Origin of the sequence: Archangium primigenium (assembly GCF_016904885.1) — a bacterium.
Classification (GTDB): domain Bacteria; phylum Myxococcota; class Myxococcia; order Myxococcales; family Myxococcaceae; genus Cystobacter; species Cystobacter primigenius.
The window spans coordinates 5,779,152-6,008,807 of sequence record NZ_JADWYI010000001.1 but is presented as its reverse complement, the minus strand read 5'-3'; the positions used below and the strand labels follow the sequence as shown (position 1 = coordinate 6,008,807).

Sequence of the window (229,656 nt, the reverse complement as noted above, 5' to 3'; positions counted from 1 at the left end):
CACCGCGCTGGTGGCGGCGCTGAGTGCGTCGGGGCTTCCCACCGGGCGCTTCCACTTCCTCGGCTTCCTGCCGCGCAAGGGCCCCGAGCGCCAGGCCATGCTGGAGGAGGTGGCGCCCCTGTCCGCGACCCTCGCCCTCTATGAGTCCCCGCGGCGGCTCGGCGAGACGCTGGCGGATCTGCGCGACGCGCTGGGCGAGCGGCGGTGCGTGGTGGCGCGCGAGCTCACCAAGGTGCACGAGGAGTTCGTGCGCGGCGGCTTGAGCGCGCTCGTGGAGCGCTACGCGACCGAGGAGCCCCGGGGCGAGGTGGTGGTGCTCGTGGAGGGCCGCACGGGCGAGCAGCGCTGGAGCGAGGAGGAGCTGCGGCGCGCCCTGGAAGAGGGGCTCGGGCGCGGCGAGAAGCTCAAGGGGTTGAGCACCGAGCTGGCCCGCCGCGCCGGCTGGTCCGGGCAGGACGTGTACCGGCTCGGGCTCGGGCTCAAGAAGCGCTAGGCACGCCCGGCGCTCCGCTCAGAACGTGAAGAGCGCCGTCGCGTCGAAGCGGAAGTCCTTGCTCTCGGACGCGAAGAAGCGCGTCCCGGCGGCGTCCCAGCGCGGATCGTGGCTGGGGTTCGCGCTGAGCGTGGTGCCGCCCGTGGGATCGGCCTCGGGCTTCTCTCCCGTCAGGGCGTGGTCCGTGTTGTAGAGGAACATGGCCGTGCCGCGGATGGCGAGGAAGCCACTGACGCGCACCGTGAGGCCCGCCTGGCCGCCCACCTGGAGGTACTCGGAGGTGGTGAGCATCTTGCCCAGCGCGCCGCTCAGCTCGTTGTAGTAGCGCCCCGCGCCCACGAAGTTGCCCACGGCGCGCACGTCCAGGCGGATGTTGCGCACGGGGTTGTCGATGATCTGGAACTCCGAGCCCACCACGACGCCCACCACGTGGGGCGCCTGGAGGCCCGTGGCCGCGCGCGTCCACCCGGCGGCCAGGCCCGTGGGGCCGCAGTTGCCCCGGCTCCCCGCGTCGAGCAGTCCGTCATTGTCGCAGTTGGAGTAGGCGCCGGGGCCCCGCACGGGGATGGTCCACGAGGCCCTGAAGTACGGCTCGGCGAGACCAATCTGCCGCGAGAGCGCCGTGCTCAGCGTGTACTTGTGCACGCGATCGCCCACGGGCGTGCGGGACGTGCCGTCGCTGTACGTGTCGACGGACGGATCGAGCCGGGCGGCGGTGGGGGCCTCGTAGTGGAAGCGGGCCACCCAGGTGGGCTTCGTGTCGTCCTTCTTCTGGTTGAAGATGGCCCACGCCAGGCCGAAGCGCGCGTTGCCCAGGCCGAGCCGGTAGGCCCGGTAGCCATTCTCCGTGCCGGTCGCGCGCGCGGGCAGGTTGGCGAGAAGGGGCGCGCCGGCCGTGACGCCCTCGGCGTAGTCGCCGTACTCGTTGCGGAAGAGGATGAAGGGCAAGCCGAAGGAGAACTCCACGTCCTGGGAGATGCCCGCCGCCACGTCCACGTTCAGACGCGTCTCGTACTGGGAGTAGTTGAACGCGCTGCGCAGCTCCCGCGGAGCCCGGCCCTCCAACTTCTCGGGCGTGGCGAGCTCGCGCAGGATGTGCGTGCGGCGAATGGTGTGTTCGATCCCCGCGTCGATGAACAGCCCGAAGGGATCGTTCTCCTCGAACGAGGAGGCGACGCGGGTGACATCCGCCGCGGTGGCGACGAACGGCATCCCCAGAGACAGGGCGGCGGCAACGGCACGAAGCCTGGACATCCGACCTCCGAAATCCACTTCCCCGGGTCCGGCGCGGCGCGAGCCCCTTTCGGGCCCTCCCCACCGCCTAACCCCCGGGAAATGTTGGGAAAATTTCGGGGACGCTAGCCGCCACGCCCGGGGGTGTCAAGAAACGGAATCGGGTCAGTGACCCGCGCCCGCGCCCGCCACCACCGTGGTGCCGAACAGCGCGTCCTGCCGGCGCATCTCCGCCTCGAAGGAGGCGCGCTGCGCGGTCGCCAGCGAGCGCCGGTAGGTGCGGTGGCTCTCGTAGGGGTCCAGCACGCGATCGTTCTGGGCCTCCAACTGGTAGTGCAGGTGCGGCGCGAACGAGCGACCACTGTTGCCGCTGCGGCCCACCACCGTGCCGGCGGCGATGCGATCGCCCACCTTGAGCGAGCGCGGCAGCTCGTCCATGTGCAGGAAGAGGGCCCGGCGGTGCTTGCCCCCCACCTCCTCCAGCTCCACGCAGTTGCCGTTGAAGCGGAAGCTCCAGTTCTTGCGCTTCACGATGCCGGTGAAGGGCGCCTTGACGGGGGTGCCCACCGCGGTCTTGAAGTCCACGCCCTTGTGCTTGCGGCCATCGCGCAGCAGCGACGTCACCTGCTCGTAGTCGTCCAGGGGCGAGCCCTCCAGGCGCAGCTCCAGCTCCTCGCCGCCGGGCTGGTAGTAGCGGGGCGCCTTGTCGCCCGAGGCCTGGAAGCGGTAGGCGCGGTGGGTCTGGCCCGTCTTGCCGCTGGAGAAGCGCACCGCGTGCACGAGCGGCTCCTCGGTGGCGCGCGTCTCATAGAGGATGTCCAGGCTGTCCCCCCGGCGCAGGTCTCCCGGCACATCCACCCACCACACCAGCGTGCGCGTCACCACCTGGGCGAGCGCGGGGCCCACCGAGGCGCCCGCCGCGGCGACGAGCGCCGTCTCCAGGGGGCCCTCGATACGCACGGTGACGTGCGACATGCCCGTGGGCGCGGTGGCCTGGAGCACCGTGGGCGGCACGCCGCCCGCCGGGGCCAGACCGCCACCCGGGGTGGGGGCGGGGAGGGCCGTGGGGGCCATGGCGGCGAGGGTTTCAGAAGGGGAGGGGTCTACGGGGGCCATGGCGGCGACGGGCTCGGCCGGAGCGGACGGGCTCCGGTTGTTCCACCACCACACACCTCCGACCACCAGGCCAAGGACCAACGAGATGACCAGGACCGGCCCCAACGGGCTCTTCTTGGGTTGGGGTCCGAGGGTGGGAAGAGGCGGCCGCATTCAAGCTCCCAGGAGGTAGGGGGGGATGGCGCGGGGTCCGAACCGTTGGTTTCGCGGCGATATTTCGCCCCGGCTCAGTCCTCGGCTCCCTCGTCGCGCCCATCCTGTATCGCCATGTCGCGCAGGCCAAATTCCTTCATCTTCGTTTGTAGGGATTTCCGGCTGATTTGCAGCAGCCGGGCCGCCCGGGTGACGTTGCCGCCCGTCTCGTCCAGGGCCTTGCTGATGAGGTCCTTCTCGAGCTCGGCCGCCTTCATGCGGACGATGTCCTTGAGGCCTCCCTCGCCGGGGGCGGCCTCCAGGGGAGCGGCCGGCGCGGCGGGCGGTGGCGTGGTGGCCTGGCGCACCGGCTCCGGCAGGTCGCGCGCGGTGATGGAGGGGCCGTCGGCGAGCAGCAGCACGCGCTCGATGAGGTTCTCCAGCTCGCGGATGTTGCCGGGCCAGTAATAGGCCTGCAAGAGCGCGAGCGCGTCCTCGGTGATGCCCTCGATCTTCTTGTTGAGCTTGCGGTTGTACTTCTCCACGAAGTGCGCCGCGAGCATGGGGATGTCCCCGCGCCGCTCGCGCAGGGCGGGCAGCACCAGGGGCACCACCGCCAGCCGGTAGTAGAGATCCTTGCGGAAGCGGCCGGCGTCGATCTCCTGCTGCAGGTCGCGGTTGGTCGCGGCGATGAGGCGCACGTCCACGCGCGTCGTCTTGATGCCGCCCACGCGCTCGAACTCGCCCTCCTGCAGCGCGCGCAAGAGCTTCACCTGCATCTCGACGGGGATCTCCCCGATCTCGTCGAGGAAGAGCGTGCCCTCGTCGGCCAGCTCGAAGCGGCCGGGCTTGGAGGTGACGGCGCCGGTGAAGGCCCCGCGCTCGTAGCCGAAGAGCTCCGACTCCAGCAGGGTGTGGGGGATGGCGGCGCAGTTGATCTTGATGAAGGGCTTGTCGCGGCGGCTGGAGGCGCCGTGCAGCGCCGAGGCGATGAGCTCCTTGCCCGTGCCGCTCTCGCCGGTGATGAGCACGGTGGCCGGGGTGTCCGCCACCTTGTCGATGATCTTGAAGACGTCCTGGAGCTGGGGCGACTCGCCGATGATGGCGGCGCGCGCCTTGGCGTCGGCGCGCACCGAGCGCTGGGCGACGACGTGCGCCTTGGCGGCCTTGGCGATGGCGGCGGAGAGCTCCGACTGATCGAAGGGCTTGGTGACGTAGTCGAACGCGCCGGCCTTGATGGCCTCCACGGCGGAGTCCACGGTGCCGTGCGCGGTGATGATGATGACGGGCACGTCCGGGTTGGCGGCGTTGACGGCCCGGAGGACCTCCATGCCGCCCGCCTTGGGCATGACGAGGTCGGTCACCACGATGTCCGCGCCGTTCTTGTGGAACTCGGCCAGGCCCTGCTCGCCATCGGCGGCCACGGTGACGTCGAAGCCGTCGCGGCGCAGCAGGGCGGCGAGCACCTTGCGCAGGTTCGCCTCGTCGTCGATGACCAGTACTTTCGCCATGGGGACTAGAGCTGGACCGCGGGGAATGCCCGGAAACGGCCGGGCGCCACATCGGTCGACAGGTCGTGGTCTGGGGGGCCGGCCATGGGAGCGCTGACCATCGCGGCCCGCTGGGGTGAGCGTCAAGGGAAACCCGGGCGAGCAGGGGAGGAAGGCCTTCTGGGGCGTGAAGGGGCCGACATAGAGTGCGGCCCTCTTGACTGTTCCCGCTCCTCGACCCGACGCGCTGCCCACTCCCGCTCCTCCGCACCGCGTGCCCGCGGGCACCACCGTCAAGGGTGGCGGCGGGGCCCTGTTCGTGGCCGCGGGCATCCTCGCCTCGAAGCTGGTGGGGCTCGTGCGCGAGCGCGCCTTCGCGCACTACCTGGGCAACGGGGTGTCCGCCGCGGTGTTCAAGGCGGCGCTGCGCATCCCCAACTTCCTGCAGAACCTCTTTGGCGAGGGCGTGCTGTCCGGCTCCTTCATCCCGGTGTACGCGGGGCTGTTGGGCAAGGGGGATGACGAGGAGGCGGACCGGGTGGCGGGCGCGGTGTTCGGCCTGCTGGCGCTGGCCACGGGGGTGATGGTGGCGCTGGGCATGCTCGCCACGCCCTTCTTCGTGGACACCATCGCCCCGGGCTTCGAGGGCGAGGCGCGCGCCCTGGCCATCCGCCTGGTGCGCATCCTCTTTCCGGGCACGGGCCTCCTGGTGATGTCGGCGTGGTGCCTGGGCGTGCTCAACAGCCACCGCAAGTTCTTCCTGTCCTACCTGGCGCCCGTGGTGTGGAACCTGGCCATCATCACCGCGCTGGTGGGCGCGGGCCTCCAGGGCCTGGCCGAGGAGCCTCTGGCGCGGGTGGTGGCCTACGGCGTGGTGGCTGGGTGCGCGCTGCAGTTCCTCGTGCAGGTGCCCTCGGTGATGCGGGTGCTCGGCCACTTCCGGCCGCGCGTGTCCACGGCGAGCGAGTCCGTGCGCCAGGTGCTGCGCAGCTTCGGCGCGGTGGTGCTCGGCCGGGGCGTGGTGCAGATCAGCGCCTACGTGGACACGTCCTACGCGTCGCTCGTGGCCACGCGGGCCCTGTCCACGCTCACCTACGCGCAGACCATCTACCTGATTCCGGTGAGCCTCTTCGGCATGGCCATCTCCGCGGCGGAGCTGCCGGAGATGTCGCGCGCGGCGGGGGCGGGCGAGGAGGTGGCCGGCAAGCTGCGCACGCGCCTGGAGACGAGCGCGCGCCGCATCGCCTTCTTCGTGGTGCCCTCGTCCGCGGCGCTGCTCTTCATCGGGGACGTGGTGGCGGGCGCGCTCTTGCAGACGGGCCGCTTCACCGCCGCGGACACGCGCTACCTCTGGTACGTGCTGATGGGCGCCTCGGTGGGCCTGGTGGCCACGGCGCTGGGGCGGCTGTACGCCTCCACCTTCTATGCCCTCAAGGACACGCGCACCCCCCTGCGCTTCGCCGCCCTGCGGGTGTTCCTGGACGCGAGCCTCGCCTGGTTCCTGGCGCTCAAGCTGCCCGGACTGCTCGGCCTGCCCGCGCACCTGGGCACGGCCTTCCTGCCCCTGTCCGGCGGGCTGATGGCGTGGTTTGAGTCCCAAATGCTGCGGCGCACGTTGGCGGTGAAGATTGGCGGGGTGCCGCTGCCCGCGCACATGGGCCGGCTCTGGGCGGCGGCGGGGCTGGCGGGACTCGTGGGCCTGGGCATCAAGCTGGCCTTCACCCGGTGGCTCGGCCCCGCGCCCCAGGTCCTGGGCGAGTGGGGCGGCGCGGTGCTGCCGCCGCCGGACCTGCACCCGGCGCTGCTCTTCCCGGCGGTGGTGCTGCCCTTCGGGGCGGTGTACTTCGCGCTCACGGCGGCCTGGGGCATCCCCGAGGCCCGCGCGGTGCTCCAGAAGGTCTTCCGGCGCCTGGGCCGACGCTAGCCCCTGGCCGCCCCCTCCCTGGGCGAGGCGCATCCCCACCGGGTTTTCCCCGGGAACGGAGAGGGGATGCCGGGCGCGGCGGGATGCGTTATAGGGGCGGGCTGGACGGGTTCGTGTCGACGACGACCAGATGCGTCTTCCGTCCAGACACGGCGCGTGTGTAGAGTGCGCCGCCTTTTTCCCCCTCCCTGGGGGATTGGTCCCCTTTGCGCAGCTTTTGTTCAGGAAGGTCCCCGCGGTGAGCGACGAGAAGAAAGGTTCCATGGGTTCTGGTGGCGGCGACGGGGCGGGGGGTTTTGGCCCCAAGAAGCCCAAGGCCACCTTTGGCGACGTGATGCTCGGCATCCCCTCGGGCGGTGGCCGCGAGGAGCGTGGAGGAGGTCGCGGCGGCGGGGGTGAGCGCCGGCCGGACCGTCCGCGTGACGAGCGGTCAGCGGGCCCTCGGGGTCCGTCCCAGGAGGGCGCGGGCGCGCCGCGCGAGGATCGCCGTCCGCGGGGTGACTCGCGGGGCGGTGGCCGCGGGGGTGGCGGGGGCGGCGGTGAGCGCAAGCCCCAGGGCCCCATGGTGGTGGTCAAGCGCGCCTCGGGTGCGGTGGAGACGCGCGGTCCGGTGACGCCCGTGGAGGGCGCGACGGCGGCCGAGTCCGCTCCCGAGACCGAGGCCACGGCCACGGCCGCGCCGGTCAAGCCCACGGTGGTGCCCACGCCCTCGGCGCCGCTGTACGAGGACGTCCCCGAGGCCGAGTCCTTCGCCGAGATGTTCGAGGCGCAGCAGAAGGACGGGCAGACGGGCCGTCGCTCGGTGCGCATCGGCGAGAAGGTCTCCGGCACCATCTTCCAGCTCGGCGCGGACACGGCCTTCGTGTCGCTGGCCAACGCCAAGAGCGAGGCCATGATCGAACTGCGCGAGCTCAAGGACGACGAGGGTGTGCTGCGCTACGGCGTGGGGGACACCATCGACGCGCACGTCGTGGAGGCGGGCGCGCGGGGCATCGTGCTCAGCCGCGCGCTGGCCAAGGGCAGCGCCAACCTGTCCATGCTCGCCGAGGCGCGCGCCTCCGGCATGCCCGTGGAGGGCATGGTGCTGAGCGTGAACAAGGGCGGCGTGGAGGTGGCGATCGGCGACGTGCGCGCCTTCTGCCCCATCAGCCAGCTGGACATCCGCTTCGTGGAGAAGCCGGATCAGTTCATCGGCGAGAAGCTCACCTTCCGCGTCACCGAGGTGCGTGAGCGCAACGTGGTGCTCTCGCGCCGCTCGCTCCTCGAGGAGGAGCAGAAGCAGCTGGCCGCCAAGACGCGCGAGACGCTCGAGGTCGGCAAGACCGTCAAGGGCAAGATCACGGGCGTGCGCGACTTCGGCGCCTTCGTGGACCTGGGCGGCGTGGAGGGCATGATCCCCGTCTCGGAGATGTCCTACATGCGCGTCGCCCATCCGAGCGACGTGGTGAAGCAGGGCGACGAGGTGGAAGTGGAGATCCTCCGCATGGAGCCCGGCCAGCCCAACTCGCCGGACAAGTCCAAGCAGAAGGAGCGCATCACGCTCTCCATGCGCGCCCGTCAGGAGGATCCCTTCAAGACGGCGCTCTCGGAGATCAAGGAAGGCGACCGGATGCAGGGCAAGGTCGTGCGCCTGCAGCCCTTCGGCGCCTTCGTGGAGCTGCGCCCCGGCGTGGACGGCCTGGTGCACATCTCCGCCCTGTCCGAGCGCCGCATCGCGCACCCGCGCGACGCCGTGAAGGAAGGCGAGGTCATCTGGGTGCAGGTCGAGAAGATCGACCCGAACGACAAGCGCATCGGCCTGCGCCGCATCTCCGAGGAGGAGGCCCAGCGCCCCGCCGAGGAGCGTCCGGCCACCGCCGAGGCCACCGAGAAGAAGCCCGCCGAGCCGGCCGCGCCGCGCCCCAAGGTGGGCCAGGTGGTGGTGGGCAAGGTGGACCGCATCGAGCCCTACGGCGTGTTCCTCGTGTTCCCGGGCGGCAAGGGGCTCATCCCCGCGTCCGAGACGGGCACCGAGCGCGGCACGGATCTGCGCAAGAAGTTCTCGCTCGGCCAGGAGCTCAAGGTGGCCCTGGTGGACATCGATCCGGCCGGCAAGGTGCGCCTGTCCATCCCCGCCGCCGAGCGCGCCGAGGAGCGCGCCGAGGTGGAGGCGTGGGCCAAGACCCAGAAGCCCGTGGGTGGCGGCAAGCAGGGCCTGGGGACCTTCGCGGACCTCTTCAAGAAGCTCGGCAAGTAGCCACGCCGCCCTGCGCGGGCCTCGTGGATGACACGGGGTCCGCGCGGTGTTGAATCAAAAGAGTTGACGGTCCAGGGTGGGGGCGGTACTAAGCGCCCACTTCTCGCCGCGGGGTGGAGCAGCCTGGTAGCTCGTCGGGCTCATAACCCGAAGGTCGCAGGTTCAAATCCTGCCCCCGCAACTTTCAAGTCCTCCGAGACCCTGTCTCAATAAAGCGTGACAGGGCCTCGGAGACCTGAGAAGAGAAGGGCAGTAAACGTGTCGCGGGGTGGAGCAGCCTGGTAGCTCGTCGGGCTCATAACCCGAAGGTCGCAGGTTCAAATCCTGCCCCCGCAACTCTTGTGTGTCGTTCTGTGTGCCGTACAGCCATGTCGCGGGGTGGAGCAGCCTGGTAGCTCGTCGGGCTCATAACCCGAAGGTCGCAGGTTCAAATCCTGCCCCCGCAACTCGCGAGACGAAGCCCCGCTGACCTCAGGTCGGCGGGGCTTTTGTCTTGGTACGGTGGTCCTCCAGGTACGCGGCGAAGCCCGCCTTGGACTGGATGCGGAACGCGGGCAGCCGCGCGAGGGGCTCCGGCGCGAAGGCGTACTGCTCGCACACGAGGCTGGCCCGCAGGGCGCCGTCCTCGCCTCCCTGGAAGGGGAGCACCTCGTGCATCAGGTCTCCCCGGAAGTGGACGAGCAGTCCCGGCTGGGGGTGGACCTGGCCCACCGTCCGCTTCTTCCGGGAGAGCACCAGCGCGCCGCCCGTCACGCCCGTGGGGACGCTCAAGTACAGCACGCTCACGTGCTCGGGCGTCGCGTCCGGCTCGCCGCTGGGAGCGCGCAGGGTCGCGTCGACGTGGCGGTCCACGCCCCGTCCGGCCTCCAGCAGCAGCAGGTTGACGTAGAAGGCATTGGGGACGCGGGGCTCGGGGCGCGCGCCGAACCACCGCGAGCGCCAGGAGCGCAGCCCCCGCCAACTCCCGGGCTCCATCACCCGGTCGAGGTAGTCGCGCAGGAAGGGAAAGCGCTCCTCCAGCGCGGGACGGCCCGCCGCGGTGAAGATGAGGGAGAAGCCCCGGCTGCCCTGGAAGGTGCCCATGAGGGGGGTCCTCGCCACGAAGCGCGAGGAGAGCAGGGTGCCACTCAGCGCCTCCAGCGCCGCGCGGGGCAGGGCGTCGGGGTGGGTGACGTACTCGCTCACGGGCCCGCGGCCTCAGCCCTCGAGGGGCAGCTCGGCGAGCACGAGGGGACGGGCCTCCTCGAAGGCGCGCTCCACGCGGGCCACCAGGGCCTCGCCGCCGTCCCGCGCCGACGCCTTGGCGTGGGCCTCCAGCGCCAGACAGCACTGCCGCAGCCGGGGCAGCCCGTACACGGCGCTGCTGCCCGCCAGGTCGTGGGCCTCGCGCGCGAGCCGCCCGGTGTCACCAGCGGCCACGGCCTCGCGGATGCGCGAGAGCTGAGGGGGAATGCTGTCGAGGTAGCGGTGGAACATCCGCGCCAGGGCGGCCGACGCGTTGGTGTCGCCCAGCTCGCGCAGGCGGCAGAGGTGCTCCAGGTCGAGCGCGGGGGCGTCGTCTCGCATGGGGCGGCACTCTACACCGCGGCGAGCCCGGGACTCTCCAACATCTCCAAAAGCGCTTTTTCCGCGCAGTGCAGGCCGGGTTTCTCGTGCTGGGCCAGCTCGTCCACCGACTCGAAGTAGCGGCCCACCACGCGGCCCTGCTCGAACATGGCCAGCACCGAGGGGTAGATGTACGAGTCCCGGGCCACCGCCGGGGTGTTGCCCAGATGGGTGGCCGCCTCCTTCACCGCCGCCACCATCGTCTTCTTCACCGCCCGCAGGCCGGCGGCGTCGCACACCCGGCCCTGGGCCCGCGCCAGCGCGCAGGCGCAGATGAGCGTGCCGCCCCAGGTGCGGAAGTCCTTGGCGCTGTAGCGCTCGCCCATGACCTCGCGGATGTACTCGTTGATGTGGCGCCGCCGCACGTCCACCACGAGCCCGTCATCCAGGATGAACTTGAACACGTCCCGCCCGCGGACCTTCAGGCACTCGCGCACCACGCGCGCCACCTGCCGATCCTTCAGCTCGCGGTGCTGGTGCTGGCCGCTCTTGCCCGGGAAGTCGAAGATGACCGTGTCGCCCTTGAGCTTCACGTGCCGGGCGCGCAGCGTGGCCAGGCCGAAGCTCTGGTTCTCGTCCGCGTACTGCTGGCTGCCGGGACGGATGAAGCACGTGCCCAGGATGCGCAGCAGGCACGCCATCACCCGGTTCCTGCCCAGCCCCTTCTGCCGCAGATCCGCCGCCACGCGCCGCCGCAGCCGGGGCAGGGCCCGGGCGAAGTCCACGATGCGCTGGAACTTCGCCTCGCCCTGCTTCTTGGTGAAGGACGGGTGGTAGCGGTACTGCCACCGCCCCGCGCTGTCCTGCCCGATGGCCTGGAGCTTCGCCCCGGGCGAGCCGCTCACGAAGACGTGCTTCCAGGCGGGCGGCAACTTCATCGCCGCGATGCGCTGGGCCTCGCGCGCCAGCACCGGCCGACCATCGGGCCGCACATAGCGGAAGCCCCGCTGGGGTGTCCCCAGACGACGGATGCCCGCTTGCTGCATTCGCTCGATGTGCGTCATGCCTTCACTCCCGCCTTCCGCCGCGCGCTGTACGCCGTGTCCCTAATGGCTGTGCAGCGTCTCCCTTCCCGTCAACGCAGCCCCGGCCCGCCTGGACCCAAGGCAAGCGAGGAAGAAATCGCTCTGGGTGGTTTTCGTCTTCTCACGCTCCTGGAATACACTGCCGGACACTTTCCCTTCACGGGTCCAATGACCGACTTCCTCGACGCCATCCTCGCCTTTCCCACCGTGGTGTTCACCATCCCGCTCGGCGTGGTGGTGGGCTACTGGCTCACGGTGATGGTGGGCGCCGTCGGCGTCGATCTGCTCGATGGCGACCTGGGCGACTTCGCGCTCGGCGCCAAGGCTGGCGCGCTTGAGGGCGGCGTCAAGGGCGCGGTGGAAGGCGGCGCCCACGCGGCGGCCGAGGCCCATGGCCACCACGAAGGGGGCTCGTTCCTCGAGGTGCTCGGCTTTGGCGGCGTGCCCGTCACCGTGTCCGTGAGCTTCGTGGTGTTCCTCTCCTGGCTCCTGTCGCTCGCGGTCGCCCGGCCCCTTCAGGGCATGCTCGGCGCGCTGCCCGGGGCGCTCGTGACGGGCGGACTGTCCCTGGGTTGCCTGGCGGTGGGCGGGGTGCTCGCGGGGTTCGCGGTGCGGCCCCTGCGTCCGCTGTTCGCCACGCATCAGGCGCCCCGGCGCTCCGAGCTCATGGGCCGCGTGTGTGTCATCGCCAGCGGGCGCGTGGATGGCCGCTTCGGCCACGCCACCTTCGCCGATGGCGGCGCGGGGCTCATCCTCAACGTCGTGTGTGACAAGGCCAATGAACTCAAGCGCGGCGAGCAGGCGCTCATCCTCGCCTACGATGCCGCGCGCGATGCCTACGAGGTGGAGCCCGTGGACTGGCTCCTCCCGGAAGAGGCCCTCCAGCTGAAGGATCCGGCCGCCTCCGCCTCGCTCGCCCGGGAGAAGCTGCGCGCCCGGTAGTGTCCTCGCTTTCTGTCCGTACGTGCACCGGGGGGTGTCCCAGGGGGTCCCCGGCCGCGCGATGTGAAACCCCCCGGTCTACCTCGCTCGGGAAACGCAACCGACATGGAACTGCCAATCGTCGCCTCCGGAATCGCGGGAGGACTCTTCTTCCTCTTCTGCTCCGCGTTCATCGTCTCCAGGTTCTACCGGCAGGTGGACCAGGGCCGCTCGCTCATCATCAACCCCTTCAAGGGCGAGCCCGTCGTCACCTTCACGGGCTCCATTGTCTGGCCCATCATCAACCGCGCCGAGGTGATGGACATCTCCCTCAAGACGGTGGAGATCGACCGCCGGGGCAAGGAAGGCCTCATCTGCAAGGACAACATCCGCGCGGACATCAAGGTGACGTTCTTCGTGCGCGTGAACAAGACGCGCGAGGACGTGCTCAAGGTGGCCCAGTCCATCGGCTGCGCGCGCGCCAGTGACGAGGAGACGCTCGAGCACCTGTTCGAGGCCAAGTTCTCCGAGGCCCTCAAGACCGTGGGCAAGAGCTTCGACTTCGAGGAGCTCTACACCCACCGCGAGGCCATCAAGGATCAGGTGGTGCAGGTGATCGGCAAGGACCTGAGCGGCTACATGCTCGAGGACTGCGCCATCGACTACCTGGAGCAGACGACGATCGACGTGCTCGACAAGCACAACATCCTCGACGCCCAGGGCATCCGGAAGATCACCGAGCTCACGGCGGTGCAGAACGTGCACACCAACGAGTTCCGCCAGAACGAGCGCATGGCCATCACCAAGCGCAACGTCGAGGCCGACGAGGCCATCTTCGCCCTGGAGCGCCAGCGCGCCGAGGCCGCCGCCAAGCAGAAGCGCGAGATCGAGTCCATCCAGGCGCGCGAGACGGCCGAGTCCGAGCGCGTGAAGGCCGAGGAGTACGCCAAGCAGCAGCTCGCGCGCATCAAGGCCGAGGAAGAAGTCCTCATCAACGACCAGAACAAGCACCGTCAGGTCGAGGTGGCCCAGAAGAACCGCGAGCGCGTGGTGGGCGTGGAGTCCGAGCGCGTGGAGAAGGACCGCGCCCTGGAGGCCATCAACCGCGAGCGCGAGGTGGAGCTGTCGCGCATCGGCAAGGAGAAGCAGCTCGAGGGCGAGAAGAAGGCCATCGCCGACGTGGTGCGCGCGCGCATCGCCGTGGAGAAGACCGTCGCCGAGGAAGAGGAGCGCATCAAGGACCTGCGCGTGAAGGCGGACGCCACGCGCAAGAAGGACGCGCTGCTCATCACCGCCGAGGCCCAGGCCCAGGAGAAGCTCGTCAAGGACATCAAGGCCGCCGAGGCGAGCAACGAGGTGTCCAAGTTCACCGCCAAGGAGAAGCTCACCCTGGCCGAGGCCGAGCTGCAGGCCAGTGACATGACGGCCAAGGCGAAGATCCGCCTGTCCGAGGGCATCCAGGCCGAGGAGGCCGCCATGGGCCTCGCCGCCGCGCGCGTCAAGGAAGCCGACGCGCTCGCCGCGGAGAAGCAGGGTCTGGCCGCCGCGCGCGTGCGCGAGGCCGAGGCCGCCGTCATGGAGAAGCAGGGCATGGCCCAGGCCACCGTCACCGAGCGCCAGGGCCAGGCCCAGGCCACCGCCCTCAAGGAGAAGGGCCTGGCCGAGGCCGCCGCCGCGCGCGAGAAGCTCATCGCCGAGGCCGCGGGTGAGAAGGAGAAGGGGCTCGCGCACGCCGCCATCGGCGAGGCCGAGGCCCAGGCCATCCAGAAGCGCGGCGAGGCCGAGGCCGTGGCCATCCGCGAGAAGCTGCTCGCCGAGGCCAAGTCCATCGAGGAGAAGCTGCTCGCCGAGGCGCGCGGCCTGTCCGAGAAGGCCGAGGCCATGAAGGCGCTCCAGGGCGCCACGCGCGAGCACGAGGAGTTCCGCCTGCGCCTGCAGAAGGAGCGCGACGTGGAGCTCGCCGCCATCAACGTGCGCAGGGACATCGCCGAGCACCAGGCCAAGGTGCTCGCCGAGACCATGGGCCACGCGAAGATCAACATCGTGGGCGGCGACGGCCAGTTCTTCGAGCGCTTCATCAAGGCCATCTCCGTGGGCCAGGCCGTGGACGGCGCGATCGACCAGAGCGAGACGCTGCAGAAGGCCTTCGCCGGCTACATGAACGGCCAGAAGGACCTGGCCGCGGACCTGAAGGACATCCTCTCCAAGCCGGGCCTCACCAGCGACGCGCAGAACCTGGCCATGGCCGCCCTGCTGCACCGCATGGCGCCCGCGCCCACCGCGGCCACCGCCGCCAACCAGCTCAAGTCGCTCGTGGAGACCGAGCCCGCCGTCCGGGCCTCCGCTCCCGAGCGGACCCAGGGCTGACGCGGGCCGGGTCTCCCCGGTTCCGTTCGCATGAGGGGCGCCGTGCTTCCGAGTTCACTCTCGGGGCGCGGCGCCCGTGGTTTGAAGCACCCTTCCTCCGTCTTCTTCCGGTGAATCGACGATGGCAACTGAAAGCCCCACCCCCGCTGGCGAGACCACGCTCGAGGGCGGCAGCTACGAGGTCATCCGCGCGCGCCTGCTCACCCAGGCCGAGGCGCTCGCCACCCAGGCCCAGGATCTCAACGAGCGGCGCAAGAAGCTCTTTGGCGGCAGCGAGGCGGCCGTCATCGGCAACGAGCGCGTGCGCACGGAGAACAACTGCGTCGCGCGCGACATCGTCGGCCTGGGGCGCTACCTGCTCTTTGGCTACAACGTCTTCATCGGGCTCAAGAAGGAGACGCGCGTCTCGGACGTGTTCTCCCTGCACAAGTTCGAGAAGACGGCCGAGGGCGGCTTCGACTTCTCCGAGGTGCCGGCCACCGAGGCGGGCGGCTTCCTCACGGACGCGCGCTTCGTCAAGGACTTCGGCGAGCTGTACAAGTACTACAAGGACGCGAAGCTCGTGCAGCTTCGCCGCAACGAGTCGCGGCTCCTGGCCGTCTTCCAGACGGGTCAGTCCGAGCGCGACATCAAGGTCTTCCGCTTCGCCCTGGACACCGAGGGCAACGCCACCTACCTGGACAACCAGGGCGAGCGCGACCACGTCTTCCCCCCGTCCCACGACTTCGAGTGGACGGTGGCCACGCGCGAGGACTACGTGCTCGGCCAGCACCCCCACGTGAACATCCTGGATCAGGTGTTCGTGGAGACGGTGAAGGGCGACCTCACCGTGAAGGTGGAGGACAACACGGCGGACGGGCAGGGCATCTACCGCGAGCCCGTGGATGATCCGGATCAGTCGCTGGACGACGCCGAGTACGCCTACGCGAAGATCGGCGGCCTCATCCTGCTGCGCGTGCTGCCCTTCCGCGAGCAGAAGCACCGCTACCTCGTCTTCAACACCCGCACGCAGCACGTGGCGCGCATCGATGCCATCGGCAACGCGTGCGTGCGCCTGCCCGAGGATCAGGGCATCGTCTTCCCCGGCGGCTACTACCTGCAGACGGGCGACTTCAAGCTCTTCGACGGTATTGGCCCGGGCCTGCGCTTCAAGCGCGTCATCCGCTCGCCCAACGGCGAGGACGTGCTCTACGTCTTCTTCCGCGCGGACGAGGGCTGCTACGTCCTCTTCCCGTACAATTTGGTGCGCAAGGAGGTGCAGAACCCCTTGCAGGGCCACGGCTTCAGCCTCTTCGGGGACGGGCGCCTGGTCATCTTCCGCTCCACGTCCAACGAGCCCACGCGCATCCACCCCATGCAGGTGTGGCAGACGCCCTTCGTCTCGGCGGAGCACGCCGCGAAGATGCCGCCCGCGCCGGGCTACCTGGGCAAGGTGGGCAACGCGGAGCTCGTGCGCGGCATCTCGGACGCGCTGACGCTCGTGCGCCTGGCGCGCACGGACAAGCCCTCGCGCCGCACCTACGAGGACCTGGCCGGCTCCGGCACGCGCATGCTCGACGCCTTCTACTGGCTCGGGCACGAGGAGACGCGGCTGTCCGCGGGCATCGAGCAGCTGCGGCGCACCTCCGAACTCATCATCGACGAGTTCGAGAAGGTGCTCGCCCTGCGCAAGCGCGCCCAGGACTCCCTCGCCAACGCGGTGACCGCCCAGGAGCAGGTGCTCCTGCGCGTGCGGCCCGAGGAGCTGCAGAGCGCCGAGGGCTTCATGCATGCCCTGTCCGACCTGCGCAAGCAGCGCGGCCAGCTCATCACCCTCAAGGAGGTGCGCTACATCGACACGGCGCGCCTGGGGCAGATGGAGCAACAGGTCGTCGACGAGACGGACCGGGTGAGCGCCGACGCCGTGGGCTTCCTCCAGCGCGACGAGGCGCTCAAGCCCCTGGCCACCCGGCTCGAGGAGCTGTTGCAGAAGCTCGAGCCCATCCAGACGACGATGGAGCTCGCGCCGCTCGCCGAGGACGTGGAGCAGGTGGGCAAGGGCCTGGAGGTGCTCAGCGAGACGGTGGGCGGCCTGCAGGTGGGCGACCCGCTGGCGCGCGCGCGCATCCTCGAGGGCATCTCCGAGCTGTTCAGCCGCCTCAACCGGGTGCGCGCGGGCCTCATCGCGCGGCGCAAGGAGCTGGTGGGCCGCGAGAAGCGCGCCGAGTTCGGCGCCCAGTTCAAGCTGCTCGGCCAGGCGGTGGAGAGCGCGCTGAGCGTGGCGGACTCCCCGGAGAAGTGCGACGAGGGGCTCTCGCGCCTCACCGTGCAGCTCGAGGAGATGGAGGGCCGCTTCGGCGAGTTCGACGAGTTCCTCGGCCAGCTCACCCAGAAGCGCGAGGAGCTGCTGGAGGCGTTCGGCCAGAAGAAGCAGGCGCTCGTGGACGAGCGGCAGCGCCGCGCGCAGAACCTCTTCGGCGCCGCCGAGCGCATCCTCACCGGCGTCAACCGCCGCGCCAAGTCCTTCAAGGCCGAGGACGAGCTCCACTCGTACTTCGCCTCGGACTCCATGGTGCTCAAGCTGCGGCAGCTCGCCCAGCAGCTCCTGGACGTGCAGGACAGCGTGCGCGCGGACGAGGTGCTCAGCCGCGTGAAGACGGCGCGCCAGGACGCCCTGCGCGCGCTGCGCGACCGCAATGATCTGTACGAGGAGGGCTCGGGCGCTCCCGTCATCAAGTTCGGCAAGCACCGCTTCAACGTCAACACCCAGTCGTTGGACCTGACGCTGGTGCCGCGCGAGGGCGCGCTCTACCTGCAGCTCACGGGCACCGACTACGCCCAGAAGCTGGAGGACCCCGCGCTGGAGCAGTTCCGCCCGCTCTGGGATCAGCACCTCGTCTCCGAGACGCCCGAGGTGTACCGCGCCGAGTACCTCGCCGCGCAGGTGCTCCTGGACGCGGAGGAGGGCAAGGGCGGGGTGACGCTCGCGGCGCTGCGCCAGGCGGAGCACGAGCCCAATGGCCTGCTCGAGAAGGTGCGCGCCCACGCGGCGGACCGCTACGACGAGGGCTACGAGCGCGGCATCCACGACGCGGACGCGGTGGCCATTCTCGGGCGACTGCTCGCCATGCACACCGGCGCGGGACTCCTGCGCTTCGCGCCCACGCCGCGCGCCTGGGCGGCCCTGTACTGGGCGCTGGGCGGTGAGGCCGAGGAGAAGGTGCTCCTGCACCGCCGTGCCCGGAGCCTGCACCGCCTGCGCGGCGCGTTCGGGGAGACGGCGGAGCTGACGGTGCTCGGCGAGGAGGCCGGCACGCGCATCGGCGCGTACCTGGAGGGCGTGGGCGTGCGGGTGGGCCCCGCGGAGGCGCGACTCGCCGGGCGCTACCTCGTGGAGGAGCTGGGCGTGGAGCGTCCGCGCTTCACCACCAGCGGTGAGGCGGTGGCGCTCAAGGACGCGCTCATCGCCCAGTTGGATCGCACCAACACGCGCTCGGCCTTCGAGGACGACCTGCGCGGCCTGGAGAAGAACCTGCCCGAGCGGCTGCGGGTGGTGCGCGCCTGGGTGGACGCGTTCCTCGCGCGGCGCGAGGGCGGTCCGGGCGCGGCGGCCCACGTGGCGGTGGAGGCCGCGGTGGTGCTGCTCACCGAGCGCAAGCTGGACCGCGAGGTGGCCGGCGCGCTCACGTCCGCCGAGGTGCCGGGCATGCTGGGCCAGCACCCGCGCATCCACGACCGGGTGCTGCCCTTGCGCCTGGACGAGTTCCTCACCCGCCTGAGCGACTTCCGTCAGGTGCGCGTGCCCGCCTACCACGCCTACCGGGGGCTCTTGCGCGACCTGCTCGAGAAGGAGCGCCGCCGCCTGCGCCTGGAGGAGTTCACCCCCAAGGTGCTCACGTCCTTCGTGCGCAACCGGCTCATCGACGAGGTGTACCTGCCCCTCATCGGCGCCAACCTCGCCAAGCAGCTCGGCTCGGCGGGGGAGAACAAGCGCACGGATCGCATGGGCATGCTCCTGCTCATGTCGCCGCCGGGCTACGGCAAGACGACCCTCATGGAGTACGTGGCCAGCCGCCTGGGGCTCACCTTCGTCAAGGTGAACGGCCCGGCGCTCGGCCACTCCGTCACGTCCCTGGATCCCGCCGAGGCCCCCAACGCCACGGCCCGCCAGGAGGTGGAGCGCATCAACCTGTCCTTCGAGATGGGCAACAACGTGATGCTCTACCTCGACGACATCCAGCACACGGATCCGGAGCTGCTCCAGAAGTTCATCTCCCTGTGCGACGGCCAGCGCCGCGTCGAGGGCGTGTGGAACGGCAAGACGCGCACGTACGACCTGCGCGGCAAGAAGTTCTGCGTGGTGATGGCGGGCAACCCCTATACGGAGACGGGCGAGCGCTTCCGGATTCCGGACATGCTCGCCAACCGCGCGGACACCTACAACCTGGGTGACATCCTCGACGGCAAGGAGCACCTCTTCGCGCTGAGCTACATCGAGAACGCGCTCACCTCCAACTCCGTGCTGGCGCCGCTCGCCACGCGCGAGCCGGCGGACATCCACAAGCTCATCCGCATGGCCCAGGGCGAGGAGATCCCCTCGGGCGAGCTGTCCTACGGCTACGCCGCCGCCGAGCTGCAGGAGATCGTCGCCGTGTTCCAGCGGCTCTTCCGCGTCCAGGACGTGCTGCTCAAGGTGAACCTGCAGTACATCGCCTCGGCGGCCCAGGACGAGCGCTTCCGCACCGAGCCGCCCTTCAAGCTGCAGGGCAGCTACCGCAACATGGGCAAGGTGACCGAGAAGGTCGTCGCCGCCATGACGAACGACGAGCTGGAGCGGCTGCTCGACGATCACTACCAAGGCGAGTCGCAGACGCTCACCACCGCGGCCGAGCAGAACCTGCTCAAGCTGCAGGAGATGCGCGGCCGACTCTCGCCCACCCAGGCGGCGCGCTGGGAGGAGATCAAGCAGGGCTTCGCGCGCGTCAAGCGCATGGGCGGCAAGGAGGACGATCCGGTGGCGCGCGTCACCGGACAGCTCGGCGCCATCGAGGAGCAGCTCGGCGCGGTGCGCGACGCGGTGGTGCGCGCGGCCGAGACGGCGCGCGCGCCCACGGGGCCCGGCCCGCTGGCGGAGGTGACGCCGCGGCTGGAGTCCCTGCGCGAGGCGCTCTTGGAAGTGGCCCGCCGCGAGGCGCCCGCGCCCGTGGTCCAGGTGCCCGCCGCGCCGGACCTCTCGCCCTACCTGCAGCACCTGGCCAAGGTGCTCCGGGCCCTCGCCGAGCGCTCCGTGACGCCCGCTCCGACGGCCGTGGACCTGGGCCCGGTGATGGAGCAGCTCACCCAGGCGATGAAGGCCCTGGCCGAGCGGCCCGTCGCCGTGGCGCCCATGGCCGCGCCCCCGCCCGCGGACCTGGGCAAGTACATGGAGCAGATGTCCCAGGCGGTGAAGGTCATGTCCGAGCGGCCTCCCGCGCAGTCGTTGCAGCGTGCAGCCATCTCCGGACCCGCGCCCGCCGAGCTGGGTCGGCAGCTGTCCCTGGTGGAGAACGCCCTGGCCCCGCTGGAGCGTGTGGCCAAGCGCACCCTCCAGGGCGGTGAGGAGAACCTCAAGGCGATGCAGGTGTGGCAGGCGGTGACCGAGGCGCTGGAATTGCTACAGGCGCTGCAGCGGCCCGTGGGCTAGGGCTTCTGTTCGATGCCGGGGACCCCGTGGGGCAGGGGTCCTCGGGGTTGGCTTGCGCCTGGGATTTCTGGGAACATGTTGCCTTCGCGCGCTGTTTCGCGGTGCGCGAACCCACTCCCTCCACTCCAGATCATCCGCCCCCACATGAGCTTCAGTGAAGAGACCACGGCCCGGAATCGTTTCTCCTATTTCACGCTGGCCCTGCTGCTCGCGGGCATCGCGGGAGGCGTGAACGCGATCGCCTTCTTCGCGTTCGGCGTGCGCATCAGCCACATGACGGGCAACGTCTCCTGGTTCGGTGAATCGTTCGCCAGTGGCCGCTTGGACAACGCGCTGGAGGCGGGCTACCTCGTCATCGCGTTCATCCTCGGCGCGTGTGCCTCCGAGGCGCTGCTCGAGACGTCGCGCAAGCGCCGGCGGGGCCAGTACATCCCCGCGCTCGCGCTGGAGATCGCCACGCTCGGCGCGGTGGCCTTCTGGGGCCACACCAACCCCGAGATGCACGAGAACTTCCTGCTGCGCTGCCTGGCCTTCTCCATGGGCCTGCAGAACGCGCTCACCACGCGGGTGTCCGGCGCGGTGGTGCGCCCCACGCACCTGACGGGCGTGCTCACGGACCTGGGCATCCAGGCGGTGCGCGTGCTGGTGTGGCTGCGCGATGGCTTCCGGGACGGGGGCGCCCGGGGCTTGTGGGACCGCCTGGTGGGCCTGCCCCGCGCTCAGCAGTTCGAGCGGGCGCGCCTGCAGATGGGGCTGGCGCTGTCCTTCGTGCTCGGCAGCGTCCTGGGCTCGTTCCTGTTCCTGAGCTTCGGCACCATCGTCCTGCTCTTGCCGTGCCTGGGCCTGCTGATGGTGATCGCGCTCGATATGAGTACCATGGCGAGCCACACCCCCGTTCCCAGCACCTGAGCGCACACGGCGCGGGTGCCCCGAGGTCCCGCGCATGTCCGTTGACGCTCCCGCCTTCGATCCTTCCACCGTGGACCTGGAGGCGTTTCTTCGGGACGTGCGCGCGCTGCGCGCGGAGATCGACGCCACGGTGGGCGAGGAGGATCTCGCCCACCTGCGGAAGATCGAGCGCTGGGGCCGCGCCGCCACGGCGCTGGGCGCGGCCACCTGCTGGCTCGGGCCCAACCCGCTGAGCATGGCGGCGCTGAGCCTCGGCCGCTCCACGCGCTGGCTGCTCATGCACCACGTGGGGCACCGCGGCTATGACCGCGTGCCGGGCGCTCCCGCCGAGCGCACGAGCAAGGGCTTCGCCAAGGGCGCGCGCCGCTTCGTCGACTGGTTCGACTGGATGCTGCCCGAGGCGTGGATGTTCGAGCACAACGTGCTGCACCACTCGCACACGGGCGAGGACGCGGATCCGGACCTGCTCGAGCGCAACGCCGAGGGCTCGCTGCGCCGGGAGGATCTCCCGCTCGCGCTGCGCTACACGCAGCTGGCCCTGCTCGCCATCACCTGGCGCGCCAGCTACTACGCCCCGGAGACGCTCGCCTCGCTGCGGCGCAAGCGCCGGCCGGACGGGCCGCTCACGCGCGAGGAGTGGGCCGAGGTGCTGCGCTCGGGCTACGCGCCCTATGCGCTGTGGCACTTCGTGGGCCTGCCCGCGCTCTTCCTGCCGCTCGGGCCGTGGGCCGCGTTCAGCGCCGCGTGCAACTCACTCGGCGCCGAGGTGCTCACCAACCTGCACACCTTCCTCGTGGTGGGCCCCAACCACACCGGCGAGGACCTGTACCGCTTCGACTCCAAGCCGGAGAACCGGGGCGCGCGCTACCTGCAGCAGGTGCTCGGCACGGCGAACTACCGCACGGGCGGGGACGTCAACGACTACCTGCACCTGTGGCTCAACTACCAGATCGAGCACCACCTCTTCCCGGACCTGTCCATGCGCCAGTACCAGCGGGTGCAGCCCCAGGTGCGGGCGCTGTGCGAGCGCCACGGTCTGCCCTACATCCAGGAGAGCGTGTGGACGCGGGCGCGGAAGATGGTGGACATCGTGGTGGGCAAGACGTCCATGCGCCGACTCACGCGTCGGGAGGACAGTGGCTCGCCGGGTCCGCTTTCCGAGGTGGCGTGATAGGGTGCGCGGCCGTGCACACCATCTTCGTCATGATCAAGTGTGAGCTGGGGCAGACGTACAAGGCCGCGGCGCTGATCGCCGACCAGGTCGACGAGGCCGCCGAGGTCTACTCCACCTCGGGCGGCTACGACCTGCTGGCCAAGTTCCATCTGGAGAAGGCCCAGGACATCGGGCGCTTCGTCACCGAGCGCATCCAGACGCTGCCCGGCATCAAGGACACCTACACCATCACCACGTTCAGCGCCTTCTAGCGCCGGACCCCACACCCGACGGGCCGGGCCTCCGCGTGCGCGGGGCCCGGCCGGTGGGCACTCAGCGGGTGGGAACTCAGACGATGTGCGCGGGCTCGGACGGGGCCCCATGGTCCGGGCCGTGGCCGTTGGCGTCGGACGCGGAGCGGCCCGGGGCCTTGCTGCCGAGCGGATTCCACGTGCGGGTCGTCTCGTTGTACTCGAGCACCTCGGACTCGCCCACGTCGTAGAACCACGCGTGCAGCTTCACTTCGCCCGCCTCGTGCTTGCGGCGCAGCGCGTCGTTGCTGAGCGCGTGGCGCAGCTGCACCAGGGCGTTGTGCTTGGCCAGGTCCTCGGGCGAGGTGTCCGGGGGCAGGCCCTCGAGCGACGCCTTGCCCTCGGCGAGCCAGTCCACCACGCCCGGCACGCCCTCGGGGGGCTTGGCGGCCAGGAGGGCCTTCATCGCGCCGCAGGCCGAGTGCCCGCAGACGATGACGTCCGACACGCCCAGCACCAGCAGCGAGTACTCGATGGCGCTGCTGACCGCGGGCGCCAGGGGCGAGCTGGCGTGGGGCACCAGGTTGCCGATGTTGCGCACGATGAAGAGCTCGCCGGGATCCGTGGAGGTGATGAGGTTGGGGCTGATGCGGCTGTCGCAGCAGGTGATGAGCAGCGTGTGCGGCTTCTGCCCGTGCGCGAGCTGATCGAAGAGCGGCTCGTAGCGCGAGCGGCGGCGCTGACGGAAGCGCTCCACGCCGTGCACCAGGCGGTCGTGCGTGGAGGAGGGGTTGCTGCCCTTGAGCTTCTCCACCACGTCCGACTCGGAGATGGCGAACAGGGGCTCGAGCTGGGCGCCGCGCGGGTGGCGCAGCAGGGCGTTGCGCACCTCGGCGCGCGCGCCCTGGATGACGACCCGGCGGTTGGTCTCCACGAGCGACTCCATGAGCTCCACGAGCAGCCCCGCGCTCGAGGCATCCATCGACGGCACGTCCGACAGGTCGAACACCACGCTGCGCGCGGGATCCAGGCCCGCGGCCTCCGAGCGCAAGGACTCGAGCGTCGCCGAGGACAGGAACGTCAGCGGCCCGCTGAGCAGGAAGCGGTAGGGGCCGGGCGTCTCCATCTGCAAGAGGCCCGTCTGCGAGCGGCCCAGGCGCACCACCGCGATGGCCAGCGCCACGATGATGCCCGTCTGCACGCCCGCCGCGAAGTCCACCAGCACCACCGCCAGGAACGTCACCAGGAAGACGCCCGCCTCCAGGTGGGACGCCTTCCACAGGGTGATGAGATCCTGCGGGTGGAGCATGCGGATGGCCAGCGCGAGCAGCACGCCGGTGAGCGCCGGGATGGGGATGTGGGCGAGCACGGGCGTGAGCAGCACCACCACCGCCAGCACGACCACGGCCTGGATGATGGAGGCGCGCCGGGTATGGGCGCCCGCGCGCACGTTGAGCGCCGAGCGCGCCAGGGCGCCCGTCACCGGGATGCCGCCGAGCAGCGACACCGCCATGTTGCCCAGGCCCAGGCCCACCAGATCCTGATCCGGATCATGCTTCTGGCCCACGCCCAGGTTGGCCACCGCGCTGCCGGACATGATCGACGCGAGCGAGGACAGCGCGAACATGACGAGCACGGTGCTCAAGAGCGAGCCCCAGCCCGAGGTGGGCAGGGTGGGCAGGGTCCACTGGGGAACGGCGTGGGGCAGCACGCCGAGCGTCTGCACCTGGAGGCTCAGCGCCCAGGCCGTGACGGTGGTGAAGGCCACGGCGATGAACGGCGCGGGCAGGCGCGGCAGGACGCGGGGCAGGCCCAGGGTGAGCCCCAGGGTGACGAGCGTGAGGAACACCGTCACGGGCCGCGCCTCGCCGATGAGCTGGCCCAGGTGGGTGAACACGTCGAACACGTGCGACTCGTCCGGCGGCGTCACGCCCAGCGCGCGCGGCAGCTGCCAGATGAAGAGCACGGCGCCGATACCGGCGATGAAGCCCGAGACCACCGGCATGGGCACCGAGCGGATGATCCGACCGAACCCGAGCATGCCGCTGACCACCTGCAGCAGGCCCACGCCCAGGCCGATGACGACCAGGCCCCCCAGACCGTACTGGCTCACGGCCGAGGCGATGAGGACCGCCATGGCGGCCGCGGGACCACTGATGAGCAGGGACGTGCCACCGAACAGGGCGCACACCACGCCCGCGATCATGGCCGACAGCAGGCCCACCTCGGGAGACACCCCCGAGGCCAGGCCGATGGCCAGCGACAGGGGAATGGCGACGGCCGCCACACGCCAGCCCGCTTGGAGGTCCCCCTTGAGGTGACGGGCGGAGAAGAGGGCCTTCCAATGGGGAAGCAGTTCACCCAGGCCGAGGGCCGGGCGCATGGCGGGCGGACGCGACGGGGAGCGCGAAGAAGAATTCAAGAGCATGGGAAAAAGTGGGTGCGAAGTCAGAGCGGAGCCAGTCCTCCCCGCACGCGACGTGCTGGGTGGCTGGCGATTGAACGGTTGGATTCGAGAACGGGCGGCTCACACGACCGGCGCGAAGCAGGGACCCCCGAGGGGTTGCTTCACACCGGTGAGGGTGGATCGTCGTCGTCCAACGCATTGCGCGGCGGCAACAACACGGCGCGCCAATGACTCCGGGCGATGTCCTGGCCCGAGAGGATCGGGGTGGGCAGGGGGCGCACGAGGCGGCGTGCCCGGGGCACGGGGCCCGGCCCTCCGCCCGAGCCCAGGATGGCGCTCAGCCGGGGCCGACCCAGCGAGCCCATGCCGTGCAGCTTCTCTTCTTCCGCCACGCCCCCCAGCCCGTTGTTCGGGCTGCTCGTCAACGCGCGACACGGCTGCCATGCCGCCGACCGCACGACGACGGACGGCTGCTGGACGGCCAGCAGTGCGCAGAGGAAGAGTTGGAAGAACATGACGGGGTGCAAGCGGCTCAAACTAATACGATTCAGCTCACGATGCCATTCCCTCCTGTCCTTCACGAAATGAATTTTTCTCATCGGACATGGAAATAGCCGCTTAACTTGGAAAAGCCAGCAACCAAGCGAGATGCGAAAGCGGTGATGGTAATCCGAGGGGGAGCGAATATCATGGCGCCAGGTCATCGGGCCGGAGCCGGTGCCTTGCACTCGGGGAGTGAGGAGCCCACGTGACCCCGTCGCTCAGACCCATTCGCTTCCTGCTCTACCCCTCGCTCGGTGAGGTCCGCGAACACGTCCGGGTGGAGCTGTTCTGCCGGGTGCTGTCGGAGCGGTTGGGCCGGCCGGTGGTCGCCGAGTTCTCGCCGACCTACGAGGCCGTGGACGCGGCGCTCCAGGGCGGGCAGGTGGACATGGTGTGGGGCACGGCCGAGCAGTGCGATGCCTTCGCGCCGCGGGCGCGCGCGGTGCTGCGCGCGGTGCGCGCCGGCAGTTGCCGCTACCAGGCCGCCCTCGTCTGCCGCGCCGACGCGCCCCTCACCCTGGAGACGCTCCGGGGCCAGCGCGCCGCCTGGGTCGCTCCCCGGTCCACGGGCGGCTACCTGATGCCCGTGCGCTTCCTCGAGGAGCAGGGCCTGTCGCCGGACTCGTACCTGGGCGAGCAGCGCTTCCTGGGGACGTACCGCCGGGCGCTGCACGCGGTGCTCTCCGGCGAGGCGGACTTCACGTCCGTCTACGCCAGCCAGCCCCACGCGCACGCCATCCGCACCGTCATCGCCTACCACATGGGCAAGGACTCCGCGCGCTTCGAGCCCTTCCTCTTCACGCCCCCGGCCCTGGCCGACGGCATCGTCCTCACCCGGCACCTCTCCGAGGTGGACGCGGCGCGCATCCAGCTGCTGCTCACGCGCTTGAACACCGACGGCGCGGGCCTGGAGATGCTCATGGGGCCCTTCAGCGTGGAGGGCTTCGACGGCTCCGCGGACACGCGCTACTCGCCGCCCGTGGCGCGCAGCACCCAGTGCACCGAGTACGTCGTGGCGGAGCTGGACGCGGACGACCACTGCCACCGGCTCTGGTCCCCGTCGGGGCGCGCCTTCGGCCGCCCGCTGGAGGACGTCCCCGGCCAGCCGCTCACGGAGGCGCTGGGCGCCGAGGCCGGCGAGCCCCTGCTGTCCCTGGCGCGCACGGTGCGCCAGGGCGGGGTGGGGGGCCGCCTGGAGTACACCCTGCGCGTGGAGGGCGAGGCGCGCAGCTACGTGGCGGAGATCTCCCCGGGCCCCGCGGACGCCGCCGCCGGGGGCCGGCTGGGCCTGCTCGTGCGGGACGTGTCCGGCATGCGCTCGCTGGAGGAGCCCATGTACCGGCTGGCCTCCTTCCCCTTGCTGCACCCCGAGCCCCTGCTGGAGCTCAGCCCGGAGGGCGCGCTGCGCTACGCCAACGCGGCCTCGCACAAGGCCTTCCCGGAGCTGATGGACGAGGGCTCGCGCCACGCCCTGGTCCAGGCCGCCATGCAGTGGGCCTGGCGCGGCTCGTCCTCGGGCGAGCCCTCGCCCACCGTCTTCCTGGAGGGCCACTACTGGGAGCTCACGGTGGATCAGCTGCGGGATCCCCCGGGCCTGCGGGTGTTCGCCCGGGACGTGACGCTGCGCAAGCAGATGGAGGCGCGGCTCATCCAGGCCGATCGCATGTCGGCGCTCGGCTCGCTCGCGGCGGCCGTGGGCCACGAGATGAACAACCCCCTGGCCTTCATGCTCGCCAACCTCTCCTTCGCGCGCGAGGAGCTGGAGCGGCTCACCCAGTCGCCCCGGCTGCGCGCCGAGGCCGGCCCCGAGCTGGGGGACGTGCTGGAGGCCCTGGCCGAGACGGCCCAGGGCGCCCTGCGCATGAAGCACATCGTGCAGGATCTGCGCACGCTCTCGCGCAAGCCCCCCGAGCACCGCGCGCGGGTGGAGATCCGCCCGGTGCTCGACAACGCGCTCAAGCTGGTGCGCGGCGAGCTGCACCACCGGGCCCGGCTGGAGCGGGACTTCCACGAGGTGCCGCCGGTGGACGCGGACGAGGCGCGGCTCGGCCAGCTCTTCCTCAACGTGCTGCTCAACGCGGTGCAGTCCATGGACGCCGCGCACATCGCGCGCAACGTCCTGCGGGTGGCCGTCTACACGGGCGAGGAGGGCAACGTGGTGGTGGAGGTCCAGGACACCGGGCGCGGCCTGCCTCCCGAGGCGCTCGCGCGGCTCTTCGAGCCCTTCGTCACCACCCACCCCGAGGGCTCGGGCCTGGGGCTGTCGGTGAGCCACGCCATCGTGACGAGCCTGGGGGGCACGCTGCGCGCCGAGAGCCACGAGGGGCGCGGCACGCTGCTCACGCTCAGCCTGCCCGAGGCCGGTGACGTGGAGGTCAGCGCCCGGCGCGCGGGCTGAGGCCGTCCGGGCGCCGCCCGCGCTACTCCCAGGAGAAGGTCACCTCGTTCTCCAACAGGGCCACCTGGCGCCCGCTCACGCGCGCGTTCTCCAGGCCCAGGGCGCGAAAGAGGCCCAGGAGGCCCCCCTCGTGGTTGACGTGGAGCAGGAAGTCGCGCCGGGTGCGCAGCACGCCGTGGCGCGGCCCCATCCACAGCACCGTCAGCTCCCCGAAGCTGGCCGCGGCCCGGTGGGCCACGGCCATGTGGGTGATGAGCTGCCGGGGGCCTTCCTTCATGAGCAGCATGAAGGCCTTGCCCACCACCGAGCCCAGGAAGCCCGGGGCCATGCCCGCGGACATGCGCCGCACGGCCCCCTCGAAGGAGCCATGCCGCTCCGCCAGCATCCATGCCGCCGTGTACTGCATCCGCAGGTAGTCCCGGACGGGGTAGCTGAAGAAGCTCTTGAAGTCCGGCGCCTCGCGCGAGCCGGTCAGCTGCACCAGGGCCTCGGGCCCCAGGTCCAGCCGCACCGCGTCCAGCACGTTGTGGAAGGACAGGCCCCGGACGGTGTCCGCATCCGTCGCCAGGGCCAGCCGCCGCTCGAGCTCCTCGTACGCGCCCAGTGTCCCCGCGTCCCCGTGGGGGATGGCTCCGCCCCTCATTTCGTCACCATGCGCCGGGGCTCCCGTGGAAAGCTCCGGCTCCGGGTCATATCGCGGGTCAGCGCGGATGCGCCCGGCATTCTCGACGCGGGTGACGAGGGGGCGCGACATGCGAGGAAGATGGTCACCCGGGTGGATTCTGGGAGGCGTGGGGCTGCTGCTGGGCGTGGGCTGGCTGTGGCACGCCTGGACGCCCGCCCTGGATCCGGGACCGCTCCCCGAGCTTCTCGCCCCGCGAGAGGAAGCCTCCCGGTTCGAGCGGCTGATGGCGGAGCCCCTGCCCGAGGCACGCGGCGCCCTGGGCATTCAGGGCCGGGTGACGGGGGGGACGGGGGCGGTGGCGGGCGTCCTGGTGAGCGCCTGGCTCGCGAGCCCGCCCGAATGGCGCACCCGGCTCGAGGCCCAACTGTCGCGGCGCGGGCCGCCAGACGGGTTCAACGAGGGGCGGTCGGACTGTGACGACCGTGCCGCCACGGCGGCGCTGCTGGCCGAGCTCACCGAGCGCGGGCGGGTGAGGGCGCGGGCCTTCACCGATGCCCAGGGTGTGTTCCGACTGGAGGGGCTGGAGGAGGGGCGCTACGAGCTCTGGGCCGAGAGCGTCACGTCCCAGTATGCCTTGAGCACCGACGTCCTGGCGGGCACGGACGAGGTCGCGCTGCGCTTGAACTCGGGGCGGACCCTCTCCGGCGCGGTGTTCGACGTGGACACCGGACAGCCGCTCGCGGACGTGAGGGTCATTCAGCTGGGGCCGGGCGCGGGTGGAGTCGTGGAGACCTCGACGGCCAAGGATGGGCGCTTCCGTCTGGGCCCCATGCCCTGGCTCGACACGAGGACCGAGGTGAAGCTGCTCGTCACCAAGGACGGGTGGGAAACGGTGTGGCGGCCCGTCACGGCCCGGGACACGGCGCACGTGCTGGGGCTGGCCCCCTTGCGAACCCTCTCGGGCCGGGTGCTGGAGGAGGGCGGGCCCGTGGCGGGGGTGCCCGTCCAGCTCTCGCGGGACCTCGGCGGATGGGCGGCGCGGGTCACCCAGACGGATGCCCAGGGCTTCTTCCACTTCGATTCCCTGTGCCCCCGCACCTACGTCCTGTCGGCGACGCACGCCGGCCGCTATGCCCGTCAGCACGTGGTCGCGGAGTGGGACGCGCTGGAGCTCGTGCTCGCCCACGCCCTCACGCGGCTGGAGGGGCGCGTCACGGACATGGCGGGCACGTCGCTCGCGGACGCGGAGGTTTCCTTGAGCGACTCCCACACGCCCCCGCTCGTGCGCCTGACGGATGCCCAGGGCCGGTTCGTCTTCGACTCCCTCGTTCCGGGTCCGTATGCCCTTCGCGTCCAGGCGGCCGGACATGCCCCGCTGGACATCCCGGGGCGGCGCATCGGTCCGGGGCCGTCCCAGGAATGGAATGTCGCGTTGCCCGGCCTCCGGGCGCTGGCGGGGGCGGTCGTGGACGAGCGAGGCACGCCCGTGCCAGGCGCTCGGATTCGTGTCCTCGATGCGCCGGACGACGCCTCCACCACGTCCGATGCGCGCGGCGCGTTCGCCCTGGCGTTCGACGCCTCGCTCGACGCTCGCCTCGAGGTGCACCATCCGGACTTCCAGCCCTGGATGGCCTCGGTCGCGGAGACCGAGCGGACCCTCCGCCTGACGTTGAGGCGAGGGGCCTCCCTGGAGGTCCTCGTCATGGACGAGGACGGCCGACCCGCGCGGGGGGCGACGGTCGTGATCGAGCCGTGGCCCCAGCCGCCCCGGACGACGCGCACGAACGCGGACGGACGGGGGGTCTTCCCGGGACTGTCCTCGGGCTCGTTCCTGGTGAAGGCGTCCGCCCCGGACGCGCGGCACCGACAGGTCCGCCAGCAGGTGGACGTCTCGGAACAGCGGGCCCAGCGGCTCTCGCTCCAGTTCCCGGCGGACTGGACACTCAGGGGCCGGGTCGTGAACGACGCGCACGAGCCCCTCCCCGACGTCTGGCTCCAGCTCCGGCGAGAGCAGTCGCCGACCCTCGATCCGCACGGGTACTCCGAGTCACTCGTTTCCGGGGCGGATGGCACGTTCTCCCTGTCCGGACTGGAGCGGGTACGCTGGAGCATCGGGCCGAGCACCCCGGAGTATCGCCTCGCGGTCCAGACCACGCCCGTGGTGTCTCCCGATCAACCCGAGGTCCAGCTCGTCCTGACCCGCGTCCGCCAGGTCCAGGGGCGGGTCGTGGACCCGGCGGGTGCGCCCATCCCCGCGTTCCGCCTCAACGGCAAGGCCATCCACCATCCCGAGGGTCGCTTCTCCCTGTTCCCGCACGCCGGGCGCGTGTTCCACGTCGATGCGGAGGGGTATGCGCGCCGCAACATCGAGGTGAAGGAGGAGCCACCCCAGGACCTGGGGGACGTGGTGTTGACGCCGCTCGACTCACGAACCCTCACGGGGCAGGTGCTCGACGCGAGGACCCAGGCGCCGGTGGCGGATGCGCGGGTGAGCGCCTCCGTGCCGGGCGCGCACCGGAGCGCGGTGACCCACACGCTCGTGGATGGCCGGTTCTCCCTGGAGGTGTCCGGTGACGGGCGCGTGAGCCTCAACGCGTCCCATCCCGATTATGTCTCGGGAGGAACGCGCCTGGAGCGCGGGACGGCTCCGGCCCGACTGCTCCTCGAGCCCGCCGCCCACCTGCGGGGCCGGGTCGAGGTCGCGGGCAAGCGGGTGCTCGCGGGGCGCGTCCACCTGCGCTCGGAGACGGACGGCACGGACAGGAATGTGCCCATCGAGCGGGGCCATTACCACGTGACGCCGCTGCCGCCGGGCCGCTACACCGTCTGGGCGGTGGGCCCGAACGAACAGGGCCGCGTCCCGCTGAGCGAGGTGGCGTCGGTCTCGCTCCCGCCAGGAGCGCGAACCACCCAGGATCTCGTGAGCAGGGGAGACACCGCGGCCCTGGAGGTGACCGGGGTGGAGGGCGGCACCGAGGTCCATCTGGTCCCCGGGGAGCTGGCCCTGCTGAGCCCGAAGCAGGGCCTGTACAGCCGACTGGGAGATGGGTTCATCGGACTCAAGAGCGCGGAGGGCCTGCGACGCTTCGCCCGCGTGCCGGAGGGCCACTACACCCTGGTCGCCGTGAGCCGGAGCGACGCGGGCACCGAGGTCCACCGCGAGCCCGTCGTCATCTCCCGCTCGGGCGAGCAGTCCCTCGTGCTCAGGCCCCAGTGGACCTTCTTCGAGGAAGCGCCCATCCAATAAGTCAGTCGCGCGGGGGGGTGTTCTCCGCGAAGTACTCGTGGCTGTCCGCGTTGTCCAGGGCGCGCGTGGCGCTGCTGCGCGCCAGGCTCTGGGCGTTGCCCTGGCCATACGCGTGGTCGTTCGTGTCCGCCACCACGTTGAAGTGGCTCAACTCGTGGATGAGCGTGCCCGCCCTGGAGTCCGTGCCGGTGGTGGCCGCGCGCCAGAAGGCGCCGCACAGGTAGATGCGGTAGGGCGCGCTCGGGTACACGTAGGCGAAGGTGCCCGCGTCCGTGCAGGTGCAGTCCATCACGATGGGGGCGGTGTTCAGCGCGCTGGAGATGCGGCTGAAGTGGCCACGCGCCACGTCGCGGTGGCTCGTGGAGTAGCCACCAAACCAGGTGCCGTAGCGCTCCGAGCCCGCGCGCAGGCCATTGAGGTAGGCCATCGCGTTGCTCGCATAGCCCCGGGCGGCGGCCCAGGCGCTCTGCACCTGCGCCTGACGCGTGCTCGAGCAGCCGATGTAGCCCAGGCCCTGCGCCGTCACCGTGTCGCGCGTGTGCGTGTCGGGCGGGCGCGTCGGCCGACCCTCGATCCACAGGCTCACGGCGGCGCCATCCAGTTGCGCCACCCGGGTGAGCGCCACGCCGTGGGGCCCCTCGACCGGCGCGGCGAAGCGCACGGTGTACTCGCCACTCGCGCTCAGGTCGTACAGGTCCGACAGCGGCGCCCGCCCGGTGAGGCGCTCGCCCGGCGCCAGCACGAGGTAGTCGGAGGCCTCGGGCACCGCGCGCTTGGCGTGGGGGCCCAGGTAGGCCACCGGCTCGCCGTCGCGGGACACGTCGAACAGGCCTTCCTTCACGCCCTCGGCGTCCGGCACGTACCAGCGCAGCAGGCGCACCGGGTGGGTGGACACGTTGGTGAAGGTGAGCTGGAGGGCCACCTCGTCCTGGGCGCCCAGGGACCGTCGGGGCACGGACAGCTCCACCGCCACCTCCCCGGGCGGCACCCGCGGGGCCTCCAGCACGGTCCCGTCCTCGCCCGGGGCGGCGCCACACGCACTCAGGACACATGCCCCCACCACGCCTCGCAGCCACCCCTGGAATGCACGCGTCGCCTGGCCCATGGATTGTCTCCTCCCCCGAGATTCCGGTCTTTCCAGAGAGGTAGGGATTCCGGCGGGAGGCGCCTCTCCCCGAGACGAGGCGACGTGCACTCGTGCGCACTTCCCGCGCGTCACCGTCGGGAAACGGGCAGCCGTCCTGCCCGGCGAGACAGGGCGGGAGGCGGGTCGCGCGCGGAGTGCGCCGGGGCGCTGAGGAGGCCCCACCCCGAGTGCGTCCAGCAGGACGTCCCAGGTCAAGCCTCCAGATTCTGACTTGTTGGGGGCTTTACGATTCGGGGGCGCATGTTACTTGTCATGTCTTGCGCGAGTTCGTTGGAGTGCGAAGCGCATCGAGGCGTCGGGTGGGACGTCGCTGCGCGGAACCGGTGAGCCCGTCATGGAAGAGTCGAGCGAAACGACGGTCGAGGCGTTGCTCGAGCAGATCCGCCGCATCGCGGCGCGCGAGCCGCATGCGCAGTGCGCCGTGCGGGGAGGATCCCTGGGCCCCGTGGCCGCCGCCCTCAACGCCCTGTCCACGCAATTGTCCTCGCGGCGCATGGAGCAGGAGGAGGCCTTCGGGCTCCGGGCGCTGGTGGAGCAGTCGCCCAACAGCATGTTCAGCTGTGACGTGGACGCGCGCATCCGCTTCATCAACTTCACCATGCCCGGGCTCACCGTGGAGCAGGTGCTCGGCGAGAACCTCTTCGATTGGATCGCCCCGGAGTCGCGCGACAACGCCCGGGCCGTCATCACGCGGGTGCTGGCCACCGGGGAGCCGGGAGGCTACGAGGCCCGGCCCGCCGTGTCCGGAGGCCCCGAGTGGTTCGCCGCGCGCGTGGGCCCCATCATGGTGGACACGCGCATCGTGGGCTTCACGGTGATCCTCACCGACATCACCGAGCTCAAGCGCACCCACCTGCGGCTGGAGCAGTCCAACCGCGAGCTGGAGAGCTTCGCCTACGTGTCCTCGCACGATCTGCAGGAGCCCCTGCGCAAGATCCAGACCTTCGGCGAGCGCCTGAAGAAGACCGCCACCGGACTGAGTCCCGAGGCCCAGGACTACCTGGAGCGCATGCAAGGCGCCGCGACGCGCATGCGCCGGCTGATCGACGACTTGCTGGCCTTCTCGCGGGTGTCCAACAAGGGCCGGCCCTTCGTGCGCGTGGACTTGTCCCCGCTCCTCCAGGAGGTGCGCGAGGATCTGGAGGCGACCATCGCGCGGGCGGAGGCGTCGCTGCGCATCGCCGAGGCGCTCCCCGTGCTCGAGGCGGACCCCACGCAGATGCGGCAGCTGTTGCAGAACCTGCTGGGCAATGCCCTCAAGTTCCGCCGCGCGGACGTGCCGCCGGACATCTCCGTGTCGGCCCAGGTGGACGCCACCACCCAGACGTGCACGCTGGTGGTCGCCGACAACGGCATCGGGTTCGAGGAGAAGTACCGCGACCGCATCTTCGACGTGTTCCAACGCCTGCACGGCCGCGGGCAGTACGAGGGCACGGGGATCGGCCTCGCCATCTGCCGCAAGATCGCCGAGCGCCACGGGGGACGCATCGAGGCGCACGGCACGCCCAATCAGGGCGCTTCCTTCCACGTCACGCTGCCCCTCAAGCAGCCCAGCAGTCAGTGAGGAGTCATGGAGTCCAGACGCGCGGTTACCCTCTTGATGGCGGACGATGACCCGGATGACCGGGAGCTCGCCCTCACGGCGATCCAGGAGAGCCGGCTCGTCAACGAGCTGCGCTTCGTGGAGGACGGCGAGGAGCTGATGCAGTACCTGCGCCGCGAGGGCCGCTACCGCGAGCCCAAGGACTCGCCCCGGCCCGGCCTCATCCTCCTGGACCTGAACATGCCCCGCAAGGACGGCCGCGAGGCCCTGCGGGAGATCAAGTCCGACCCGGTGCTCAAGCACATCCCCGTGGTCGTGCTCACCACGTCCAAGGCCGAGGAGGACATCCTGCGCAGCTACGGCCTGGGCGCCAACTGCTTCATCACCAAGCCGGTGACGTTCGAGGGGCTCGTCGACGTCGTCAAGGTGCTCGACCGGCACTGGTTGCAGATCGTCGAGCTCCCCCCGGAGCCCTCCGACCATGAGGCGTGAGGCCGACGCCCGCCTCATCCGCGTCCTGCTCGTCGAGGATGACGAGGATGACTTCGTCCTGACCCGGGACTGCCTGCGCGAGCTGGGTCCGCGGCGGGTGGCGCTCGAGTGGGCGAGCACCGCCGAGCGCGCCCTGGAGGAGCTGCGCCCGGGCCGCCATGACGTGTGCCTGATGGACTACCGGCTCGGCGCCACCACGGGCCTGGAGCTGCTCGAGCAGGCCCGCGCCCGGGGCTGGCGGGGCCCCTGCATCCTGCTGACGGGGCAGGAGGACGACACCCTCGACCACGAGGCCCAGCGCGCCGGGGCCTCCGACTTCCTCGAGAAGTCCCAGCTCACGCCGACCCTGTTGGACCGCTCCATCCGCTACGCGCTCCAGCACGCGGACACGCTCGAGGCGCTGCGCCGCTCGCAGCAGAGCTTCCGCGAGCTCGCCGACCGGCTGCCCGATGGGGTGGGGGTGTTGCAGGGCGAGCGGCTGGCCTACGTCAACGCCGCCTACATCCGGCTGCTCGGCTTCTCCTCCGAGCACGAGCTGGTGGGCAAATCCCTGCTGGAGCTGGGCCAGGCGCAGCTGCCCGCGGATCAGTGGGACAAGCTGCACGAGGACATCCGGTGCACCCAGGCCACGGGCGCGCCCATCCCCGCCCGGGAAGTGCTCCTCATGCGCCGGGGCGGCGGCCGGGTCCCCGTGGAGCTGAGCCACCTGCCCCTGGTGTTCGACGGCAAGCCGTCCCATGTCTGGGTCCTGCGGGAGCTCACCGAGCGCAAGCAGATGGAGGCGCGGCTGCTGCGCGCCGATCGCATGGGCGCCCTCGGGCTGCTCGCCGCGGGCGTGGCGCACGAGATCAACAACCCGCTCGCCTACACCCTGGCCAACCTCGAGCACCTGGAGCGCCATGTGCTCGCCGGGCTGGAGCCGTCCGGGGTGCGCGCCGAGGCGCGGGAGCTGCTCGGGGAGATCCGGCTCGGCGCCACCCAGGTGCGCGACATCGTGCGGCAGCTCAAGATGTTCTCGCGCGGGGACGAGGACTCGGGCCTGGGCCCGGTGGACGTGCACCGCGTGCTGGAGACGTCCATCGGCATGGCCGTCAACGAGCTCAAGCACCGCGCGCGGCTCGTGCGCGACTACGGGCCGCCCCTGCGGGTCGAGGCCAACGAGGGCCGGCTCGGCCAGGTCCTCCTCAACCTGCTCGTCAACGCGGCGCAGGCCATCGCCGAGGGCCAGGCGGAGCGCAACGAGGTGCGCCTCGTCACGCGGCCCGAGGGCGACTTCGCGCGCATCGAGGTGCGCGACTCGGGTTGTGGCATCCCCGCGGAGCACCTGGAGCGGGTGTTCGATCCCTTCTTCACCACCAAGCCGGTGGGGGTGGGCACGGGCCTGGGCCTCTCCATCTGCCAGGACATCGTGACGGGCTTTGGCGGCACCCTGGGCGTGGAGAGCCGGGAAGGGGAGGGCACGTGCTTCTGGCTCCGCCTGCGCCTCGCGCGGCGCCCCGCCGTGCCCGCCGCCCCGGAGGCCCCGGGCGCCGTCGCCGTCCGGCTCCACCCCCGACGCGGCCGGGTCCTGGTGGTGGATGACGAGCCGCTCATCGGCACGGCCATCCGGCGCACGCTCCAGCGCGAGCACGAGGTCGTGACGCTGACGAGCGGCCGCGAGGCCCTCACCCGGCTGCTCGCGGGCGAGTGCTTCGACGTCATCCTGTGTGACGTGATGATGCCGGAGCTGAGCGGGGTGGAGCTGTACCACCAGCTCGCGCGCCAACAGCCCTCGCTGACCGAGCGGCTCGTGTTCCTCACCGGAGGCGCCTTCACGCCCATCGCCCGGGAGTTCCTCGCCGGGGTGAAGAACCGCCGCGTGGACAAGCCGTTCTCCGGGCAGGACCTCAGCGACCTGGTGCAGTCCATGGTGGTGCGGCCCGCGGCCTCCTGATCCACACCCCGAGTGTGGCTTTTGCCACGGGCGGGCAGCCGGGCGCCGGACGGTCGTGAGACAAGGGCTGTACGTTCCCGGGCGGACGCGATTTCCTCCCGGGTCGAATGATTCCAAGAGCAATGTTCTCGGGCCCCAGCGAGATGCACGAGCGTGTGCGGACGCATGACTGGGCCTCCAGTGAACTGGGACCGAGTGAGACCTGGCCGCGGAGCTTGATCGCCCTGGTGCGCACCATGCTCGCCTCGAGCTACCCCATGGTGCTCACCTGGGGGCCGTCCTTCCTCCAGTTCTACAACGACGCGTACTCGAAGCTCATCGGGGACAAGCACCCGGCGGCGCTCGGGCTGGACATCCGCATCACCATGGCCGAGGCGTGGGACACGCTCGGGCCGATGATCCACCAGGTGATGAAGACCGGGGTGGCCAACTGGACGCCCGCCCTGCTGCTGCTGCTCGATCGCGCGGGCTACCGGGAGGAGTCCTACTTCAGCGTCTCGCACTCGCCCGCCGAGGACGACACGGGCGACATCGTCGGCATGTTCGCCGTGTGCAGCGAGGTGACGGAGCAGGTGCTCGGCGAGCGGCGCCTGCGCCTGCTGCGCGACCTGGCCTCGAGCGCCGCCGGCACGCGCGGCGTGGAGTCGGGCTGCCGGGACGTCGTCACCGCCATCGCCGGACATCCCCTGGACGTGCCCTTCGCGCTGCTCTACCTGCGGGACGCGGAGCGCGGAGGCTTCGTGCGTCGGGGCATCGTCGGCCTGGACGAGCACGCCCCCGTCTGTCCCGCCCACGTGGACGCGGACGAGGCGGACCGCTGGTGGCCCCTGGGCCGCGCCGCGGGCGGGGAGACGGTGCTCATCGAGGACGTGGAGCGCCGGGTCTCGCTCTTGGGGGGGCGGTTCCAGGATCCCGTGCGCACGGCGGTGGCCCTGCCCATCGCCGCCTCGGGCCAGGCCGCGCCGCTCGGGGTGCTCGTGCTGGGGGTGAGCCCCAACCGGGCCCTCGACGAGAGCTACCGTTCCTTCCACGAGCTGCTCGTGGGCCAGGTGTCGGTGGCCCTGCGCAACGCGCTCGCCCATGAAGAGGAGCGCCGGCGGCTGGAGGCCCTGGCGGAGCTGGACCGGGCCAAGACGACCTTCTTCAGCAACATCAGCCACGAGTTCCGCACCCCGCTGACGCTCATGCTGGGGCCCACGCAGGACCTGCTGTCCGGACGCGCGGGCGCGCTCGCGCCGGAGGTGCGCTCGGAGCTGGAGGTCATCCACCGCAACGCCGAGCGCCTGCTGCGGCTCGTCAACTCGCTGCTGGACTTCTCGCGCCTGGGCGCGCGGCGGCGCGAGGCCAGCTTCGCCCCCCGGGACTTCTCCGCGTTGTGCACGGACCTGGCGGGCAGCTTCCGCTCGGCGGTGGAGCGCGCGGGCCTCGCCTTGCACGTGGACTGTCCGCCCCTGTCCCAGCCCGTCTACCTGGACGAGGAGGCATGGGAGAAGGTCGTCCTCAACCTCGTGTCCAACGCCTTCAAGTTCACCCACGCGGGCACCATCACCGTGCGCACGCGCCAGCGCGACGGCCGGGCCCGGCTCGAGGTGATCGACACGGGCACGGGCATCCCCGCCTCGGAGCTGCCGCGCCTCTTCGAGCGCTTCCACCGGGTGAAGGACGCCCGGGCCCGCACCCACGAGGGCTCGGGCATCGGCCTGGCGCTGGTGCAGGAGCTCGTGGCGCTGCACGGCGGCCACGTGTCGGTGGAGAGCACCGAGGGCAAGGGGACCACGTTCACCGTGGAGCTGCCCCTGGGCGCCGGGCACCTGCCCGCCGAGCAGCTCGAGGCGGCGCGTGGCCAGTCGTCCACCGCCACGAGCGCCCGCGCCTATGTCGAGGAGGCGCTGCGCTGGGCCGAGGACGAGGCGCCCCCGCCCACGCGGGACTCGGATCTGCCCCGGGCCCGGGTGCTGCTCGCGGACGACAACGCGGACATGCGCGACTACATCCGCCGGCTGCTGTCCGCCGAGTTCGAAGTGGAGGCGGTGGCCGACGGCCAGGCCGCCCTGGAGTCCGCGCTCGCCCAGCCGCCGGACCTGGTGCTCTCGGACGTGATGATGCCGCGCCTGGATGGCGTGGGGCTCCTGCGGGCGCTCCGGGCCGCGCCCCATACCCGCGAGCTGCCCATCCTCCTGCTCTCGGCCCGGGCGGGCGAGGAGGCCACGCTCGAGGGCCTCGAGTCCGGCGCGGACGACTACCTCGTCAAGCCCTTCTCCGCGCGGGAGCTGCTCACCCGGGTGCGCGCGCACCTGGACCGGCTCGCCATGCGCCGGGAGGTGGTGCGCGAGCGGGCCCGGGTGGAGACGCTGCTGGAGGCGGTGCGCGCGCGCGACGACTTCCTCACGCTGGCCTCGCACGAGCTGAAGACCCCGCTCACGGCCTTCCAGCTCCAGCTCGGCGCCATCGTGCGCGGGATGAACAAGGCCTCGCCCCACGACATCGGCGAGCGCCTGGAGACGGCGCGCCGCTCCGCGCGTCGGCTGTCCCACCTGGTGGAGACGCTGCTGGACGTGTCCAGCCTCACCCCGGGCCGCATCCGCCTGGAGCGCGAGCCGGTGGACCTGTCGGCGCTGGTCCAGGACGAGGTGGCGGCCCACGAGGACGAGGCCCGGCGCGTGGGCTCGAACCTGCTCGTCCACGCGGCGCCCTCCCTGGGTGGACGCTTCGACGTCCAGCGCATGCGGCAGGTGCTCCAACACCTGCTGTCCAACGCGCTGAAGTTCGGCCGGGGCCAGCCCGTGGAGCTGTTCCTCCGGGAGGAGGGCGCCCGGGTGACGCTCGCGGTCGTGGACCACGGCATCGGCATCCCCGAGGCCGACCGCGACCGCATCTTCGAGCGCTTCGAGCGGGCCGTGCCCGTGCGCAACTACGGAGGCCTGGGCCTGGGCTTGTGGGTGATGCGACAGGTGATCGAGGCCCACGAGGGCAGTATCCTGATCGAGGAGACGCCAGGGGGAGGGGCCACGTTCCTCATCCACCTGCCGCGCGACACGCGCGGGGCGGGCGCCCGCACTCCGGCGAACTGAGCCGCGCCCTCCCTCTCGCCGCCGCACGGATCCTGCCCATGAACATGCGTCCCTTGTCGATGACGGCCCTCCTGCTCTGGAGTGGCCTTGCCACGGGCTGTCGGAACGACCCCGCTGCGGAGCCCGAGGTGCCCGAGGTCACCGACGAGGCCGGCACCTGCGCGAGCCCCCGGGGCACGGACTTGCCCGAGTGTCCGCGCCTCTGTGACGCCCGGGCCCAGGGCGAGCCCCCCGCGGCGGGCGCGGACCTGTCGCGAGACATCCGCTCCACCGCGCTGAACGTGAAGCTGGACTCGCTGGAGGCCACCGCGCTCATCCAGGTCGCGGGCTCGTCGAGCGACACCCTGTCCCTGAAGGTGGGCTCGCTGCGCATCACCGGGGTGAGTGGCCGCTGCGGCCCGCTGAAGTACACCGTGAAGGACGGACAGCTGGACGTGGGCCTGCCGGGGTGGGCGTCCTCGGTCCGCGTGGACTACGTGCTCCAGCAGTCGCCGGACTTCGACGGCTACCTGCCGAGCGGGACGAGCTTCATCTGGCCGTCCTTCTGCGGAAACCTCTACCCGTGCCACCCGGCGCTCGCCGATGGCGCCACGTTCTCGCTCCAGTTGGAGAACGTGCCCGCCGGGAAGAAGGCCATCTACGCCGAGTCCATTCCGGGCGACGCGCCGCCCTACATGCTCGCGTGGGCCGTGGGCGACTACACGGAGAAGGACCTGGGCCGCACCACCGCGGGCACCCAGGTGGCGGTCTGGTACCTGCCGGGCGAGGAGGCCGCGACCACCGAGGGCACGCGGCACCTCAAGGACGCGGTGGACTTCTACGAGCGGCGCTACGGCGCCTACACGTTCGGAGGCAAGGTGGGCTCGGTCTCGGCCAACTGGGGCGCGGGCGCCTACGGCGGCATGGAGCACCACCCGTACTGGCACGTGGCGGCGGACGCCATGGGGGACCGGCTCGTGCACCACCACGAGGCGGCCCACGGTTGGTACGGCAATGGCGTGCGCATCCAGTGCTGGGAGGACTTCGTCCTGTCCGAGGGCACCTCCGAGTACCTGACGGCGCGCGCGGTGCGCGAGACGGAAGGGGAGGCGGCCGAGGCCCAGGTGTGGAGCGACTGGCGCACGTCCCTGGAGCGGGCCGTGTCGCGCGGGGACACGCTGGCCCTGCCGGACGGCACCTGCAATGAGATCGACATCCTCACCCATCCGCTCTGGTCCTCCATCCCCTACAAGAAGGGCGCCTTCTTCTACCGGGCGCTGGAGAAGCAGATCGGCACGGCGGCGATGGACCAGGTGCTGGCGCGTTTCTACCAGCGGCACGTGGGCGGCGCGGCGCGCATGCAGCAGCTCTTGGATTTGGTGAAGGAAGAGACGCGCTTCGATCCCACGCCGCTGGCCAACGCGTGGCTGCGGCAGCTGGGCATCCCGGCGGAGACGCCGTAGCGCCGCGCCTGAGCGAGGCCGGGCTCGTGTGCGTGACGACGCCCGGCACGGCGTCGAACCGCGGCCTCGCCGCCTCGAGTTGCCCGGGAAGGGCCGCCAGTGTCGCCTCGGCGGTATCCAGCTAAGCGTGCGCCTCGGTCGTGCGCGCCTCGCCCAGGCTGCGCTGCGCGTCCGGGCCCACGTCATGGCCCAGGCTGGAGCGCGCCAGGGCCCAGGACTGGGGCTGCCCCTCGCGCGTGAGGACCGCGAGCGCCCGCCCCATGCGCCGACGCGCCACGCATAACCAGCCCTTCCCTGAACTGGCGCGGCTTCAACACGCACTGCGCTCGGGCAGGGGCTGCTACCGCTCGCGACCCCAGGCCGTGCTTCAACTCCTTGGCTCTTCTTGGTCTCCGACTGATTCACCCGAGCCGTGAATCAGAGAGGAAGCACCGCGAGCCGACGGGCAGCAACTGCACCTCCAGTGCAAGGGCGCACGGTCGTGCTTCCGTTCCTCTCCCCAAACGACAAGGCTGCACACAGGCGTTTTCGCAGGTGAAATTCACATGCTGCCTACACGACGCCGGGCCGCAAACGACTCCTAACTTCCTCAAGGCCAACACCGCGAAGACGCGCACCTACTCCCTCTTCCAAGCGGCTCGTCAGTTAGAAAATGGCGGAAGTCGAGTCAGAAGTCATTCAACTTGCGCTTCTTCCTCAGGGATGGCGACGCGAGCGGATTCAACTTGGCGTGGAGCAGGACTGGCGCGTGATCGATATTGATGTCTCTCCACTTTTCCAGCTGATCCGCCGAGACGTCCTTGGTGAGGTGATCCTCTAGCGAGGTGTAGTCATCATTCGGTGGCGGTATCGCATGAGCGGAGTTGGCTGTGAACGCATGGTTGTCGAGCAAGAAGTGGTCTGCGGTCTGCCCGAGCTTCCCCTTGCCAGGGAAGCTTGTGTTCTGCTCAGGAGCGGCGAGGTTCCAGTCTTCGCTCTGTTCGAGTTCAGCCCACTGAATCTTCGCGCCACGCTCGGCATACCAATCGCCGGAAGCCATCGTACTGTGCCCCTTTTCCTTGAGCACCTCGGCGGACTTCCGGATGTGCTCGACCTGCTTCGAGATGGTCGAGATCGATGGAGAAGTATGCACGTTAATCACGGACATGGGTTGATACTGAATCTTGCGATGCTTGAGATTGGAGTGTTTCCTTCTATACTTTAAATTAGGCTTGCCCGTAGCGAAATTGTCTTTGCTGGGGGGCCGCAGGTTATAGCGTCCGATGGGAACATTAAAACCATAGACCGAGGTGGGACGGGGCTGATTGTTTTTCTTGCCGAAAATGAGGTTTCCCGAGTAGGGCGCAAGTCCCGTGTTCTCCTTGTTCATTACGTACAACTTGGGCCTCTGGTGGATCATCGCGGTGTTGTACATCAAAGGATAGGATTCATGGTACGTTCCGGCCTTATAGGTCGGACCGGGATGCATGGCGTACTGAGAGGTGGGTATGTTCTTGAAGGCGCTCGAGTTCTGGATGTATTTTTTGAAGACGGAGGGACTTGTCACTTCCTGAAAATTGATGAACGAGGGGAGCAGCTTGGCGATCGTCTCGCCCAGAGCCTCGCTTTTCTGTTTCTTGACCTCGGACCGGGTGCTCTTGGAGTACTTCGCGACGTTGGATGTGAGCGCGGTGAAGTCGACGCCGCTCACATCCTCTTGCTCGTCCTTTTCGGGCTCCTTGGGAACGAAGTCCTCATCATCCGAGTCCTCCTCCGGTAACTCATCCCCCAAAAGTATGGCATGAGAGGGCGGGTCTCTCGGGGAGCGAGACCCGCCCTTGCTTTTGTTAACGGACCCTTTACCGCTTCGTGGCTGTGAGGAATGGACGGGCACGCGTGAGAAATCGTGGCATGGGCGGGCCGCTGCTTCCGGAGCCCGGTATGCATGCTCGACCTGACTCTCGTCGGGTTTGCTGGTGGACGGGCTCCGTTTGGAGGAAGACCGACGGGGTTTGGATACCGATTTGAGTGGCAAAGGAACGCTCCTTACCAATGACAGTTTCTGTGTGAATTACAATCGCCCGCAGAGTTCTAATCAACGCCGGATTTGACACTCCCTCAATCTCGACTTGGACGTGTTCGCCTGCGTGAGGTGTGAGGCCAGCAGTAGGTCTTGGACGTCCTTCTTCCCATTCAAAACAGCGGCTTTTGTAGGCGCCTGATTCTCAGAGGAGGTTGAACTGGAGCAGTCAGGCGAGCCGCCGCAGCATGAGGTCAATCATGCCGAGGTGGATAGGCGCTTCAGGTGATGAATCTTCGCGCTCGTGGTCTTTGGATACCTGCGCTGACGGTTTAGTCACCCGAACGTCCGCTCCACCATCCATTGCTTGGGCAGGAGGACGAGTCCCTTCGCCTGGTCCGAGCGTTCGACCACCTCGAGGTTAATGCCACTCTCCTTGGCCACCTCATCCACCCGCGGTCCGGTATAGGCCTCATCCACCCAGAATTTTTCCAACGTGGGATGCTGCTGAGCTGCTATTGGTAACACCGCTTGAGTTGCATCTCTGTCTTGCACATCTGCCGTGCTCATCCACGAGACAAGCAGGAGGCCCAGCGGCATCCACCCTGAGCCATCCCCTTATTTTCGCATCGTAACCCTTGTTTTCATTGGGCGTCCGAGGGAGCGGCGTGCGGTGCTGGCCCCTGGCTGGGTTTGACGAAAGATGCCGCCACCTGCAAGCGCCTGAAATCACTGGGAATTTCGGCCGATAAATGAGGAGATGGCTCAGGACTTCCGCTGCATCCAGGGGTGGGGCGGCGAAATGCTTTTTCGTATGGGGTCACAGTGTGCATTTCATTGGAGCGTTTTTCAGAGAAATTTAATGTTGTGGATGGGTAACTGCTGTCGTTCCGCCTCGCGCAGCGCCGCGGTGTTTATGTTCCGCATTGAGATGTGGGGGGCTTGTCCCGAGAGCCAACCTTCCTCGGCGGCAAGGAATGCCGCGTTGACTGCTATTTTGCGAATCAGCGCGCCAGAAATTTCAAGATTAGATAGATGTTCAAAATCCAAGGACTCTATCGGGGCGCCGGACGGGAATGAACACACCCACAGCGCCTTGCGTTGCTCTGGACCCGGCATCGAGAAGTTCACCACGAATTGCAGGCGGCGAGAGAAGGCGCGATCGAGATCGGACTGGCGGTTGGTCGTGAGGATGGCCAATCCTTGGAATGATTCCACGCGCTGCAAAAGGTAACTCACCTCCAAGTTGGCATAGCGGTCATGGCTGTCCCGCACCTCACTGCGCTGACCAAACAACGCATCGGCTTCGTCGAAAAGTAGAGCACATCCTCCCGCTTCAGCCGCATCAAAAACCTTGCGCAGGTTCTTCTCTGTTTCCCCGACATATTTGTTCACTACGCCGCTCAAATCGATGCGATAGAGGTCCAATCCAAGTCGCTTCGCCAACACCTCGGCGGCGAGGGTTTTGCCTGTACCACTTGGGCCAGCCAACAGCACACTGGTGCCCATTCCTCTCCAGCTTCCAGTCGAGAACCCCCACGTCTCGTGAATGAGCGCCCGATGGCGTACATGCGTTTCCACCTCGGCGAGCTGTCGAGCTTGCGTTTCGGACAGTATCAGGTCTGTCGAATGCGCTTTCAAGTTCAGTCGCTGTGCCAATCCCTCCAGCCTCTGGCGACACTGTGCCTGGGACCCGGCCCAAAGCGCTTCACGCACCTCTCCAGGTTTTGGAAGACCACCACGCGCCAGGAGTTGGCCTAACCCTTGTGTAGTGGCCGCCTCAATGGTCGCACAGTCCAAAGTGAATTGGTTTACAAGGGCATCAATGGTTTCTGGGAGTTCGAGGCGTTGCACTGTTTGGGGTTCGAGGCTTCGTTCCAACCCTTGTGTCCAAAAGGCACGCTGTTCCTCAATGGAGAGCGGGGGGACTTCGTAGAGGGCATTGGTGCGAGTTCCCGTGGCGCGGCGTTCAGGCGTGGCAAGAAAAAGCAACCCGTGGATTGATGCCACCAATCGTTGGATGGACGCGACACGCGCAGGCTCCGAGGAATCCATGTTGTGGCAGTCCAACAGGAGGGCGTGGCCACCGAGCAGCGCTTCCCGGTTCCACAAGCTCGCGAAACGCGCTGTCCCATCTTGGGAGTCGGGCAGGTTTTCCGCAGGAGCGCGCAGGAGTGAAAGGCCGAGCAATGCGGTGGAATGTTGGGCGAGCGTGGCCTGATCCGATGCACTGCGTCCAACGAGTTGAACGACAGGGAGTGGGGAATCGCGCGCCGCGCCGGCGCAGGTGGCGGCCACCTGCCGGGCCAGGGCCTCGTGCGTGGGCACCAGGGGTCTTGCGTCGGGCGGAGGCTGGACACAGCGAGCCAGCCGCTCGTCGAGGCCATCGATGCCGATGAGGTACTGCCAGATGCGCTCCTCCACGCGCAGAGGTTCTTGGGTGAGGGGTGAGCCCAGCCCCACCGTCACCAGGTCCCACTGCCGCAAGGCCCCCTGGGGTGACAGGGCATCCCAGTGCGCGTGGGGCAGTGCCGCCAGCGCCAGGGCGAAAGTGGGGTAGGGCCGTTGGGCGTCTCCCTGGGCCCGGGCACACGCGGCGGGAATGCGCGAGTCCAGCTCCATCCCGGCCCCCAGCAAGAGCACGTCCCGCTCGAAAGGGCTCAGTCCGAACGTCTCGCACAGCACGCGCAGCGCGGGGGGACGTCCGGCCTCCGCGGGCCACTCGGGCCACGCGTCGGCGTCTTCTCGCGAGGGAGGCGCGACGGGGGCCTCCGCGCGGGGCGCTTCGGCATGCCGCTCCAGCAGGCGCCGCACCCGCTCGAGGCAGGTGGAGAGGAAGGCCCGGTTGTGCTCTTCCCAGGTCATGGGGTGCCCTGACTTTCGTCAGGGGGGGAGACGGAGGCGTCCGGGGGGAGCGCGAGCACTTCGCGGAGCGCCTGCCGCGCGCCCTCGATCCGCAGCAGGGTCCGCGTCAGGTGATCGCGCCGCGTCTCCAGTTCCGCCAACATCTTCTGTCCCGTTTCGTATTCGGAATCCAGCGCGCGCAGGCGCTCCTTGATGTGTCCGCTCATGGCCGCACGCTCACGAGCCAATGGCGATGAATTGGAAGGGCATGGCGGCCCCCTTACCATCCGCCAATCCCACTTTGATGATGAGCCTATCGCTCGTGACTGCCATGACCAATGCATTCGTGCGGGTGTCTGCATCATGCACCCGCGTGTACCAGTTGTTTTCCGCCTTCGGATCCAGGCCAGCGGGGAGGAAGGTCCTGCTCGCGATCACGGTGGGAGGCTTCTCGAAGACAGGGTCGAATTCGATCTCGAAAACACCTGGGAGAGCCGTTAGGGTTCCCCCTCTATTGATCCTGAAGCCGCTGCCTGCGTCGATGGTCTTGTCTTCCCTCACGGAGCCGCGGATGATCCGAAGCGGATCCTGTGCGCGTACCACGTGCATGCCACCGACCGACAGGGAAGGGGTTTTGACGGCGAGCCCACCCTCGATGCTGACATGGCCCTTGAGGGTGACACCGCCATCGCGGATGCTCAGGCGCTCGTCGCCGCCCTGCCAAAGACTGAGCGTGTCCTCGGGATCGTTGTCAATGCCAATCCGGAGGATCGCGTTTTCGCCCTTGTCGGCGAAGTAACGGATGAAGGCGGAGTCGGCCGCGCCACCTCCTGGGTTGGACGGGAACTGGATGCCGGCGGATGCGGTGTTTCCAGCCCGAGGAATGAGCGCCCCCATCACTTGAAGATTCCCGCTCACGCTCACGCCGCTCTCCGGCGGCTCGGCGTCGACCTTCGCGATCGAGCGCAGGACATGTCCCCCCATGGGGCCTGGCAGGTGAACGCCCGCGTAGACGCGGTGGCTCGTCTCCACGGACTTGATGTCACCGTTCTCCGTGATCACCTCCGCGAGCAGCACGTGAGCCGCGCTCCCATCGATCTCCGCCGAGAAGAAGATGTCTGGCTTCTGAAGAAATCGGTTGGCACCTGAGACGTCCTGCTTGCTGTCGGAGCCGTCCACCTGTTCTTCCTGGAAGCGCATATACAGGTGCGTTCCTCCCTTCTCCGGGAAGAAAATCGTTTGAGCCGTGTTCAGCAGGAGATGGCGTCCCAGGCCGTCCACGGCCGCCCCGGCGGTGACGGACACCGTCCTCGCGTCCACCCGGGTGACCTCCAGTCCCTCGGCGATCCCGGGCGCGTGCAGGAGCCGGTCGTGACTGCGCTGCCGGTCGATGTGATATGTCTGCTCGTCGATGAAGTCCTGCTCCATCAGGAATTGATTGTTGTAGTAGCGCAGGCGCTTGGTCACATACGGGGGCTGCTTGTCGTCCATCATGTCGTGGCTTTCCTTGGGCTGAACTTCACCCTGCCCAAAAGGGTGTTTTTCCCAATACGGAGTTCTTTTCCCTGCTCGTGGGAGATCTGCATGCTGGGGGAGTGGATTTCCAGGGCGTAGACCGTGTGCGCGGGCTTCTGCTGATCGACGAGGGTGCTCACCTGATGCGCCAGCCGGGCCAGTTCCGCGGGATCGCGCTTGTGCACGGAGAACGAGACGCGGAAGAAATGGGACTCTTCCGGGTCTCCTCTCGAGACCTCGACGGACACGTCTGGCAGGAGGAGCTGGAGCACCTCCCGCACTCCCTCCCGGGTGCCCCGCTTGCGATGCAGGGACACCGCGCGTCGGATGAACTGGCGCTTGAACTCCAGCGACCATTCCTGCCGCAGGCTCACCGCGACCCAGTCCGCCAGCCAGGGAAGGAAGTCCTCGGGTGCACCCCTGTGTGGGTTTTCTCCCACCGGGTCGAACCAGGTGTGGATGCGATCCAGCGTGAGTTCGAGCCCCTCCGGCATGCCGGTCTCCGAATACCCGGTGTACATGTGCTCGAAGGCCTTCAGGAAATCACCCAGGACGGGATCCTGCTGGAGGACGGCGGGCAGGTATTGGAAATAGGAACTCGTCGTCATGAGTGGCTCCAGGTGTCGTCGGCCACGGACTTCGTCTTGAAATTCTCGGAAGAGAGGTTCACGGCGGGGAGTTCGTGCGCCTGCAACCGCACCCCCCCCTTGTTCGGGAGCAGGCGATGCGAGTCCTCTTCTTCCAGCACCAGCCGGAACGAATCGCCCAGCTCCACGTAAGCCACGCCGGGCTGGTCGTGAAGCCAGGCGAGCAGCTCCGAGACGAACACGCTCCGGCCCAGGGGCCATCCGCGGCCGTCCGCCCCGCCGTGCAATGCGTGGAGGTGGCGTTGCACGGCTTCGGCGGCCTTCTTCTGGACGTCCTGGGCCACGGCCTCCGGTCGCAGGTAGAGGGTCGCCTCGAGACTGAATCGCACGTACTTCGGGCCAACGACATGACAGACGGTGGTGAGCAAGCACCGCGGCTCGAGAAACTTCCACAGGGACGACAGCACCGTCGCGTCGGGCTGTTCGGTCGTGCCGGGCGGCGTGGATGCGATTGTCTCCGAGATGACCACGATGCTGAAGTGTCCTGGCTTGACCTCGTTCGGTGGGCCCCCCGTCAGGTCACGCTCGGCGAGGCAGTGGATGCGTCGCGGTGTGGGGTCTCGCGTCGTCTTCACCCACTGCCTGGCGAGCCACTCGAAGTCCTCGCACGTCACCGCCCGGTAGGGGGTGCGCAGCTCCAGGAGCGTGGCGTGGATGGCCCTCGACAGCGCCTCGGGATCCGTCTCCTCGCCTGGAACCGGGCGCTTCCAGTCCGGTGCGTTGAGCAGTCGAAGGAAGGTCCACGTGCTGCGCTCGGGCACCTGATCCACGCGGTAGAGCACCATCTCGGTGAGCCAGGCGAGCAGTTCCACGAGCATGATGCCAGGGTCGGATGGGTTGTGGTCCGTCCAGCCGGGGGCGAGCGTGGGCAGCAGGGCGCGTGCCTCCGCCATCAGGTCGGCATGGGTCAAATCATCGAGCGGAGAGGGGTCGCGCATGGTGATCACTCCGGAATGCCCGCGAGCCGAACGTCGAGGAAGGCCTCCTCGACGAAGAAGAGCGACTTGGACCCAGGGACCGCGGGCCCGAAGGAAAGCGTGAGTTCGGCGGACAGGACATGATCCACTCCCTTCTCCTGATGGATCAGGGCCAGCAGTTCCGACTCCCGTGGCCGCTGGTCAAAGTCCCATCCAGCGCCTGTTGGACCGCCGGTCAAGGGATGCAGGTAGCGCGCGAGCCTGTCGCGCGCTCGCGTCCGGACGGCTTCTCCCTCCGCGACCCGTCGGGGGACGAGCACGGCCGTGAAGGCCGCCGCGATCCAGGTGGGTCCCGTGACGTGGAGCACGGTGGTGGGCGGACAGCGTGCGCGCAGATGCTCCTCCACCCGCCGCAACAACTGGAGATCCGGCAGGGGCCGGGGCGCGGCGCCGTGGGGAATGACGATCAGGGACACCCGGCCGGCGCCGGCCTCTTGTGGCGCGGGCTTCTCGGCCTGGGCAATGGGATTGAACGCGGGTGGGCATGCCCGGACACGGGCGATGGTGGTCGAGGCCTCGCGGGCGAGGTCCTCGTAGTCCTCGGCCGTGACAGCGCGTCCTCCATGACGCAGCACGCGGGCCTGGCGCCAAGCGAGCTGGGGAGGTGATTCCCCATCGGCCCCTCCGGTCGCGGGCTCCGGTTGGGAGACGGAGGCCACGGACGGCAGCGGGGTGACGAGCCGGGTGAGCGTTCCCGCGGGCACATCGCCAGAAGCGCCTCCGCCGGAGCGGTAGGTCAAGCGTACGTTGTTGGCCCCGGCGGGAGGAATCCGTCCCCGGAGCCCATCGCCGAAGCGCACCTGGCCGCGCGCCGGGTCGAGCGTGTAGTGACGATCCTCGGGTCCGGAGGCCAGCAGGTCGGGGACCGCGGACCAGCGGACCCAGGTCTCCTCGAGGACATCGAGCCGGAAGTCCTCGAGCACCGGGGTCCGCGTGGTGGAGAAGGTCTGGGCGGCGCTCGCCGTGCTCGAGCCGAGCACTTCATCCGTCACGAGGGTGGCATGACAGGCCCAGACGGTGTTGAGCCGCACGCCCCGTAATTTCACGCTCCGGACGGGGCCTTCCGACAGCCGCCTCACCCGGAGCCAGAAGCACTTCTGTCCAGACTCGAGGCGCTGCGTGTGCGTGGACGGACCGATGAACCGCACGAGGCCGTCCTGGAGCAAGGCGCTGGTTTCGTCCTCGACCGCCAGGGAACGCCACCCGTCCTCGTGCCGGTACTCCCAGGCGAGCTGACGCTCGTCCCCGGCGCCCACCGAGGCGTTCGCGGCGTGGGCCACGAGGTCCTCGGGGCTGGGGGGCTCCACCTGGAAGAACAGGGAGACGGGGAGGTCGCCAAAGGGGCGGTCGAAGCCCAGGTACAGGGTGGGGTGGGTCTCCGGCTCCTCCTGGAAGACGGTGACCCCCGGGGCCCAGGGAAAGATCACCGGCAGGTGCGTCCAGACGCCCCCGTCGTGGCTCAGACAGGCCTCCCAGGGTGGATGGAGGGTGTCCTCATAGCCGAGCGTCAGGAACGAGAGCACGGGGGGCCGGGTGGCCCTGGTCTCGGGAGCACCATAGTGGCCTTCGACAATCCGGATTCGCAGCCAGCGTCCCAGCACGCCGTTGACGCGCGTGTCCTGGAGGTGGCCGGGCAGCGTGAGCCGCACCTGGCCGTCCTGGGTGAGCGCGCGGGTCGTGTCCCGGAAGTCCTCGGTGTCCGTGCCATCCTTGGTGGAGCGGCCCAGCTTCCACCACCCCTTGTCGGTCCAGACCTCCCAGGCCAGGACCGCTGTCACGCCCTCGGGCGAGACATGCTTCCAGGGAGAATTCGCATTCCAGCCCACGGTGAGGTGGATCGTCCGTGTGGCCGAGGGCCCCGCGGTGCGCAGGACATCCGCGCTGGAGAGGTAGAAGGCGTCATTGAAGTGCGGCATCTCCCCGAACGGGAGCACGTTGCCGTCCGGCTCCAGGGCGAGGGCATTGTGGAACAGCCGGTCTGGGAGGACGCCCGTGCGCTTGACGCGAACCTGGGTCTGGATGTTCCGCGGCACGAGGGTGTCCCAGGAATCCATGGGGACACAGCGCAGCCAGCGTGCCGTGCGTCCCCATCGCGCGAGGCGTTCCGGATGGACTCCGGTCAAGTCCAGTGTGCGCACCGCCTTGTCCGGGGACACGTCTTGACGCAAGGGCAGGGGCCGCCACTGCGCTCCATCCCAGAAAGACCAGGCAGGCTCCTGCTTCGGACTCAGTGCCCACTCGATCTCGAGCGCGCGGTGGGTGGTGTCCGGCTGCGTGAAGAGGGCATCACAGGCCAAGTAGAGCTCGCGCTCGACGGGCGCCTGGACCTCGAAGGGAGAGAAGGCCTGGGGAGACGCCGGATCGAGGAGCCTGTGGCGGGCGGGCTTCTTCTCGTCCTTGGGCTCGCGCACGAGGAGGGCCACGAGTGTCGAGCGGGTGAGGGTCAACGCCTGTTCCGTCTCGAAAGCGGGGCTGTCTTCTCCCGAGACGCGCGTGCCTGGGGGAACGGTGGCGCTGGGGGCCCCGGGCGCGAGCTGGAACGTCAGGGGCACCCGGGCGGCCCGGGGCGGCCGAGGCGCGGTTCCCAGCAGTTCCAGGAAGGCCCGCCGGTGCAGCTCGGGCACGCGGTTGAGGCGCTGGATCACCTGGCACAGCATGCGCGCGAAGACGCGGATGAGCGCGGAGCCCGGATCCTGGCCGCCGTGAGCCGGCCTCCAGGCGGAGTGCTTTTTCGCGAGGTGCTCGATCCGCGTGACGAGGTCCTCATACGTGCGGGAATCGAGGAGGGGCGTCGGGACGGTCATGGCGCTCAGCTCACGTAGAAGGGGTAGACGAGGTTGAAGCGGCTGTTGGTGGCGCGCACGACGTAGGACACGTCGATGAGCAACACGGCCGGGTCCCGTGGCGCGGGCTCGATGCGCACCTCGCGCACGTCCACGCGGGGCTCCCACCGGGCGAGCGCCTGGGTGACGTCGTCGATCAGCAGGCCCAGCGTGGCGCTCTCCACGTGGGTGAAGACGCGCTCGTGGATGGCGCAGCCGAAGTCGGGCAGCATCACCCGCTCTCCGGGCGACGTGGAGAGGATGATGAAGAGCGACTGGCGGATCTTCTCCTCGCCACCGCTCATGACGATGCGGCCCTCGGTGTCGATCGTCACCGGAAAGTGCCAGCCGTGTCCCAGGAAGCCTTCACGCATGGGGTCCTCCTAGAAGCCCTTGACGCGCACCTGGGTCCCCAGGACCTGGAGCGGAGCGGGAGTCGGTGCGCACAGGGCCCGGCTGTCGCGCAGGAGCACGGGCTGGCCCCCGGCACGGACGCGGGTGGCGGCGGTGAGGAACTGGCCAGACACGCAGGGGGGCCCCACGGGCGGGCTCTGGGGGCAACCGGAGACGAGGAAGGTGCCGGTCTGGACCACCACGGGCACGCCCCCCAGCCTCACGCGGGGCGCGAGGGCGGTGAAGCGGGCCTGTCCGCCATGGGGACACAGGGCGCGGGTGTCCTGGCCCAGAAGGGGACCGGGCATCACACCACCTCCAGGGCGCCGTCGTTGAGCTTGATGCCCGCGGGGCTGTTGAGCGCCAGTCCCCCCTCCGCCCGCACACTGACTTGCTCGCGCACTCGCGCGGAGAGCTCACCGCACTTCAGGTTCAGGGCGCCCTGGCTCTCCAGGAGCAGGGTGCCCGCCTGGGCATCGATGACGAGCTGGTTCTGGCCCCCGTCGCCCAGGATGATCTTGCGTGCCTGGTCGTCGAACCACAGGGCCAGGCCCCCGGGGGAGCGCAGGGCGTACTGGTGCTTCACGCCCTCCTCGGCGCCGCCCGCGGCCCGTGAGGACTCCGGAGGAGCGGCCGTGGCGCTCCACACGCCGCCCAGCACGAGGGGCCGGTCGATGTCGCCCTGCTCGAAGGCGACCACGACCTCGTCCTCCACCTGCAGCGGCAGGTAGAGTCCGTGCCCCTTGCCCGCCATGGACGAGGCGACGCGCACCCAGTCGCTCTCGTAGTCCGGCGCGAGCCAGGGGATGCGCAGCTTCACCTGTCCCTTGTGCTGGGGGTCCACCTGGCTCACCCGGGCGGTGGTGAGGCCCCGCAGGGGCTCCCGGGACTCGCCCACGCTCTCGGGTCCCCAGGGGCCGCCCCGCACCTCGAACGCCGTGCGGAAGCCCTCGTTGACGGAGAACGTGTGGGTGACCTGGGTGAGGTGGTACTCGCCGCTGAAGCGCCGGCCCACGCCCTGGAGGTCGACCGTGCCGCCCACCCGCAGGGACGGGGTGCCGAGGCAGTGCCCCGTGCCGTTGATCGCGCTGGACACGAGCTGCCCGAGCTCCGCCTCGGCCAACTCCCGCGCCTCGGCGGGGCTGTTCACCGGCCGGTGGGTCAGCGTGCGCTGGCCTCGGGCTCGCAGCTCGGTGGGCAACAACAGGCCGGCCTGCTTGCGTCCGGCCAACAGCCGCGCCGACTCCACCAGTTCCTTTTCTCCCTGGGGCGCCGAGGAGCGCACCGTCACGGTCCCGGCCAGGGACTGGGACGAGACGCGGGCGTTGAACTCGAGCAGCTGCGGCCCGAGCACCAATCGGACGGGCGCGCCCGGCTCCCGCTTCTGGAAGTGGAGCATTTTGCCCCCATCCTTGAGCGAGAGGGTCAACTCACAGCCGTGATCGCGCGCCAGGGCGTTGAGGAACTCGAGGTCCGTCTGGTTGTACTGGGTGATGGAGGAAAGGCTCACCGTGGGCACGCCTCCCACGCGAAAGCCGTGCGTCTGGACGACACGGGCGACGAGTTGCTCCAGGGTCTTCTCGCTGAACCGGCGCGTCCGCTGCTCGCGGGCGAGGACATGGCGGGGGTCCAGGCCGGACACCTCCAGCAGGGGGGGCCCGTCGGCCTCGGCCTTGAGCTCCAGGTCCGTGAGCTCTCCACGGAAGACGGGCTCCAGGGTGGTGGCGCTCGCGCCAAGGCGGATCTCCACCTCACCGCCCAGTTGGAATCGGGGGTCATCCACCCAGGTGTACGTGCGCGTGTCGAGATTCCAGGTGCGCAACTGGAGCGTGCATTTGCTGGTGAGGCCCGCGCCGTGCTCGACGCTGAGCGAGACGAGATCGGCCCGGGTTCGCGGATCGAGCGGCCTGCCCGCGAGCTTCACCTCGATACCAGGGCCAGGAAGAATGGAGTCCATGGATGATCCTTCACACCAGGGGGGGGATGAGCAGACTCATGCCCGGGGTGAGCTTGAGCGGGTGGGTGATGCGGTTGGCGCGGGCGATGGGGCGCCAGAGCGCGGCATCGCCGTATTCCTCGCGGGCGAGGCTCTGGAGGGTGTCACCCCGGCGGAGGACCCGCCGCTTGGCCACGTCCGCGGAATGAAGCTCGGAGCGCTTCTGCTCCGCTTCGGTCTCCACCTGGGTGAAGCGACAAGCGAACTCAGCCCGGATGGGCATGCCCTCTGACGAGAAGGCGGTGTATTTGCGGTCCAGGGCGGTGAGCATGCCGTGCATCAGGACCCAGGTGCCCCAGATCAGCTTGCAGCGGGGGGGACGATGCAGCTCGGGATTGACCCGGATGAGCTGGACGAACGTGTTGAGCCGCTCCTTGAAGTGCTGGGCCCGCAGCTTCGTCTCCCACTCCTGGGTCATCTTCATGTCCGACCCCTTCTCCTTGGAGAAGTCGAAGAAGAGCTCCAAGGACAGCTCGATGGGCCGGGTGGCCTTGAAGTCGAAGACGTGCCGCTGCTGGGCGGCGATCTGCCCGCTGATGCTCGTCACGTTCCAGTCGGCGGCGTGTTTGAACTGGAGCGTCTGGGGATTGAACAGGGCGGTGAACTTGCCCACATCGGTGAAGACATTCGGGACGTGGGTCTCGTGGAGGAGCTGCAACTTCTGGATCGGGCCGCTCATCAGCGTGCGCCTCCCCGGCGGACCTTCTCCTCAATGGACTGGCGCAGCAGGCGTTGGCGGACGCGGCGCGTGAGCGCCTCCAGATCCACCTCCGGCGGCAGGGAGAGGGGCGGGGGGGCGGACATCGGGACCCGCTCCGGCTCATGCGGGGCCGAGCGCGCGGGGACCTGGGTCGTGGTGGCCGACGGCGCGGCGGTCCGCTGGGGCGCCGAGGCGCCTGGATGCCACGGGGGCGCGGCGGTCCGCTGGGGCGCCGAGGCGCCTGGATGCCACGGGGGCGCGGCCGACGACGCGGGCGCGGGCGGGCGTGAAGGATGGACCATGGGAGACTCCGTTCCTCGCCAGGCCCCGCGCTCGGCGGGAGGCCGCGCGGAGACCTGGAGACGCCGCGGGGATGGCGGCGGCGTGGCATGGGCGCGAGACACGGGATGGAGTGGAGGGAGGGGGAGCTGCGGAGGCGTGGAGACCTGAAGGGGTTGAACGAGGGCGACGCCCGACGCGGTGACCTCCGGTCGCACGAGCCGGGCGGGCGACGGGACCTGGACGACGACGAGCGGATGAGGACGGACCTCGCCCGGCGGCGCCTCGTCCGAGGCCATGGGGCGCGCGGAGGGCGGAGACGGCCATGGAGGTGAGGGGCGGACGTCCCCTGGCGTCGTATCGCGGCGGAGGGGCGTCGGGGGAGGGCTCGGGGACACGATCAGCCGTGGCGCGGAGGCGGTTCGCGGCACGGGGGCCTGCGCTGGCGTCGCGAGCGCCGGGACGGGGAGAGCCTTGACGAGGAGGCGCGCTGGAACCGGTGGCATCTCCTCTGTCAGCCCAAGCGTCACGACGGTCCACCCGGTGGCGTGGATGATGGGGACCAGGCTCTTGTCCAACCCCACGCTGGGGGTGTAGCGGCGCACGAGCCGGGTCAGCCATTCCAGACGCTGTTGCGGGAAGCGCATGCGCGAGAGGATGCGTCGTACCAGTCCCAGCGGGACGAGGCCCGGCTGTTCGGCGCGGTGCCAGAGCTGGCGCAGCAGCCGTGGGTCCACGTCCCGCCGACAGTCCGTGTTGGGAGGAGAGTCGAGCAGGGTCATCTCCATGTCCTATCGGGCGAGCTGCCCGACGGCGCGGGCCCGCGACAGCAGGGGAGACAACGCGCCCTTCCTGAGGCCTTGATGCTCCAACTCGAGCTGTTCGATGGCCACCGCATCGCCGCTCGCATCGAGGGTGGGGCCGACCCATCGCGTCGGAACGGCGTCCACGCAATACCACCACGTGATGGGCGCATGCTGTGCATCGAGCATCACCACGGAGACGGTCCTCGGGCTGATGCGCAGGCCCGCCTGGGCTTCGTCGAACCACTCCCAGAGCGCGTCGACGTCCGTCACGCCATGGGACAGGATCAGCGGGGGATACGTGACGTGCTCGACGAGCGGATACTCGAACGGACTGCCCCCTTCTTTCTGGCGCTGGTAGGAAACCTGAGCCTCCAAGCCCTTGACGCTCTGGAACCCTCCCGTCAGCAACCCATCGATCTCCACGAGGAAGTTGAACCCCGGATAGGGGTCCAATCGCTTTCCAGACAGCCGCAGGGCCGTGGCCGCCACGGCGTTTGTGCCAAAGGGAGTGAATCCAGACAGGAGCGGAGCGAAGGGCATACGGGTTCCTAGCGGCCTCGCGAGGAGGCCTCGTTCAGACGTTCATGGAGGCGGGAGACTTCCGCCACCCAGTGCTGACGCTCGGCATGGGAGAGCGCCATCACCTGGTCACGGGGCCAGTGCAGGTAATACGAGAGGAACGCTACCTCCTCGGACAGCCGCTCCGAGGGGTAGCTCAGGATTCCCCCACCGGGCTCGTCTCCACCTCGAACTGCTGCTCACAGTGGGGACACGCCACACGCAGCCGCGTGTGTCCCGTCTCGTTGAGCCGCCGGTAGACGTCCTGCAAATACAGCAGATCTCCAGAGGGCAGGCCCTCCATCACCTTGGGGTTGATGAACTCGAGCGTGCCCAGGTGGGTGATGACGCGCGAGAGCAGGATGATGAGCAGGTAGGCCGGATTGGACTGGACGCGCGGGTCCTTGAGCGGGGCGATCTCGTCGAAGGCCGTGGACATGCGCATCCGTCCCTCGCGGTGGAGGGTCCCCTCGGCATCTCGGTAGCCATGGGGCAGGAGGAAGGGGTGCTCGGCGCTCTCGGTCATGGCGCGCCTACTTCCAGCTCTGCACGGAGATGCCCTCGTGGGCGAGCTCCAGCGTCTCGATGGCGGTGCTCTCGGAGGTGGCGTCCAGGGTGGGGCCGGACCACTTGGTGGGCCAGCAATTCTTGACGTTCCACCAGATCTTGTCGTTGCCCTGGTCGTCCCGGAGCACGATGGAGATGTCCCTGCGGGTCACCTTGCCCTCGATGGCCTGCTTGTGCCACTCCCAGAGCGCGTTGTCCTGGGAGATGCCGCGCTTGAGGACGATGTTGCTCACGGACTGCAGGCCGGGGAGCTGTCGCTGGGCCAGCGTCGGGTCGGTGCCCTCGCGGTACTTGACGGCACCGATGGTGCTTTCCAGGCCCGAGCATTCCTTGAAGCCGGCGCGGGTGATGCCACCCAATTCCACCTTGAAGTTATAGGTCGCGAGCAGATCTCCGCTGCTCAGGGTCTTGTCCATGATCAGGTCTCCTGGGTGTGCTACGAGGTCATTGAGTCAGGCCACGGAGGTGTCGAGCTGTCCGCCCGCGCGCTGGACGAGCTGGAGGACGATGAATTCGCGAGGCGTGGAGGGCGCCAGACCCAACTCGAGAACGAGCTCGCCCCGCTCACGCACCTCCGTCGGGTTGTTCTCGGCATCGCACTTCACGTAGAAGGCATCCTGGGGTGAAGCGCCCCGGAGGGCTCCTCTCTGGAAGAGCACCTCCAGGACCGCGCCCACCTCCCGGTGCACTCGCAACCACAACCGCCAGTCATTGGGCTCGAAGGTGGCCCAGGAGAGCTGGCGCATCAATTGACGGCGCAGCAAGAGGAACAGACGCGACACACCCACGGAACGCCAGGCCTCCTGCGGCGAGAGGGTACGGGCCCCCATCACGCGAATGCCACGGCCTGGAAGCGCCCGCAGGGCATTGATGCCCTGTTCATGAAGCCACGCGGGGTCCATTGGGTGGTCCTCCAGGTCCACCACGCCCTCGAGCACTTCGTTGGCGGGGGCCTTGGAGAAGCCGTGGCGTGCGTCCGTACGGGCATAGAGCCCGGCGATGTGGCCACAGGGGGAAAAGAACTCCGGGGTGCCCGCCACGCGGATCCTGGGGAAATAGAGGGCTCCCAGGTGGGTGTCCCGCGTGTCCTGGAAAGGCAGCGCTCGAAGACCGAGCAACCGCTGCTCCAGGGACTTGCCTCCGAGCGAGGGGAAGTCCAACAGGGCGAGACAATTGCCCCGGTCGATGCAGAACCGGAGCAACTGGTGTTGGGCGGCCGGCAGGCCTTTGCGCTCATCGACTGGCGGGAGGCTCGGAGCGCAGATCAGGTCGAAGGCATCTTCGTCCCTCAACGCGGCCAGTCCCGCGGAAAGCGTGTGCTTTTGGCCCAGGGGCACCACCCAGCACTGCCGCCCGCCGTTCTCGAAGAAGCCGCGCACCGCGATCTCCAGGGCCGTCCCCGGACCCGAGGCCCCCCGCGCCGTCGTGAACCGCTCCGGACGCGTGAGCAGCCGCGGGGTAGGTCTGGCGCTGTCGTTCTCAGCGCATCCAAGAATGGCGGGCACACCCGAGAACTCCTGGGGCGGGGACTCGAGTCCCACCTGGGTGATGGAGACGCCGGGAACGGATGTTGAACTCATGGCGATGCCTCCGCGCGTCCTACTTGGCCGGACCGTTCCACTGGCCGAGCCGGATGATGACGAACTCGGCGGGTCGCACGATGGCGACGCCGATCTCCGTGACGACGCGTCCCAGATCGCGCTGATCTGGCGGGTTGGTTTCCGCGTCGCACTTCACGTAGAAAGCTTCCTCGGGACTGCTGCCAAACAGCGCCCCCGAGGCCCACACGGTGGTGAGGAAACTCGTGACGTTGCGCGTGATGCGCGCCCAGAGATCGGCGTTGTTCGGCTCGAACACCGTCCACTGCAAGCCCACGCGCAGTGAATCGTTCAGGTAGCTGAACAAGCGGCGAACATTGATGTATCTGAACTCCGTGCTGTTGGGGTCGAACGTGCGTGCGCCCCACACCCGGATGTCGCCGTTCATGTCGCGGATGCAGTTGATGCCTTTTTCGTTGAGGACGCCCTGGGTCTCCGTATTGACGCGCCAGCGCAACCCCAGGGCTCCGTACACGATCTCGTTGGCTGGCGCCTTGTGTACGCCGCGAGTCGCGTCCACTCGGGCGTAGATGCCAGCCACGTGCCCGGAGGGTGGAACGAAGCGGGGGGCCCCCGTCTTCATCTCCTTGCCCTCACCTTGCTTCAACTCCGGGTCGAAGACCTGGAGCCACGGATGATACATGGCGCCGAAATGCGACGATGTCGGCATCGAGTCTCCGTCGAAGGTCGGAGCCGCGCTGTTGTCTCCCTCCTCCGGGCCATCGAGCACAGCGAATCGATCTCCCAGATTTTCACAATGCTTTACCAGTTTGTCTACTTGGTTTCGGTCCGTGTTTCCGGGCGAAACCACGATGGCGAGTTCATCGATGGCCGCGAACACCGCGAGTACCTCATCCAGTTTGGTAGAATCCGGCAAACGGCTGACGTAGCAGCGTGTGCCACCATTGTTGAAAAAACCGTAGACGGCGTGCACGAGATAGGCATGCTTCGTCGCATCATCAGCTGGCGCTGGCGCTGGCGCTGGCGCTGGCGCTGGCGCTGGCGCTGGCGCTGGCGCTGGCGCTGGCGCTGGCGCTGGCGCTGGCGCTGGCGCTGGCGCTGGCGCTGGCGCTGGCGCTGGCGCTGGCGCTGGCGCTTGGGATTGGTTCGCGGCTTCGCGCGAACTCTCAGCGCCAGCTCCTTCCTGCTTGCCCCCTGTATTGGTGGGCTTTTCCTCCTTGGGTCCGATGAATCCACCGAATTTGTTCTTGAATTCGGTGAAGTTGGTGCACAGCACCACATCTCCGTCCTTGGCTAACTTGGCAGCATCCTGGGGCTTGCCTTTGATGGCCTTGGTCAGACTGTAGATGCTGATGAATCCTGCTGTACTGGTTCCCGCGCCTCGAATGGGAGACGTGCCAGAGCGCACCTCATCGATGTAAACTCCAGGCGATTTGTAATCCAACATGTGTTTTTCCTCCGTGATGGAGAGGTGTTTTCTCGTGGGTGGTTCCGCACTCGGCGGCTGTCAGGTTTGGCGTTTAAAGTCCAGATTCACGACGGACTCGCGCACGGTGTGTTCGGCGACCTTCGGAGCCATCACCTCGACGGGGAGGGTCACGGTGTAGTGGAATGAGGGACGAGGCTTGCCTCTCAGTGCGTTCCACAGTTCCATGCCGTGGCGCAGGGATTCCGGAGGGATGACGCTGGTGCGGGGCAACAGGGGTCGTCCCTTGAGACTTCCTTGCAAGCACTCCGAGGGAAGTCTGCGGTGGCGCATCAGTACCCGGAGCGCTTCGCCCAAGAGGAGGTGTTCGTCCGCCTCGGGGGTCTGGGCACCATCCCGCCCATGGGCGGTCACCATGTAATGGCAGTCCACCCAGGCGGGGGCATGCTGGATGAGCACGGAGCCGTTGTCCTGACGCTCCGAGTGGGTCTCGGGATGTCTCAGACTCACGTTCTCCTGGACGTCGTAGAGGAACAGGTTGATGCCAGGCAGTTGGAAGCTGGCGGGCGGAAAGCGATCGTCCGGAGTCGCGAAGCCGATGAACACCTGGAGGGCGGAATCCAGCAGGTTGCCAGGCAGCTCACACCGGAGCAGTTCCTTGAGGGTCATGTCCAGGTCATGAATCAAGTCGCGCTCCGAGGGCTCACCTGCTTCGTCGACCGGGTGCCTTCCGCCTTCATCCGCCGCTCCTGGTGCGCATCGAGCCTTGCCATCGGGCCCGGGTCTCGCGGCGCCACCGCGAGGCGACAACCATGCTGCCACCGGGGGGTCTGGCGGCCGCCGCGTCCGCGAGCATGGGTCGCGTCTTCGGGTCGAGGGCGGAGCGGCGCGCGACGCGGCGCACCGGTGGGTGTCAAGTCAGTTGTCGCCCGCGGGAAGGTGGACCTGTCCGGAGGGGCGGGGAACGAGCCCAGCCCCGGGGCCGCCAGGCGTCCAGGTGGCAGGCGCGTGGTTCGACGAGGGACGGGGACGTCTTCACGGGGACCTGGGGAAAGCGCGCGGGTTCCCAGCGCCGTGGGGCGCGAGACCATCGCCCGGGTCTCCTGGACCTGGCCCGCTCGTACAGCCGGGCGCGCCGCGCGAGCACTTCCGCGTCCCGGCCAAAGTACCGGTCATCCGGTGTGACGTAGCCCAGGCGGCTGTGCAGGTGCTCCCGGTTGTACCAGGCCACGAATCGGCCCATCCAGGCGCGCGCGCCCTGGGGGGACGGGAATCGCTCGTTCGGGAAATCCGGACGGCTCTTGAGGGTGCGGAAGAGCGACTCCACGAAGGCGTTGTCGTTGCTCACCCCCGGGCGGCTGAACGAGGGGATGATGCCCAGGCGTCGCAGTGTCTTCGCCATGGTGACACCGCGCATGGGCCGCCCGTTGTCGGTGCGCAGCAGGAGCTTCCTGGCATCGACCATGTTCCGCGCGCACACCTCGCGGATGAGCGCGGCGGCCCGCTCGGAGCTCTCCTCGGTGTGGATCCTCCACCCCATGATGCGTCGACTGAAGACATCCATCACCAGATACAAATAGAGGAAGGTGCCGCGCTCCGGGCCCCGCAGGTAGGTGATGTCCCAGCTCCAGAGCTGATTGGGGGCCGAGGCCGCCCGGGAATCCACCGGCCGACGGACGAGCGGCCTGGGGGTGGAGCGCTGAGCGCGCAGGAGCCGGTACAGGGTGGACTCCGAGGCCAGGTAGATGTTCGCATCCGCGAGCCTGGGCACGATCTGCCAGGGAGAGAGTCCTTGTGACCGGGCGGAGTGGAGCACGCTCAAGATGAACCGGCGCTCCTTCGCATCGATCCGATTCGTGGGCACCCGGGTGACCTCGGGCCGTCCGTCCCGGGCGAGGGCTGGCTTGCGCCAGCGTTGGACGGTGCGCGGAGAGACGCCCAGCAGATGACAGGCGGCGCTCTGTCGGGCCCCTTCCGCCATGGCTTGCTGGAGGAGTTCATGAACCCGGCTCCGGTCCTCGGGAGAATGCAGTCGGCCACGCCCCCCGACCGCGAGTCCTCGGGCCTTCCGGGACAGGGCCACCAAGGCCCGCGCTTCCCGGAGGGCCTTGTCCTTGCGGCGCAAGGCCCGTTCGAATCGCCTGATCCGCGCATTCAGGCCTTCTGGACGCGAAGCCCTCCCGTGCGCGCACTGTCTCGACATGACCGCATCCTGACACGGGTATTCCGTGGGAGACTCCGCGCCGCCATGCCCCGAGCCCTGCTGGAAGTCTGCGCCTTCAATCTTCAATCCTGTCTCATCGCGGAGCGCGCGGGTGCCTTCCGCGTCGAGCTGTGCGACAACCCCATGGAGGGCGGCACCACGCCGAGTCACGGCACCCTCAAGCGGACCCGGGAGCGGGTCTCCCTCAAGCTGTACGCCATCCTGCGGCCCCGGGCCGGCAACTACCTCTACGACGACGACGAGCTGGCCATCCTCCGCGAGGACATCCGTGTCTGCCGGGAACTCGGCTGTGATGGCATCTCCATCGGCGCCCAGCTGAGAGACGGTCGCATCGACACCGAGCGCATGAAGCGCTTCGTCGAGTGGGCGGGCCCCATGGGCGTGACGTGCAACCGGGCCTTCGACGCGACGCCGGACATGTTCCAGGCCCTGGAGGACCTCATCGCGGCGGGGTGCGAGCGCATCCTCACCTCGGGCCAGGCGAGCGGCGCGCCCGAGGCGGGCAAGGTCCTGGGCGAGCTGGTGAAGGCCGCAGGAGAGCGCATCATCATCATGCCCGGGGCGGGCATCCGGGCCGACAACCTCGGCCGGCTGATGGAGGAGTCCGGCGCCCGCGAGTACCACGGCTCCTTCCGCCGACCCACGGCCAACGCCATGACGCACGCCAACCCCAACGTCCTCGACTTCGGCAACGTCTACCTGCCGGATGAACAGGAATTGGCGAGCGTCCTGGCCCAGATGGCGTAGGGCCGCGCTCAGTCCTGGGCCGTGGGCCGCACGACGATGTCGCCCACGTCCACCTCGGGCGGCTGTTCGATCGCGAAGGCCATGGCGCGGGCGATGGCCTCTGGGGAGATGGCGATGCGCTCCATCTTCTCGAGGACCGCGGCCTTCTGGGTGGGGTCCGTCATCGAGTCCGCGAACTCCGTCCGCACGAAGCCCGGGGAGATGTTCGTGACCCGGAGCTTGTCACCGGCCTCCTGACGCAGCGCCTCGGTGAGGGTGCGCACGGCGTTCTTCGTGGCCGCGTACACCCCCTGGCGCGGGACGATCCGCAGGCCCGCCGTGGACAGCGTGTTGATGAAGTGCCCGAAGCCCTGCGCGCGGAAGAGGGGCAGGGCCTCGGCGATGCCGTAGAGGACGCCCTTGAGGTTGACGTCGATCATCGCCTCCCAGTCCTCGACGCGCCGCTCGTCGAAGCCGGAGATGAGCCCGAGGCCCGCGTTGTTGATGAGCACGTCCAGGCGGCCATGGCGCTCGCGGGCCAGGTTCACCAGGGCCGCGACGTCGGCGCGCCGCGTGACGTCCGTGACGGCGAAGGCGCAATCGCCTCCCGCCTGGGAGATCCGCCCGGCGAGCGCCTCGAGACGATCCAGGCGGCGCGCGCCGAGGACGACCCGGGCGCCCCGGCGGGCGAGTAGCTGGGCCGCGGCCTCGCCAATCCCGCTGCTTGCCCCCGTGATGATGATGACCTTGCCGTCGATGTCGGACATGACCCGTTACCGTGCCTGATACACCTTGTTGTCCACGCCTTCGGTGGAGACCTTGGGCTTGCGGGCCGAGCCCACCGTGCGCTTCCAGATGACCTCGTTGCTCGTGCCTTCCACCGTCACCTGGCCCAGGGTGTTCACGCGCATCTTGTTGTCCGTGCCCTCCACCGTCACCTGGTCCACGGAGTTCACGCTGACCGTGTTGTCCGTGCCCTCCACGGAGATGCGCGCGCACCGGCCCTCGATGACGTACTCGTTCGAGGTGCCCTCGATCTTCACCTCGCCGCCGTCCTCGCACGTGACGTTCTGCTTCTGCCCCGTGCCGGACAAGTGGACCTGGGCGCCCGTCTTCCGCGACGTGCCTTCACCCCGGCGCGAGGACTCGCGGGGCGCGTCGACCTCGATCTGGGCGCCGGGCGAGCGCACGGAGACATCGCCCCCGGGGCCCACCTGCACCCCGCTGCTGCCCGTGCCGACCTTGACCTCGCCATTGCTCCCCACCTGGATGCCGCCCTGCGCACCCGCCGTCGCGCCAAGGCCCACCACCACGAGGAACGCCGCCGTCCGAATGCTCTTCACCATGGAATGACTCTCTTTGCTCGGGTTCGCCAAACAAGACGGAGGGAGTGAGCTGTGTATTCAAATCCCGTCCGGATGTCTGATTTGTTTAGCGCATCCCACCCTCCAGACAAGGCGCACGCGCGGTAAAGTGAGGTTTCACACACTGGAGCGCAACCCGAGGCGAGCGAAGAGGGCGGCATCCGCCTCCCGCTCGCACGGACAGCAGGCGAGCTACTTGCGACCGCTGAGCACCACGAGCAGGGGGTTGTCCTGGTAGTCCTTCCAGAAGTCCGCGCCAAAGCGCGCCAGGGCCTCGGCGGGCACCTCGAAGGGGTGCCAGCGCACGTCCTTGAAGCCGGCCTCCGCCATGACCGCCTCGTAGGTGGCGGCGGGCCAGCGCAGGTACTCGAAGGGCGCGGGCGGCTCGGTGAGGAAGACGGCCTGGACCACGTGGCGGCCCGCCTCGAACCGCTCGCTCGTCACCTCGAGGCCGTACTTCACCCAGCTCGACTTGTGCAGGTCGAAGCTCGGGTCGATGGTGAAGGCGAGGAAGCGCCCGCCGTCCGCGAGGTTGCGGTGCACGCTCCGGCACATGCTCAGCAAATCCTCCCGGGTCCGCGCGTAGTTGAGCAGGTAGACGGCCGTCACCACGTCGAACGTGCCCAATTCGGGCAGGTGCGTGGCGTCGCTGACCTGGTAGCGCACGCCCAGGGGGTGCTCCTGTTCGCGCCGCCGGGCCACGGCCACCATCTCCGGGGAGATGTCCACCCCCAGCACCTCGGCGGCGCCCCGCTGCTTGAGCAGGCGCGAGTAGTGTCCCGCGCCGCACGCCAGGTCCAGCACCCGCTGGCCGCGCAACGCCCCCAGCAGTTGAAGGAACGTGTGCTGCTCGGGAATGGGCAGGGGGGCGGTGTTCTTGAATTGCTCGTACTTGTCGCCGATGTGATCGTATTGCTCCGCCATGTCTCACGCTCCTGATGAGGTCCAGCACGCATTGTGCGTGAACCCGGACGCCGAACAACGTTGGGACAGCCGATTGGAAGCGCTCACGGCGCTCTTGCGGCCCTGGTCCGGGCTCTGGTCCCGCTCCATCCTCCAAAACTGGCCGGAGTCCGCGGCGGCCTATCCCGACGCGTGGCTGTCCTATGCGGAGTCCCTCGACGAGGCGGGAGAGCGGGCACTGGACGAGGGCGTGCCGCCCGGGGACCCGCCCGAGTCCCTGCGGACGCTCCTGGACGGGCTTCAGGCGCTCACGGCGCTGCCCTGGCATGAGGGCGTCCAGCCGCTGACGGTGACGGAGACCCAGGGGCTCAACGCCAAGAAGCGTCACGAGGTCGAGCGGGTGCTCGCGCTGCTCGGACCGCGCACGCGGGGCATCCGCGAGGCGGTCGACATCGGGGGGGGCATGGGGCACCTGGCCCGGCTCTGTGTGAAGCACTTCGACTGGATCTTCCACAGCATCGATCGCGACGCGGCCTTGCAGGACAAGGGGCGCGACTGGCTGAGACGGGCGCGGACCCCGGCGCGCGAGCCCCCGCGCTTCATCCACGCGTCGGTCGAGGACGGACCCCAGCCCGGGATTGATCCGTTGTTTTCCGGCCGGGAGCGGGCGTCACTGGGGCTGCACACGTGTGGACCGCTCGCGCTCGCGCAGATCCGCAAGAGCCAGGAGGCGGGCTTCCTCCTGAACTTCGGGTGCTGCTACGACACGATGGAGGTCGCGCGGGACCTTCCTGTCTCCCGCGTCGGCAAGGCCCACGCGCTGCCCTTCACGCAGCACGCCCTGTTCCTGGCGACGCGCAGCCGACACCACAAGAGCGAAGCGGAGTTCGCGCTGATGAAGCGGGTGTACGCGCACCGCTTCGCCTTCGAGCTCCTGGCGCGGCGGACCTTCCCCGAGCGCGGTTTCGTGCGGGCGGGAGATGCGCCCAAGGCGCTCTACACCGCGCCCTTCGCCGTCTACGCGCGCGACCGGCTGGAGCGGCTGGGATTGGACGCCCGCATGACGGCGCCCGAGCTGGAGGCCTTCGCGGCCTTCGTCCGTCCCGAGACGCGGCGCATCTTCCTCTGTCACCTGTTGAGGGATCGCTTCGCGCGGGCCCTGGAGGTCGTGATCCTGCTGGACCGCGCGCTCCTCCTGGAGGAGCTGGGCTTTCGCGTCGAGGTCCTCCAGGTGTTCGATCCGAGCCTCTCGCCTCGCAACGTCGCGCTCATCGCGTCGCGCGCGAGCTGAACGGAAGGCTCACGGGGTCGGCCGCCGGTGGAGGGCGCCGCCCTTCATGACGAAGCGCACCTGACGCAGGGTGGTGATGTCCCGGGTAGGGTCGCCCTCCACCGCGATGAGGTCCGCGAGCCATCCCGCCTTCACCTGACCGAGCCGCTCCTCCTGGTGGAGCATGCGGGCATTGCCGGACGTGGCCGCCTGGAGCGCGCGCACGGGCGTCAGGCCGTAGTCCACCATCAACACCAGCTCCCGTGCGTTGTCGCCGTGCGGGAAGACCCCCACGTCGCCGCCCGCGCACAGGGGCACGCCCGCGGCGAGGGCCGCGCGGAAGCTCGCGCGTTTGGCCTGGAGGGCGGGGGGCTCGGGCTCCGTGCCCTTCTTCCATCCGCCGTACTGGTGGATGGCGTCCCCCGCGGCGAGCGTGGGGCAGAAGTAGACGCCTCGCGCGGCCATGAGCTTGAAGACCTCGGGCGTGCCCTGATCGCCATGCTCGATGCTCTCCGCGCCCGCGAGCACGGCGCGGCGCATGCCCTCGGGGGTGCTCGCGTGCACCGCGACGGGGCGGCCTCCATCGCGTGCCGTCTGGACGATGAGCTTCAGCTCCTCGGCGGAGAAGGTGGGAAGGGCCTCGCCCCGGGGGCCCCAACGGTAGTCGCCGTAGACCTTGATCCAATCGGCGCCCCGGCCCATCTGCCCACGCACGGCGCGCACGAGCCCGTCGATGCCATCGGCCTCCTCGGCGCCCTGGGGCACGTGCCACTCGGGCGCGAAGCCCTTGGGACCGTAGCTGCCGGTGGCGACGAGCGCGCGGGTGGTGGTGAAGATCCGGGGCCCCGGGATGATGCCTTGCTGGATGGCCTGCTTGAGCCCCACGTCGGCGTCGGCCGCGCCCTCGGTGCCCAACTCCCGCACGGTGGTGAAGCCCGCGAGCAGGGTGTCCCGGGCGTGGTTGGTGGCGCGGGCCACGCGCAGCGCGAGTGATTCCCGCAGCACTTGATCATTCCAGTTCGCCTCGTTGTAGGGATGGAGGAACAGGTGCGAGTGTCCCTCGATGAGTCCGGGCAAGAGGGTGGTGCCGGGCAGGTCGATGATCTCCGCGTCCGGAGGCACCGCCACCTGGGCCGCGCCGCCCACGGCGACGATCCGCTCCCCGCGCACGAGCACGACCCCGCCTTCCTGGGCCTGGGCGGAGACCCCATCGAACACCCGCGCGGGCCGCAGCAGGTAGGCGCGGGGCGAGGCGGAGGCGGACGGCTGCGCGCGGGCCACAGACGGCGAGGCGCCCAGCAACAGGACGAGCAGCGGAAGCGGGAATCGCATGCGGCCAACATATGCCAGTGCGTGGAGCCGGGGCTTCATCGCTATTCGTGAAAGGCCCGAGCGCGAAGCGATCAGATCTCATCACCGGAGCGGCGCGCATGCCTTGCCGCCGCGCGAGGGCGTGCTCACCGTGCGGCCGTTGTCGAGCCGCGCGACGGCTCCGACCCGGAGCACATACACATGGCTTTCTTCCGCATCCGCACGTCCGTTGGGCTGAGTGTCCTCTCGGCGCTGTGCCTCACCTCCACCGCCGCGCTCGCGCGCGACGTGTCGTTCTCGGATTGTGGTCAGGGCGAGGTGAAGGCGGTGCGGGTGGAGAATTGCGGTGACGGCGCGTGCTCGGTGGCGAGCGGCTCGGCGGTGCAGGTGGACATCGACTTCGTGTCGAGCGTGGACGTGCGCGCGCCGGTGCTGGAGGGGCAGGTGGACGTGTCGGGCCTGCTCGTGTCGCTGCCCGGGGTCGAGACGGATGGCTGCAAGTCCACGCAATGCCCGGTGCGCTCGGGCGGGAAGACCTCGGTGCACCTGGAAGTCTCCCTGAGCGAGGTTTCCGCGTCCTTGCCGCCCCAGGCCCGCGAGACGGTGTCCTCGGCGCGGCCCGAGATGCACGTGCGCGTCGTCTCGCCCTCCGGCGAGCCCCTGGCGTGCGTGCGCATCCCGTTCAAACTGGTCCCGGAAATGTCGTGAGCGTGCATTGAATATCAACCACTCCCCCGCGTCGGGATGTGCACTCCGCGACGGACACCGATGGGCACTTGCCCGGGTGAGCCGTCTCGGGTTTTCCGACTGAAGGTCCCGGCCACGCGCCGGGGGGAGCGGGTCATCATGCGGTCTCGTTTGTTTTCCCTGTTGGCGATGTCGTGGCTGTGTGTGGCGTGCGGTGACCCCGAGGAGACCGGCGAGGAGCAGAAGCCGAACCCGGAGGACACCCAGCCCAAGGGCCCCGGCACGGACGCGATGAACGGCTTCCAGAAGGGGTCGCTCGCCAACGCCGAGGACGCGGCGTACTGGGCGCGCATGGGCAGCGCGCCGAACATCTATGTCGTCACGCTGGGGCCGTCCCTGCTCAACGCCGGCGATGCCGACGGCACCTGCCCGGTCAAGACGACGGTCGATGAACTGACCAAGCGCGTGGTGGGCAACTGCACCGACAAGGACGGCGTGGAGTGGGTGGGCTCGGCGGAAGAGAAGTCGAGCTTCACGGGCCTCACCACCACGTACTCGGGCTTTGGCACCGTGCAGAACCGCGTCTGCGAGGGCAAGACGGCCAAGGAGCGCACCGCCTTCACCGGCACGGTCGTCATGGGAATCACCGGGCCGACGTCGGCGACCCCCACGCAGACGTTCACCGTCAACCTCGTCCTCGAGAAGGTCGCGGCCGATTCGGAGACGTGCACGGAGACGGGCCTCACGACCGCGGTGGAGTACAAGGGGTCGGTGGTCGGCTCGCCCTCGTCCGGGACCTCCGAGTCCGGGCCCACGACGTGGAACGGCGCGGGGCGCATCGGCACCTCCAAGGCGGGCTTCATCTCCGTGGAGACGAAGGACGAGGTGATGAACTCCAAGGTGTGCTCCGGCGAGGCGGCCTCCGGCAAGACCCTGCTCTCCTCGGACAAGAACGCGGTGGAGATCACCTACGACGGCGCGACGGACTGCGCGGACTCGTCCACCGTGCAGTGGAGCCTGAACGGGGCGGCGCAGGGCAAGCTGGAGGGCATCATGTGCTCGGCCGCCAACGGCCCCACCGCGGCCTTCTGGGGCGCGGCGCTCTTCGGCGCCCTGGGCCTCATGCGCCGCCGCGCCCGGAACTGAAGTCCTCGGGCGGCCCGCTCACGGCGGGGAGGGGAGCGCGAACTCGGCCCGGGAGAGGAACGACTCCTGGGCGTAGAGGCGCTTGAGCTCACCGGTGTAGGCGGGCAGCCGGGGATCCGCGCAGTCGGTGCACCACGTGGCGAGCTCCTCCGGGGCGAAGAGTCCCGGGGGCATGCGCCGCGGGGTGCCCGTGGACGCCATGCTGTACTCGGTGATGGGCCAGTCGTCGGTGACAGGGGCCACGTCCCGGGCCAGCGCCCGCAGCGCCCGCGTGGAGGCGGCGAAGAGGCCCGCGTACTCCACGGGCGAGCCCATCCACAGGCGCGAGAGGTCCGCCTTCACCTCGGGGCGTGACTCCAGGCGGCGCCACACGTCGGCGAGGTGGAGCTGGTTGTCGCCGCCGTTGCTGCCCACGAGGATGAGCTCCGCGCCGTAGCCGGCCAGCAGCACCGCGTCCGGGAACACGTCCAGGAAGGCGCGCACCATGGCGCGCGTGGTGTGCTCGGGCACCTGATAGGCCGGCAGCCACTGGGTGGCGTAGCCCCCGCGCGCGAGCCGGCTCCGGGCCAGGGCGTAGAACTCCCGCGAGTAGAGCGCGCCCACGCCCGCGAAGGCGATGGGGGGCGGCTCCAGCGTGAGCAGGTCGTACGAGCCCTCGGGCTTCATGCGCAGGTGCTGGCGGCCGTCGTTGACGTGCACGGTGACGCGCGGATCCTCGAGCACGTGGTGGTTGGTGGCGGCGAAGTAGTTCGCGTGCGACAGGACGTTGCGCGACAGGTCCATCACGTCGATGGACGTCACGGAGGGGTGCAGCGACGCGGCGTGCACGGTGTTGCCCGCGCCGAAGCAGATGACGCCCACGTGCCGGGGCGCGTCCTGCTGCAACAGGGGCACGTGCGCCATGGCGCGCATGTAGCGCTGCGCGGTGGGCTCGTTGCCCGCCATGCTGTGGCCATTGGTGTAGAGGGCGCGGCCCAGGCCCTCCACCTCGGCGATGAGCACGGTCTCGTTGGGGCCCTCGCTGGTGGCGAGCACCCGCACCGGCTCCACGTCGACGATGGGGAAGCCCTGGCGCAAGAGCTTGTCCGGGGCCTGGGCGTTCCACCCGAGCAGGGCCAGCGCGCACCCGGCGAGCAGCGTGGGCACGCGCCGCCGGGACAGGCCGCTGTCGGGCAGGGGCAGGGCCGCCGCGGCCAGGGGCAAGAGGGCCAGGGTCGTCAGCGCCGCCAACAGGCCCATGCCGCGCTGCATGCCGAGCGCGGGCAGCAGGACGAAGCCCGTTGTGAGCGAGCCCAGCACCGCGCCCGCGGTGTTCCACAGGTAGAGGCCGCCCGCGCGGCCACCCACCGTGGCGCTGGCGCGCTGCACCAGGGCGTTGGCCAGGGGGAAGGTCATGCCCATGAGCACCGAGGGCAGCCCCACGGCGGACACCATGGGCATGAGCAGGAAGAGGTGCTCGGCGAGCCGCGAGGGGGGGCCTCCGTGGCCGAGCGCCCGCTCGCTGTCGCGCACCGCCATCACGTCCAGCGAGGCCAGCAGGCCCAGGCTGGTGAGCACGAGCAGCGTGAGCACCGAGCCCAGCAGCAGGGCGGGGCGGCCCAGGCGCCGCACGAGGCCCCCGGCGAGCGTGGCGCCCAGCCACATGCACACGAGGATGACGGTGAGCAGCAGCGAGAAGACGCTGCGAAAGCCGCCCAGGAGCGTGGAGTAGTAGCGAAACCACAGCATCTCCATGCCCATGGAGGCGAAGCCGGACAGCGCGAGCGTCAGGCCCGTCAGGTGCACGAGCCGGGCGCCCTCCGCGGACGCGGGCCCGGGTTCCGGGGACGGCGCGGGGGCGGGCGACGGCGGCGCGGCGGGGGCCACCTGGCGCAGCACGAGGAGCGCGCACAGGCCCACGACCGTGTTGAGGGCCACCGCGAGCACCTGGGTGCCCCGCACGCCGAGCGCCGGGATGAGGGCGAGGTCGGTGAGGAACGCGCCCAGGGCGGCGCCCGCGGTGTTGACGCCATAGAGCGCGCCCACGTGCCAGCCCGCGGCGGAGACGTGCGCGCCCACCTGGTGGCGGATGAGCAGGGTGAGGGTGCCGCCCATCAGCAGGGTGATGGGGCCGAGCAGCACGATCGCCAGCAGGTAGCGCCAGGCCTGGGAGGCCCCGGAGAGCACGAGCCAGCCCCGCGCGTCGGGGGTGTACGCGGAGAGCGCGCCCGAGGCCTGTCCCACCAGGGGCAGCGCGAGCGCCACCAGCAGGCCGAGCCCCGCGATCCCCAGCTCCACCCGGGCATACAGGCGCAGGGGCGCGGCGGCGTCCCGGGCATGGAGCCGGTCCGCCAGGCGCCCGGCGATCCACCCCCCCACGCCCAGCCCGCACATGAAGATGGCGGTGACGACGGCGGCGGACCAGACGGTGTTGCCGAAGAGGTTGCCGAACTGGCGGACCCACACCACCTGGTAGACGAGTCCGCTGACGCCGGAGAGGAAGAACAGGAGGTAGAGCAGGGGCGCGCGCATGCGGGCGCGAGGCTACTCCGTGCCCCGAAGCCAGGACCATCCTCGTCTTGGCGGTTGGAGGGGGGACGTGCGGACGTGCCCCACGTGGAGTCGCTCGCCGGGCCTGACATAGACTCCGCCCATGAGTGCTTCCCACGTCATCCGTCACGGCGCCCTGGTGCTGTCCCTCCCCCCGGGCTGGTTCGACGCGAGCCAGGTGGTGGCGGTCGGCCCCGAGGACAACGGCTTTCGCGCGAACGTGGTGGTGTCGGTCGAGCCCGCCCAGCCCGGCGAGACGTTGACGCAGTTCGCCGCGCGCTCGCTGGTGGCGCTGCGCGGGACCCAGGACATCACCCTCGTGGACGAGCGGCAGGCGACCTTCGGCGCCCACCAGGGCATGCTGCGCGAGTACACCTTCACCCTGCGGGGCGTGAAGCTCGCCCAGCTCGGTTTCACCGTGGTGAAGGAGCAGGTGGGCTACACCTTCACCTATACCCAGCGGCCCGAGCGGCTGGCCGAGACGCGGGGCGTGGCCGAGACGTTCTTCGCCTCCGCGCGCCTGGAGAGCGCGGCGCCCGCGCCCGGCGCACCGCCGTCCGGCTCGGGGCTCGACTCCCTCTGGTGACGGGCCTCGCCCTCAACCCCGGTAGAGGGGCAGGGACAGCCCGCGCGCGATGGCCAGGGCGCGCAGGCCAAAGCCCGCGAGGGCCGCGAGCGCGGAGGCCTCCAGGGGAGGAAGGCCGAGCTGCCGCAGGCCCACGAACAGCGAGGCGGCGAGCGCGGCCGCGGTGACGTAGATCTCCGGGCGCAGCAGGATGGAGGGCTGGCCCGCGAGCACGTCGCGCAGGATGCCGCCCACGCACGCGGTGACGACGCCCATCACCATGGCGGACAGCGCGGGGATGCCGTGGCCGAGCGCCTTGGCGGCGCCGAAGACGGCGTAGGCGGCCAGCCCGAGGGCATCGAACCAGTCGAGCGCCTTGCCTCGCCACCAGCGCGCGGGGGTGCACCACACGAGCACCGCCATGCCCAGCCCCACGGCCATGACACGCGGCTCGTGCATCCAGAACACGGGCACGCCCAGGAGCAAGTCCCTCACCGTGCCGCCCCCCGTGCTGGTGATGAGGGCGAAGAAGGCGAAGGTGACCAGGTTCTGCTGCAACCGGGCGGCGGCGAGCGCGCCGGAGATGGCGAACACGGCGATGCCGGCGATGTCCAGCCAGAGCAGCGCGGGGGTGAAGTGGGAGAGGGAGGGCAGGTCCATGACGACGAACCGCGCCTCCCCCTGGGCAGGAGGAGGCGCGGCGGGGTGCGACGAGGCGTGGGGGACTAGTAGCGGTAGTGGTCGCTCTTGTACGGACCCTCTTGGGTCACGCCGATGTACTTGGCCTGCTCGGCGCTGAGCTCGGTGAGCTCCGCGCCCAGCTTGGTGAGCTGCAGGCGGGCCACCTTCTCGTCCAGGTGCCGCGGCAGCATGTACACGCCCGGCTTGTAGTGGCCCGGCTTGGTGAAGATCTCGATCTGCGCGAGCACCTGGTTGGCGAACGAGGAGCTCATCACGTAGCTGGGGTGGCCGGTGCCGCAGCCCAGGTTCACCAGCCGGCCCTCGGCCAGCAGGATGATGCGCTTCTTGTCCGGGAAGATGATGTGGTCGACCTGGGGCTTGATGTTGTCCCACGTGTACTGCTTGAGGCTCGCCACATCGATCTCGTTGTCGAAGTGGCCGATGTTGCACACGATGGCGTTGTTCTTCATCCGCTTCATGTGCTCGTGGGTGATGACCTGGAAGTTGCCCGTGGCGGACACGAAGATGTCCGCCTTGTCCGCGGCGTACTCCATGGTGACGACGCGGTAGCCTTCCATGGCCGCCTGCAGCGCGCAGATGGGATCGATCTCGGTGACCCACACCTGGGCCTGCAGCCCGCGCAGCGCCTGGGCCGAGCCCTTGCCCACCTCACCGTAGCCGCACACCACGGCCACCTTGCCGGCGATCATCACGTCCGTGGCGCGCTTGATGGCGTCCACCAGCGACTCGCGGCAGCCGTAGATGTTGTCGAACTTGGACTTGGTGACCGAGTCGTTGACGTTGATGGCGGGGAACTTGAGCCGCCCCTCCTTGGCCATCTGGTACAGGCGGTGCACGCCCGTGGTGGTCTCCTCGGTGACGCCCTGGATGTTGGCGAGCGTCTTGGAGTACCAGCCGGGCTGGGTGGCCAGGCGCTTGCGGATGGCGGTGAAGAGGATGGTCTCCTCCTCGCTGCCGGGCTTGGCGAGCACGGAGATGTCCTTCTCCGCGTTGGCGCCCAGGTGCAGCAGGAGCGTGGCGTCGCCGCCGTCATCGAGGATCATGTTGGGCGTGCCGCCGTCGGCCCACTCGAAGATGCGGTGCGTGTAGTCCCAGTACTGCTCGAGCGTCTCGCCCTTGAAGGCGAACACGGGGGTGCCCCCGGCGGCGATCGCCGCGGCGGCATGGTCCTGGGTGGAGAAGATGTTGCACGAGGCCCAACGCACCTCGGCGCCCAGCGCCTCGAGCGTCTGGATGAGCACCGCCGTCTGGATGGTCATGTGCAGCGAGCCCGCGATGCGCGCGCCCTTGAGGGGCTGCTGCCTGGCGTACTCGTCGCGGATGGCCATCAGACCGGGCATCTCGGTCTCGGCGATCGCGATCTCCTTGCGGCCCCACTCGGACAGCTTGATGTCGGCGACCTTGTAGTCGGTGAAGGTGTTCAAATCGACGGCTGCGCGCATGTGGTGCTCCAGGTGGCGGGGGCTGGGAGCGGGACGGGGTGTGCTCGCGTCCCGGGCCTTGTCGCCACGGGTCAGCGAGCGCCGTTACGGAAAACCTGAGCCTGGCGGGGGGGCCCCGTTGCAGCGCTCCTCAGGATGCGCGCACCCTAACCCAAGCCCGGTGGTCCTCGCCAGGGAATCGCGCACTCAGACGGGCGCGGGGGGCGTGTCCCGTGGCAGGAAGACCGAGAAGCGCGTGCCCTTGCCGGGCCCCTCGCTGCGCGCCTGGATGCGCCCCCCGTGCCGCTCGACGATCTCCTGGCAGATGGCCAGGCCCAGCCCCAGGCCGCCCGCGTGGTGCTCGGAGGCGTTCTGGGCCCGGAAGAAGGGCTCGAACAGGTGCGCCAGGCCCTCGGCGGGCACGCCAATGCCCTGATCCTCCACCTCCAGGAGGACGCCGTCCGCCTCGGGGACGAGGCGCACCTGGATGGGCGTGTCGGGGGGCGAGTAGCGCACCGCGTTCTCCACCAGGTTGGTCAGCAGCTGGTCGAGCCGCTGCTCGTCCCAGGTGCCGCGCAGGGGCGCCTCGGGCAGGTCCAGGGAGATGGGCGCGGTGCGCTCGCTGCGGGCATGGGCGATGCGGTCGACGACCTCTTGCGCCAGGGCGCTCAGGTCCATGGGCTCCGGGCGTAGGGCGAAGCGTCCGGACTGCATCCGGGACACGTCCAGCATGTCGCCGATGAGCCGGGTGAGCCGGTCCACCTGACGCCGCAGCCGCTCCAGGGTGGAGCGCTGCTTCTCGGCGGACACCTCCTGGGGAAGCAGGGCCTGGCGCTGCATCAGCTCGATGGTGGCCTTCAGGGGGGTCAGGGGCGTGCGCAGCTCGTGGCTGGCCATGGACAGGAATTGATCCCGGCTGGAGATGGCCTCGCGCAGTTCCTTCTGGGTGTGCTCGATGCGCGCCGCCATCTCGTTGAAGCCCAGGGTGACCTCCGCCAGCTCGTCATCCCCCTGGGCGGGGATGCGCTGCTCGAGCGACAGGCTGCCCAGCGCCGCGATGCCGTCCCGGAGCGCCTGGAGGCGCCGGGTCACGTCCCGGCCCACCCAGCGCGACAGCCAGAGCGCGATCGCGCCCGCGCCCAGGGCGATGAACACCACCAGGGCGCTCAGCCGGGTCACGGGCGCGAAGGCCAGGCTCAAGGGCGCGGTGACCACCACCGTCCACGGCGTGTCGGGCACCTGGGCATGCGCCACCAGCAGCCGCCCGCCGTCCGGATCGGACGTCTCGATGAAGCCCTCCGGGTCGGACAGGGTGGTCGCCTCGACGAGCGCGAGGATGGGCGCGCGCGTGAGCATCCGCCCCCGCTCGCTCTCGCGCAGCAGCATGCCGTCGCGGCGGTCGAAGATCTCCACGTGGTAGTCGCGCGAGGCCCGCGTGGGCGCGCGGCTGAGCCGCGACAGGGACATGCCCGCCACCATGATGTCGTGTCGTCCCTCCTCCAGGGGCACGGGCGCGCTGAAGGCGACCAGGGGCCGCTGCCTGGCGCTGAGGAAGGGGCGCGACAGGTAGACTTGGCCCTCGTCCTGGCCATGGCGGAAGTAGTCGCGGTGCGAGAAGTCCCCCGTCACGCCGCCCTCCGTGGCGTTCAGCAGGGACTGGCCCTGGCCATCGAGCACCCAGGAGGCCTCGAAGGGGCTCGGGTCCAGGCGCAGCAGGTCCAACCGGGCCCGCAGCGCCTGACGGTCGCCGCCGCGGAGCACGGCGCGCAGCAGCGGATCCCGCGACTGGCTCAGCACCAGGAAGCGCGCCATGGTCGCGGTCTGCTCCAGCCAGGCGACCTCGGCCGCCACCGCCTGACGGGCCTTGTCCCGCAGCTCGCGCTCGATGGCCCGCTGCGCCACCGCGGAGGCCAGGCCACCCACGGCGAGGATGGGCAACACGGACGCGAGCGCCACGCCGCGAAACAGTCGCCACCCCACGGTGGAGGTCTCCACCCGGCGCGCGTACAGCAGCAGGCCACAGCCCAGGGTGATGACGCTGTAGAGCGCCAGGCCCGTCCAGGTCGCGCGCCAGCCCGTCACCAGGGCCAGCTGCCCGAACATCAGGATCATCAGCCCCACCGCCCGCCGGGCCCACGTGCGCGAGCGCCGGACGAGGGCCAGCGCCAACAGGGCCCCCACGCCGAGGAAGAGCACCCCCAGGGGCCGGGCCACCTCCCGGTAGGGCTCCCAGAGGCTGGGCCCGAGCAGCGTGGGGTCCACGAGGATGAAGCCCCCGAACGCCAGGGCCGTGACCGCCAGGAACTCGGCGAAGAGGCCCCGGTGGCGCCAGCGGGGCAGGGACTCCAGCACCATGACCACGATCATCAGCGGGTAGATGACCGCGCCGGTGATGCCGCCCGAGAGGATCGTGGCGCCCCACCAGTACAGGACGAGCGCCCCGATGAACACCAGGCGCCCGAGCGCCCCGATCCACGACCGCCAGGCCGGGTAGAGCAGGGCGGCGAGCAGGGTCGCCGAGCCCAGCATGAACGCCAGCCCCAGCAGCCGGATGTAGGGGTAGATGAGGCGGAAGATGCTCGTGCCGAACTCGTACGGCACGTACACCATCATGATGCCGTTGAGCAGACCGAAGGCGGCGGCGATCCACTCGACGCGGATGGGCTTGAGGACCTCTGGTGTTGCCTCGTCGGCCACTCCCTGACTCCCAGGCGGTGGAATCGCGTGCTGGTGGCATCGGCCACCCACGGGACTCCCGCGTGAAGCCTTCCATAGCAGCCTTGATGCCACTGCACCCGGTCCATCGACGCGTCACGCAGTGAACCCCTCCCGTCCCACCTTCCCGAAAAAAACCGCCCGGGCTGGTGGGGGGCGTACGTGGAGTCAGTGCGCGTGTTCTCGCGAGTAGGTGCCCACCAGCTCGCCGAAGCCCACCACGTGCCCGCGCATGCGCCGCAGGAGCGCGGAGCGTCCCGGGTGGGAGCCCAGCCGCAGCTCACGGTCCAGGGCGAAGATCTGGAAGTGGTAGTGGTGGGCCTGGTCTCCCCGGGGGGGCGCGCAGCCCACCCAGCCCGTGCGCAGCAGGGAGTTGCGACCCGACTCCACGGTGGACGTTCCCGGACGGAGCATGAAGCCCAGGGTGCGGACATCCGGGGACATCAGGGAGATCCAATGCACGAAGGGCTGGGGCGTGGGGGCATCGGGATCCTCCACGAGCAGCACGAGCGAGCGGGTGCCCTTGGGAACGTCCTGCCACTGGAGGGGCGGGGTGAGCTCCTCCCCATCGGCGGTGTAGCGCACCGGGATGGCGCCCCCCTGGTTGAAGGCCACGGAATCCAGGGGGATGTAGGGCAGGCCCTCCCGGACGCCCAGCCGGACCGAGGCGAGCCGCTCATTTCCCGCCCGGACCGGGGAACGACCGCCGAGCAAGAGGTGGGGTACTCCCGAGACGAGTGCGCGGAACGTATGTCCTAGGTCCATGGTCTGTGTCCTCCCCGGACAACTTGGGGATTCACAGGGTCCTTCCGCAGCGAGGAAGGGGGCTCGGGGTCGCCTTCCTGGCTGCTGGTGGGGACGTCCGGGGCCCGCGCGGGGAGCCTTCAGCGCGACTCGTTGGCGACGGCGTTGGGCAGCAGGCTCCGGGCCCGCGTGAGCAGCCGGGTGAACTCCACCCGATCGGACTGGCCGTCGGTGGCCCCCTCGGCGAGCTTCTGCACCGTGGCGAGGTTCCAGCGCTGGGCATCGGCGCCACCGCGCAGCACGTCCGCCGTGGCCGCCACCGCGAGCGCGAAGCGGAAGTCGGACGAGGCCGCGTCGAGCGAGGCCTTCATGTGGCGCGACTCGAGGGGGAAGGCCTGCTCGGAGGCCTCGGTGCCCGTGGGCGTCTTGGCGCGGATGCGCACCGTGCCCAGGGCCGCCTGGGGGTCGCTCCACTCCACCTCGTAGAGGGCGGTGACGCTGTGGCCCGCGCCGATCTCGCCCGCGTCCACCTTGTCGTCGCGGAAGTCCCGGTCGGCGATGTCGCGGTTCTCGTAGCCCACCAGCCGGTAGCGGCGCACCGCCTTGGGATCGAACTCCACCTGCACCTTCACGTCCTTGGCGATGACCTCCAGGGTGCCGGTGAGCTGCTGCTCGAAGACCTTCTTCGCCTCCTTGTAGCTGTCGATGTAGAAGCAGTTGCCGTTGCCCTTGTCGGCCAGCTTCTCCATCAGGTCATCGCGGTAGTTGCCCATGCCGAAGCCGATGGTCGACAGCGTGACGCCCTCCTTCACGTAGCCCTGGATGCTCTCGAGCAGCGCGTCCGCGGAGACGCGGGGGCCGATGTTGGCGTCACCATCCGTGAGCACCACCACGCGCGACACCACGCTGCCCGAGGCCTTCTTCACCGCGTGCTTGTAGGCGAGCTCCATGCCCGAGCCCATGGCGGTGCCGCCCCCGGCCTCCAGCCCGTCGATGGCCTGGTAGATGCGCTCGATGTCGGTGGCGGGCGTGGGCGTGAGCACCTCGCGCGTGCTGCCCGCGTAGGTGACGAGCGCCACGGTGTCGTTCTCGTTGAGGTTCTTCACCGCGATCTTCATCGCCTCCTTGGCCAGGGGCAGCTTGTCCGGCTGGTGCATGGAGCCGCTGGTGTCCACCAGGAAGACCAGGTGCGCGGGCTTGCGCTGCGAGCGGGAGACCACCTTGCCCTGAACGCCCACGCGCACGAAGTGGCGGTTGCCGCCGAAGGGCGAGGGCGCGCCTTCCAGGTGCACCGTGAAGGCGCCGCGCTCGGGCGGGGTGTAGCGGTACTTGAAGTAGTTGACGAACTCCTCCACGCGCACGGCGCCATGGGGCGGCAGGGCGTTCTGGTTCAGGTAGCGGCGCGCCATCGTGTACGACGCCGTGTCCACGTCCACCGCGAAGGTGGAGAAGCGATCCGCGGCCGTGTCCGTGAAGGCGTTGGCCGCGTGCTCGGTGAAGCGGTTGCCCTGGGTGGACGGCTCCGCCGGGGGCGCCATGGCGGGGGCCTCGCGCTTGGCGGGCGCGCTCACCGCGCCGATCGAGGCCGCGCCTTCCTCGGCCTCGAGCGCGACGCCCGGGGCCCGGCCGCGGCTCTCCTTGGCCAGGCGTGCGGACTTCTGGGCATCGGCCACCTTCTCCTCGGGGCGGGTCCGCGTGGGGGCCGGGGGCGGCGCCGACGGAGGCGGCGGCGGCGCGAGCGGCTCCGGGGCCGAGCGGTCCACCAGCGGGCTCGCCTCATTGGCCTTGGAATCGCTCACGCTCTTGGTGGCCTGGGGGATCGCCGCGGTGCTCGTGGCGGGGGCCTGCTTCGACGTGCTGCATCCGGACACGAGACCCAGCACGAGGGCGGTACCACTCCAGCGGGTCAGGCGGTTCAGCTTGGACGAGGACGAGAACGGGAACAAGGCGCGCGCTCCGGAAGGCATCGAGGTGGAATGAGCCCTGGAAACGCGCCACCTGTGTTTTGGATCTACCGGGGGCTCGCGATTTTTCCGCCCGGGCCTCCGCCCGTGAGGCGGGACCACCCCCACGGCGGCCGGCGCGCGGTGTCCTGGAGCGCGTCGAACGCGCGGCACAGGCCATACGTGAGCAGGATGAGCGTCCCCGTCAGCACCGCGTACAGGCCCCAGCCGCAGCGGTTGCCCCACAAGGCCTCGAAGCACAGGCCGAAGACGCGGACGTAGAGCAGGGTGAGGTGGAAGACGTACGCGGACAGCGACGAGGTGCCGAAGGTCTCCAGGAAGCGCCGGAGCCGCGAGGGCGCGCCGCCCGGGACGACCCGGGACTCCAGCGCCACCAGCGCGAGCAGCCCGATGCAGACCCACATGGCGCGCTCGGCCGCGTTGGAGGGATTGGTGACGAAGAAGCGGTGCGCGGGATAGAGCGCCTGGAGGGGTTTGGCGGCGAGCCACCCGGCGCAGCCCAGGGCCCCGACGAACACCAGCGACCGCACGAGTCCACGCCGTCCCCGCTCGCCCGCCACGGCGCCCACGTACGTGCCCAGCCAGACGAAGCCCAACCACGGCAGCAGGGGGAACACGGCCCCCGTGCTCTTGTTGAGCGCGGTCGCCCAGGGGCCGCCCAGGGCCTCGCCCAGGGGGGACAGGAAGAAGGTGGTGAGCGCGAGCCCGAGCGTCACGCCCCGGAGCACCCGCGGCCGGGAGGCCAGCCCCGCGGTGACGGGCAGGGCGAGCAGCAGCGACAGGCCCACGCAGTGCAGGATGTCCATGCGCACCAGCCACCGGGGCTCGCGGAAGACGGGAAACCACATCCAGTTGACGAACGTGGCCACGCCGAGCACCTGCGCGATGCGGCGCAGGTTGCGTCCGAGGCGCTGGCCGAGCGAGCCCACCCCGGCGCCCCGCACGAGCAGCAGCGCGAGCGCGAAGCCCGCGGAGAACAGGAAGGCCGGGGCCACGAGCCCATCGAGCCGCAGCAACTGCCGGGTGATCGGGCCCTGGCGCAGGTCCGGGCGCAGCAGGACGAGGGCGTGACACTGGATCATCACCAGCACGCTCAGGCCCCGCAGCCAGTCGACGGCGCGGATGCGTTCGGAGGAGGGAGGCGTCACGGGCGTTTCACGGCGAGCAGGCGAGGCCGGGTTCGGGCGCGTCGGCGTCCTGCCAGCGCAACAGGCAGCGCAGGGCGGTGGGGTCCAGGGTGTCGCCGCTCCAGGAGCGACGCCAGAGCAGGGCGGCCACCCGCGTGGGCAGGCGCGAGTCCGGGGCCACGAGCGCCCGGACCACGCCATTGCCGCCCACGCGCGCCTCGTGCTGGAGTCCTTCCAGTCCGGCCACCAGCTCGGGGCATCCGTCCGGGCAGTTGTAGAGGAAGACGGCGTGGCCGTGCTCCAGGTTGTGCAGCCACACGCACCGGTTGGTCTCGGCGGTGTGCACCCGGCAGCCCAGGGTGTCCGAGCAGTGCTCGCCGCTGGTGGGCGGGTTCTGTCCGTCCCCGCATGCACTGCTGGAGCACGTCAGGTGCCGGGTGCTCGCGGGCACGGGCGCGAGGGCGAAGGCATAGGGCGCGCACTCGCCGTCGTCCGGAGCACTGGGGCCACAGGCGGAGAGTGCGCTCGACAGCAACAGCACGCGGAAACCACGCGAGGGCGACGACGTCACGGGGGCTGTCTTACCCCATCTGGCCGCGTATCCAAGAGTTGCATCCAGGGACGGTTCCTCTACGGTGAGGCCCCGACATGACCTCCTCCCGCTCCGCTCCCCGCTTCCTGCGCGCGGCCCTCGTGGCCGTGCCCTTCCTGGTGGCCTCGTCCGGCTGCGCGACCGCGTCGCCCGCGGCGGCCCCGGCCTCCGCCGAGGCATCGGCCGCGCCCTCGGCCAAGGCCGCCCAGGCGCCGCTCACCGCCGGCGATGCGCGCCAGTTCACCCAGCGCGTCAACGACGAGCTCAAGCGCCTGTGGACGAAGCAGGCCACGGCCGAGTGGATCAAATCCACCTACATCACCGATGACACCGAGCGCAACGCGGCCACGGTGAACGAGGAGGTGATGGCCTACCTCAGCCAGGCCATCACCGAGGCGGCGCGCTTCAAGGACGTCCAGGGGCTCGACGCGGACAGCGCGCGCATGCTGCACCTGCTGCGGGTGTCCTCGCCGCTGCCCGCGCCCAACGCGGCCGACAAGCGCGCGGAGCTGGCCACCATCGCCGCCAAACTCGAGGGCCTCTACGGCAAGGGCAAGTACTGCGGGCCGGACGGCAAGGGCGCCTGCAAGGATCTGGGCGAGCTGTCCGACGTGCTCGCCAAGAGCCGCGACTACAACGCGCTGCTCGACGCGTGGGTGGGCTGGCACGCCGTCGCCCCGCCCATGCGCCCGCTCTACGAGCGCATGGTGGAGCTGTCCAACGAGGGGGCCCGGGAGATCGGCTTCCAGGACACGGGCGCGCTCTGGCGCTCGAGCTACGACATGTCGCCCGAGGACTTCGAAAAGGAGGCCCAGCGGCTGTGGGGTCAGGTCAAGCCGCTCTACGACGAGCTGCACTGCTACGTGCGGGCCCGGCTGGCCAAACAGTACGGCGAGGACAAGGTCCCCGCGGGCAAGGCCATTCCCGCGCACCTGCTCGGCAACATGTGGGCCCAGGAGTGGAACAACGTCTATGCCCTGGTGGAGCCCTACCAGGGGCAGCCCAGCCTGGACGTGAGCGCCGAGCTGCAGGCGCAGAAGTATGACGCGGTGCGCATGGTCAAGCAGGGCGAGGCCTTCTTCACCTCGTTGGGCCTCAAAGCCCTGCCGGAGACGTTCTGGCAGCGCTCGCAGTTCACCAAGCCGCGCGATCGCGAGGTGGTGTGCCATGCGAGCGCCTGGGACGTCACCTACGACAACGACCTGCGCGTGAAGATGTGCATCAAGCCCGTCGAGGAGGATCTGGTCACCATCCACCACGAGCTGGGCCACGACTACTACTACACGTACTACCACACGCTCCCGGTGCTCTATCAGCAGGGGGCCAACGACGGCTTCCACGAGGCCATCGGCGACGCCATCACCCTGTCCATCACCCCGAGCTACCTCAAGCAGGTGGGGCTGCTCAAGAAGGTGCCCGAGGGGGACAAGGGCCTCATCAACCTGCAGATGAAGGACGCCATGGAGAAGGTGGCCTTCCTGCCCTTCGGCCTGCTGGTGGACCAGTGGCGCTGGGAGGTGCTGTCCGGCCGGGTGAAGCCCACGGACTACAACGCCTCCTGGTGGGCCCTGCGCGAGAAGTACCAGGGCGTGCGCGCGCCGGTGGCGCGCTCGGAGAAGGACTTCGATCCGGGCGCCAAGTACCACGTGCCCGCCAACGTGCCCTACACGCGCTACTTCCTGGCCCGCATCCTCCAGTTCCAGTTCCACCGCTCGCTCTGCCAGGCCGCCGGCTTCAAGGGCCCGCTGCACGAGTGCTCCATCTACGGCAACAAGGACGCCGGCAAGCGGCTCGCGGCCATGCTGGAAATGGGTGCCAGCAAGCCCTGGCCCGAGGCCCTCGAGGCCCTCACCGGTCAACGGCAGATGGACGCTTCGGCTATTCTGGAATATTTCACGCCCCTGCGCGGCTGGCTCCAGAAGCAGAACCAAGGGCAGAAGTGCGGTTGGTAGACGCACCCGTCGTGGACAGCGCGCACGCTGCCGCCTAACATCACCAATCGCTTGGCTGGGCTATTTCTGGCTGGGACCCGCGCGGCGGACGGTTCGCGCGGGTGTCGAAGGAAGAAGAGAGCACATGGCGACTGGTACCGTGAAGTGGTTCAACGATGCGAAGGGCTTCGGGTTCATCACGCAGGACGGGGGCGGCGAGGATGTGTTCTGCCACCACTCGGCCATCAACATGGACGGGTTCCGGACCCTGCAGGAAGGCCAGAAGGTCGAGTTCGAAGTGGCCCGCGGCCCCAAGGGCCTGCAGGCGCAGAACGTCCGCGCGGCTTAAGCCGTCCTGACGCGTCACGCTGTACCCGATAAAGGGTCCGGTCCCATGGATCGGGCCCTTTTCTTCGTCTGGAGTCCTCGTGTCCGCCCTCTCGAAGTCCTGGTTCTTGCTGCTCGCGGCGTGCGGGTGCGCGTCCGTGCCGGCCCCGGTCTCCACGTCCTCCACCACTCCCGCCTCCGAAGCAAAGGCTCCCGCCATGTCGCGCGCCGTCGTGCCCTCCGATCTCGAGCCGCGGCTGGTGGCCCAGCATGGCGAGGCCCAGCGCGAGCGCATCCACCGGGGGCTCGCGCAGGTGGCCGCGCTGTGGCGCCCGGAGGACGGGGACCTGGCGGCCTTCGCGGCCGAGCACTTCGTGTCGGAGCCGGCGCGGCTCGCGGCCACCCGGGATCGGCTGGAGCAGGCGCTGGAGCAGCTCGGCGGGCACCTGAACGAGGTGAGTCGCGAGCTGCGCCGCCCCACGGATCTGGACGTGGGCCCCCTCTTGCCGGTGGATCCCCTGCTGGCCGCGTACGATCCGGGCGCGCACGTCACCGAGGATCTCTTCCGCGCCAAGGTGGGCTTCGTCGTGCTGCTCAACTTCCCCCAGACCACCCTGGCCGAGCGCCTGGAGCGGGGCCCGGGCTTCTCGCGCGACGCGTGGGCGGAGGACCGGCTCACGGGACGCTTCGGCAGCCGGGTGCCCGCCGAGGTGCGCCAGGCGGAGACCCGCGCGACGTCGGACGCGGACCTGTACATCGCCGAGTACAACCTCTGGATGCACCACCTGGTGGATGACCAGGGCCAGCGGCTCTTTCCCAAGGGCATGCGGCTCATCAGCCACTGGAACCTGCGCGACGAGCTCAAGTCGCGCTACGCGGACCCCCAGGGCGTCGCGCGGCAGCGGATGATCATCCAGGTGATGGAGCGCATCGTCACCCAGACCCTCCCCGCGGCGGTCATCGACAACCCCCGGGTGGACTGGAATCCCTTCACCAACGCGGTGAGCGTGGCCCCCGCCTCCGAGGTGGAGGACGACGCGCCCGCGCGCCCGGCGGTGGGGGATGGCACGCGCGAGGACGACGTGCGCTACGCGAAGCTGCTCGCGCAGTTCCACGCGGCGCGGCGGGCGGATCCCTTCGTGCCCGTGGCGCCCTCGGCCATCGCCCGGAGCTTCGAGCTGGGGCGCGAGCTGCCCGAGGCGCGGGTGCGGGGGCTGCTGGAGCAGGTGCTCGCCTCACCGCTGGTGCCCCGGGTGGCGGCGGTCATCCAGCAGCGCCTGGGCCGGCCCCTGGAGCCGCAGGACCTGTGGTACGCGGGCTTCAAGGCGAGCGGCGGGCGCCCCGAGGCGGAGCTCGACGCGCTCACGCGCCAGCGCTACCCGAGCGCCGAGGCCTTCGCGCGCGACATGCCCCGCATGCTCCGGGCCCTGGGCTTCTCCCCGGAGAAGGCGACGTTCCTCGCGGAGCACATCCGCGTGGACGCCGCGCGCGGCGCCGGGCACGCGATGCAGGCGATGCGCCGGGGGGACTTCCCGCGGCTGCGCACCCGCGTGGGCCCGGGCGGCATGGACTACAAGGGCTACAACATCGCGGTGCACGAGCTGGGGCACAACGTGGAGCAGGTGTTCTCGCTCTACGAGGTGGACCACACGCTGCTCGCGGGCGTGCCCAACAACGCCTTCACCGAGGCGCTCGCCTTCGTCTTCCAGGCGCGGGATCTGGAGCTGTTGGGCCTGGCCCGGCCCGACGCGGCGAGCGAGCGCGAGCGGGTGCTCAACGACTTCTGGCAGACGTGGGAGATCGCCGGGGTGGCCCTGGTGGACGTGGCCGTCTGGCACTGGATGTACGCGCACCCGGACGCCACCCCCGCGCGCCTGCGCGAGGCCGTGGTGCGCATCGCCCAGGAGACGTGGGACCGGTACTACGCCCCGGTGCTGGGCGGGAAGGGGACGCCGCTGCTCGGCATCTACAGCCACATGATCTCCTACCCGCTGTACCTGGCGGACTATCCGCTCGGGCACCTCATCGCGTTCCAGATCGAGGAGCACCTGCGGAAGTCCGGCGCGCTGGGCCGGGAGTTCGAGCGCATGGCGCGCCAGGGCGCGGTGACGCCGGACGTGTGGATGCAGAACGCCACGGGCGCGCCGGTGAGCGCCGAGCCCCTGCTGCGCGCCACGGAGGCCGCGCTGGGCCCGGCGCGCTGAGCGCCCGCGGGACGTCAGCTCGCGGCCGACGCGAACGCCAGACAGGTGGGCGAGGGGATCGCCAGGGGCTGGCCGACGGGCGTCAGTCGGCCGGTCCGCTCGTCCCGCCGCAAGGCGAGGATGTCGTTGCCGCGCTGATTGGCCACGAGCAGGAACGCGCCCGTCGGATCGATGGCGAAGTTGCGCGGCCAGTGGATGCCCCCGGTCGCGTGCTCCACGAGGGTGAGCGTGCCGTCCGGGCCAATGGCGAACACGACGAGGCTGTCGTGGCCCCGGTTGGAGCCATACAGGAACCGGCCATCGGCGCTGACGTGGATGTCCGCGCAGTAGCTCTGCCCGGTGAAGCCCTCGGGCAGGGTGGACAGGGTCTGGAACTCCTTCAACGTCCCGAGCTCCGGATCATAGGCGAGCGCGGTGACCGTGGAGTTCAGCTCGTTGATGCTGAAGACGACGCGGCCGTTGGGGTGGAAGGTCAGATGGCGCGGTCCGGCGCCCGGCGCGGTGGCGAAGAAGGGCGTCGGGGCGGGGGTGAGCGCGCCTTGGGCGGCATCGAACCGGTAGACCATGATCTTGTCCGTGCCGAGATCCGACACGAGCACGTGCCGGTTGGCGGCATCCAGCCGGGCCTGGTGGGCGTGCGGGGACGACTGGTTGGGATGGGGCCCCGAGCCCTCGTGCTGCTCGAGCTCGACGGCGGTGCCCAGGCCTCCGTCCGTCTGGAGCGGAAGGACGGCGACGTTGCCGCCGACGTAATTGGAAACCAGGAGGAAGGCATTCCGGGCGTCCAACTCCAGGTGGCACGGAGCGCCGCCACGCGACGCGCGCTGGTTGATGAAGGTCAGCTCGCGGCTCTGGGGGTGGATGGAAAAGGCACTCACCGCGCCGCTGGGCTGCCCCTCGAACTCCACCAATTCATTGACGGCGTAGAGGTGCTGACCCTTGGCATCCAGGAGCAGGTACGAGGGGTCGACCACGCCCCGGGTGACGCCCACCCGCTCGAGGCCGCCAGTGGCCAGATCCAGCTTGCACAGATAGATGCCCTCGCTTCCCCCCGAGGTGTAGGTGCCCACGTAGAACCAGAGCGCGGACGGAGCGGACGGCTGGGGCTCTGGCGCGGGCGCTTCCTCGCCGTCGCAGGCCAGGGCCAGGCCCAACGTCGCCAGGCCCGAGAAATGGATGAAGTCGCGGCGTGTCATCGCCATGGTGTCCGACCCTTTCAACATCACGGCTGTCAAACCAACACTCAAGCCGTCATCATTGAGATTCGAGTGAGACGCGACTTACGGGTATTTCCTGTCGGGGGTCAAGGGCTTCGCGCAACCCCAGACAGGAGCCCCGGGAGGTGTGCCTCCCGAGGCCTGGGTCGAGGAGCGCGGGACTACTTCTTGGGCGTGGCGCGCGGCACGTCCGCGCCCTGGCCGCCGATGCTCAACAGCTCCACCTCGAAGACGAGCGGGGCATTGGGGGGAATGGTGGGGGGCGAGCCCTGCTCCCCGTAGGCCGTCTTGGACGGGCACACCAGCTGGGCCTTGCCGCCCACCTTCATCTTCTGCACGCCCTCGGTCCAGCAGGAGATGACGTCGGAGAGGCCGAACTCGGCCGGCGAGCCCCGCTTGTAGGAGCTGTCGAACTCCATGCCGTTGGTGAGCGAGCCCCGGTAGTTCACCTTCACCGTGTCACTGGCCTTGGGGCTCGGGCCGGTGCCCACCTTGAGATCCCGGTAGATGATGCCGGAGGGCAGCTTCACGGCCCCCTTCTCCTTGGCGGCTTCCTCCAGGAACTTCTGGCCCACCTTCTCCTGGCGGCCCTTGGCCAGGTCCTGCAGCTTGGGCCCGTACTTCTCCAGGTCCACGAGGGCCGTGCCGTTGCCCTGCGCGTCCGACAGGCCGCGCTTGACGAGCTCCATCTCGGCGGGGCTCAGGTCGAAGAGCTTGATGCTGCGGCCAATCGAAAGCCCGAGCGCGTAGACGGTCTTCTCGTCCTCGGTCTTGAGGGGGGCCGCGTTCGTGGCCGGAGCCGACGCCGCCGGCTGTTGGGCCAGGGCCTGCGACCCGGTGATGCCGATGAGAGCTGCTGCCAGTACGCCCAGACGCATGTGTGTGCTACCGCCTTTCTGATGGCGGCGGAAGGATAGGCGCGACCCGTCTATTCCCGCTGGCCGTTTTCTTGCGACCCGGCCGGATGCTCCTACCCTCGCGGGTGGCTGCTGCAGGACGGAAGCGTCCTGTAGCAATGGGGCCTCTCCACCAGGGTGCGATGATGAGCGACAAGCGGAAGAACGCGCGGGTTCCCCTCGACATCTACGTGAACAAGTACATGGAGGGAGTGCCGTACCTGTCGCACGCGGCGGACATCAGCCAGGAGGGCGTGAGCCTCAGCCGGCTCATCGAGCCCGAGCAGGACGCGCGGCGGGTGGGCCTGCAGTTCCAGCTGCCTGGCTCCGAGGAGGTCATCTACGCCGAGGGCGAGGTGGTGCGCGAGTGGGTGGAGGCGAGCCCGCGCCGCGACGAGCGCTCGGGCGTGCGCTTCACCCTGCTCACCGAGCGCCACCGGCAGATGATCGACGCGTATGTGGCGCGCGGCCCGCGCGAGCACTGAGGAGGCTGCTCGCTCCCCGGGGTGGCCCTCGCGTTCGCCTTGACCGGGTGGAGGGTGCGCCGGTTGAATTCCTCCATGCGAAGGGGCGAGTGGAGCAGTCGTGTGTCGCGGGCGCTGGCGGTGCTCGTGTGGTTGGGGCCGCTCGGGGTGCTCGCGGGGGACGGGACCGTGGACTGGGAGCGGCAGGTGCTCCGGGTGACGGGCAACGGGCCCCCGGACGTGAAGGCCTCCAACGCCGCGCAGGCGAGGCTGGGCGCGGAGCGCTCGGCCCGGGACAACGCCCTGGCGGCGCTGCGCGAGCGCGTCCAGGGCCTGCCCTTGCGCGCGGATCGGACCGTGGGCGAGGAGCTGGCCGGTGGGGATGCCCGGCGCCGGCTCGACCCCGTGCTCCAGGGCTACCGGGTGGTGCGCACGCGCTACTTCTCGGACGGCGGGGTGCGCCTGGAGGTGGAGCTTCCCCTGGGGGTGCTCACCGAGGCCCTGGTGAATCCCTCGGGCCCCGCGGGGGTCCCCGGGCCGCAGAAGCCCGCGGAGGACAAGGCGCCCGCGGAGGGCAAGCACACCGGCGTCGTGGTGGACGCGCGCGCGCTGGGCATGACGGCGATGCTGGCACCCCGGCTGGTGGACGACACCACGGGACAGCCCCTGCATGGCCCGGCCACGTTGGACGCGCGGGCGCGCCAGGACCTCGGGGTGGCGGGCTTCTTCCCCACGCTCGAGGCGGCGCGGGCCTCGGCGCGGGTGGGGGCCAGGCCCCTGGTGCTCAAGGCGGTGAAGCGGGACGGGGCGGATCTGCGGCTCGATCCGGACGCGGTGAAGGCGCTCGCCGAGCTGGGGCCGCGCCCGCTGGCCGAGGGCCATGTGGCGATCCTCATTCAATAGGAGCGGGAGATGAAGCGGGCGGGTGGGGTGATTGGAGGCGTGCTGGGGCTCGTGCTGGGGTGTGCCTCGGGACCCGAGCGGGTGGAGGGCCCTGCGGCGGAGCGCGCGCGGGCACTGCTGCGGGGCGGCTCGCGCATGGGCAACCTGGTGCTGCGCTGCGAGCCCTCGGACGCGGACGTGTACCTGGACGGCGTGGTGCAGGGGGTGTGCGCGGACTTCGCGGGCGAGCCGCGGGGGCTGAGCGTGGGCACGGGCCTGCATCAAGTGGATGTGAAGAAGGACGGCTACTGGCCGTACGTCACCTATTTCGAGCCCAGCTCGGCCCGGGCGGTGCTGACCATCCGGTTGCGCTCGGTGGAGCCGGAGCGGGGTGGGGACGCCCCCTGAACCGGGGGGGAGCTTCCGGTGTAGCCTGGACGGGCTTCGGACCACGGTCCGGGGCGGCATGGAGAGGAGCGCGGTCATCGGACGCAACAAGCGAGGCAAGGCGCAGGCGGTGAAGGTGTCGGCGGTGAAGGAGTCCGGGGCCGGGCAGGCGCCGGAGCCGACCCTGCGCGTGGTGCGGAGCGAGCCCGAGGGGGGCCTCGAGGAGCTCGAGGCCCGGCGGGTGGACTTCATCTGGTCGGCGGTGATGGTGGGGGCGTTGGGGTTGGTGTTCGGGCTGCTGTCGGTGTTCGGCGGGGTGGCGGTGCCGGTGCTGCTGGCGCTGAGCGGGGCCTACGTGCTCAATCCCTTCGTCACGGCGCTGGAGCGGCGGGGCGTGGATCGGACGTGGGGCACGAGCGCCGTGTTCGCCGGGTGCACGCTGCTGCTGGCCGGGGCGGTGCTCTACCTCGTGCCCGTCTTCCGGGACGAGGCGGCCAAGCTGCCGGACTTCTTCGTGAAGGCGAGCGGCCAGGTGATTCCCCGGGTGGAGGCGCTGCTGGGCCACCCGCTGCCGGATCTGCTGCGCCAGCGCATGACGGAGCTGGGCGGGCGGGCCTCGGAGCTGTTGCAGAGCGCGGGGCCCACGGCGGCGCGGCTGGTGGCGAGCTTCGCGGGCAACACGGCGCGCTTCGTGGCCACGCTGCTCGGGCTGCTGGTGGTGCCGGTGCTGGCCTTCTTCTTCCTGCAGGACTATCCGCAGCTCGTGTCGCTCGTGCGGGGGCTGGTTCCGCGCCGGGCGGTGGGGCTGGTGGACCGGCGCTTCGCCGAGGTGGACGAGGTGCTGTCCGCCTTCGTGCGGGGGCAGCTCACCGTGGGGGCCATCCTGTCGGTCCTCTACAGCGCCGGGCTGAGCTTCGCGCGCATCGACATGGCCATCGTCATCGGGGTGATCGCGGGCTTTGGCAACATGGTGCCCTACCTGGGCACGGGCGTGGGGATCGTGTTGGCGATGCTGGGGGTGATGTTGTCCTGGCAGGGGCCGTGGCAGCTCGCGCTGGTGGCGGGCACGTTCCTGGTGGGCCAGCTCGCCGAGGGCTTCTTCATCACCCCGCGCGTGGTGGGGGACAAGGTGGGCCTGTCCTCGGTGTCCGTCATCATCGCCATCCTGGCCTTCGGCGAGCTGTTCGGCTTCACCGGCATCCTGCTCGCGGTGCCGTCCACGGCCATCCTCAAGGTGGTGCTGCGGGTGGTGGTGGCGCGCTACCAGCGGATGCCAGTGTACACGGGGACGGGCGAGACGCCCGGGGCCTGAGTCCTCTCCGGCCCACCGGCCGAGCGGGCCCGGGGTCCTGGCATCCGGAGGTGGGGCGGCGCTAGGCAAGGGACGTGTCGAAGCGCGAAGCCACGGAACCGGGTGTCGGGGGGCTGGGCGCCCTCCATGAGGAAATCATCGCCTGCCGGGCCTGTCCCCGCCTGGTGGAATGGCGCGAGCAGATCGCCCGCGACAAGCGCCGGGCCTACCGGGACTGGACGTACTGGGGCAGGGCGGTGCCCGGCTTCGGGGACCCCCGGGCCCGGCTGGTCATCGTGGGCCTGGCGCCCGCGGCGCACGGGGCCAACCGCACGGGCCGCTACTTCACGGGTGACCGTTCAGGGGAGTTCCTCCTGGCGGGATTGCAGCGCGCGGGCTTCTCCAACCAGCCCCGCAGTGATCACCGGGAGGATGGTCTGCGACTGACGGACGCCTTCATCTCGGCGCCTTGCCGGTGCGCGCCCCCGGACAACAAGCCCCTGCCGGAGGAGCTGGCCCGCTGCACGCCGTTCTTCGATCGCGAGCTGGCCCTGCTGCCCGTCCAGGTCATCCTGGCCCTGGGCGCCATCGCCTGGAACGCGTCGCTCGCCTGGATGCAGCGCACGGGCGTGCGCGTGCCGTCTCCCCGGCCGGCGTTCGGGCATGGCGCGGAGGCGCGGCTCGCGGGGGCGCCGGTGCTCGTGGGCAGCTACCACGTGAGCCAGCAGAACACGCAGACGGGCCGGCTGACCCCGGCCATGTTCGACACGGTGACGGCGCGGGTGCGGGCCGTGCTGGACGCGCCCCGGGAAGAGTGTGGTGGGGCCTCTCTGTTTGCTTGACAGTCGCGGCCACGCCCTGTAATTCCCCGCCCGCCTTCGTGACGACGAGTCCCGAGGTGCACGGGTCGTTAGCTCAGCGGTAGAGCACTACCTTGACGCGGTAGGGGTCAGTGGTTCGATCCCACTACGACCCACTCGATGTACCAGGTTCCAACACGCGGGCGGCAGGCTGATCAGCCTGCCGCCCGTGTTCTTTTCCGAGGTCTCGCATGTCGGATCAAATCACGGTGACGCTCCCGGATGGCAGCCAGAAGCAGGCGGCCCGGGGCACGTCCATCGCGGACTTCGTGCGCGAGGGCATTGGAGCGGGTCTGGCCAAGGCTGCCCTCTTCGCGCGGGTGAACGGCGAGGACGTGGACTTGTCGCGCAAGCTCGAGGCGGACGTGAAGCTGCAGATCTTCACCTCCAAGAGCCCCGAGGGACTGGATCTCATCCGGCACGACGCCGCGCACGTGGTGGCCGGGGTGGTGCAGCGGCTCTACCCGGGCACGCAGGTGACGATTGGTCCGGCCACGGAGGAGGGCTTCTACTACGACTTCTTCCGCGACCGGCCCTTCACGCCCGAGGACCTGGAGAAGATCGAGGCGGAGGCCAACAAGGAGATCGCCCAGAACCAGCCCTTCGTGCGCAGCGAGATCTCGATGGACGAGGCCATCCAGCTCTTCGAGGGCAAGGGCGAGAAGTTCAAGGTCGAGATCGTCAAGGACATCGCGGCCAAGGGCGCCAAGACGCTCACGCTCTACACGCACGGGGACTGGGTGGACTTCTGCCTGGGGCCCCACGCGCCGAGCACCGGGAAGATCGGCGCCATCAAGCTCCTGTCCACCAGCGGCGCCTACTGGCGGGGCGATCACCGCAACCCCATGCTCCAGCGCATCTACGGCACGGCCTTCTTCGACAAGAAGGCGATGCAGGAGTACCTCACGCGCATGGAGGAAGCGCGCAAGCGCGACCACCGCAAGCTGGGCAAGGAGCTGGATCTCTTCCACTTCCACCCGTACTCGCCCGGCGCCGCCTTCTGGACCCCCAAGGGCACGACCTTCTACAACACGCTGTCGGCCTTCATGCGTCGGCTGACGTCGGACGGCGGCTACGTGGAGATCAAGACGCCGCTGCTCTACAACAAGGGCCTCTGGGAGACGAGCGGCCACTGGGGCAAGTACAAGGAGAACATGTTCCTCGTGCTGGACAGCGAGAGCGGCGAGCACGACTTCTCGCTCAAGCCGATGAACTGCCCGAGCCATCACCTGTACTACGGCTTCAAGAAGCACAGCTACCGCGACCTGCCCCTGCGCCTGCACACCCAGGACGTGCTGCACCGCAACGAGGCGGCGGGCTCGCTCGGGGGCCTGACGCGCGTGCGCCAGTTCGCCCAGGACGACGCCCACATCTACTGCCGCGAGGATCAGATCCCTGACGAGGTGAAGCGCTTCGTGCAGCTGCTCGACCGCGTCTACAAGGCGGTGGGGCTGAGCTACTCGGTGAAGCTGTCCACCCGCCCGGAGAAGCGGCTCGGGGACGACTCCCTGTGGGATCGCGCCGAGGGGGGCCTCAAGCAGGCCCTGGAGAGCATGGGGCTGCAGTACGAGCTCAAACCGGGCGATGGCGCCTTCTACGGGCCGAAGATCGACTTCGACGTGTCCGACAGCATCGGCCGCAAGTGGCAGCTGGGCACCATCCAGCTGGACTACCTGGCACCCGAGCGCTTCGACCTCACCTATGTGGGCGAGGACAACGCCGAGCACCGGCCGGTCGTGCTGCACCGCGCCATCTTCGGCTCGTTCGAGCGGTTCATCGCCATCCTCATCGAGCACTACGCGGGCGCCTTCCCGGCGTGGCTCGCGCCGGTGCAGGCCACCCTCGTCACCGTGGCGGACCGTCAGATGGAGTACGCCCGCCAGGTGCGCGACCAGCTTCGCGCCAAGGGGTACCGGGTGGAGCTGGACGAGCGAGGGATCACGCTCAACGCCAAGATTCGGGACGCGCAGATCCAGAAAACGCCCTTCACCCTGGTTATTGGTGACAACGAGGTGGAGGCGGGCGCGGTGGCCCCCCGTCGCTACGGCGGCGAGGACCTCAAGAGCATGAAGTTGGAGGCCTTCGAGGCGATCCTCCAGAAGGACGCCGCCTGGCCGTGATGTTTCACCCGGGGGCCCAGGAGCGCTGTCGGCTCTTGACTCCCGGAGTCTGGCAAGTATCTTGCCCCCCTTCCGAGGGGGGCACCTACTCCCACTAGCTGGAGGGCTTACACATCGCTCGCGATCAAAGAACGAACCGCCGTATCCGCGCTCGCGAGGTCCGCGTCGTAGGACCCGCGGGTGAGCAGCTCGGCGTCCTGTCGATCGAAGCAGCCTTGGAGCGCGCTCAGTCCGAGGGGATGGACCTTGTCGAGGTCAACCCCATGGCCAAGCCGCCGGTCTGCAAGATCATGGACTACGGCAAGTTCAAGTACGAGGAGAAGAAGAAGGCCTCGGACGCGAAGAAGAAGCAGGTCGTCGTCCATCTCAAGGAAGTCAAGCTCCGTCCGAAGACGGAGGAGCACGACTACGAGTTCAAGGTCCGCAACGTGCGCCGCTTCCTCGAGGAGGGGAACAAGGCCAAGGTCACGATCATGTTCCGTGGCCGTGAGATCACGCACAAGGAACTCGGCTCGGCCATCCTGGATGACGTCGTCAAGGATTTGAAGGACGTGGCGGTGGTGGAGCAGATGCCGCGCATGGAAGGGCGGCAGATGTTCATGATCATCGCCCCCAACCCGAAGGTGGCTCAGCGGGCGCGCGACCTGGTCCGTCAACAGGCCCTGGCGGCGGAAAAGGCCGATGCGGCGGGCAAGCCCGACGCGGCCAAGTCCGACGCGGCGGCCAAGCCCGAGGCGGGCAAGACCGACGCGGCGGCCAAGCCCGAGGCGGGCAAGACCGAGGCGGCGGCCAAGCCTGACGCGGCGGCCAAGACCGATACGGCGGGCAAGCCCGATGCGGCGGCCAAGCCGGCATCGGGAAGTGCTAAGAAGCCCGGCGACGCTCCGGGTGAGGGCTCGGCGGCCAAGACCGCCGAGGCGCCGGTCGCTTCGGCACCGGCTCCCGCGGCGGGGGCGTCCGCGCCGCCGTCCGGCGGAGCGAAGTAGCAGCACCCGGTTGGGGGGCCCTCACGGGCTCCCTTCCCCGGCATGGACGCAGTCGCAGTCAGGAAGGAACGGCATCATGCCCAAGCTGAAGACGCGTAGCAGCGCCAAGAAGCGCTTCCACGTGAAGAAGTCCGGAAAGGTGAAGTTCGCCAAGGCGCTCGGCAAGCACCTGTTCACCCACGCGAAGTCCCCGAAGCTCAAGCGGGAGCACCGTGGCACGGGTCACCTCCGGGACATGGACGCGAAGAAGGTGCGTCTGGAGCTGTTCCCGTACGGGGCGAACTAGCCGTCGTCGTCATGTTGTCAGAGGGCCCTGACGGTGAAGGGCGTTTCGCCCGGACACCGGGGGTTTTCAAACACCTCGCAGTGCAGGAGTTGAGTCATGCGCGTCAAAAAAGGATTCAAGGCCCGTCGTCGTCGTAATCGGATTCTGAAGCTGGCCAAGGGCTACCGGGGCCGCCGCAAGAATTGCTACAAGCGGGCCAACCAGGCCGTGGAGCGCGCGCTGGACTACGCCAGCCGTGACCGCGCCCAGCGGAAGCGCAACTTCCGTTCGCTGTGGATCGTCCGCATCAACGCGGCCGCCCGCACCGTGGGCCTGTCGTACTCGCGGCTGATCGCCGGTCTGGCCAAGAACAAGGTCGCTCTGGATCGCAAGGTCCTCGCCGACCTGGCCGTGGCGGATCCCGCCGGTTTTGCCGCCGTCGCCAACATTGCGAAGGCGGCCTGAAGCACACCGTGAGAGGTGAGTGGGGCCTGGGTTCACCGGGCTCGCTCCGCTCCTGAGATTCAAACCGGGCCGCCCCTGTGGGCGGCCCTTTTTTTTGGCCCCGGCATGCTCCGGGGAGGAAAGGCAGTTGTCCGATGCGAGACCGTTTGCAGACGCTCGCGGATGCGGCGCGGCGCGACATCTCCGTCGCGTCGGAGCCCTCCGCCGTGGAGGCGCTCCGGATCCGATACCTGGGCAAGAAGGGGGAGCTGTCGGGTGTGCTCGGGGGCATGGGCAAGCTGCCCCCCGACGAGCGCCGCGCCCTGGGCGAGGTGGCCAACCAGGTCAAGGCCGAGATCGAGCAGCTCCTGGCCGATGCCACCCAGCGCGTGGAGGAGGCGGCGCTCGCGGCGGAGCTGCGCGGCCCCCGACTGGACGTGACGTTGCCGGGCCGGAGCGTGTCCCCGGGCAGCCGCCACCCGGTGTCCCGGACGATGGAGGACATCGTCCGCACCTTCCAGCGGCTGGGCTTCGAGGTGGCGCACGGGCCGGAGATCGAGCTGGACTACTTCAACTTCGAGGCGCTCAACCTCCCGAAGGATCACCCCGCGCGCGACATGCAGGACACCTTCTACGTGGACGACGCCTCGCTCGGCCACGCGAAGAAGGCGGACAGCCCGGTGCTCTTGCGCACGCACACGTCGCCGGTGCAGGTGCGCTTCATGCTCAACCGCCCGCCGCCCATCCGCGCCATCATGCCGGGCCGGGTCTACCGGCGCGACTCGGACATCACCCACACGCCCATGTTCCACCAGGTGGAGGGCCTGCTGGTGGACAAGGACGTGAGCTTCGCCGAGCTCAAGGGAACCCTGGACGCCTTCGTGCGGGCCTTCTTCGGCTCGGACACGCGCACGCGCTTCCGGCCCTCCTTCTTCCCCTTCACCGAGCCCTCGGCCGAGGTGGACATCTCCTGTACCTCGTGCGGCGGCAAGGGCTGCCGCGTGTGCAAGCACACCGGCTGGCTGGAGGTGCTCGGCAGCGGCATGGTGCACCCCAACGTGTTCAAGCACGCGGGCTATGACGCCACCCAGCTGACCGGCTACGCGTTCGGCATGGGCGTGGAGCGCATCGCCATGCTGCGCTACCGCATCGACGACCTGCGGATGATGTTCGAGAACGACGCGCGCTTCCTGGAGCAGTTCTGATGAAGATCTCGGTCAAGTGGCTCAAGGACTATGTGGCGCTGCCCGCGGACGTGGACGAGCTGGCGCGCCGGTTGACCGCCGTGGGACTGGAGATCGAGGGCATGGACCGCCCCGGCGATGCCCTGCGCGGCGTGGTGGTGGCCCGCATCGCCGCGTCCGTGCAGCACCCCAACGCGGACAAGCTCTCCGTCACCCAGATCGACCTGGGCCAGGCGGACATGCTCCAGGTGGTGTGCGGCGCCAAGAACTTCAAGGTCGGGGACAAGGTCCCCCTGGCCACGCTCGGCACCCGGCTGCCCAACGGGGTGGAGATCAAGCAGGCCCCGCTGCGCGGCGTGGACAGCTTCGGCATGCTCTGCTCGGCCAAGGAGCTGGGCCTGTCCGAGGAGTCCTCGGGCCTGCTCATCCTCCCCGCGGACCTCGCGCCCGGCACGCCCATCGCCGAGGCGCTCGGGCTGGATGACGTGGTGTTGGAGGTGAACGTCACCCCCAACCGCCCGGATGCCCTGTCCCACCTGGGCGTGGCGCGCGAGGTGGCGGTGGCCACGGGCGCCCCCCTGCGTCCGCCCGAGCCCCGGCTCGCCGAGTCCGGCGCGCCCGCCTCCGAGAAGGTGCGGGTGCGCATCGAGGACGCCACGCGCTGCCCGCGCTACGCCGCGCGCGTCATCGAGAACGTGAAGATCGGCCCCTCGCCCCAGTGGCTGCAGGACCGGCTCAAGGCCTGCGGCGTGCGCCCCATCAGCAACGTGGTGGACGTCACCAACTTCGTGCTGCTCGAGTACGGCCAGCCCCTGCACGCCTTCGACCTGGACAAGGTGGCGGGCCAGGAGATCATCGTCCGCACCGCGCGGCCCGGCGAGAAGATGACCACGCTGGATGGCAAGGAGCGCACGCTCTCGCCCGAGGATCTGCTCATCTGTGACCGGGACCGGGCCCAGGCCCTGGCCGGCGTCATGGGCGGCGCGGACAGCGAGGTGGGCGCGGGGACCACGCGCGTGGTGCTCGAGTCCGCCCACTTCCAGCCCGCCACGGTGCGCCGCTCCTCCAAGCGCCACGGCCTGCACACCGAGGCCTCGCACCGCTTCGAGCGCGGCGCGGACCTGGACGCCGTCGTGCCCGCGGTGGACCGCGCCGCGGCGCTCATCGCGGAGCTGGCCGGCGGCACCGTGGCGCCCGGCCGGGTGGACCTCCACCCCCAGCCCCAGCCGCCGCGCCGGGTGACCCTGCGCTACGGCCGGGTGGAGAAGGTGCTCGGCGTGTCCATCGCCGAGTCCGAGTGCCGGCGCATCCTCGGCGTGCTCGGCTTCCGGGGCGTGGAGGAGGGGAGCGGTCAGAGCACCTTCGAGGTGCCCCGCGCCCGCGTGGACGTGGAGCGCGAGGAGGACCTCATGGAGGAGCTCGCGCGCGTGTACGGCTACGACAACATCCCCGCGAAGCTGCCCCGGGGACTCGCCGAGCTGGCCCCCGAGTCGCCCACCACCGAGGCCGAGCGCCGCGCCCGCCAGGCCCTGTCCGGCGCGGGCCTGAGCGAGGTGGTGAACTACTCCTTCGTCACCCCGCGCACGCTGGAAGTCCTGGGCGGCACCGAGCAGCCCGTCGCGCTGCTCAACCCCCTGAGCGTGGAGCAGTCCGTGATGCGCACGAGCCTCCTGCCCGGCCTGCTCGAGAACCTCTCGCGCAGCGTGCGGCACCAGGTGGACACCGTGTCCGTGTACGAGATGGGCCGGGCCTACCTCCGGGATGCGGAGGGCGGGCAGGGCCAGCGTCCGGCCACCCGCGAGGTGCACCGCGTGGCGGGCCTCGTCTGGGGCGTGCGCGGCGGGCGCTCGTGGACGCAGAAGGAGGCCCGGGCGGACTTCTACGACGCCAAGGGCGCGCTGGAGTCCCTGCTGCACGCGCTGCACGTGGACGGCGTGCGCTTCGTGCCCGCCGAGGCCCCGGCCTGGCACCTGCGGGCGTGCGCGCGCGTGGAGCTGGCGGACGGCACGGTGCTCGGCCACGTGGGCGAAGTGCACCCCCGCGTGACCAAGGCCCTGGACCTGCCCCGGGACGTCTTCGTCTTCGAGCTGGACACGGCGCCGCTCTACGCCGCCGCCCGGCTCGTGCCCTCCTCGCGCGGGCTGCCGAAGTTCCCCGCCGTGCTCCGTGACCTGGCCGTGGTGGTGCCGGTGGAGCTCGCCAACGACGAGGTCCGCCGCGTCATCCTGGAGGTGGGCGGGCCGCTGGTGGAGGACGCGCTCGTGTTCGACGTGTACACGGGCAAGCCCATCCCCGAGGGCCGCAAGAACCTCGCCTACGCCATCCGCTACCGCTCGCCCGAGCGCACGCTCACCGACGTGGAGGTGGGCACCGCCCACCAGCGCATCATCTCCGAGGTCAACCAACGCCTCGGCGGAGCGCTGCGCAGCTGACGTTGGAAACGGGAAAACCTGAGTGAAACCGGTGGGTTGACAGCTGTCCGGGAAGGCTGTCACAGTCCGCCGGGTTCACCCCCTGGAGAGGGACGCGAAGGCACGCGCATGACCAAGGCGGACATCATCGAGGGCGTCTACGAGAAGGTCGGCTTCTCCAAGAAGGAGTCGGCGGAGATCGTGGAGCTCGTCTTCGACACCTTCAAGGAGACGCTGGAGCGCGGGGACAAGATCAAGATCTCCGGCTTCGGCAATTTCCAGGTGCGCCAGAAGAAGGCGCGCGTGGGGCGCAATCCGCAGACGGGCAAGGAGATCGAAATCTCCGCGCGCCGGGTGCTGACCTTCCGGCCGAGCGCGGTGCTCAAGGCGGCCCTCAACGGCGAGCAGATTCCGGAGAACCACTCCGAGCTGGACGCCGCCGAGGAGGCCGCCGCCGACGCCGCCGAGGCCGCGGGATTGGATCCCGAGGACTTCGACGAGGAGCTCGAGGACGTGGGTCCGCTCGCGGCCTCCGCGGGCGGCCTGAAGGCCAAGGCCGAATAGATTTTTTGAGGAAGTGCCCGATCTCTTTCTTGACCTGGGGAGATGGGGCGGGCATAAGCAGCCCATCTCGCTGACGCCGAAACCGGCGGCGACGAGACGACTCAACGGGGCGTAGCGCAGCCTGGTAGCGCACTTGCTTGGGGTGCAAGTGGTCGCAGGTTCAAATCCTGTCGCCCCGACCATCGAAGACCCTGGAGTTTCACCTCACGGTAGGCTCCAGGGTCTTCATCTTCTCCTCTCGGGGAGAGGCGTTGTGGGGAGTTAGTTCAGTTGGTTAGAACGCCGGCCTGTCACGCCGGAGGCCACGGGTTCAAGTCCCGTACTCCTCGCCAAAAGAAGCCCAGCAATCCTTTCGGATTGCTGGGCTTTTTTGTTTGTCCACCGCGGGCGCGGTGGGGCTGTTGGAGCTCGCCAGGGTGTGCGTCAGCGCTGGGCTTGCACGGGCTTGCGTGGAGTCCCCGCCACCAGGGGCCGCGCCTCGTGGTTCCCGCGCCGGTTGTCCGGATGCACCATGCGCAGCTGGGACGGGTCGTACGTGAAGAATGCGTCGAAGAGGTTCAGGAACCTGTGTTTCTCCTGGGCCAACCGGTTGCACACGTCGGGGGCCAGGTCCGTGGGCACTCCACCGCGCAGGAGCTGGAGGTTGAGGTCGGCGCCCGGGTTGCTCTCATCGTGGCTCGGCGCGGGGGCGAAGTTCAGCAGCCAGGAGATGCGGTCCACCCCAGAGGTGTTGGCGCGGCTCCCGTGCCACACGTAGTTGTGCAGGAACAGTGCGTCGCCGGCCCGCATCGTCATGTCGAGGGACTGTCCGGGCGCATCGAACGGATCGACATACATGCACGCCCGCGTCGCGTCGATGTCGACGAGCGGGATCCAGAGGTGCACCGAGCCCTTGTGGCGCCGCGAGGCCTCGGAGTAGCCAGCCTTGCCGCCATCGACATCCCGGTGGCACTTGGTGGCATACGCGGTCCCCGCGCGCACCACCATGACCTGCTCGTACTCGAGGAACACCTCGTTCCCCAGGATGCTCTTGAGGAGCGGCCCCACCTTCTCGGCCAGCGCCTGGAGGAGATGGGGAACATGCAGCAGCACCTTCTCCAGGTTGATCTTGTCCCGGTGCGCCGCCCTGTTCGCCTCCCATACGTCGGTGATGAGGGGCTGCACGACAGCGCGCAAGGTGCTCAGCAGATCCTCGGACAGGACGCGTCGGACCACGGCGAACCCGCGGCGCTCGAGGTGCTCCCGGACTTCGGTGGCGTAGAAGGCGTTGTCGATGGCACGGATCCCTTCCCAGACGTCCATCGGCCCGCCCCGCTCAAGCGAATGGGCGAAGAATCGCTCCGCTCGCTCGGTGCCGTCGGCGCGGCGCACCACGTACCGGAACGGCTCCCCGGGGGCCAAGGTTCCCGTGTCGACGGTGTAGACGTGCGGCAGGTCGTGGTGCGGCTCGCACTCGGCCCACGCTCCGCCAGCGGACCTCGCGACCAGACTCTCGCCGTGCTGTAGATGCATCTCGATGCGTCGCTGACTGCTCGAATTCATGAACACTCCGACAAGGACATCCCCGACATGTGGCTCGGCCGAGGGGGCGGACGTCTTCGCGTCCACGGGTCGGCCCCATCAAATCATCACCCGCCGCCACGCCCGTGGAGGCGGGCCTGGCGGCGGGTCCACGGCGACGGCTTTGACTCAGTCCTTCCGAAAATGCCTGCCGCTGTTGTCGTCGACGTAGGTACGGCCACCGAGCTGGTAGGCCAGGTCGAAGACCACGGGCACCGCGCTCGGGAGCACCGCGTGGGGGAGGAGCCAGATGTGGCCCCCCTCCGGGTCGCGGGCACCGGTGTCCGTGAGCGGCGCCTCCCGGACCTGGCCAGGAACGCCTTTTTCGAGCACGCGGTAGCGCACGCGGACCTGCGTGGCCTCCGGGTTGACCGCGAGCCGGAGCTGGCGCGAGGCGCCGTGCTCCGATGGCGGCACCGGGTGCACCCGGAGATCCCGGGTCACGAACCGGAACCGGTAGTCGCGGCCGTAGTCGCTGTCGTAGTGCACCTGGCCATCACTGCCCCGGTAGTCGAACCAGACGCGGAGCTCCTCGGCATCCGCGGGGACGACGAACTCCTGGAGGAGCATCGCGCCGTGGCCCGTCGGATCCTTCTCGACATGGCGAAGGATGCCGGAGCGCGACCACAGCACCTTGCTCTGCACCGGGCCCTTCTCGGAGAACCGCACGTGCACCGTGATGGGCTGGCCGGGCATACCAAAGAGGTAATCGGGGGCCAGCGGCATCCGGTGTGGATCGTAGTAGAGGCCAAGCTTGCCGCCCGGCTTGAGCTCACCCTCGAGCCGTTGGCTCCAGGTGCAGGTGAAATAGATGGTGGCGGATTTGCCGAGTCCGTGCCGCGAAATCATGGAAACCCTCGTATGTATGGAGAGCGATTGGTCTACAGGTACATCGCCGTGACCGAGCGGTCGGGCTGGGTGTCGAAGACCTTGATGAAGGTGACCTGGATGTCCTGGTTCCAGTAGTAGGCGTTGCCCGGGGACGAGGAGAGGCTGTCCGGGTCCCCGGCATCGGCAAGCGCCGCGTCGTCGAGCGTGACGGAGGAGGGCGCCCGGGTTCCGACCAGGGCGACGTAGTAGAACTTCGCCGGAGGGGTGTACTGGTCGAACACGCGCCGCACCTGGACGATCTGGCCGCCGGAGATGCCCGTGTGGCTGATCTCGGTGAGCCGGTAGGCCTGTTGGAGTTCGGCCTGGGTGGTGGTTCCGTCATCCTGGTACAGCGAGTAGACGCTGTCTGGCCCCGGGTAGATGTTGAAGGTGAGCGGGTTCTCGGGATTCTCGCCCACGTACTGCTCCAGCTCGCGGAAGGGCAGGATGGCCCCGGCGCGGACGTAGGTGGGCACCTGGTCGAGCGCCGCCACCCAGTTGTCGATCAGGGTGCCGCCGTCCACCGGCGCGTCGAGTGGCGCCTGGTTGTCCTTGAAGGCGTACCACTGGCTGCCAGCGGGCAGGTACACGGACCGGGTCGCCACCGGCGGAGCGCCTTCGCCTGGTTGGGTGATGGGCGCCACCAGGAAGTCACGGCCGATGAAGAACTGCTGATCCAGGTAATCGTAGACCCGGGGATCCTGGGGATCGTTGAGGAAGAGCGCCCGGGCGATCGGCAGGCCCGTCTGCGTCGCCTGGTACATGCTGTCGTAGTAGAGCTGCAGCATGCGGTAGCGCAGCTCCACGAACTTGCGGCAGTGGGTGGGGACGGGCTCTCCGTAGGCATACGGCTCTTGGAACTGCTTGTTGTAGCCGTCGTAGTGGTTGCGGTACCAGGGCAGGAACGAGCCGAGCGTCATCCAGCGGGTGAGGAGTTCGTAATTGGTGACGCCGCCCTCCACCTTGGCGCCCTTGAACGGATCGCCGACGACCTCGGAGGGGGTGCCCGGGTCCTTGGCAAACCCGCCGATGTCGCAGCCCGAGATGGGGATTCCGGACAGGCCCAGGTTGAGTACCTCGGGGATGTTGATCCGCAGGAACTCCCAGGTGGAGGCGGAGTCACCCGTCCACAGGCCCGCGTAGCGCTGCATGCCGGCGAAGCCGCCGCGCGCGATGATGAAGTTGCGCTTGTCCGGACGGAGGATGTTGATTCCCTCCCAGGTGGCCTGCAGCAGCAGCAGCACGTAGGCGTTGTGCATCTTCGCGTTGGGAACGTACGTGGTGCCGTTGTACGTCTCCAGCGCGAGCGGGAACGTCTGGGAAGGCGTGTCGGTGGTCGCCTGGAGGGCCGGGCAGGTCATGTCCTGCCAGATCATGTCCAGTCCCACGTCCTTGATGAGGTGCGAGTACTGCTGCCCCCAGACCTGGCGCACGTCCGCGCGGCCGAAGTCCGGGTAGTTTCCATTTGCACCGAGCGGGATGGAGCCATTCACCGGGTGCAGGGGCGGCACCGGGTAGGGGTTGGTGCCATTATTGCTCCCATAGGAGACCGTTCCCACGAACTCATCGGGGTTGGGCCCTTGATTGGCCAGGGTGTCGTAGATGAGCCCGTTGATGTTCTGCAGGGCCTGCCGCTGCGCGTAGAGCGTCTTGTTCCCGTTCTCGTCCAGATCGTTGTTCGTCAACAACGGGGTGATGTTGGTGCTGCACTTGAACCCACGCGCGTGCAGGCCATCCATCATCTCCGGCGTGTTGGGGAACTTCATCTCGCTGGTGGTGAAGGTGCGGTAGTTGTCCTGGAAGTCCACGTCGATGTGCAGCCCATCGATAGGGATCCGCGCAGTGCGGTAGGCATCGGCCACCCCTTCCAGGATGTCGCGGCTGTAGTAGCCGTAGCCTCCCTGGTGGTAGCCGAAGACATACTTGGGCGGCATCGTGGGGCGCCCGGTGAGGGTGGTGTATTGCTGGATCACTCCGGCGGTGTCGTCACCCGCCATGAAGTAGTAATCCATGTCCCCGTACAGGGCACCGAAGTAGTACTTCCCCCTCATGTCCGAGTAGTCGTCGGCGCCGATGTTGATGTACGACTGGGCGGAATTGTCGAAGAAGATTCCGTAGCTGTACGGGCTGCCGACGTAGTCCCCCTGAGGCGTGGGGTTGTTCTCCATCAGCAGTGGCACGGAGCAGTACAGCGGCTCGCTGGGGTTGAGCGGACCCCCCTCGTTGTTCGCGGGAACGGGACCGTTGTACATGTAGTTGTCATAGTTGAAGAACGTCATGGTGAACTCGTTCTTCAACACCTGGCTGCCGGCCTTCTCCCCGAAGCCGAAGTAGCGGGCGCCGCCAGGATAGACCTTGAAGTTGGCGATCACCTCCTGGCCGGGGATGTAGACGAGGTTCTTGCCCGGCGGATCGGCGTTGATCAACTGCTGGCCCCGGTACACGAGGATCCGGTACGGCTGGAGCTGGATCTCCACCCGGATCGCGCCGGTATCCACCACGATGGCCTGATCGTCATCCTGGAGGACGTTCAGGTTGACGTCACCCAGGTTGCGGTTGACCACCGCCACCGACGTCTCCACCGAATAGTCGAAACCCTGCGCGGGGTTGAACCGCACCCGGAAGCAGGTGCTGGACAGGAAGGAAATCTGGAACGAGAGGGCATTCTCCACCGTGGTGAGCGTGAAGACGTCGCGGGCGCGCGAGTGGTGGGCGATGTCGCCGATCGACGTCCAGCCGTCGTTGTTGGGCGTGAACGCGTCGACGTTGACGAACATGTAGCTGTCGGCGGGCGCGGCGGCCTGGGCGGTGGTGCGAGCGCGCTCCTGCGAGCGCTGGGCGAGTTTGGGAAGGGGTTGGCTCATGGCGGTTGCGAGCGACGAAGGGGGTGGGAGGGAACTGGAGCTACCGCGTCTGCTGGGACGTCTTCACCGGCAGGACGGCGCCGTGGGTGGGAGGGGTATAGGGCTTGGGTTGGGCACGCATCTGCAGCAGCCAGCTGTAGTTGGCACTTCCCGTACGGCCCGCGTTGGCGTCCTTGCCGAAGATGGGAATGCGCTTGCCGTTGCCGTCCAACATCGGTCGACCCTGGACGTCCGTCTTGAAGCCGATGCAGGCGCCCGCGGAGTAGTGGCAGCCCACGCAGCTCTCGGTGCCAAAGGCCAGCTGCGTGTCGCTCACCGTGCCGGACGGCAGCCGGTCATCCTGCTCGAGCGGCCCGGCCTGTTGGTTGCCGTGCTGGAAGAACGTCTCCATGGTGGTGTTGACGAGGTAGGTGGGCACCACCTTGCCCGGCGTCTTGTAGATGATGCTCTCGGGGGCCGAGGAGATGTTGGTGCCAAAGACCATTCCGCCTGGGAAGGCCGGAAAGGAGGGCTCGGTGGGCCACTGGGTGCCGATGAGCTTGTAGTTCTTGAAGACGGAGCCCTGGCTCAGCAGCGCGGCCTGGAACCTGGCGTTGATGGCCTCGGTGCCGCCGGGAACCGGGAGCACCTGGAGCACCTGGGTGGGCGTGTGGGTGAGGTTCTCTGCCCACGTGGTGAGCGGCGCGCCAGCGGCGGTGCGCGCATTCATGGGCGCGAGCTGGTTGACGGGGGCGACGGGCGTCTCGGGATTGTAGAAGTTCGGGCGCCGCGTGCGGCCCTGGCTGTCGAGCTCCAATGGATTGACGTTGACGTTGTCCACGTGCTCGAAGGTGGCCCACACCCAGGTGGGGGAAGACTGGGTGCGCACGGCGATGTGCATGCCCACCAGGCCCATCATCTCGGTCGTCACGCGGCCGGCCTTCTGCACCCCGTCCGGGCCGGCGTCGTAATGGATGACCTGCCCCTGGCGCACGAAGAAGCGGCTGGGGTCGTCAGCGCCCGTCAGCTGCTTCCAGGCCAGCTTGATTTCCATCGAGCCGGGCCCGTTCTTGCCATCGTTGGCAGGGAAGTCGATGGGGTTCCTGGCCGTGTAGACGATCTGGCCGTCCAGGTTGTACAGCTCGTTCTGGTAGAGGTAGTCGAACTCCGTCTTGTTGAGCAGGACCTCGTAGCGGACCCAGTTGCCATGGAGGTCCACCAGCGGGCCGGAGAAGGCCTGGAAGCTCTCATTGAGCAGGGACGTGTCATTGGCGGCCTTGCGACTGCCGAGGCTCGTCATCCACAGCCGGCGCGTGGGGGCCTCGCGGCGCTGCACCAGGGGGGCGAGCTTCTTGGCGGTGCTCGCCCAAGGCTCCGGTTGGACGCCATCCGGAAGGAACACGCTGCTGCTCTCCCGGAAGAACTCCCAGACCCGGGCCTTCTCGGGGTTGTCCGTCTGCACGCTGGCGTCCGGGTTCCCGTCGGCGTCGGCGGGCGAGTTCAAGGCCAGGAAGTTCTCCCAGGCGAAGGTGTCGAACAGGGCCTGGGCCTGGGCGATCTGTCCCTTGGCTACGAGCTGCCGCACGAGCGACGAATCCACGTCGTAAGGCATGGGGGAAGCAATCGAGCCGCCAGGCGGGGTGAGCGGCTTCTGGGTGACGGGAGGCAAGGCCCTGCCGATGGGCTGCGGCGCGGCGGCCTGCACGCGCGCTCCGGTGAGTGCTCCGCAAAGACCGATGATGAGACCAACGCGCCCCAGGTTCCTGCCGAGGCCGAACCACGCGGGAGAACGAGCAAGAGTCCAATTCATTGGAGACAGACTTTGGGTTTGGAGGGTTATGGACGAACGAAGCCTCCTCCCCCCTCGCGAGGAAGGCTTCGTTGAAATGGCGTGACAGGTTGGGATCCGCTTGTCAGGGAATCCGCACCCAGTGTCCTATAGGGAACATACAAGATTTCGCCAGCGATGTGAATGATTGAGCCCTGAAGCGCGGCGAATGCAGGCGCGGCGCCGAGCGCACGGCCTTCCCTCGCAACCCTTGATGGTTGACATGTCAATTTGTTGCACTGACGTGTCAGCCCCCCTGGGGGCGTCCCTACGCCGACACGGGTGCCCCCAGGTACAGGCCCAGCATGTGGCACGCACCGGGGTGGACATGGACAAGAGAACGCGAGCGGGAACTCGTCATGGGAGGATTGACGAGACGACGCTCGACCCACCGACTTCCGTCACCAGATTCCGCACTTCCCCCCGAAGAACCGGAAGGCGCACCAGGCACAGCGCAAGGCGGATGTGGGGAGGCTTGGAGGGCACTTCACGTAGCAGCGCGTGGTGTGTCCCTCGCGCTTGCTCGGCGCCTGACTCATCGCGGCCTGCTCAACCCCCAGGCGCTCGCCTGCGCGCTCTGCGGGGGGGGCACGTCGACGACGGCGACCACTGAAGCCACGGGAGGGGCACCGAGGCGCGGTGCCCCTCCCGCGGGCCTGCTCAGTCCTTCGTGCAGACCACGTCGTCCACCTGGAGGTGGTCGCGGTCCGCCACGCTGCGGCCGGGGTAGAAGAACAGGCGCCAGTCGCGCACGTTGCCGGTGAAGCGGAAGAACACCGGCTCCCAGGCATCGCTGTCCACCGTGAGGAAGTCCGTCTGCGGGCTCCAGCCGGCGCTCGAGTAGATGCGGTGGCGGATGGTGCCGTGGCCCCTCACCCGGTACGAGCAGGAGTAGTTGCCCGTCGGCACGTTGAACTTCTGGAGCGTGAAGCGCTCCGCGGTCTGGATGGGGACGACGAACTGGAGCGCCCGCGAGCCTCCGTGCACCACCTTCGTGTAGGGCACCAGGCGCGAGGGCTTGATCTCCGAGCCCGGATCCGAGACGCCGTTGTCCAGCCCGTACCAGTAGTCGGGAATGTACGGGGTGCCGTAGTACGGGATGGGCGTGTTGCTCCAGTTCTCGAAGCCGCCGTTGCGGATGATGTTCGCGGAGTGCTCGGCGGAGACACAGCGACGGGTCGCCGGGTCGCAGGCGGGCAGCTCGCCGCGGCAGTCGTAGGTGGTGAAGCAGGCGCCAGGGGACAGCTCGCACACGCCCGACGTGGGGTTGCAGCTCGTCGCCGGGTTGTTGCAGACGACGCCCGCGCACGGGTCGCCTTCCACGCAGGCGTGCGAGGCGGTGTCACAGACAGGCGTCTGCGGCGTGCCGGCGCAATCCGCGTGGCGCACGCAGCGGTCCGCCGCGGTCACGCACGTGTGGGTCGCATCGCAGCTCTGCCACTCGCTGCACTGGGCGGAGGTGTTGCAGCGGCCGGCCAGCGGCTCACAAGTCGCGGTGGCGTTCACGCAGCGCTGCCAGGACTCGCAGCTGACGGCGTCACACGCCTCGGGCGCGCGGGTGCAGCGCACGTCGTCGACGATCAGGTGCTCGCCCCGGGTGTTGCGGAGGCTGAAGACGAACTCGAAGGTGTCGTAGACGGGGCTGGCCAGGTTGAAGGAGTACGACACCTGGGTCCAGCTCGTGGTCTCGACCGTGGTGTAGCTCGAGTACGAGGAGTAGTCCGTGTCGAAGAAGCCGTTGCGGATCTCACCGGAGCCCCGCACCTGGTAGGTGCAGGCGTAGCGGCCGGCGGGCATGGACTTCGCGACGGTGGTGAAGCGCTTGTGCGTGCCCGTGGCATTGCTCAGCCGGACCGCGTTGAGGCCATGGAAGGGACTCGTCGTCACCTTCTGCACCGCGTCGCTGGTGAGGCTCGACTTGCTGCCCAGCCACTGGACGGGAAGCGCGTCCGGCCACTCCTCGAAGCTCCAGTTGTCGAGGACGCTCATCCCGGCGTCGGAGCCCGCGTCCGGCGTACCGGTGCCCGAATCGGGCGTACCGGTGCCCGAATCGGGCGTACCGGTCCCCGAGTCCGGCGTGCCGGTGCCCGCGTCGGGCGTACCAGTCCCCGAGTCCGGGGTCTCCGTGCCCGAATCCGGCACCTCGGAGCCCGCGTCGGGCGTCTCCATGCCCGAATCCGGCACCTCGGAGCCCGCGTCGGGCGTCTCCGTCCCGGAGTCCGGAGGCTCCGCGCCCGCGTCCGGCACCTCGGTGCCAGCATCCGGCTGCGGCGTGCCCGGGTCCGGTTGTGGCTGGTCGACCGCGGGAGGCCCTTCTGGATCCGTCGAATCACCGCAGGCGGTCAGCAGGACCATCAGCGACGCAAGGCACACTCGAAACAACTTCACAGCAAACCTCCAGCTTCAAAGGAACGAATCCTCCCTAGCATCTCCGATGGACCTGAATTGGTTCAATCTCGGAGGAACGCAAAGTCCCGTTGCTGGAGGCGTCCTTTCGCGCCGACGCAGCCACGTGAAAAGGGCCAAATCAGAACAACCCGCGACGCAGCTGGCGACGGAGAGCCTGGCTGGATGCTTCAGCGGGTTCAGCGGTGGCCCAGGTGGCGTCCGAGGAACGCCAGCGTGCGGTCCCAGCAGTCCTCCCAGTCCTGGGGCCGCATCATGTGGTCCGACTCGGGGTACTCGAGGGAGTCCGCCTGGAGGTCCGGCATCTCCCGGAGGCGCCGGGCGAAGTCCCGCGCCGCCTGGGGGGGCACGACGGTGTCCCGGCCCGCGTTCACCAGCAGCAGCGGGTGGCGCGCGCAGTCCCTCGGCCGGTGGACGGGGGCGTGGTGCATCAGCTCGCGAAGCTCGTCGGTGAGGGGGCCTTCCCGGGGCGCCCAGTCCGGCGAGCCGAGCAGGGACACGGTGGCCCGGATGCGCGGGTCGTCCATGGCCACCGTCAGGGCCGTGTAGGCGCCGAACGAGATGCCCACGAGCCCGATGGGGCCATGGCCCTCGTGCACCAGGTGATCGATGACGCGGGACACGTCCCGGGCGGCCTCGCGCACGGCGTGCAGCAGGCGGGTGTGGAAGTCGGGCGGGCCGAGCCGGTCCATCTCGTCGAGCCAGGCGTCGCGCCGGGCACCGTGGTGGGGCGCGTCCACGCCCACGGCGCTCCAGCCCGCGCGGGCGACGGCGTTCAGCTCCCCGCGCTGGGTCTCGGCATCCGCGCCCAGTCCGTGCAGCACCAGGACGGCCGGAGCCGGTCGGGGCTCGTCGTGCAGCTTGAGCACGGGAATGCGGCCATCCACCAGGAAGCGGTACGTGTCGGGCATGGCCCGAGTCTAGGACGCGAGGCGACGACCGGCACCCCGGGAGTAGACTCCACGGGATGGATGCACTTCCGATTGAGGTCGAGCAGGTCCCCGTCATCGACGTGCGCGCGCTCGTGGACCCGGCGTCGACGCTCGCCGAGCGTCAGGCCGTGGCGGAGCGGATGGGCGCCGCCTGCCGGCGCAACGGCTTCTTCTACGTGGTCGGCCACGGCGTGGACGAGGCGCTCCAGACACGGTTGGAGACCTTGAGCCGCCGCTTCTTCGCACTGCCCGAGGCGCGGAAGCTCGCCATCCGCATGGCCCGGGGCGGGGCCGCCTGGCGGGGCTACTTCCCCGTGGGGGGCGAGCTGACCTCGGGCCGCCCGGACCGCAAGGAGGGCCTCTACTTCGGGACCGAGCTCGGCGCCGAGCACCCGCTCGTGCGCGCGGGCACGCCGCTGCACGGGCCCAACCTCTTTCCCGAGGAGCCCTCCGGCCTGCGCGAGGCCGTGCTGGACTACCTGGCGGCGCTCACCCGCCTGGGCCATGCGCTCATGGAGGGCCTCGCGCTGAGCCTGGGCCTGCGCGCGGATCACTTCCGCGCGGGCGTCATGGCCGAGCCGCTCGTGCTCTTCCGCGTCTTCAACTACCCGCCCGGGCCCGACACCGCCGAGGACGGCAAGCCGGCCTGGGGGGTGGGGGAGCACACCGACTACGGCGTCCTCACCCTCCTCAAGCAGGACGAGGCCGGGGGCCTGCAGGTGAAGTCCCGCGCGGGCGGCGAGGTGCGCTGGATCGACGCGCCGCCGCTGGCGGGCTCGTTCGTCTGCAACATCGGAGACATGCTCGACCGGATGACGCGGGGCGCGTACCGCTCCACGCCCCACCGGGTGCTCAACCGCTCCGGGCGTCACCGGCTGTCCTTGCCTTTCTTCTTCGACCCGGGCTGGACCGCGGAGATCCACCCGCTGGAGGCCCCCGCGATTCGTCAGGCCCAGGCGATCGAGGACGCCCACGAGCGGTGGGATCTCCGGAGCGTCCACGGCGTCCAGGGCACGTATGGGGAGTACCTGCTCGGCAAGGTGGGCCAGGTCTTCCCCTCGCTGCGCTCCGAGGTGCTCACGGACGGCCCGGCCTGACCGTCCGCTCCGCATCGTCGTCTGCGTTTCCGATTCGTGCGTCCCCCTGTCGATGGGCTACGGCGCGGGCATCCAGGCCAGGCCCAGGTTCCTGCTGGTGGTCGCGTTCAGGGTCTGGATGTCGCCGCCGTCGGCCAGCTGGGCGCTCCGGATCGCTTGCCCCAGCCAATCCGCCCAATACAGCCGCCCGGCCGTGGCATCGAGGGCAATCCCATGCACCGTGGTCTGGCCGGTCACCAGCGCGGTGACATTGGAGCCGTCCAGGTTGGCGGCATAGAGACTGTTGCCGCGGGTCGAGAAGTACACCTTCCCGCCGCTCGAATCGACCGCCAGGCCCACGCCCAGTCCGCCCAGGTTCGACGCAACGGTCTCCAGCTGGGTCCCATCGAGATTGAATCGAACGAGCCGGGTGTTGTTGTAGGTAATGACATACACCTTGCCGCGTGGGACATCGAACGCGATGGCGGACGGGCTGTCGATGCCCCCGACGATCTGCGTGGGATTGCTCCCGTCCAGCTCGGCGCGCATGACCCGCTTCCCGTTGAAGTCGGACCAGTACAGCTTGCGGTTCGTCGAATCGACGGCAATCCCGGAGGGATAGCCTCCGTTCGCCACGACCTCGACCAGGTTGGCCCCCTCACCGTCCACGCGAACGAGGGCACTGCCGTTGCTGTAGAAGAGGGTCTGGGTGACCGGGTCGGTGGCGATGGAACTCGCCCCGCTGATGCCGGTCTTGAGCTCCACCGCGCTCTTGCCGTTCACCCCCACCCGCCACAGCGAGCCGGCGGCCGTCATCCAGTAGAGGCGCGCGACGCCGGTGACGTCGACCGCGAAGGTGGTGGTGGTGATGGCGGTGCCGTCACTCACCGAGAGGGTGATGGTGGTGGTGCCGCGGGTGTTGGCGGCGGAGAGGATGTTGAGCGTGCGGTTGGCGCCGGAACCGCCGAGGACGAGATGGCCGGGGTCGTTGGGCACCACGCTGGTATTGGAGGACGTCGCGGTGACCGTGAGGCTGTCGGCGGCGGTCTCCACGTCGCCCACGGTGAAGCTCAGCTCTCCGGTCGCGTCGCCCGAGGGGACGCGCTGATCGGCCACCGAGGAGAGGGCGGGGACGTCATTCACGGGCGTGATGGTGAGGGTCACCGTGGCCTGGGCGCTCAGGCCCGCGCTATCGGTGACGCGGAAGGTGAGGGCATCTTCGCCGTGGTAGTCGGCGCCGGGGGTGTAGGTGACGACGCCCTCGGCGCTGAGCACACCCAGCGTGCCGTGGTCCGGCGCATCGACAATGCGGAATGCGAGCGCCCCACTGCCACTGGCCGTCAGGCGCACCTCGAGGGGGGTGTCTTCCGCCGTCTCGAGGGCGGCGTTCTGGGCCACCGGCGGGACGGGGTCCGGCGGGGCCTCGATCGGCGGGGTGGGGGTCGGCGGTGCGCCGTCGCCACACGCGGCGAGGGTGCTGACCACCAGTCCAAGCACCAGTCCGGCGCGCAATGCGGCGGCGGGCACCGCGAGCCACCTCGAAAGCAAATCTGACATGAACCTTCCTCTGGGTACGCCTGACCTCGGCGATGGAACCGAGGAATACTACCGGATGCGCCGGTTCAGTCCGCCGCTTCGACGGCCAGCCCCGTCCAGCGCGCGGCGAACGCCCACAGGTCGGCGAGCTCATCGAGCGCCTTGCCGATCGGCTTTCCGGCACCGTGTCCGGCCCGCGTGTCGACCCGGAGCAGGCGCGGTCGATCCCCGAGGTCGGCGGATTGCAGTGCCGCGACATATTTGAAGCTGTGGGCGGGCACGACGCGGTCGTCCGTGTCGGCCGTCGTGACCAGGAGGGCCGGGTAGGCGCGCCCCGAGCGGATCGTGTGATAGGGCGAGTAGGACAACAGGTTGCGGAAATCGGCCTCCTTCTCCGGGTCTCCGTAGTCCCCGATCCAGAACTGCCCGTTCGTGAAGCGGGCGAAGCGCAGCATGTCCAGCACACCGACGCCGGGCAGCGCCGCGGCGAAGAGCTCTGGTCGCTGGTTGACCACGGCGGCGACCAGCAGCCCGCCATTGGATTCGCCCTGGATCGCGAGGCCCTCCGCGGAGGCGATGCCTTCGCGCTTCAGATACTCGGCGGCGGCGATGAAGTCGTCGAACACGTTCTGCTTGTTCGCCAGCCGCCCCGCGTCATGCCAGGCCTTCCCGTATTCCCCGCCGCCGCGCAGGTTGGCGACGGCGTAGACGCCGCCCGCTTCGACCCAGGCGAGCACGGCGGGTGAGTAGTAGGGGACCATGCTGATGCCATAGCCGCCATAGCCGTAGAGCAGGGTGGGGGCCGGCGTCTGGAGGTCCGCGCGACGCACGACGAACATCGGAACGCGGGTGCCGTCCTTCGAGGCGTAGAAGCGCTGCTCGACCACGATGCGCTCGAGATCGATCGCGACCTCGGGCCGGTCCCAGATCGTGAGGAGACGGCGCGCGACGGCGTAGCGGTAGATCGTGGTCGGTGCGTTGTGTCCGGTGAAGACGAAGAAGGCCTCGTCGTCATCGGGGCGTCCACGAAAGCCGCCGGCGGTGCCGAGGCCCGGAAGCGCGACCGTCCCATCGGGCGTGCCATCGAGCCGGTGGCGTCGGATCTCGGTCTTGGCGTCGACGAGGTAGGTGACCAGCAAATGGCCGCCGAGCAGGGCCGCGTCGTTCAACGTCCCGTCCTCGCGCTCGGCGATGAGCTCGACGAAGCGCGGCTCGGTCGCGGCGAGGTCGAGCGTGACGATCTTGCCGCGCTCCGCCCCGTCGTCCGTCGCCAGGAAGAGCCGGGTGCCCTGATTGCCGACCACGGACCAGTTGTGGTCGTACGCCTGGATGAGGGGGCGCGGCGTCCAGTTGGGGTCTTGCAAGTCGATGATCGCCAGCGCGTTGCCGCCCGCTCCCGGTGTCGAGGCGATGACGGCGTACCGCCCGTCCGGCGTCACGCTGACCGTCTGGATGAGCAGCTGCCCGGTCGGCGGTGCCCGCACGAGCCGGTCCTCGGCCTGCGAGGTGCCGAGCACATGGAAATAGATGGAGTGGTCGGTCACCGGCGCGTCGAAGACATTCCCCTCGGGAGGCGCGGGAAAGCGGGCGTAGAAGAAACCGGACCCGTCCCGCGCCCACGCGAGGGTGGTGAAGCGCGCCCAGGCGAGCACGTCCGGGAGGGTGTCTCCGCTCTCGACGTCGAGGACGCGGATCGTCCGCCAGTCCGACCCGGCCTCCTGGGTGGCGAAGGCCAGGGAGCGCCCGTCCGCGCTGACCGCCCATTCCGCCAGGGCCGTCGCCCCGTCGTCGGACCACGGGTTCGGGTCGAGCAGGACGCGGTCCGCGCCGTGGGGCCCCTCGCGCACGAGGAGCACCGCCTGGTTCTCGAGGCCGGGGTTGCGGGTGAAGAAGTAGCGCTCGCCGCGCTTCTCGGGGGCGGTGAGGCGCGCGTGATCGAAGAGTTCCGCCAGCCGCCGCCGGAAGTGGTCGCGCCCTGGCAGCCGGGCCAGGTACGCCCGCGCCAGCGCGTCCTGCGCGCGGACCCAGTCGGCCACCTCCACGTGTCCGCGGGCATCGCCTTCGAGCCACCGGTAGGGATCGACGACCGCGGTGCCGAAGTGCTCCTCCACGGTGTCGGTGCGTCGGGTGTCGGGGTAGATCATCGGGGGCTCCTCTTGGCGACGGGATCGCAGATGGGCAGGGTGGCCACGGCGCGAATGGCCGCCGCCATCCGGTCGCAGACCTCGTGATGTTCGAAATGGCGGCCGTGGGTGAAGGTGGCGGTGCAGAGGTCTTCGTCGACGACGCGCATGGCGGCCATCGCCGCGGCCGCGCACAGCTTGACGTCGAAGTCCGCGCGATCGCGTCCGGCACGCGCCGCGATGACCTCGATGAGCTGGTCCTCGGCGTGCGCGCTCGCCATCAGGTAGGCCGAGCGGAGCGCCGGTTCGGTCTTCAACAGGGAGATCAGACGCGCCACGGCGACACCGTCGTGAAGCTCCTGCTCGGTCTTGAGCAGGCCGCCCAGCGTGTCGCGCAGGTAGCCCTCGAGCGAGACGTCCCGCGGCCAGGCCCGCAGGAACTCCACGAAGCGCAGCCCTGTGATCAGGAAGAGCGGCTCGACGCAGGCTTCCTTCGACCGGAAGTACCTCCAGACCGTTCGCTTGGAGAGACCGGACGCGGCGGCGATCGCATCGCCACTCGTCTTCTCGACGCCATCTCTCCAGAACAGCGCGGCGGCATGACGCGCCACGGCAAGCCGTGCCTGCTCGATCTTCGAGGGATCCATCCCCGACTCCTGTCACTGAGTGCCATCCCTGATTTGGCACTGAGTGACAGAAACGTCAAGGTTTGGCCTGAAGGCGTTCGGACGGGGCAGGGGTCCTCGTCTCAGCGGTCTCCCGTACGGCGGACCTTCCGGACGTTCTTCTCCGTCTTCTTGGGTGTGCGCGGCGTGGGACCCGCGGACTGCTTGCGTGCTGGGGCGCGCTCGTCCAAACGCCGAAACGCCTGGCGCAGGGTCTGAAGCCGGCCCTCGCGCTCGGTGAGGGTCTGCCTGGCGAGCTCGCCATCCTCCAGCCGCACGGCCTGGTGGAGCGCGTCCAGCCTGTGTTCGCCCTCGGTGAGGGCCCGCCTGGCGGCCTCGAGGTGGCGGGTGCGCTCCTCTTCCTTCGTGGCCATACCCGCCAGATCGAGCAGCAGCGTCAGCGCCAGGAGATCACTGGCCAGCGCGTGCGCGAGTGCGCGCCATCGAGGCGGCTCGGTGGACGGAGCGGCCGTGGGAGTACGTGTCTTTCTGCGAGTTGCCACCGGGGCTCCCTACCGACTCCCCCGGGCCGTTTCAATCGTCCCCCTGGGACACGCCCCGAAGCGCTGACGGTCCGACGGTGGCGAAAGGGAACGGGCCGCTCGTTCGTCCGGTACTGGTCGCAAACACCGCCCGCGAGCGTCCCTTGGCACGTGCCTTGGTCCCGCCTGACCTCTAAGTTATCGGCGCATGGATGCACAGACATCGCCGGGCGGACTCGATCTGGCGGCCGTGATCGCCGCGCTTCCCGATGCCACGGCCGTGCTCTCGGCCGACCCGCCGTGCTTCACGGTCCTGGCGGCGAGCGACTCGTTCCTGTCCCTCGCCCAACGCCCGCGCGAGGCCGTGGTCGGCCAGCCCCTGGCGGAGGTGTTCCCGAACGCGGGCCCAGAGGCGCCTCGCGAGGGCCGCCTGCAGGGCCTGCTGGCGTCGGTCGAGGCAGCCGTGCGGACGGGCGTGACGCAGCGGATGGACCCGCGGCGCCACGGCCTGCCGCGCCCCGACGGCACGTGGGAGGTCCGCACTTGGGATGTCGTGAACGTCCCCGTGCCCGGGCCCGACGGCGCCGTTCGCCACGTGCTGCACCAGCTCACGGACGTCACGGCGCGGGTCCACGACGAGGCCGTGGCGGCCCGGACGGCGCTGCGCGCGAGCGAGGAGAAGTACCGCGCGCTCTTCAACGAGATGGACGAGGCGTACGCGGTGGTCGAGGTCATGGCCGACGCGAGCGGGCGCTGGACGGACTTTCTCTTCCTCGAGGTGAATCCCGCGTTCATGCGGCACACCGGGATGCCGTACCCCGTCGGGCGCACGGCGACCCAGCTGTTGGGCACCCCGAACCCGCGGTGGGCCGAACTCTACGGGCGGGCCGCGGAGACGGGCGAGTCGATCCGGTTGGAGGAGGCCGAGTTCACGCTCGGTCGCCTCTTCGACCTCAACATCTTCCGCCTCGGCGGCGAGGGCAGCCGCCGGGTCGCGGTGCGCTTCACGGACATCACCGAGCGGCGGCGCACGGAGGACACGGTGCGCGAGAGCGAACGCCGCTTCCGGCTGCTCTTCGAGAACATGGGGGAGGGGTTCGCGCTCGCCGAGATGATCTGGGACGCGGACGGCCGTCCCGCCGACTGGCGCTACCTGGAGGTGAACGACGCCTGGGCCCAGACCGGCGTCCCGGTGAGTCAGACCCTCGGGAAGACGGCCCGCGAGGTCAACCCGGAGATCGAGCCCGACTGGCTCGAGACCTACGGGCGCGTGGTCCAGACCGGCCGCCCCGTCGCCTACGAGCGCTACGCGAAGGGCTTTGGCAAGTGGTTCGATACCGTCGCGTTCAAGCACTCCGAGAACCGCTTCGGCCTGATCTTCCGCGACGTGACCGAGCGCAAACAGGCCGAGGCGGAGCGGCGCGCGAGCGCGGAGCGGCAGGCCTTCGTGTTCAAGCTCGGCGACGCGCTGCGCCCGCTCTCGAGCGCGACCGAGATCACCCAGGCTGCGGCGCGGGTCCTGGGCGAACACCTCGGCGTCAACCGCGCGTTCTACGCCGAGGTCGATGGGGACGACTGGCGGGTCGAGGACGCGTACGAGCACGAGATCGAGCCCCAGGCGCGAGGTCGGCATCCGCTGGCGCGGTTCGGCCAGTGGATCGTCGACACGCTCCGGGCCGGCGAGCGCCTCGTCATCCGCGACCTGGAGACCGACGCTCGCTTCACCCCAGCGCAGCGGGCGGCCCACGATGCCTACCAGATCCTCGGCGCCGCGGCCGTGCCGCTCGTCAAGGAGGGGGAACTGGTCGCCATCCTGGTCGTCCATACCACCACCCCGCACGACTGGAGCGAACACGAGCTGGCGCTGATCGAGGAGACGGCCGAGCGGACCTGGGCGGCCGTCGGGCGCGCGCGGATCGAGGCGGCCCTGCGCGCCTCGGAGGCCCGGTACCGGACGCTGTTCCAGTCGATGGACGAGGGGTTCGTCATCGCCGACGTGCTCTACGACGCGGAGGGCCGAGCGGAGGACGTGCTCTACCTCGAGGGCAATCCCGCCGCGTCACGGCTGACGGGCATTCCCGACTTCCTCGGACGTCGGTTGCGCGATGTGATCCCCGGGGTGGAGCCGTACTGGCTGGAGCTCTACGACCGTGTCGCCCGCACGGGCGTGGCCGTGCGCAGGGAGCGCTGCCTGGAGGAGCCGCACGGGCGCTGGTACGACTTCCACATCTCCCGCACGGCCGCCGGGGCGCCCGACGGCACCGGAGACGGGCCCCGCCGTGTCGCCGTCGTCTTCCAGGAAATCACCGCGCGCAAGCGCGCCGAGCAAGCGGTGCGGGACAACGAGGAGCGCCTGAGCCGTGCGCTCTCCATCCCCACCGTCGGCGTCCTGTTCTTCCGGCTGGATGGCACCCTGGTCGACGCGAATGCCGCGCTCGAACAGATGATCGGCTACACGCCGGAGGAGCTGCGGGGCCTGGAGGACTGGTCGGTCCTCACGCCCCCCGAGTTCATGGGGGTGAACGCGCGTGCCGAGCGCGAGCTGGCCGAGCGGGGAGGAAGCGCTCCGTACGAGAAGCAATGGATTCGCAAGGATGGCTCGCGGATGTGGGGACTGTTCGCGCCCACGCGCCTGAAGGGCAGCGGCCAGGAGTCCGAGTGCGTCGAGTTCATCATCGACATCACGCGGGCCAAGGAGGTCGAGGCGGCCCTGCGCGAGAGCGAAGGGCGCTTCCGCATGGTCGCCGACAACATCGCGCAGCTGTCCTGGACGTGCGACACGCTCGGCAACGTCACCTGGTACAACCAGCGCTGGCTCGACTACACCGGTCTTCCGTTCGAGGACATGAAGGGCCGGAACTGGTCGAAGGTCGTGCACGCCGACCACCTCAAGCGCGTGCTCGCGGGCGTCAAGCATTCCGCCGCGACCGGCGAGCCCTGGGCGGACACGTTTCCGCTGCGCGGCAAGAACGGGCGCTACCGCTGGTTTCTCTCCCGCGCGGTCCCGATCCGCGACGAGCGGGGCGACATCGTGCGCTGGTTCGGCACCAACACCGACGTGACCGACCTGCGCGAGGCGAACCACGCCAAGGACGAGTTCCTCGCGATGCTGGGTCACGAGCTGCGCAACCCCCTGGCGCCCATCGTCTCCACGCTCGAGCTGATGCGCATGGAGGGGGGACGGAAGTTCTCCAAGGAGCGCGAGATGATGGTCCGACAAGCGCGCCACCTCGCGGCCCTGCTCGACGACCTGATGGACGTTTCCCGACTGGCGCGGGGAAAGGTCGAGCTCGCGCGGAGGACCGTCGCGCTCGACGAGCTGGTCGACCGGGCGGTCGAGGCGGCGGGACCGCTCATCGAGCAGCGGCGACACCTGTTGAGTGTCGACGTCGCTCCGGGGCTCTGGGTGTCCGCCGACGAGACGCGAATGGTGCAGGTCATCTCCAACCTGCTGACCAACGCCGCGCATTACACCCCGCCGGGCGGCCACGTGCGGGTCACCGGCCAGCGCGACGGCCGGTCCGTGGTGCTGCGCGTCCGGGATGACGGCGTGGGCATTTCGGAGGAGATCCTCCCCCGCGTGTTCGAGCGTTTTCAGCAGGGCCTGCGGACCCAGGATCGGCCCCAGGGAGGGCTCGGCCTGGGGCTCGCCATCGTGCACAGCCTGGTGCAGCTGCACGGAGGAACCGTGACGGCGGAGAGCGAGGGGCTTGGCAAGGGGAGCGAGTTCGCGGTGCGGCTGCCCAAGGCCCGCGCACCGCGGGCCCCGGCCCCACGGGCCAGGCCCAAGGCGGGAAAGAAGGCCGCGCCCGCGCCGGAGCATCGGCTCCTCGTCGTCGACGACAACCGCGCCATCGCCGACGCCCTGACGCTGCTGCTGACCAAGTCAGGCCACACCGTCGACACGGCGTACGACGGGTTGACGGCGCTCGAGGTGGCCACGCGCTTCCAGCCCACGATCGCCATCCTGGACATCGGGCTTCCCGACATGAGCGGGTACGAGCTGGCCAGGCGACTGCGCAAGCAGAAGGGCTTCTCCAAGGGCAAGCTGGTCGCGTTGACAGGCTACGGCGCCAAGGAGGACCGCTTGTGTGCGAAGCGGGCGGGCTTCGCCGAACACCTCGCCAAGCCGATCGAGTTGAATGACCTGCTCGCCACCCTCGACCGCATCAGCACCGCCTCGGCCCTCAAGGGCACGAGGCGGCGGTAACGGACCCACGACGCCCATGAAACACAAGCTCGTCGACTACTTCCGCCGGCTCGCGCCGCTGTCGGACGAAGAAGCCCAGGCCATCCTGGACAGCATGGTGGTGAAGCGCTGTCCCAAGGGCACCCACCTGCTCATGGCGGGCCAGGTCTGCACCGAGGCCTACTTCGTCCTCCAGGGCTGCATCCGCCAATACCGCGTCGTCGACGGGGAGGAGCGCAGCGACGGGTTCTTCACCGAGGACGATTGGGTCCTCTCGATCCAGAGCATGATGAACCGGACCCCGGCTGAGCACTTCCTGGTCTGTGCGGAGGACACCACGGTGGTGGTCGGCACCGAGCCCCGCGAGCAGGAGCTCTACCGACGCTTCCCGCGCTTCGAGAGCATCTCCCGGATGGCGATGCAGAAGGTCCTGGCGCAACAGCAGGAGCGGTTCGCCGCCTATCTCACCGACAGCCCCGAGCAGCGCTACCTCACGCTCTCGAGGACGCGGCCGGACATCTTCCAGCGCATTCCCCAGTACCAGCTGGCCAGCTACATCGGCGTGACGCCCGAGTCGCTGAGCCGGATCCGCAAGCGCCTCGCCACGCGCGACAAGCCGGCTACCCCGCGACGGAAGGCGTGACCGTCCGGAACCCCTTGGCGATGAGCCAGCCACCGAGGAACAGCTCGAACAGGCCCCCAGGCCCGGACAGGAAGAGGCCCCACGGCAGCCCGAAGAGTTCGAGCACGCACCCGAGCGCCAGCAGCCCGTAGCCCACCGCGCCCACCAGCGGGAGGGCCGAGGGCAGCAGCCGGGAGTGGTACAGCGCCAGGCAGAACGCCACGCTGACGATTCCCAGGAGCAGCATCGCGAGCTGGTACGCCCAGAAGTTCCCCTTGGAGAGCAGCTCGAACAGGAGCACCCCTTCTGGCGTGGGCTGTCCCCGCGTGAGCTCTCCGAGCCGCAGGAGGGACAGCAGGAAGATCGCCCCGACGAGCAGGAGCAGCGCCTCCATCACCCGCGCACAGAGGTACGCGATGGCGATGTTCGGGCCGCGCTCGCGGAGGATCGGAAAGAACAGCGTGCCGATCCCGACGACGGCGATGGAGTTCACCAGGAGCAACAGCACGCCCCCGATGAACGGGGTCCGCTGGGAGGCCACCCCCGCCAGGTGCGCCGGATCCTTCAGGACGGAGGTGACGAGCGCGGTGCCGAGGCCATAGGCGAAGAAGGGAAGGAGAAAGAGGATCCCCAGGGCGCGGGAGTGAAGGCGGGGGATGTTCATCTCGGGGGCTCCAGGACGTTCAACGACGGTGTGGCCTGGAAGGTAGCGAGGGGCGCCCTGGGCGCGCATTGACGAAGGTCAAGAAACGCGAGCCAGGCCTATCCCCGGAGCCAGTCCACCAGTCGTGAGGCGAGCCACTCGGGCTTCTGTAAGGGGATGCCGTGTCCACACCCCTCGACGACGAGCGGCTCGCTTCCCGGCCGTGACGCGGTGAGCACCCGCGCGGAGGCGCGCATGAGGCCCCGCTCCCGCGCTCCGACGAGGACGTGCGCCGCGCCGGGGTAGCGCGCCCAGCCGTCGGGCGGCGTGAAGCGGAGGTTGGCGTCGACGGCGTTCACGAGCGACGCCCGCGTCATCGCCGCCGACGTGCGCAGGTAGTCCTCCCTCAGCGTGTCCGGAATGAAGAGGGCCCGCGCCTGTGCCCGGGCGAAGCCCTCGTGGCGCGCGAGGCCACTCAGGGCGCCGAGCAGCCGCACCGTCGGGCCGGTGAAGGGCAGGGGTTTGGCCTGCGCGCTCACGACGACCACCCGCGCGACGCACCGGGGGGCCTCCGCCGCGAGCAGGACGCTCAACTGCGCGCCGAGCGAGAAGCCCACGACCGTGAGCCCCTCGACGACGCCCCGCGCCGCGAGCACACCGCGCAGCGCCGCCACGGTCGCCGCGTGGGACGTGTACGTCTCGTCCGCGCTGCGATCGTGTCCGGGCAGATCGGGCACGATCGCGCGGCACCGGTCCCCGAGGTGCGCCCGGAGCGGTTCCCACATCCATCCGGCGACGCCACCGCCGTGGAGGAACAGGACGGGCGGCGCTTCGCGCGGGCCGAGGTCGCGAACGAACATGGGCCCAGTCTGCCGCGCGGACGGCCCCGGGGGACGGGCCTTCTCCGATGCCGCCGCACAAATCCACCCGGACCGTGGCGCGACCCCTCCGCTGGGAGCGCGGGTGTTGCTCCGGGAGGCGCTTGGCCCGACTGTACGGGGGTCCACGCCTCCCGGCGCGCCGGCGCCCGCTGCCGCCGGTGAACCCGATGGGATTCCACCATGCCGCTCCTGCTTCCTTCCTTGCTGTGGAGCCTCCTGGGCGCCGCTCCCGCCTCCACCGACGCGCTGTGTGCCGGCCGCGCGCCCTGCCGGGTCGTCGAGACCCTCGCGGCGGGGATGGATGCCCGGGGCCAGCCCCTGAGCGTGGTGCACCTGGACCTGGGGTGGTTCGCCTTCGATGACGTCCCCGAGCGCCTGGACCGCAAGCTCGGCCCGGGCCGCAAGGAGCAGGGCCGACTCGTGGAGAACGACTGCGCGGCCGCCGAGTGGTGGGCGGTGTCCCCGGAGTCCTCCCAGTTGCTGCTCGCGGTGTGCAACGACGGCTACGGGAGCGCGGAGAAGGGCGAGGACGTGGTGAAGGTGAAGGACGGCCTGGTCTCCCATTCCCGGACGGGCGGCGGCGGCCAGCTCTGGCGCCACACCCGCGTGCTGCGCCTGTCCCCCTGGTCCTGGGTGCGCGAGGGGCACGTGAACTTCGCCGCGGGACGGGACGACGTGGAGGACAGCGCGCTCTGGGACTTCACCACGCTCCAGGGAAGCCGGTCGCTCGGGCCCTCCTTGTGCAAGGACGGCCCCTCCGCCCCCAACAAACGCACGCTGCCCTATCTGCCCCGCGTGGCGATGGACGCGGCCTACCTGGACGAGGGCTGGAAGCGGGTGGAGCTGGGGGCCTGCGCGCTGCCCGCGAAGCACGCCGTGGGGGGCAAGTCCCACGCGGCGCGCGATGCCTCGCTCAAGGCCCTGCTGGTGGCGCCCGACGTGCTGATCCTCGAGGTGCGGGACGACCACTGGGTGGGCGAGGGCGGCACGCGCTGGCGCGAGGAGGATCATGTGCAGCTCTGGCTGGGCCCCCAGTCCCCGGAGGCCCTGACGGGCTGTGGCAAGCCCGAGGCCGGGGAACGGCTGGTGCAGTGGGCCCTGGGCGTCACCACTGGCTCGGTGTTCCTCGCGTATGGCAAGTCCCTGGAGAAGCCCGAGGTGGAGCGCGTGGAGCTGCGCGGGGCGGGCCAGGCGCTCGAGGGGTACCGGCTCAAGGTGACGCTGCCGGCCGGGAGCTTCGCGGGCATGGGCCTCGCCTACAGCGACACGGACCCGGGCCAGGAACACGCGCGGCTGCTGGCCACCAGCCCGTTGAAGTTCTCGCGTCCGGAGACGCTCAACATCGTGCGCGAGGTGCCCGCCACGGAGGGCACATGCGAGGCGCGGGGTGGCGCGCTGGAGGTCGTCCCCACGCCCGCGCGGATCCGGGGGCCGGACGTCGCCGTGTTCCCCGCTGGAACCGCCTCGGGCTCGTGAGGTGATGCGACTCGAAGCCTGGGGACTTGAATGCGAACCGTGTTTCTTCTGATGCTGTCTGGCTGCATGACGAGCGCGCCGATGCCCCGTGACCAGGTCGTGGCGCCTTGGGTGTCACCCCTCGTCGGGCCCAAGCCCATTGCACTTCCCATCCCCATGGGAATGACGCCGCCCGTGCCCGTCATGGTAGACCCCCAGCCGCCTCAACAGCAGGAACCCGCCCCAGCGCCCAGCGCGGAGGATGCTGGTTCAGAGCGACGCCCTCCCGTTCCGTTGACGTCGCCGCCCAGGCCTGAATGCATCCCTGTCAAAAGACCGCATCGAGGTGGAGATGAGTTCCACAATCTGTGCGCGGACAGAGTGCCCCATAACGCATTCTCCGGCTTCGATGCGTTCGTCAACGGCAAGCACTTCGACGCGCTCCAGCTCCGCTCCCGAGTGCTGTGGGAGGTCAAGACCGACAATTTCGAGACATATTCCCCCTTCCTTCGCAGGAAGGTGATCGAGGAACAGGTGTTCGAGCTGTCACATGAGCGGGAACTCGCACGACTCTGTGGATTCGACTTCCGCGTCGGGGTGAGGAGTACCGCGCATGAGAAGGCGCTGAAGGACGCGGACTTCGACCTGAGCATCATCATCATGGATTGGTGCTGACATGGCTGCCGAGCAGCGGACTTTCATCCTGATCACCTCTGCCCCCGCGCTCGCGGACGAGGATGAGAGACCGCTGGCCATTGTACGGGGACTGGAACATACATTTCCTGGATTGAGATTGGACTGGGAGGTCTCCAAAGAGGGGCGTCCCATTCCTTTATCGCATCGCGAAGCATGGCTCGCCGCTGCGGCGTCTCGCCGCAAGTTGCCTCTGCTGTGTAATGGAGATGAGCGTTACCCCATCACGGTTTTTGGATTCGAGAAGCCCGTGGGCCTCTCTCCAGCAGGGCAGTCACGACTCGAAATCCATGTGGAAGCACCCCTCGACTCAAGCAGCATCCCTGTCGTGGCGAATGTTCTGGAAGCTGTCGCGGAAGGTTCGCGTGCCTCCTGGGGACGGGTCCTCCCAGATGGAGTCGGGGGGAAGATGGCGGAATTGCTTCGTCATCGAGCACGCGAAGATGCTGCTCCTCTTCGGGGGGTTCCACACCCCTTGGGGTGGCTGAACTACTGGTCGGCCGCTACCGCGAAGGCACTTGGATTTCCCGATCCCGCGCGTGATGCGGAGTGGCTGGCACTCGCACGGAGGACCGCGACGGGTGGATGGGTGCTCCAGATGACGACCGACCCGCTCGACCTCGACAACCCAGCCCACCTCGCGGTCCTGCTACGTGCCTACGCCCGCTTCCCGGAGATGGGCGGAGGCCCACCTCACAGCGGAGAGAACGAAGCTTGAGGCTGGAAGCCACGAACCTTGAGCCCGTCCGCCGGGTACCGCCTCGGGCTCCTGAGGTGAACAGTCCCTTCTTCCGCGCGAGGGCGCGCCACGGCCTCGCCCTTGTGGATTCCGCGTCCCGTGCGCATCTGCTGGGCCATGACGCCCGCTGCTGAACAGGAAGCCCTCGCACAGGTGCGCCGGCTGGCACGGGCCCTGGACAACTCCATTCCGCTCCCGGGCGGCTATCGCATCGGGTGGGACGCCGTGCTGGGCCTCATTCCCGGTCTGGGTGATGGGGCGGGCGCGCTGCTCTCCGCCTATATCGTCCTGCAGGCGGTGCGCCTGGGCGCCTCCCGCTCGGTCCTCGCGCGCATGGTGGGCAACGTGGCGCTGGAGACCGTGGTGGGCGCCGTTCCCTTGTTCGGGGACGTGTTCGACGCGGCGTTCAAGGCCAACGCGCGCAACGCGCGGCTGCTGGAGGCCCATCTGGCCGCGCCCGGCGCCACCCGACGCGCCAGCCTCGCGTGGCTCGTGGGCATCGGCGCCTTGCTCGTGGGCGTGTTCGTCCTGGGCGTGGTGCTCACCGTGCTGGTCGTGCGCGCGCTGCTGTCCGCGCTGCAGTGACGTGGGAGCCGAGCGCCCGCGCTAGCGCGGCGAGGGCACGGCGTCGGTGATGCGCACGTGTCCGGGCTGGGCGCGCACGCGCTCGCACCAGTCGAGGATGGCCGGATAGCGCCCCAGGTCGAAGCGGCCTTCGTGCGCCACGTGGGTATAGGCATACAGCGCGATGTCCGCGAGGCTGTAGTGCCCACCCGCGAAGAAGGGCCGCTTGGACAGCTCGCCCTCCATGATGTCGAGCGCGGCGTAGCCCTTCTGGATGCGCTCCTCCAGCTCGCGCTCCTTGCCGGGGGGAATGCCGAAGAACGACAGCCAGGCCCGCGCCACCGCCACGTAGGGCTCGTGGCTGTACTGCTCGAAGAACATCCACTGGAACATCCGCGCCCGCTCCAGCCGGTCCGTGGGGACATAGGGCGTGCCCTCGCCGAAGTAGCAGAGGATGGCGTTGGACTCGGCGAGGAACACGCCGGGCGACAGCTCCACCGTGGGCGTCTTGGCGATGGGATTCATCGCCTTGAACTCCGCGGTGCGCGCCTCGCCCGCGGCCAGGTCCACCTCCCGCGTCTCGAAGGGAATCGAGAGCTGATGCAGCAGCAGCCGGACCTTGTAGCAATTCCCAGAGGGATGGAACTGGTAGAGCTTGATCATGGCGAGGACGCAGTCTACGCGTCCTCGCGCGGAGCGTCCTACTCGTCCTTCTCGACGACCGTGAAGTAGTCCATCACGCGCTGCATGTAGCCCGTGCCCGCCTTGAAGCCGCAGTAGAACTCGTATGCGCCGCCCGTGAGCAACGAGGCGGAGACGGTGAGGATCCGCACCCGCAGGTCTCCCGATTTGGCCGTGGCCATGAAGAGGCGGGGAATCGTTTGTTTGTAGACCGCGCCGCTCATGCCCGCGTACAGCATCGTGCGCGTGAGGAAGTCCGAGGTGTCGTAATCCTTGGCGGGATTGAAGAGCAGGGCCATGTTGCCGGTGAACTGGCCGTACAGCTTGCTGATGGGCGCGTAGGTGAAGCCCGGCGCCAGGTCCATCACGCCCTTGCCCATGAGCACGACGCCCGTGAGCCACCAGGGCGTGAAGTGACGATCGATGCCCATGTCCTTGTAGGCGTCGTTGTGCGCCACGGTGTAGCCCTTGACGAACTGAAAGTGGTGGTACCAGCGCTGGAGGAAGGACGCGCCCTCGGGCAGGGGCGGCGGCGCGCGATTCTTGGCGCTCTGCGACAGGGCCACGGAGAACCCGGGCAGCGAGACGCCTCCCTTGCTGAAGGTGTCCATCATCGACAGCGAATGTCCGGCGATCTTCTTGCCCATCCAGGACTGATCCGCCACGTACTGGTAGTTCGCCTCCAGCGTGGATTGGACCAGCTTGTAGGTCTCGCTCGCTCCATGTTCTTGCGCGTGCTCGGTGAGGCTTTGCAGATAGGCCTTGTACTGCTCCTGCTGGGCCTGCTTGTGCTTCTCCTTGGCGAGCCGCAGCAGGATCTGCTTGTAGGGCGTGTAGATGGAGAAGACGCCCCCGGTCTCGTCCTGGTGCTCGTGCGCCATGAAATTGGGCCGCACCGACCAGTCCCGCCCGAAACATTTGAGGAGGACGGACTGCGTGGGGTAGGCCGACTTCGTCGGCGCGTGGGACCGGTGCGAATTCTCGGGGGTCATGGCTGTCCTCCGGGGGGCGGGAGCGAGGGGGCTTCGGAGCGGGAGGATACCACCGGGGATTTCCGTTTTGTTGGGTTTTGAAAGAAAGGGGGGGGAGGTGACCGGGGCGGCCCCGGTCACCCCCGCGCGGCTCAGCGCACCTGGATGGCGTCCGCGACGACGTAGGCGCCCGCGGTGGTCCAGCGGCTGAGCTGCACCTTGTTCCAGCCCGCGGTGAAGGACCACGTGCCGAGCGTGTTCCACCGGCCGCCGTTGAGCTGCTGGTTGACCTTCACGTTGGCCAGCTGCGTGCCGCTCGCGTTCCAGACGACGAAGGGCGCGGCGGTGGCGCGGTCGCTCGCCGAGGTCCACCAGGCGTCGATCGTCTTGGTGGCCGCCGCGGGCAGGTAGAACCAGAACGTGGCCGGCTCGGACACGGACGCCGTGGCGCAGGCCAGGTAGTTGGAGCCGTAGTAGCCCGCGACGTTGGTGGAGGCGCTCCAGCAGCCGCCGGTCAGCTCGATGTAGCCCTTGGTCTGATCGTTGCTGGCGTTGTTGTTGTCGATGACCAGGCCCGGGGCCGGGGTGGTCCCGCCGCCGGACGTCCACAGGTACGTCACGTCCACCCAGTCGTTGTTGCTCAGGCCCAGGTCGGTCCAGAACGTGCCATCGGCGATGTCGATGCCGGCGGGGTTGGCCGGCCGACGCCCGAATTGATCCAGGCCGCCGTTGAAGCCCTCCTGGTAGGCCGCCTGCGCCTCGGGCTTGCCCTGGGGCAGGGTCTTCCACATCTCGCGCACGCTCGAGACGTTCCAGTAGTCATCCTTCGTGTTCCAGGGGCCCACGTCCCAGACCGACGTGGTCGTGCACTTGCCCGTCTTGGGGTAGCAGACCCGGACCTGGTACTCGGAGCCGCCGTTGGACGCGAGGCCCCGGCGCGAGGGCAGCGCCACGAAGCGATCATTGGACTTGATGACGTGGCCGTTGGCCGTCGTGCCGCCCACCAGGCCCTCGCGCGTGGCGAAGACGCGGTAGGCCAGGGCCGCCAGGGGCCGGGGCTCGTCGTGCTCCGGGGCGCCCTCGAGCAGGCCCTCCAGCCGGACCTCCTGGACCTGGGGGCCCCGGCCGTGCTCGTCCGCCAGGAGCGCGAGCCGGACCTGGACCTCCGTGCCCGCCTGGGGCAGGCGCACCGCCTCGCCCGCCTCGGAGGTGCGCCACTCGGTCCAGGCGCCGCTGGCCGTGCGCACCCGGACGTCCACCTCCACGCCCATGCCGGGCCCGACTTGCGCCTGGAGCCGGGGCTGGAGCGTGTCCACCGTGCGCGCCAGCGTGCGCGCGGGGAAGGTGTAGAGGCCCGTGAGCTGGCGCAGGCCCTCCGCCCGGCGCATGACGGCATAGGGCTCGTAGCGCAGGCCCTCGCGGGTGTGCACGAGCTCGCCCGTGCCCTCGCCGCGCTCCAGCGCCTCCGTCCAGTCCAGGGCCACGGGCACCTCCAGGCCCTCGCGCGGGGCGGCGGGGGACTCCGGGGAGGCGAGCGCCACGCCCAACATCATCGTCATGAGAACGGACCGCGACTTCGAACGCATGGGGGAAATCCCTTCAAGAATGGGAATTCCAGTTTACCCGTTTCTCATGCGGTGAGAAGGCGGGATCCGCACTCACAGCGTGGCGAGGTTCGCTTCCTGGCCGAGCAGCACCGCGCCGATGAGTTCGCGCAGGGGCTGGCCCACCATGGCGTGCTGGGTGGCGGCGTGGACGTCGCGCAGGCAGCGCTGCAGGGGGCTCGCGCGGTGCACGGCCGCGCCGCCCGCCACGTCGTACATCCGGTCCACCACCCGCGCGGCCTCCCGCGTGGCGTGCACGTAGGCCAGGCGCAGCTCGGCGCGCTGGCGGGGCGTGGCGTCCTGGTGGCGCGTGGCCTCGAACGCCGTGTGGACGGCCTCGTGCAGCAGCGCCCGCGCGGCGCGCAGGGTGGCCTCGGCCTCGGCCACGGCCGTGTGCACCGCGGGCCGGTGGGCCAGGGCGGGGCGCGCGAGCGCCCTCAGCTCGTCGAGCGCCCGGCGGGCGATGCCCAGCGCCACGGCGGGGATGCCCACCGCCAAGAGGCCATAGGCGGGAAGGCGGTACAGGGGTCGATCGATTCGGGGGCGCTCGGTGCTCAGGGACAGACCGCGCTCGGCGGGCACGAAGACGTCCCGCGCCTCCAGGTCCACGCTGCCCGTGCCGCACAGGCCCGCGGCGTGCCAGGTGTCGTGCAGGGTGACGTCCTCGGCGGGGAAGAAGAAGATGCGGCTCACCGGGCGCTCGCCATTCATCACCGGCTGGCCGTCCTGGGTCACCCACGCGCCGCCCGTCAGCCAGCGGCAGTTGGGCGCGCCGCTGGCCCAGGCCCACCGTCCGGTGACGCGGTAGCCCCCCTCGACCCGCTCGGCCCGGCCCAGCGGCGCCGCCACGCCGCCGGTGACCATGTCCGGCACGCCGTAGATGGCGCGGGCCACGGGCTCGGGCAGCCACGCGGCGCACATGGCGGTGAGCGCGCCGATCATCACGCACCAGCCCGTGGACCCATCCGCCCACGCCAGCGCCTCCAGGACGTCGATGACGTGCGCGGGGTGCAGCTCGTGGCCGCCGTACGCCTCGGGAACCACCAGGCGGAAGAAGCCGGCCTCGGCGAGCTGTTGGGAGAGGTCCGCGGGCAGCCGGCGGGCGGCTTCGATCTCCTCGGAGCGCCGGGCCAGCTCGGGCGCCAGACGCCGGGCGGCGGCGAGCAGGGGATGCGGGGGTGGGGTCATGCCCGGCAGCGTAGCCGGAGGCGGCCCCCGCCCGCGCCTCACACGAGCGGCAGCTCGAGCGTGGCCGTGGCGCCCTGGCCCGGGCCCTCGCTGTCCAGGGTGAGCCGGCCGCCCAGCCGCTTCGCCGCGAGCGCGCTGGAGTGCAGCCCCAGGCCATGGCCCCCTTCGCGGGTGGTGAAGCCCTGGGTGAAGAGCCGGTCGCGGATCTCCGGGGCGATGCCCATGCCGCTGTCCACCACCTGGATGCGCGCCAGGCTGCCTTCCGCCGAGAGCCGCACGTGCAGCCGCCGGCGCTCCTCGGGTAGCGCGTGCATGGCGTTCTTGGCGTTGCTGATGAGGTTGACGAGGATTTGCAGGGCCTTGTGTTTGTCCAGGCGCACCGGCGGCAGGGGCGTGAGCTCCTGCGAGACAGCGATGCCATGGCGCACGAGCGAGGGGAGCTGGAGGCTCAAGGCATCGTCGACGAGCTGGGACAGATCACACTCCTCGGTGAGCAGGGCGCCGCGGGTGTGGTTCTGCTGCACCTGGACGATGGCGCGGATGTGATCCATGTGTTTGCCCATCGCGGACATGCTCTCTTGCAGCAGCGCCTTCTCGCGCAGCAGCTCATCGCCGAGCGCGCCCAGGTAGGCGGGCAGCTGGGCGCCCCGGGGATCCCGGGTGAGGAAGTCGGGCAGGTCGCCGGCGTGCGACTCCAGGAGGGAGGAGACCTGCTTGAGGCGGCCCATGCGCGAGGCGCTCACCGTCTCGGTCATGGTCTGCAGGTTGACGACGGCGCTGGTGAGCACGTTGCCCACGTTGTGCAGCACGTTGGAGGCCACCTCGGCCATGCCGGCCGCGCGGGCGGCGCCCACCAGCCGCGCCTGGGCGCGCTTGAGCTCGAGCGTGCGCTCCTCCACGCGCTTCTCCAGGGCGTCGTTGGCCCCGCGCAGCGCCGCCTCGGCGCGCTGGACCTCGGCGTAGAGGCGGGCGTTCTCGATGGAGATGGAGGCCTGGGCCGCGAGCTGGCCGAGCAGCCCGAGGCGCGCGGGGGTGAAGGCGTTGCTGACCAGGCCGTTCTCCAGGTACAGCACGCCGCGCAGCTCCTCCTGGCGCAGCAAGGGCAGACAGAGCACGGAGCGGGGCCGGCCGCGCTCGAGCCAGGGGTCGCGGGAGAAGGCGTGGGGCAGGGACGCGTCGCCGATGAGCACGTGCTCGCGGGTGCGGCGCGTATAGGTGATGAGCGTCCAGGGCAGGCGGCGCTCGTCGGGCGTGGGGGTGGCGTCCTCGGCCGAGGGCCCGACGACGGCCACCGCGACGAGCTTGTCGCCCCGGGGCAGCAGCAGGGCCGCGCGCTGGGCGCCGGCGTTCTCCAGGGCGGCGCGCAGCAGCGTGGCGGCGAGCCGCTCGAGGACGATCTCCCCGGAGATGGCCTGCTGGGCCTTGACCAGGGTGAGCGCGTCGATGCGCGTGGACTCCGTGTCCGTGACGGTCTCCTCGCTCGTGGGCGAGCTGGCCAGGTGGGGCCAGAGCGCGTCCAGGTGCTTGACCTTGCCCAGGGCGCCCCAGCGGGCCCACGCGTCCCGGGCCTTCTGGGCGTAGGCGTCCGCCACGGTGGCGAGCTCCCGCTCCAGCCAGAAGCGGGCGGCGAGCTCGCAGGACAGGGCCACGTGCTGGGTGAAGTCCTGGGCGCGGGCGGCGCGCTGGGCGTCCTCGTAGGCGCGCACGGCCTCCTGGTCCCGGCCCAGCACCCGCGCCAGCTCCGCGGCGGCCATGCGCTCGGGGGCGCGGAAGTTGTCGGGCTGGTGGGTGGCCCACTCGGCCAGCTGCGCGTGGTGCTCGTGCAGCTGGCGCAGGGCGTCGGCGCGCCGCTCGGGCGGCAGCGTCGGGTAGCACGCCGCCAGGGTGAGCGCGCGGAACAGGTGCAGGTCGAGGATTTGAATCTGCCCGAGCGAGGCCCACGCGAGCTGCGCGGCCCGGTCCCCCGCCTCCAGGGCCTCGGCATACGCGCCGGCCAGGTAGCGCGTCTGCATCTTGAGCAGCCAGTACCAGCAGCGCATGGTGCTCATGCGCGCGGGGGTCAGGCCGGCCTCGAAGGACGCCTCGTCGAAGTCCTCGCCGCTCAGCGTGCCGAAGGGCGATACGCCGCGCAGCTGCCGCACGTAGCGCTGGATGTGGAGCACCAAGAGCTGCATGTCCGGGAAGCTCGCCTTGCGCAGGAAGGCCAGCCGGGTGACGGACTCCTGGTCCACCTCCGCCAGATCATGGCCCAGCATGAGCCGCAGCGTGACGAGGTGGCTGCTGCAGAAGCTGGCGATCTGGAGATCACTCGCCTGGAGCGCGTGGTGGAAGCCCTGGTGCAACAGCTCCAGGGAGTCGCCGAGGGGCTGGGTCCAGTTGTTGAGGACCTCGAGGATGTAGAGCACCTTGCCGCGCATGTGCGCGATGTCGTGGCGCTCGATGACGGCCCAGGCGAGCTGGCCGAAGCGGTGGGCCTCCGGGTAGCGCTTGAAGGTGGGGCCGAGCACCACGCCGTACCAGGCGTAGCCCTGGGCGGAGAAGCCGTTGTTGCCGTGGCGGATGCTCAGCGCCACCATGCGGCACAGGCTGACGATGAGCAGCCGCGTGTCGGTGAAGTACGCGGGGGCGAACAGGGCGCCGAGCACGCTCATCACCGCCTCCATGTCCGGATCGCCCATGCGCGGCAGCTCCACCAGGCTCTCGATGGAGCGCGCGCCGAGCAGGGCCCACACCTCCTCGTTGGCCTCGCGCACCTCGTCCCAGGTGGGCTGGGGCGACATGGGCACGCCCATCTGCGTGAGGCACTCCACCAGGCAGGCGATGGCCGCGGGGACCTGGCTGCTGGCCACGTGGATGCTGCTCTTGAGGCGGTAGACGGCCGCGGTCTCCGGCCGGGTCCGGGCCCGGGGCAGCAGCTCCTCCACCAGCGCCCGGGCCTCGGCGCCGTGGCCGCTCATGAGCTCGCACTGGGCCCGGTCCAGTTGGATCTGGAACGTGAGGGCCGGCTCGTGCTCCCACGGCGCGTCGGGCAGGAGCCGCGCGGCCATGGCGAGGTAGGTGAGGGCCGAGTCGAAGGCGGTGGAGGCCTTGGCCTTGCGTCCGGCCTCGGCGTTCAGGCGCGCCACGCGCAGCCGCTCGGCGCCGTCGTCGAGCAAGTCCACGCCGGCGTTGAACTGGCTCGCGATGTCGAAGAGCCGCGCCTCCACGTCCTCGGGTGGGAGCCGCTCGAGCATCAACCGGCCGATGCGCAGGTGCACCGCCTGGCGCTCCTCGTCCGGGATGAGGGCATGGGCCGCCTGCTGGATGCGGTCGTGCAGGAAGCGGTAGCGCTCCTCGGGCCGGGCGCGCGTGAGCAGGCCCTCGCGCAGCGCGGGCTCCAGGCCCACGTCCACCTCCGCGTCCGAGCGCCCGGAGAGCAGCGCGAGCATGGACGGGGCGACGGCCGTGCCCACGCAGGCGGCGAGCCGCAGCAGGTGCAGCGTGTCGCGCGGCAGCTGGCGCAGCTTGCCCGCCATGAAGTCCACGACGTTGTCGGAGTAGCCCCGGGCGCGGATGGCCTCGGCGTCCCAGCGCCAGCGGCCCTCGGGGGTGCGCACCAGGAGCCCGTCCTGGTGGAGCGTCAGCATGAACTGCAGCAGGAAGAAGGGGTTGCCGTCCGTCTTCTCGCGCGCCAGGGTGGCCAGGGGCGCGACGACCGCGGGGCCCGCGCCGGGCAGGGCGTCCGTGACGAGCTGGCCCACGTCCTCCAGGCTCAACGGCTCGAGCCGCAGCTCGTTCAGGCGCGCCCCCGCGTGGCTCAGCCCCGCCAGCGTCTGAAAGAGCGCGTGGGCGGGCCCCACCTCGTTGTCGCGGTAGGCGCCGATGAGCAACACGGGCGGCGTCTCCGGGTGGGTGAGCAGGTGATGGATGAGCTGGAGGCTGGACAGGTCCGCCCACTGCAAGTCATCCAGGAAGAGGACGAGGGGGTGCTCGGACGTGGAGAACACGCCGAGGAACTGGCGGAAGACGCGGTTGAAGCGGTGCCGGGCCTCGGCCGGGGGCAGCTCCGGAACGAAGGGCTGCGCGCCGACGACGAGCTCCAACTGCGGCACCACGTCCACGAGCACCTGGCCATGGCCTTGCCAGACGTCGCGCAGGTGCTGGCTCCAGCGCGCCAGCTCCTCGTCGGTGCTCGCCAGCAACTGCTGGGTCAGTCCCCGGATGGCCTGGGCGATGGTGGCGTAGGGGATGTCGCGCCGGAACTGGTCGAACTTGCCATGCAGGAAGAAGCCCCGCTGACGCACGACGGGCTTGTGCAGCTCGTGCACCAGGGCGGACTTGCCAATGCCCGAGTAGCCCTGGATGACGAACAGCTCCGGCCGGGCCTCGCGCGACACGCGCTCCAGGCCCTCGAGCAGCGCCTGGGCCTCGGCGTCCCGGCCATAGAGCCGCTGGGGCAGCTGGAAGCGCGAGGGGAAGTCGTGCACCCCGAGGGGGAAGTCCTCGTCGAGGCCGCGCGGCAGGTTGTCCCGGCAGCGCTCCAGGTCCGCCTTGAGCCCCTCGGCGCTCTGGTAGCGCTCCTCGGCGACCTTGGCCAGCAGCTTGAGGACGATGCCGCACAGGGCGGTGGGCAGGCCCGGCACCCGCTCGTGGGGCGGCTGGGGCGCCTGGGCCATGTGAGCGTGGAACCACTCGAGCGCGTCGGCCCCCTGGAAGGGCCGGCTGCCCGTGAGCAGCTCGTAGAGGGTGACGCCCAGGGAGTAGAGGTCCGTGCGGTAGTCCACCGCGCGGTTCATCCGGCCGGTCTGCTCCGGGGAGAGGTAGGCCAGCGTGCCCTCGATCAACGAGGGTGGGGCGGCCTCCACGTGCTCGACGCGCTGGAGCGTGGCGGTGCCGAAGTCGATGAGCCGCGTCTCCCCGGACGGGGTGACGATGATGTTGGAGGGCTTGATGTCCTTGTGGATGACCCCCCGGCGGTGCAGCTCCGCCAGGGTGCCGGTCACCGACAACGCCAGCTCCAGGGCACGCGCCACCTCGAAGGGACGGCCCACCAGCTCGGACAGGGGCTGCCCCTCCACCGCCTCCAGGAGCAGCAGGGGCCGCTCCTGGCGCAGCTCGCACGCGTGCACCCGCGTGACACCCCGCACGTCCTGAAGACGCTCCAGGATGCGGAACTCCCGGCGGTAGCGCTCGATGGCCAGGGGGCCCAGCGCCGAGCTGACGGGCGTCTTGAGGATGAGGGGCGTGCCGTGCGCGTCACTCACCGCGTGGAAGAGCAGGTTGGAGCCCGTGGCCTTGATGGCTCCTCGCAGGGTGTATCCGGGAATGTTCAACATGCCGTGGGGGAACGGGGGTCCAAGGGGGAAGGAAGCGGGCAGCCAGCCAGGAGGGAGGCCGGAGCGGGGGCTCGGCCTCACCCTTCTTGTGGGCACCACGGGACATGCCCAGTGTCCCCGCATGATGACACACACACGGTGGGTTCCGGCCTGGATGCTGTTGCTGCTCGCTCCCCTGGTGGCTTTCGCGCAGGGGATGCCAGCCGCGGGCGAGTCGATGAACCAGGAGGTGGTCCACAGCCCCCTGCTCTGGGCCTGGGTGGCGATCCTGGCGGTGGCCGTCGTGGCCTTCGCCATCGTCGCGGCACGGCTCTCCCGGCACCGGCGGCCGCCGAATCGTCCCGCCATGCCGTGAGCGGGACCCGACCGGACGCATGGAGTGGAGGGCTCATGAGCGGATCACGGTGACAGGTTTTCAGAGACTAAACCGTTTTTCCAGCTCTTGTCTCGGCCTTCGTGACCCGCTTGGGTGCCACCCCCGTTGGACCGCCGGGGCGGGGCTCAGTCGGCGTCGGGCAGCAGCGCCACGCGGGAGCGGACCTGCCCGGTCTTGAGCTTCTCCAGCCAGTGGCCCACGTCGCGCAGCCGGCCGGTCTCCACCTGGGGCTGGAGGTGGCCCTCCGCGATGAGCTGGAGCACCTCCTTCAACTCCTGGTGCGTGCCCCAGAAGGCGCCCTGGACGCGCGTCTGCTGGTTGATGAGCGCCACCGACGAGAGGCCGAGCTGCAAGGTGTGCAGCCCGACCAGGACCACGGTGCCGCCGCGCCGCACCAGGCGCTGCGCCGGGGCGAAGGTGCCCTCCGCGCCCACGAAGTCCACCACGACGTCGAACGCGCGGCCCGCCAGCCGCTGCTCCAGCTCCGGGGCCAGGACCGTCTCGTGGGCGCCGAGCCGCTCGGCGGTGGCGAGGTTCTCGGCCCGGAGATCGCTGGCGACGATGCGGGCCCCCAACGCGCGCGCGACCTGCACGCCGTTCAAGCCCAGTCCGCCCAGGCCCAGCACCAGCACCGACGTGCCCGGCTTCACCCCGCCCAGCGTCTTCAGGGCGTGGTAGGGCGTGAGGACCGCGTCGGTCGCGATGGCGGCGACCTCGGGGGCGATGCCCGCGGGCACCGCGATGACGCTGCGGGCCGGGACCTTCAGGTACTCGGCGTAGGCTCCGTCGGCGCCCAGGCCCACCAGGTCGCGCCCGGGGGCCCCGCACAGGTTGTCCTGCCCCTGGGTGCACAGCTCGCACTGGCCACAGGGGTTGGGCCCGTGGACGACGTAGAGCGCCCCGAGCGTGAAGTCGCCCGTCACCTCCGGGCCCACCTCCACCAGCTCGCCACACGCCTCGTGCCCCATGGTGAAGGGGTGGGAGGAGATGGGGATGTCGCTCTCCAGCACGTGCAGGTCCGAGTGGCACACCCCCGCGGCGCGGATGCGCAGCACCACGTCTCGGGGGCCCGCCTGGGGCCGGGGAACGTCCTGCGAGGACAGCGTCTTCTGTCCGGGGATGAAGCGCGCGGCGAACATGGTGGGCGCTCCTCGGCTCAGGGCTTGAAGGCGGTGATGGGGCCGGAGACCTGCTTGCCGCGGCGCCACACGGCGTGCAGTTGCTGGGTCGCCGAGATGTCGGAGGTGGGGTCCGCGTCCAGCACCACCAGGTCGGCGCGCTTGCCGGGCGCGAGCACGCCCCGGTCCTCCAGCCCGAGCAGGGCGGCGGCGTCCCGGGTGGCCACCGTGAGCGCCTGCAGCGGGGTCAGCCCCGCGCCCGTCATCAGCAAGAGCTCGCGGTGCTCCGCGACGCCGGGAATGCGCAGGGGAGTGGCGCCCGAGTCGGTGCCGAAGCCCAGGCGCGCCCCCACGTCGTAGAGCGTCTTGAGGTTGTTCTGGTTGAGCTCCACCGCCTTGCGCGCGCTCTCCGCCTTGGGCGAGGCCAGGGTCTTGCTCACCCACGCCGCGTCGGCGAACTGCGCCTTGAGCGCGGGCTGGAGCGCGTTCTGGAAGAAGGGCTCGCCCATCCACGCCGGGGCGTCGGCGTAGATGAAGGTGGCCTCGTCCAGCGCCACGGTGGGCACGTACCAGACCCGGCGCTCCTTCATGAGCTGGAGGAAGTCGGCGTCGACCAGTTGATCCCGCACGCCGTGGGCCACGATGTCCACGCCCGCGCGCACCACCGCCTTGGCGTCCTCGAGATCATGGATGTGCGCGGCCACGCGCAGGCCCTTCTTGTGCGCCTCGTCGATCACCGCCTCGTAGATGTCTGGCTTCATCTTCACGGCCAGCGAGCCCTCGAAGTCATCCAGCCACAGCTTCACCAGGTCCGCCTTGTGGGAAGCCATCTCGCGCACGGCCTGGCGCGCCTTGTCGGGCGTGTCGGGGCGGTAGAGCTGATCCTCGCCCGCGGGCATGCCGTCCGTGGGGGGCGCGCCCTGGGGCACGCCGATGCCTTGATCCGCGCCGAACAGGTCGGCGCCCGTGGCGCGCTCGCCATGCTGCTGCTCGCGCAGCTGCTGCAACAGGGGCCGGTTCATGCCCAGGGACATCACCGTGGTCACGCCATAGGCCTCGTACTGGCGCAGCTGCCGCTGGATGTTGGCGCGGTTGTAATTGCCGGGCTCCACCTTGACGCCGTTGACCCGGCCCACATGCGAGTGATTGGAGATGAGCCCGGGGATGAGCGTCTTGCCGGTGTAGTCGACGGTGCGCGCGTTGTCCGGCACGGGCGTGGACGCGGCCGGCCCCACCGCGACGATCACGCCGTCCCGGATGACGACGACCGCGTCCGCGAGGGGCTCGCCTCCCGCGCCGTCGATGAGCCGCGCGCCGCGCAGCACGACGGGGGTGTCCGCCGCCGGCGCGGACGCCTTGGGCTTGGGCCGGGCCTCGGCGGTGAGGGCGAGGAGGGGCAGCAAGAGGAGGGTGAAGGCACGCACGCGCAGGGTGAACTCCTTCAAGGTCACAAGAGTTCACGAGCATCCCACGAGGACGGGGCGGTGGTGAGGAAAGAGGACACCCGGTCCAATTGGTTTCAATTCAAACAAGTACCTTCGTTACAAAATGTTTTTTTGAGAAACCGAGCCTGGAGGGTTGCCCTCCTGTCGTGTAAGACTGTGTTCACCGGGGTAGCCAAGCTACCGGTGAATCCAGAAAGGTCGTCACTCGCGTGAGCCAGAACGTTCGCGGTTTCAAGTGGCTGGTCGGGGGAATCGTTGGAGTGTCCCTGTTGGGTGCGTGCGGCGCGCCCATGGAGGGGGAAGACGCCTCGCAGCAGCTCACCGAACAGGCCGTGGGTGACATCGCCGTGAGCCTGTCCGTGGCGAGCGGCTCGCTGAGCGCGACCCAGGACGCCGTCGTCACGGTGACCTACACCAACCTGTCCTCGCAGCCCGTGCAGCTGCTCAAGTGGTACGTGCCGGGCAGCGGCAGCGTGCCGGCGGGCCTCTTCGAGGTGACGCGCGATGGCGAGGAGGTCGACTTCGTGGGCCCCCACGTCAAGCGCGTGGCGCCGCGCCCCGAGGACTTCATCACCCTGGCCGCGGGCGAGAGCCTGTCGCGCACCACGTCCCTGTCGGACATGTATGACCTGCGCCAGAGCGGCACGTACGCCATCCGCTTCGCCGCGCAGACGATCAACCAGCACAACGTGGTGCTCACGCGCACCGCGGCGCTGGACTCCAACGTGGTGAGCCTGTTCATCGAGGGCCGCGCCGGCCGTCAGCCCGAGCTCCAGGCCCAGGGCGTGTCCGCCCAGGGGCTCACGTCGGAGAGCAACTGCTCGAGCACCCGCGCCTCGCAGATCTCCACGGCGTTCGCCTCGGCCCAGACGTACGCGAACGAGACCTCGAGCTTCCTCAACGGCATCTCCTCGGGCGCCACGCGCTACACCACCTGGTTCGGCGCGTACTCGAGCACCAACCTGACCACCGCGCGCAACCACTTCACGGCCATCAAGAACGCCTTCGCCTCGGCGGCGGTGCGCGTGGACTGCAGCTGCACGGACTCGGGCACCTACGCCTACGTGTACCCGGCCTCGCCCTACAAGATCTACGTGTGCGGCGCCTTCTGGAGCGCGGGCAACACGGGCACGGACTCGCGCGCGGGCACGCTGGTGCACGAGATGAGCCACTTCAACATCGTGGCGGCCACGGACGACCACGCCTACGGCCAGACCTCGGCCAAGAGCCTGGCCAAGAGCAGCCCCACCAAGGCGCTGGATAACGCGGACAACCACGAGTACATCGCGGAGAACAACCCCAAGCTGTGATCCGGGGCGCTCGCGCCAAAGTAGTTGCTGGGACGAACGGGAGCGGCGACGCTCCCGTTTTTCTTTTTCCCAAGAGGGAACATGCGCCCGATGACTCGTGGATGTGCTGGTTGGATCGCCCTGGGGCTGCTGGTGTCGGCCACGGGGGGCTGCAAGCGCCAGGAGCCCGAGGTGCGGGCGACCGAGCCGAAGGCCACGCAACAGCCCGTGGAACAGGCCGCGCCGGCGCCCGCCGCGCCGACGCCCCCGGAGGAGCCCGCCGTGGTGAAGACGACCCTGGAGTGCGCCATCAGCGTGGCGCCGAACCTGCCCCTGGGGGGGCCGGTGGAGCTGCGCTTCACGCTGTCCAACCCCATGAAGGGCCCGGCGTTCGTGCTCAACTGGCGCACGCCGCTCGAGGGCATGAAGGGCAGGGACTTCGAGATCACCCGGGACGGCGCCGAGGTGCCCTACCAGGGGCCCATGGTGAAGCGCGCCGCCCCCACGGCGGAGAACTACGTCATGCTCTCGCCGGGCGGCTCGGTGGACGCCACGGTGGACCTGAGCAAGGCCTATGACTTGAGCAAGCCCGGCACGTACCGCATCGCCTTCCGCGGGGAGTTGATCGACGTGGCGCCGGACCTGTCGCAGGTGGGCCGGCCCATGGACAAGTTCCAGCCCATGACCGTGCAGTGCCCGGCCGTGGACACGGTGCTCTTCAAGCAGCGCTGAGCCCCCGGGCCGGCGGGGGAGGGATTCCGCCGGCCCGCTCTTCCAGGATGCGGATCCCCCCTCGCTCGGGTATGGAGCGGTGCGTCATCATCTGGGAGAGGTCGTCATGAGTCGTGTTCTGGAGGATCTGCTGGCGCTCTTGAAGCTGGAGCCCATCGAGGAGAACCTGTTCCGGGGACGGAGCCAGGATCTCGGGTTCCGGCAGCTCTTTGGCGGGCAGGTGCTGGGCCAGTCGCTGTCGGCGGCGAGCCAGACCGTGGACCCCCGGCGTCACGTGCACTCCATCCACGGGTACTTCCTGCGTCCCGGCGATGCGGGCCTGCCCGTCGTCTACACCGTGGACCGGGTGCGGGACGGAGGCAGCTTCACCACCCGGCGGGTGCTCGCCATCCAGAAGGGAGAGCCCATCTTCACCCTGATGGCGTCCTTCCAGGGCGAGGAGCCGGGCTTCGAGCACCAAGCGAAGATGCCACAGGTGCCCGGGCCGGAGGGGCTGCCCACGGACGTGGAGCTGCTGCGCCGCAACGCGGACCTGATCCCCGAGCGCATCCGCGACAAGTTCCTGTGCGAGAAGCCCCTCGAGCTGCGGCCCGTCACGCACGTGGACCCTTTCAACCCCCAGCCGGGCGAGCCCATCCGCCACGTGTGGTTCCGGGCCGCGGGGCCGCTGCCCGAGGATCCGCAGGTCCACAAGTACATGCTGGCCTACGCCTCGGACTTCAACCTCATCACCACCGCGCTGCAGCCGCACGGTGCCAGCTACCTGCAGCCGCACATGCAGATGGCGAGCCTGGACCACTCGCTGTGGTTCCACGGCGACCTGCGCGTGAATGACTGGCTCCTGTACTCCATGGTGAGCCCCTGGGCGGGCAACGCGCGCGCCCTGTCCTATGGGCACGTCTTCACGCGCGAGGGCCGCCTGGTGGCCTCCGTGGCCCAGGAAGGGCTCGTGCGGCTGCGCACGCCGCCGCCCGTGACCTGAGGACCCGTCCCACTCACGGCCGCGGGGGGAGGGCGATGAGGAAGGCGTCACGCGCGGAGCGTCCCCGTGGCGTTGTCGAGCCCGCGCACGAACGCGCCTCGCGAAGAGCCCCACTGTTGTTGCCCGTGACGTAGATGTCGCCCGTGCCCGGGCAGGGCCCGTGGTGCGGCCCATGAAGTAGAGCTCGCCCGTCACGGGATGGAACGAGGTCTAGCGTCCTGGCCTGGTACTGGAAGGAGACCCCATGGGCGTTCGCGGGGTCGACGCGCCACAACACGCCTCGCACGTCTCCCGAGGGATCGACGTTCTCCACTCCGACGTCGCCGTTCTCGTACCCCGCCAGGTAGAGCTGGCCTCGCGCGTCGAGGGCAACGTCCAGGAACTCCTCGCTCTTCGCCGTCCCGAACTGCACGCCCCACTCGGACTCATTGGCGGATGCAGACGGCGGTCGGAAGCGGCCCTCGGGGGTCGTCCCGGCATCAGGCGACGGTGACGCTCCGTTGCCCTGCGCGCAGGCGGCCAGGGCCCATACCCAAAGCACGACACCCTTCCGAACGGACATGCTCACGAGCCGTGCCTCCGAGTCCCCTCGCGCGTCTAGGGGGAAGGACATAGGGCCTCGTCGGAGCCCCGTGTTTTTCCCTGGTGCGTCTAGGGAAGAGGAGGAGGCCGCGTCAACAAACCCGCGCCCTTTCCCTAGACCGTCTAGGGAAGAGCCTTATCCTGGCTGGACGACTCCAAATATGTCATTGCATCGGAGTCGCGCATACATAGACGCTCGATGTCGGATGATGTTTGGGTTTGGATGTCTGTGAATGGGCATGGATGCCTCAATCACAGACATGTCTGTCATTGCGGCCGGACGAAGTCGTCCACCGGGGGCACCTTGTCGATGAGGCCCAGGTCCACGAGTTGCTGGCCCAGGGTCGCCCACCGCTCACGGCTCATGGTGCCCAGGCCCTTGGCGCGCGTCTCCTCGGTCTCGATGAGAGGCTTCTGGGCCTCGGAGGCGCCGGCGAAGGTCTCCGCGTCCATGCTGGTGTTGAGCTTGCCCATCACCGCGTTGGTGGCCGCCGGATCCTCCAGGTACACGCGCCAGCCCTCGCGCACCGCCGCCACGAAGTCCTTCACCCGCCCGGGCTGCTCCTTGAGCAGCGCGCCCCGGGTGATGACCACGGCGGTGTAGGGGTTGAAGCCCTCGTCGGCCACGAGGAACACGGCGGGGTCCGCGCCCTGGCGCCGCGCGGCCAGGGGCTCGGCGGTGATGAAGCACTGCTGGGCGAAGTTCTTGTCCGCCACGAAGCGCGCCACGCCGCCGTCGTAGGGCACCACCTTCACCTTGTCGAAGCCGTACTTCTTCTTGAGGAAGGCGGCGTAGGGGATGCCGGGCTCGAGCGCCACCGTGCCCGAGGACAGCAGCTCCTGGATGTTCTTGGCGCCCCGCGAGGCGTGCGCCATCAGGCCCTGCGGCGAGGTCTGGTACACGCTGAACAGCGCGACCACGTCCAGGCCCCGCGCCCGGGCGGTGAGCATCTCGTCCGCGCCGGCGATGCCGAAGTCCACCTGGCCCGTGGCCACCATCTGCATCACCGGCACGCCCGAGCCGCCGCCCTGGATGGTCACGTCCAGGCCCGCGCGCTTGAAGAAGCCCTGCTCCCTCGCGGCGTAGAAGCCACCGAACTCGGGCTCGGGCACCCAGTTGAGCGCGAGCTTGACGGGCACGAGCTTCACCGCGGCCGCGGCGTCCGCCGGGGCCTCCGTCTTGGGCGTGCCCTCCTTGGGCGCGCTGTCCTTGGACCGGGAGCACGCGCTCCCCAACGCCAGCAGGGCCAGCCCGCCCAGGACTCCAACGAAACGTCGTCTCCGCATGTGGAACGCCTCCAAGAGGACTTCGAGAAGAAGGGGGCGCGTCACCCGCCCGAGGCCGAGGGGTGCCAGCGCCGCAGCAGCCGCCAGCCGCTCAGGGACACCGCGCCGAACAGGCCCAGCCCCAGCACCGAGGCGGCCAGCACGGCGGCGAACAGCAGATCCGTGCGCAGGTGCCGGTAGGCCGTCAAGACGAGGATGCCCAGGCCCGCGGCGTCCTCGGAGAAGCCCGCGACGAACTCGCCCACGATGGCGCCGATGACCGCCAGCCCCGAGGCCACCTTGAGCCCGGTGAAGAGCTGGGGCAGCGCGGCCGGCAGCTCCAGCTTCCACAGCGTGGCCAGCCGCCGCGCGCCATAGAGGCGGAACAGGTCGCGCAGCGCCGGCTCCACCGAGCGCAGGCCGGTGAGCGTGTTGGTGATGACGGGAAAGAGCGAGACGATGAAGGAGGACACCGCCACGGCGCGCAGGCCCGGTCCGAACCACAGCACCAGCAGGGGCGCGATGGCCACGATGGGCACCGTCTGCAGCACGAGCGTGTAGGGGTAGAGCGCCCGCTCCAAGAGCCGCGAGGAGCCCAGGAGGATGGCGATGAGCACGCCGACGACGGCGCTCAGCAGGAAGCCCAAGAGCGCGGCCGTGCCGGTGACGAGCGTGGCGCTCCAGAGCGTGGGCAGCTCCCGCAGGCCCACGGCGGCGATGGCGGAGGGCGGCGGCAAGAGCCACGGCTCGATGCCGAGCCCCCGCGTGAGCCCCTCCCAGAGCCCCAGCACGAGCACGAGCGCGGCCACGGGCGGCACCACCCGGCCAGCCCACGAGGTCTTCATTCGGTGTCTCCCCGCTCCAGCGCGCGCTGGAGCCGCCCCAGCTCGTGGGCGAAGCCGGGCTCGGCGCGCAGGGCCGGGCCGCGCTCGGCGGGCAGCTCGAGCGTGTGGTCCAACATCACCCGCGCGGGGCCTCGTGACAGCACCACCACGCGCTCGGCCAGGTAGGCGGCCTCGGCGAGCGAGTGGGTGACGAAGAGGACCGTCATGCCCAGCTCCTTCCACAGCGCGCGCAGCTGATCGTCCAACCGGTTGCGCGTGAGCTCGTCCAGCGCGGCGAAGGGCTCGTCGAGCAGCAGCAGCCGGGGGCGGGTGACGAGCGCCCGGGCCAGGGACACGCGCATGCGCATGCCGCCGGACAGCTGCGCCGGAAAGCGCGTCAGGGCCTCGCCGAGGCCCACCTCTCCGAGCACGGCGCGCGCCGCCTCGTGACGCGCGGGCGCGGCCACGCCCACGAGCTCCAGGGGCAGGGCCACGTTGTCGAGCACCGTGCGCCAGGGCAGCAGGTGCGCGTCCTGGAAGACGTAGGCGATGGGGCCGCGCGCGCCCGGGCTCCGCGCCAGGGGCGGCGAGAAGGAGAGGGTGCCCGCGTCCGGCGCGTCCAGGCCCGCCACCAGCCGCAGCAGCGTGGACTTGCCACACCCCGAGGGGCCCACCAGCGCCACGAAGCTCCCCGCGGCGATGTCCAGGCTCAGGTCCTCCAGGACCCGCGCCCCGTTGGCGAACCCGCGCCGCAGCCCCTCGAGCCGCACGTGCACGCCGCCCCGGCCCTCATCGGGTGCCAGGGGGGTGGAGGAGGCCGGACGGTGGGCGGTCATGACGGGAGGAGGTTCTACCCGCCGGACGTGCCGGGGGCCACCCTTCTGCGTGCGTCCCCGTGCACAGCCCGTACAGCGCGCTTCACAGTCCGCAGGGCGTCCCCCTCGGAGGGCCGCCCTGGCACGAAGTCCGCAATGCCCGGGTCACGACTTCCATCCAGGCATCGGGACGCCCGTTGTGGCTCCGAGGAGTCCGTGCCGCGAGGTGACGATGAGGCCCGTATTGCTCCTGTTGTTGCTGTGGTCCGTGTCCGCCCAGGCGGCGCGTCCGGCGTCGGTGCTGCGCATCGAGGGCCCGGACGCCTTCGTCGATCTCGGACGCGCCGAGGCCGCCCCACCCGGAGCACGGCTGCGCGTCTACCGGGTCATCGAGGCGCGCCACCCGGTGACGGGCAAGGTGCTGCGCGACCGCTTCCTGTTGGGCGAGGCCGAGGTGCTGGAGGCGGGTGAGGTGCTCTCGCGCATCGCCGCGCCGGACGAGGTCCTCGCGCACCTGGAGGTCGGGGACGAGGTGGAGCCCGTGGCGCCCGCCGCGCCCCGGGAGAAGCCCGCGTCGGCCGTGCCCGCCCCGGCGGCCTCGGCCTCCGCGGCCCAGGGGCCCTCCGACGCCGAGCGCACCGCCCTGCGCGCCGCCTGGAACGCCGCCGTCAAGTCGGCGCCCGCCGAGCGCGCCAGGGTCTGGGAGGACTTCCTCGGGGCGTGGCCCCAGACGGACCTGGCCGGCCCCCTGCGCGCGGAGATCGCCCTGCTCAAGGAGACCGCCGCGTCCGGCCGCCCCACCGCCGAGCCCGTGGCCCCGGTGCTCTCCGTGCGCGCGCCCGGCCGCGTCTTCACCCACGAGCCCCTCGTCGTGTCCCTGGCGAGCCTCGCCGGACCCACGCCCCGGGCCGTCATGGTCCACTGGCGCGAGAAGGGCTCGCCCACCTTCCGCACCGTCCACCTGGACGCCGAGCCCCATGGCCACTTCCGCGCCGTGCTGCCCGTGACGCCCGCGCCCCTCGCGGGCGTGGAGTACTTCGTCGAGGCCGTGCTGCCCTCGGGCGCCACGCTCGCCGCGTTCGGCTCGGCCCAGCGGCCCGGCGCCATCGCGGTCCTCCGGCCGCCCCAGGACGAGCGGATCGAGCTGCGCGACCGCAGCCGGGTGCGGCTCACCGACGAGTACGTGGACTTCAACCGCTTCAAGGGCAACGACGTCTACAACCTCTTCGAGGCGGACTTCCTCTACCGCGTCTACACCGTGGTGCACGCGGTGCGCGTGGGCTTCGGCAACTACCGCGGCCTGGGCACGCCCCGCTCGCGGCTCGACTCGGGCCAGCCCGGTCGGCCCGTGGGCTACACCTATGGCTTCGGCGAGCTGGAGCTGCGCCTGCACCCCGCGCTCTCGGTGCTGCTCAAGGGCAGCGCCGGCGTCACCCGCGAGGGGCTCCGGGGCGGCGCGGACGTGGGCCTGCGCATCGGCGGGGAGACGGGCACCTCGCTGCTCATCCGCGGCGCCAAGGTGGCGGACATCGGCCAGCGCGCCAGCCTCGCGCTGTCCTGGGACGCCGTGCGCGACTGGCCCATGAGCGCCGAGGTCGTCGTCACCAACGAGCCCATCGGCGAGGACCTCGGCGTGCGGCTCATCTACACCGTGGGCCGCACCGTCACCCCCTGGCTCGATCTCAACGGACGCGTGAGCTACCAGCTGCGCGACATCAACCACTCCGGCTTCGGCCTGGGGCTGGGCACCACCTTCCACTGGTAGCGGCTTCTCGGAGACCCGCCCATGATGACCTTGTCCACCGCCGCCACCTGCCTGCTGCTGCTGCTCGCCCAGATGCCCGCGACGCCGCCGCCGCCCGCTCCCGCCGCCGAGTCCCCCCCCACCGAGCCCGCCGAGCCCCTGCGGGTGTGGCACGTGCCCGTCGCCCAGGTGCCCGCGGGCACGTCGCTCGTGCTGCGCGCGGAGGTCGCCCCCGCCTGGCGGCTCGCGGCGCTCGTGGCCCACCACCGCGCCGCCGGGGAGACGGTCTTCCAGACCACCGCCTTCGAGCTGAGCGCCGACGGCACCCATGCCGCCTCCCTGCCCGTGCCCGCCACGCAGCGCGTGCCCGTGGAGTATTACGTCACCGCCCGGGACACCGCGGGCGAGGAGACGGTGCGCTTCGCCAGCGCCGAGCGCCCCTACCCGGTGCTCATCGACGTGCCGCGCTCCCTGCTGGAGCGCGAGGCCCTGCTGGAGGTGTACGGGCAGCGGCGCTCGCGGGTGGGCGCCTTCGCCGAGCACGTGGACTATGGCGCGACCCGGATCGCCGGCCGACGCTCCGTGGACCGCTACTACCGCGTGGAGGCCGACTACCTCTACCGCCTGTTCACCCCGGTGGGGGAGCTGCGCCTGGACTCCATCCGCATCGGCGTGGGCCACCTGCGCGCCCAGACGCCGCCCTTCGGGGCCTCGGAGCCCGAGGACTCGCGCACCCCGGGCCTCGACTACGGCTTCTCCGAGGTGGACGTGAGCCTGCATCCGCTGTTCGGCCTGGGCGCGAAGCTGGTGCTCGGCGGCAACCTGAGCGGCTTCGCGGCGGGCTTCGGCGGCAAGCTGCGCATCGGCCGTCCCCATGGCGCGCGCGCGGAGCTGGAGGGCGAGTTCGTCCAGGGCCTCGGAGGCCTGGGCACGCTGCGGCTCGCCTGGGACACCGTGCCGCGCTTCCCCATGAGCGCCGCCGTGCAGGTGACGAACGTGCCCACGGGCCCCGTGGGTCTGCGGCTGCTCTACCGCGTGGGCTACCAGGTCTCGGACGCCGTGCTCGTGGGCGCCCAGGCCGGCTACCAGGCGCGGACCTCGATCGGCGGGGGGCCCACCCTGGGCCTGCTCACCAGCTACTCCTGGTAGGGAAGGAGAACCCCCCATGCTCACCTGGCTCATGCTGTCCCTGTTCGCGGTGACGCCCCCGCCCCCCCCGCCCGAGACTCCGGGCCCTTCACCCGTGCCCCTGGTGGTGGGCGTCACCGCCTCGCCCGAGGCCCAGCGCACGGCCCAGGAGGTGGCCCGGACGCTCGGCGTGGAGCTGGCGGCGCCCGCCCTGGACTGGACCGCCTGGCTCAAGTCCCGCCCGGCCGGGTGTGCCCGGGAGCCGCGCTGCCTGCTGACCGCGCCGGGGCTCCCGGGGGCCTCGCGGCTGCTGCACCTGCACCTGCGTGTGCTCGCCCCGGGCCGGCTCGCCGTGGACCTGCGGCTCGTCGACGTGCGGGGGCGCAAGGTGCTCGCACGGCGGGCCGCCGTGGTGGAGTCCGCGGAGCTCGGCGCCTGGAGCGAGGCGTCCGCGCTCCGGTTGCTCTCGCGGACCGGGCCCGGCGCGGGGTGGCGCGCGCCCAGTCCCTATGCGCACCCGGCCCGGCCCTCCGCGCCGTGAAGGCGGGCGCGACGCCGGGGGCCGCGGTGTCGTCTGGATGAGGGGCGCAACTTTCGAGTCCTCAAGGGTCCGGGCGCGGCGCGGGCATGCGGGGAAATCCCATCGCGCGGGGTAGACGCGCGGGGCCACGGTGGCAATCTCCAGTCCCCGATGGAACCGGGCAACCACCGACCAGTCCAAAACCCTCGCCGCGCGGTGTTCTGGCTGTGGCTCCTCGCGCTGCTGGCGATGCGCGCGGAGGCGACCGAGCGCGAGAAGCGCGTGCTGGTCTTCGTGCCCGAGTACGCCACGGTGCCGGCCATCGCGGACTTCACCCGAGGCGTGCGGCGCACGCTGATGACCGAGAGCCCCGGGCCCGTCACCGTGCACGTGGAGTACCTGGGCATGGCGTGGTTCGGCGGCGGCGAGTACGAGCGCGCGCTGAGCGACTTCTACCGCGTCAAATACCGCGAGCAGCAACCCGACGCCCTCGTCGTCTACGAGGACGCCACGCCGCTGCTGTTGCAGATCCAGCGCGAGCTGTGGCCCCGGGTGCCGATGCTGGCCATCGTCGCGGATGACTTCCAGGTGGAGGCCTTTCCCCAAGGGCCCTACCTGCGGGGCAACTGGGCGGACTTCGCCATCACGGAGTCGGTGCGGGCGGCGCTGCGGCTCCTGCCGGACACCCGGCACGTGGCGCTCGTGCTCGGCTCCAGCCCGCGGGAGAAGATCGCCCGGGCCCTGGTGACCCAGGAGGTGCGCCGGGGCGCGCCGGACCGGGTGTTCATCGATCTCGCCGGGCTGACGCTGGAGGAGCTGCGGCGGCGGGTGCGGACCCTGCCGCCGGACACCGTGGTCATGATGGTGGGCTTCATGCAGGACGCCACCGGGCGCAGCCTCATCTCCTACGACGTGATGCGGATGCTGCACGCCGATGGCGCCCCGCCCATCTTCAGCGTGCACAAGACCATGCTGGGCAGCGGCATCGTGGGGGGCGTGCTGGCGGACTATCCGCTCCTGGGCCAGAAGACGGCGCGGCGCGTCCTGCGGCTGCTCCAGGGGGAGCCCGCCTCGAGCCTGCCGACCGGCTCCATGGAGGCCAACGTGCTCGCCTTCGATGCGCGGGAGCTCGAGCGCTGGCACATCCCCGCGAGCCGCCTGCCCCCGGAGGCCGAGGTGCACTTCCACGAGCCCGGGCTCTGGGAGCGCTACCGCTGGCAGGTGAGCGCGCTGCTCGGCGCGGGCCTGTTGAAGGTGGGGCTCATCGCCGTGCTGCTCCTGGAGCGCTCCAGGCGCAAGCGCGCCCAGCGGTTGAACCTCGCGGTGCTGGACTCCCTGCCGGGCTCGGTGGCCATCCTCGACCGGCACGGGAGCGTGCTGCGGGCCAATCCCGCGCGGGACGGGGGCCCCGGGGAGGGCGCCCCGGAGCGCCTGCCGACCTCCGGGGACTCCTACCTGGAGTCCCTGCGCGAGGCGGCGCGCACGGGCCCACCCGAGGTGGCCCACGCGGTGGCCCTGCTCGAGGCGGTGCTCGCCGAGCGCCTGCGCGAGGGCCTGGTGGAGTTCCGGGGGCACAGTCCGGGCACCTGGCTGGAGCTGCGTGTGCGGCACCTGGAGCTGCCCGAGGGCGGCGCCGTGGCGTCCCTCGTGGATGTCACCTCGCGCAAGCGCGCGGAGCAGGAGGCGCGTCAGGCGCGCGACGAGCGGGCGCACCTGGAGCGCGTGGCCGCCGTGGGCGAGCTGGGGGTCTCCCTCGCCCACGAGCTCAACCAGCCCCTGGCCGCCATCCTCACCAATGCCCAGACGGCGCAGCGGCTCTTGTCCGGCTCGTCCATCAACGCCCCCCTGCTGCGCGAGGTGCTCCAGGACATCGTCGCCGACGACCTCCGGGCCAGCGCCGTCATCCGCCACCTGCGCATGCTGCTCAAGAAGGACGAGGCGGGGCACGCCCGCCATGACTTCAACGCGCTGGTGCGCGACGTCATCCGCCTGGTGGGCAACGACGCCCTGCTGCGCGGCGCGGACCTCATCCCCGATCTGTGCGAGGGCGCCCTGCCCATCCTGGGCAACGGCGTGCAGTTGCAGCAGGTGGTGCTCAACCTCACCGTCAATGCCCTGGACGCGGTGGGCCCCAGCCCGAGCGGGGCGCGGCGCGTGTGGGTGCGCACCCAGCGGCACGGGGACCGCGTGGAGCTGGTGGTGGAGGACACCGGCGAGGGGATGACCGACGAGGTGCTCGCGCGCCTGGGCGAGCCCTTCTTCACCACCAAACGCGAGGGCATGGGCATGGGCTTGTCCATCAGCCGCTCGCTGTTGGAGGCCCACCACGGTCGCCTCCACGCCGAGCGCCGCGCCGGGGGCGGCAGCCTCTTCCACTGCACGCTCCCCCTCCAATTGGACTGAGGTGCATGTGTTAGGGTCACGCACATGAGCCAGGCAGAGCCCAAGGTCTTCGTCGTGGATGACGACCCCTCGGTGTTGCGCAGCCTGGGTCGCATGTTCGAGGTGGAGGGCTACGCGGTGGAGTGCTTCGTCCACCCCCGGCGGATGCTGGCGCTCCCGCCCTGGACGGGCCCGGGGTGCGTGGTCATGGATCTGCGCATGCCCGAGCTCAATGGCCTGGAGTTGCAGGAGGCCCTGCGGCGGGCCGGCTGGGCGCAGCCCATCATCTTCATCAGCGGGCACGGCGACGTGCCCACCGCGGTGCGGGCGATGAAGGCCGGGGCGGTGGACTTCCTGCCCAAGCCCGTCACCAACGAGGAGCTGCTGGCGGCGGTGGAGCGGGCGCTCGAGCGGGACCGGGAGGCGCGCGACGCGCGGCGGGAGCGCGAGCGGCTCCAGGCGCTCTTCTCCACGCTCTCGCCCCGGGAGTGGCAGGTGTGCCGGCTGATGGCCCGGGGCCTGCTCGACAAGCAGATCGCGGCCGAGCTGGGCACGGCCGCGCAGACCGTGGGCCTGCAGCGCCGGCGGGTCCTGGAGAAGCTGGAGACCCAGTCCGCGGTGGAGCTCGCGCGGCTGCTGGAGCGTCTGGAAGCCCTGAGCTGAGCCGCCGTCGTCCGCCCGGGCCGCGTCACCTCTGGAAGAAGGAGGCCTGCTGGAAGCGCAGCCCCGCGAGCACCTGCTCCACGCGCGCGTCGGACAGCGCGCCGATGCGCTCGCCCAGCCGGCCCTTGTCCACCGAGGAGATCCGCGACACGACCACCACGCTGCGTTTGGGCAGGCCGCCCTCGCCCTCGTCGAGCAGGACGTTGCCGGGCTCGGTGGCCCGGTGCAGGTTGGACGTCAGGGCACAGACGATCACGGTGGTGATGCGCGAGTGGTTGAACACGTCCTCCTGCACCACCACGTGGGGATGCGCGTAGGCCGGCGCCGGCCCGCGCGAGTCGTCCGGCCCGATCCAGTACACGTCCCCGCGGTGGATGTTCGTCGTCATGCGCGCCCTCGAATCGGGGAAATCATGGCCCAGGGCGGCACCCGTGGGCGCGTTTTCCATTCCCCTCGGGGCCCGAGTCGCATTAGGAGCGGGCTCGCTGTCCATCTCGTACGAGGAGTGAAGAATGTTCCGTCTCAGTGTCCTTGCGGTCTTCCTGGCGGTCACCACGGGCTGTGCCACCACGGGTCGGGCGTACATGGATTCGGGTCTGTCCAATCGCGCGGAGCCCGCCTCCGTGTGGAACCGCCCGCAGGAAGTGGGCTTCGACTGGGGGGCGGAGATCTCCGGCGCGGCGACCTACCAGTGCGTGGCCGTCTTCATCTGCTGGGGCGCCGAGGACGGCGGGGCGCTGGACGGGGTGGGGGCGCTCATCGGCTCCATCACGGGCCGGGGGGGCGCGGTGGCGGATCCGCTCGTGCGCGCGGCGGCGGCCAACGCGGTGAAGGGCACGCCCAAGACGGACGGCATCTACGTGGTGAGCCACGAGACCGATTCCTTCAACATCCTCATCTACAAGAAGCGCACCGCCACGGTGCGCGGCAAGGCCATCACCGTGAAGACCCTGGGCGAGGTCAGCCAGGATCGCTCCGACCGCAACCGCAACCTCAACGCGCTGGGCGGCAGCCTGGTGAACGTCGGCGATGTCTTGAAGTAAGGCCGAGCGGTGAGGCGGCGCCCTCGCTCCGGGGGCGCCGCCCGGGCGCGTCAATGCGCGGCGAAGAAGCTCCAGAGCAGGGCGTTGGCGTCGATCTCCTGGGTGGTGGTGCCGTTGCCCGAGGAGGACTGGGGCGTCCCCGGCCAGGTGTGGCCCCCGTCGGAGACACGGTAGAGCACGACGTCGGCGCCGTCACGGCACCCCGTGTAGGCGATGCGGCTGACGTGCGAGGACACGGCGGTGGTGCTCGGCGTGGCGCCACACCCGTTGAGCGTGGCCCAGCGCTGTTGTGCCGTGGGCACGGCGTACTGCCACACCGCGCTGCCGCCGCCCGCGTACGGGTTCGTGTAATCCTGCTGTCCGTGGAAGGCGATCACCGGCACCGCGCGGCCCGGCCGACAGGAGGCCGCCTCCGGTTGGCTCGGGTTGGCGGGATCCGGGCGTCCGGCGCGCAGGCCCGCGATGGCCGCGAGTCCCTCGAGCCGGTCCGGGCGGGCGCAGGCGAACGCGGACGCCATGCGCGCGCCCCCGGAGTAGCCGATGGCGAAGACCCGGTCGGGCTGTCCACAGAGCGAGGCGCTCAGCGTGGTGAGGACCTGATCGAGGAAGGCCACGTCATCCCGGGGACCCGACGTGACCCCGGGCACGTTCCACGCGAAGCCACTGTCGCTGGGGATGGCGCCCGAGGGCGCGATGACCGCGAACGTGTTCGCCTGCGCGGCGGAGCGGATGTGGCTGTAGGCGAGCTGCCCTGGACCGCTGCTGCCCGTGCCGTGGAGGTTGAGCACGAGCGGCAGCCGGGTCGTGGCTCCGACCCCGCTCGGGACATGCACGGCGACGTTGTAGCGCACCCCGTTGAAGGTGACCGCGACGGTGCTGTCTCCCGCGGGCACGGAGCGGGTGCAGGCGGTGTCATCCGGGGCACCGGGCAGCCGCCACTGCTGGTTGGACTGCCCGTTGCAATCCCAGATCTGCAGCCGGGTGCGATCCGCGGAGCTCTCGCCCGTCACGTCCAGACAGCGTCCCGACTGGGGGTTGCGCAGCGTTCGCGCCGAGGCGTCGTACACCCACTGCTGCGCGCCGCTCCCGTTGCAGTCCCAGAGCTGAAGCTTGCTGCCGTTCACGGTGCCCTGCCCGGTGACGTCCAGGCACTTGTTCGCGTGGGGATTGCGCAGGGTGCCGTTGTCGCTGATCGTCCAGGTCTGGGCCACCCCGGCGGCACAGGTGTAGAGCTGGACGGCGGTGCCATTCGTGGTGCCCGAGGCCGCGACGTCGACACACTTGCCGGCCAGCCCCACGATGGGGCCCGTCCGGTCGGCGGCGGGCCCGACGGCGGCCCACGACGACGCGCTCACGAGGAAGAGACCCGCCAGCACCCCGGCGCCGAGTCCTCGGACGCCTCGTGGGTCGATGCGGTCGGTGCGATCCATGGTTCCTGCCCCCAGGGGTGTGCGGTGTGGCCACCGGATGATCCGGTCCCGCCACTGTCGACACCCCTGAAGACGGAGTCAATGAATTCGTGATTAACCCGTGCGACCCGCGCTCAGTGGTCGCTCGTCACGGCGCGGGCCACGTTGCGCAGCACCTGCTCGGAGACGTCGGGGGCGGCCAGGTCCACGCCGTCCAGCCACCGGTCGTACGTCAGGTGCAGGGTGCGGCCGGCCTCCCGCGTGTCCTCGGACAGGTCCACCCCGTCCAGTGACACCTCGGCGTTGAACACCCCGTCGCTCTCCACGTGGAAGCGCCGGGGCGCGCCCCCGCCGGCGGGAATCCACTCGCCCTCCAGCATCAGCGTGCGGCCCTCCATGTCCCCGTGTCGGGCCAGGCCCTCCGCGTCGGCGTCCGCGGGCGCGAAGACCAGGTGCGCGCGGCAGTAGCGGCCCGGCGGGGGTCGCAGCGTGCCGAGCGCCACGGGCTCGCCGTCCGCGAGCTCCAGGCCGTTGATGTGCGGAATGCCCAGGCGCCGCGGCGTGCCCTCCGAGTGCGCGTGGGCCGTGCCCACGGGCGAGAGCGCGCGCAGCCATCGCCAGGCGCTGCTCGTCGCGCAGGGGTGGATCTCCACGCTGCCCAGGGTGACGCGGGCCCGGGTCAGGGTGATGCGATCGCCCCGGTCATTGAGGAACTGGCGGGCGGTGCCCTCGGCGCGGGTCTCGCGCGCGGGGCGGAAGTCGAGCGCCAGGTGGAAGCGGATGCCCTCCTCGCGCACGCCGCACGCGCCAAGGGCCATCAGCAGGAGCCAGGAGGCCAGGGTCTTCTTCATAGATCGTAGGCGAGGGCGACTTGGAGGATGGGCATCTGCCGCACGTCGCCGCGCATGCGGTTGAGCACGGGCAGGCGCACGCCGAGCTGCACCACCACGTCCAGGGCGGGGCTCAAGAGCACGTCCGGCGAGAGGTAGACGAGGCTGCCGCTGCCCACCTCGTCCCGCACGCCCGCGTGGTTGCTCTCGCCCTCGACGAGCCCGTCCACGGCCATGCGCAGCGCCCAGCGCGTGGCGGGCTGGAACTGCGCGGCCAGGGTGGAGCGCAGCGCGGGGCCCGCGCGAAAGCCCTCGCGGCCCCGGGTGGGCAGGTAGCCCGTGGCGCTCGCCAGGAAGGACCAGTCGCCGAGGAAGGCCGTGTACGACAGGCCGAGCAGGGGATCCCACGAGCCCGTGCCGAGCTGGGCGTCGAGTGACAGCACCCGGCCCTGGGTGTCGCGCAGGGTCGAGGAGGTGGGCAGGCGCGTGCCCACGAGCAGACCGAACAGGTGGTTGGCGGAGAACTGCCGGTCCCGGAAGAGGAAGACCTTGGCGGCCACCTCCATGTCCCCGATGCCCCAGCCCGCCTCGCGCGCGAGGCTCACGTCGCGCACGGTGCGCGCCTGCACGGGCAGGGTGGCGGACAGGAAGAGCCAGGGCAGGGGGGCATAGGCGGCCGACACGTCCATGCGCAGCTCGCGCAGGGCCAGCCCGTCCACCGTCACCTGGCCCGAGTCCAGGCCCCAGGCGCGCACCTGGGTGGCCAGCCTCAGCCGCCCCGCGAAGGGCTGCTCGGTGCCCATGGACGTCAGGGTGGGATCACCACAGGCGCAGGTGGCGCAGGCGCGCGCCTCTCCGGCGAGCAGCACCAGGGGCAGGGCGAGGGAGGCGGCGAGGCGAAGGGTCCACATGACGCGGCGCACTCTAAGGGTCAGGGCCCCGGGGGGCCCTGTGGTGAGTTGTCGCGTCTGTTCACCCGCGCGCGCTTACCCCTGGGCACCTACCCCTTGGCACTTACCCCTTGGCACTTACCCCTTCGCGTCGTGATGGTCCGAGGCGCCGCGCTTCCAGTAGCCCGTCACCCGGGTCCACGCCTTGTTCAGCCCGCGCTCGGTGTGCAAGTGCTCACGAATGGACTTGAGGGTGGTGGCCTCGCCGGCCACCCAGGTGTAGCCGTCCCCCGGGGGCAGTTGCACCTCCCGCAGGGCGTTCTCCAGGAGCTTCGTCGTGCCGGCCTCGGCGCCGTTGCGGTGCAGCCAGGTGACCTGGACCTGGGCCCGGGTGTCGAAGCGCTGCTCCTCGGAGGCGTCGTCCACCTCGATGAAGGCGAGGGCGCGCGCGTGGGCGGGCAGCTCCTCCAGCCGACGGCCGATGGCGGGCAGGGCGCTGGCGTCGCCGGCCAGCAGGTACCAGTCGAAGTCGTCCGCCACGGTGGTGGTGCTGCGCGGGCCGCCCGCGCCCAGGAAGTCCCCGGGCTTGACCGCCGCCGCCCACGACGAGGCCGGCCCCGCGCCGTGCAACACGAAGTCGATGTCCAGCTCCCCCCGGGCCGCGTCATACCGGCGGGGCGTGTAGTCGCGCGAGGCCGGCTTGGGCTTGCCCTCGGGCATGGACAGGCCGTTGGGCCCGAGCACCGGCATGGACGGCATGCGCTGGCCCGGCTCGGCGAAGAACAGCTTCACGTGATCGTCCGCGCCCCGGCTCTCGAACCCCTCCAGCTCCGGCCCGCCCACCGTCACGCGCACCATGTGCGGCGTCAGCCGCGTCACCCGGAGCACCTCGAGCAGCCGCAGCTTCACGGGAAAGGGGCCCTGCCGGACAACGCGCTCGGTCTCACTCATCTTCTTCTGCTCCCGGAAATAATTGATAATGATTCTCATTATCATATTGGCGGCGGAGGAGGAGGGCAACCCGAATCTCCGTCTCCCGGGCAGGGAAGCGGGGGAGCGGGGGGCGGCCGGGGCGGGTGGATTCTAGAGGGCGGGGGCGGGTGTGATAGAAAACGCACTCCTCCTCGCCCTGGCTTCCTGATGCTGCAATCCTTATCCGTACCCAAGAGACGCGTGGCGGCCGAGCTGGTGCTGCCCGGTGGCGCGTCGCGCAAAGTGGCCGTGTTCCTCGCCGAGGCGGTGCCCGGCCGTGACGGTGGCGAGCGGCTGTCGGACCTGCTCAACGGCGCCGGGCCGCGCTTCATCCCCGCGCACGACGCGGACACGGACGCGATGGTGTTCGTGCACCGCGAGAACCTCGCCCTGGCGCGCGTGGGGGCCGAGCACGAGCCGCACATGGTGGACCCCTTCAACCTGCCCACCGAGCACGAGGTGGAGGTGAAGCTCGTGGACGGCCAGGTGCTCAACGGCATCATCGCCTACGTCCTGCCCGAGGCCCACTCGCGCCTCACCGACTATCTCAACAGCGCCCCCCCGTTCTTCCCGCTGCTGGAAGAGGGCGGGCAGCACGTCGTGCTCCTCAACAAACACCACGTCGCGTACGTGGAAACCCTCCGCCGCTGAGACGCCATGGCCCGTTTCGACGCCTTCATCGACAAGCTGTACAAGGAATCCGGTGTCGCCATCATGCTGGAGACCGGCAGTGGCATCACCCTGCGCACCGCCTCGGGCAACGTGCCCGTGGTCAAGGCCGGCCTCAACTCGCAGCAGATCATCGGCGCCCTGTCGGAGATCGTCCCCGCGGACCTGCGGGCGAACTTCCCGCCCGAGGGCGTGTCCTCCTTCGCGTACACCGCGCCCTCCGGCGCGGTGCAGGTGAAGGTGCAGAACGTGGGCGGCCACCTCAAGGTGGCGCTGGTGCCCGCCAAGGCGGCCCCGGCCGCGGTGCCGCTGCCCCCCGCGGCGAAGAACACCATGGTGGCGGCCGCGGCCCCCGTGGGGTTGGATCTGCCGCCCGCGTCCGAGGACGACAAGCTGGAGCTCGCCTCGCCCGCGGACATGATGGAGCTGGCGGCCCGGGGCTCGGGCGGTGCGTTCACCGCGCCCGCCGCCGCGCCCGCGCCCGCGCCCGTCGCCGCCAAGGCCCCCGAGCCGGCCGCGCCCGCCGCGCCCGCCATCCAGGTGCTCCCGGTGGACACCGCGGACCCCGACGCGCACAAGACGCTGCTCGGCCTGCTCAACCGCATGCTCGACAAGAAGGCCTCCGACCTTCACATGTCCAGCCAGGTGGTGCCCATGCTGCGCGTGGACGGCGACATGGTGCCCCAGGAGGACTACCGGCCCCTCACGCACGAGCGGCTCAAGGCGATGCTCTGGAGCATCGCGCCGGAGAAGAACAAGAAGCAGTGGGAGGAGACGCGCGACACGGACTTCGCCTACGAGACGGACCGGGCGCGCTTTCGCGTCAACGTCTTCGAGGATCGCAAGGGCATCGGCTCGGTGATGCGGCAGATCCCCACGAAGATCATGACGGCCGAGGACATGGGCCTGTCCAAGCACATCCTCGACCTGTGCTTCCTGAGCAAGGGCCTAGTGCTGGTGACGGGCCCCACCGGCTCGGGCAAGTCCACGACGCTCGCGGCGATGATCGACTACATCAACCGCAACCGCGAGGATCACATCATCACGATCGAGGACCCGATCGAGTTCGTTCACCCGAACAAGAAGTGTCTGGTGAACCAGCGCGAGGTCCACGTGCACACGCATGGCTTCAAGAACGCCCTGCGCGCCGCGCTCCGAGAGGATCCGGACATCGTGCTGGTGGGCGAAATGCGAGACCTGGAGACGATCGCCATCGCCATCGAGACGGCGGAGACGGGCCACCTCGTCTTCGGCACGCTGCACACCAACACCGCGCCCTCGACGGTGGACCGCATCATCGACCAGTTCCCCTCGGATCGTCAGGAGCAGATCCGCATGATGCTCTCCGAGTCGCTCAAGGGCGTCATCTCGCAGATGCTCATCAAGAAGATCGGCGGTGGCCGCGTGCCCGCGCAGGAAGTGCTCCTGTGCACCAACTCCGTGGCCAACCTCATCCGCGAGGGCAAGACGTTCCAGATTCCGTCCATCATGCAGACCTCGCGCGGCATCGGCATGTCCACGCTCAACGACGCGCTGCTCGACCTGGTCAAGCGCAAGCTGTGCGAGCCGAACGACGCCTACATCAAGGCGGTGGCCAAGGGCGAGTTCAAGCAGATGCTCGAGCGCAACGGCTACAAGCTCGATCTGCCCACGAGCTGAGTCCAGGGGAGGGCGCCGTGTCCACGAAGGACCCTCACGCACCGCCCTCCCTCATCCACCTGTCGGACCGGCGCCCGACGCCCCAGGAGCTGCCCGCCTTCGCGCGCGAGCCGGCCCCGGCGTCCGAGGCGCCCCCGGTGGATGCCTTCCAGGCGTTGCTGGAGCCGCTGCGCTCGCTGGAGGTCGGCCACGCGCGGGTGTTCGAGGAGCTGCTCGCCCTGGCGCGCCCCGAGCTCCAGCGCTTCCAGCTCATGCCCGTGCTCGAGCGCTGCCGGACGCCGGGCGGACTGTCCGAGCTGGAGCTGCGCGCCCTGGAGGCCCGGCTGGGGACACACTCCCGGCGGGTGCGGCGCACGCCCTGGCTGGCCACGCATGGCTACCCCCTGGCGGTGCGGGTCGACGAGGGCGGGGCGCACCGGAGTCCGGCGGAGGACTCGGGCGTGTCCTCGCGGCACGGCCTGTACCTGCTGCCCGACGGAGCGCTCGGCTACGTGGAGTGCCTGGTCCTGTGGAAGAAGCGCGCCCCGGACACCGTGGCGCCGGCCCTGACGCCCCTCCGCGCGCGGCGGGTGACGGCCCAGGAGGCGGTGGGGCTGTTTCCCCTGCACCGGCTGCTCGGTGGCCTGCGCGCGCTGCTGTGGTTCGACCGGGGCGCGCCCCTCGAGCCCCCGGAGCCGGAGCTGGAGGCGCGCCGGACGCGCTTCCTGGAGCTCGTGGAGCGGCTGTCGCGCGCCACCGAGGAGCACGCGCGGCGCGTGTGGCGCCTGCGCTTCGATCCGCGCTGAGTCAGTCCACCGCGGCCTGATCCACGTAGAACACCACGCGGCCGCCCGTGGCGGGATTCGTTACGCCGCTGACGCCCTCGGTCACCGTCCACAGGTTGGTGCCGCTGCCCGTGGCGTGCATGCCCTCGGGCATCCGCGCCCACTGCGAGGAGCCCGACAGGAACGTCTTGCGCGAGGCGCTCGTGGACACCTTGAAGAGCGCCCCGCCGTAGCGCGTGGAGCTCAGCCAGTAGGTGCTCGTGCCCGTCGCCGTCATCACCGGCGCCACGCCCTGCAGGTTGGGCTCGTTCGTGATCCACGCGCGCTCGGGCACCACCGCGCCTCCCGAGGCCTCGAGCCGGTGCGTGGTGGCGTTCACCGGCCAGCGGTAGAGCCGCCCGCCGAGTCCCGGCGTGGTGCCGTCATGGGGACAGGGGGTGTCGCCGTTGTTGCAGTACTCCCCGGAGAGCACCGCGCTCGTGCCGCCGCGCGTGTCCTTGCCGAGGAAGGAGAACTTGGGACGGCAGGGCAGGGTGATGCTCGCGGGCACGGTGTACGCGCTCACCTGGGGCAGCACGTACTTGTACCCGTAGGCGCACCACACCGCGCCCACCTTGCCCACCTGGGTCTCGCACGCGGTGCCGGTGTCCACCTGGCGCACTTGCTTGAGGTCGAACACGCGCAGCCCATCCGAGGTGTCCGCCATGTAGAGGTAGTCGCCGAACCAGGCGAGCCCTCCACCGTGCTCGTTGACGGTGGTGAACTGGCCCTCGCCGGTGGGCCGCACGAGCAGCACGTGCCGGTAGTTCACCGCGCTGGCCGACATGTCCGAGATGTCCGCCACCGACACGCGCACGCCCTTGTCCGGGCCGCTCAGCGCGTAGTGCCAGGAAACCAGGGCGATGTTGCGGCTGCCGGACATGCCCGCCGTCAGGCCCTGGGGAATCCACTCGGTGGTGGCCATGTCACCGTCGTTCCAGCGAAAGCCCCCCTTGTAGCCCGTGGCCGGTGGCCGGGTGCTCGCGGTGAGCACCGGGCCCGCGCGGTTGAGATCGCCCAGGAGGTCCGACAGCCCCAGCGCCGGGCCCACGGGGGCCAGGTTCGCCACGGCGGTGGTCCAGGTGTTCGCGTCCACCAGCCGCAGGCATTGGGCGTCATGGCTCGTCAGGGGCGCGCCCTCGGTGAGCGCCTGGGATTGGGCGTGGGCCGCTCCGGCGCCCTCGCTCCCCGAGGCCTCCCCCGGGCCACAGCCGCTCACGCCCACGAGCCCCATCGCGAGGAACAACCCTCCTGCCGCCCATGCACGTCCGTTCACACCCGCCTCCTGAGAAGTAGAGAAGGCGGGATTTACCCGTTTGGCGACGACGAAGGCAAACTCAGCCCTCGGCGCGCGCGGGCAGGGGCTCCACGAGGGGGCTCGGCGCGGGGACGCGCTCCAGGGCGGGGGCGCTCCGGGGTGGCTGGAGCAGCGCCACCAGCTCCCCGAGCGAGCGCGCGGTGCGCACGCCGGGCCTTACTTTGCCCCGAATGTCTCCTCCCAGAGGAGCTGTCCCTCGGGGGAGAGCCCGAAGGTCCACAGGTCCGTCTTGCCCGCGCCCTGAGAGGTCGTCATCCCCACGACCACGAGGCTCTCGTCCGCCAGGCGGGCGATGCCAGTTCCCAGATCTTCCTTGGCCCCCCCGTAGGACTGCTGCCACACCAAGCGTCCATCCGCGGAGAAGCGCCACACCTTGGCCTCCCGATCAACCAGCATCTCCTTCCAGTTGTACCCAAGCACGACCGCGCCCCCATCGGGGAGGGCGGTGATGGCAAGACCTGCCTCGTCAGACGTGCCTTCCGGGAGGTACTCCCAGAGAAGCTCCCCTCGCGGGTCCATGCGAACCACCCAGAGCCGATCGTCGTCCGGAGCCGACTGGCGCTGGCGACCCGTCGCGATGAGTCCTCCCTCGGGGAGGAGGGCCATCGAGACCAGCTCCCCCTGGACGCCCTCCGGGAAGCGCTTCTCGGCGGTGACCCGGCCGTCGGACTCCAGCAGGAACAGCCTCGAGACGCCCAATGCCACGCTGCTGGTCTCCGCCGTGCCCAGGACGGCCACACGCTGCGCCGGGAGGGCCACCAGGGCGGTGACACGCTCGAGTTGGGGCAGTTGCACGTCCCAGAGCACCTCCCCCCGCGAATCCACCCGCACCACCCAGCCCTCCCGTGACTGGGAGCCCCCCGCGACGATGGAACCATCCTCGAGCACCGCGACGGCCTGGAGCGCACTCCCCTCGGCGAGCCCCAGGGTCCGCTCCCAGAGCACCTCCCCTTCGGGCGAGAGCGCGAGGAGCCAGCCCAGGAACAGCCTGCCGACCGACTCCTGCTCTCCAACGACGATGAACCCACCTCCCGGCAGGGACGCCATGGCACGGGACAACGTCCCCGTGACGCGTTCTCCCGCCCCATAGGTCCGTTCCCAGCGAGGGGGTGGAGCCATCCCGAATCGAAGCACCCAGGCCTGATCGACGCCGGGGCGCCGGGAGTTGGTGTGGCCGAACACGCAGAAGCCGTCCGCCGTCGCGACGACGCCCTCGGCCGACTCATGACCCGTGCTGTTCTCCCGCTCGACCTGCTGGACCCAGTCCATGTCACTCCGCCCCAACACGAGGAGGATGAAGAGCTCCGCCCGATACAGGTAGACGAGGAAGGCCGTGAGCACGAGCAGTCCCAGCACCAGTCCCGCGCGCCAGCCAGGCCCACGCCGGGTGCCGTCCCGAGAATTCATCCCGTTCAATGAAACCAACGTTCCTCGTTCATGAGCCACCGGGTCCGCAAGGGCTCCGGCAGGCCCAGGTCCCTGACGGCGTCGCGCATGCCGCTGTCGTCGCAGACGAGGGTGAATACCCGCTGCCACTCCTGCGTGTGAAGCCGGTTCTTCTCGGCCTGGGAGAACAGGCGGATGATGGGGGCGAGGTCACTGTAAGACATGTCAATCCAGGGACCATTGTTCTCTCCGCCGATGTGCGCACTCAAGAAACGCATCTGCGCCTCGAGGCTGACGCGCCACGTGGCCAGCACGGAGCACATGGTGCGAAAGCCAACGAGGCGGCAATGAACGGAGTAGCGCCCTCCATCGGGCTTGCGGTCACGGAGGATCTCGGCCTGCTCGGCAGGCGTCAACCGCCTCAAGATCGCCTCCACTTCTCGCCTGAGCCACTCCGCGCCCACGGAGGCACCATCGAGCGCGGCATCCAGCCGGTGAAGGTTGGGGCGGGTGCGCACCAGGGCGAGTTCCGCACCCGTCACGTAGCTGGCGGAGGTGGGCGGGCGCCTGTGCCTCAAGGGAGCGTAGCCCGTCCCACCCGGGGTGAAGCGATCGCCCAGTGTCATCCCATAATGCCATCGCGCATCAATGGACGTGAGCGAGATCCCCGCGAAGGCGGGAACACGGCCTCCCCGGATGTAGGGGGGCTCGTCCCTCACGACCGCGCTGGGCGAGATTCTCGCGACGGCCCCGGGCAATCCCTGCAAGCGGGCAATCTGATTGAGCTGCTCGCGCGCGGCCTGCGACACCCCCCGATAGAGCGGCTGGATGAGGGTCTGCTCATCGGAGAGCGTCTGCATGTCCCAGTTGAAGGCGGGCTGTCCCCGGAGCCGCTGTCTTGAGAGAAGGCGCAGCTTGGGAAAGACGTTGTCGAAGATGACTTGATTGCCCTCGCGCATCATCGCTTGGAGTTCGTTGCTGACGGTGCGGGCCATACGACCCAGGTCTTCCAGGCCCGGGTTCATGATGGCGACCTCATGGGCGCCCGTGGCCACGATTGCCGCCGCGAGGGCCCATCTCGTCTGGTAGTCGCGGCGGGCCGTGTATCGGTAGAACCAGTAGTAGAAGTCCCGCCGCTCGATGATGCGGGTGTAGCGGCGGAAGTTGTTCGCGTTCAGGTTGTAGAGGCAGGCGTCTTGCCAGCGCTGGGTGCACTCCTCTCGATCGCGCTCCGTCCAGTCTCCCGGAGCCAGTGGAGCGTCATCGGACGGAGTGCCCGCGCCCTCCGTCTTCAGCGCCAGCGTCTTCGACGCAAGCTGACTGCGGGCCGAGAGGACCCGTGGCTGGGACGCCTGGATCCGAACCACGACGTGACCCGGACCGAAGGGGCAGATCTGCGACCCATTCTGGAACTGGCGCTTACAGCGTTGACACTCGAACGCGTTCGGCATGGCTCCCCCTTGTTACTGAGAGCGTACACACCCGGAAGGACACGAACAACGCGCAGAAGACGGCGCTGCGTGGCCACGACGGACTCATGGCTGCGCAGGCGCCCTTTGCCCTCGACGTGCTGGCGAGAAGCGGCGGCTCGGGCGCCGCTGGAGGGCCCGCGGGCACCGTGGCCATCCAGCACCGCGGGGGGGAACACTCAGGTCATCCTCGGCACCGAGGCGCGGTGGCACCTCCCACGCGGCAAGAGCTACGAGGACATTCCTGGCGAGGACCGGCTGGGCGACGAGTCGCAGGCGGCCGTGAAGGAGGTGGCGGCGAAGTGGTCCGAGGCGTTTTTGAGGGACGAGGAGCGCGGGGCCATCGACGCCGTGCGACGTCGCGGTCTCAAGCACCGCGCGAATCTCCTGGAGTGACAGGCACGCGGGCGGTGGGTGGAGCTCCAGATGAAGCAGTGGTTCCCGCGCCTGTCGTGGAACAGCCGTGGTGTCGACATCACGGGCCCGGAGGGGCCGATCTACTGGCTCGGTCCCGACCTCACACTGCGTGACTGCACCGTCGTGATCAGCGCGACTGGGCGCTCGCTGGTCCCCATGTCCGGCCAATTCATCGACTGCACCCTCCAAGCGAAGGGCGTGTCGTGGGCACCGATGGAGCTGAAGGGATGCCATTTCAAGGGCGGCTTCAGCGGAAACGACTTCGGTTTCCGCGCGGACCTGTTCGACAGGGAAAAGGCGGGAGGGGTCGAGGACTGCGACTTCTCCGAGGCCCACCTCAATGGCTGCCGGTTTTTCAACTGCGACCTGAGCACCATTCGACTACCGCTCTGGCCTTGCTTCACCTTCCTGGACGCACGCCGACACGCGGCGGAGATGGCTCGGCGGGCGTGGCCTGGGTCCTTCGATTCGGTGATCAGGACGGTGAGCGATCCGCCCGAGGGCACGGTCGCGTCGGTCTGGCACGCGCCGACCGTTGCCAGGAAGAGCGACACGACCGTCGAGGCGCTGCGCGCGGCCCTCGCGGGGGCGCCCGGGGTCGTCCTGTAGAAGGCTTCTCTCGGACAACCCCTCAGCCCTCGGCGCGCGCGGGCAGGGGCTCCACGAGGGGGCTCGGCGCGGGGGCGCGCTCCAGGGCGGGGGCGCTCCGGGGTGGCTGGAGCAGCGCCACCAGCTCCCCGAGCGAGCGCGCGGTGCGCACACCGGGCTCGATGATGCGCACGGCGAGGAAGGCCGCCGCGATGCGCGCCAGGCCCGACAGCAGGAAGAGCACCTGGAAGTTGTCCCACAGGTGGCCCCCGACGGTGAACGTCGTGGGCAGGAGGCTGGCGAGGCCGCCGCCCAGCGACGAGGCCAGCGCGTAGGCGAGGCCGCCCGCGGTGGAGAAGGCCGCCAGGTAGAAGGGCCGGCCCTTGCGCGGGGCCACCGACAGGGGCAGCGCGAAGATGGCCAGGTTGTGGCCGGACCACAGCACGCCGGCCAGCAGCGCGTCCGCCACCAGCGGCCAGAGGAAGGTGGGGGAGGGGAAGAGCCACACGAGCGGCAGGAAGCCGATGCCCAGCGAGCACGCCAGCACCACGGGCTGGGCGCCCACCCGGTCGATGAGCTTGCCCCACAAGGGCGCCGTCAGCATGCGCACCCCGGCCAGCGCCGCGAGCTGCACGGACATGAGCAGGAAGCTCATCCGCAGGTTGTGCAGCATGTAGAAGGTGAAGAAGGGCGCGGACAGGCCCACCGCCGCGTTCCACACCATCTGGTAGGTGAGCACCCGGCGCGCCCGGTCATCCTTGAGCGGCAGCAGCGCCACGCGGAAGTCCAGCTTCGCCCGCTCGCGCCCCGGCGGCGCGGGATCATGCTGGCGCGCCATGAGCACCGTGCACACCGCGCCCGCCACGCACGCCACCGCCGCGAGCAGCGGCAAGGCCGGGCTCAAGCCCTCGGGCGAGCGCAGCCGGTCCATCACCACGCCCGTGGTGAGCGAGGCCACGATGTTGCCCAGCGTGCACAGCGCCGTGCGCCGCCCGAAGAAGCGGCCCCGGATGGACTCCGGCACCAGCTCGCCCATCCACGCCACCCACGCGTTGTTGCCCACCACGCCGAGCACCGCCGACACCGCCGCCACCCCCACCAGCACCCGCTGCTGACCCTCCAGCGACAGGGGCAGCCAGGGCAGCAGCACCAGCGGCCACATCACCTGGCGTGACAGGAGCACCACGCCGAGTGCCACCCGCCGGTGGCCCAGCGTGGACGTGAGCCACGCCGCGGGGAACTGGATGAATTGGGAGAAGAAGGGCAGCGCCGTCATCACCCCCACCAGGAAGGGGCTCAGCTTGAGCGCCAGCGCCCAGGCGGTGAGGGCGGTGGAGCCCGCGCACGCGGTGAAGACCTCGGCCACCATGCCCTCGCCCACCGAGGCCCGCAGGGAGCCGCGCAGGGTCCGCCGCTCGTCGCGCCCCGTGGGCGCCGCCGCCGTGGTGCTCGCCGTGGGCGCGCCCAACAGCGGGGTGGCCGTGCCCGGGCGGAAGATGGGCACGGCGGAGGACAGGTGGGTGAAACTGCGCAGGACGTGGCGGTGCAGCCGGGCGAGGGACACGCTTCTCCCAGGGGGACGGAGGGGGTCCTTTGTCTATCCGACACCCCGCGCCTACTCCATCCGACCTCCCAGGCCCGCCCGCTCCCCGTCCAGGCCCTTGTGGGCCCCGCGGGGCCCCCCGAGTGTCTTCCTCATGGCCCCCGGTGGTCGCCCTTCTACGAAGGAAGTGCGGTTCACGAGGTCTTGAACTATATGAACGCTCCGTGAAGGAGCAGGGCACGATGGATCTGGCGCTGGAGTTGTCGAGCTTTCTGGGGAGTGTGGAGCAGCGGCTGGGCGGGATGCTCGTGGACGGGAACGTGGGCCCGGACTGCCAGGGCGACACGTTGATGGAAGCGGCGCGTCATCTCTGCCTGGGCGCGGGCGGCAAGCGGGCCCGGCCCCTGCTGGTGCGCCTGTTCGGGGGCGCCCTGGGGGTGCCGTCCGAGCGGCTGGTGGACGTGGCGGTGGCCGCGGAGATGATCCACGCCTCCAGCCTCCTGCACGACGACGTGGTGGACGCCGGCATGTACCGCCGCGCCCGGCCCACGGTGAACGCCCGCTGGGGCAACATCGTCGCGGTGATGAGCGGCGACCTCATCCTGTCCACCGCGCTCCTGCGCCTCGCCGAGCTGGACGCGCGCCTGGGCCAGAGCGCGCTCGCGGTGGTGACGGAGATGACGCGCGCGGCCATCGCCGAGGTGGAGGCGCGCGGCAACCTGGACCTGTCCCTGGAGCGCCTGCGCTACATCGCCGAGGGCAAGACGGGCTCGCTCTTCGGCTGGTGTGGCAGCGCCGCCGCCACGCTCGCCGGCCAGCCCGAGGCCGCCGGGCGCTTCGATCTCTTCGGCCGCCGGCTGGGCGTGGCCTTCCAGATCGCCGACGACATCCGGGACGTGCTCGGCACGGATCCCGGCAAGCCGCGCTACGCGGACATGCTCTCGGGCACGCCCTCCTTGCCCATCCTCCTGGCGGTGGGCAGTGATCGCTCGCTGCGCGCCAAGCTCAAGGACGCCTGGGCCTTCACCACCGTCAACCCCGAGCGCACGCGCGCCCTGGGGGACGCCATCGAGGCCACGGACGCGGTGCCGCGCGCCATCGAGCGCATGAACCAGGAAATCCAGGGTGCCCTGGAGGCGCTCGGCCCCTACGCGCACCAGGGCATGGGCCGCGAGCTGGTGGACTGGGCCCACCAACTGTCCGCGGGCATCGCCGCCCAGGCCCGGAGCCGCGCCGCGTGAAGGGCTACCTGTGGACGCCTGGCGTGGGTGCCCCGCCCCAGGACGCCGGGGAGCTGGGGCCGCTCGCTCCCTGGGAGGCCATCGCCACCGACGCGGTGGGCCATGTCATCGAGTTCTGGGGCTTCAAGCGCAACCAGGGCCGCGTCTGGGCCCTGTTGTACCTGCGCGGCGAGCCCCTGACGGCCGCCGAGCTGGAGCGCGAGCTGGTGCTGTCCAAGGGCGGCGTGTCCATGCTCCTGCGCGACCTGGAGCGCTGGGGCGTGGTGCGGCGCGTGCGCTCGCCCCTGGATAACGCGTGGCGTTACGCGGCCGAGACGGATCTCATCCGCATGGTGTCCCATGTGGTGGAGGATCGCGAGGCGGCCTTCATCTCGCGCATCCGCGCGGACCTGGGCGAGGCGCGGCGGCTGGCGCTCGTGCACCCGGGGCTGCCCGCCGAGCGCCTGCGGCGCCTGGAGAAGATGGCCACGCTCGCCGAGCACGTGGAGCGCGCGCTGCGGTTGTTCATCAAGACGGCCCGTCTGGACGTGGGCGGCATCCTCGGCACCCTGCTCGAGGACTCCCACCACTCCTGACCGGGGTCCGCCACACCGGCCCCCCCTGGGGGCCGAGGAGTCCCACCCCCATGGATTCGCACTACGATCAGGTGATGAAGGCCCGGAGCCAGGCCGACACCGCCACCTCCAAGCTCTACTTCGCCTACTCCACCATCCTGGACCGGGCCGCCTTCGAGGAGTGGCGCGCCCAGCACGGCTACGACTTCTTCGAGCTGCCCCAGAGCCGCCTGGCCGAGGCGCTGGACGTGGACCTCGTCTACGACTTCCCCTCGCGCTGGTGGGGGGGGCGGGTGGCGGGGCTCACGGATGCCCCGGGCGCCCGGGTGTTCGGCCGGGTGTTCGACATCCCCGGCAAGGACTGGCCCATCATCCAGCACAAGGAGGGGGCGGTGACGAGCATGTGTGTGGAGCGGGCGGTGCGGGTGCGCGTGGAGGGCCACGAGATGCAGGCCGTGGCGTTCGTGACCTCGCCGCGGCGCGCCTCGATGGATGGCCCGGTGAGCCAGCGCTTCATCGACGCCCTGGTGCGAGGCGCCCGCAGCGCGGACCTGCCCCCGGAGTACATCGAGCGCCTGTCCCGCGGGCCCTGACGCGCGGGATTGGGGCGGGGGGCTGATCCTCCCGTAAGCTGTCGTGCCAAGTAGAGCGGCAGGGCACCACAGCGAGCGGGGGGGGTTCAGTCATGAGGGGTCTGGCGGACGTGCTCGAGGCACGGACCGAGGTCATCCTGGAGCGATGGGCGGAGCGGGTGCGGCCCCCCGCCCATTGGGAGGGACTGACGGCGGCGGAGTGGCGCCACCCGGTGCGCGCCGTGCTGCGCGAGTGGGTGACGCGGCTGCGCCCGACCCCGGCCCCCTGTGGGGAGCCGCGGGGAGGCCGCGCGCATGGCGCCCACCGCTTCCGGCTCGGCGTGGAGGCGCGCTCGCTGCTCAACGAGTACGAGGTGCTGCGGACCGTGCTCTGTGACGAGGCCGAGCACCAGGACGTGCCCGTGCGGTGGGCGGAGGTGCAGCGGCTCTTGGACGGGGTGTCCACGAGCCAGGCCGAGGCGGTGGGGGAGCACGCCCGCCTCAAGCAGACGGCCCGGCAGGAGGAGGAGCGCGGCTGGTACGCACGCCTCTCGTCCTTCCTCGAGCAGATGCCGCCCGTGGTGGCGCACATGTCGGGGCCGGACCATGTCTTCACCCTGGTGAACGCCTCGTGCCGGCGGCTCCTGGGACATCGCCCCGTGCTGGGCCGCATGGTGCGCGAGGTGGTGCCGGAGCTGGCGGATGCGTACGTGGTCGGCGTGCTCGACCAGGTGTACACCACGGGCGAGCCGTTCGCCGCCTCCGAGGTGGACATCCCCCTGCGCCGCGAGGGCGCGTCCTCGCCCCGGATCGTCAGCTTCGACTACCGGCCCACCCGCGGCCCGGACGGCCGCATCGACGGCATCCTCGTGCACGGCGTGGACGTGACGGAGACGGTGCGGGCGCGGCGCGAGGTGGAGGCGGCCCAGGCGGAGTCGAGCCGCTCGCGGGCCTGGCTCGCCACGGTGCTCGTGAGCATCGCGGACGGCGTGGTCGTCACGGACACGGAGGGCCGGGTGGTGTTCCTCAACCCCGTGGCCGAGCAGCTCTCGGGCTGGAGCCTGGGCGAGGTGCTGCACCAGCCCAGCGCGCGGTTCTTCCCCCTGCGCGGCCCGGACCTGCGCGAGCCGCGGGCACACCCCGTGGAGCAGGTGCTGCGCGGGGAGGACCGGCGCGTCCCCACGCCCTCGCTGCTCGTCTGCCGCAACGGCGCCCGGGTCTCCGTCGACGCCAGCGCCACCCCCTTGCGCGACGAGGCCCACGCGCTCACCGGCGCGGTGCTCGTGCTGCATGACGCCACCGCGCGCGAGCGCGAGCGGCTCGAGCGCGAGCGGCTGCTCCTGGAGGCCATCGAGCTCAAGGCCCTGGCCGAGCGCCGCCGCATCCGCCTGTACGAGACGTACATGCGCGCCCCCGTGGCCATCGCCATCCTGCGCGGCCCGGGGCTCGTCATCGAGCTGGCCAATGCCCTGGTGTGCCAGCTGTGGGGGCGCACCGAGGAGCAGGTGCGCGGCCGGCCCCTGCTCGAGGCCATGCCCGAGCTGCGGGGGCAGGGCTTCGACGACATCCTGCACCGGGTGATGTCCACGGGGCTGCCCTTCCTGGGCACGGAGCTGCGGGCCCAGCTCATGCGGGGCACCGACACCGCGCCCGAGGGCGTGTACTTCAACTTCATCTACGAGCCCCTGCGCGAGGAGCCGGACGCCCCCGCGGGCGTGCTCATCGTGGCCACGGAGGTGACCCGCGAGGTGCAGGCGCGCCAGGAGGCCCTGCGGCTGGCCGAGGAGGAGCGCGGCCTGCGCGACTTCGAGCAGCAGCTCATCGGCATCGTCAGCCACGACCTGCGCAACCCCCTGAGCGCCATCCTCATGGCCGTGCACGTGCTGCGGCGCCAGGGCCCGAGGGATCCACGCGTCGTGCAGTCGCTCAACCTCATCCAGCAGAGCACGGAGCGCTCGGTGCGCATGGTGCATGATCTGCTCGACTTCACCCAGGCGCGGCTGGGCGGAGGCATCCGGCTGGAGCGCGCGCCGGTGGACATCCACCAGGTGTCGCGCCTGGTGGTGGGCGAGCTGCGCGCCTCGCACCCCGAGCGCCTGGTCCTGCTGGAGCAGCAGGGGGACACGCTGGGAGAGTGGGACGGGGACCGGCTGGCGCAGGTGGTGAGCAACCTGGTGAGCAACGCCGTCAAGTACAGCCCGCCGGACAGCGCCGTGACGGTGCGGACCGTGGGCGAAGGGGAGGACGTGCTGCTCGAGGTCCACAACGGCGGCGTCCCCATCCCCTCGGAGGACCTGCCGCGCCTGTTCCAGCCCCTGCAGCGCGCGGCGGAAGGGGGCGCGGGACACGAGGACCGCAGCGTGGGCCTGGGCCTGTACATCGTGGAGCACATCGTGCGCGCGCACGGGGGCCAGGTGCAGGTGACGTCCCGGCCGGACGCGGGCACCACCTTCCGCGTGCGGCTGCCGCGCTGCGCCTGAGCGAGCCTGCCGGGAAGACTCGCGTGGCGTCCCTGTTCACTCGCCTCCAATCCGCCGGGGTGTCCCGGACGGGCGGGTCGCCGGGCGGGTCGACAATCCCGGGACCATCTGCCAAGGAAGAAGCGCCCCGCCGTGAACGCGGCGATCGAAAGGGGATGGGTCGATGCAGCGAATTCAAGTGGGTGGCTTGCAGGTGGACTCCCGGCTCCATGCGTTCCTGGAGCGCGAGGCCCTGCCGGGCACGGAACTGGACGCGGCCTCCTTCTGGTCCGGTCTGGAGGAGCTCCTCGCCGCGCTCGCCCCCGTCAACCGCGCCCTGCTCCAGCGGCGTGACGCGCTGCAAAAGGCGATCGACGCCTGGTACGCCGCCCACCCCGCGCCCGTGGACCCCGCCGCCTACGAGGCCTTCCTCCGGGAGATTGGCTACCTGCGGCCCGAGCCCGAGCCCTTCACCGTGGGCACCGCGAACGTGGACGAGGAGATGGCGCGCATCGCGGGCCCCCAGCTCGTCGTGCCGGCCACCAACGCGCGCTACGCGCTCAACGCCGCCAACGCCCGCTGGGGCAGCCTCTACGACGCGTTCTACGGCACGGATGCCCTGTCCGAGGACGGGGGCGCCATGCGCCGCGGGGCCTACAACCCGGTGCGCGGCGCACGCGTCATCGCCCGGGGGCGCGAGTTCCTCGATCAGGTGGTGCCCCTCGCGCACGGCACCCACGCGGACGCGGCCACCTACACCGTGGAGGGCGGCGCGCTCGGGGTGACGCTCGTGTCGGGCAAGCGCACGGCGCTCGCGGCCCCCGAGGCGTTCGTGGGCTGGCGCGGCGAGCCCACCCGGCCCGGCGCGGTGCTCCTGCGCCACAACGGCCTGCACCTGGAGCTGGAGATCGACCGCAACGACTCCATCGGCGCCTCGGACGCGGCGGGCATCGCGGAGGTGTGGGTGGAGTCCGCGCTCACCACCATCATGGATGGCGAGGACAGCGTGTCCGCGGTGGACGCCGCGGACAAGGTGCTGCTCTACCGCAACTGGCTCGGCCTGATGAAGGGCACGCTCACGGCGAGCTTCGACAAGGGCGGCAAGACGCACGAGCGGCGCATGGCCGCGGACCGCGTCTACTCGCGCCCCGGCGGCGGCACGCTCACCCTGCACGGCCGCAGCCTCATGCTCGTGCGCAACGTGGGCCTGCACATGTACACGGGCGCGGTGCTGGACCGCGCGGGCGAGGAGATCCCGGAGAACATCCTGGATGCCGTCGTCACCTCGCTCATCGCCGTGCATGACCTGCGCGGCCCGGGCGCCGGGCGCAACAGCCGCACGGGCTCGGTCTACACGGTGCGGCCCAAGATGCACGGCCCCGAGGAGGTCGCCTTCGCCCACGAGCTCTTCGCGCGCGTGGAGCGGCTGCTCCGCCTGCCGGCCCACACGCTGAAGATCGGCATCATGGACGAGGAGCGCCGCACGAGCGTCAACCTCGCCGCCTGCATCCACGCCGCCAAGGAGCGCGTGGTGTTCATCAACACGGGCTTCCTCGACCGCACGGGGGATGAGATCCACACCTGCATGGAGGCGGGAGCGGTGGTGCGCAAGCACGCCATCAAGTCCACGGCGTGGATCCAGGCCTACGAGGATCGCAACGTGGACGTGGGCCTGGCCTGCGGGCTCCAGGGCCGCGCGCAGATTGGCAAGGGCATGTGGGCCGCGCCGGACAAGATGGCGGACATGCTCGCGCAGAAGATTGGCCACCCGCGCGCGGGCGCCACCACCGCCTGGGTGCCGTCCCCCACGGCCGCCACGCTCCACGCGCTGCACTACCACCAGGTGGACGTGTTCGCCCGCCAGGACGCCCTCAAGCAGCGCGCCCCCACGGGCCTGGGCCCCCTGCTCACCCCGCCCCTGGCGCCCGGCCGGGACTGGAGTCCCGAGGAGGTCCAACAAGAATTGGACAACAACGCCCAGGGCATCCTCGGCTACGTGGTGCGGTGGGTGGACCAGGGGGTGGGGTGCTCCAAGGTGCCGGACATCCACGACGTGGGCCTCATGGAGGACCGCGCCACGCTGCGCATCTCCAGCCAGCACATGGCTAACTGGCTGCGTCATGGGGTGGTGACCCAAGCGCAGGTGATGGAAACGATGAAAAGGATGGCCCGGGTGGTGGATCGCCAGAACGCGGGAGATCCCTTGTACCGGCCCATGGCGCCCGGCTACGACGGGCCCGCATTCCAGGCCGCCCAGGAACTGGTATTCCAGGGCCGCGAACAGCCCAACGGCTACACCGAGTGGATCCTCCACGCGCGACGTCGCGAGGCGAAGGCCTCCACCCGGTAGGGCCAGCAGATCAGAGGACGACACACGATGGCGATGGACGAGGATTTCCGCAAAGCGGCGCTCGACTACCACCGGCTGCCCCGGCCCGGAAAACTGGCGATCGAGCCCACCAAGCGCATGGCGACCCAGCGCGACCTGGCGCTGGCCTACTCCCCCGGAGTGGCCGCCGCGTGCGAGGCCATCGTGGCGGACCCCGAGTCCGCTCGGGATTTGACGGCCCGCGGCAACCTGGTGGCCGTCATCACCAACGGCACCGCGGTGCTGGGCCTGGGCAACATCGGGCCGCTCGCGGGCAAGCCCGTCATGGAGGGCAAGGCCGTGCTCTTCAAGAAGTTCGCGGGCATCGACGTGTTCGACATCGAGGTGGCCGCCACGGAGATCGAGCGCTTCGTCGACGTGGTGGCCGCGCTCGAGCCCACCTTCGGGGGCATCAACCTGGAGGACATCAAGGCCCCGGAGTGCTTCGTCATCGAGCGCGCCCTGCGCCAGAAGATGAACATCCCCGTCTTCCACGATGACCAGCACGGCACGGCCATCGTGTGCGCGGCGGCCATCCGCAACGGGCTCGTGCTCCAGGGCAAGAAGCTCGAGGAGATCAAGCTCGTCACCTCGGGCGCGGGCGCCGCGGCGCTCGCGTGCGTGGACCTGCTCGTGGAGATGGGCCTGCCCGTGGCGAACGTCACGCTCACGGACATCAAGGGCGTGGTCCACGCGGACCGGGGCGACGAGATGGCGCCCAACATGGCGCGCTTCGCCCACAAGACGACCGCGCGCACGCTGCCCGAGGTGCTCGGCGGGGCGGACGTGTTCCTGGGCCTGTCCGCGCCGCGCGTGCTCAAGGCCGAGTGGCTCTCCCTGCTCGCGCCCAAGCCCATCATCCTGGCGCTGGCCAACCCCGAGCCGGAGATCCGCCCGGACGTGGCCATCCAGACGCGCCCGGACGCCATCGTGGCCACGGGCCGCTCGGACTTCCCCAACCAGGTCAACAACGTCCTGTGCTTCCCGTTCGTGTTCCGCGGCGCGCTGGACGTGGGCGCCACGGAGATCAACGAGCCCATGAAGCGCGCGGCGGCCGAGGCCATCGCGGAGCTGGCCCGGGCCGAGGCCAACGAGGTGGTGGCCCAGGCCTACGGCGGCGCCGCGCCCGTCTTCGGGCCCCAGTACATCATCCCCAAGCCGTTCGACCCGCGGCTCATCCTGAAGATCGCCCCGGCGGTGGCCAAGGCGGCCATGGACTCGGGCGTGGCGCGCCGGCCCATCGCGGACTTCGTGGCCTACCAGCGCGAGCTGGAGCTGTTCGTCTACCGCTCGGGCCAGCTCATGCGCCCGGTGTTCGCGGTGGCGCGCGCCAACCCCCAGCGCGTGGTGTACGCCGAGGGCGAGGATGACCGCGTGCTGCGCGCGGTGCAGAGCGTGGTGGACGAGCAGCTCGCCCACCCGGTGCTCATCGGGCGGCGCTCCTTCATCACCCAGCGCGTCCAGGAGCTGGGCCTGCGGCTCACCGTGGGCGGCAACGTGCGCGTGGTGGACCCCAACGAGGACCACGAGCTGATGGCGCGGCTGGTCCAGCGCTACCAGAAGCGGGTGGACCGCAAGGGCGTGCCCCTGGAGGCCGCCGAGCGCCGGGTGCTGCGCCGGCCCACCATCACCGCGGCGATGATGCTGGAGGCGGGCGAGGTGGACGCGGCGCTGGTGGGCAGCCGGGACGACTGGAGCCGGCACATGACGCACGTGCTGCCCATCATCGACAAGCGCCCGGACGTGAGCCGCATCTACGCGCTCTCCAGCCTCATCCTGCAGAACGGCGCCCTGTTCTTCTGCGACACCCACGTCAACATCGACCCCACGGCCGAGCAGGTGGCGGAGATGACGCTCCTGGCGGCGGACACCGTGCGCCGCTTCGGCCTGACGCCCAAGGCCGCGCTCCTGTCGCACTCGAGCTTCGGCGCGGGCAGCTCCCCGTCCGCGCGCAAGATGCGCCAGGCGCTCAAGCTCATCCGTCAGCGCTCCCCGGAGCTGGAGGTGGACGGCGAGATGCACGCGGACACGGCGCTCAGCGAGGCCCTGCGCCACCGGCTCGTGTCCCAGAGCCCGCTCACCGGCTCGGCCAACCTGCTCGTCATGCCCACGCTGGACGCGGCCAACATCGCCATGACGCTCCTGTCCGCGGCGACGGAAGCCCTGCTCGTGGGCCCCATCCTCCTGGGCATCGCCAAGCCCCTGCAGGTGCTGGTGCCCCGCGTCACCGCGCGCGGCATCGTCAACATGACGGCCCTGGTCGTGGCCGACGCCAACACCCACGCCCGCGAGCAGCACGCCGCCGCTCGCTGAGGCCGCGCCCTCTTCCCGTCGGCGGCGCGAAGCGTTAAGCCTGGAGGCATGACCGCCTCCTCCGACTTCGTCTTCGCGCCGCCCGCGCGCCCCAGCCTGCCCATCGAGGGCACCTCCGCCCGCTTCCCCGTGCGCCGCATCTACTGCGTGGGGCAGAACTACGGCGCCCACGCGCGGGAGATGGGCTCGGATCCCACGCGCACGCCGCCCTTCTTCTTCTCCAAGCCGGCGGATGCCGTGCGCGTGCCGGGCGAGCCCGTGCCCTTCGCGTCCTCCACCGGCCAGCTCGACTACGAGATCGAGCTCGTGGTGGCGCTGCACCGGGGCGGCGAGAACGTCACCCCCGAGCAGGCCCTGTCGCTCGTGTACGGCTACGCGGCGGGCGTGGACCTGACCCGGAGAGACTTGCAGGCCGAGGCCAAGAAGGGCGGCCGGCCGTGGGACGCGGCCAAGGGCTTCGACGCGTCGGCGCCCCTGGGCGTGCTGCGCCGCGCCGAGGGTGTGGCGCCGCCCCAGGGCCGCATCCACCTGAACGTGAATGGCCAGACGCGCCAGGACGCGCGCATCACCGACATGATCTGGAGCGTGGCGGAGGTGATCGCCAAGGCCTCGCAGCTCTGGCGCCTGGAGCCGGGGGACCTCCTCTTCACCGGCACGCCGCACGGCGTGGGTCCGCTGCAGCGCGGCGACCGCGTGGAGGGCGCCGTGGAGGGCGTGGGCGAGGTGTCCTTCACGCTGACGTGAGCCTCAGGGCAGGGTGGCCCACGCGCCCACGAGCGAGGGCAGCACGAGCACGCCGCCGTAGGCCCCCACCTCCTCGTGCAGCAGCCGCACCACGGTGGGCACGTCGAGCTCCTCGGGGCGCACCAGGCCCAGCCGGCTCATCGTGGGCAGGAGGCCCTGGAGCACCTCGCCCAGCATCGCGTAGCCGGGAAACGAGGGCCCGCCGCCGATGTTCTCCTCGATGCGCAGCGAGGGATCCGGCAGGCCCGCGTCCAGGAAGTGCCGGCGCAGCTCCAGCCCGAGCCGGGTGTGCACGCCCACCTTGCCCAGCGTGCGCGTCACCCAGGACAGCACCCGCTCGAACGTGGGCGAGGAGGGAATGGCGCGCGCCCCGCCGAAGTCGAGCTCCTGCACGGCGAGGAGGCCCCCGGAGCGCAGGTTGGACGCGAGCCGGTAGAGGGTGTCGGGCACCTCGGGGGCGCTCATCAGGGCGAAGCGCCCGATGACGGCGTCGAACGGGGCGTGGAAGCGCGCCTCGTCCAGCGTGCCCTGCAGCGCGTGCACGTGCGTGAGGCCCCGCTCCATGGCGCGGCAGCGGATGGCCCAGACGGCCGAATCGGAGGCCTCCAGGGACACCACGCGGCCCTGGGGCCCGACGATGCCCGCGGCCAGGAACGTCACGTCCCCCGGGCCCGCGCCCACGTCCAGCACCCGCATGCCGGGCCGCAGCCCCGCCTCGAGCAGGAAGCGCTCCGTGAGGGGATCCAAGAGCCGCGTCTGCGTGCTCAGCCGGTCCAGCCCCCACGCGGCGTGCTCCCACCCCTCTTCACTGCCGAGTTCCTCGTTCATCCGCCCGCCGCCCCCCGTCGCCCGCTCGACCGCCCCCGTGTTGCCACCACCCCTGTGCAGGGTAGAGACGCCCGGGGGCCTTTTCCAGACGGGGCTCCCCCGCGTCTCAGGGGGGCATGTCGCACCCGGCCCTCAGGGCTTGGGCGCGGCCTCCACGGTGCCCCGCCGCAGGGCCTTCACTTCCTTCTGCACCGTGCGCTGGGCCTCCTCCAGGGCGGCCTTGGGGGGGGAGAGCTTGTGGGACACGGCGTTCATGGCCGACGTCGCCGGGCCCCAGACCATGGTCATCTCCGGCAGGTTGGGCATGGCCACCGCCGTGCGCGCCTGCTCGCGGATGGCCGACAGCACGGGATCCTTCGCCACCGCCGGATCCTCGTACACCTGGGCGAGCGCCGGGTTCTGCCGACCCTCCAGGGCCATGACCCGCGCGCCCTCGGGCCCGGTGAGGTAGGCGAGGAAGGCGAACGCGGCGTCCTTGTGCTTGGAGCTCGAGGAGATGGCCACGCCCTCCACGGTGAGCCAGGGCCGCATGGGCTTGCCGCCCGCCTCGTCCACGGTGGGCAGCGGCGCGAGCCCGTAGTCCACGCCCGGGGCGATCTCCCCGATGAACCACGGCCCGGAGAAGACGATGGCGGCCTTGCCCTCGTTGAAGAGCGAGGTGACGAGCGCGGTGGAGGGCTCGGCCGGGAGCAGTCCCTTCTGCGCCGTCCACTTGAGCAGGAACTCGAGCGACTTGACGTTCTCCGGCGCGTCCAGGCGCACCTTGGGGCCGGGGTCGAACACGCGCCCGCCAAAGGCCTGCATCAAGGCCGCGTGGTAGTAGAAGTCCGTGTACGGGTAGGCGAGGCACACGCCGCCCTGGCCCGCGGGGCTCGCGCCCAGCGTCTTGCACGCCTTGAGCAATTCGCCCGTGGAGCGCGGCGGCGTGGGCAGCAGCTTCTTGTTGTACAGCATCGTGATGGACTTGAAGTCCAGGGGCAGGGCGTAGACGGTGCCGCGGTAGGTGAGGGCCTCCAGGGTGCCGGGCACGTAGCGCCCGCGCACGGCGGGCTCGAGGAAGAAATCGAGCGGCTCGAGCAGGTTGCCGCCCTCCACCCAGCCGCCGAGCCGATCCTGCGGGAAGACGAACACGTCCGGGCCGGTGCCGCGGGGCAGGGTGGCGGAGATCTTGTCGGTGAAGGCGTCCGAGGGAATCGCGAGCAGCTTCACGCGCGTGCCCTTGTCGCCCTGGGCCGCGTTGAACGTGGCGACGACCTTCTCCAGCGCGGCGCGCTCGGAGGCCCGGTAGCCATGCCACACGGTGAGCTCGGCGGCGCGGGCACCGGGAAGCCAGCACAGCCACCACGACAGCAGGAGCAGCGGAACGGCGGAACGACAGCGCATGCGGAGAGCCTCCCAGGGATAGGAGGCCGCACCATCGCACGAGTCTCCGGGTGGCCTCAGTCGAGGAATCGCCGCCACCAGCGACGGGGTTCTTCGGGCAACCACCCTCGCCAGGTGAGCTGGGGTGGACAGGGAAGCAATGTGGCGTCCAGGACATGCGCCAGTTCTCGGTACGCGGGCAGCCGTTGCCCCTGGGCCAGGTCTCCCGCCTCGGGCTCGGCGCCCAAGGTCACGAGGGCCCCGCCCCCGGGCATCTCCTGGAGGAGCGTCTCCGGCGCCCGCAGCTTGGAGCGCAGGGCCTCGATGCCACCTTGGGCCTTCAAGGCGTCGGGACCCAGGAAGTTGAGCCAATGGATGCCGTCGATCCAGGCCCCGAGGAAGCGCTGCCCGTGCGTGACCTCGACGCCTGGGTAGCGGAGCGCCTCGTCGCGGACCCGTTCCAGCGGAGGTCCCTGGAGGTTCGGAGAGGAGAACGCGAGGCCCGCATGCCCCGAGGAAAATGGCAGCAGGGAGGCCAATTGAATCAGCAGTGTTCGCAGGTGCTCGGACCCCTGCGCCGCGAGGTACTCCGTGGGCCAGGACAGGCTCAGTAGACTGACCTCATCCTCCACGGGCTCGCGCCATGGGAGCCGGGCCCAATAGAAGAAGCCGAAGCCACTGACGCCCGCGTCCAGGCTCGACAGCTGAACCATCCGTTGGAACCCGGCCTTCACCCGGCGATCGACATACGCCTCGTCGTCCTCGTCCTCCAGGAAGCGTTCTCCTCGAGGAGGCGACAGGGCGTCGCGAATCCGCGTCCAACCGTCCGCTCTCAGCGGGGTCGTGTCCCCTCCCAGAGAGTATTCGGAGAAGGGGAGGGGATGGCCGCTCACGGACCGCAGATACGTCTCGAAAACCTGGCTCACCTGGCCGGCGATTTCCACGTGATCGCATGGCAGGTACAGCACGAGCCGGATGACCTCACGTACGACCAGTCGTCCGGGATCCCGTGCGGAGACATGGCGGATGACGGGCCATGGGTGGCTCATCGGCTGATTCCCAGCTGGGGGGTGACGAGGGATCGAGGGTGCGCGCCCGGAAGCCGTTCGTACTTCCCCAGCTTGTCTCGAAGCGTTTGTTCCGCCTCGCCCAGGGGATTGCTCTTTTTCTGGCGAGTGCAGGGAAAGTAGAAGTCGTAGAGGCGTTGGATCCTGTTCGCATCGCGCATGAAATGCAGGACGATGTCCGGCACGAGCGAGTCTTTCTTCCTATCGCTGAGCGCATACCCGCCCGTGGAGGGGCTCCTGCCGTAACGAGGTTCCCGGCTCAGATGCTCGGGAAATCGCGGGCCCAGACGCCGTTCGACACACGCGAAAGCTTCCGCGTGCTTCATCGTCCCGAGTTCCATGGCACGCGTCACCTCGCCACCATCCCGGTCGTGACGAACGACCCGTTCACACTCGTTGTCGTCCGGGACCTTGCCCCGACCATACTCTCGCTCGTTGACCTGAAAATCCGCGTCCCTGGCGCATTGCACGAGGATGTCCTCGACCTGGGCCACTTCCTGTTCGTCCAGGAAGTCCTTCAAGGTCAGCACGCCACGCACCGTCTGCACCACCTTGACCGTGGTGTTCAAGACCGCCGGGGCGACCAGTTCTCCGCTGAGCGAGGGAGTCGCACAGGCGGGATGGAGTGCGCAGGATTGCTCGTAGCGAGACGTCACGCCTGGAGAGCGTCCCACGGGCCGCATGCCGGGCCCACCCCGATGGGGCATGGGGAAGGCACACGCGGCTTGGATCAGGGCTCCACACAGGAGGAGCAGGCGTCGGAGACCTGGAGGGCACATGGGCTACCGCGACCGCCGTCGGCTGTCCTCGCGGTGGAAGCGCCGGGTCAGGCCCAGGGTCAGGGTCGTCTGATCAAAGCCCCCATCGAGGATGGGCAGGGTGGTGGAGGGATTGCTCAGCTCGCCCCGGTCCGACACGGAGAACTCGGCGAAGATGTCCCATTCGTCGATGTAGGACAGCACGCCGCCCAGGCGGAACTGCACGCGGGTCTGGGGATCGAGCGCGTCCCGCGCGCTGCCCGGCGAGGCGAACCGGCCCACGGGGAAGCGCAGCTGCGTGCCCAGCCACATGGCCACCATGCCCCGAGGCTCGCGGAAGATGAGCGTCCCGTCCGCCACCACCTCGCCAAAGCCGAGCCGCCGCGCGCCGTCGTCCAGGCGCAGCCCCGTGGCGCTCGCGCCCACCAGCCCCTGCAGCACCAGCGTCTCGTGCAGGCTCTTGCGGCCCTCCATGGCCAGCTCGGCCATCAGCCAGTTGCCCGTGTGCGCGAGCGTGGGGCCCACCTGCGCCCGCAGGGACGCCGCGTAGCGCTCGCCGAGGCCCACGCGCCCGCCCAGCTGGACGCCTTGCCAGACCACCTCGCCCGTGCGGCTGGGCTGCTTGGGCAAGAGCGTGAGCCCGCCGAACACCTCGCTCCGGCCGCCCACCGCCATCCGCCCGTTCACGTCCACCAGGAGCACGTCCGTGAAGCGCAGCGGCCCTTCCCCCAGGCCCCCCTCGGCGGTGAGGAAGCGCAGGTTGCCCGCCAGCGTCTGGCTCCCCTCCGGCAGGATGAGCCAGTCCTGGGCCAGGGAGCGCCAGTCCGCGCCTCCCGCGAGGGCGATGGATTCGGTGTGGGCATGGTCGTCCTGCGCGCGCACGGGCGTGCTCGCACTCAGCAGGGTGATGGCGACGGCGACGAGCAGCGGGACACGGCGCATGTGCTTCCCCTCCAGGCGATGACGCTCGGGGACGTTAGCACCTGGCTTTCCGGCGGGAGTCGCCAGGGGCATAGTGGCGAGGGACTGGAGCGCGCCATGACGATCACCCAATCCCTGCTGACGTACCTGTTCGCCGCGGGCGTGCTGACCATCACCCCGGGCGTCGACACGGTGATGGTGCTGCGCACCGCGACCCTGGAGGGGCCCCGGCGCGCGGCCTTCGCGGCGCTGGGCATCGGACTGGGCTGCCTCGTGTGGGGGGCCCTGGTGGCCTTGGGACTGGGCGCGCTGCTGGCCGCCTCGGAGGTCGCCTTCACCGGGCTCAAGTGGGCCGGGGCCGCGTACCTCGTCTGGCTGGGCATCGGGTTGATTCGCGAACCCCGCACGGGCCTGGACGTCGCCGGCACGGAGCGCGCGGCGGGGGCCACGGGCGCGAGGGACTGGCTGCGCCGGGGGCTGTTCACCAACCTGCTCAACCCCAAGGTCGGCGTGTTCTACGTCACGCTCCTGCCCCAGTTCGTGCCGGAGGGCGTTCCGGTCGCGGGCTACACGTTCCTCCTGGCGGTCATCCACGTGGGCCTGGGCCTGCTCTGGGGCCTGGCGTTGATTGGCGCGGCGGTGCCGCTGGGCCGGACCCTCAAGCGGCCCGCGGTGGTGCGGGGCATGGATCGGCTGACGGGGTGCGTGTTCATCGCGTTCGGGGCGCGGCTGGCCCTGACGCGGCGCTGACGCCCATGAGCGAGACGCGAGAGCTGCGAGACCGGCTGGAGCGCACCCAGGTGGAGCTGCGCCAGTCGAAGGAGGCCCTGACGAAGCTGCGGGCGCACTACGCGCGGGAGCGCGAGTCCCTGGAGCGCCAGTTGGAGCAGGCCCGGCGCGAGGTGGCCGAGCTGCGGGCCCGTCTCGAGCCGACGTCCGCGCCGCCGCCTCCTCCGCCGGTGGCCGAGCCCGCCCCGGTGCCCGTGCGGACCGAGTCCTTCACCTTGAGCACCGGCCTGCTGGCGCTGATGCGGGTGCCGTCCCTGGAGGACGAGGAGGCCCTGGGCCGGTTGGGGCGGACGTTGCGCATGGGGCTCGTGGATCTCCGGTTGCGGCTCGGCAAACCGCCGCCCGTGGTGCTGGCGCGGATGCCGCTGCCCGAGGCGCGCCGGGTGCGGGACTCGCTGCGGGCCGAGGGCTTCGCGGTGGTGAGCGGCGAGCTGCTGTCGCGCCTGGCCACGCCCCTGGGGGTGCGGCGCTTCTCCGTGGGGCCCACGGGGCTGGCGCTGGAAGGGGAGCGGGGCGAGCGCCGGGAGGTGCGCTGGGAGGACGTGCGCCTGCTCCTGCCGGGCAAGCGGCTCGTCGCCACGACGCGCACCGAGACGGAGATCGTCAAGGACGGCTTCAACCGCCGCCCCCGGACGCGCGAGGTGACGGTGCGCGAGGACGACGTCCACCCCTTCCTGTGGGCCTATGGGGAGGGGCTGTGGCTGTCCTTCACCCGGGACACGGACTTCGCGGGCCTGGGGGCGAGGCGGGAGCTGTCGGCGTTCGACAACATGCGGGCGCTGGTGAATCTGCTCCGCGAGCAGGCCCCCCGGGTGGTGGTGGACGAGCGGCTGGCACACACGCCCCGCCTGTCCCTGCCGCTGGTGGACCCCGAGCGCGCCTACGAGACGGCGGGCGAGCTGCTGTGGCAGTCCGTGCTGGACGGACTGCTGTAGCCCTGCCCGTGGGTCTCGTCTCGTGTTCCCACCGTGGGGGGTCCTCTCCCAGGCCGCCTCACGCCCGGGGTTCAGCTACATTCGTCCCATGCCCTCGGACCTTCTTCCTGGCGTCGCGGACAGTGAGGACACAGCCGCCTCGCTGTCGCGCGTCGGGACACCTCATCTCTACCGAGCACCGATTCCTCGATTCCTCGAGGACGTGGACGCGGGCACGCTTCCCGGTCTGCTGAAGAAGCGATTCGAGGTCATCGAAGGCGAGGCCCCTTCGAGTGGTGAGCAGCAGTCGTGGAAGCACTCCCTGCGCGCGTTGGCGGAGGTCCTCCGCGACGAGCGCCTGTGCCGCTCGGAGATCTTCGTCGAACTGTGGATGCCCATGGGCGGACGCCGCTGTGACGCGGTGTTGACGGGGCGCGAGCCCGAGGGCGCGCCCGCGGCCGTGGTTGTCGAACTCAAGCAGTGGACGAGTGTGGGCAAATCTCCCTGGCGCGAGGAGGTGGTCGTCATGAATGACAGCCGCCGTCATCCCTCCGCCCAGGTCAAGGGCTACGTCGACTACCTGCGCTACTACCACTCCGCGTTCGTGCAGGAGGGCGTCCACATCACGGGTTGCGTCTGGCTCCATGCGATGGAGGATGTCCGCGCCATCGCCTTGTTGAGGGATCCAGACGCCTTCGGGGATCTCGCTCGCGAATATCCCCTGTTCATGAAGCGGGAGCTGGGGCGGTTCGCGCAATGGCTTCAGGAGCAGCTCGGACACGGCGAGGGGACCCGGGCGGCGCACCTCATCGCCACCGGGCGTCCACGCCCCTCGGAGAAGTTGCTCGACATGGTCGTTCAGACGATTCATGGCGAGTTCGAGTGGCGGCTTCTCGATGTGCAGCGGCAGGCCTACCTGCGAATCATCACCGCCGTGGAGGAGGGCCGCGCCCATGGCACGCGCACGGTGGTGTTGATCAAGGGCGGGCCGGGGACGGGAAAGAGTGTCCTCGCCCTTCAACTCCTGGCCCATGGCGCGCGCAAGAGCTGGCGGGTGATTCATGCGACGGGTTCCCAGGCCTTTCAGACCAACCTCCAGGGCAAGACCCTCGCGTTCGCGGCGAACCTGCACAAGCAGCTCCAAGGCGCGCGCTTCAAGAAGGAGCTCCCCGTGGACGAGCTCTTCTGCACCTTCTCGGAGGTCGCCAAGGCGGGAGCACGTCAAGGACAGGTCCTCGACCTGACGGTCGCCGACGAGGCGCATCGGCTGTGGGAGTTCCGGCGCTTGAAGTTCCCGAATGGCACCATTCGCCACCTCTCCGACACGCCGATGATCGAGGAGGTCATCAGCGCGAGCCATGTCACGGCCTTCTTCCTCGATGACCACCAGGCGGTGCGCGCGGGGGAGATCGGTCACTCGGATGTCGTGCGCGAGGCCGCGAAGCGCATGGGCGTGCGGCTCGTCGAGCTGGAGCTGGACATTCAGTTCCGGTGTGGAGGCAGCGATGGCTACGTCCAATGGGTCGACATGCTGTTGGGCTTCTCGCCGCAGGCCGACCTCTCCTGGAAGACGCGCGAGGAGTACGAGGTCACGGTCGAGACCGACATGGCACGAATGGATCGGCGGCTGCGCACGCTCCAGCACCAGAACTACCGCTGCCGGATCATCGCGGGGTACTGCTGGTCATGGTCCCCGGTGGGGACGGGCGCCACCCGCCTCGTGCACGACGTGAAGGACAAGCGCTTCGGGGATTGGAGCGCGCCCTGGATCGAGAAGACGGGACAGGGGCGCAAGCCCCTGGACAATCAGTATTACCGCTGGGCCAACGAGGATGCCTATTACGAGCAGGTGGGCTCCATCTACTCGGTGCAGGGCTTCGAGTTCGATCACGTGGGCGTGATCTGGGGCGAGGATCTCGTCTGGCGCACGGACCGGTGGGTCGCGGACCTCTCCAAGAACAAGGACAAGACCTTCAAGCGGGACGTGCGCACGAGTGAAGCCGAGGCCCTGGCCAAGTTGCGCAACGTCTACCGGGTGCTGCTCACGCGCGGGACGCGGGGCACCCACGTGTTCATCCTGGACGCGGAAACACGCGCGCACGTCGAGTCGCTGCTGCGCGTCGGGCTGGCCAGACAGTTGGCCTGAGCACGGGTCATCGGTGGGGTGAAGAGGGCGGGGCGCGCCCCCTTCACCGCCTACTCCCCGATGATGTCCGCGGTGAAGACCAGGCGCTGCTCGCCGGTGAGCACGAAGTCGCGCTCCCAGACGGCGTCGTCCTGGGTGACGCGCAGGCGGTGCTCGCCCTCGAAGATCGTCTGATCCACCACCGGCGCGGTGCCCAGCGCCCGGCCATCCAGGGACACCTGGGCGCCCGCGGGCGCCTGGATGAGCACCGAGCCCATGGTGAGCTTGATGTTGAACGTCACCTTCTCCGTCGTCTGCCGCACGTCGATGAGCCGCGCGGTGCGCAGGCCCTTGGCCTCGTCCACGAGCGTCACCATGTGACGGCCCGGCGGCAGCGGCACCTGCAAGGGCGTGTGGCCCATGTTCCGGCCGTCGATGGCGATGGCCACGTCGGGGCTCACCATCAGCTCCACGAGCGTGGGCGGCACCGTGGCCGCGGGCACCACCGGCACCGCGCTGCCCGTCTTGGGCTGCACCGTGGGCGGCGGCACGCCCGCGTCCACGGGCTCCTCGACGATGAGCACCGGCGCGGTGATGTCCACCGGCGCGCCCGTGTCATCCGTCACCGACAGTGCGGGCCGGCCCCGGATGGTCCAGATGAGGCCCACGGCGCTCACCAGCAGCCCGACACCCACCGCGCTGATGAGGGCCGTGGAGGCGCGGCGCGAGCGTCTGGCCGGCGCGGGCGCGGCGGGCGGCGTCACCAGCATGCCGGGCACGAGCGGCCCCGTCACCGGCACGGGCTCGCCCTGGGGCTGGGCGGTGGCGGCGGGCGGCACCTCGATGCCCGGCGTGGGCGGCAGGGGCGTGGGCAGCACCGAGGCCGCCTCGAACCGGGGCGCGGGCGCGGCCTCGACGACGGGCGCCGGGGCGGGCGCTGGAGTGGGAGCCGGGGCGGCGGGCGCGGCCACCGGCATCGGCGCGGCCACGAGCGCCGCCGAGGGCGCCGGGTGCGTCAGCTCGACGATGCCCTGATCGATCATCGCCCGGCGTGCGCGCCGCGTCTCGGTGTCGCGCGGCAGCTGCTTGGCGAGGAACTCGGCGAGGGCGGTGGGCGTGGGCAGCTCGCCCACGATGGCCACCAGCGCCTCGCGGAACGCCAGCGCGCTCGCGTAGCGCTCCTTGGCGCGCTTGGCCGTGGCGCGGCGGATGACCTCGTTGAAGGGCAGCGGCACTTCCTCGGGCAAGGGTGGCAGGGGCCGCGAGAGGATGGCCTTGTCCGGATCGATGGAGTCCTGGAACGGCTTGCGCCCGGAGAGGCACTCGTGCAGCAAGAGGCCCAGGAGGAACACGTCCGTGGGGACCGACGAGGCCTCGCGTCCGCCCATGAGCTGCTCGGGGGCGCTGTACAGGCGGCGGTTGCGCACGCGGCGGCCATTGCCCTCGCGAGGCGCGACGCTCAGCGCGCCGTAGCCGGACACCTTCACCACGCCGTGGAAGGAGACCATGATGGTCTCCGGCCGCAGATCCGCGTGGACGAAGGGCGTGCCGTCATCGTTGCCCGCCACGTGGGCGTAGTGCACACCCATGGCCACGTCCGCGGCGATCAGCGCGGCGAAGGGGGGGGGCAGCCGCGGGCACACATCCAGCACGTGACGCAGCGGCTCACCGTCGGCGTACTCGGTGACACGCGCCACCCGGCCATCCAGCGTCACCAGGCCGTGCACGCGCAGGATGTGGGGGTGCTCGAACACCACCGCGCGCTCCGTCTCCTTCTGGAGCCGCGCCAGCATCATGGCGTCCTGGGCGACCTCGGTCGGCGCCCACACCACCACCACCGGGACGGGGGGCGCGCCCTGCTCGAGGGCCAGGGCGAGGGACGGCCGGGTGCCCTCACCCGGGATGAGGGGACCCAGCAACTGATAGCGAACCTGGCTCATGGGCGTCATGTTTTACGGCCCTCCGAGACGCACCGCCAGAGCACGAAGGTATGATTCCAAAGGCCTTGGACGGTCGCTTGCATGACAGCCCACCACGACAGCGGGGCAACTCTTCGTTCTCTGGAAGACAGGGAAAGCCTTTTTAATCTTCGTTCGTTGCAAAACTTCTTTCGCTTCGTGCCAAGTGGAGGGTAATAATCCAGCACTGCTGAATTGATTGGGGGCGGTTGCTTCGCGGCTTCACGGTCCGTGGAACGGCCCCCACCTGGGAGCGGGGCATGTGGAGAACGTCCGGGAAGTCGCCGAGGGTGGGGGAGCGGGCGAGCGCGTTCCGCCGACTCCGGCCGGTGTTCGTGTTCTCCGGCCAGGGCTCGCAGTGGGCGGGCATGGGCCGGGCCCTCCTGGAGCGCTCGACGGTGTTCGAGATGGTGCTCCGGGCGTGTGACGTCCAGGTGCGGCGGCGGCTGGGCTGGTCCCTGCTGGACGTGGTGACGGCGCGCGAGGCGCCGCTCGGGGACATCGAGGTGAGCTGCCCGGCGATCGTGTCCATGGAGATCGCCCTGGCGGCGCTGTGGCGCTCGTGGGGCGTGGAGCCGGCGGCGGTGGTGGGGCACAGCATCGGCGAGGTGGCGGCGGCGCACGTGGCGGGGGTGCTGTCGCTGGAGGACGCGCTGCACGTCATCTGCGAGCAGGGCCGGGCCATGGGGCGGCTGCGGGGACGGGGCGCCATGGCGGTGGTGAGCCAGCCCTGGGAGCGCATGGGCGAGGTGACGGCCCTGAGCGAGGGCAAGCTGTGGCCCGTCATCCACGCGAGCCCCGAGTGGACGGTGCTCGCCGGGGAGCCGGCGGCCCTGGACGGCGCGCTGGAGGTGCTGCGCGAGCGCGGGGTGGTGGCGCGCCGGGTGGACTCCGAGGTGGCGGCGCACTGCCCCCAGGTCAACCCCCTGCGCGAGGACTTGCGCGCGCGGCTCGCCGGGGTGCGCCCGCGGCCGGAGCGGGTGCCGCTGGTGTCCACGGTGACGGGGCGGGACCTGGCCGGCCCGCGCCTGGACGCGGACTACTGGGTGCGCAACCTCTCCGAGCCGGTGCTCCTGCGCGAGGGCCTGGACACGCTCATCACCGAGGGCCACGACACCTTCCTGGAGATCAGCCCCCACCCGCTGGTCAAGCACTGGGTGGAGTCGTGCCTGGACGCGGCGGAGCGCCCGGGCCGGGTGCTGGTGTCGATGCGGCGGGGCCGGGAGCCCGGCCAGGAGCTGCTCGAGACGCTGCGGCTCTTGTCGCGCCCGAGCCTGGACGCCGTGCCCGCGCTCAGGCCGTGAGCAGGGACAAGAGGGCGCGGCGGCGGCTCGTGGCGCGGCGCCAGGGCGGCGTCCAGCGCGCGCGCGAGGGCACGACGGCCTGTTGCACGGACAGGCCCCCGGGGCCACCGAGCAGCAGGCCCAGCGCCGTGGCGATGAGCGCCAGGTTGTACTCGTAGCCGCCCTGACGGCTGTCGAAGCCGTTGGGGCCATGCACCTTGGCGATCGCCACCGCCTGCGTCACCAGCACCGCGAGCGCGGCCACCCGGGTGCCGATGCCCAGCAAGGACAGCACGCCCACGCCCACCTCGGTCCAGCCGGTGGCGAGTGCCCAGGGACGGGCCGGGGTGATGCCCAGCTTGTCGAAGACGTGGGTGGTCTCCTCCAGGCCCTTGGGCCGCAGCTTCCCGATGCCGTGGTAGAGCATCACCGAGCTCAAGGTGGCCCGGAGGGGCAGGGCCGAGTGGTGGGCCAACTGCCCTTGCATCGCCGTCAGGGTCGCCGCCGTCGCCATGTGGGGTCCTCCACTGCTGGTGTGGTCCCCCAACCGTTCGCATCCCCCGCCGCCGGGACAACCACGAGCGGGCGGGGGAGCGAGCGCGGGCCTGGGACCTACCCCGGCGTGAACCAGAGCACGGACAGGGGCGGCAGGGTCAGCAGCGCCGAGGCGTCCTGGCCGTCCCACCCCTGGGGCTCGGTCTGGACGTAGCCGTGATTGCCCAGGCCCGAGCCGGCGTAGCCCTCCGCGTCCGTGTTGAGCAGCTCCACGTAGCCGCCGTGCCGGGGGAAGCCCACGCGGTAGCCCTCGCGGGCCACGGGCGACAGGTTGGCCACGCACACCACGTGGCCGCCCGGCTGGTGCGAGCGGCGCACGAAGGCCAGCACGTTGTTGTCCGCCGCGTCCGGCTGCAGCCACTGGAAGCCCATGGGCTCGTGGTCCGCGTCGTACAGGGCGGGGTGGGCGCGGTAGAGCCGGTTGAGGTCCCCCACCAGCGCCTGGATGCCGGCGTGTCCCTTGTCCTGGAGCAGGTGCCAGTCGAGGCTCTTGTCGTTGTTCCACTCGGCCGGCTGGCCGAACTCCCCGCCCATGAAGAGCAGCTTCTTGCCCGGGTGGGCCCACATCCACGCGAGCAGCGCGCGGAGATTGGCGCGCTTCTGCCACGCATCCCCCGGCATCTTGTTGATGAGCGAGCCCTTGCCGTGCACCACCTCGTCGTGGCTCAGCGGCAGCATGAAGTGCTCGCTGAAGGCGTAGAGCAGGCCGAACGTGAGCTGGCTGTGGTGGTGCTGGCGGTAGATGGGATCCTTGCTGAAGTACTTCAGCGTGTCGTGCATCCAGCCCATGTTCCACTTGAAGTGGAAGCCGAGGCCGCCCTCCTGGGTGGGCTGGCTCACCTTGGGCCACGCGGTGGACTCCTCGGCGATCATCACCGCGCCGGGGTACTTGGCGCGCACCTTGTCGTTGAGCTCGCGCATGAACGCGATGGCTTCCTCGTTCTCGCGGCCACCCCAGCGGTTGGGCACCCACTCGCCGTGCTTGCGGCTGTAGTCGAGGTAGAGCATGGAGGCCACCGCGTCCACGCGCAGGCCGTCCAGGTGGTACTCCTCGAACCAGAAGAGGGCGTTGGCGATGAGGAAGTTGCGCACCTCGTTGCGGCCGAAGTTGAAGACGTAGGTGCCCCAGTCCGGCTGCGAGCCCTGGCGCGGATCCGCGTGCTCGTAGAGCGCCGTGCCGTCGAACTGGCCCAGGGCGTGCGCGTCGCGCGGGAAGTGGCCGGGCACCCAGTCGAGGATGATGCCGATGCCCTGCGCGTGCAGGTGGTTGACGAGGTAGCGGAAGTCGTCCGGGTGGCCGAAGCGCGCGGTGGGCGCGTAGTAGTTGCCCACCTGGTAGCCCCAGGAGCCGCCGAAGGGGTGCTCGGACACGGGCATCAGCTCCACGTGGGTGAAGCCCGTCTGCTTCACGTAGTCGGCGAGCGCGTGCGCCATCTCGCGGTAGGTGAGCGAGCGGTCCCCGTCCTCCACCACGCGCCGCCACGAGGCCAGGTGCACCTCGTAGACGCTCCACGGCTTGCGGTGCACGTCCTGGGTGGAGCGCTCGCGCATCCAGCCCTCGTCCGACCACTGGAAGTGGTTGAGGTCGTGCACCACGGAGGCCGTGGCGGGGGGCACCTCCGTGCGGAAGGCGAAGGGGTCGGACTTGAGCAGCCGCTGGCCGCCCTGGCCCGCGCGGATCTCGAACTTGTAGCGCGTGCCCTCGCCCACCTCGGGGATGAACAGCTCCCAGATGCCCGAGGCGCCCATGCGCCGCATGGTGTGCAGCCGCCCGTCCCAGCTGTTGAAGTCACCCACCACGCTCACGCTCTGGGCGGTGGGGGCCCACACGGAGAAGGCCACGCCGCTGATGCCGTTGTGGTGCACGGGCCGCGCGCCCATGCGCTTCCACAGCGCCTCGTGGCGGCCCTCGCCCGCGTAGTACAGGTCCATGTCGCCCAGCGTGGGCAGGAAGCTGTAGGGGTCGCGCAGGGTGAACGTCTTCTTGCCGGGGTACTCCACCTCCACCTGGTAGTTGAAGGTGTCCTGGCGGCCGTTGATGCGCGCCTCGAAGACGCCGTTCTGGCGCTGCGTCATGGGGATGCGGCCGCCGAACTCGGGCAGCACGTGGATGGAGACCGCGTCGGGGCGGTAGGTGCGCACCACCACGCCGTCCCCGTCCGGGTGGATGCCCAGCACGCGGTGGGGCTCGCCGTGCCGCAGCTCCACGATCTGCTGCAGCTCGGCGTCGATCTGCTGACGATCCGTCGGCTTCTTCACTTGCGGACCTCCATTCTCATGAGGGCCTGGACGGGGATACGCACCCAGTCCGGCCGGTTCTGTAGCTCGTAGCGCACTTCGTAGAGCATCTTCTCCAGCTCGAAGGCGCCCAGCATCGCGCTGAAGGTCGCCTCGTCCTGGGGCAGGAAGGGCGCGCCCTGGGTGGCGGCGCGGTAGCCCTCGAGGAACGCCTGACGCGCGGGCTGCAGCCGCTCGCCCTCGGCCTGCCCCTCCAGCCGCACCGTGGCCTCCGCGTAGTCGAAGGAGCGCAGCATGCCCGCCACGTCCCGGAGCGCCGAGTACTTCTCCCGACGCTGGGCGAAGGTGCGGCCCGGCTCGCCCTCGAAGTCGAAGATGAGCCAGTCCCCCTCCGAGCGCAGCACCTGGCCCAGGTGCAGGTCGCCGTGGATGCGGATCTTCTGGCCCGAGGGCGGCACGTGCGCGAGCTGCCGCACGTGGCCGAGCAGATCCTCGCGCCGGTCCTCCAGCGCGGGCGTGTGGCGCGCCGCCTGGCTGAGCGTCACACCCATCTCCCCCATGATGGAGGCGCTCCAGCGCTGCAGATCCTCGGCGAGCAGGGGCTCGGGGGTGAACGCCGGATCATCCGTGCTGGAGGCGAGCGCGTGGTGCAGCTCCCCCAGCCGCTGGCCCAGCCGGCGCACGTCCCCGACGAAGGCCGCGTCGAGCGCCGGGCCCCGGCGGAAGGACTCCAGCGTGTAGCGCCAGCCGTCCACCACGTCCGGAATGAAGCGATTCACCACGGCGAGCGTGGCGCCCGCGGGCCCCTCGGACTGGAGCGCGCCGAGCAGGGTGGGGGTGGCGCGAAAGGACGTCCGGGTCGCCAGGAAACGGCCCACCTCGTACTCGGGGTTGATGCCGGGCTCCAGCTTGCGGATGACCTTGAGGATGAGCTTCTCGGCCACCACGATGGACGTGTTGCTCTGCTCCACCTGGAGCCGGCGCACCGGCACCGGCGAGGGCAGGGCGACCAGCCCCTCGGCCGTGTCGAGCCACTCGCCCACGAGCTTGCCCGAGGCGCTCGGCACCTCGCGCTTCTCGCGGATGAGCTGGAACAGGGCGCGCAGGACCTCGGGGTCCTCGAAGGCGTCCTTGACGCCGTCGTCCGAGGGCAGCACGGGCAGGAGGTAGCGCTCGGGCGAGCCCAGCTCGTAGATGACCTCCAGCACGGCCAGGGTGAAGGTGCGTCCGCCGGGCAGCTCCACGGTGGCGTTGTCCAGGGTGGACACGGACTTGATGGGCCAGGCCTTGCCCGCGAACCACCGCTGGCTGCGCAGGAAGTCCGGGAGCTTCGTCAGATCGATCGGTGCCGTCATGGCATTCCCCTCCCGGGAGCGAGTTTCTCGAGGCGGAACCACAGGAACATGTAGGGCCCCAGCGTGAGCTGGTAGGGCAGGTGGGAGATCATCGGGAAGGGCGTCTCGCCCATCAGCTCGATGGGCACCTGGCCCTCCCAATCCCGCATGTCCAGCACCGCGGGCTGGGCGAAGCGCGACAGGTTGCAGACGATGAGGATGGACTGGCCCTCGTGCTCGCGCATGAAGGCGAGCACCTTGCGGTTGTCCGGGTTGAGCCAGCGCAGCTTGCCCATGGCGAAGGCGGGGTAGCGCTGGCGCACGCGGATGAGGCGCTTGACCCAGCTGAGCAGCGACGAGCGCGTGCGCTCCTGGGCCTCCACGTTGATGCTCTGGTAGCCGTAGACGGGGTCGCCGATGACGGGCGCGTACAGCCGCGCGTTGTCCGCGCGCGAGAAGCCCGCGTTGCGATCGCTCGTCCACTGCATGGGCGTGCGCACGCCGTTGCGATCGCCCAGGTAGATGTTGTCCCCCATGCCGATCTCGTCCCCGTAGTACATGACGGGGGTGCCGGGCAGGGTGAACAGGAGGCTGTGCATCAGCTCGATGCGCCGCCGCCCGTTGTCCATGAGCGGCGCGAGCCGCCGCCGGATGCCCAGGTTGATGCGCATGCGCGGATCCGTGGCGTACTCCCGGTACATGTAGTCCCGGTCCTCGTCCGTCACCATCTCGAGCGTGAGCTCGTCGTGGTTGCGCAGGAAGATGGCCCACTGGCAGCTCTCCGGGATGTCCGGCGTCTGCTGGAGGATCTCCACGATGGGCGTCCTATCCTCGCGGCGCACCGCCATGAACAGGCGGGGCATCACGGGGAAGTGGAAGCCCATGTTGAACTCGTCGCCGTCACCGAAATAGACGCGCACGTCCGCGGGCCACTGGTTGGCCTCGGCGAGCAGCATCTTGTCCGGGTACTCGGCGTCGATCGTCTTGCGCAGCTTCTTGAGGAAGACGTGCGTCTCCGCGAGGTTCTCGCAGTTGGTCCCCTCGCGCTCGAACAGGTAGGGCACGGCGTCGCAGCGAAAGCCGTCCACGCCCATGTTCAGCCAGAAGCGCATGACGTCCAGCATGGCCTCCTGGACCTCGGGGTTGTCGTAGTTGAGGTCCGGCTGGTGGCTGAAGAAGCGGTGCCAGAAGTACTGCTTGGCCACCGGATCCCACGTCCAGTTGGAGCGCTCGGTGTCCGTGAAGATGATGCGCGCTTCCTTGTACTTGTCGTCCGTGTCGCTCCAGACGTAGTAGTCGCGCTTGGGGCTCTTGGGATCCCGCCGCGCTTCCTGGAACCAGGCGTGCTGGTCACTCGTGTGGTTGACGACGAGCTCGCTCAGGATGCGGATGTCGCGCTTGTGGGCCTCGTCCACCAGGCGCTGGAAGTCCGCGAGCGTGCCGTAGTCCGGGTGCACCGCGTAGAAGTCCGCGATGTCGTAGCCGTCATCCCTCAAGGGCGAGGGGTAGTGCGGCAGGATCCACAAACAGGTGACACCCAGGTCCTGCAGGTAGGGCAGCTTCTCGATGAGACCTGGGATGTCTCCGTGCCCGTCCCCGTTGGAGTCGTGGAACGCGCGGATGTGGAGTTCGTAGATGACTGCCTTCTTGTACCAGAGCGGATCCGTCTGGGTGGTCATAGCGTGGGAGAACCTGGCCTATTCGTAGTAGTCGAATGCTTGCTCGGAGCGACGGAAACGGTAGATGGCCCAGATGGCCGCGGGCTGATCCGGCGTGAGCCGCACCTGCGCGGTGGGACCCTGCCAGAGGCCGCGCGTGTCGGAGATGAGCTCGTGCACCTGGTACGTCTCATCCGGCTGGATGCCCAGCTCCTCCAGGGGCACGTACAGCACCGAGTCCTGCGCGTTGTACGGGTCGAAGCTCACCGCCACGAGCACCTGGCTCAGGCCGTCCGGCGTGCGCTTGGAGTAGAACATCACCTGCTCGTTCTCCGAGGGGTGGAAGCGCAGGTTGTCGTAGAGCTGGAAGGCGCGGTGGCGCTGGCGGATGCCATTGAGCGTCGCGATGTAGTCGCGGATGTGGCCCGGCTGGTCCGGGTTCCACGCCTTGAGCTCGTACTTCTCCGAGTCGCGGTACTCCTCCTTGCCGGGCGCCAGGGGCGTGCCGTCGCAGAACTCGTAGCCGCAGTACATGCCCCACACGCTGGAGAGCGTGGCGGCCATGGCGGCGCGCAGCTTGAAGCCCGGCGGGCCGCTCCTCTGGAGGAACTCCGGGAGGATGTCCGGCGTGTTGGGCCAGAGGTTGACGCGCATGAAGTCGGACACCGGCGGCTGGGTGACCTCCTCCAGGTACTCCTGCATCTCGCCCTTGAAGTTGCGCCAGGTGAAGTAGCTGTAGGACTGGGAGAAGCCGAGCTTCGCCAGCGCCTTCATCACCTTGGGCCGGGTGAAGGCCTCGGACAGGAAGACGACGTCGGGCCGCTCGGTCTGCACCTCGCGGATCATCCACGCCCAGAACTGCATGGGCTTGGTATGCGGGTTGTCCACGCGGAAGATGCGCACGCCCAGCTCCACCCAGTGCATCACCACCGACTTGAGCTCCGGCCAGAGCGTGTCGCGGCCCGGGCCCAGCCAGTCGAAGTTGACGATGTCCTCGTAGCGCTTGGGCGGGTTCTCCGCCGTCTTGATGGTGCCGTCGGGGCGGTGGAGGAACCACTCGGGGTGTTCCTTCACGTAGGGGTGGTCCGGCGAGCACTGGTACGCCAGGTCCATGGCGATCTCGATGCCCTGGGCGTTGGCCTCCTTCACGAAGCGCGCGAAGTCCTCCAGCGTGCCGAGCTGGGGGTGGATGGCCTTGTGGCCGCCCTCGGGGCCGCCGATGGCCCAGGGGCTGCCCACGTCGTCCGGACCCGGGGTGAGGCTGTTGTTCTTGCCCTTGCGCGCCTTGATGCCAATGGGGTGCACGGGCGGCAGGTAGATGACGTCGAAGCCCATGGACTGCACGTAGGGCAGCCACTTCTCCGCGTCCTTGAGCGTCGCGTGCGTGCGGCCGTCGCGCAGCGCCGAGCGCGGGAAGAACTCGTACCACGAGCCAAAGCGCGCCTTCTCGCGGTCCACGAAGACCTCGAGCACGCGCTCATAGCGCGCGGCCACCGAGCGGTCCGCGTACCGCGACGCCACGCGCTTGAGCTCCGGCTCCATCGCCGCGGCGATGGCGTTGGGGCTCATGCCCTGGTCGAAGAGGGTGGCCGCCTTGAGCATGCGCTCGGCGTCCTCCGGGTGGCCGTCCTGGCGCGCGCGCTCCGCGTGGGCCCGGAGCATGGCGGCGCCTTCCAAGAGCTCGCTGCGCACGTCGCGCCCCACGTCCACCTTGCGCTTGATCTCCGTCACCCAGGTGGCGAAGAAGTCCGGCCAGGCTTCCACCGTGTATTCGTAACGGCCATTGCTCGTCAGGGGGAAGCTGCCTTCCCACAGGTCGTTGCCCCGGGGCGAGGACATGGGCACCTCGGCCCACTCCGTCGCCAGGCCGCGCGGCGCGGACTGCCGCCAGCGCACCACGGCCACCAGGACATCGTGACCTTCCTTGAAGATGTCCGCCTGGACGGTGAAGGTCTCTCCCTCCACCCGCTTCACGGGCCAGCGGCCCGCATCCAACTGCGGCCGGACATTCTCGATGACCGTGCTTCCGATTCGCTCGATTCGCTCGCTCATAGATTGAAGGCGGCCCCTTATAGGTCTCCGCGCCGGAATGCCGACGCTGACTTTCACCAGGCGTTGAAGATGGACGCTCCAAGCGTTCCGCCTGTTCAAGGGTGAACGGTAGGGATGGGCGGGCGAGGTGCACACCCGCGCCACGCACTTCGCGTCGCCCCACGCCCCGGCGCGTGGGCGGCCGAGCGTGCGAGGGTCACGAGGTGGCTCGTCAGCCGCTGGAGCGGGGGAGGGGATTGCGGGAGGGGCGCCCGGGCCACACGCGGGAGGAGGAACTCACTCTCCACGGGCCTCGAGGCAACGGCTCCCCCCTCTATCTTCCCCCTCTATCTAAAGAAGGGAGGAGAGGGGGGCCGGTGATCCTACGGCTGGGCGGCGACGGCCTGGGACTTGTGCCGGTAGAAGAGCACCAGCGTGTAGCAGTGGAACTCGTTGTCACTCGACTGGCAGACCACGCGGTCGACGATCTCCAGATCCGCGTTGCTCTTGAGCCAGCGGGTCACGTTCTCGCCCAACTCCTCGCGCTCCTTGGCCTTCGTCGCGGAGAACACCTTCACGCCCGTGAACATCGCCTTCCACTCCTTGAGGGTGATTTGTAACTCAGTGTGCGGAAGGTTACCGCGCGCTGTTCCTGGGTGTCAAAAAACCTGACCCGGAAGCAGGCAGGCGTGATCCCGGGGGTTCCCGCCCGGGAGGGCATGGCTAGATTCCAGGAGTCATTGGATGTGACGCCCGAGGGAGGGGCCTTCGGGCGGGTTGGGGATGGGCGAAGGGGGCACAATCATGGACGTGAAGACCAAGAAGGATCTGGCGGTCGACTTCATCAACGAGATTCGCACGATGGATCCCGCCGCGCTCAACGCGCTGATCGTGAAGGAAGCTGGGGAGGATCTCGCCCAGTTCTTCCTCAACTACAGCGCGAACCTCATCTCCAAGGACCCTTCGCGCGTCCTGGAGAACACCTCGTCGCTGATGCTGATGGGCTACCTCATCCGCACCCACGAGGAGCGCAACACCCAGGTGAAGCAGTCGGGCATCCAGGGCTACGCGTTCGCCTGATTCGCGGGTCCGGGGCAGCGCCGAGGCTCGACAGCTCCCACGGGAGCCTGTTAGGGAGCGGCGCTCATGCTCATCGATCTGCACGCGCACTCGTATCTGTCCAAGGACTGCGATCTGGACCCTCGCGCGGTCCTGGATCGCGCCGCCATGTTCGGCCTGGACGGAGTCGCCTTCACGGAGACCAACACCCAGGACGGCTGCGACGAGCTGTTCGAGATTGGCGCCAAGGCCAAGGTGAAGGTCTTCGTCGGGCTGGAGCTCGTCACCGACCGGGGCCAGTACCTGTGCTTCTTCCCGAATCCGGAACGCGCGCCCGAGCCGGTGCAGCTCTGGGGCAGCAACCGGGAGAAGCCCTGGAGCGCCGCCGAGTGTCTGCCCAAGGTGCGCTCGCTGGGCGCGGCCATCGTCGCCGCCCGGCCGTACGACCGCGACTCCCACCACCCGGCCATGGACTACGTGCGCACGCTCGGCGGTCTGGTGTGCGCGGTGGAGGGCTACAACGCCCGGGTGAAGCAGACGGCGAACGACCTGGCCGTGGAGGCCGCCGAGACGCTCAAGGTCCCCTGCACGGGCGGCAGTGACGCGCGCGCCACCGTGGACGAGGTGGGCTATGGCGCCACCTTCTTCAAGAAGCCGGTCAAGACGCAGGAGGAGCTCGTGGCGGCGCTGCTCGCCGGGGACTTCCATGCCGTCATGGCGGGCGAGCTGCCCCGGCTCACCCGTCCGGGCGAGGCGCAGGCGGCGCGGGCCGCGGCCTCCAAGCGGCGGGGCGGCGGGGGTGGTGGAGGTCGGCGGCGCCGGTAGACTCCAGGTCCAGGAGGGTTGCCCATGGACTTCGTCACGAGTGAGCTCCGGCAGTTGCGCGCCTTCGCGAAGCGTCGGCTCGCGGGCCCCCGGGGTCCCGGGCTGGTGGACTTCCTGGAGGGCGCCCGTTGGGAGGACACGGCGTGGGATCGGCCGCTCGTCCCCGAGCCGCTGAGCCTGGGCTTCCATACCCCGTGGTGGGCGCTCTACGACGAGGAGCAGCGGCTCGCGCTCAACCACTGGATCTACATGCTGATGTACTACCGCATCAGCGACGGCGAGCGCTTCGTCGTGGCCGCCAACCGGGCCGTGGCGGACTTCCTCGACGGCGTGGACGCGGACGTGGCGGGGCTGCTCCGGCTGGAGGCGGACGAGGAGGAGGACCACATCGCGGCGTTCGAGCGGGTGCGGGCCGTGCTCACGCGGCGCCACGGGGTCGAGGGCCTGCGCATGCCCGTCAAGCCGCTGCGGCCCTACCTCGTGTCCCGGCGCACGCTGCGCTTCCTGTGCGAGCGCTTCGGCGCGGACTTCGTGGCGTCCTACTACCTGGGGCGCGGCATCGTGAACCACCTGGGCAAGGCCTTCGAGACCCAGGTGGAGACGGTGGACGCGGGGGCCTCGGCGCTCGCGCGCCTGTCCCACCTGCACACGGTGGACGAGAACCGGCACATGGCGGTGTCGCGGATGATGGCCGCGTGCACCCATGGCCTCGTCGAGCGGCGCAAGCACACCAGCGCCCTGTACGAGGCCCTGCACCACGGCCTGCAGCACGTCATGGTGCGCTACACCCTGTCCGACACCCTCACCAAGCGGCAGGAGCGCGCCATGTCCCTGCACGTGCTGCCGCGGATGCGGGCCTTCCAGAACGTGCCGCGCGAGCGGCTCGAGGCCACCATCGACGCGCACTTCACCGGCCTCAACGGCCTGGAGCGCGTGCGCAATACCTTCATGCCGCGCTTCAACCAGCGCATTCTCGAGCGGGCGTGCCTCGCACCGGAGGACAAGCGCGACTGGTTCGAGCTCATCACCTCGCTCCAGGGCAACCTGCGCTACTTCCCCGCGCACTACGTGCCGGGCCTGAGCACCACGGAACGTCTCCTCCCGGACCCGGAGGCCTGAGCCCTCGCGCGCCCGGCGGCTCGGGCAGCCAGAAGTCAACACCCCCCGCGTTCGTCGCCTCTGCTCCGGGGAGGACGTTGTTAAGGCAGGGCCCTCTCCCATCCCAGAGGCTGCCATGACGACGATGTTGAAGAAGGCCCTGCTCGGTGTCTCCGCCGCGTCCCTGATGGCGGCTTGCGCGCACGATCCGGCCACGCCGAACCCGACGCCGGGTGGGACGCCGCCGGCCACGCCGCCCCCGGCGCTGCCCGCGCCCGACACGAGCCACGACGTGCAGAACTACAGCGAGGTCATCGGCTGGCCTGATGGCCAGACGCCCGTGGCTCCCGAGGGCTTCGTGGTGACGAAGTACGCGGATGGCTTCCAGAACCCCCGCTGGCTCTACGTGCTGCCCAACGGCGACGTGCTCGTGGCCGAGTCGAACACCGAGCCCAAGAGCAAGGAGGACCTCCAGAAGGCCCAGGCGTCCGGCAAGGCCGCCTCCCAGCGCATCGGCGCGAGCGCCAACCGGATCACCCTCCTGCGCGACGCCAACGGCGACGGCACGCCCGAGGTGCGCGAGACCTTCCTGAAGGATCTCCACCAGCCCCTGGGCATGCTGCTGCTCCAGGATCGCTTCTACGTCGCCAACACCGACGGCGTCTGGCGCTACCCCTACGACGCCACGCAGCTGTCCGTGCGCGCCGCGGGCGAGAAGATCCTCACCCTGCCGGCCGGGGGGTACAACAACCACTGGACGCGCAACCTGCTGGCCAACGCCGACGGCTCGAAGATCTACGTCTCGGTGGGCTCGGGCAGCAACGTGGCCGAGCACGGCCTGGACAACGAGATCCGCCGGGCGGACATCCTGGAGATCAACCCGGACGGCTCGGGCGAGCGCATCTACGCGAGCGGCCTGCGCAACCCCGTGGGCATGGACTGGGCCCCGGGCACCTCCACGCTGTGGACCGTGGTCAACGAGCGCGACAAGCTGGGCGATGACCTGGTGCCCGACTACCTCACGGGCGTGAAGGAAGGGGGCTTCTACGGCTGGCCCTTCGCCTACTTCGGCCCGAACGAGGATCCCCGGCTCGCCGGCCAGCGGCCCGACCTGGTGCAGAAGACCCTGGTGCCGGACGTGGCGCTGGGCTCGCACACCGCGTCCCTGGGGCTCGCCTTCTACAAGGGCCAGGCCTTCCCGGAGAAGTACCGCGGCGGCGCCTTCATCGGGCAGCACGGCTCGTGGAACCGCTCGGAGATCGTCGGCTACAAGGTCGTCTTCGTGCCCTTCAAGGACGGCCGTCCCAGCGGCGCACCCGAGGACTTCCTCACCGGCTTCATCGCCGACCGCGCCGCCGCCAAGGTGTATGGCCGCCCGGTGGGCGTGCTCGCGCTGCCCGACGGCTCGCTGCTGGTGGCGGACGACTCGAGCAACACGATCTGGCGCGTGGCCGTGAAGCCCTGAGGCACCCCGAGACACCGCCCCGCCTCCGTCTGAGAAGGGCGGGGCGGCGTCCCGTGAGGGGGCCTACTTCGCGGGGGCCTCGGTGGCGCCCGCGCCCTCATCGATGCGCGTCACCACGCCGTCGGTGAGGAACACCCGGCGCTTGCCGCCCGGGTACACCCACTCCTGATTCACCCGAGGGCCGTCCAGCGTGCGGCGGATGGTCTCCGGCGCGCCCCAGGACAGCTCCAGCGCGGCCTCGGGCATGCCCTCCAGGACACGCTTCTGCTGGAGGGCTTCCCGGAAGCGCGCCGCGAACTTGCCCAGCCGGGGTGCCGGGTCCTGCACCAGCAGGTGCCGGTCCAGCTCCGCGCGCACGTCCTCCCGCGTGTCCAGCCGGGGCGGCAGCACGAGGATGATGGGCGAGCCGGCCGGCGCGCCCTCCACCTGGAGGTACACCCAGGGCTGGGTGCGCGGGGAGTACAGCACCCGCTCGGCGATGGCCCAGGAGGTGGGGAACTCCACCTTGAGCACCCGCACCTGGGTGCCCGCGGGCACCAGCGTCTGGATGGGCCCGGGGTTGAGGGGCTGGCCCTTGGTGTCGTTGAGCAACCGCACCTCCTCGGGCGGGTAGGGCGTGAGCAGCCGCTTGGAGCCATCCCCGAAGAAGGGGGTGACGTAGCTGGAGACCTTCAGGTAGCGCACCGCCGCCGGGCCCGTGGTCAGATCCCGATCCAACGACGAGCGGTCCTCCGCGCTGAGCTTCGTCTGGCTCGCGCAGCCGGCGGCCAGCAGCAGGGTGAGGGACAGGACGAGGAGTCGTTTCACGCGGGGCACCCCGTCCTAGAAGGCGAAGCCGAAGGCCCGCGTGGAGACGAGCGGCGCGTCCCGGCCGTTGGAGGTGTCCGCCACGAGGATGGCGCGCCGGCGCGTGGCCTCGACGATGCGAGCGCCGCCCGCCGTCTGGTAGGCGTCGATGCCCTGGATGACGTGCGAGACGAGCAGGGCCAGGCCGCCGATGCCCCAGAAGATGCCGCCCAGGGCGTAGTGCAGCACGCTGCTGGCGACGATGATGGCCACGTCCACCACCAGGAAGAGGATGAAGCCGTTGGTGTCCCCGGCCACGATGTGCCCGAGGCCAAAGCCGAGGATCAGGCCGAGCGCCAGCGAGAGCACCGGCCGCAGGTCGCTGCTCACGCCGCCGCCGGTGTCCAGGGGCAGGGGAGCGTCCATGAGCCCCAGACGCGTGGCGTCCGTGAGGCGCAGGGCCGGGGTCTCCGAGGGCTTGAAGGTGGCCGCCAGCTCCAGTCCCTCGAGCAGCCGCGCCTGGCGGCCTTCCCACGTCCGGGCGAAGGAGACGGAGGGATCCGCGGCGGACGGCGCGGACTCCACGGGGGTGAGGGCGAACAACGAGGCGAGCAGTACGGGAACGAGCATGGAGACGGTCCTCTCGCGCGGGATCGCGCGGCAAGGCGCCTCCTTAACTCAGGCGGCGGGCGGGGGGGACGCGTTGTCGTCCAGGCGCCGCCGCTGCTCGCCACAACCCTTCACCGGTGGACAGATGGGGCCGCGGCCCTCGGGATCGGGGACGAGCAGGAACCGGCCCTTGCCACGGGCATCGGTCAGCTCCGGATGGTCACAGAGCACACAGCGACGGGGGGGACGCTTGGACGGGGGAAAGGGCACGTGGCCCAGTCTCCCCCTGGCGCTCCCCCCTCGCGACTTTTCCGCCGCTCAGCTCTTGGCGGCGGCCGGCGCGGCCGGCGTGCTGCTCGTCGTGCCGCTGGAGGTGCTCGGCGTGGACGAGGACGACGACGCGGACGACGTGTCGCTGGAGCCGGACGCGCCCGTGCTGGTGCTGGTGCCGGAGCCGGACGAGCCCGAGGACGACGAGCCCCCGCTGGAGCCGGACGTGTTGGTGGAGCCGTAGAGGTCCTTGTACCAACCGCCGCCCTTGAGGTGGAAGCTCGAGCGGCTCACCACGCGGCTGAGTGACGCCTGGGCGCCGCACGCGGTGCACTTCTCCGGCGTGGGATCGCTGATCTTCTGCAGGACGTCGATCGTCTTTCCACAGGAGCTGCAGCTGTATTCGTAGATGGGCATGGGACTGGGGCCTCTTTCTAGGATGTGGAGGAGGGAGGGAGCGTGCCCTTGAGGTGCGCCGGCGCCACGCCCAGGCGCTCGAGGGCGCGCGAGACGAGCTCGGAGGGCGCCCCGTGCTTGCGGGCGATCGCCTCGCAGAGGGCGCTGATCGAGGCCACGTCGGGGCCTTCCTCGCGCACCATGACTTCCAGCTCGCGGCGCAGCATGTCGGAGAAGCGCTTCTTGATGCCGAGGTCCACCAGGTACTTGTCGCGCCCGAGCAGATCCAGCTTCTGGGTGAGGTGGCGGCCGGTGAGGGCCTCGCGGCGGAAGCGCTCGCGCACGGCCTCCACCTGCTCGGAGATGCCGAGCTTGGCCTCGAGCTGCTTGAGCTCCGGCGGGCTCAGGCCCAGCGCCCAACCCACCCGGCCGGACGCGCCGCGGTGCTCGGTGAACGAGGCCAGGATGGCCGCGTGCTCGCGCTCCTCCAGGGCGGACAGCAGCCCGTGCTCCTTGAGCACCGACTCCATCTCCCCGAGCGTCAGCTCCCCGCGCGGCCCGTTGTACTGCTGCTCCACGGCCTTGTGCAGTGCGAAGCGGTTCTCGTTGGACTCCAGCAGGGCCTCGAGGACTTCCTTGCCGCCCGCGCGCGTGAGCTCCTGGAAGCTCGACTTGGGCGCCTCCAGACGGGTGAAGCGGCCGCGTGGCTTGGGCAGGTCGCGCCGCAGGAAGCTCGGCCCGTCCTGATCCAGCTCCTCGGGCGGTGGCTCGGCGGTGGCCTGCCGCTTGCGCGGCGCGATGCGCGACTGGACGGTCTCGGCCGCCGGCTCGGTCTCCCGGCGGGCATGCACGTTGAGGGGTGGGGGGGCGGCCTGCCGGGCCGGGGGCACGGCGAAGGTCGGCACGTCGGCCACGGGAGGCGCGGGCGGGCGCTTCTCCTCATGGACGCGGGCCAACTCCCGCACCACCTCGTAGTACCCACAGGCCTGCCGGGTCGCGGCGGTCGCCGGGGCCGTGCCGTGGAGCACGTCCACCACGGCGAAGGGCCCCAGGGGCGTGGCGCCGGGCTCCGCGTCCGTCAAACCGCGGACGCGGAAGTCGTCGGCCTCGGTCAGCAGGGCGAGGGCCTCGCGGACCTCGGAGGGGGTTGCAGGCGATTGGGCTCGCCGGCAGTAGTCGGAGACGGCCACCGCCACGGGGGTGGGGACGTCATCGGGTTGCCGTTGTCTCTGCCAGTGACGGTTCATGAAATCGCGGAAAAATGCTCGTTTACGAGGCCGGGTGCCTCTATCTTCGCTGGCGGACGGGTGTCAATGAATCCGACAGGCCTCAATCTAAACAGCCAGAGGCGGGTGCAAGTCGGTAGTACATCTGGACCGGGGCCCGTGCATCCCGCACGCTCTCCCGGTGGACGCACGCTGGCCCGGCAGGACAGGGGAGCGGGCCAGGAGGCAGGCGAGCTGTGAATCGGAACATGGACGAGGTGCTGCAGCACTACATGGCGCAGCACGGGCTGAAGAGCACGCGCCAGCGCAGCCTCATCATCGACACCTTCTTCTCCGTCGGCGGGCACCTGTCCGTCGAGGAACTGTGGAACAAGGTGCGAGAGCAGGATGCCAAGGTTTCCGTGGCCACGGTGTACCGGACCATGAAATTGCTCGGGGAGTGTGGATTGGCCCACGCTCGCAATTTCGGGGACGGGCAGACGCGCTATGAGGCGGCCGTGGGTCGCCACCACCACGATCACCTCATCTGCACCCACTGCGGCACCATCGTCGAGTTCGAGGACGAGCGCATCGAGCAGATGCAGGAAGTGGTGGCGCGCCGGCACGGCTTCACCGTGACGTCGCACAAGATGGAACTCTACGGGCTGTGCCGCAACTGCCAGCGCCTGGGCAAGGCCAAGAGCGAGGCATGAGCCGCGGGCGGGCGCTGGCGCGCGTGGGGGTCCTGTTGCTGGCGCTCGCGGGCTGCCACCGGGAGCCCGAGGCGCCCCGGCTCACCGGCACCGCGTCCCCCTACCTGCGTGCCCTGGTGCTGCCCGCCGTGGGGCCCACCCCGTACGACTGGCGCGAGCTGCCCGGCCGCGTGGTGCTGGTGTCCTTCTTCGCCACCTGGAGCTTCCCCTCGCTCGCGCAGTTGCCCACGCTCGAGGCGCTCCAGAAGGAGCTCGGCCCCCAGGGCCTCCGGGTGGTGCTGGTGGGACTGGATCTCGACGGCCCGCGCACGCTGGCCCCCTTCGCCCAGGACTACGCCCCCGCGGGCGTCCCCCTCCTGGTGTCCAACCCCGCCCTGCAGCAGGGCCAGAGTGCCTACGGCCTCATCCCCGCCTTGCCCGCCACCTTCCTCCTGGACAAGGAGGGCCGGGTGGCCGGAGCGTGGCAGGGCATGGCGGGCCACGGCGCGCTGTCCGACGCCGTCCAGACCCTGCTGCGCCGCTGAGCCTCAGGGGAGGACTTCCCCCGTGCGGCGCGTGTACCAACGCTCGGGCAGGACCAGGTGGATGTTCGTGTCCCCGGGGACCACCTCCACCCCCACGGAGAGGATGCCGAGCTTCACCAGCAGGAGCGCCGAGGTCGCGCCGTTCACGCTCCGGGCCTGGCCGCGCACCTCGAGGCCCTCCGCCTTGGCGCGCAGCGTGTCGAACACGGCCCCGTCCTTGCCCAGGGTCACCCCGCCGGAGATTTGAAGGTTCTCGGCCCGCAGCAGCGGGGAGAAGAAGTGGGGAAAGGCGCCCTGCTGCGTGAGCAGGGCCACGAGCGGCGCCGCGTTGGAGAAGCTGCCCGTGAAGCGCCCCCGGAAGGAGGGCGGGGACGACAGGCCCAGGGTGGCCTCGGGGAAGACGAGCGTTCCATCCCAGTCGCGCTCGCTGTCCTTCTCGGTGTGGACGGCCACCCCGCGCAGGAGCATCCGGCTGCCATGCAGCGTCACCCGCTCCTGGTTGAAGGCCAGCTTGTGTGCGTCCACGTCGAGCAGCAGGCGTCCGGTGATGCGCGCGCCGCTCCACCGGGCCCGGAACCCCTGGGTGTCCACGTTCAGGTGGCCCTCGCCGCCGCCGTCCTCGGGGTTGGCGCGGGAGGAGGCCTTCACGAAGGCCTGGCCGGACTCCACCTGGAAGGAGGGGCCCAGCCAGCCGTTGAGCATGCGCAGCTCCACGGGGTTGCTGCGCGCCGCGCTCAGGCTCATGTGCACGTCGGGCAGGGCCTCACCCAGGCGCGGGGACTTCGCCCCCATCAACAGGCGCACCTCCGGGGTCTCCAGGACCTGGCCCGGTGCCTTGCCGCCCTCCATGCGCACCGGCCCCATGGTGAACTTCAGCCCCAGCCGATCCTCGCCATCCTCGCGGGTGTGCACGTCCGCGAGCAGGTTCCACGGGGCATGCAGCCGCAAGGGCCCCACGGGCAGCGTGAAGGGCTCGCCCTGGCCGCGGATGACCGTGCCCGGCGCGAGCCGACCGTCCTTCACGTGCAGGTCCACCTCCACCCGGCCCGCGCCCCCCTCGGGCGAGAGCCCCTCGAAGCGGGGCACCAGGTGCTGCAGCGAGCTGACGGCGGGCACGGTGGCGCTCACCTGGAGCCGTCCGCCCGTGAGGCCCGCGATGAGATCGATGCCCTCCGTGCCCCGGTAGCGCGCCTCGAGCCGGGCGCTCGCCTCACCGCGCTCCACCCGCGCGATCGCGTCCTCCATGAGGAACAGCTCGCCCGGACCGAGCCGCAGCCGGATGTCCTCCAGGACGATGCGCTTGCCGGGCTGCACGTCCAGCCCGCCCTGGACCTCCTGCATGCCCGTGAGCCGCGCCTGGTTCCAGATGAACGCGTGAACGTCGTGCACCCGCACCTCCCGCAGCCGGATCCTCCACCCGCCCGGCTCCTCTTTCTCCGCGCCTTCGGCCTGGGGGCGCGCCGGGTCCTGCTCGGGCTCGGTGGAGACGCTGTGGATGCGCGCCTTGATGCCGTGGACCTCCAGCGACTCCGTCTCGAAGCGCTGGAGGAACAGGGCGTGGAGGGACACGTTCACCTCCGCCCGGTCGAGCTCGATCCGCCAGTCGCCTCCGCCCTGGGCGAAATTGTGCAGGAAGAAGTTCTCCAGGTGGATGCGCCCGGGCACCACGCTGGTGGCCTTGCTCCAGCCCAGGCGCGTGTCGGGGATGAGGCGGTTGAGCAACCACGCCAGTCCCCCCGTGGCGAGCATCGCGATGTAGACGAGCTCCAGCACGAGCAGCGCCACGACCCCCCAGAACAAGGGCCGGCGCCAGCGCGCCCAGGCACGGTGCGGAAGAGGGGAGGGGGGAGCGGGGTGCATGGTCGTGGGTGGGGGATCCGCGCCCATGCTCGCAGGACGGGCGCGCCGCGGCGGGCCCCCGTGCCGCGAGTGTCCTGCGCAGGAAAGTCCCTCGGGCCAAGGGGGTGCTCCAAGAGGTGCTCCAAGAGGTGCTCCGAGGCGCTACAGCCCTGGAGCGGATTTCTTGCCGCCCGGGTCGTCGCTGGTACCTTGCCGCGCACTCATGACGGTGCGGCGAAAGCTCCTGGCGGTTGCGGCATGCGTGGCCGCGCTCCTCACGCTGGTCTCGGCCGCGGACGCCAAGGGCTTCCGCCGCTACCTGAGCCTGCGTCAGGACGTGGACTCCCTGCACGTGCGCAACCGCGGCATCGCCGAGCAGAACGAGCGGCTGCTGCGGGAGATCAACGCCCTGCGCGACGACCCCGCGGCGCTCGAGCGCGCGGCGCGCGAGGAGTTGGGCTTCATCAAACCCGGCGAGCTCGTCTTCCACCTGGAGTAGACCCCATGCCCTCGCCCCTCTCCGCCGTCTCCAAGCTGACGCGCTTCCTGGTGCGGGCCGTGCCCGCGGCCTCCGTGCTGTGCGCCTTCTCGCACCTGGCGCGCGGCGGCTTCGTCGGACTGCACGCGCTGGGCTGGACCGAGGCCGGCCTCGTGCTCTTCCTGCTCGCGGGCCTGGGCGTCATGGGCTGGCGCCGCTTCACCCGCGAGGCCGTGGGCGCGCCGCTCTACCTGCGCGACGACGTGGAGCTGGGCGCGGTGTTCCTCGCCTCGGCGTTCCTCGTGGTGGCGCTCGCGGGGGATGCCGCCTATCCGCTCGTCTACCTGCTCATGGCGTGCCTGGTGGCCTTCCTGCCCCGCACGGCGAGCCTGGTGCTGCTCGGCGTGGCGCTCGCCTTCGACGCGCTGCTCGTCTTCCGGGGCCCGGCGCGCGGCCTGGGCACGTTCCTCACCCACGCCTCCTTCCTGTCGCTGTTCGCCGGGCTCAACCACCTGGTGCTCGCCGCGCGCATCGCCGCCGCCCGCCGCGCCGAGAGCGCCGCCGTGGACAAGCGCATCAAGGAAGTGGAGGAGCGCGCCCGCACGTTCCGCCTGGTGAACTCCGGCACCCACGACAACCCCCCGGACGAGAAGGAGCAGGAGAAGTGGCTGCTCGCGTCGGTGAAGGAGATCGAGGGCGCGGTGGGCGCCGCCCTGGAGATCGCCGAGACGGCGCTCAAGACGAACACCTGCGCGGCCTTCCTGCTCACCTCGGACGACAAGGGGCTCAAGCTGTATGACTGCCGCAGCGCCTCCGAGCGAGTGCAGCGCGAGCGCTTCACCGCGGGCGAGGGCGTGCTGGGCGGCGTGCTCAAGCGCCGCGCCCCGGTGCGCATGCACTCGGCGCTCGGGCTCAAGGGCGTGACCTGGTACGACGGCAGCTCGCCCGGCGTGGGCGCGGTGCTGGCCGTGCCCATCATCGAGGGCGGGGGCCTGGTGCGCGGCGTGCTCGTGGCCGACCGCCTCGCGCACAACCCCTTCTCCGACGACGACGAGAAGCTGCTCACCACCATCGCCGCCGAGGTGCTGCGCTCCATCGAGGTGGAGCGGGTGATGACGTACATCCGCAAGACGCGCGACGAGAAGGACCGGTTCTTCCGCGCCATCGAGGAGCTCAACCGCGCGGGCAACCCCGAGCAGGTGTTCCTCGCGGTGCTGGAGAGCGCGCGGCAGCTCGCGGGCCTGGACTTCAGCGCCGTCACCATCGTGAGCGAGCAGGACGGCAAGCGCGTGCACAAGGTGGCGCGCATGCTGGGCGTGAGCGCGCCGGGCAAGGCGCTCGAGGGCTGGACGTTCCCGGACAACAACGGCCTGGTCGCCAACGTGGTGCGCTACGGCGCGCCCCTGCCCGGCCGCGACCTGAAGGCCATGGACCGCCAGGTCATCTTCGACGAGGAGACCCAGGTGCGCGGGCTCGCGGCGCTGAAGATCTTCCCGCTCACCGCGGGCGACCGCATTCTCGGCACGCTGGTGGCGGGCTCGCGGCGCAAGACGGCCCTGGACCATGACGTGCTGCGCATGCTGGAGGTCATCGCCATCCAGGCGGCGCAGGCCGTGTTGCGCGCCCAGCTCTACGAGCAGATGGAGCGCATGGCCACCACGGACGGCATGACGGGCCTGTACAACAACCGCACCTTCCAGTCGAAGGCGGACGAGATGCTGGCGCACTCGCGGCGCTACGGGCGCAAGTGCTCGCTGGTGCTCACGGACGTGGACCACTTCAAGAGCGTCAACGACACCTACGGCCACCTCACGGGCGACCAGGTGCTCAAGGGCGTGGCGCGCATCCTCAAGGAGCAGGCGCGGGACACGGACATCGTCGCGCGCTACGGCGGCGAGGAGTTCGCCATCCTCATGCCGGAGACGGATCCCAAGGGCGCCAAGGTCATCGCCGAGCGCATCCGCGAGGCCATCAAGGCCGAGGTGTTCCAGACGGAGATGGGCCCGCTCAAGGTCACGCTGTCCCTGGGCATCGCCACGGCGCCGGACCACGGCGTGGACAAGCTGGTGCTGGTGGAGCAGGCGGACCAGTGCCTGTACTACGCCAAGCGCCACGGCCGGAACCAGTCGGTCACCGTCGCCGAGGCCCAGGGCGGTCGCAAGCTCCAGGTCGCCGAGGGGTAGGGCGGGGCCGAAAAACTCACGAGGGGCGGCGGCGTGCCGTATCCTCGTGGGTGCCCATGCTGAAGTCCCTGAACGTCACCGGATTCCGCAACCTCTCCTCGCTGTCGATGGAGGGGTTGACGCGCGTCAACCTGCTGGTGGGGGAGAACAACGCGGGGAAGACGTCGGTGCTGGAGGCGATCGAGATTCTGCTGCTCGCCCGGACTGAGCCCGTTGTCCTCACGAAAGGCCCGAGACGTCGAGGCGAATACATGCCTCCCTCTCGGGGCGAAGACAACGACGAGACGTACCTTGATCTAGGACAGTTGTTTCGTGGTGGTCAGACCTCGGTTGGAGCCACGTTCACTCTCGAAGGCGAACTCGTGCCTGGCCCCATTTCGACGTCTTGCTCCATTGCGAGCGTTGGGGCGATTCCGGCTCCTCACGGGTTGAGTTCGGGGATGTCGACCATTGAAGTCACGGTGACATCTCAACCTGGGTCTCGCAGGTTCAGCCTTCCGCTCGAACTTTCCGAATCACGTCGTCCACCACAACTCGCATTCATGTCGCCGCCGTCGGAGAACGACGCGTTCGATACCTCGGCGGTGTACTTCATCGGAACGCGTCCTGTCCCTCCGCAGGTTCTTGGGTGGATGTGGGACACGGTGATGTTGACACCGGAGGAGCCCAAGGCAATCGAGGCACTTCAGATCATCCAACCCGATATCGAGCGGCTGGCCTGGCTCTCCAGTTCGGGTCGAGGCCCGGTTGGGATGTTCGTCAAACTCCGACAATCGGATCGACGCTTCCCTCTTGGCAGTATGGGCGAGGGAATCTCGCGTCTTCTCTTCTTGATTTTGAATCTCGTCGAGTCGGAGGGCGGCTACCTTCTCATCGATGAGATCGATACGGGCCTTCACTACTCGGTCATGGTGAAGATGTGGAAGCTCGTGGTCGAGACCGCCCGGCGGTTGAACGTCCAGGTCTTCGCCACCAGTCACAGCCTCGACTGCATCCAGGCGCTCGCGGGCCTCTACGAGAGCGAGCCGGACGTGCGGAACGACATCTCGCTCCACCGCATCGAGAAGGGCGCCGCGGCCAGCATCCGCTACTCGGCCGACGAGATCCTCTCCGCCGCCCGTCATCAGGTCGAGGTGCGGTAATGCCACCCCCGAAGAACAGCCCCTACCGGCTGATGGTCGAGGGACCCGATGACAAGCACGCGCTCCTGGGGCTGATGAAGCGGCATGGCTACGACTGGGACGACGCCAGGTCGACTCGACCGCACGTCGAGGACATGCAGGGGGTGAGCAAACTGCTCGATTCGGCCAACCTGTCCACCGGCGCCAAGAGCCTCTCGCGCATGGGTCTGGTGCTCGATGCGGACCTTGATGTGAAGCCACGGTGGCAGCAGCTCCGGGACTGCTTCTCGCACTTGAGAATCGACCTACCGGTGTCTCCGGCCTCTGAGGGGACCGTGGTCGATATTCTCCCTCGCCCGGATCTCAAGCTCTCTCGGCTGGGCATCTGGCTCATGCCCGACAACCAGCAGCCGGGGATTCTGGAAGACTTCCTGGGCAATCTGGTGCCCGCGAACGATCCCTGCTGGGCCTACGCGGAGGAGGCCACGGTGAAGGCGCGGTCACTGGGTGGAGCCCTCGCGCAGAAGGACCAGATCAAGGGCCGCATCCACACGTGGCTGGCGTGGCAGACGGACCCAGGACTCCCCTTCGGCACCGCGCTCACGGCCCGTCTGCTCGGCCACGACTCACCCCAGGCATTGGCCTTCGTCTCCTGGTTCCAGCGTCTCTTCGTCGCATGACGGCTCCTCCGCGCCTCCCCCTGGGCGTCACCACCAGCGGCCAGCCCGACGAGTCCCTCGTGCGCCAGGCCCGCGAGGCCGCGCGCGCCCTGGGCCTGCCGTTCGTCCCGCGCCGCAAGAAGCAGCCCCTGGGCGCCTTGCTCCAGTCCGTCGCCGAGGCCCTGCTCGTCTTCGAGCACGAGGGCGTGACACTCGCCGACGCCGAGGGCGCCTTCTCCTTCAACCCCGGCATGGCCCACCTGCGCCGCATGCGGCTGAGCGAGGGTCAGCGCGATGACGCCCTCCTGCGCGTGAGCGAGATGCGTCCCGGGGACCAGGTCCTCGACTGCACCCTGGGCCTGGGCCAGGACGCCCTGGTGGCCTCGCTCGCCGTGGGTCCGGAGGGCAGGGTGGTGGCCCTGGAGAAGAGCCTCCCCCTGTTCGCCATCGTGTCCCAAGGGCTCGCCGCCTACGACTCCGGCCCCGCCTCCTGCCGGATCGAATCCCTGCACGCCGACGCCCACGCGTACCTGCGCGCGCTGCCCTCGGGCTCCTTCGACGTCGTCTGCTTCGACCCCATGTTCGAGAAGCCCAAGAAGGCCCAGCCCGCCTTCGAGATGCTCCGCCGCTACGCCGAGCACGCCCCCCTCACCCCCGACGTCCTCGAGGAGGCCCGCCGCGTGGCCCGGCGCTGGGTGGTGGTGAAGGGCTCCAAGCACTCGGAGGACTTGAAGAAGCTCGGCCTCCAGGCCGAGCCCGGCTCGCGCTACACCTCGCTCATCTGGGGCCGCGCCGCCGCGCTCGCGCCTCGTTAGACACGGAGGGGGATGTTGGGTCGAGACCCGACAGGACCCTCCTCGCCGGGAGACCGCCGAGTACGAGGGCACGTGTTACGCGCCCGTGCGCGCGAAGAAGCCCGAGCGGCGCTCCCTCGAACCCCGGCAGATTGCCTTCCTCTCCAGCAGATCACGTGGGACCTTCCCAAGGAGCACCCCCCCCTCCATGAAGTTGATTCCCTCGGATGGTTTCTGAGCGGGGAGTCCCGGTGCCGTGTCGGCGAGCGGGCGTGCGCGGAATCCTTGGCGGAGGTACCCGGGAGTTTCCCCTCGCGGATGCATCCAAGACCCGACGTTATAACCTTCCTGGTAGAGGAGGCCCCACCTGAGCTCGTGCCCCACCGACTCCCAACTCCGCGGCACCCAGGGCCGGCGTAGGAAATGCCCATGACCGAGCAGGAGCGAATCCTCGCGGGCGGAGGGGAGATGGGCGAGTTCATGCGCTCCATGGACTGGAGCCGGACGCCGCTGGGGCCCGTGGAGGGCTGGTCCGCCGCCTTGCGCGTCTCGGTCAGCACGATGCTCGCCTCGCCCTATCCCATCTGCCTGTATTGGGGGTCGGAGTCCGCCGGGCGCGTCCTCCTCTACAACACCGCCTACCGGCCGTTCATCGGGGACAAACACCCCTGGGCCCTGGGCCAGACGGTGGAGCGCGTCTTCGCCGAGACCTGGGACACCCTCGCGCCCCTGCTCGAAAGCGCCCGCACCCGCCCGATCGCCGCGTACATCCAGGACGGCCTCATCTTCCTCTCGCGCCAGGGATTCCTGGAAGAGTGCTACTTCTCTTGGTCCTTCGTGCCCACGCGCGATGAGCGGGGCGAACTGGCGGGCATCTTCACCATCGTGACGGAGACGACCCGCCAGGTGCTCGGCGCGCGGCGCTTCAACGCCGTGCGCGAGCTGTCCATCCGCACCGCCAGGGCCACGGATGTGCAGGGCGTGCTGAGCGCGGCCAGCGAGGTGCTCGCCCAGAACAGCGCGGACGTGCCCTTCGCGCTGCTCTACGCGGTGAAGGAAGACCGGGCCCGGCTCCTGCTCCACACCGGAGTGGAGGAGGGCAGCCCCGCGGCGCCCCGGGAGGTAGCGCTCGGGGAAGGCGCCTCGCCCTGGCCGCTCGCGGAGGTCCTGGGCTCGAGCGAGGCGCGGCTCGTCGAGGACGTGGAGGCCCGTGGGGGAGTGATCGCCGCGAGGCCCTGGCCGGAGCCCACCCGCCGCGCGCTGCTCGTGCGCCTGTCGCTCACGGGCGGTGGGGCGCCGGATGCGGTGCTGGTGACGGGACTCAGCCCCCGGTTGCCCCTGGACGCGCCCTATCGCGATTTCCTCCAGTTGCTCTCGCGTCAGGTGGTCGCGGACGTGATGCGCGTCCGGGCGCTCGAGGAGGAGAAGAAGCGCGCCGAGGCGCTCGCCGAGCTGGACCGCTCCAAGACGGCCTTCTTCTCCAATGTGAGCCACGAGTTCCGCACGCCGCTGACCCTCATGCTCGGGCCCCTGGAGGACGCGCTGTCCGAGGGCCCGGGGCGCCTGCCGCCCGAGCAGCGCGAGCGCCTGTCGCTCGTGCAGCGCAATGCCACGCGCCTCTTCAAGCTGGTCAACAGCCTGCTGGACTTCAGCCGCCTGGAGGCCGGCCGCGCCCAGGTGGCCTACCGGCCCACGGAGCTGTCCTCGTACACCGCCGAGCTGGTGAGCCACTTCGAGTCCGCGGCCCGGCGCGCGGGGCTCGTGCTCACGGTGGACTGTCCGCCCTTGTCCTCGCCTGTCTGGGTGGACCGCGAGGCGTGGGAGAAGATTGTCTTCAACCTGCTGTCCAACGCGCTCAAGTACACCTTCGAGGGAGGCCTCACCGTCTGCCTGCGCGAGGAGTCCGGCCACGCCGTGCTCCGGGTGCGAGACACGGGCACGGGCATCCCCGAGTCCGCGCTGTCGCACCTCTTCGAGCGCTTCCACCGGGTGGAAGGCGCGCGGGCGCGCAGCCACGAGGGCAGTGGCATCGGGCTCGCTCTGGTGCAAGAGCTGGCGCGGTTGCACGGCGGGGCCGCCTCGGCGCACAGCGTCCTGGGCGAGGGCAGCACCTTCACCGTGCGAGTCCCCCTGGGCTCCGAGCATCTGCCGCGCGAGCGGGTCCACGAGGGCGTGGACGGGAGCGACACGGGCACGCGCGCGGCGCCCTATGTCGAGGAAGCCCAGGGGTGGTTGCGCGGGCAGGAGGCCCCGGCCCCGGCTTCCACGCCGGGCCCTCGTGCGCGCGTCCTTGTCGTGGACGACAACGCGGACATGCGCGCCTACGTGACGGGCATTCTCGCGCCCGGCTTCGAGGTGGAGCCGGCGGAGGACGGGCTCGCGGCGCTCGAGTCCGCCCGGGCCCACGCTCCGGACCTCATCGTCTCGGACGTGATGATGCCCCGGCTTGGGGGCTTTGGCCTCCTGCGTGAGGTGCGCGCGAGCGCCGCGCTGCAGGGCGTGCCCTTCCTGCTGCTGTCGGCGCGCGCGGGCGAGGAGGCCGCCGTGGAGGGATTGGAGGCGGGCGCGGACGACTACCTCGTCAAGCCCTTCAGCGCGCGTGAGCTGCTCGCCCGGGTGCGCTCGCACCTGGAGCTGGCGCGGGTACGCCGGGAGGCCATCGCGCACCAGGCACGGCAGTCGGGCCTGGAGGAGGCCGTGCAGTCCCGCGACGACTTCCTCTCCGTGGCCAGTCACGAGCTCAAGACGCCCCTCACCGTCCTGCGCTTGCAACTGGAGACCCACGCGCGCGCGCTGCCGGCCGACGTCTATGCGGACTCGGCCGAGCGGCTGCTCGCCATGCAGCGGCAGACCCAGCGGCTGGCGGCGCTCGTGGAGGAGATGCTGGACGTGTCGCAGCTGGCCACCGGCCAGCTCCAGCCCCAGCGCGGGCGGGTGGAGCTGGCGGCGATCGTGGCCGACGAGGCGGGCCGCTCGCGCGAGGAGCTCACGCGGCGGGACTGCGCGCTCGTGCTCGCGCTGGCGCCGGGACTGGTGGGGGACTTCGACGCGCCGCGCCTGGGCCAGCTCGTGCGCCACCTCCTGTCCAATGCCATTCGGTATGGCCCGGGCAGGCCCGTGGCGGTGCGGCTGCGGCGCGAGGGCGCATGGGCCGTCCTGGAGGTGGTGGACCATGGCATCGGGGTGAAACCCGAGCAGCGCGAGCGCATCTTCCAGCGCTTCGCACGGGCCGAGTCCGCGCGACGCTACGGGGGGCTTGGCCTGGGGCTGTGGGTGTCGCGGCGCGTGGCGGAGGCGCATGGCGGCACCCTGGAGGTCGGCGACACACCCGGTGGGGGGGCCACGTTCACCGTGAGGCTGCCCCTGCCGCCCCCCCGGACACAGCGAAAGGAGACGGGTCGTGAGCGAGCGGGAGCAGGTGCTGGTGGGGGGCGGCGAGACGGGCGCGATCCTGCGGGCCCTGGACTGGAGCCGCACGACCCTGGGGCCCGTGGAGACCTGGCCGCCCGCCCTGCGCTCCGCGGTGGGCCTGATGCTCGCCTCGCCGACCCCGACGGCCTTCTTCTGGGGCCCCGACCTCGTCGTGCTCTACAACGACGGCATGCTCCCCATCTACGGGGCCAAGCATCCCGGCGGCCTCGGGGTGCCCGCGCGCGAGGTCTTCGCGGAGCTCTGGGACGCGCTGCACCCCCTGTTCGACGGGGTAATGGGCACGGGGCGCGCGGTGTACCAGGAGAACCAGCCCTACTTCATGAACCGCCAGGGCTTCGTGGAGGAGGCCTACTTCACCTTCGCCTATACGCCCCTGCGCGACGAGCACGGCCAGGTCGTCGGCGTCTTCGACTTCGTGACCGAGACGACCCGGCAGGTGCTCGGCGAGCGGCGCTTCAAGACGCTGCGCGAGCTGTCCATCCGCGTCGCGTCCGCCCAGACGCTCCGGGCCGTCCTGCTCGGCGCCCAGGAGGTGCTCGAGCGCAACGGCGCGGACGTGCCCTTCGCGCTGCTCTACCGCGCGGAGGACTCCGGTCCCCAGCTGCTCTTGCGCGCGGGCCTGACGGCGGAGGCCCTGGACGTGGTGGAGGCGTCCCCCTGGCCCCTGGGGGACGTGCTGCGCTCGGGCGAGGCCCGTCAGGTCGCGCTGCCCGAGGGGCTCCGGGCGGGACCCTGGCCGGAGCCGGTGCGCGCCGCGCTGCTCCTGCCCCTGACGCTCGAGGGCGACATACCGGACGCCGTGCTCGCGGTGGGGCTCAGTCCCCGGCTGCCCCTGGACGAGGCCTCTCGCGACTTCCTCCAACTGCTCGCCAGCCAGCTCGCCGCCGACGCGGTGCGCGCCCTCACCCACGAGCAGGAGAAGCAGCGCGCCGAGGCGCTCGCCGCGCTGGACCAGGCCAAGACGGCCTTCTTCTCCAACGTGAGCCACGAGTTCCGCACGCCGCTGACGCTCCTGCTCGGGCCCACCGAGAACGCACTCGCCTCGCCCGAGCGGGCCCTCGGCGGGGTGGAGCTGGAGCGCGTGCACCGCAACGCGCTGCGGCTGCTCAAGCTCGTCAACACCCTGCTGGACTTCAGCCGCCTGGGGGCGACCTCCGCCGTGCCCCGCCAGGAGCCCACGGAGCTGGCGGCGCTCACCTCGGGCCTGGCGGGGGCCTTCGACTCGGTGATGGCCACGGCGGGCCTGCGCCTGGTGGTGGACTGCCCGCCCTTGTCCGGACCCGTCTGGGTGGACCCGGACATGTGGGAAAAGGTCGTGCTCAACCTCGTCTCCAACGCCTTCAAGTTCACGCTCCAGGGGGAGATCGCCGTGAGCCTGCGCGAGCGCGAGGGGGGCGTGGCGCTGTCCGTGCGGGACACGGGCACGGGCATTCCCGCGGAGGAGCGGACGCGCATCTTCGAGCGCTTCCACCGGGTGCGGGACGCCCGGGGCCGCAGTGACGAGGGCAGCGGCATTGGCTTGTCCCTGGTGCGCGAGCTGGCGCGGCTGCAGGGCGGCGACGTGACGGTGGAGAGCGTGCCGGGGGAGGGCAGTACGTTCCGGGTGTGGCTGCCCACCGGGCGGCCCGCGGCGGCCTTCGCGCCAGACCCGAGCCGGCGGCGCTCACCCGCCCAGGGCCCGGCGGCCTTCGTGCATGAGGCCGAGCAGTGGTTGGCGCACGCCCCCGAGGCGCGCCCCCGCGCCGAGGCGACCCACGGCCACGTGCTCCTGGCGGACGACAACGCGGACATGCGCGAGTACATGGCCCGGCTCCTGTCGAGCCGCTTCACCGTGGAGGCCGTGGCGGACGGCCAGGCCGCGCTCGACGCGGCGCGGGCCCGGCCTCCGGACGTGGTGGTGTCGGACGTGATGATGCCCGGCCTGGATGGCTTCGCCCTGGTACGCGCGCTCCGGGCGGATCCCCGCACGGCGCCGGTCCCCATCCTGCTCGTCTCCGCGCGCGCGGGCGAGGAAGCCACGGTGGAGGGTCTCCAGTCCGGCGTGGACGACTACCTGACCAAGCCCTTCGCGGCCCGGGAGCTGCTGGCGCGCGTGGAGATCCTGGTGCGGACCTCCCAGGCGCGGACCGAGCGCGAGCGCCTGCTGGAGCAACTGCGGCAGGTGCTGGAGGCCTCGGGCACGGGACTCTGGGAGTTCGAGCCCGACACGCGGAGCATCCGGGTGGATGCGCGGGTGTCGGGGCTGCTGGGGCTCCCGGAGGGTGCGCCCTCGACCCTGGACGAGGCGCTCGCGCGCGTGCACCCCGAGCAGCGCGAGCAGGTCCTCCAGGCGATGGCCGAGTCCCTGTCCGACACGCGTGACGGGGTGTTCTTCGCGGCCTTCCGTGTCCTGGCGCCGGACGCCCCGGCACCGCGCTGGCTGGAGTGCCGGGGCCGGCGGCTGCGCGATGCGCGGGGACGCAGGGTGCTGGCGGGCGTCGTCCTGGACATCACCGCGCGCAAGCAGACCGAGACGGAGCTGCGCACGCGCGCGGACTTCGAGCAGCAGCTCATCGGCATCGTCAGCCACGACTTGCGCAACCCCCTGAGCGCCATCCTCCTGGGCACCACGGCGCTCACCCGGCGCGAGGTGCTGGACGAGCGCGCCACGCGGGCCCTCCTGCGCATCCAGTCCAGCGCCGAGCGCGCCACGCGCATGGTGAAGGACCTCCTGGACTTCACCCAGGCGCGGCTCGGCGGCGGCATTCCCATCGTGCCCCGGGCGGCGGACCTGCACGAGCTGACGCGGGGTGTGCTGGAGGAGGTGGAGGCGGCCCATCCCACGCGCCAACTGGAGGTGCGGCACGAGGGCGAGGGGAGGGGAGAGTGGGACCCGGACCGGCTCGCCCAGGTGGTGCAGAACCTGGTGGTCAACGCCCTCAAGTACAGTCCCGAGGACAGTGTCGTGCGGGTGCGCACGCGCGCGGAGGGCGGGGGGATGAGCCTGAGCGTCGCCAACCAGGGCGAGCCCATTCCGGAGGACCTGCGCGTGCGCCTCTTCGAGCCGATGCAGCGCGGCACCGCCGAGGTGGACAAGCAGGGTCGCAGCGTGGGGTTGGGGCTCTACATCGTCCGGAGCATCGTGGAGGCGCATGGAGGACGCATCACCGTGTCCTCCTCCAAGGACGAGGGCACCGTCTTCACCGTGCGCCTGCCCCGACGGCGCTGACGCCCGGTGTCCCCCCTGTCGCGGCTGCTCTTCTCACCTGGGCAAGGGCGAGTTGAGGAGGGTCGCCTCCTCACTCCACTCGAGCCGTGCGAGCACCTAGCGGAGCAGTCAAAGCAGAAGGGAGAACTCAGATGGATTGGAGGGCAATCAACCTGCGGTGTGCCACGAGCATCTCCCGGGTGGTCAACGTCTTCGAGATCCGCGACATGCGCGGTGTTCCCTGGACCAAATACAAGATCAAGGTTCTCGAGGATGCCTCCGGAGGATTCCTCGCGGTGGCCAATGTGAGTGTACGGAATGACCAGGGTGTTTCCGACGGAGAGGCAGGACTCGGACGGACAGAAGGAGAGGCCCTCCAGGATCTCCTCACGAGACTGGGTGACAGGCTGAACTCTCGCCAGGATTGGCGAGAGGAAGACTTCGAATGGACCGACCCACAGGACTTCTGAGGGACGGATGGGCCTCCGCCGTCAGGGCGAGCCCATTCCGGCGTCCCCCTGTCGTGGCTGTTCTCCTCACGTGACGTCCGCAGTAGGATTCGCCCCCTCACCTCTTGGAAGGGGACACATGGGCGACAGTCGCGATTGGACGGGTTGCAGACTCGGGCAGTATTTCCTCGACAGGCGCTACCCGGACTTCGACGAGTCCGACGGCCAGCTCTACGCCGCGCGCCACGCGGACACGGGCCGCCCCGCGCTTGTGCTCGTGCCGGAGGCCCAGGGCACCTGGACGCCGCGCGGCGACTGGAGCGTGCGTGTCGTCTCCCAGAGCACGCCGCCCTTCCTCGCCACGGAGCTGGAGTGCCCGCCTCCGGCGAGTGCCCGAGCCCTCAGTGACATGAACCTGGGCTTCATCCGGCTCGCGGGGGCGGTGGCGAGTGTCGAGGACCAGCGGGAGGCGAATGAGGCGTTTACCCAAGCCCCCTCACTTCGTGGACTCCAAGGCTGGAGATACCTGAGGACGGGCGCGCTCGTGGCGGGCGCGCTCCTGCTGGTGCTCCTGGTGCTCTGGCCTCGTGTCCTGGCTCCCTCGACTGGAGAACCGCTCTTGTCCGAGAGCCCGCGAACCCAACCCACGGTCTGGACCGACCAAGCGGAGCGGGGGGCCGTCGTTGGCTATCCCATGCCTCCGGTCGCATATCCCGAGCAGATGAAACCTCCCTGTGGAACCGGCGGCTACGTGGAGGTTCGAGGGGGCTGTTGGGCTGAACTCCGACAGGAGCCCCCCTGCGGAGACTTCGCCGAGCATGAGGGCAAGTGCTACGTGCCCGTGCGCGCGAAGAAGCCCGAGCGGCGCTCCGTCACGCCCTGACACCTCCCCCAGTGCGCACGGAGAGCGGCGGCCAGGCCCTTGCGCCCTGGCTCCGGCTGGCCTCCCCTAATTAACTGGTCTAGCCTTGTAAGCATGGAAAGCTCGACTTCCTGTCTCTACGTTATCGGGGCCCTGCTTTGGGGGGTCCTCACGTCCGGTTGCGCGGCTGGTAGGGCGCATTACGCCTTCTCCGGTGGCATGTATGTCACCAATACCTACACGTCGAGCCGTCCCATGATCCTGGCGCAAGCGGCCACGGTGGACTGCCGCCCAGGTGACTCAACAATGACCTGTTGCATCAAGAAGCACCCTCAAGACCCGGTGGGCGCTTGTGGAGCCACGCCATCCGAGGTTGATCAGGTGCTCAGGGCTGTGCGCGCCGATGCTGACGATGACGACTACTCCAACAACGCGTCCTTGCCCGAGTGGAAACAGAACTGCATCCGCAACTTCAACCGGTGCCAGGATCGTAGATGGACGGGCAATTGCCACGACTGCATGCGCTTGTGTGAGGGGCAGCAAGAATGGCCCGACAAGATGTGCAAAGCCCGGAAATGAGGCGAGGAATCGTGTCCGACGAAATCAACTGGAACCGCCTTCGGGATTTGGCTCGAAGGGTCCTAGAACGCAATGAGCCCCTGGAGGTTTCGGATGATGCCCGAGCCCTATTGCTCACGAGCGCCCAAGAGGTGGCCATCAGCCAACAGGACGCGGAAGATGCGCTGCGCAGTCTGCCCACGGCAACGACGCTGTTAAGAGAGATTCGCCAGCGCATCCTGGAGGGGTCGCGGCGACTTGGCAGGACCCGAGACCGGGTGGAGGAACTTCAAGAGAAAGGGGACCTGAACGGTGCACAGCAAGTCATTCGTGACCTGCTCTCCGTGGAGGTTGTCCCCCTCTACCGGGAGCAGGCCGAAATCCTGCTGGACGAATTGACGGGACTTGCCGAGGTGCTCGCAACCGGGCGGATCAATCCGGACCTTCACGACCGGCAACAACTCGCCGTTCTCGTGCAACGCATCCAGCAGGGTCACCCCCTGGAAATCACCGACGACTTGCGCGCCCTTGTTCGTCAGACCGCCCCCACGGCAGCTATCAGCGAGACCGAGACGGAAGAGGCCCTGAAGAGCCCGGAAGGCGCCGAGGCCCTGATGGGGATTGTCCTCGCTCGCTTCCGGAAGGCCCAAAGCCGGTTCCTCCGCTCGATGTACCGGATGACGAGCCTTCGGGACGCTGGGAATCCCGAAGGCGCCCGCCAGCAGATGCGTGACGTGCTCGCCGTGGAGGTCGTGCCGCTGTACCGCGAGATGGCCGAGGAACAGCTAAGGGGCCTCGACAGCCCGCCCCCGGGGTCGTGAGCTTGCCCCAGTTACGTGGACCGTAATGCGCCTGCCCCGGCGGCGCTGACACCCGGTGTCCCCCCTGTCGCGGCTGTTCTCCTCACGTGACGTCCGCAGTAGGCTGCGCCCCCTCACCTCGTGGAAGGGGACACATGGGCGACAGCCGCGATTGGACGGGTTGCAGACTCGGGCCGTATTTCCTCGACAGGCGCTACCCGGACTTCGACGAGTCCGACGGTCAGCTCTACGCCGCGCGCCACGTGGACACGGGCCGTCCCGCGCTCGTGCTCGTGCCGGAGGCCCAGGGCACCTGGACGCCGCGCGGCGACTGGAGCGTGCGTGTCGTCTCCCAACGCAGTCCGCCCTTCCTCGCCACGGAACTGGAGTGCCCGCCTCCGGCGAGTGCCCGGGCCCTCAGCGACATGAACCTGGGCTTCATCCGGCTCGCGGGGGCGGTGGCCAGCATCGAGGACCAGCGGGAGGCGAACGAGGCGTTCACCCAGTCCCCCTCACGTCGCGGACTCCAAGGCTGGAGACACCTGAGGACGGGCGCGCTCGCGGCGGGCGCGCTCCTGCTCGTGTTCCTGGTGTTCTGGCCCCGTGTCCTGGACCCCTCGACTGGAGGAACGCTCGTGTCCGAGAGCTCGCGAATCCCCTCCACGCTCTGGAGCGACCTGGCAGAGGGCGGCCCCGTCATCGGCTACCCCATGCCCGCGGTCGCCTTTGCCGAGCAGATGAAACCTCCCTGTGTAGGCGGCGGCTCCGTGGAAATTCGCGGGGGCTGTTGGATCGAGACACCAGAGAAGCCCCCTTGCCAGGAGACCGCCGAGCACCAGGGCAAGTGCTACGTGCCCGTGCGCGCGAAGAAGCCCGAGCGGCGCTCCGTCACGCCCTGAAGGCGAGGGGCCCGGCGCGGCTCAGCCGTCACCCGGGGCGGGGCTCTCGCTGCCCTCGGGGGACAGCTTCGCGCTCCAGGCTCCGGCCTGCTCGTGGGGCATCAGGTCGCGCGGCGAGCGGTAGTACTGCAAGGGCGAGTCATAGAGGAAGTTGGACACCCGGCTCGTGTACAGGCACGCGTAGCGCTCCACCTGCTCGCCGAAGCGGCTGTTCTCGCTGCCTTCCTTGAAGAGCAGGCCCCAGTACGGGTTGAAGCCTTCCTCCACCTCGCGCTCCAGCGTGTCGGCGATGTCCGTGGCCTCGCGCAGCGCCCAGCGCAGCTTGTCCAGCTCCGCCTTCACCCGCCGCCGCTCCTCCTCCACCTCCGCCAGCGCCTCGGGCGTGAGCCCTCCGCGCTCCAGCTTGCGGTCCAGGGCGTTGAGCTGGCCCTTGTGGTCCGCCACCGCCTCGTCCAGCCGCTCGCGCGTGAGCTCCACCTCGCTCAGCTCCGAGATGCGCTCGCGCTGGCCTTCCGTGTAGGTGAGCTCGTCCTCGATCTCCTGCACCACCATGCACGTGCGCCACAGCGACGTCTTCTTGGACTTGAGGATGTCGCCGTAGATGTGGTCGCCCACGTAGAGGATGCACTCGCCCGCGCGGCGGGTGAACTGCTCGAACTGCCGCAGGTTGCCGCCCTGGTACACCTTGCCGCGCTCCAGGCTCGTGGCCTCGCCCAGCACCTGGGCCTCCTCGCCGGGGCCGGCCACCTCCAGCTCCAGGAAGGGCCGCTGCTCGGCGAAGAAGGCGGGCTTGGCCGCCAGCGTCACCACGTAGTCGAAGTAGTTGCGCCAGCTCGCGTACTCCGGCGTCTGGCCGTCCAAGAGGTAGCGCATCACCGCGTCCGTGTAGTCCCACGCGGAGTTGGTCAACAGGAACAGCCGCTTGCCCCCCGAGCGCAGCTTGTGCAGCGCCGGGCCCAGCTCCGGATCCTGGAAGATGTAGCGCGGCAGATCCTTGCGCACCTCGCGCTTGAGCGAGTTGTCGCGGTGCACGGCGTCGATGGCGTCGCGGATGTCGTCGTACAGCCGGCCGTAGTCCACGCGCTGCCCGAGCGACTCGAGCAGCTCGATGATGCCCGCGAACAGCCACGCCTCGGGCAGGGCGAAGAGCGTGTCGATCCACGCGAAGCGCGGATCCTTCAGCCGCACGCGCTGGTTGCGGTAGAGCGCGTGCCAGGTCTCGCGCTGCAGGGGCCGCAGGCCGTGCCACGCCCGACCCACGTAGCCGAAGCGATCCATCTTCAACAGGTTGCCGTTGGTCTTGTCCACGGCGAGCCCGCGCATGACGAAGTGGTGGTCGTACTGCAGGTGGCCGATGACGGACGGGTAGCCGCGCTCGCAGATGAGCTTGGCGAGCGTCATGTCATAGGCGAGCTGCTCGAGCCGGCGCATGTGGTAGATGGCCAGCGTGTAGTCCATGTCGAAGCCGACCAGCTCGATGCCCGACATGCGCAGGTTGCGGTTGACGAAGATGTCGCGCGCCCGGGACACGTGGGTGGGGCGGGCCGGGGGCGCCTCGAGCAGCCGCGTGACCTGGGTGTCCGCGAAGAGGCTCCGGGCTCGGCGCTCGGCGTCCTCGGCGTGGGCCCGGTTGCGCGAGCTGCGGAAGCTGCCGTGCAGGGGATCCGGCGTCGTCGGACTGCCGGGGATCGGGGCGGTCGGAGAGAGTTTCGGAGACAAGGGACACACAGACATACCACGTCCACCGAGGGGGCCACCATGCACCCGGGACCCAGGCCTCCGTCCTCCGTCCATCGTTCGACGTCCGGGCTCCCGCCCGGGCCCCGGCGCGAACCGTCGAGCGGGCGACAGTCCCTCCCAAAAGCCTCAATTCCTCACTACCTGAGTCAACCCCGGAACCCCAGTTTTGACGCGTGACGTTGCCCACTGGCCGGAGTCTTGGGCGCACCCTGTTCACCCGTCACCCAGGAGGTAGGCCATGAAGAAGATGAGGCTCGCTGGTGCGTTCGTGTTGTCGCTCGCCGTGGGGTGTGGCCCGGTAGAGGACGGCGCACCCGAGGACTCCGGGTCCTGGGGCGAGGTCGGTCAGGCACTGGAGGAGGACAACGGGCTGGCGTTCAATGGGCTGGCGTTCAATGGCCTGGCCTTCAACGGACTGGCCTTCAACGGGCTGGCGTTCAATGGCCTCGCCCACCGGGACTTCTTCGGCTGGTTCAACCAGCACCCCGAGGAGTCGGCCACCTTCATGAAGTACCTGGTGCGCTGCGCCGTGCCCGAGGGGCAGTACCGCTACTTCTGGGATGGACGGCGGGCGTACGCGTGGGCGGGCAACCTGGGCCTCGCGCCGGGCTGGTCCTCGGGGGGCACCATCACGCTGGAGGAGCAGCAGACCGTGAGCGCGTGCCTGGGGGCGCTCACCAACAAGTACGGCGCCTCGGTGCTCGTGTCCCTGCGGGGCACCACCGCCCCGGGTGTCCCCATCCCCGTGAGCGCCGGGGAGCAGGCCAGCCACACCATCCGGGAGGGGTGCTTCTTCGGCAACCTCTTCACCCAGGAGGGCCTGTTCGTGGGCAATGATCAGGGCATGTTCTCGCCTTCCCAGAGCAGCCCGCGCGCCTGCGCGCTGGGAGGGCCTCACGCGTGCCCGCCCCTCAAGCACGTGGGCACCTGCCACGCCATCTGCCAGCCGGACGCCACCGGCTCGGCCTTCGCGCGCTGCACCTACAAGGGCGTGAGCTACCGGACGATCACCACGCGCATCCGCCCGCAGGACGTCTACACGTGCGGCGATGGCGTGTGCCAGTCCACGGAGTCGTGCGGCAAGGATCAGCGCGCCGACTCCTGCCGACTGGACTGCGGCAAGTGCTGAGCCGCCCGGGGGCGGGTGGGGCGCTCACCAGCGGGTGAAGAGCACCTCCACGCCCACGGCCGTCTCCTTGAAGATCTTGGGCCGCGACGAGCGCCAGGCCTCGCCCTGGCGCCGGTTGATCATGGACAGCGGCACCGCCACGCGCACGCCCACCACCTCGGACAGATCCAGGCCCAGGCGCACCTCGGGCAGCATGGCGGACCACTCCTCGGGGCCGCGCAGGTAGCTGCCCGAGGCGCCCACGCCCACGCGTCCGCGCACGTAGGGGCCCAGCGCCAGCAAGGGCAGCGCGCCGGAGAAGCCATCCAGGTCCGACACCCAGTCCGCGTAGGCCCCGAGCGTGGCCCAGCGCAGCCGGGTGCTGCCGGGGATGAGCTGATCCTGATCCCTCACGCCGAAGCCCGACAGCGCCACGCCCAGGCGCAGCTCGCTCCGGTCGAACAGGTCCTCCAGGTCGCGATCCTCGAAGGCGAACAGGGGCGCCTCCCACCCCACGCCCACGCCCTTCTGCCGGCTCAACTGCAGCGTGAAGGCGCCGTGCGGGGGCGTGTAGGTCAGCCACTTGTCCAGGAAGGTGGCGCCCGCGGGCCGCAGGATGAGCCGCAGCGCGCCCTGCTGCCGGGTGACGAGATCATGGAAGGCCCGGCCCACGCGCTCGCGCACGGGCATGAAGTCCGAGCGGGTGCCGCTGGCGCGCGTCACGCCCATCACCCCGGGGCTGTAGTGGTAGCCCGTGTCCTTCAGCGCGCGCAGGAGCACGTCCACGTCGTCCTCGCGCAGCCGGCCGATGCGCGCGCGCTGGGTCAGCGCGTCCGACGCCTGGCGCAGCCGGCCCAGCTCCACCAGGTCCGACGTCCCCTCGCACACGCCGTCCTCCACGCAGCGGAACTTCTCCGAGGCCACGCCGAGCACGTGCCGCACGCGCGCCTCGCGATCCCACGGCAGCTCCATGGCCGAGGCGGGCACCAGGGCCTCCACCGTGCGCGTGGTGGAGAACTGGGTGGAGAGGAACCGGATGGCGTCGTGCATGCCCCGGAAGAAGTCGTGCTCGCGGAAGCGCCGGTCGAAGAAGCCCATCATCGCGAAGCGGAACTCCGAGGGCAGCACCGCGCCGCGCCGCGGAATCTTGATGCGTCCGGACAGGGTGGGGTCGTGCTCCAGGGTGTCCAGCACCACGCTGTCCTGGGACGCGGCGAGCAGGCTGCCCAGGTGCCGCAGGTAGGTCGCCTCCAGGGGGCTGCGCAGCCGCTCCTCGCGCTCCTCCGGCGGCGCCCACCGCCAGTCGACGACGTCCTGGTCCAGGTAGATGATGGGGAAGCGCGAGCCGTCGAGCGTCTGGGCGCGCGGCTCCACCTGCTCCACCCAGCGCCGGCCGAGCCGCACCGCCAGGTCCAGCGGGTTGTTGTTGAGCACGCCGCCGTCCACCAGCTTGAGCGACTGCTGCGGCGACCAGCGCACCTCGTCGAAGAACGACACCGAGACGTCCACGGGCGAGAACGCGAGCGGGAAGGCGCCCGAGGCCTGGGGGGTGCGCAGCAGCGCCTCCAGCGTCACGCTCTGGCCGCCCGTGGTGCGCTCGGGCAGGTCCGCGCTCAGGGCGGGGTAGAAGCGCAATTCGTCGCGCTCCACCTGGATGTAGGGCGGGGCGAGGCCCTGGGTGCCCTGGAGGAAGGGCAGCCGCACCGTGGGCGCCTTTGCGCCGTGGGTCATCACCTGGACGACGATCTTCTCGGTGACGCGCTTGAGCGAGGCGCGTGACTCCTGGATGCCGGAGCCGAAGGGCACGTCGCGGCCCTTGAGGTTGGTCGCGGTGAGGCCCAGCGCGAAGGAGCACGCGTCGCGAAAGCGCGTGCCCGCGGTCTCGGTGGCGATGACCTGGAGCGTCTCCGTCATGTAGGCGTCGTTGAAGAGGTGATCGCCCCGGTGGGGATCCTTCTCCGGCAGCAGGGGCTCCAGGTCCAGCCGGTCCACCCAGACCCGCCAGAAGAGGCTCTTCTCGGGGGACCACTCGGGGGCCTCGAAGGCCAGGTCACACGAGGCGAGCCCGCCGAGCAGGGCGTTCACCGCGCCCGCCGAGGCGCCCGTCCACACGCGGGGCATGGGATCGCCAATCCGGCCATGGCCCTCGCGGCGGGCCACGCTCCAGAAGCGCACGAGCGTGGAGAGCACCCCGGCCTGGTATGCGCCCAAACTGACGCCGCCGCTGACCACGAGCACGGGCGCGCTGCGCTCGGTGGCCTGGGCGAGCGCGAGCGCGAGCGCGGGGTTCTCCACGTTGCCGGGCAGGAACTCCGTGCTCGGGGGGACGTCGGTGGCCACGGCCGGGGGCGGCTCGGGAGGAGGCGCCGGAGGCTCCTCGGTGGAGGGCTCCTGGGCAGGGGGCGGCTCGGCGGGAGGGGGCTCGTCGGCGGCACGGGCCACGGGGCCCTGGGCGAGCTGGAACAGGAGGACGGTGCTGGCGAGCCGGGAGGCGCGGGTACGTCGCATGCCGCCCAGTCTGACATCGCGGACCGTCATCCGGCTCGCACTCCGCGCGTGGATTCACGAAGATCCGGGCGGAGGCGGGAAAAATCCGTCCCATCGCAGGGGGGATCCCTCCGCGCCGTCCAGTCGCTAAAAGGGGGGGACATGAGCCCGTTGGCCAGAGTGCTCGAGGAACGAAGCGACGACATCCTGAGGCGATGGCGCGAGCGGGTGCGCCCGCGGGATGCGGACGTTCCCCTCGCGCGCGTCCTGGAGGGGCTCGGGGCCTCGCTGCGCGGAGAGGCGGGCGCGCCCCCCGAGGCCGCGTGGCCCGGCGTCGCGCTGAGCGAGCAGGTGCGCGCGTGCCACCTGCTGCGCGACGTGGTGCTCGAGGTGATCGCCGAGCGACAGCTCCCGGTGTCCCGGGAAGAGGAGCG

At 70.1% G+C, this 229,656-nt stretch carries 187 protein-coding genes, 6 tRNA genes, 2 pseudogenes and 1 riboswitch (2 of these 196 running past the window's edge); of the genes and pseudogenes, 95 read left to right on the top strand and 100 right to left on the bottom strand.

Annotation, left to right across the window (positions count from 1 at the left end):
• On the top strand, positions 1-493 hold the 3' portion of the coding sequence (gene rsmI, locus I3V78_RS24600) for a 16S rRNA (cytidine(1402)-2'-O)-methyltransferase (protein ID WP_204490878.1). Its footprint begins 338 nt before the window's first position; the window shows 493 of its 831 coding nt (coding positions 339-831); the start codon falls outside the window, past its left edge; the stop codon is at positions 491-493.
• Positions 494-511: 18 nt separating this feature from the next.
• On the opposite strand, the gene I3V78_RS24595 is transcribed toward rsmI, so the two are convergent.
• From I3V78_RS24595 to I3V78_RS24585, 3 genes are all read right to left on the bottom strand, one after another.
• Positions 512-1,747: a hypothetical protein gene (locus I3V78_RS24595; RefSeq protein ID WP_204490877.1), complete on the bottom strand. Its 1,236-nt coding sequence runs from the start codon at positions 1,745-1,747 to the stop codon at positions 512-514.
• Positions 1,748-1,891: 144 nt separating this feature from the next.
• Entirely contained in the window at positions 1,892-2,800 is a 909-nt protein-coding gene (locus I3V78_RS24590; protein ID WP_420840427.1) for a M23 family metallopeptidase, read from the bottom strand.
• Positions 2,801-3,069: 269 nt separating this feature from the next.
• Positions 3,070-4,485 (bottom strand): sigma-54-dependent transcriptional regulator, encoded by a 1,416-nt coding sequence (locus tag I3V78_RS24585; RefSeq protein ID WP_204490875.1) that lies wholly within the window; start codon positions 4,483-4,485, stop codon positions 3,070-3,072.
• A 196-nt stretch (positions 4,486-4,681) separates the two neighbouring features.
• Here I3V78_RS24585 and murJ point away from each other — a divergent pair, with 196 nt between their 5' ends.
• From murJ to I3V78_RS24560, 5 genes are all read left to right on the top strand, one after another.
• Positions 4,682-6,388 (top strand): murein biosynthesis integral membrane protein MurJ, encoded by a 1,707-nt coding sequence (murJ, locus tag I3V78_RS24580; RefSeq protein ID WP_204490874.1) that lies wholly within the window; start codon positions 4,682-4,684, stop codon positions 6,386-6,388.
• Between the two features lie 262 nt (positions 6,389-6,650).
• Positions 6,651-8,624 carry a S1 RNA-binding domain-containing protein gene (locus I3V78_RS24575; protein ID WP_204490873.1) on the top strand — a complete coding sequence of 658 codons (1,974 nt, stop codon included), beginning with the start codon at positions 6,651-6,653 and terminating at the stop codon, positions 8,622-8,624.
• A 107-nt stretch (positions 8,625-8,731) separates the two neighbouring features.
• Positions 8,732-8,805 (top strand) — tRNA-Met (locus I3V78_RS24570).
• Between the two features lie 81 nt (positions 8,806-8,886).
• Positions 8,887-8,960, top strand: a tRNA-Met gene (locus I3V78_RS24565).
• Between the two features lie 36 nt (positions 8,961-8,996).
• Positions 8,997-9,070: transfer RNA gene (locus tag I3V78_RS24560), tRNA-Met, on the top strand.
• Between the two features lie 25 nt (positions 9,071-9,095).
• On the opposite strand, the gene I3V78_RS24555 is transcribed toward I3V78_RS24560, so the two are convergent.
• From I3V78_RS24555 to I3V78_RS24545, 3 genes are read right to left on the bottom strand one after another with little or no spacing between them, the layout of a single operon-like run.
• Complete coding sequence (locus I3V78_RS24555; protein ID WP_204490872.1) at positions 9,096-9,809, bottom strand: 2OG-Fe(II) oxygenase; 714 nt, start codon at positions 9,807-9,809, stop codon at positions 9,096-9,098.
• 12 nt (positions 9,810-9,821) lie between these two features.
• Complete coding sequence (locus I3V78_RS24550) at positions 9,822-10,190, bottom strand: Hpt domain-containing protein (RefSeq protein ID WP_204490871.1); 369 nt, start codon at positions 10,188-10,190, stop codon at positions 9,822-9,824.
• 11 nt (positions 10,191-10,201) lie between these two features.
• Entirely contained in the window at positions 10,202-11,233 is a 1,032-nt protein-coding gene (locus I3V78_RS24545) for a DNA topoisomerase IB (protein WP_204490870.1), read from the bottom strand.
• Between the two features lie 189 nt (positions 11,234-11,422).
• Here I3V78_RS24545 and I3V78_RS24540 point away from each other — a divergent pair, with 189 nt between their 5' ends.
• The 6 genes from I3V78_RS24540 to I3V78_RS24515 all read left to right on the top strand — a co-directional run bounded on the left by I3V78_RS24540 (position 11,423) and on the right by I3V78_RS24515 (position 22,538).
• Positions 11,423-12,196, top strand: a complete 774-nt coding sequence (locus I3V78_RS24540; RefSeq protein ID WP_204490869.1) for a hypothetical protein — start codon at positions 11,423-11,425, stop codon at positions 12,194-12,196.
• 105 nt (positions 12,197-12,301) lie between these two features.
• Complete coding sequence (locus tag I3V78_RS24535) at positions 12,302-14,542, top strand: SPFH domain-containing protein (RefSeq protein ID WP_204490868.1); 2,241 nt, start codon at positions 12,302-12,304, stop codon at positions 14,540-14,542.
• Between the two features lie 121 nt (positions 14,543-14,663).
• On the top strand, positions 14,664-20,204 hold the full coding sequence (locus I3V78_RS24530; protein ID WP_204490867.1) for a DNA repair ATPase: 5,541 nt from the start codon (positions 14,664-14,666) through the stop codon (positions 20,202-20,204).
• Positions 20,205-20,348: 144 nt separating this feature from the next.
• Complete coding sequence (locus I3V78_RS24525) at positions 20,349-21,113, top strand: YoaK family protein (RefSeq protein WP_204490866.1); 765 nt, start codon at positions 20,349-20,351, stop codon at positions 21,111-21,113.
• 34 nt (positions 21,114-21,147) lie between these two features.
• A complete protein-coding gene (locus I3V78_RS24520) occupies positions 21,148-22,284 on the top strand; it encodes a fatty acid desaturase family protein (protein WP_204490865.1) in 1,137 nt (378 codons plus the stop codon).
• A gap of 14 nt (positions 22,285-22,298) precedes the next feature.
• A complete protein-coding gene (locus I3V78_RS24515; RefSeq protein WP_204490864.1) occupies positions 22,299-22,538 on the top strand; it encodes an Lrp/AsnC ligand binding domain-containing protein in 240 nt (79 codons plus the stop codon).
• 76 nt (positions 22,539-22,614) lie between these two features.
• On the opposite strand, the gene I3V78_RS24510 is transcribed toward I3V78_RS24515, so the two are convergent.
• Positions 22,615-24,900 carry a SulP family inorganic anion transporter gene (locus I3V78_RS24510; protein ID WP_239576572.1) on the bottom strand — a complete coding sequence of 762 codons (2,286 nt, stop codon included), beginning with the start codon at positions 24,898-24,900 and terminating at the stop codon, positions 22,615-22,617.
• Positions 24,901-25,085: 185 nt separating this feature from the next.
• The gene (locus I3V78_RS24505) at positions 25,086-25,439 is read right to left on the bottom strand and encodes a hypothetical protein (protein WP_204490862.1); all 354 of its coding nucleotides are present in this window, start codon (positions 25,437-25,439) and stop codon (positions 25,086-25,088) included.
• Positions 25,440-25,672: 233 nt separating this feature from the next.
• On the opposite strand from I3V78_RS24505, the gene I3V78_RS24500 reads away from it, so the two are divergent.
• Positions 25,673-27,865, top strand: coding sequence for a PhnD/SsuA/transferrin family substrate-binding protein (locus I3V78_RS24500; protein ID WP_204490861.1), 2,193 nt, complete (start codon positions 25,673-25,675; stop codon positions 27,863-27,865).
• A 22-nt stretch (positions 27,866-27,887) separates the two neighbouring features.
• Here I3V78_RS24500 and I3V78_RS24495 read toward each other — a convergent pair whose 3' ends face one another.
• Positions 27,888-28,508, bottom strand: a complete 621-nt coding sequence (locus tag I3V78_RS24495; RefSeq protein ID WP_204490860.1) for a TIGR02265 family protein — start codon at positions 28,506-28,508, stop codon at positions 27,888-27,890.
• A 148-nt stretch (positions 28,509-28,656) separates the two neighbouring features.
• On the opposite strand from I3V78_RS24495, the gene I3V78_RS24490 reads away from it, so the two are divergent.
• Complete coding sequence (locus tag I3V78_RS24490) at positions 28,657-31,737, top strand: carboxypeptidase regulatory-like domain-containing protein (protein WP_204490859.1); 3,081 nt, start codon at positions 28,657-28,659, stop codon at positions 31,735-31,737.
• Position 31,738: 1 nt separating this feature from the next.
• Here the strand turns inward: I3V78_RS24490 and I3V78_RS24485 are convergent, their stop codons facing one another.
• Positions 31,739-32,842 (bottom strand): M35 family metalloendopeptidase, encoded by a 1,104-nt coding sequence (locus I3V78_RS24485; RefSeq protein ID WP_204490858.1) that lies wholly within the window; start codon positions 32,840-32,842, stop codon positions 31,739-31,741.
• A gap of 376 nt (positions 32,843-33,218) precedes the next feature.
• On the opposite strand from I3V78_RS24485, the gene I3V78_RS24480 reads away from it, so the two are divergent.
• The 5 genes from I3V78_RS24480 to I3V78_RS24460 all read left to right on the top strand — a co-directional run bounded on the left by I3V78_RS24480 (position 33,219) and on the right by I3V78_RS24460 (position 41,365).
• On the top strand, positions 33,219-34,448 hold the full coding sequence (locus I3V78_RS24480) for a sensor histidine kinase (RefSeq protein WP_204490857.1): 1,230 nt from the start codon (positions 33,219-33,221) through the stop codon (positions 34,446-34,448).
• A 36-nt stretch (positions 34,449-34,484) separates the two neighbouring features.
• Positions 34,485-34,919 (top strand): response regulator, encoded by a 435-nt coding sequence (locus tag I3V78_RS24475; RefSeq protein WP_239576570.1) that lies wholly within the window; start codon positions 34,485-34,487, stop codon positions 34,917-34,919.
• Positions 34,909-36,852, top strand: coding sequence for an ATP-binding response regulator (locus I3V78_RS24470; protein ID WP_204490855.1), 1,944 nt, complete (start codon positions 34,909-34,911; stop codon positions 36,850-36,852). Before I3V78_RS24475 ends, I3V78_RS24470 begins: the two co-directional genes overlap by 11 nt.
• A gap of 215 nt (positions 36,853-37,067) precedes the next feature.
• Positions 37,068-39,923 (top strand): ATP-binding response regulator, encoded by a 2,856-nt coding sequence (locus I3V78_RS24465; RefSeq protein WP_338023737.1) that lies wholly within the window; start codon positions 37,068-37,070, stop codon positions 39,921-39,923.
• A gap of 38 nt (positions 39,924-39,961) precedes the next feature.
• Entirely contained in the window at positions 39,962-41,365 is a 1,404-nt protein-coding gene (locus tag I3V78_RS24460) for a M1 family metallopeptidase (protein ID WP_204490853.1), read from the top strand.
• A 121-nt stretch (positions 41,366-41,486) separates the two neighbouring features.
• Here the strand turns inward: I3V78_RS24460 and I3V78_RS24455 are convergent, their stop codons facing one another.
• The 20 genes from I3V78_RS24455 to I3V78_RS24365 form a co-directional block, all read right to left on the bottom strand.
• Positions 41,487-41,642 (bottom strand): hypothetical protein, encoded by a 156-nt coding sequence (locus tag I3V78_RS24455; protein WP_204490852.1) that lies wholly within the window; start codon positions 41,640-41,642, stop codon positions 41,487-41,489.
• A 390-nt stretch (positions 41,643-42,032) separates the two neighbouring features.
• Positions 42,033-43,055, bottom strand: a complete 1,023-nt coding sequence (locus I3V78_RS24450; protein WP_204490851.1) for a hypothetical protein — start codon at positions 43,053-43,055, stop codon at positions 42,033-42,035.
• 645 nt (positions 43,056-43,700) lie between these two features.
• Positions 43,701-43,964, bottom strand: coding sequence for a hypothetical protein (locus tag I3V78_RS24445; RefSeq protein ID WP_204490850.1), 264 nt, complete (start codon positions 43,962-43,964; stop codon positions 43,701-43,703).
• Positions 43,965-44,213: 249 nt separating this feature from the next.
• Positions 44,214-46,229, bottom strand: a complete 2,016-nt coding sequence (locus tag I3V78_RS24440) for an ATP-binding protein (RefSeq protein ID WP_204490849.1) — start codon at positions 46,227-46,229, stop codon at positions 44,214-44,216.
• On the bottom strand, positions 46,226-46,435 hold the full coding sequence (locus tag I3V78_RS24435; protein WP_204490848.1) for a hypothetical protein: 210 nt from the start codon (positions 46,433-46,435) through the stop codon (positions 46,226-46,228). Before I3V78_RS24435 ends, I3V78_RS24440 begins: the two co-directional genes overlap by 4 nt.
• A 10-nt stretch (positions 46,436-46,445) precedes the next feature.
• Positions 46,446-47,702 (bottom strand): hypothetical protein, encoded by a 1,257-nt coding sequence (locus I3V78_RS24430; RefSeq protein ID WP_204490847.1) that lies wholly within the window; start codon positions 47,700-47,702, stop codon positions 46,446-46,448.
• Positions 47,699-48,331: a phage tail protein I gene (locus I3V78_RS24425; RefSeq protein WP_204490846.1), complete on the bottom strand. Its 633-nt coding sequence runs from the start codon at positions 48,329-48,331 to the stop codon at positions 47,699-47,701. Before I3V78_RS24425 ends, I3V78_RS24430 begins: the two co-directional genes overlap by 4 nt.
• Positions 48,328-49,308 carry a baseplate J/gp47 family protein gene (locus I3V78_RS24420; RefSeq protein ID WP_204490845.1) on the bottom strand — a complete coding sequence of 327 codons (981 nt, stop codon included), beginning with the start codon at positions 49,306-49,308 and terminating at the stop codon, positions 48,328-48,330. Before I3V78_RS24420 ends, I3V78_RS24425 begins: the two co-directional genes overlap by 4 nt.
• 5 nt (positions 49,309-49,313) lie before the next feature.
• On the bottom strand, positions 49,314-52,151 hold the full coding sequence (locus I3V78_RS24415) for a putative baseplate assembly protein (RefSeq protein WP_204490844.1): 2,838 nt from the start codon (positions 52,149-52,151) through the stop codon (positions 49,314-49,316).
• A gap of 5 nt (positions 52,152-52,156) precedes the next feature.
• The gene (locus I3V78_RS24410; RefSeq protein ID WP_204490843.1) at positions 52,157-52,543 is read right to left on the bottom strand and encodes a GPW/gp25 family protein; all 387 of its coding nucleotides are present in this window, start codon (positions 52,541-52,543) and stop codon (positions 52,157-52,159) included.
• A 9-nt stretch (positions 52,544-52,552) separates the two neighbouring features.
• Positions 52,553-52,870 (bottom strand): hypothetical protein, encoded by a 318-nt coding sequence (locus I3V78_RS24405; protein WP_204490842.1) that lies wholly within the window; start codon positions 52,868-52,870, stop codon positions 52,553-52,555.
• Entirely contained in the window at positions 52,870-54,519 is a 1,650-nt protein-coding gene (locus tag I3V78_RS24400) for a phage baseplate assembly protein V (RefSeq protein WP_204490841.1), read from the bottom strand. The genes I3V78_RS24405 and I3V78_RS24400 overlap by 1 nt, the downstream gene beginning before the upstream one ends.
• A 10-nt stretch (positions 54,520-54,529) precedes the next feature.
• Positions 54,530-55,237, bottom strand: coding sequence for a CIS tube protein (locus tag I3V78_RS24395; protein WP_204490840.1), 708 nt, complete (start codon positions 55,235-55,237; stop codon positions 54,530-54,532).
• The gene (locus I3V78_RS24390) at positions 55,237-55,560 is read right to left on the bottom strand and encodes a hypothetical protein (protein ID WP_204490839.1); all 324 of its coding nucleotides are present in this window, start codon (positions 55,558-55,560) and stop codon (positions 55,237-55,239) included. The genes I3V78_RS24395 and I3V78_RS24390 overlap by 1 nt, the downstream gene beginning before the upstream one ends.
• 768 nt (positions 55,561-56,328) lie before the next feature.
• Complete coding sequence (locus I3V78_RS24385) at positions 56,329-56,883, bottom strand: phage tail protein (RefSeq protein WP_204490838.1); 555 nt, start codon at positions 56,881-56,883, stop codon at positions 56,329-56,331.
• An 8-nt stretch (positions 56,884-56,891) separates the two neighbouring features.
• Complete coding sequence (locus I3V78_RS40365; RefSeq protein ID WP_420840459.1) at positions 56,892-57,062, bottom strand: DUF6760 family protein; 171 nt, start codon at positions 57,060-57,062, stop codon at positions 56,892-56,894.
• A complete protein-coding gene (locus I3V78_RS24380) occupies positions 57,059-57,427 on the bottom strand; it encodes a hypothetical protein (RefSeq protein WP_204490837.1) in 369 nt (122 codons plus the stop codon). Before I3V78_RS24380 ends, I3V78_RS40365 begins: the two co-directional genes overlap by 4 nt.
• Before the next feature lie 7 nt (positions 57,428-57,434).
• The gene (locus I3V78_RS24375; RefSeq protein WP_204490836.1) at positions 57,435-57,884 is read right to left on the bottom strand and encodes a phage tail protein; all 450 of its coding nucleotides are present in this window, start codon (positions 57,882-57,884) and stop codon (positions 57,435-57,437) included.
• 36 nt (positions 57,885-57,920) lie between these two features.
• Positions 57,921-59,048: a phage tail sheath family protein gene (locus I3V78_RS24370; RefSeq protein WP_204490835.1), complete on the bottom strand. Its 1,128-nt coding sequence runs from the start codon at positions 59,046-59,048 to the stop codon at positions 57,921-57,923.
• A 19-nt stretch (positions 59,049-59,067) separates the two neighbouring features.
• Positions 59,068-60,000: a phage tail sheath C-terminal domain-containing protein gene (locus I3V78_RS24365; protein WP_204490834.1), complete on the bottom strand. Its 933-nt coding sequence runs from the start codon at positions 59,998-60,000 to the stop codon at positions 59,068-59,070.
• Between the two features lie 9 nt (positions 60,001-60,009).
• Between I3V78_RS24365 and I3V78_RS24360 the strand changes: the two genes are divergently transcribed.
• Complete coding sequence (locus I3V78_RS24360; protein ID WP_204490833.1) at positions 60,010-60,324, top strand: hypothetical protein; 315 nt, start codon at positions 60,010-60,012, stop codon at positions 60,322-60,324.
• A gap of 210 nt (positions 60,325-60,534) precedes the next feature.
• Here the strand turns inward: I3V78_RS24360 and I3V78_RS24355 are convergent, their stop codons facing one another.
• Positions 60,535-61,122, bottom strand: a complete 588-nt coding sequence (locus I3V78_RS24355; RefSeq protein ID WP_204490832.1) for a Pvc16 family protein — start codon at positions 61,120-61,122, stop codon at positions 60,535-60,537.
• Between the two features lie 244 nt (positions 61,123-61,366).
• Entirely contained in the window at positions 61,367-62,656 is a 1,290-nt protein-coding gene (locus I3V78_RS24350; protein WP_239576568.1) for an IS3 family transposase, read from the bottom strand.
• Positions 62,657-62,701: 45 nt separating this feature from the next.
• On the opposite strand from I3V78_RS24350, the gene I3V78_RS24345 reads away from it, so the two are divergent.
• Positions 62,702-63,424, top strand: coding sequence for a copper homeostasis protein CutC (locus I3V78_RS24345; protein ID WP_204490830.1), 723 nt, complete (start codon positions 62,702-62,704; stop codon positions 63,422-63,424).
• 8 nt (positions 63,425-63,432) lie between these two features.
• On the opposite strand, the gene I3V78_RS24340 is transcribed toward I3V78_RS24345, so the two are convergent.
• The 3 genes from I3V78_RS24340 to I3V78_RS24330 form a co-directional block, all read right to left on the bottom strand.
• Positions 63,433-64,170: an SDR family oxidoreductase gene (locus tag I3V78_RS24340; protein ID WP_204490829.1), complete on the bottom strand. Its 738-nt coding sequence runs from the start codon at positions 64,168-64,170 to the stop codon at positions 63,433-63,435.
• Positions 64,171-64,176: 6 nt separating this feature from the next.
• Positions 64,177-64,749 carry a DUF3060 domain-containing protein gene (locus tag I3V78_RS24335; RefSeq protein ID WP_204490828.1) on the bottom strand — a complete coding sequence of 191 codons (573 nt, stop codon included), beginning with the start codon at positions 64,747-64,749 and terminating at the stop codon, positions 64,177-64,179.
• A 210-nt stretch (positions 64,750-64,959) separates the two neighbouring features.
• Positions 64,960-65,691: a class I SAM-dependent methyltransferase gene (locus tag I3V78_RS24330; protein WP_204490827.1), complete on the bottom strand. Its 732-nt coding sequence runs from the start codon at positions 65,689-65,691 to the stop codon at positions 64,960-64,962.
• A 73-nt stretch (positions 65,692-65,764) separates the two neighbouring features.
• Here I3V78_RS24330 and I3V78_RS24325 point away from each other — a divergent pair, with 73 nt between their 5' ends.
• Positions 65,765-66,961 (top strand): methyltransferase, encoded by a 1,197-nt coding sequence (locus I3V78_RS24325; RefSeq protein ID WP_239576566.1) that lies wholly within the window; start codon positions 65,765-65,767, stop codon positions 66,959-66,961.
• Positions 66,962-66,970: 9 nt separating this feature from the next.
• On the opposite strand, the gene I3V78_RS24320 is transcribed toward I3V78_RS24325, so the two are convergent.
• Complete coding sequence (locus I3V78_RS24320; RefSeq protein ID WP_204490825.1) at positions 66,971-68,272, bottom strand: metal-dependent hydrolase family protein; 1,302 nt, start codon at positions 68,270-68,272, stop codon at positions 66,971-66,973.
• Between the two features lie 180 nt (positions 68,273-68,452).
• Between I3V78_RS24320 and I3V78_RS24315 the strand changes: the two genes are divergently transcribed.
• A complete protein-coding gene (locus tag I3V78_RS24315) occupies positions 68,453-68,959 on the top strand; it encodes an ML domain-containing protein (RefSeq protein ID WP_204490824.1) in 507 nt (168 codons plus the stop codon).
• Between the two features lie 138 nt (positions 68,960-69,097).
• The gene (locus tag I3V78_RS24310; protein WP_204490823.1) at positions 69,098-70,084 is read left to right on the top strand and encodes a hypothetical protein; all 987 of its coding nucleotides are present in this window, start codon (positions 69,098-69,100) and stop codon (positions 70,082-70,084) included.
• Between the two features lie 18 nt (positions 70,085-70,102).
• On the opposite strand, the gene I3V78_RS24305 is transcribed toward I3V78_RS24310, so the two are convergent.
• The gene (locus tag I3V78_RS24305; protein ID WP_204490822.1) at positions 70,103-72,595 is read right to left on the bottom strand and encodes a spermine/spermidine synthase domain-containing protein; all 2,493 of its coding nucleotides are present in this window, start codon (positions 72,593-72,595) and stop codon (positions 70,103-70,105) included.
• Between the two features lie 121 nt (positions 72,596-72,716).
• Here I3V78_RS24305 and I3V78_RS24300 point away from each other — a divergent pair, with 121 nt between their 5' ends.
• Entirely contained in the window at positions 72,717-73,199 is a 483-nt protein-coding gene (locus I3V78_RS24300) for a DcrB-related protein (protein WP_204490821.1), read from the top strand.
• 12 nt (positions 73,200-73,211) lie between these two features.
• Here I3V78_RS24300 and I3V78_RS24295 read toward each other — a convergent pair whose 3' ends face one another.
• From I3V78_RS24295 to I3V78_RS24265, 7 genes are all read right to left on the bottom strand, one after another.
• Positions 73,212-73,838 carry a trimeric intracellular cation channel family protein gene (locus I3V78_RS24295; protein WP_204490820.1) on the bottom strand — a complete coding sequence of 209 codons (627 nt, stop codon included), beginning with the start codon at positions 73,836-73,838 and terminating at the stop codon, positions 73,212-73,214.
• Positions 73,839-73,903: 65 nt separating this feature from the next.
• A complete protein-coding gene (ahcY, locus tag I3V78_RS24290; RefSeq protein ID WP_204490819.1) occupies positions 73,904-75,322 on the bottom strand; it encodes an adenosylhomocysteinase in 1,419 nt (472 codons plus the stop codon).
• A gap of 69 nt (positions 75,323-75,391) precedes the next feature.
• Positions 75,392-75,460: riboswitch (S-adenosyl-L-homocysteine riboswitch) on the bottom strand.
• Between the two features lie 48 nt (positions 75,461-75,508).
• Positions 75,509-77,998: an ATP-binding protein gene (locus I3V78_RS24285; RefSeq protein WP_338023736.1), complete on the bottom strand. Its 2,490-nt coding sequence runs from the start codon at positions 77,996-77,998 to the stop codon at positions 75,509-75,511.
• Positions 77,999-78,184: 186 nt separating this feature from the next.
• Positions 78,185-78,730, bottom strand: a complete 546-nt coding sequence (locus tag I3V78_RS24280; RefSeq protein WP_239576565.1) for a YbhB/YbcL family Raf kinase inhibitor-like protein — start codon at positions 78,728-78,730, stop codon at positions 78,185-78,187.
• A gap of 170 nt (positions 78,731-78,900) precedes the next feature.
• The gene (locus tag I3V78_RS24275; protein WP_239576563.1) at positions 78,901-80,706 is read right to left on the bottom strand and encodes a vWA domain-containing protein; all 1,806 of its coding nucleotides are present in this window, start codon (positions 80,704-80,706) and stop codon (positions 78,901-78,903) included.
• 65 nt (positions 80,707-80,771) lie between these two features.
• Positions 80,772-81,872, bottom strand: a complete 1,101-nt coding sequence (locus I3V78_RS24270) for a heparan-alpha-glucosaminide N-acetyltransferase domain-containing protein (protein ID WP_204490816.1) — start codon at positions 81,870-81,872, stop codon at positions 80,772-80,774.
• Positions 81,873-81,879: 7 nt separating this feature from the next.
• Complete coding sequence (locus I3V78_RS24265) at positions 81,880-82,422, bottom strand: DUF3105 domain-containing protein (RefSeq protein ID WP_204496971.1); 543 nt, start codon at positions 82,420-82,422, stop codon at positions 81,880-81,882.
• A 77-nt stretch (positions 82,423-82,499) separates the two neighbouring features.
• Here I3V78_RS24265 and I3V78_RS24260 point away from each other — a divergent pair, with 77 nt between their 5' ends.
• The 3 genes from I3V78_RS24260 to I3V78_RS24250 all read left to right on the top strand — a co-directional run bounded on the left by I3V78_RS24260 (position 82,500) and on the right by I3V78_RS24250 (position 86,905).
• Positions 82,500-84,395, top strand: coding sequence for a M2 family metallopeptidase (locus I3V78_RS24260; protein ID WP_204490815.1), 1,896 nt, complete (start codon positions 82,500-82,502; stop codon positions 84,393-84,395).
• Positions 84,396-84,519: 124 nt separating this feature from the next.
• Complete coding sequence (locus I3V78_RS24255; protein ID WP_204490814.1) at positions 84,520-84,723, top strand: cold-shock protein; 204 nt, start codon at positions 84,520-84,522, stop codon at positions 84,721-84,723.
• A 196-nt stretch (positions 84,724-84,919) separates the two neighbouring features.
• On the top strand, positions 84,920-86,905 hold the full coding sequence (locus I3V78_RS24250; RefSeq protein ID WP_239578323.1) for a hypothetical protein: 1,986 nt from the start codon (positions 84,920-84,922) through the stop codon (positions 86,903-86,905).
• 14 nt (positions 86,906-86,919) lie between these two features.
• On the opposite strand, the gene I3V78_RS24245 is transcribed toward I3V78_RS24250, so the two are convergent.
• Positions 86,920-88,107 (bottom strand): lactonase family protein, encoded by a 1,188-nt coding sequence (locus I3V78_RS24245; RefSeq protein WP_204490812.1) that lies wholly within the window; start codon positions 88,105-88,107, stop codon positions 86,920-86,922.
• A gap of 176 nt (positions 88,108-88,283) precedes the next feature.
• A complete protein-coding gene (locus I3V78_RS24240) occupies positions 88,284-89,000 on the bottom strand; it encodes an FKBP-type peptidyl-prolyl cis-trans isomerase (RefSeq protein WP_204490811.1) in 717 nt (238 codons plus the stop codon).
• Between the two features lie 164 nt (positions 89,001-89,164).
• Here I3V78_RS24240 and I3V78_RS24235 point away from each other — a divergent pair, with 164 nt between their 5' ends.
• From I3V78_RS24235 to I3V78_RS24165, 15 genes are all read left to right on the top strand, one after another.
• On the top strand, positions 89,165-89,503 hold the full coding sequence (locus tag I3V78_RS24235; protein ID WP_204490810.1) for a PilZ domain-containing protein: 339 nt from the start codon (positions 89,165-89,167) through the stop codon (positions 89,501-89,503).
• A gap of 75 nt (positions 89,504-89,578) precedes the next feature.
• Positions 89,579-90,385 (top strand): hypothetical protein, encoded by an 807-nt coding sequence (locus tag I3V78_RS24230; RefSeq protein ID WP_204490809.1) that lies wholly within the window; start codon positions 89,579-89,581, stop codon positions 90,383-90,385.
• A gap of 9 nt (positions 90,386-90,394) precedes the next feature.
• Positions 90,395-90,772 (top strand): PEGA domain-containing protein, encoded by a 378-nt coding sequence (locus I3V78_RS24225; RefSeq protein WP_204490808.1) that lies wholly within the window; start codon positions 90,395-90,397, stop codon positions 90,770-90,772.
• Between the two features lie 58 nt (positions 90,773-90,830).
• Positions 90,831-92,063: an AI-2E family transporter gene (locus tag I3V78_RS24220; RefSeq protein ID WP_204490807.1), complete on the top strand. Its 1,233-nt coding sequence runs from the start codon at positions 90,831-90,833 to the stop codon at positions 92,061-92,063.
• 74 nt (positions 92,064-92,137) lie between these two features.
• Positions 92,138-92,884 carry a uracil-DNA glycosylase family protein gene (locus I3V78_RS24215; protein ID WP_204490806.1) on the top strand — a complete coding sequence of 249 codons (747 nt, stop codon included), beginning with the start codon at positions 92,138-92,140 and terminating at the stop codon, positions 92,882-92,884.
• 62 nt (positions 92,885-92,946) lie between these two features.
• Positions 92,947-93,018 (top strand) — tRNA-Val (locus I3V78_RS24210).
• Positions 93,019-93,093: 75 nt separating this feature from the next.
• Positions 93,094-95,022, top strand: a complete 1,929-nt coding sequence (thrS, locus tag I3V78_RS24205) for a threonine--tRNA ligase (protein WP_204490805.1) — start codon at positions 93,094-93,096, stop codon at positions 95,020-95,022.
• Positions 95,023-95,120: 98 nt separating this feature from the next.
• Positions 95,121-96,008 (top strand): translation initiation factor IF-3, encoded by an 888-nt coding sequence (gene infC / locus I3V78_RS40230; protein ID WP_338023853.1) that lies wholly within the window; start codon positions 95,121-95,123, stop codon positions 96,006-96,008.
• Positions 96,009-96,084: 76 nt separating this feature from the next.
• Positions 96,085-96,294, top strand: a complete 210-nt coding sequence (gene rpmI, locus I3V78_RS24195; RefSeq protein WP_095981481.1) for a 50S ribosomal protein L35 — start codon at positions 96,085-96,087, stop codon at positions 96,292-96,294.
• A gap of 96 nt (positions 96,295-96,390) precedes the next feature.
• Positions 96,391-96,738, top strand: a complete 348-nt coding sequence (gene rplT / locus I3V78_RS24190) for a 50S ribosomal protein L20 (protein WP_204490804.1) — start codon at positions 96,391-96,393, stop codon at positions 96,736-96,738.
• A 134-nt stretch (positions 96,739-96,872) separates the two neighbouring features.
• Positions 96,873-97,922, top strand: coding sequence for a phenylalanine--tRNA ligase subunit alpha (gene pheS, locus I3V78_RS24185; protein ID WP_204490803.1), 1,050 nt, complete (start codon positions 96,873-96,875; stop codon positions 97,920-97,922).
• Complete coding sequence (pheT, locus tag I3V78_RS24180) at positions 97,922-100,333, top strand: phenylalanine--tRNA ligase subunit beta (RefSeq protein ID WP_204490802.1); 2,412 nt, start codon at positions 97,922-97,924, stop codon at positions 100,331-100,333. The genes pheS and pheT overlap by 1 nt, the downstream gene beginning before the upstream one ends.
• Before the next feature lie 108 nt (positions 100,334-100,441).
• On the top strand, positions 100,442-100,876 hold the full coding sequence (locus I3V78_RS24175; protein ID WP_204490801.1) for an integration host factor subunit alpha: 435 nt from the start codon (positions 100,442-100,444) through the stop codon (positions 100,874-100,876).
• Between the two features lie 105 nt (positions 100,877-100,981).
• A tRNA-Pro gene (locus tag I3V78_RS24170) sits at positions 100,982-101,058 on the top strand.
• Positions 101,059-101,131: 73 nt separating this feature from the next.
• Positions 101,132-101,208, top strand: a tRNA-Asp gene (locus tag I3V78_RS24165).
• 91 nt (positions 101,209-101,299) lie between these two features.
• Here the strand turns inward: I3V78_RS24165 and I3V78_RS24160 are convergent.
• The 6 genes from I3V78_RS24160 to I3V78_RS24135 form a co-directional block, all read right to left on the bottom strand.
• Complete coding sequence (locus I3V78_RS24160; protein ID WP_204490800.1) at positions 101,300-102,418, bottom strand: phytanoyl-CoA dioxygenase family protein; 1,119 nt, start codon at positions 102,416-102,418, stop codon at positions 101,300-101,302.
• Positions 102,419-102,565: 147 nt separating this feature from the next.
• Positions 102,566-103,285: a DUF6209 family protein gene (locus I3V78_RS24155; RefSeq protein WP_204490799.1), complete on the bottom strand. Its 720-nt coding sequence runs from the start codon at positions 103,283-103,285 to the stop codon at positions 102,566-102,568.
• Between the two features lie 32 nt (positions 103,286-103,317).
• The gene (locus tag I3V78_RS24150; RefSeq protein ID WP_204490798.1) at positions 103,318-106,170 is read right to left on the bottom strand and encodes a glycoside hydrolase family 31 protein; all 2,853 of its coding nucleotides are present in this window, start codon (positions 106,168-106,170) and stop codon (positions 103,318-103,320) included.
• Positions 106,171-106,210: 40 nt separating this feature from the next.
• On the bottom strand, positions 106,211-107,761 hold the full coding sequence (locus I3V78_RS24145) for a hypothetical protein (protein ID WP_204490797.1): 1,551 nt from the start codon (positions 107,759-107,761) through the stop codon (positions 106,211-106,213).
• An 876-nt stretch (positions 107,762-108,637) separates the two neighbouring features.
• Complete coding sequence (locus I3V78_RS24140) at positions 108,638-110,365, bottom strand: invertase recombinase-like protein (RefSeq protein ID WP_204490796.1); 1,728 nt, start codon at positions 110,363-110,365, stop codon at positions 108,638-108,640.
• 197 nt (positions 110,366-110,562) lie between these two features.
• On the bottom strand, positions 110,563-111,294 hold the full coding sequence (locus I3V78_RS24135; protein WP_204490795.1) for an alpha/beta hydrolase family protein: 732 nt from the start codon (positions 111,292-111,294) through the stop codon (positions 110,563-110,565).
• Between the two features lie 56 nt (positions 111,295-111,350).
• On the opposite strand from I3V78_RS24135, the gene I3V78_RS24130 reads away from it, so the two are divergent.
• Complete coding sequence (locus I3V78_RS24130) at positions 111,351-112,412, top strand: isopenicillin N synthase family dioxygenase (RefSeq protein WP_204490794.1); 1,062 nt, start codon at positions 111,351-111,353, stop codon at positions 112,410-112,412.
• A 57-nt stretch (positions 112,413-112,469) separates the two neighbouring features.
• Here I3V78_RS24130 and I3V78_RS24125 read toward each other — a convergent pair whose 3' ends face one another.
• From I3V78_RS24125 to I3V78_RS24110, 4 genes are all read right to left on the bottom strand, one after another.
• On the bottom strand, positions 112,470-113,948 hold the full coding sequence (locus I3V78_RS24125) for an Ig-like domain-containing protein (RefSeq protein WP_204490793.1): 1,479 nt from the start codon (positions 113,946-113,948) through the stop codon (positions 112,470-112,472).
• Between the two features lie 65 nt (positions 113,949-114,013).
• Positions 114,014-116,071 carry a prolyl oligopeptidase family serine peptidase gene (locus I3V78_RS24120; protein WP_204490792.1) on the bottom strand — a complete coding sequence of 686 codons (2,058 nt, stop codon included), beginning with the start codon at positions 116,069-116,071 and terminating at the stop codon, positions 114,014-114,016.
• A complete protein-coding gene (locus I3V78_RS24115; RefSeq protein WP_204490791.1) occupies positions 116,068-116,697 on the bottom strand; it encodes a TetR/AcrR family transcriptional regulator in 630 nt (209 codons plus the stop codon). The genes I3V78_RS24120 and I3V78_RS24115 overlap by 4 nt, the downstream gene beginning before the upstream one ends.
• Before the next feature lie 101 nt (positions 116,698-116,798).
• A complete protein-coding gene (locus I3V78_RS24110) occupies positions 116,799-117,218 on the bottom strand; it encodes a hypothetical protein (RefSeq protein ID WP_204490790.1) in 420 nt (139 codons plus the stop codon).
• Positions 117,219-117,405: 187 nt separating this feature from the next.
• On the opposite strand from I3V78_RS24110, the gene I3V78_RS24105 reads away from it, so the two are divergent.
• Together I3V78_RS24105 and I3V78_RS24100 are read left to right on the top strand one after the other, a co-directional pair.
• Positions 117,406-121,407 (top strand): PAS domain S-box protein, encoded by a 4,002-nt coding sequence (locus I3V78_RS24105; RefSeq protein WP_204490789.1) that lies wholly within the window; start codon positions 117,406-117,408, stop codon positions 121,405-121,407.
• A gap of 16 nt (positions 121,408-121,423) precedes the next feature.
• The gene (locus tag I3V78_RS24100; RefSeq protein WP_204490788.1) at positions 121,424-122,029 is read left to right on the top strand and encodes a Crp/Fnr family transcriptional regulator; all 606 of its coding nucleotides are present in this window, start codon (positions 121,424-121,426) and stop codon (positions 122,027-122,029) included.
• Here the strand turns inward: I3V78_RS24100 and I3V78_RS24095 are convergent.
• Both I3V78_RS24095 and I3V78_RS24090 read right to left on the bottom strand, forming a co-directional pair.
• Positions 122,007-122,672 carry a DUF4386 domain-containing protein gene (locus I3V78_RS24095; RefSeq protein ID WP_204490787.1) on the bottom strand — a complete coding sequence of 222 codons (666 nt, stop codon included), beginning with the start codon at positions 122,670-122,672 and terminating at the stop codon, positions 122,007-122,009. The two genes, I3V78_RS24100 and I3V78_RS24095, sit on opposite strands and share 23 nt — an antisense overlap.
• Positions 122,673-122,770: 98 nt before the next feature.
• A complete protein-coding gene (locus I3V78_RS24090) occupies positions 122,771-123,511 on the bottom strand; it encodes an alpha/beta fold hydrolase (RefSeq protein ID WP_204490786.1) in 741 nt (246 codons plus the stop codon).
• A gap of 201 nt (positions 123,512-123,712) precedes the next feature.
• Between I3V78_RS24090 and I3V78_RS24085 the strand changes: the two genes are divergently transcribed.
• The 4 genes from I3V78_RS24085 (at position 123,713) to I3V78_RS24075 (ending at position 127,004) form a co-directional block, all read left to right on the top strand.
• Positions 123,713-125,008, top strand: coding sequence for a hypothetical protein (locus I3V78_RS24085; protein WP_204490785.1), 1,296 nt, complete (start codon positions 123,713-123,715; stop codon positions 125,006-125,008).
• Between the two features lie 30 nt (positions 125,009-125,038).
• Positions 125,039-125,662: a DUF6310 domain-containing protein gene (locus tag I3V78_RS24080; RefSeq protein WP_338023734.1), complete on the top strand. Its 624-nt coding sequence runs from the start codon at positions 125,039-125,041 to the stop codon at positions 125,660-125,662.
• 1 nt (position 125,663) lies between these two features.
• Positions 125,664-126,398: a DUF5953 family protein gene (locus I3V78_RS39450; RefSeq protein ID WP_239576561.1), complete on the top strand. Its 735-nt coding sequence runs from the start codon at positions 125,664-125,666 to the stop codon at positions 126,396-126,398.
• Positions 126,399-126,518: 120 nt separating this feature from the next.
• Positions 126,519-127,004: a DUF4112 domain-containing protein gene (locus I3V78_RS24075; RefSeq protein WP_338023733.1), complete on the top strand. Its 486-nt coding sequence runs from the start codon at positions 126,519-126,521 to the stop codon at positions 127,002-127,004.
• 21 nt (positions 127,005-127,025) lie between these two features.
• On the opposite strand, the gene I3V78_RS24070 is transcribed toward I3V78_RS24075, so the two are convergent.
• The 5 genes from I3V78_RS24070 to I3V78_RS24050 form a co-directional block, all read right to left on the bottom strand.
• Positions 127,026-127,646, bottom strand: a complete 621-nt coding sequence (locus I3V78_RS24070) for a glutathione S-transferase family protein (protein WP_204490784.1) — start codon at positions 127,644-127,646, stop codon at positions 127,026-127,028.
• Between the two features lie 38 nt (positions 127,647-127,684).
• Positions 127,685-128,656 (bottom strand): hypothetical protein, encoded by a 972-nt coding sequence (locus I3V78_RS24065; protein WP_204490783.1) that lies wholly within the window; start codon positions 128,654-128,656, stop codon positions 127,685-127,687.
• A 131-nt stretch (positions 128,657-128,787) separates the two neighbouring features.
• A complete protein-coding gene (locus tag I3V78_RS24060; protein ID WP_204490782.1) occupies positions 128,788-130,221 on the bottom strand; it encodes a golvesin C-terminal-like domain-containing protein in 1,434 nt (477 codons plus the stop codon).
• Positions 130,222-130,293: 72 nt separating this feature from the next.
• On the bottom strand, positions 130,294-131,427 hold the full coding sequence (locus I3V78_RS24055) for an acyl-CoA dehydrogenase family protein (protein WP_204490781.1): 1,134 nt from the start codon (positions 131,425-131,427) through the stop codon (positions 130,294-130,296).
• Between the two features lie 38 nt (positions 131,428-131,465).
• Entirely contained in the window at positions 131,466-136,742 is a 5,277-nt protein-coding gene (locus I3V78_RS24050; protein ID WP_204490780.1) for a trifunctional serine/threonine-protein kinase/ATP-binding protein/sensor histidine kinase, read from the bottom strand.
• Positions 136,743-136,863: 121 nt separating this feature from the next.
• Here I3V78_RS24050 and I3V78_RS24045 point away from each other — a divergent pair, with 121 nt between their 5' ends.
• Entirely contained in the window at positions 136,864-137,097 is a 234-nt protein-coding gene (locus tag I3V78_RS24045) for a hypothetical protein (protein WP_204490779.1), read from the top strand.
• A 146-nt stretch (positions 137,098-137,243) separates the two neighbouring features.
• Here the strand turns inward: I3V78_RS24045 and I3V78_RS24040 are convergent, their stop codons facing one another.
• A complete protein-coding gene (locus I3V78_RS24040) occupies positions 137,244-138,257 on the bottom strand; it encodes a zinc-binding dehydrogenase (protein ID WP_204490778.1) in 1,014 nt (337 codons plus the stop codon).
• 17 nt (positions 138,258-138,274) lie between these two features.
• Positions 138,275-139,681 carry an amidohydrolase family protein gene (locus I3V78_RS24035; RefSeq protein ID WP_239576559.1) on the bottom strand — a complete coding sequence of 469 codons (1,407 nt, stop codon included), beginning with the start codon at positions 139,679-139,681 and terminating at the stop codon, positions 138,275-138,277.
• Positions 139,682-139,941: 260 nt separating this feature from the next.
• Between I3V78_RS24035 and I3V78_RS24030 the strand changes: the two genes are divergently transcribed.
• From I3V78_RS24030 to tesB, 3 genes are all read left to right on the top strand, one after another.
• Positions 139,942-140,991, top strand: a complete 1,050-nt coding sequence (locus I3V78_RS24030; protein ID WP_338023731.1) for a M35 family metalloendopeptidase — start codon at positions 139,942-139,944, stop codon at positions 140,989-140,991.
• Between the two features lie 81 nt (positions 140,992-141,072).
• Entirely contained in the window at positions 141,073-141,702 is a 630-nt protein-coding gene (locus I3V78_RS24025; RefSeq protein ID WP_204490776.1) for a protease, read from the top strand.
• Positions 141,703-141,808: 106 nt separating this feature from the next.
• Positions 141,809-142,684: an acyl-CoA thioesterase II gene (gene tesB, locus I3V78_RS24020; protein ID WP_204490775.1), complete on the top strand. Its 876-nt coding sequence runs from the start codon at positions 141,809-141,811 to the stop codon at positions 142,682-142,684.
• 849 nt (positions 142,685-143,533) lie between these two features.
• Here the strand turns inward: tesB and I3V78_RS24015 are convergent.
• The 3 genes from I3V78_RS24015 to I3V78_RS24005 are packed head-to-tail and all read right to left on the bottom strand — an operon-like array spanning position 143,534 to position 146,192.
• Positions 143,534-144,553, bottom strand: coding sequence for an ABC transporter substrate-binding protein (locus I3V78_RS24015; RefSeq protein ID WP_204490774.1), 1,020 nt, complete (start codon positions 144,551-144,553; stop codon positions 143,534-143,536).
• 41 nt (positions 144,554-144,594) lie between these two features.
• On the bottom strand, positions 144,595-145,377 hold the full coding sequence (locus I3V78_RS24010; RefSeq protein WP_204490773.1) for an ABC transporter permease: 783 nt from the start codon (positions 145,375-145,377) through the stop codon (positions 144,595-144,597).
• A complete protein-coding gene (locus I3V78_RS24005) occupies positions 145,374-146,192 on the bottom strand; it encodes an ABC transporter ATP-binding protein (protein WP_204490772.1) in 819 nt (272 codons plus the stop codon). Before I3V78_RS24005 ends, I3V78_RS24010 begins: the two co-directional genes overlap by 4 nt.
• A 211-nt stretch (positions 146,193-146,403) precedes the next feature.
• Between I3V78_RS24005 and I3V78_RS24000 the strand changes: the two genes are divergently transcribed.
• The 5 genes from I3V78_RS24000 (at position 146,404) to I3V78_RS23980 (ending at position 152,608) form a co-directional block, all read left to right on the top strand.
• Positions 146,404-147,936 carry a hypothetical protein gene (locus I3V78_RS24000; RefSeq protein WP_204490771.1) on the top strand — a complete coding sequence of 511 codons (1,533 nt, stop codon included), beginning with the start codon at positions 146,404-146,406 and terminating at the stop codon, positions 147,934-147,936.
• Positions 147,937-147,957: 21 nt separating this feature from the next.
• Complete coding sequence (locus I3V78_RS23995) at positions 147,958-149,064, top strand: hypothetical protein (RefSeq protein ID WP_204490770.1); 1,107 nt, start codon at positions 147,958-147,960, stop codon at positions 149,062-149,064.
• Positions 149,065-149,080: 16 nt separating this feature from the next.
• On the top strand, positions 149,081-149,584 hold the full coding sequence (locus I3V78_RS23990) for a hypothetical protein (RefSeq protein WP_204490769.1): 504 nt from the start codon (positions 149,081-149,083) through the stop codon (positions 149,582-149,584).
• A gap of 195 nt (positions 149,585-149,779) precedes the next feature.
• Complete coding sequence (locus I3V78_RS23985) at positions 149,780-151,966, top strand: ATP-binding protein (RefSeq protein WP_204490768.1); 2,187 nt, start codon at positions 149,780-149,782, stop codon at positions 151,964-151,966.
• Between the two features lie 24 nt (positions 151,967-151,990).
• A complete protein-coding gene (locus tag I3V78_RS23980; RefSeq protein ID WP_204490767.1) occupies positions 151,991-152,608 on the top strand; it encodes a response regulator transcription factor in 618 nt (205 codons plus the stop codon).
• Between the two features lie 25 nt (positions 152,609-152,633).
• Here the strand turns inward: I3V78_RS23980 and I3V78_RS23975 are convergent, their stop codons facing one another.
• Positions 152,634-152,996, bottom strand: a complete 363-nt coding sequence (locus tag I3V78_RS23975; protein WP_204490766.1) for a type II toxin-antitoxin system PemK/MazF family toxin — start codon at positions 152,994-152,996, stop codon at positions 152,634-152,636.
• A gap of 124 nt (positions 152,997-153,120) precedes the next feature.
• Between I3V78_RS23975 and I3V78_RS23970 the strand changes: the two genes are divergently transcribed.
• Positions 153,121-153,651, top strand: coding sequence for a hypothetical protein (locus tag I3V78_RS23970; RefSeq protein WP_204490765.1), 531 nt, complete (start codon positions 153,121-153,123; stop codon positions 153,649-153,651).
• A gap of 50 nt (positions 153,652-153,701) precedes the next feature.
• On the opposite strand, the gene I3V78_RS23965 is transcribed toward I3V78_RS23970, so the two are convergent.
• From I3V78_RS23965 to I3V78_RS23950, 4 genes are all read right to left on the bottom strand, one after another.
• On the bottom strand, positions 153,702-155,081 hold the full coding sequence (locus I3V78_RS23965; RefSeq protein ID WP_204490764.1) for an extracellular catalytic domain type 1 short-chain-length polyhydroxyalkanoate depolymerase: 1,380 nt from the start codon (positions 155,079-155,081) through the stop codon (positions 153,702-153,704).
• 113 nt (positions 155,082-155,194) lie between these two features.
• Positions 155,195-155,911 carry a hypothetical protein gene (locus I3V78_RS23960; RefSeq protein ID WP_204490763.1) on the bottom strand — a complete coding sequence of 239 codons (717 nt, stop codon included), beginning with the start codon at positions 155,909-155,911 and terminating at the stop codon, positions 155,195-155,197.
• Positions 155,908-156,801, bottom strand: coding sequence for a transporter (locus I3V78_RS23955; protein WP_204490762.1), 894 nt, complete (start codon positions 156,799-156,801; stop codon positions 155,908-155,910). Before I3V78_RS23955 ends, I3V78_RS23960 begins: the two co-directional genes overlap by 4 nt.
• A gap of 117 nt (positions 156,802-156,918) precedes the next feature.
• Positions 156,919-157,731 carry a siderophore-interacting protein gene (locus tag I3V78_RS23950; RefSeq protein WP_204490761.1) on the bottom strand — a complete coding sequence of 271 codons (813 nt, stop codon included), beginning with the start codon at positions 157,729-157,731 and terminating at the stop codon, positions 156,919-156,921.
• Positions 157,732-157,953: 222 nt separating this feature from the next.
• Between I3V78_RS23950 and I3V78_RS23945 the strand changes: the two genes are divergently transcribed.
• The 3 genes from I3V78_RS23945 to I3V78_RS23935 are packed head-to-tail and all read left to right on the top strand — an operon-like array spanning position 157,954 to position 160,865.
• On the top strand, positions 157,954-158,403 hold the full coding sequence (locus I3V78_RS23945) for a calponin homology domain-containing protein (RefSeq protein WP_204490760.1): 450 nt from the start codon (positions 157,954-157,956) through the stop codon (positions 158,401-158,403).
• A gap of 6 nt (positions 158,404-158,409) precedes the next feature.
• Positions 158,410-160,080, top strand: coding sequence for a type IV pilus twitching motility protein PilT (locus I3V78_RS39970; protein WP_204490759.1), 1,671 nt, complete (start codon positions 158,410-158,412; stop codon positions 160,078-160,080).
• Positions 160,081-160,097: 17 nt separating this feature from the next.
• Positions 160,098-160,865 carry a hypothetical protein gene (locus tag I3V78_RS23935; protein WP_204490758.1) on the top strand — a complete coding sequence of 256 codons (768 nt, stop codon included), beginning with the start codon at positions 160,098-160,100 and terminating at the stop codon, positions 160,863-160,865.
• Position 160,866: 1 nt separating this feature from the next.
• On the opposite strand, the gene I3V78_RS23930 is transcribed toward I3V78_RS23935, so the two are convergent.
• From I3V78_RS23930 to I3V78_RS23920, 4 genes are all read right to left on the bottom strand, one after another.
• Complete coding sequence (locus tag I3V78_RS23930; RefSeq protein WP_239576558.1) at positions 160,867-162,129, bottom strand: LVIVD repeat-containing protein; 1,263 nt, start codon at positions 162,127-162,129, stop codon at positions 160,867-160,869.
• A 91-nt stretch (positions 162,130-162,220) separates the two neighbouring features.
• Entirely contained in the window at positions 162,221-162,349 is a 129-nt protein-coding gene (locus I3V78_RS39965) for a hypothetical protein (RefSeq protein WP_275583502.1), read from the bottom strand.
• Between the two features lie 8 nt (positions 162,350-162,357).
• Positions 162,358-163,608 carry a hypothetical protein gene (locus I3V78_RS23925; protein WP_239576556.1) on the bottom strand — a complete coding sequence of 417 codons (1,251 nt, stop codon included), beginning with the start codon at positions 163,606-163,608 and terminating at the stop codon, positions 162,358-162,360.
• A 5-nt stretch (positions 163,609-163,613) separates the two neighbouring features.
• Positions 163,614-165,038: a hypothetical protein gene (locus I3V78_RS23920; RefSeq protein ID WP_204490757.1), complete on the bottom strand. Its 1,425-nt coding sequence runs from the start codon at positions 165,036-165,038 to the stop codon at positions 163,614-163,616.
• Between the two features lie 444 nt (positions 165,039-165,482).
• On the opposite strand from I3V78_RS23920, the gene I3V78_RS23915 reads away from it, so the two are divergent.
• Positions 165,483-166,082 carry a hypothetical protein gene (locus I3V78_RS23915; protein WP_204490756.1) on the top strand — a complete coding sequence of 200 codons (600 nt, stop codon included), beginning with the start codon at positions 165,483-165,485 and terminating at the stop codon, positions 166,080-166,082.
• A gap of 22 nt (positions 166,083-166,104) precedes the next feature.
• On the opposite strand, the gene I3V78_RS23910 is transcribed toward I3V78_RS23915, so the two are convergent.
• The gene (locus I3V78_RS23910) at positions 166,105-167,625 is read right to left on the bottom strand and encodes an MFS transporter (RefSeq protein ID WP_204490755.1); all 1,521 of its coding nucleotides are present in this window, start codon (positions 167,623-167,625) and stop codon (positions 166,105-166,107) included.
• Positions 167,626-167,846: 221 nt separating this feature from the next.
• On the opposite strand from I3V78_RS23910, the gene I3V78_RS23905 reads away from it, so the two are divergent.
• The 7 genes from I3V78_RS23905 to I3V78_RS23875 all read left to right on the top strand — a co-directional run bounded on the left by I3V78_RS23905 (position 167,847) and on the right by I3V78_RS23875 (position 177,855).
• Complete coding sequence (locus I3V78_RS23905) at positions 167,847-168,845, top strand: polyprenyl synthetase family protein (RefSeq protein WP_204496781.1); 999 nt, start codon at positions 167,847-167,849, stop codon at positions 168,843-168,845.
• A complete protein-coding gene (locus tag I3V78_RS23900; RefSeq protein ID WP_204490754.1) occupies positions 168,842-169,420 on the top strand; it encodes a MarR family transcriptional regulator in 579 nt (192 codons plus the stop codon). Before I3V78_RS23905 ends, I3V78_RS23900 begins: the two co-directional genes overlap by 4 nt.
• Positions 169,421-169,470: 50 nt before the next feature.
• Positions 169,471-169,992, top strand: a complete 522-nt coding sequence (locus tag I3V78_RS23895) for a gamma-glutamylcyclotransferase (protein ID WP_204490753.1) — start codon at positions 169,471-169,473, stop codon at positions 169,990-169,992.
• A 92-nt stretch (positions 169,993-170,084) separates the two neighbouring features.
• Positions 170,085-172,451 carry a sensor histidine kinase gene (locus tag I3V78_RS23890; protein ID WP_204490752.1) on the top strand — a complete coding sequence of 789 codons (2,367 nt, stop codon included), beginning with the start codon at positions 170,085-170,087 and terminating at the stop codon, positions 172,449-172,451.
• Between the two features lie 163 nt (positions 172,452-172,614).
• Positions 172,615-174,780 (top strand): malate synthase G, encoded by a 2,166-nt coding sequence (locus I3V78_RS23885; RefSeq protein ID WP_204490751.1) that lies wholly within the window; start codon positions 172,615-172,617, stop codon positions 174,778-174,780.
• A 27-nt stretch (positions 174,781-174,807) separates the two neighbouring features.
• A complete protein-coding gene (locus I3V78_RS23880; RefSeq protein WP_275583501.1) occupies positions 174,808-177,111 on the top strand; it encodes an NADP-dependent malic enzyme in 2,304 nt (767 codons plus the stop codon).
• A gap of 48 nt (positions 177,112-177,159) precedes the next feature.
• The gene (locus tag I3V78_RS23875; protein WP_204490750.1) at positions 177,160-177,855 is read left to right on the top strand and encodes a fumarylacetoacetate hydrolase family protein; all 696 of its coding nucleotides are present in this window, start codon (positions 177,160-177,162) and stop codon (positions 177,853-177,855) included.
• 3 nt (positions 177,856-177,858) lie between these two features.
• Here I3V78_RS23875 and I3V78_RS23870 read toward each other — a convergent pair whose 3' ends face one another.
• The 5 genes from I3V78_RS23870 to I3V78_RS23850 form a co-directional block, all read right to left on the bottom strand.
• Positions 177,859-178,683 carry a methyltransferase domain-containing protein gene (locus I3V78_RS23870; protein ID WP_204490749.1) on the bottom strand — a complete coding sequence of 275 codons (825 nt, stop codon included), beginning with the start codon at positions 178,681-178,683 and terminating at the stop codon, positions 177,859-177,861.
• 132 nt (positions 178,684-178,815) lie between these two features.
• Positions 178,816-180,066, bottom strand: coding sequence for a sugar ABC transporter substrate-binding protein (locus I3V78_RS23865; RefSeq protein ID WP_204490748.1), 1,251 nt, complete (start codon positions 180,064-180,066; stop codon positions 178,816-178,818).
• 56 nt (positions 180,067-180,122) lie between these two features.
• Positions 180,123-181,094, bottom strand: a complete 972-nt coding sequence (locus I3V78_RS23860) for a type VI immunity family protein (protein WP_204490747.1) — start codon at positions 181,092-181,094, stop codon at positions 180,123-180,125.
• Positions 181,091-181,768, bottom strand: a complete 678-nt coding sequence (locus I3V78_RS23855) for a hypothetical protein (RefSeq protein ID WP_338023729.1) — start codon at positions 181,766-181,768, stop codon at positions 181,091-181,093. The genes I3V78_RS23860 and I3V78_RS23855 overlap by 4 nt, the downstream gene beginning before the upstream one ends.
• A 126-nt stretch (positions 181,769-181,894) precedes the next feature.
• Positions 181,895-182,812: a hypothetical protein gene (locus I3V78_RS23850; protein WP_204490746.1), complete on the bottom strand. Its 918-nt coding sequence runs from the start codon at positions 182,810-182,812 to the stop codon at positions 181,895-181,897.
• Between the two features lie 96 nt (positions 182,813-182,908).
• On the opposite strand from I3V78_RS23850, the gene I3V78_RS23845 reads away from it, so the two are divergent.
• The 3 genes from I3V78_RS23845 (at position 182,909) to I3V78_RS23835 (ending at position 186,640) form a co-directional block, all read left to right on the top strand.
• Positions 182,909-183,541 (top strand): LysE family translocator, encoded by a 633-nt coding sequence (locus I3V78_RS23845; protein WP_204490745.1) that lies wholly within the window; start codon positions 182,909-182,911, stop codon positions 183,539-183,541.
• A 5-nt stretch (positions 183,542-183,546) separates the two neighbouring features.
• Positions 183,547-184,515 carry a coiled-coil domain-containing protein gene (locus I3V78_RS23840; RefSeq protein ID WP_204490744.1) on the top strand — a complete coding sequence of 323 codons (969 nt, stop codon included), beginning with the start codon at positions 183,547-183,549 and terminating at the stop codon, positions 184,513-184,515.
• Positions 184,516-184,717: 202 nt separating this feature from the next.
• The gene (locus I3V78_RS23835) at positions 184,718-186,640 is read left to right on the top strand and encodes a DNA/RNA helicase domain-containing protein (protein ID WP_204490743.1); all 1,923 of its coding nucleotides are present in this window, start codon (positions 184,718-184,720) and stop codon (positions 186,638-186,640) included.
• A gap of 50 nt (positions 186,641-186,690) precedes the next feature.
• Here I3V78_RS23835 and I3V78_RS23830 read toward each other — a convergent pair whose 3' ends face one another.
• Positions 186,691-188,559, bottom strand: coding sequence for a protein kinase domain-containing protein (locus I3V78_RS23830; RefSeq protein ID WP_204490742.1), 1,869 nt, complete (start codon positions 188,557-188,559; stop codon positions 186,691-186,693).
• 278 nt (positions 188,560-188,837) lie between these two features.
• On the opposite strand from I3V78_RS23830, the gene I3V78_RS23825 reads away from it, so the two are divergent.
• Complete coding sequence (locus I3V78_RS23825) at positions 188,838-189,881, top strand: acyltransferase domain-containing protein (protein WP_204490741.1); 1,044 nt, start codon at positions 188,838-188,840, stop codon at positions 189,879-189,881.
• On the opposite strand, the gene I3V78_RS23820 is transcribed toward I3V78_RS23825, so the two are convergent.
• The 6 genes from I3V78_RS23820 to I3V78_RS23795 all read right to left on the bottom strand — a co-directional run bounded on the left by I3V78_RS23820 (position 189,871) and on the right by I3V78_RS23795 (position 198,266).
• Positions 189,871-190,374 (bottom strand): DoxX family protein, encoded by a 504-nt coding sequence (locus tag I3V78_RS23820; protein ID WP_239576554.1) that lies wholly within the window; start codon positions 190,372-190,374, stop codon positions 189,871-189,873. The genes I3V78_RS23825 and I3V78_RS23820 overlap by 11 nt on opposite strands.
• Positions 190,375-190,472: 98 nt before the next feature.
• Complete coding sequence (gene glgB, locus I3V78_RS23815; protein ID WP_204490740.1) at positions 190,473-192,674, bottom strand: 1,4-alpha-glucan branching protein GlgB; 2,202 nt, start codon at positions 192,672-192,674, stop codon at positions 190,473-190,475.
• Complete coding sequence (locus tag I3V78_RS23810; RefSeq protein ID WP_204490739.1) at positions 192,671-194,008, bottom strand: phosphotransferase; 1,338 nt, start codon at positions 194,006-194,008, stop codon at positions 192,671-192,673. Before I3V78_RS23810 ends, glgB begins: the two co-directional genes overlap by 4 nt.
• Complete coding sequence (gene treS / locus I3V78_RS23805; RefSeq protein WP_204490738.1) at positions 194,005-195,666, bottom strand: maltose alpha-D-glucosyltransferase; 1,662 nt, start codon at positions 195,664-195,666, stop codon at positions 194,005-194,007. The genes I3V78_RS23810 and treS overlap by 4 nt, the downstream gene beginning before the upstream one ends.
• Before the next feature lie 18 nt (positions 195,667-195,684).
• The gene (locus tag I3V78_RS23800; RefSeq protein ID WP_204490737.1) at positions 195,685-197,697 is read right to left on the bottom strand and encodes an alpha-1,4-glucan--maltose-1-phosphate maltosyltransferase; all 2,013 of its coding nucleotides are present in this window, start codon (positions 197,695-197,697) and stop codon (positions 195,685-195,687) included.
• Positions 197,698-198,059: 362 nt separating this feature from the next.
• Positions 198,060-198,266 carry a hypothetical protein gene (locus I3V78_RS23795; RefSeq protein ID WP_204490736.1) on the bottom strand — a complete coding sequence of 69 codons (207 nt, stop codon included), beginning with the start codon at positions 198,264-198,266 and terminating at the stop codon, positions 198,060-198,062.
• Positions 198,267-198,480: 214 nt separating this feature from the next.
• On the opposite strand from I3V78_RS23795, the gene I3V78_RS23790 reads away from it, so the two are divergent.
• The 4 genes from I3V78_RS23790 (at position 198,481) to I3V78_RS23775 (ending at position 202,123) form a co-directional block, all read left to right on the top strand.
• Positions 198,481-198,756 carry a hypothetical protein gene (locus I3V78_RS23790; protein WP_002620895.1) on the top strand — a complete coding sequence of 92 codons (276 nt, stop codon included), beginning with the start codon at positions 198,481-198,483 and terminating at the stop codon, positions 198,754-198,756.
• Between the two features lie 66 nt (positions 198,757-198,822).
• On the top strand, positions 198,823-199,560 hold the full coding sequence (locus I3V78_RS23785) for a PHP-associated domain-containing protein (RefSeq protein WP_204490735.1): 738 nt from the start codon (positions 198,823-198,825) through the stop codon (positions 199,558-199,560).
• 24 nt (positions 199,561-199,584) lie between these two features.
• A complete protein-coding gene (locus I3V78_RS23780; protein WP_204490734.1) occupies positions 199,585-200,679 on the top strand; it encodes a hypothetical protein in 1,095 nt (364 codons plus the stop codon).
• 115 nt (positions 200,680-200,794) lie between these two features.
• A complete protein-coding gene (locus I3V78_RS23775) occupies positions 200,795-202,123 on the top strand; it encodes a PQQ-dependent sugar dehydrogenase (RefSeq protein ID WP_239576553.1) in 1,329 nt (442 codons plus the stop codon).
• Between the two features lie 63 nt (positions 202,124-202,186).
• Here the strand turns inward: I3V78_RS23775 and I3V78_RS23770 are convergent, their stop codons facing one another.
• The 5 genes from I3V78_RS23770 to I3V78_RS23750 are packed head-to-tail and all read right to left on the bottom strand — an operon-like array spanning position 202,187 to position 205,431.
• Positions 202,187-202,930, bottom strand: a complete 744-nt coding sequence (locus I3V78_RS23770) for a hypothetical protein (RefSeq protein WP_204490733.1) — start codon at positions 202,928-202,930, stop codon at positions 202,187-202,189.
• A 15-nt stretch (positions 202,931-202,945) separates the two neighbouring features.
• A complete protein-coding gene (locus I3V78_RS23765) occupies positions 202,946-203,539 on the bottom strand; it encodes a hypothetical protein (protein WP_204490732.1) in 594 nt (197 codons plus the stop codon).
• 48 nt (positions 203,540-203,587) lie between these two features.
• A complete protein-coding gene (locus tag I3V78_RS23760) occupies positions 203,588-203,788 on the bottom strand; it encodes a hypothetical protein (protein ID WP_204490731.1) in 201 nt (66 codons plus the stop codon).
• 48 nt (positions 203,789-203,836) lie between these two features.
• On the bottom strand, positions 203,837-204,205 hold the full coding sequence (locus I3V78_RS23755; protein WP_204490730.1) for an FmdB family zinc ribbon protein: 369 nt from the start codon (positions 204,203-204,205) through the stop codon (positions 203,837-203,839).
• Between the two features lie 17 nt (positions 204,206-204,222).
• On the bottom strand, positions 204,223-205,431 hold the full coding sequence (locus I3V78_RS23750; RefSeq protein ID WP_204490729.1) for a hypothetical protein: 1,209 nt from the start codon (positions 205,429-205,431) through the stop codon (positions 204,223-204,225).
• 227 nt (positions 205,432-205,658) lie between these two features.
• Between I3V78_RS23750 and I3V78_RS23745 the strand changes: the two genes are divergently transcribed.
• Together I3V78_RS23745 and I3V78_RS23740 are read left to right on the top strand one after the other, a co-directional pair.
• Positions 205,659-206,102, top strand: a complete 444-nt coding sequence (locus tag I3V78_RS23745) for a Fur family transcriptional regulator (protein ID WP_204496776.1) — start codon at positions 205,659-205,661, stop codon at positions 206,100-206,102.
• On the top strand, positions 206,099-206,626 hold the full coding sequence (locus I3V78_RS23740) for a TlpA family protein disulfide reductase (RefSeq protein WP_204490728.1): 528 nt from the start codon (positions 206,099-206,101) through the stop codon (positions 206,624-206,626). The genes I3V78_RS23745 and I3V78_RS23740 overlap by 4 nt, the downstream gene beginning before the upstream one ends.
• Positions 206,627-206,629: 3 nt before the next feature.
• Here the strand turns inward: I3V78_RS23740 and I3V78_RS23735 are convergent, their stop codons facing one another.
• A complete protein-coding gene (locus tag I3V78_RS23735; protein ID WP_204490727.1) occupies positions 206,630-208,426 on the bottom strand; it encodes an AsmA family protein in 1,797 nt (598 codons plus the stop codon).
• 262 nt (positions 208,427-208,688) lie between these two features.
• On the opposite strand from I3V78_RS23735, the gene I3V78_RS23730 reads away from it, so the two are divergent.
• Genes I3V78_RS23730 through I3V78_RS23710 form a run of 5 tightly spaced genes read left to right on the top strand, consistent with a single transcriptional unit; the run spans position 208,689 to position 213,721 of the window.
• On the top strand, positions 208,689-208,964 hold the full coding sequence (locus I3V78_RS23730) for an FtsB family cell division protein (protein WP_204490726.1): 276 nt from the start codon (positions 208,689-208,691) through the stop codon (positions 208,962-208,964).
• Positions 208,965-208,969: 5 nt separating this feature from the next.
• Complete coding sequence (locus tag I3V78_RS23725; protein WP_204490725.1) at positions 208,970-211,126, top strand: sensor domain-containing diguanylate cyclase; 2,157 nt, start codon at positions 208,970-208,972, stop codon at positions 211,124-211,126.
• 56 nt (positions 211,127-211,182) lie between these two features.
• Positions 211,183-212,268 carry an AAA family ATPase gene (locus tag I3V78_RS23720; protein ID WP_204490724.1) on the top strand — a complete coding sequence of 362 codons (1,086 nt, stop codon included), beginning with the start codon at positions 211,183-211,185 and terminating at the stop codon, positions 212,266-212,268.
• On the top strand, positions 212,268-212,927 hold the full coding sequence (locus I3V78_RS23715) for a DUF3226 domain-containing protein (RefSeq protein ID WP_204490723.1): 660 nt from the start codon (positions 212,268-212,270) through the stop codon (positions 212,925-212,927). The genes I3V78_RS23720 and I3V78_RS23715 overlap by 1 nt, the downstream gene beginning before the upstream one ends.
• The gene (locus I3V78_RS23710) at positions 212,924-213,721 is read left to right on the top strand and encodes a class I SAM-dependent methyltransferase (RefSeq protein WP_204490722.1); all 798 of its coding nucleotides are present in this window, start codon (positions 212,924-212,926) and stop codon (positions 213,719-213,721) included. The genes I3V78_RS23715 and I3V78_RS23710 overlap by 4 nt, the downstream gene beginning before the upstream one ends.
• 1,358 nt (positions 213,722-215,079) lie before the next feature.
• Here I3V78_RS23710 and I3V78_RS40225 read toward each other — a convergent pair.
• Positions 215,080-215,205 (bottom strand): hypothetical protein, encoded by a 126-nt coding sequence (locus I3V78_RS40225; RefSeq protein WP_338023728.1) that lies wholly within the window; start codon positions 215,203-215,205, stop codon positions 215,080-215,082.
• A gap of 13 nt (positions 215,206-215,218) precedes the next feature.
• Here I3V78_RS40225 and I3V78_RS40220 point away from each other — a divergent pair.
• Positions 215,219-215,308, top strand: a pseudogene (locus tag I3V78_RS40220) (hypothetical protein); the annotation flags it as partial.
• A 74-nt stretch (positions 215,309-215,382) separates the two neighbouring features.
• Here I3V78_RS40220 and I3V78_RS39435 read toward each other — a convergent pair.
• Positions 215,383-215,538, bottom strand: a complete 156-nt coding sequence (locus I3V78_RS39435; RefSeq protein ID WP_239576552.1) for a hypothetical protein — start codon at positions 215,536-215,538, stop codon at positions 215,383-215,385.
• Here I3V78_RS39435 and I3V78_RS39430 point away from each other — a divergent pair.
• The 6 genes and pseudogenes from I3V78_RS39430 to I3V78_RS23680 form a co-directional block, all read left to right on the top strand.
• Positions 215,471-217,057 (top strand): annotated as a pseudogene (locus I3V78_RS39430) (ATP-binding response regulator); the annotation flags it as partial. The gene I3V78_RS39435 and the pseudogene I3V78_RS39430 sit on opposite strands and share 68 nt — an antisense overlap.
• Before the next feature lie 43 nt (positions 217,058-217,100).
• Positions 217,101-220,340: an ATP-binding protein gene (locus tag I3V78_RS23700; RefSeq protein ID WP_204490721.1), complete on the top strand. Its 3,240-nt coding sequence runs from the start codon at positions 217,101-217,103 to the stop codon at positions 220,338-220,340.
• 131 nt (positions 220,341-220,471) lie between these two features.
• Entirely contained in the window at positions 220,472-220,789 is a 318-nt protein-coding gene (locus I3V78_RS23695) for a hypothetical protein (RefSeq protein WP_204490720.1), read from the top strand.
• A 118-nt stretch (positions 220,790-220,907) separates the two neighbouring features.
• On the top strand, positions 220,908-221,651 hold the full coding sequence (locus I3V78_RS23690; RefSeq protein ID WP_204490719.1) for a protein kinase: 744 nt from the start codon (positions 220,908-220,910) through the stop codon (positions 221,649-221,651).
• Positions 221,652-222,220: 569 nt separating this feature from the next.
• Positions 222,221-223,009 (top strand): DUSAM domain-containing protein, encoded by a 789-nt coding sequence (locus tag I3V78_RS23685; RefSeq protein WP_204490718.1) that lies wholly within the window; start codon positions 222,221-222,223, stop codon positions 223,007-223,009.
• Positions 223,010-223,143: 134 nt separating this feature from the next.
• A complete protein-coding gene (locus tag I3V78_RS23680) occupies positions 223,144-223,887 on the top strand; it encodes a protein kinase (protein ID WP_204490717.1) in 744 nt (247 codons plus the stop codon).
• A gap of 21 nt (positions 223,888-223,908) precedes the next feature.
• Here I3V78_RS23680 and I3V78_RS23675 read toward each other — a convergent pair whose 3' ends face one another.
• A complete protein-coding gene (locus tag I3V78_RS23675) occupies positions 223,909-225,621 on the bottom strand; it encodes an HAD-IG family 5'-nucleotidase (protein WP_204490716.1) in 1,713 nt (570 codons plus the stop codon).
• A 244-nt stretch (positions 225,622-225,865) separates the two neighbouring features.
• Between I3V78_RS23675 and I3V78_RS23670 the strand changes: the two genes are divergently transcribed.
• Entirely contained in the window at positions 225,866-226,756 is an 891-nt protein-coding gene (locus I3V78_RS23670) for a hypothetical protein (protein ID WP_204490715.1), read from the top strand.
• Between the two features lie 24 nt (positions 226,757-226,780).
• Here the strand turns inward: I3V78_RS23670 and I3V78_RS23665 are convergent, their stop codons facing one another.
• A complete protein-coding gene (locus tag I3V78_RS23665) occupies positions 226,781-229,243 on the bottom strand; it encodes a patatin-like phospholipase family protein (RefSeq protein ID WP_239576551.1) in 2,463 nt (820 codons plus the stop codon).
• 141 nt (positions 229,244-229,384) lie between these two features.
• Here I3V78_RS23665 and I3V78_RS23660 point away from each other — a divergent pair, with 141 nt between their 5' ends.
• Positions 229,385-229,656: the beginning of a sensor histidine kinase gene (locus I3V78_RS23660; protein ID WP_204490713.1), read on the top strand. Its footprint extends 1,624 nt past the window's final position; the window shows 272 of its 1,896 coding nt (coding positions 1-272); its start codon is at positions 229,385-229,387; its stop codon lies off the right edge, out of view.

Bases quoted from the DNA above. Each gene is read 5' to 3' on its own strand.
- I3V78_RS23895 (WP_204490753.1), top strand. From the start codon at position 169,471: ATGGATTCGCACTACGATCAGGTGATGAAGGCCCGGAGCCAGGCCGAC.
- I3V78_RS24005 (WP_204490772.1), bottom strand. From the start codon at position 146,192: ATGACCGCCCACCGTCCGGCCTCCTCCACCCCCCTGGCACCCGATGAG.
- I3V78_RS23925 (WP_239576556.1), bottom strand. From the start codon at position 163,608: ATGAATTCTCGGGACGGCACCCGGCGTGGGCCTGGCTGGCGCGCGGGA.
- I3V78_RS24575 (WP_204490873.1), top strand. From the start codon at position 6,651: ATGGGTTCTGGTGGCGGCGACGGGGCGGGGGGTTTTGGCCCCAAGAAG.
- I3V78_RS23730 (WP_204490726.1), top strand. From the start codon at position 208,689: ATGACGGTGCGGCGAAAGCTCCTGGCGGTTGCGGCATGCGTGGCCGCG.
- I3V78_RS24085 (WP_204490785.1), top strand. From the start codon at position 123,713: ATGCCGCTCCTGCTTCCTTCCTTGCTGTGGAGCCTCCTGGGCGCCGCT.
- I3V78_RS24105 (WP_204490789.1), top strand. From the start codon at position 117,406: ATGGATGCACAGACATCGCCGGGCGGACTCGATCTGGCGGCCGTGATC.
- I3V78_RS23775 (WP_239576553.1), top strand. From the start codon at position 200,795: ATGACGACGATGTTGAAGAAGGCCCTGCTCGGTGTCTCCGCCGCGTCC.
- I3V78_RS23920 (WP_204490757.1), bottom strand. From the start codon at position 165,038: ATGCCGAACGCGTTCGAGTGTCAACGCTGTAAGCGCCAGTTCCAGAAT.
- I3V78_RS23915 (WP_204490756.1), top strand. From the start codon at position 165,483: ATGAAGCAGTGGTTCCCGCGCCTGTCGTGGAACAGCCGTGGTGTCGAC.
- I3V78_RS24400 (WP_204490841.1), bottom strand. From the start codon at position 54,519: ATGGACTCCATTCTTCCTGGCCCTGGTATCGAGGTGAAGCTCGCGGGC.
- I3V78_RS23695 (WP_204490720.1), top strand. From the start codon at position 220,472: ATGGATTGGAGGGCAATCAACCTGCGGTGTGCCACGAGCATCTCCCGG.
- pheT (WP_204490802.1), top strand. From the start codon at position 97,922: ATGAAGATCTCGGTCAAGTGGCTCAAGGACTATGTGGCGCTGCCCGCG.
- treS (WP_204490738.1), bottom strand. From the start codon at position 195,666: ATGACCACCCAGACGGATCCGCTCTGGTACAAGAAGGCAGTCATCTAC.
- I3V78_RS24410 (WP_204490843.1), bottom strand. From the start codon at position 52,543: ATGCGTGAAGGCTTCCTGGGACACGGCTGGCACTTTCCGGTGACGATC.
- I3V78_RS24595 (WP_204490877.1), bottom strand. From the start codon at position 1,747: ATGTCCAGGCTTCGTGCCGTTGCCGCCGCCCTGTCTCTGGGGATGCCG.
- I3V78_RS24045 (WP_204490779.1), top strand. From the start codon at position 136,864: ATGATGACACACACACGGTGGGTTCCGGCCTGGATGCTGTTGCTGCTC.
- rpmI (WP_095981481.1), top strand. From the start codon at position 96,085: ATGCCCAAGCTGAAGACGCGTAGCAGCGCCAAGAAGCGCTTCCACGTG.
- I3V78_RS24475 (WP_239576570.1), top strand. From the start codon at position 34,485: ATGGCGGACGATGACCCGGATGACCGGGAGCTCGCCCTCACGGCGATC.
- I3V78_RS24375 (WP_204490836.1), bottom strand. From the start codon at position 57,884: ATGGACAAGACCCTGAGCAGCGGAGATCTGCTCGCGACCTATAACTTC.
- I3V78_RS24050 (WP_204490780.1), bottom strand. From the start codon at position 136,742: ATGTTGAACATTCCCGGATACACCCTGCGAGGAGCCATCAAGGCCACG.
- I3V78_RS24330 (WP_204490827.1), bottom strand. From the start codon at position 65,691: ATGGCGGAGCAATACGATCACATCGGCGACAAGTACGAGCAATTCAAG.
- I3V78_RS23800 (WP_204490737.1), bottom strand. From the start codon at position 197,697: ATGAGCGAGCGAATCGAGCGAATCGGAAGCACGGTCATCGAGAATGTC.
- I3V78_RS23820 (WP_239576554.1), bottom strand. From the start codon at position 190,374: ATGGCGACGGCGGCGACCCTGACGGCGATGCAAGGGCAGTTGGCCCAC.
- I3V78_RS24355 (WP_204490832.1), bottom strand. From the start codon at position 61,122: ATGACCCTCAAGGAACTGCTCCGGTGTGAGCTGCCTGGCAACCTGCTG.
- I3V78_RS24015 (WP_204490774.1), bottom strand. From the start codon at position 144,553: ATGCGGAGACGACGTTTCGTTGGAGTCCTGGGCGGGCTGGCCCTGCTG.
- I3V78_RS24420 (WP_204490845.1), bottom strand. From the start codon at position 49,308: ATGCGCGACCCCTCTCCGCTCGATGATTTGACCCATGCCGACCTGATG.
- I3V78_RS23740 (WP_204490728.1), top strand. From the start codon at position 206,099: ATGAGCCGCGGGCGGGCGCTGGCGCGCGTGGGGGTCCTGTTGCTGGCG.
- I3V78_RS24340 (WP_204490829.1), bottom strand. From the start codon at position 64,170: ATGTCCGACATCGACGGCAAGGTCATCATCATCACGGGGGCAAGCAGC.
- I3V78_RS23710 (WP_204490722.1), top strand. From the start codon at position 212,924: ATGACGGCTCCTCCGCGCCTCCCCCTGGGCGTCACCACCAGCGGCCAG.
- I3V78_RS23665 (WP_239576551.1), bottom strand. From the start codon at position 229,243: ATGCGACGTACCCGCGCCTCCCGGCTCGCCAGCACCGTCCTCCTGTTC.
- I3V78_RS24055 (WP_204490781.1), bottom strand. From the start codon at position 131,427: ATGACCCCACCCCCGCATCCCCTGCTCGCCGCCGCCCGGCGTCTGGCG.
- I3V78_RS24390 (WP_204490839.1), bottom strand. From the start codon at position 55,560: ATGGTCCATCCTTCACGCCCGCCCGCGCCCGCGTCGTCGGCCGCGCCC.
- I3V78_RS24360 (WP_204490833.1), top strand. From the start codon at position 60,010: ATGCTTCGTCGCATCATCAGCTGGCGCTGGCGCTGGCGCTGGCGCTGG.
- I3V78_RS24590 (WP_420840427.1), bottom strand. From the start codon at position 2,800: ATGGCCCCCACGGCCCTCCCCGCCCCCACCCCGGGTGGCGGTCTGGCC.
- I3V78_RS24115 (WP_204490791.1), bottom strand. From the start codon at position 116,697: ATGGATCCCTCGAAGATCGAGCAGGCACGGCTTGCCGTGGCGCGTCAT.
- I3V78_RS24335 (WP_204490828.1), bottom strand. From the start codon at position 64,749: ATGGTGAAGAGCATTCGGACGGCGGCGTTCCTCGTGGTGGTGGGCCTT.
- I3V78_RS24430 (WP_204490847.1), bottom strand. From the start codon at position 47,702: ATGATGGACGACAAGCAGCCCCCGTATGTGACCAAGCGCCTGCGCTAC.
- I3V78_RS23885 (WP_204490751.1), top strand. From the start codon at position 172,615: ATGCAGCGAATTCAAGTGGGTGGCTTGCAGGTGGACTCCCGGCTCCAT.
- I3V78_RS23755 (WP_204490730.1), bottom strand. From the start codon at position 204,205: ATGCCCATCTACGAATACAGCTGCAGCTCCTGTGGAAAGACGATCGAC.
- I3V78_RS24155 (WP_204490799.1), bottom strand. From the start codon at position 103,285: ATGATTTCGCGGCACGGACTCGGCAAATCCGCCACCATCTATTTCACC.
- I3V78_RS24225 (WP_204490808.1), top strand. From the start codon at position 90,395: ATGAAGCGGGCGGGTGGGGTGATTGGAGGCGTGCTGGGGCTCGTGCTG.
- I3V78_RS24240 (WP_204490811.1), bottom strand. From the start codon at position 89,000: ATGCGTCTGGGCGTACTGGCAGCAGCTCTCATCGGCATCACCGGGTCG.
- I3V78_RS24425 (WP_204490846.1), bottom strand. From the start codon at position 48,331: ATGACGACGAGTTCCTATTTCCAATACCTGCCCGCCGTCCTCCAGCAG.
- I3V78_RS24295 (WP_204490820.1), bottom strand. From the start codon at position 73,838: ATGGACCTGCCCTCCCTCTCCCACTTCACCCCCGCGCTGCTCTGGCTG.
- I3V78_RS24510 (WP_239576572.1), bottom strand. From the start codon at position 24,900: ATGCGCCCGGCCCTCGGCCTGGGTGAACTGCTTCCCCATTGGAAGGCC.
- I3V78_RS24315 (WP_204490824.1), top strand. From the start codon at position 68,453: ATGGCTTTCTTCCGCATCCGCACGTCCGTTGGGCTGAGTGTCCTCTCG.
- I3V78_RS23720 (WP_204490724.1), top strand. From the start codon at position 211,183: ATGCTGAAGTCCCTGAACGTCACCGGATTCCGCAACCTCTCCTCGCTG.
- I3V78_RS24245 (WP_204490812.1), bottom strand. From the start codon at position 88,107: ATGGCGATGACACGCCGCGACTTCATCCATTTCTCGGGCCTGGCGACG.
- I3V78_RS24235 (WP_204490810.1), top strand. From the start codon at position 89,165: ATGAGCGACAAGCGGAAGAACGCGCGGGTTCCCCTCGACATCTACGTG.
- I3V78_RS23905 (WP_204496781.1), top strand. From the start codon at position 167,847: ATGGATCTGGCGCTGGAGTTGTCGAGCTTTCTGGGGAGTGTGGAGCAG.
- I3V78_RS23690 (WP_204490719.1), top strand. From the start codon at position 220,908: ATGGGCGACAGTCGCGATTGGACGGGTTGCAGACTCGGGCAGTATTTC.
- I3V78_RS24535 (WP_204490868.1), top strand. From the start codon at position 12,302: ATGGAACTGCCAATCGTCGCCTCCGGAATCGCGGGAGGACTCTTCTTC.
- I3V78_RS23825 (WP_204490741.1), top strand. From the start codon at position 188,838: ATGTGGAGAACGTCCGGGAAGTCGCCGAGGGTGGGGGAGCGGGCGAGC.
- rplT (WP_204490804.1), top strand. From the start codon at position 96,391: ATGCGCGTCAAAAAAGGATTCAAGGCCCGTCGTCGTCGTAATCGGATT.
- I3V78_RS24250 (WP_239578323.1), top strand. From the start codon at position 84,920: ATGTCGCGCGCCGTCGTGCCCTCCGATCTCGAGCCGCGGCTGGTGGCC.
- I3V78_RS24310 (WP_204490823.1), top strand. From the start codon at position 69,098: ATGCGGTCTCGTTTGTTTTCCCTGTTGGCGATGTCGTGGCTGTGTGTG.
- I3V78_RS24175 (WP_204490801.1), top strand. From the start codon at position 100,442: ATGACCAAGGCGGACATCATCGAGGGCGTCTACGAGAAGGTCGGCTTC.
- I3V78_RS24460 (WP_204490853.1), top strand. From the start codon at position 39,962: ATGAACATGCGTCCCTTGTCGATGACGGCCCTCCTGCTCTGGAGTGGC.
- I3V78_RS23795 (WP_204490736.1), bottom strand. From the start codon at position 198,266: ATGTTCACGGGCGTGAAGGTGTTCTCCGCGACGAAGGCCAAGGAGCGC.
- I3V78_RS23950 (WP_204490761.1), bottom strand. From the start codon at position 157,731: ATGAGTGAGACCGAGCGCGTTGTCCGGCAGGGCCCCTTTCCCGTGAAG.
- I3V78_RS23780 (WP_204490734.1), top strand. From the start codon at position 199,585: ATGGACTTCGTCACGAGTGAGCTCCGGCAGTTGCGCGCCTTCGCGAAG.
- tesB (WP_204490775.1), top strand. From the start codon at position 141,809: ATGAGTCGTGTTCTGGAGGATCTGCTGGCGCTCTTGAAGCTGGAGCCC.
- I3V78_RS23965 (WP_204490764.1), bottom strand. From the start codon at position 155,081: ATGGATCGCACCGACCGCATCGACCCACGAGGCGTCCGAGGACTCGGC.
- I3V78_RS23840 (WP_204490744.1), top strand. From the start codon at position 183,547: ATGAGCGAGACGCGAGAGCTGCGAGACCGGCTGGAGCGCACCCAGGTG.
- I3V78_RS24130 (WP_204490794.1), top strand. From the start codon at position 111,351: ATGGATGCACTTCCGATTGAGGTCGAGCAGGTCCCCGTCATCGACGTG.
- I3V78_RS24065 (WP_204490783.1), bottom strand. From the start codon at position 128,656: ATGACCCCCGAGAATTCGCACCGGTCCCACGCGCCGACGAAGTCGGCC.
- I3V78_RS24220 (WP_204490807.1), top strand. From the start codon at position 90,831: ATGGAGAGGAGCGCGGTCATCGGACGCAACAAGCGAGGCAAGGCGCAG.
- I3V78_RS24160 (WP_204490800.1), bottom strand. From the start codon at position 102,418: ATGAATTCGAGCAGTCAGCGACGCATCGAGATGCATCTACAGCACGGC.
- I3V78_RS24370 (WP_204490835.1), bottom strand. From the start codon at position 59,048: ATGAGTTCAACATCCGTTCCCGGCGTCTCCATCACCCAGGTGGGACTC.
- I3V78_RS23970 (WP_204490765.1), top strand. From the start codon at position 153,121: ATGTTCCGTCTCAGTGTCCTTGCGGTCTTCCTGGCGGTCACCACGGGC.
- I3V78_RS23790 (WP_002620895.1), top strand. From the start codon at position 198,481: ATGGACGTGAAGACCAAGAAGGATCTGGCGGTCGACTTCATCAACGAG.
- I3V78_RS23750 (WP_204490729.1), bottom strand. From the start codon at position 205,431: ATGAACCGTCACTGGCAGAGACAACGGCAACCCGATGACGTCCCCACC.
- I3V78_RS24305 (WP_204490822.1), bottom strand. From the start codon at position 72,595: ATGCGCGCGCCCCTGCTCTACCTCCTGTTCTTCCTCTCCGGCGTCAGC.
- I3V78_RS23890 (WP_204490752.1), top strand. From the start codon at position 170,085: ATGAGGGGTCTGGCGGACGTGCTCGAGGCACGGACCGAGGTCATCCTG.
- I3V78_RS24350 (WP_239576568.1), bottom strand. From the start codon at position 62,656: ATGTCGAGACAGTGCGCGCACGGGAGGGCTTCGCGTCCAGAAGGCCTG.
- I3V78_RS24540 (WP_204490869.1), top strand. From the start codon at position 11,423: ATGACCGACTTCCTCGACGCCATCCTCGCCTTTCCCACCGTGGTGTTC.
- I3V78_RS23715 (WP_204490723.1), top strand. From the start codon at position 212,268: ATGCCACCCCCGAAGAACAGCCCCTACCGGCTGATGGTCGAGGGACCC.
- I3V78_RS23850 (WP_204490746.1), bottom strand. From the start codon at position 182,812: ATGCGCCGTGTCCCGCTGCTCGTCGCCGTCGCCATCACCCTGCTGAGT.
- I3V78_RS24135 (WP_204490795.1), bottom strand. From the start codon at position 111,294: ATGCCCGACACGTACCGCTTCCTGGTGGATGGCCGCATTCCCGTGCTC.
- I3V78_RS23875 (WP_204490750.1), top strand. From the start codon at position 177,160: ATGACCGCCTCCTCCGACTTCGTCTTCGCGCCGCCCGCGCGCCCCAGC.
- I3V78_RS24440 (WP_204490849.1), bottom strand. From the start codon at position 46,229: ATGACCTGGGAAGAGCACAACCGGGCCTTCCTCTCCACCTGCCTCGAG.
- I3V78_RS24485 (WP_204490858.1), bottom strand. From the start codon at position 32,842: ATGGGCCAGGCGACGCGTGCATTCCAGGGGTGGCTGCGAGGCGTGGTG.
- I3V78_RS24090 (WP_204490786.1), bottom strand. From the start codon at position 123,511: ATGTTCGTTCGCGACCTCGGCCCGCGCGAAGCGCCGCCCGTCCTGTTC.
- I3V78_RS23725 (WP_204490725.1), top strand. From the start codon at position 208,970: ATGCCCTCGCCCCTCTCCGCCGTCTCCAAGCTGACGCGCTTCCTGGTG.
- I3V78_RS24230 (WP_204490809.1), top strand. From the start codon at position 89,579: ATGCGAAGGGGCGAGTGGAGCAGTCGTGTGTCGCGGGCGCTGGCGGTG.
- I3V78_RS23680 (WP_204490717.1), top strand. From the start codon at position 223,144: ATGGGCGACAGCCGCGATTGGACGGGTTGCAGACTCGGGCCGTATTTC.
- I3V78_RS24145 (WP_204490797.1), bottom strand. From the start codon at position 107,761: ATGCCTTACGACGTGGATTCGTCGCTCGTGCGGCAGCTCGTAGCCAAG.
- I3V78_RS23810 (WP_204490739.1), bottom strand. From the start codon at position 194,008: ATGACGGCACCGATCGATCTGACGAAGCTCCCGGACTTCCTGCGCAGC.
- I3V78_RS39970 (WP_204490759.1), top strand. From the start codon at position 158,410: ATGGCCCGTTTCGACGCCTTCATCGACAAGCTGTACAAGGAATCCGGT.
- I3V78_RS24395 (WP_204490840.1), bottom strand. From the start codon at position 55,237: ATGAGCGGCCCGATCCAGAAGTTGCAGCTCCTCCACGAGACCCACGTC.
- I3V78_RS24345 (WP_204490830.1), top strand. From the start codon at position 62,702: ATGCCCCGAGCCCTGCTGGAAGTCTGCGCCTTCAATCTTCAATCCTGT.
- I3V78_RS23845 (WP_204490745.1), top strand. From the start codon at position 182,909: ATGACGATCACCCAATCCCTGCTGACGTACCTGTTCGCCGCGGGCGTG.
- I3V78_RS24150 (WP_204490798.1), bottom strand. From the start codon at position 106,170: ATGAGCCAACCCCTTCCCAAACTCGCCCAGCGCTCGCAGGAGCGCGCT.
- ahcY (WP_204490819.1), bottom strand. From the start codon at position 75,322: ATGCGCGCAGCCGTCGATTTGAACACCTTCACCGACTACAAGGTCGCC.
- I3V78_RS24505 (WP_204490862.1), bottom strand. From the start codon at position 25,439: ATGTTCTTCCAACTCTTCCTCTGCGCACTGCTGGCCGTCCAGCAGCCG.
- I3V78_RS24470 (WP_204490855.1), top strand. From the start codon at position 34,909: ATGAGGCGTGAGGCCGACGCCCGCCTCATCCGCGTCCTGCTCGTCGAG.
- I3V78_RS24380 (WP_204490837.1), bottom strand. From the start codon at position 57,427: ATGACCGAGAGCGCCGAGCACCCCTTCCTCCTGCCCCATGGCTACCGA.
- I3V78_RS24040 (WP_204490778.1), bottom strand. From the start codon at position 138,257: ATGTTCGCCGCGCGCTTCATCCCCGGACAGAAGACGCTGTCCTCGCAG.
- I3V78_RS23870 (WP_204490749.1), bottom strand. From the start codon at position 178,683: ATGAACGAGGAACTCGGCAGTGAAGAGGGGTGGGAGCACGCCGCGTGG.
- I3V78_RS24530 (WP_204490867.1), top strand. From the start codon at position 14,664: ATGGCAACTGAAAGCCCCACCCCCGCTGGCGAGACCACGCTCGAGGGC.
- I3V78_RS24300 (WP_204490821.1), top strand. From the start codon at position 72,717: ATGAGTGCTTCCCACGTCATCCGTCACGGCGCCCTGGTGCTGTCCCTC.
- I3V78_RS24260 (WP_204490815.1), top strand. From the start codon at position 82,500: ATGACCTCCTCCCGCTCCGCTCCCCGCTTCCTGCGCGCGGCCCTCGTG.
- I3V78_RS24385 (WP_204490838.1), bottom strand. From the start codon at position 56,883: ATGCCCTTCGCTCCGCTCCTGTCTGGATTCACTCCCTTTGGCACAAAC.
- I3V78_RS24525 (WP_204490866.1), top strand. From the start codon at position 20,349: ATGAGCTTCAGTGAAGAGACCACGGCCCGGAATCGTTTCTCCTATTTC.
- I3V78_RS23960 (WP_204490763.1), bottom strand. From the start codon at position 155,911: ATGAAGAAGACCCTGGCCTCCTGGCTCCTGCTGATGGCCCTTGGCGCG.
- I3V78_RS23955 (WP_204490762.1), bottom strand. From the start codon at position 156,801: ATGTGGACCCTTCGCCTCGCCGCCTCCCTCGCCCTGCCCCTGGTGCTG.
- I3V78_RS23675 (WP_204490716.1), bottom strand. From the start codon at position 225,621: ATGTCTGTGTGTCCCTTGTCTCCGAAACTCTCTCCGACCGCCCCGATC.
- I3V78_RS23785 (WP_204490735.1), top strand. From the start codon at position 198,823: ATGCTCATCGATCTGCACGCGCACTCGTATCTGTCCAAGGACTGCGAT.
- I3V78_RS24415 (WP_204490844.1), bottom strand. From the start codon at position 52,151: ATGACCGTCCCGACGCCCCTCCTCGATTCCCGCACGTATGAGGACCTC.
- I3V78_RS23980 (WP_204490767.1), top strand. From the start codon at position 151,991: ATGAGCCAGGCAGAGCCCAAGGTCTTCGTCGTGGATGACGACCCCTCG.
- I3V78_RS24495 (WP_204490860.1), bottom strand. From the start codon at position 28,508: ATGAGGGGCGGAGCCATCCCCCACGGGGACGCGGGGACACTGGGCGCG.
- I3V78_RS24480 (WP_204490857.1), top strand. From the start codon at position 33,219: ATGGAAGAGTCGAGCGAAACGACGGTCGAGGCGTTGCTCGAGCAGATC.
- I3V78_RS24010 (WP_204490773.1), bottom strand. From the start codon at position 145,377: ATGAAGACCTCGTGGGCTGGCCGGGTGGTGCCGCCCGTGGCCGCGCTC.
- I3V78_RS24120 (WP_204490792.1), bottom strand. From the start codon at position 116,071: ATGATCTACCCCGACACCCGACGCACCGACACCGTGGAGGAGCACTTC.
- I3V78_RS23670 (WP_204490715.1), top strand. From the start codon at position 225,866: ATGAAGAAGATGAGGCTCGCTGGTGCGTTCGTGTTGTCGCTCGCCGTG.
- I3V78_RS39450 (WP_239576561.1), top strand. From the start codon at position 125,664: ATGGCTGCCGAGCAGCGGACTTTCATCCTGATCACCTCTGCCCCCGCG.
- I3V78_RS24445 (WP_204490850.1), bottom strand. From the start codon at position 43,964: ATGCCGCTGGGCCTCCTGCTTGTCTCGTGGATGAGCACGGCAGATGTG.
- I3V78_RS23990 (WP_204490769.1), top strand. From the start codon at position 149,081: ATGCTCACCTGGCTCATGCTGTCCCTGTTCGCGGTGACGCCCCCGCCC.
- I3V78_RS23880 (WP_275583501.1), top strand. From the start codon at position 174,808: ATGGCGATGGACGAGGATTTCCGCAAAGCGGCGCTCGACTACCACCGG.
- I3V78_RS23765 (WP_204490732.1), bottom strand. From the start codon at position 203,539: ATGCTCGTTCCCGTACTGCTCGCCTCGTTGTTCGCCCTCACCCCCGTG.
- I3V78_RS24080 (WP_338023734.1), top strand. From the start codon at position 125,039: ATGCGAACCGTGTTTCTTCTGATGCTGTCTGGCTGCATGACGAGCGCG.
- I3V78_RS24320 (WP_204490825.1), bottom strand. From the start codon at position 68,272: ATGCGATTCCCGCTTCCGCTGCTCGTCCTGTTGCTGGGCGCCTCGCCG.
- I3V78_RS23995 (WP_204490770.1), top strand. From the start codon at position 147,958: ATGATGACCTTGTCCACCGCCGCCACCTGCCTGCTGCTGCTGCTCGCC.
- thrS (WP_204490805.1), top strand. From the start codon at position 93,094: ATGTCGGATCAAATCACGGTGACGCTCCCGGATGGCAGCCAGAAGCAG.
- I3V78_RS24545 (WP_204490870.1), bottom strand. From the start codon at position 11,233: ATGACGCACATCGAGCGAATGCAGCAAGCGGGCATCCGTCGTCTGGGG.
- pheS (WP_204490803.1), top strand. From the start codon at position 96,873: ATGCGAGACCGTTTGCAGACGCTCGCGGATGCGGCGCGGCGCGACATC.
- I3V78_RS23975 (WP_204490766.1), bottom strand. From the start codon at position 152,996: ATGACGACGAACATCCACCGCGGGGACGTGTACTGGATCGGGCCGGAC.
- I3V78_RS24025 (WP_204490776.1), top strand. From the start codon at position 141,073: ATGCGCCCGATGACTCGTGGATGTGCTGGTTGGATCGCCCTGGGGCTG.
- I3V78_RS23745 (WP_204496776.1), top strand. From the start codon at position 205,659: ATGGACGAGGTGCTGCAGCACTACATGGCGCAGCACGGGCTGAAGAGC.
- I3V78_RS24520 (WP_204490865.1), top strand. From the start codon at position 21,148: ATGTCCGTTGACGCTCCCGCCTTCGATCCTTCCACCGTGGACCTGGAG.
- I3V78_RS24000 (WP_204490771.1), top strand. From the start codon at position 146,404: ATGAGGCCCGTATTGCTCCTGTTGTTGCTGTGGTCCGTGTCCGCCCAG.
- I3V78_RS24585 (WP_204490875.1), bottom strand. From the start codon at position 4,485: ATGGCGAAAGTACTGGTCATCGACGACGAGGCGAACCTGCGCAAGGTG.
- I3V78_RS23865 (WP_204490748.1), bottom strand. From the start codon at position 180,066: ATGCGCTGTCGTTCCGCCGTTCCGCTGCTCCTGCTGTCGTGGTGGCTG.
- I3V78_RS24060 (WP_204490782.1), bottom strand. From the start codon at position 130,221: ATGCGTTCGAAGTCGCGGTCCGTTCTCATGACGATGATGTTGGGCGTG.
- I3V78_RS23830 (WP_204490742.1), bottom strand. From the start codon at position 188,559: ATGAGCCAGGTTCGCTATCAGTTGCTGGGTCCCCTCATCCCGGGTGAG.
- I3V78_RS24405 (WP_204490842.1), bottom strand. From the start codon at position 52,870: ATGCCCGGTCCCCTTCTGGGCCAGGACACCCGCGCCCTGTGTCCCCAT.
- I3V78_RS23860 (WP_204490747.1), bottom strand. From the start codon at position 181,094: ATGAGCCACCCATGGCCCGTCATCCGCCATGTCTCCGCACGGGATCCC.
- I3V78_RS24550 (WP_204490871.1), bottom strand. From the start codon at position 10,190: ATGCGAGACGACGCCCCCGCGCTCGACCTGGAGCACCTCTGCCGCCTG.
- I3V78_RS24435 (WP_204490848.1), bottom strand. From the start codon at position 46,435: ATGAGCGGACACATCAAGGAGCGCCTGCGCGCGCTGGATTCCGAATAC.
- I3V78_RS24100 (WP_204490788.1), top strand. From the start codon at position 121,424: ATGAAACACAAGCTCGTCGACTACTTCCGCCGGCTCGCGCCGCTGTCG.
- I3V78_RS24095 (WP_204490787.1), bottom strand. From the start codon at position 122,672: ATGAACATCCCCCGCCTTCACTCCCGCGCCCTGGGGATCCTCTTTCTC.
- I3V78_RS24255 (WP_204490814.1), top strand. From the start codon at position 84,520: ATGGCGACTGGTACCGTGAAGTGGTTCAACGATGCGAAGGGCTTCGGG.
- I3V78_RS24125 (WP_204490793.1), bottom strand. From the start codon at position 113,948: ATGTCAGATTTGCTTTCGAGGTGGCTCGCGGTGCCCGCCGCCGCATTG.
- I3V78_RS24070 (WP_204490784.1), bottom strand. From the start codon at position 127,646: ATGATCAAGCTCTACCAGTTCCATCCCTCTGGGAATTGCTACAAGGTC.